Source organism: Calidifontibacter indicus, assembly GCF_003386865.1.
Classification (GTDB): Bacteria; Actinomycetota; Actinomycetes; order Actinomycetales; family Dermatophilaceae; genus Yimella; species Yimella indica.
Genome location: NZ_QTUA01000001.1, coordinates 1,416,783 through 1,646,906, shown reverse-complemented (window position 1 = coordinate 1,646,906; position 230,124 = coordinate 1,416,783). Strand labels below are relative to the sequence as shown.

The 230,124-nt window shown below is 69.1% G+C and carries 202 protein-coding genes, 1 other RNA gene and 4 pseudogenes (1 of these 207 cut by a window edge); 77 read left to right on the top strand and 130 right to left on the bottom strand.

Features of this window, described 5'->3' with window-relative positions; all coding sequences use genetic code 11:
- From DFJ65_RS07795 to hppD, 3 genes are all read right to left on the bottom strand, one after another.
- On the bottom strand, positions 1 to 498 hold the start of the coding sequence (locus tag DFJ65_RS07795; RefSeq protein WP_115922540.1) for a M20/M25/M40 family metallo-hydrolase. Its footprint begins 858 nt before the window's first position; only the first 498 of its 1,356 coding nucleotides appear in the window; its start codon is at positions 496 to 498; the stop codon falls past the left edge of the window.
- Positions 499 to 576: 78 nt separating this feature from the next.
- Complete coding sequence (locus DFJ65_RS07790; RefSeq protein WP_115922539.1) at positions 577 to 1,716, bottom strand: cation:proton antiporter; 1,140 nt, start codon at positions 1,714 to 1,716, stop codon at positions 577 to 579.
- Positions 1,717 to 1,861: 145 nt separating this feature from the next.
- Positions 1,862 to 3,067, bottom strand: coding sequence for a 4-hydroxyphenylpyruvate dioxygenase (hppD, locus tag DFJ65_RS07785; protein ID WP_115922538.1), 1,206 nt, complete (start codon positions 3,065 to 3,067; stop codon positions 1,862 to 1,864).
- 108 nt (positions 3,068 to 3,175) lie between these two features.
- Between hppD and DFJ65_RS07780 the strand changes: the two genes are divergently transcribed.
- Positions 3,176 to 3,643, top strand: coding sequence for an Lrp/AsnC family transcriptional regulator (locus DFJ65_RS07780; protein ID WP_342767507.1), 468 nt, complete (start codon positions 3,176 to 3,178; stop codon positions 3,641 to 3,643).
- A gap of 10 nt (positions 3,644 to 3,653) precedes the next feature.
- Here the strand turns inward: DFJ65_RS07780 and DFJ65_RS07775 are convergent, their stop codons facing one another.
- The gene (locus DFJ65_RS07775) at positions 3,654 to 4,313 is read right to left on the bottom strand and encodes an IclR family transcriptional regulator (RefSeq protein WP_115924182.1); all 660 of its coding nucleotides are present in this window, start codon (positions 4,311 to 4,313) and stop codon (positions 3,654 to 3,656) included.
- Positions 4,314 to 4,408: 95 nt separating this feature from the next.
- Here DFJ65_RS07775 and DFJ65_RS07770 point away from each other — a divergent pair, with 95 nt between their 5' ends.
- Positions 4,409 to 5,380 carry a P1 family peptidase gene (locus DFJ65_RS07770; protein WP_115922536.1) on the top strand — a complete coding sequence of 324 codons (972 nt, stop codon included), beginning with the start codon at positions 4,409 to 4,411 and terminating at the stop codon, positions 5,378 to 5,380.
- A gap of 59 nt (positions 5,381 to 5,439) precedes the next feature.
- Here the strand turns inward: DFJ65_RS07770 and DFJ65_RS07765 are convergent, their stop codons facing one another.
- The 6 genes from DFJ65_RS07765 to DFJ65_RS07740 form a co-directional block, all read right to left on the bottom strand.
- Positions 5,440 to 7,197, bottom strand: a complete 1,758-nt coding sequence (locus DFJ65_RS07765; RefSeq protein WP_115922535.1) for a DEAD/DEAH box helicase — start codon at positions 7,195 to 7,197, stop codon at positions 5,440 to 5,442.
- Between the two features lie 192 nt (positions 7,198 to 7,389).
- On the bottom strand, positions 7,390 to 8,370 hold the full coding sequence (locus DFJ65_RS07760; protein ID WP_115922534.1) for a zinc metalloprotease: 981 nt from the start codon (positions 8,368 to 8,370) through the stop codon (positions 7,390 to 7,392).
- Between the two features lie 238 nt (positions 8,371 to 8,608).
- The gene (locus DFJ65_RS07755) at positions 8,609 to 8,908 is read right to left on the bottom strand and encodes a DUF3039 domain-containing protein (protein ID WP_115922533.1); all 300 of its coding nucleotides are present in this window, start codon (positions 8,906 to 8,908) and stop codon (positions 8,609 to 8,611) included.
- A 112-nt stretch (positions 8,909 to 9,020) separates the two neighbouring features.
- Complete coding sequence (locus DFJ65_RS07750; RefSeq protein WP_115922532.1) at positions 9,021 to 9,587, bottom strand: YqgE/AlgH family protein; 567 nt, start codon at positions 9,585 to 9,587, stop codon at positions 9,021 to 9,023.
- A 155-nt stretch (positions 9,588 to 9,742) separates the two neighbouring features.
- Positions 9,743 to 12,073 carry a DEAD/DEAH box helicase gene (locus DFJ65_RS07745; protein ID WP_115922531.1) on the bottom strand — a complete coding sequence of 777 codons (2,331 nt, stop codon included), beginning with the start codon at positions 12,071 to 12,073 and terminating at the stop codon, positions 9,743 to 9,745.
- Between the two features lie 310 nt (positions 12,074 to 12,383).
- A complete protein-coding gene (locus DFJ65_RS07740) occupies positions 12,384 to 13,823 on the bottom strand; it encodes an NAD-dependent malic enzyme (RefSeq protein WP_115922530.1) in 1,440 nt (479 codons plus the stop codon).
- A gap of 62 nt (positions 13,824 to 13,885) precedes the next feature.
- Here DFJ65_RS07740 and DFJ65_RS07735 point away from each other — a divergent pair, with 62 nt between their 5' ends.
- Complete coding sequence (locus DFJ65_RS07735; RefSeq protein WP_115922529.1) at positions 13,886 to 14,536, top strand: SIMPL domain-containing protein; 651 nt, start codon at positions 13,886 to 13,888, stop codon at positions 14,534 to 14,536.
- 12 nt (positions 14,537 to 14,548) lie between these two features.
- Here DFJ65_RS07735 and ssrA read toward each other — a convergent pair.
- The 5 genes from ssrA to DFJ65_RS07710 form a co-directional block, all read right to left on the bottom strand.
- Positions 14,549 to 14,916, bottom strand: a transfer-messenger RNA (tmRNA) gene (gene ssrA, locus DFJ65_RS07730).
- Positions 14,917 to 15,047: 131 nt separating this feature from the next.
- On the bottom strand, positions 15,048 to 16,325 hold the full coding sequence (locus DFJ65_RS07725) for a class I SAM-dependent methyltransferase (RefSeq protein WP_115922528.1): 1,278 nt from the start codon (positions 16,323 to 16,325) through the stop codon (positions 15,048 to 15,050).
- Positions 16,322 to 17,662, bottom strand: coding sequence for an FAD-binding oxidoreductase (locus DFJ65_RS07720; protein WP_211308392.1), 1,341 nt, complete (start codon positions 17,660 to 17,662; stop codon positions 16,322 to 16,324). Before DFJ65_RS07720 ends, DFJ65_RS07725 begins: the two co-directional genes overlap by 4 nt.
- Positions 17,663 to 17,777: 115 nt before the next feature.
- Complete coding sequence (locus DFJ65_RS07715; RefSeq protein ID WP_115922526.1) at positions 17,778 to 19,676, bottom strand: DUF2207 domain-containing protein; 1,899 nt, start codon at positions 19,674 to 19,676, stop codon at positions 17,778 to 17,780.
- A gap of 79 nt (positions 19,677 to 19,755) precedes the next feature.
- Complete coding sequence (locus DFJ65_RS07710) at positions 19,756 to 20,178, bottom strand: hypothetical protein (RefSeq protein ID WP_115922525.1); 423 nt, start codon at positions 20,176 to 20,178, stop codon at positions 19,756 to 19,758.
- Positions 20,179 to 20,514: 336 nt separating this feature from the next.
- On the opposite strand from DFJ65_RS07710, the gene DFJ65_RS07705 reads away from it, so the two are divergent.
- Positions 20,515 to 20,763, top strand: coding sequence for a WhiB family transcriptional regulator (locus DFJ65_RS07705; RefSeq protein WP_115922524.1), 249 nt, complete (start codon positions 20,515 to 20,517; stop codon positions 20,761 to 20,763).
- 9 nt (positions 20,764 to 20,772) lie between these two features.
- On the opposite strand, the gene DFJ65_RS07700 is transcribed toward DFJ65_RS07705, so the two are convergent.
- Positions 20,773 to 22,251: a sensor histidine kinase gene (locus tag DFJ65_RS07700; protein WP_115922523.1), complete on the bottom strand. Its 1,479-nt coding sequence runs from the start codon at positions 22,249 to 22,251 to the stop codon at positions 20,773 to 20,775.
- A gap of 5 nt (positions 22,252 to 22,256) precedes the next feature.
- Positions 22,257 to 27,110 carry an NAD-glutamate dehydrogenase gene (locus DFJ65_RS07695; RefSeq protein WP_115922522.1) on the bottom strand — a complete coding sequence of 1,618 codons (4,854 nt, stop codon included), beginning with the start codon at positions 27,108 to 27,110 and terminating at the stop codon, positions 22,257 to 22,259.
- A 119-nt stretch (positions 27,111 to 27,229) separates the two neighbouring features.
- Here DFJ65_RS07695 and DFJ65_RS07690 point away from each other — a divergent pair, with 119 nt between their 5' ends.
- Together DFJ65_RS07690 and DFJ65_RS07685 are read left to right on the top strand one after the other, a co-directional pair.
- Positions 27,230 to 27,745 (top strand): hypothetical protein, encoded by a 516-nt coding sequence (locus DFJ65_RS07690; protein ID WP_115922521.1) that lies wholly within the window; start codon positions 27,230 to 27,232, stop codon positions 27,743 to 27,745.
- Positions 27,745 to 28,242: a DUF2505 domain-containing protein gene (locus tag DFJ65_RS07685; RefSeq protein ID WP_115922520.1), complete on the top strand. Its 498-nt coding sequence runs from the start codon at positions 27,745 to 27,747 to the stop codon at positions 28,240 to 28,242. The genes DFJ65_RS07690 and DFJ65_RS07685 overlap by 1 nt, the downstream gene beginning before the upstream one ends.
- Positions 28,243 to 28,329: 87 nt before the next feature.
- Here the strand turns inward: DFJ65_RS07685 and pruA are convergent, their stop codons facing one another.
- The 5 genes from pruA to DFJ65_RS07660 form a co-directional block, all read right to left on the bottom strand.
- Entirely contained in the window at positions 28,330 to 29,958 is a 1,629-nt protein-coding gene (gene pruA / locus DFJ65_RS07680; RefSeq protein ID WP_115922519.1) for an L-glutamate gamma-semialdehyde dehydrogenase, read from the bottom strand.
- A 97-nt stretch (positions 29,959 to 30,055) separates the two neighbouring features.
- Positions 30,056 to 30,499 carry a DUF6912 family protein gene (locus DFJ65_RS07675; protein ID WP_115922518.1) on the bottom strand — a complete coding sequence of 148 codons (444 nt, stop codon included), beginning with the start codon at positions 30,497 to 30,499 and terminating at the stop codon, positions 30,056 to 30,058.
- Positions 30,500 to 30,527: 28 nt separating this feature from the next.
- Positions 30,528 to 31,937, bottom strand: coding sequence for a WS/DGAT/MGAT family O-acyltransferase (locus DFJ65_RS07670; RefSeq protein WP_115924181.1), 1,410 nt, complete (start codon positions 31,935 to 31,937; stop codon positions 30,528 to 30,530).
- Between the two features lie 85 nt (positions 31,938 to 32,022).
- Positions 32,023 to 33,363, bottom strand: a complete 1,341-nt coding sequence (locus tag DFJ65_RS07665) for a CpaE/TadZ family protein (RefSeq protein ID WP_115922517.1) — start codon at positions 33,361 to 33,363, stop codon at positions 32,023 to 32,025.
- Positions 33,363 to 34,031, bottom strand: a complete 669-nt coding sequence (locus DFJ65_RS07660; protein WP_115922516.1) for an SAF domain-containing protein — start codon at positions 34,029 to 34,031, stop codon at positions 33,363 to 33,365. Before DFJ65_RS07660 ends, DFJ65_RS07665 begins: the two co-directional genes overlap by 1 nt.
- Before the next feature lie 190 nt (positions 34,032 to 34,221).
- Between DFJ65_RS07660 and DFJ65_RS07655 the strand changes: the two genes are divergently transcribed.
- Entirely contained in the window at positions 34,222 to 34,431 is a 210-nt protein-coding gene (locus DFJ65_RS07655; protein WP_115924180.1) for a helix-turn-helix domain-containing protein, read from the top strand.
- Positions 34,432 to 34,492: 61 nt separating this feature from the next.
- Here the strand turns inward: DFJ65_RS07655 and DFJ65_RS07650 are convergent, their stop codons facing one another.
- Positions 34,493 to 35,038 (bottom strand): hypothetical protein, encoded by a 546-nt coding sequence (locus tag DFJ65_RS07650; protein ID WP_115922515.1) that lies wholly within the window; start codon positions 35,036 to 35,038, stop codon positions 34,493 to 34,495.
- An 86-nt stretch (positions 35,039 to 35,124) separates the two neighbouring features.
- Here DFJ65_RS07650 and DFJ65_RS07645 point away from each other — a divergent pair, with 86 nt between their 5' ends.
- Positions 35,125 to 35,925: a LysM peptidoglycan-binding domain-containing protein gene (locus DFJ65_RS07645; RefSeq protein ID WP_115922514.1), complete on the top strand. Its 801-nt coding sequence runs from the start codon at positions 35,125 to 35,127 to the stop codon at positions 35,923 to 35,925.
- Positions 35,922 to 36,425, top strand: coding sequence for an Rv3235 family protein (locus DFJ65_RS07640; protein WP_115922513.1), 504 nt, complete (start codon positions 35,922 to 35,924; stop codon positions 36,423 to 36,425). The genes DFJ65_RS07645 and DFJ65_RS07640 overlap by 4 nt, the downstream gene beginning before the upstream one ends.
- 90 nt (positions 36,426 to 36,515) lie before the next feature.
- Here DFJ65_RS07640 and secA read toward each other — a convergent pair whose 3' ends face one another.
- Complete coding sequence (gene secA / locus DFJ65_RS07635; protein ID WP_115922512.1) at positions 36,516 to 39,263, bottom strand: preprotein translocase subunit SecA; 2,748 nt, start codon at positions 39,261 to 39,263, stop codon at positions 36,516 to 36,518.
- A gap of 295 nt (positions 39,264 to 39,558) precedes the next feature.
- Here secA and DFJ65_RS07630 point away from each other — a divergent pair, with 295 nt between their 5' ends.
- The gene (locus DFJ65_RS07630) at positions 39,559 to 41,790 is read left to right on the top strand and encodes a GNAT family N-acetyltransferase (protein ID WP_170144031.1); all 2,232 of its coding nucleotides are present in this window, start codon (positions 39,559 to 39,561) and stop codon (positions 41,788 to 41,790) included.
- Positions 41,791 to 41,811: 21 nt separating this feature from the next.
- On the opposite strand, the gene DFJ65_RS07625 is transcribed toward DFJ65_RS07630, so the two are convergent.
- Positions 41,812 to 42,783, bottom strand: coding sequence for an EamA family transporter (locus tag DFJ65_RS07625; RefSeq protein WP_245950092.1), 972 nt, complete (start codon positions 42,781 to 42,783; stop codon positions 41,812 to 41,814).
- Between the two features lie 39 nt (positions 42,784 to 42,822).
- On the opposite strand from DFJ65_RS07625, the gene DFJ65_RS07620 reads away from it, so the two are divergent.
- The 6 genes and pseudogenes from DFJ65_RS07620 (at position 42,823) to DFJ65_RS18455 (ending at position 47,370) form a co-directional block, all read left to right on the top strand.
- Complete coding sequence (locus DFJ65_RS07620) at positions 42,823 to 43,362, top strand: CGNR zinc finger domain-containing protein (protein WP_115922509.1); 540 nt, start codon at positions 42,823 to 42,825, stop codon at positions 43,360 to 43,362.
- Positions 43,363 to 43,597: 235 nt separating this feature from the next.
- Positions 43,598 to 44,647 carry a sulfate ABC transporter substrate-binding protein gene (locus tag DFJ65_RS07615; protein WP_115922508.1) on the top strand — a complete coding sequence of 350 codons (1,050 nt, stop codon included), beginning with the start codon at positions 43,598 to 43,600 and terminating at the stop codon, positions 44,645 to 44,647.
- Position 44,648: 1 nt separating this feature from the next.
- Positions 44,649 to 45,560 carry a sulfate ABC transporter permease subunit CysT gene (gene cysT, locus DFJ65_RS07610; protein ID WP_115922507.1) on the top strand — a complete coding sequence of 304 codons (912 nt, stop codon included), beginning with the start codon at positions 44,649 to 44,651 and terminating at the stop codon, positions 45,558 to 45,560.
- A complete protein-coding gene (gene cysW, locus DFJ65_RS07605; RefSeq protein ID WP_115922506.1) occupies positions 45,557 to 46,363 on the top strand; it encodes a sulfate ABC transporter permease subunit CysW in 807 nt (268 codons plus the stop codon). The genes cysT and cysW overlap by 4 nt, the downstream gene beginning before the upstream one ends.
- Positions 46,360 to 47,013, top strand: a pseudogene (locus DFJ65_RS18460) (sulfate/molybdate ABC transporter ATP-binding protein); the annotation flags it as partial. The gene cysW and the pseudogene DFJ65_RS18460, both read left to right, overlap by 4 nt.
- Before the next feature lie 30 nt (positions 47,014 to 47,043).
- Positions 47,044 to 47,370: a TOBE-like domain-containing protein gene (locus tag DFJ65_RS18455; RefSeq protein ID WP_425453022.1), complete on the top strand. Its 327-nt coding sequence runs from the start codon at positions 47,044 to 47,046 to the stop codon at positions 47,368 to 47,370.
- Positions 47,371 to 47,420: 50 nt separating this feature from the next.
- On the opposite strand, the gene DFJ65_RS07595 is transcribed toward DFJ65_RS18455, so the two are convergent.
- The 7 genes from DFJ65_RS07595 to ahcY all read right to left on the bottom strand — a co-directional run bounded on the left by DFJ65_RS07595 (position 47,421) and on the right by ahcY (position 56,592).
- The gene (locus DFJ65_RS07595) at positions 47,421 to 48,656 is read right to left on the bottom strand and encodes a winged helix-turn-helix domain-containing protein (RefSeq protein ID WP_115922504.1); all 1,236 of its coding nucleotides are present in this window, start codon (positions 48,654 to 48,656) and stop codon (positions 47,421 to 47,423) included.
- A gap of 152 nt (positions 48,657 to 48,808) precedes the next feature.
- Complete coding sequence (gene hpf, locus DFJ65_RS07590; protein ID WP_115922503.1) at positions 48,809 to 49,459, bottom strand: ribosome hibernation-promoting factor, HPF/YfiA family; 651 nt, start codon at positions 49,457 to 49,459, stop codon at positions 48,809 to 48,811.
- Between the two features lie 255 nt (positions 49,460 to 49,714).
- A complete protein-coding gene (locus DFJ65_RS07585) occupies positions 49,715 to 50,431 on the bottom strand; it encodes a ComF family protein (protein WP_115922502.1) in 717 nt (238 codons plus the stop codon).
- A gap of 100 nt (positions 50,432 to 50,531) precedes the next feature.
- Positions 50,532 to 52,349: an LpqB family beta-propeller domain-containing protein gene (locus DFJ65_RS07580; protein WP_115922501.1), complete on the bottom strand. Its 1,818-nt coding sequence runs from the start codon at positions 52,347 to 52,349 to the stop codon at positions 50,532 to 50,534.
- Entirely contained in the window at positions 52,346 to 54,100 is a 1,755-nt protein-coding gene (gene mtrB / locus DFJ65_RS07575; RefSeq protein ID WP_245950091.1) for an MtrAB system histidine kinase MtrB, read from the bottom strand. The genes DFJ65_RS07580 and mtrB overlap by 4 nt, the downstream gene beginning before the upstream one ends.
- Positions 54,101 to 54,194: 94 nt before the next feature.
- Positions 54,195 to 54,875 (bottom strand): MtrAB system response regulator MtrA, encoded by a 681-nt coding sequence (gene mtrA, locus DFJ65_RS07570; RefSeq protein ID WP_115922500.1) that lies wholly within the window; start codon positions 54,873 to 54,875, stop codon positions 54,195 to 54,197.
- 265 nt (positions 54,876 to 55,140) lie between these two features.
- Positions 55,141 to 56,592: an adenosylhomocysteinase gene (ahcY, locus tag DFJ65_RS07565; RefSeq protein ID WP_115922499.1), complete on the bottom strand. Its 1,452-nt coding sequence runs from the start codon at positions 56,590 to 56,592 to the stop codon at positions 55,141 to 55,143.
- Between the two features lie 248 nt (positions 56,593 to 56,840).
- Here ahcY and DFJ65_RS17425 point away from each other — a divergent pair, with 248 nt between their 5' ends.
- On the top strand, positions 56,841 to 57,254 hold the full coding sequence (locus DFJ65_RS17425; RefSeq protein WP_170144030.1) for a hypothetical protein: 414 nt from the start codon (positions 56,841 to 56,843) through the stop codon (positions 57,252 to 57,254).
- A 9-nt stretch (positions 57,255 to 57,263) separates the two neighbouring features.
- Here the strand turns inward: DFJ65_RS17425 and DFJ65_RS18345 are convergent, their stop codons facing one another.
- Positions 57,264 to 58,589 carry a metallophosphoesterase family protein gene (locus tag DFJ65_RS18345; RefSeq protein ID WP_170144029.1) on the bottom strand — a complete coding sequence of 442 codons (1,326 nt, stop codon included), beginning with the start codon at positions 58,587 to 58,589 and terminating at the stop codon, positions 57,264 to 57,266.
- A gap of 156 nt (positions 58,590 to 58,745) precedes the next feature.
- Here DFJ65_RS18345 and DFJ65_RS07545 point away from each other — a divergent pair, with 156 nt between their 5' ends.
- The gene (locus tag DFJ65_RS07545; protein WP_115922498.1) at positions 58,746 to 61,145 is read left to right on the top strand and encodes an HAD-IC family P-type ATPase; all 2,400 of its coding nucleotides are present in this window, start codon (positions 58,746 to 58,748) and stop codon (positions 61,143 to 61,145) included.
- A 17-nt stretch (positions 61,146 to 61,162) separates the two neighbouring features.
- On the opposite strand, the gene DFJ65_RS07540 is transcribed toward DFJ65_RS07545, so the two are convergent.
- Together DFJ65_RS07540 and DFJ65_RS07535 are read right to left on the bottom strand one after the other, a co-directional pair.
- Entirely contained in the window at positions 61,163 to 62,191 is a 1,029-nt protein-coding gene (locus DFJ65_RS07540; protein WP_115922497.1) for a DUF808 domain-containing protein, read from the bottom strand.
- Positions 62,192 to 62,222: 31 nt separating this feature from the next.
- The gene (locus DFJ65_RS07535) at positions 62,223 to 64,175 is read right to left on the bottom strand and encodes a thioredoxin domain-containing protein (RefSeq protein WP_115922496.1); all 1,953 of its coding nucleotides are present in this window, start codon (positions 64,173 to 64,175) and stop codon (positions 62,223 to 62,225) included.
- Positions 64,176 to 64,320: 145 nt separating this feature from the next.
- Between DFJ65_RS07535 and DFJ65_RS17760 the strand changes: the two genes are divergently transcribed.
- On the top strand, positions 64,321 to 64,974 hold the full coding sequence (locus DFJ65_RS17760; protein ID WP_211308391.1) for a hypothetical protein: 654 nt from the start codon (positions 64,321 to 64,323) through the stop codon (positions 64,972 to 64,974).
- Positions 64,971 to 65,204, top strand: coding sequence for a hypothetical protein (locus DFJ65_RS17755; RefSeq protein ID WP_211308390.1), 234 nt, complete (start codon positions 64,971 to 64,973; stop codon positions 65,202 to 65,204). Before DFJ65_RS17760 ends, DFJ65_RS17755 begins: the two co-directional genes overlap by 4 nt.
- A gap of 531 nt (positions 65,205 to 65,735) precedes the next feature.
- Here the strand turns inward: DFJ65_RS17755 and DFJ65_RS07525 are convergent.
- The 3 genes from DFJ65_RS07525 to DFJ65_RS07515 are packed head-to-tail and all read right to left on the bottom strand — an operon-like array spanning position 65,736 to position 69,550.
- On the bottom strand, positions 65,736 to 66,782 hold the full coding sequence (locus DFJ65_RS07525; RefSeq protein WP_211308389.1) for a DUF4238 domain-containing protein: 1,047 nt from the start codon (positions 66,780 to 66,782) through the stop codon (positions 65,736 to 65,738).
- Between the two features lie 33 nt (positions 66,783 to 66,815).
- Positions 66,816 to 67,475, bottom strand: coding sequence for a type I restriction endonuclease subunit R, EcoR124 family (locus DFJ65_RS18450; protein WP_170144028.1), 660 nt, complete (start codon positions 67,473 to 67,475; stop codon positions 66,816 to 66,818).
- A gap of 5 nt (positions 67,476 to 67,480) precedes the next feature.
- Entirely contained in the window at positions 67,481 to 69,550 is a 2,070-nt protein-coding gene (locus tag DFJ65_RS07515; protein ID WP_170144027.1) for a DUF262 domain-containing protein, read from the bottom strand.
- A 346-nt stretch (positions 69,551 to 69,896) separates the two neighbouring features.
- Between DFJ65_RS07515 and DFJ65_RS18445 the strand changes: the two are divergent.
- Positions 69,897 to 70,572: pseudogene (locus DFJ65_RS18445) on the top strand (relaxase domain-containing protein).
- On the opposite strand, the gene DFJ65_RS07505 reads toward DFJ65_RS18445, so the two are convergent.
- Entirely contained in the window at positions 70,469 to 70,738 is a 270-nt protein-coding gene (locus tag DFJ65_RS07505; RefSeq protein ID WP_115922493.1) for a helix-turn-helix domain-containing protein, read from the bottom strand. The pseudogene DFJ65_RS18445 and the gene DFJ65_RS07505 overlap by 104 nt on opposite strands.
- A gap of 106 nt (positions 70,739 to 70,844) precedes the next feature.
- Here DFJ65_RS07505 and DFJ65_RS07500 point away from each other — a divergent pair, with 106 nt between their 5' ends.
- A complete protein-coding gene (locus DFJ65_RS07500; protein WP_211308386.1) occupies positions 70,845 to 71,123 on the top strand; it encodes a hypothetical protein in 279 nt (92 codons plus the stop codon).
- On the opposite strand, the gene DFJ65_RS07495 is transcribed toward DFJ65_RS07500, so the two are convergent.
- Positions 71,098 to 72,399: a TrpB-like pyridoxal phosphate-dependent enzyme gene (locus tag DFJ65_RS07495; protein ID WP_115922492.1), complete on the bottom strand. Its 1,302-nt coding sequence runs from the start codon at positions 72,397 to 72,399 to the stop codon at positions 71,098 to 71,100. The genes DFJ65_RS07500 and DFJ65_RS07495 overlap by 26 nt on opposite strands.
- Before the next feature lie 189 nt (positions 72,400 to 72,588).
- On the opposite strand from DFJ65_RS07495, the gene DFJ65_RS07490 reads away from it, so the two are divergent.
- Complete coding sequence (locus tag DFJ65_RS07490; protein WP_115922491.1) at positions 72,589 to 74,151, top strand: C2 family cysteine protease; 1,563 nt, start codon at positions 72,589 to 72,591, stop codon at positions 74,149 to 74,151.
- Positions 74,152 to 74,249: 98 nt separating this feature from the next.
- Here DFJ65_RS07490 and mtr read toward each other — a convergent pair whose 3' ends face one another.
- On the bottom strand, positions 74,250 to 75,617 hold the full coding sequence (gene mtr, locus DFJ65_RS07485; protein WP_115922490.1) for a mycothione reductase: 1,368 nt from the start codon (positions 75,615 to 75,617) through the stop codon (positions 74,250 to 74,252).
- A 185-nt stretch (positions 75,618 to 75,802) separates the two neighbouring features.
- Here mtr and DFJ65_RS07480 point away from each other — a divergent pair, with 185 nt between their 5' ends.
- Positions 75,803 to 76,264 (top strand): hypothetical protein, encoded by a 462-nt coding sequence (locus DFJ65_RS07480; protein WP_115922489.1) that lies wholly within the window; start codon positions 75,803 to 75,805, stop codon positions 76,262 to 76,264.
- Positions 76,265 to 76,268: 4 nt separating this feature from the next.
- Here DFJ65_RS07480 and narI read toward each other — a convergent pair whose 3' ends face one another.
- The 4 genes from narI to DFJ65_RS07460 form a co-directional block, all read right to left on the bottom strand.
- On the bottom strand, positions 76,269 to 77,009 hold the full coding sequence (gene narI / locus DFJ65_RS07475) for a respiratory nitrate reductase subunit gamma (RefSeq protein WP_115922488.1): 741 nt from the start codon (positions 77,007 to 77,009) through the stop codon (positions 76,269 to 76,271).
- Positions 77,006 to 77,770, bottom strand: a complete 765-nt coding sequence (narJ, locus tag DFJ65_RS07470) for a nitrate reductase molybdenum cofactor assembly chaperone (RefSeq protein WP_115922487.1) — start codon at positions 77,768 to 77,770, stop codon at positions 77,006 to 77,008. The genes narI and narJ overlap by 4 nt, the downstream gene beginning before the upstream one ends.
- A gap of 2 nt (positions 77,771 to 77,772) precedes the next feature.
- Positions 77,773 to 79,416 (bottom strand): nitrate reductase subunit beta, encoded by a 1,644-nt coding sequence (gene narH, locus DFJ65_RS07465; protein ID WP_115922486.1) that lies wholly within the window; start codon positions 79,414 to 79,416, stop codon positions 77,773 to 77,775.
- A 78-nt stretch (positions 79,417 to 79,494) separates the two neighbouring features.
- Complete coding sequence (locus DFJ65_RS07460) at positions 79,495 to 83,175, bottom strand: nitrate reductase subunit alpha (protein WP_115922485.1); 3,681 nt, start codon at positions 83,173 to 83,175, stop codon at positions 79,495 to 79,497.
- Between the two features lie 247 nt (positions 83,176 to 83,422).
- Here DFJ65_RS07460 and DFJ65_RS07455 point away from each other — a divergent pair, with 247 nt between their 5' ends.
- Positions 83,423 to 84,709: an MFS transporter gene (locus DFJ65_RS07455; protein WP_245950088.1), complete on the top strand. Its 1,287-nt coding sequence runs from the start codon at positions 83,423 to 83,425 to the stop codon at positions 84,707 to 84,709.
- The gene (locus DFJ65_RS07450; protein ID WP_115922484.1) at positions 84,706 to 86,100 is read left to right on the top strand and encodes an MFS transporter; all 1,395 of its coding nucleotides are present in this window, start codon (positions 84,706 to 84,708) and stop codon (positions 86,098 to 86,100) included. Before DFJ65_RS07455 ends, DFJ65_RS07450 begins: the two co-directional genes overlap by 4 nt.
- 86 nt (positions 86,101 to 86,186) lie before the next feature.
- On the opposite strand, the gene DFJ65_RS07445 is transcribed toward DFJ65_RS07450, so the two are convergent.
- Positions 86,187 to 86,846, bottom strand: a complete 660-nt coding sequence (locus tag DFJ65_RS07445; protein ID WP_245950086.1) for a response regulator — start codon at positions 86,844 to 86,846, stop codon at positions 86,187 to 86,189.
- 76 nt (positions 86,847 to 86,922) lie between these two features.
- On the opposite strand from DFJ65_RS07445, the gene DFJ65_RS07440 reads away from it, so the two are divergent.
- Positions 86,923 to 87,300, top strand: a complete 378-nt coding sequence (locus tag DFJ65_RS07440) for a pyridoxamine 5'-phosphate oxidase family protein (protein ID WP_115922483.1) — start codon at positions 86,923 to 86,925, stop codon at positions 87,298 to 87,300.
- 9 nt (positions 87,301 to 87,309) lie between these two features.
- Complete coding sequence (locus DFJ65_RS07435) at positions 87,310 to 88,872, top strand: GAF domain-containing sensor histidine kinase (protein WP_115922482.1); 1,563 nt, start codon at positions 87,310 to 87,312, stop codon at positions 88,870 to 88,872.
- Between the two features lie 19 nt (positions 88,873 to 88,891).
- On the opposite strand, the gene DFJ65_RS07430 is transcribed toward DFJ65_RS07435, so the two are convergent.
- The 4 genes from DFJ65_RS07430 to DFJ65_RS07415 are packed head-to-tail and all read right to left on the bottom strand — an operon-like array spanning position 88,892 to position 95,070.
- Complete coding sequence (locus tag DFJ65_RS07430) at positions 88,892 to 89,926, bottom strand: ABC transporter ATP-binding protein (RefSeq protein WP_115922481.1); 1,035 nt, start codon at positions 89,924 to 89,926, stop codon at positions 88,892 to 88,894.
- Positions 89,923 to 91,485: an ABC transporter permease gene (locus DFJ65_RS07425; RefSeq protein ID WP_115922480.1), complete on the bottom strand. Its 1,563-nt coding sequence runs from the start codon at positions 91,483 to 91,485 to the stop codon at positions 89,923 to 89,925. The genes DFJ65_RS07430 and DFJ65_RS07425 overlap by 4 nt, the downstream gene beginning before the upstream one ends.
- A complete protein-coding gene (locus tag DFJ65_RS07420) occupies positions 91,469 to 92,500 on the bottom strand; it encodes an iron ABC transporter substrate-binding protein (RefSeq protein ID WP_211308508.1) in 1,032 nt (343 codons plus the stop codon). The genes DFJ65_RS07425 and DFJ65_RS07420 overlap by 17 nt, the downstream gene beginning before the upstream one ends.
- Positions 92,497 to 95,070 (bottom strand): AMP-binding protein, encoded by a 2,574-nt coding sequence (locus tag DFJ65_RS07415; protein WP_115922478.1) that lies wholly within the window; start codon positions 95,068 to 95,070, stop codon positions 92,497 to 92,499. The genes DFJ65_RS07420 and DFJ65_RS07415 overlap by 4 nt, the downstream gene beginning before the upstream one ends.
- A 79-nt stretch (positions 95,071 to 95,149) precedes the next feature.
- On the opposite strand from DFJ65_RS07415, the gene DFJ65_RS07410 reads away from it, so the two are divergent.
- Positions 95,150 to 95,776 (top strand): 4'-phosphopantetheinyl transferase family protein, encoded by a 627-nt coding sequence (locus DFJ65_RS07410; RefSeq protein WP_115922477.1) that lies wholly within the window; start codon positions 95,150 to 95,152, stop codon positions 95,774 to 95,776.
- Positions 95,777 to 95,841: 65 nt separating this feature from the next.
- On the opposite strand, the gene DFJ65_RS07405 is transcribed toward DFJ65_RS07410, so the two are convergent.
- The gene (locus DFJ65_RS07405) at positions 95,842 to 96,681 is read right to left on the bottom strand and encodes a tryptophan 2,3-dioxygenase (RefSeq protein WP_281269862.1); all 840 of its coding nucleotides are present in this window, start codon (positions 96,679 to 96,681) and stop codon (positions 95,842 to 95,844) included.
- A 1-nt stretch (position 96,682) separates the two neighbouring features.
- Between DFJ65_RS07405 and DFJ65_RS07400 the strand changes: the two genes are divergently transcribed.
- Positions 96,683 to 97,798, top strand: a complete 1,116-nt coding sequence (locus DFJ65_RS07400) for a DUF2330 domain-containing protein (protein ID WP_170144026.1) — start codon at positions 96,683 to 96,685, stop codon at positions 97,796 to 97,798.
- 43 nt (positions 97,799 to 97,841) lie between these two features.
- Here the strand turns inward: DFJ65_RS07400 and DFJ65_RS07395 are convergent, their stop codons facing one another.
- From DFJ65_RS07395 to DFJ65_RS07375, 5 genes are read right to left on the bottom strand one after another with little or no spacing between them, the layout of a single operon-like run.
- Complete coding sequence (locus tag DFJ65_RS07395; RefSeq protein ID WP_115922475.1) at positions 97,842 to 99,026, bottom strand: SIS domain-containing protein; 1,185 nt, start codon at positions 99,024 to 99,026, stop codon at positions 97,842 to 97,844.
- A 43-nt stretch (positions 99,027 to 99,069) separates the two neighbouring features.
- Positions 99,070 to 99,276 (bottom strand): Trm112 family protein, encoded by a 207-nt coding sequence (locus DFJ65_RS07390; RefSeq protein ID WP_115922474.1) that lies wholly within the window; start codon positions 99,274 to 99,276, stop codon positions 99,070 to 99,072.
- 49 nt (positions 99,277 to 99,325) lie between these two features.
- Complete coding sequence (locus DFJ65_RS07385) at positions 99,326 to 100,765, bottom strand: phosphomannomutase/phosphoglucomutase (RefSeq protein WP_425453020.1); 1,440 nt, start codon at positions 100,763 to 100,765, stop codon at positions 99,326 to 99,328.
- Between the two features lie 27 nt (positions 100,766 to 100,792).
- Positions 100,793 to 101,455, bottom strand: a complete 663-nt coding sequence (locus DFJ65_RS07380) for an MOSC domain-containing protein (protein WP_115922472.1) — start codon at positions 101,453 to 101,455, stop codon at positions 100,793 to 100,795.
- Positions 101,456 to 101,483: 28 nt separating this feature from the next.
- Entirely contained in the window at positions 101,484 to 101,822 is a 339-nt protein-coding gene (locus tag DFJ65_RS07375) for a DUF3499 domain-containing protein (RefSeq protein WP_211308385.1), read from the bottom strand.
- A gap of 120 nt (positions 101,823 to 101,942) precedes the next feature.
- Here DFJ65_RS07375 and DFJ65_RS07370 point away from each other — a divergent pair, with 120 nt between their 5' ends.
- Together DFJ65_RS07370 and DFJ65_RS07365 are read left to right on the top strand one after the other, a co-directional pair.
- Complete coding sequence (locus DFJ65_RS07370; protein WP_115922471.1) at positions 101,943 to 102,344, top strand: metallopeptidase family protein; 402 nt, start codon at positions 101,943 to 101,945, stop codon at positions 102,342 to 102,344.
- A gap of 1 nt (position 102,345) precedes the next feature.
- The gene (locus tag DFJ65_RS07365; protein ID WP_115922470.1) at positions 102,346 to 103,170 is read left to right on the top strand and encodes an SDR family oxidoreductase; all 825 of its coding nucleotides are present in this window, start codon (positions 102,346 to 102,348) and stop codon (positions 103,168 to 103,170) included.
- 45 nt (positions 103,171 to 103,215) lie between these two features.
- Here the strand turns inward: DFJ65_RS07365 and DFJ65_RS07360 are convergent, their stop codons facing one another.
- Genes DFJ65_RS07360 through DFJ65_RS07350 form a run of 3 tightly spaced genes read right to left on the bottom strand, consistent with a single transcriptional unit; the run spans position 103,216 to position 108,184 of the window.
- Positions 103,216 to 104,661 (bottom strand): DUF5719 family protein, encoded by a 1,446-nt coding sequence (locus tag DFJ65_RS07360; RefSeq protein WP_147301350.1) that lies wholly within the window; start codon positions 104,659 to 104,661, stop codon positions 103,216 to 103,218.
- A 10-nt stretch (positions 104,662 to 104,671) separates the two neighbouring features.
- Positions 104,672 to 107,902, bottom strand: coding sequence for a glycosyltransferase family 2 protein (locus DFJ65_RS07355; RefSeq protein ID WP_147301349.1), 3,231 nt, complete (start codon positions 107,900 to 107,902; stop codon positions 104,672 to 104,674).
- A gap of 24 nt (positions 107,903 to 107,926) precedes the next feature.
- The gene (locus DFJ65_RS07350; RefSeq protein WP_115922467.1) at positions 107,927 to 108,184 is read right to left on the bottom strand and encodes a WhiB family transcriptional regulator; all 258 of its coding nucleotides are present in this window, start codon (positions 108,182 to 108,184) and stop codon (positions 107,927 to 107,929) included.
- A 158-nt stretch (positions 108,185 to 108,342) separates the two neighbouring features.
- Between DFJ65_RS07350 and cofD the strand changes: the two genes are divergently transcribed.
- From cofD to DFJ65_RS07330, 4 genes are read left to right on the top strand one after another with little or no spacing between them, the layout of a single operon-like run.
- On the top strand, positions 108,343 to 109,335 hold the full coding sequence (gene cofD, locus DFJ65_RS07345) for a 2-phospho-L-lactate transferase (protein WP_115922466.1): 993 nt from the start codon (positions 108,343 to 108,345) through the stop codon (positions 109,333 to 109,335).
- 8 nt (positions 109,336 to 109,343) lie between these two features.
- Complete coding sequence (locus DFJ65_RS07340; protein ID WP_170144025.1) at positions 109,344 to 110,411, top strand: coenzyme F420-0:L-glutamate ligase; 1,068 nt, start codon at positions 109,344 to 109,346, stop codon at positions 110,409 to 110,411.
- An 11-nt stretch (positions 110,412 to 110,422) separates the two neighbouring features.
- The gene (locus DFJ65_RS07335; RefSeq protein ID WP_115922464.1) at positions 110,423 to 111,706 is read left to right on the top strand and encodes a carboxylate--amine ligase; all 1,284 of its coding nucleotides are present in this window, start codon (positions 110,423 to 110,425) and stop codon (positions 111,704 to 111,706) included.
- Entirely contained in the window at positions 111,703 to 112,506 is an 804-nt protein-coding gene (locus DFJ65_RS07330; RefSeq protein WP_245950084.1) for an aspartate/glutamate racemase family protein, read from the top strand. The genes DFJ65_RS07335 and DFJ65_RS07330 overlap by 4 nt, the downstream gene beginning before the upstream one ends.
- 80 nt (positions 112,507 to 112,586) lie before the next feature.
- Here the strand turns inward: DFJ65_RS07330 and DFJ65_RS18440 are convergent.
- The 5 genes and pseudogenes from DFJ65_RS18440 to DFJ65_RS07305 all read right to left on the bottom strand — a co-directional run.
- Positions 112,587 to 112,721: pseudogene (locus DFJ65_RS18440) on the bottom strand (serine hydrolase); the annotation flags it as partial.
- A gap of 115 nt (positions 112,722 to 112,836) precedes the next feature.
- Complete coding sequence (locus DFJ65_RS07320) at positions 112,837 to 113,766, bottom strand: DNA-3-methyladenine glycosylase family protein (RefSeq protein WP_115922462.1); 930 nt, start codon at positions 113,764 to 113,766, stop codon at positions 112,837 to 112,839.
- Positions 113,759 to 114,541, bottom strand: a complete 783-nt coding sequence (locus DFJ65_RS07315; RefSeq protein ID WP_147301348.1) for a hypothetical protein — start codon at positions 114,539 to 114,541, stop codon at positions 113,759 to 113,761. The genes DFJ65_RS07320 and DFJ65_RS07315 overlap by 8 nt, the downstream gene beginning before the upstream one ends.
- A gap of 2 nt (positions 114,542 to 114,543) precedes the next feature.
- Complete coding sequence (locus DFJ65_RS07310; protein ID WP_115922460.1) at positions 114,544 to 115,515, bottom strand: polysialyltransferase family glycosyltransferase; 972 nt, start codon at positions 115,513 to 115,515, stop codon at positions 114,544 to 114,546.
- A complete protein-coding gene (locus tag DFJ65_RS07305) occupies positions 115,515 to 116,393 on the bottom strand; it encodes a glycosyltransferase family 2 protein (protein WP_342767506.1) in 879 nt (292 codons plus the stop codon). The genes DFJ65_RS07310 and DFJ65_RS07305 overlap by 1 nt, the downstream gene beginning before the upstream one ends.
- A gap of 141 nt (positions 116,394 to 116,534) precedes the next feature.
- Here DFJ65_RS07305 and DFJ65_RS07300 point away from each other — a divergent pair, with 141 nt between their 5' ends.
- Together DFJ65_RS07300 and DFJ65_RS07295 are read left to right on the top strand one after the other, a co-directional pair.
- Positions 116,535 to 117,152 (top strand): class I SAM-dependent methyltransferase, encoded by a 618-nt coding sequence (locus tag DFJ65_RS07300; protein ID WP_115924170.1) that lies wholly within the window; start codon positions 116,535 to 116,537, stop codon positions 117,150 to 117,152.
- Between the two features lie 62 nt (positions 117,153 to 117,214).
- Positions 117,215 to 118,585: a hypothetical protein gene (locus DFJ65_RS07295; RefSeq protein ID WP_115922459.1), complete on the top strand. Its 1,371-nt coding sequence runs from the start codon at positions 117,215 to 117,217 to the stop codon at positions 118,583 to 118,585.
- A gap of 1 nt (position 118,586) precedes the next feature.
- Here the strand turns inward: DFJ65_RS07295 and DFJ65_RS07290 are convergent, their stop codons facing one another.
- Genes DFJ65_RS07290 through DFJ65_RS07270 form a run of 5 tightly spaced genes read right to left on the bottom strand, consistent with a single transcriptional unit; the run spans position 118,587 to position 121,537 of the window.
- Positions 118,587 to 118,868 carry a hypothetical protein gene (locus DFJ65_RS07290; RefSeq protein WP_115922458.1) on the bottom strand — a complete coding sequence of 94 codons (282 nt, stop codon included), beginning with the start codon at positions 118,866 to 118,868 and terminating at the stop codon, positions 118,587 to 118,589.
- A gap of 6 nt (positions 118,869 to 118,874) precedes the next feature.
- Complete coding sequence (locus tag DFJ65_RS07285; protein ID WP_115922457.1) at positions 118,875 to 119,294, bottom strand: hypothetical protein; 420 nt, start codon at positions 119,292 to 119,294, stop codon at positions 118,875 to 118,877.
- A gap of 10 nt (positions 119,295 to 119,304) precedes the next feature.
- Positions 119,305 to 120,051, bottom strand: a complete 747-nt coding sequence (locus tag DFJ65_RS07280) for an SDR family NAD(P)-dependent oxidoreductase (protein ID WP_115922456.1) — start codon at positions 120,049 to 120,051, stop codon at positions 119,305 to 119,307.
- Positions 120,044 to 121,282 (bottom strand): AMP-binding protein, encoded by a 1,239-nt coding sequence (locus DFJ65_RS07275; RefSeq protein WP_211308384.1) that lies wholly within the window; start codon positions 121,280 to 121,282, stop codon positions 120,044 to 120,046. The genes DFJ65_RS07280 and DFJ65_RS07275 overlap by 8 nt, the downstream gene beginning before the upstream one ends.
- Positions 121,283 to 121,285: 3 nt before the next feature.
- Entirely contained in the window at positions 121,286 to 121,537 is a 252-nt protein-coding gene (locus tag DFJ65_RS07270) for an acyl carrier protein (protein WP_115922455.1), read from the bottom strand.
- Positions 121,538 to 121,617: 80 nt separating this feature from the next.
- Between DFJ65_RS07270 and pseH the strand changes: the two genes are divergently transcribed.
- The 5 genes from pseH to DFJ65_RS07245 are packed head-to-tail and all read left to right on the top strand — an operon-like array spanning position 121,618 to position 128,221.
- Positions 121,618 to 122,118, top strand: coding sequence for a UDP-4-amino-4,6-dideoxy-N-acetyl-beta-L-altrosamine N-acetyltransferase (pseH, locus tag DFJ65_RS07265; protein WP_115922454.1), 501 nt, complete (start codon positions 121,618 to 121,620; stop codon positions 122,116 to 122,118).
- Positions 122,111 to 123,175, top strand: coding sequence for a pseudaminic acid synthase (gene pseI / locus DFJ65_RS07260; protein WP_115922453.1), 1,065 nt, complete (start codon positions 122,111 to 122,113; stop codon positions 123,173 to 123,175). Before pseH ends, pseI begins: the two co-directional genes overlap by 8 nt.
- Before the next feature lie 2 nt (positions 123,176 to 123,177).
- Complete coding sequence (locus DFJ65_RS07255; protein WP_115922452.1) at positions 123,178 to 125,547, top strand: glycosyltransferase family 2 protein; 2,370 nt, start codon at positions 123,178 to 123,180, stop codon at positions 125,545 to 125,547.
- Positions 125,547 to 126,392, top strand: a complete 846-nt coding sequence (locus DFJ65_RS07250; RefSeq protein WP_115922451.1) for a hypothetical protein — start codon at positions 125,547 to 125,549, stop codon at positions 126,390 to 126,392. The genes DFJ65_RS07255 and DFJ65_RS07250 overlap by 1 nt, the downstream gene beginning before the upstream one ends.
- Positions 126,389 to 128,221: a hypothetical protein gene (locus DFJ65_RS07245; RefSeq protein ID WP_115922450.1), complete on the top strand. Its 1,833-nt coding sequence runs from the start codon at positions 126,389 to 126,391 to the stop codon at positions 128,219 to 128,221. Before DFJ65_RS07250 ends, DFJ65_RS07245 begins: the two co-directional genes overlap by 4 nt.
- A gap of 90 nt (positions 128,222 to 128,311) precedes the next feature.
- On the opposite strand, the gene DFJ65_RS07240 is transcribed toward DFJ65_RS07245, so the two are convergent.
- Genes DFJ65_RS07240 through pseB form a run of 3 tightly spaced genes read right to left on the bottom strand, consistent with a single transcriptional unit; the run spans position 128,312 to position 131,262 of the window.
- Positions 128,312 to 129,142: a hypothetical protein gene (locus DFJ65_RS07240; RefSeq protein ID WP_115922449.1), complete on the bottom strand. Its 831-nt coding sequence runs from the start codon at positions 129,140 to 129,142 to the stop codon at positions 128,312 to 128,314.
- Positions 129,143 to 129,145: 3 nt separating this feature from the next.
- Entirely contained in the window at positions 129,146 to 130,273 is a 1,128-nt protein-coding gene (locus DFJ65_RS07235; RefSeq protein ID WP_115922448.1) for a DegT/DnrJ/EryC1/StrS family aminotransferase, read from the bottom strand.
- Positions 130,273 to 131,262: a UDP-N-acetylglucosamine 4,6-dehydratase (inverting) gene (pseB, locus tag DFJ65_RS07230; protein WP_115922447.1), complete on the bottom strand. Its 990-nt coding sequence runs from the start codon at positions 131,260 to 131,262 to the stop codon at positions 130,273 to 130,275. The genes DFJ65_RS07235 and pseB overlap by 1 nt, the downstream gene beginning before the upstream one ends.
- A gap of 159 nt (positions 131,263 to 131,421) precedes the next feature.
- Between pseB and DFJ65_RS07225 the strand changes: the two genes are divergently transcribed.
- The 3 genes from DFJ65_RS07225 to DFJ65_RS07215 all read left to right on the top strand — a co-directional run bounded on the left by DFJ65_RS07225 (position 131,422) and on the right by DFJ65_RS07215 (position 134,818).
- On the top strand, positions 131,422 to 132,453 hold the full coding sequence (locus DFJ65_RS07225) for a PseG/SpsG family protein (protein ID WP_115922446.1): 1,032 nt from the start codon (positions 131,422 to 131,424) through the stop codon (positions 132,451 to 132,453).
- Positions 132,454 to 132,575: 122 nt separating this feature from the next.
- A complete protein-coding gene (locus DFJ65_RS07220) occupies positions 132,576 to 134,099 on the top strand; it encodes an aldo/keto reductase (protein WP_115922445.1) in 1,524 nt (507 codons plus the stop codon).
- Positions 134,100 to 134,140: 41 nt separating this feature from the next.
- Positions 134,141 to 134,818, top strand: a complete 678-nt coding sequence (locus DFJ65_RS07215) for a TIGR03089 family protein (RefSeq protein WP_115922444.1) — start codon at positions 134,141 to 134,143, stop codon at positions 134,816 to 134,818.
- A 27-nt stretch (positions 134,819 to 134,845) separates the two neighbouring features.
- On the opposite strand, the gene DFJ65_RS07210 is transcribed toward DFJ65_RS07215, so the two are convergent.
- The 3 genes from DFJ65_RS07210 to DFJ65_RS07200 are packed head-to-tail and all read right to left on the bottom strand — an operon-like array spanning position 134,846 to position 137,733.
- On the bottom strand, positions 134,846 to 135,850 hold the full coding sequence (locus DFJ65_RS07210) for an ABC transporter ATP-binding protein (RefSeq protein ID WP_115922443.1): 1,005 nt from the start codon (positions 135,848 to 135,850) through the stop codon (positions 134,846 to 134,848).
- A complete protein-coding gene (locus DFJ65_RS07205; protein ID WP_115922442.1) occupies positions 135,850 to 136,683 on the bottom strand; it encodes an ABC transporter permease in 834 nt (277 codons plus the stop codon). Before DFJ65_RS07205 ends, DFJ65_RS07210 begins: the two co-directional genes overlap by 1 nt.
- A 12-nt stretch (positions 136,684 to 136,695) precedes the next feature.
- Positions 136,696 to 137,733, bottom strand: a complete 1,038-nt coding sequence (locus tag DFJ65_RS07200) for a glycosyltransferase family 2 protein (RefSeq protein WP_425453018.1) — start codon at positions 137,731 to 137,733, stop codon at positions 136,696 to 136,698.
- A gap of 79 nt (positions 137,734 to 137,812) precedes the next feature.
- On the opposite strand from DFJ65_RS07200, the gene DFJ65_RS18035 reads away from it, so the two are divergent.
- Positions 137,813 to 139,261, top strand: a complete 1,449-nt coding sequence (locus tag DFJ65_RS18035; RefSeq protein ID WP_245950082.1) for an LCP family protein — start codon at positions 137,813 to 137,815, stop codon at positions 139,259 to 139,261.
- Positions 139,262 to 139,437: 176 nt separating this feature from the next.
- Here the strand turns inward: DFJ65_RS18035 and DFJ65_RS07190 are convergent, their stop codons facing one another.
- Complete coding sequence (locus DFJ65_RS07190; RefSeq protein WP_115922441.1) at positions 139,438 to 140,601, bottom strand: acyl-CoA dehydrogenase family protein; 1,164 nt, start codon at positions 140,599 to 140,601, stop codon at positions 139,438 to 139,440.
- Between the two features lie 58 nt (positions 140,602 to 140,659).
- Positions 140,660 to 141,667: an LLM class F420-dependent oxidoreductase gene (locus tag DFJ65_RS07185; RefSeq protein ID WP_115922440.1), complete on the bottom strand. Its 1,008-nt coding sequence runs from the start codon at positions 141,665 to 141,667 to the stop codon at positions 140,660 to 140,662.
- Between the two features lie 122 nt (positions 141,668 to 141,789).
- Here DFJ65_RS07185 and DFJ65_RS07180 point away from each other — a divergent pair, with 122 nt between their 5' ends.
- A complete protein-coding gene (locus DFJ65_RS07180; RefSeq protein WP_115924166.1) occupies positions 141,790 to 142,989 on the top strand; it encodes a nucleotide sugar dehydrogenase in 1,200 nt (399 codons plus the stop codon).
- Between the two features lie 25 nt (positions 142,990 to 143,014).
- Here DFJ65_RS07180 and purE read toward each other — a convergent pair whose 3' ends face one another.
- Together purE and DFJ65_RS07170 are read right to left on the bottom strand one after the other, a co-directional pair.
- On the bottom strand, positions 143,015 to 143,545 hold the full coding sequence (gene purE / locus DFJ65_RS07175) for a 5-(carboxyamino)imidazole ribonucleotide mutase (RefSeq protein ID WP_115922439.1): 531 nt from the start codon (positions 143,543 to 143,545) through the stop codon (positions 143,015 to 143,017).
- Positions 143,542 to 144,768 (bottom strand): 5-(carboxyamino)imidazole ribonucleotide synthase, encoded by a 1,227-nt coding sequence (locus DFJ65_RS07170; RefSeq protein ID WP_115922438.1) that lies wholly within the window; start codon positions 144,766 to 144,768, stop codon positions 143,542 to 143,544. Before DFJ65_RS07170 ends, purE begins: the two co-directional genes overlap by 4 nt.
- Before the next feature lie 12 nt (positions 144,769 to 144,780).
- On the opposite strand from DFJ65_RS07170, the gene DFJ65_RS07165 reads away from it, so the two are divergent.
- Positions 144,781 to 145,278: a GtrA family protein gene (locus DFJ65_RS07165; protein ID WP_245950080.1), complete on the top strand. Its 498-nt coding sequence runs from the start codon at positions 144,781 to 144,783 to the stop codon at positions 145,276 to 145,278.
- A gap of 31 nt (positions 145,279 to 145,309) precedes the next feature.
- On the opposite strand, the gene DFJ65_RS07160 is transcribed toward DFJ65_RS07165, so the two are convergent.
- The 4 genes from DFJ65_RS07160 to DFJ65_RS07145 are packed head-to-tail and all read right to left on the bottom strand — an operon-like array spanning position 145,310 to position 149,662.
- Positions 145,310 to 146,287, bottom strand: coding sequence for a sensor histidine kinase (locus tag DFJ65_RS07160; protein WP_245950078.1), 978 nt, complete (start codon positions 146,285 to 146,287; stop codon positions 145,310 to 145,312).
- A 6-nt stretch (positions 146,288 to 146,293) separates the two neighbouring features.
- Positions 146,294 to 146,968 carry a response regulator transcription factor gene (locus DFJ65_RS07155; protein WP_115922437.1) on the bottom strand — a complete coding sequence of 225 codons (675 nt, stop codon included), beginning with the start codon at positions 146,966 to 146,968 and terminating at the stop codon, positions 146,294 to 146,296.
- Between the two features lie 40 nt (positions 146,969 to 147,008).
- On the bottom strand, positions 147,009 to 147,785 hold the full coding sequence (locus tag DFJ65_RS07150; protein ID WP_115922436.1) for an enoyl-CoA hydratase/isomerase family protein: 777 nt from the start codon (positions 147,783 to 147,785) through the stop codon (positions 147,009 to 147,011).
- Complete coding sequence (locus DFJ65_RS07145; RefSeq protein WP_170144023.1) at positions 147,782 to 149,662, bottom strand: biotin--[acetyl-CoA-carboxylase] ligase; 1,881 nt, start codon at positions 149,660 to 149,662, stop codon at positions 147,782 to 147,784. Before DFJ65_RS07145 ends, DFJ65_RS07150 begins: the two co-directional genes overlap by 4 nt.
- A 25-nt stretch (positions 149,663 to 149,687) precedes the next feature.
- On the opposite strand from DFJ65_RS07145, the gene DFJ65_RS07140 reads away from it, so the two are divergent.
- Both DFJ65_RS07140 and DFJ65_RS07135 read left to right on the top strand, forming a co-directional pair.
- Positions 149,688 to 151,343, top strand: a complete 1,656-nt coding sequence (locus tag DFJ65_RS07140; RefSeq protein WP_115922434.1) for an acyl-CoA carboxylase subunit beta — start codon at positions 149,688 to 149,690, stop codon at positions 151,341 to 151,343.
- The gene (locus DFJ65_RS07135; protein WP_211308383.1) at positions 151,340 to 151,606 is read left to right on the top strand and encodes an acyl-CoA carboxylase epsilon subunit; all 267 of its coding nucleotides are present in this window, start codon (positions 151,340 to 151,342) and stop codon (positions 151,604 to 151,606) included. The genes DFJ65_RS07140 and DFJ65_RS07135 overlap by 4 nt, the downstream gene beginning before the upstream one ends.
- A gap of 103 nt (positions 151,607 to 151,709) precedes the next feature.
- On the opposite strand, the pseudogene DFJ65_RS18030 reads toward DFJ65_RS07135, so the two are convergent.
- Positions 151,710 to 152,879, bottom strand: a pseudogene (locus tag DFJ65_RS18030) (MFS transporter).
- Positions 152,880 to 152,988: 109 nt separating this feature from the next.
- On the opposite strand from DFJ65_RS18030, the gene DFJ65_RS07120 reads away from it, so the two are divergent.
- Together DFJ65_RS07120 and DFJ65_RS07115 are read left to right on the top strand one after the other, a co-directional pair.
- Positions 152,989 to 154,629, top strand: a complete 1,641-nt coding sequence (locus DFJ65_RS07120; protein WP_425452966.1) for a DUF885 domain-containing protein — start codon at positions 152,989 to 152,991, stop codon at positions 154,627 to 154,629.
- Positions 154,630 to 154,653: 24 nt separating this feature from the next.
- Positions 154,654 to 156,525: a Na+/H+ antiporter gene (locus DFJ65_RS07115; protein ID WP_115922432.1), complete on the top strand. Its 1,872-nt coding sequence runs from the start codon at positions 154,654 to 154,656 to the stop codon at positions 156,523 to 156,525.
- 53 nt (positions 156,526 to 156,578) lie between these two features.
- Here DFJ65_RS07115 and DFJ65_RS07110 read toward each other — a convergent pair whose 3' ends face one another.
- Entirely contained in the window at positions 156,579 to 156,875 is a 297-nt protein-coding gene (locus tag DFJ65_RS07110) for a hypothetical protein (RefSeq protein ID WP_115922431.1), read from the bottom strand.
- A gap of 73 nt (positions 156,876 to 156,948) precedes the next feature.
- On the opposite strand from DFJ65_RS07110, the gene DFJ65_RS07105 reads away from it, so the two are divergent.
- The 3 genes from DFJ65_RS07105 to DFJ65_RS07095 all read left to right on the top strand — a co-directional run bounded on the left by DFJ65_RS07105 (position 156,949) and on the right by DFJ65_RS07095 (position 161,360).
- Complete coding sequence (locus DFJ65_RS07105) at positions 156,949 to 158,778, top strand: ATP-binding cassette domain-containing protein (protein ID WP_147301347.1); 1,830 nt, start codon at positions 156,949 to 156,951, stop codon at positions 158,776 to 158,778.
- A complete protein-coding gene (locus DFJ65_RS07100; protein WP_115922429.1) occupies positions 158,775 to 160,571 on the top strand; it encodes an ABC transporter ATP-binding protein in 1,797 nt (598 codons plus the stop codon). The genes DFJ65_RS07105 and DFJ65_RS07100 overlap by 4 nt, the downstream gene beginning before the upstream one ends.
- 138 nt (positions 160,572 to 160,709) lie before the next feature.
- Positions 160,710 to 161,360, top strand: a complete 651-nt coding sequence (locus tag DFJ65_RS07095) for a Maf family protein (RefSeq protein ID WP_115922428.1) — start codon at positions 160,710 to 160,712, stop codon at positions 161,358 to 161,360.
- Positions 161,361 to 161,410: 50 nt separating this feature from the next.
- On the opposite strand, the gene DFJ65_RS07090 is transcribed toward DFJ65_RS07095, so the two are convergent.
- From DFJ65_RS07090 to DFJ65_RS07080, 3 genes are all read right to left on the bottom strand, one after another.
- The gene (locus DFJ65_RS07090) at positions 161,411 to 162,667 is read right to left on the bottom strand and encodes an HNH endonuclease signature motif containing protein (protein WP_170144020.1); all 1,257 of its coding nucleotides are present in this window, start codon (positions 162,665 to 162,667) and stop codon (positions 161,411 to 161,413) included.
- A complete protein-coding gene (locus tag DFJ65_RS07085) occupies positions 162,664 to 163,251 on the bottom strand; it encodes a hypothetical protein (protein ID WP_115922426.1) in 588 nt (195 codons plus the stop codon). Before DFJ65_RS07085 ends, DFJ65_RS07090 begins: the two co-directional genes overlap by 4 nt.
- A 367-nt stretch (positions 163,252 to 163,618) precedes the next feature.
- Positions 163,619 to 164,692, bottom strand: coding sequence for a YihY/virulence factor BrkB family protein (locus DFJ65_RS07080; RefSeq protein ID WP_115922425.1), 1,074 nt, complete (start codon positions 164,690 to 164,692; stop codon positions 163,619 to 163,621).
- Positions 164,693 to 164,755: 63 nt separating this feature from the next.
- On the opposite strand from DFJ65_RS07080, the gene DFJ65_RS07075 reads away from it, so the two are divergent.
- On the top strand, positions 164,756 to 165,346 hold the full coding sequence (locus DFJ65_RS07075) for a hypothetical protein (protein WP_115922424.1): 591 nt from the start codon (positions 164,756 to 164,758) through the stop codon (positions 165,344 to 165,346).
- A gap of 54 nt (positions 165,347 to 165,400) precedes the next feature.
- Here DFJ65_RS07075 and DFJ65_RS07070 read toward each other — a convergent pair whose 3' ends face one another.
- Positions 165,401 to 166,951: an acyl-CoA carboxylase subunit beta gene (locus DFJ65_RS07070; RefSeq protein ID WP_115922423.1), complete on the bottom strand. Its 1,551-nt coding sequence runs from the start codon at positions 166,949 to 166,951 to the stop codon at positions 165,401 to 165,403.
- The gene (locus DFJ65_RS07065) at positions 166,948 to 168,129 is read right to left on the bottom strand and encodes an acyl-CoA dehydrogenase family protein (RefSeq protein ID WP_115922422.1); all 1,182 of its coding nucleotides are present in this window, start codon (positions 168,127 to 168,129) and stop codon (positions 166,948 to 166,950) included. Before DFJ65_RS07065 ends, DFJ65_RS07070 begins: the two co-directional genes overlap by 4 nt.
- Positions 168,130 to 168,199: 70 nt before the next feature.
- Between DFJ65_RS07065 and DFJ65_RS07060 the strand changes: the two genes are divergently transcribed.
- The 4 genes from DFJ65_RS07060 to DFJ65_RS07045 are packed head-to-tail and all read left to right on the top strand — an operon-like array spanning position 168,200 to position 172,229.
- Positions 168,200 to 168,595 (top strand): MerR family transcriptional regulator, encoded by a 396-nt coding sequence (locus DFJ65_RS07060; protein WP_115922421.1) that lies wholly within the window; start codon positions 168,200 to 168,202, stop codon positions 168,593 to 168,595.
- A gap of 17 nt (positions 168,596 to 168,612) precedes the next feature.
- Positions 168,613 to 169,470, top strand: coding sequence for an AAA family ATPase (locus DFJ65_RS07055; RefSeq protein WP_115922420.1), 858 nt, complete (start codon positions 168,613 to 168,615; stop codon positions 169,468 to 169,470).
- Positions 169,467 to 170,843: a VWA domain-containing protein gene (locus DFJ65_RS07050; protein ID WP_245950076.1), complete on the top strand. Its 1,377-nt coding sequence runs from the start codon at positions 169,467 to 169,469 to the stop codon at positions 170,841 to 170,843. Before DFJ65_RS07055 ends, DFJ65_RS07050 begins: the two co-directional genes overlap by 4 nt.
- Positions 170,844 to 170,897: 54 nt before the next feature.
- Positions 170,898 to 172,229: a hypothetical protein gene (locus DFJ65_RS07045; RefSeq protein WP_147301346.1), complete on the top strand. Its 1,332-nt coding sequence runs from the start codon at positions 170,898 to 170,900 to the stop codon at positions 172,227 to 172,229.
- A gap of 36 nt (positions 172,230 to 172,265) precedes the next feature.
- Here the strand turns inward: DFJ65_RS07045 and DFJ65_RS17730 are convergent, their stop codons facing one another.
- Positions 172,266 to 173,486, bottom strand: coding sequence for a serine/threonine-protein kinase (locus DFJ65_RS17730; RefSeq protein ID WP_211308382.1), 1,221 nt, complete (start codon positions 173,484 to 173,486; stop codon positions 172,266 to 172,268).
- Positions 173,487 to 173,571: 85 nt separating this feature from the next.
- Positions 173,572 to 174,450, bottom strand: a complete 879-nt coding sequence (locus tag DFJ65_RS07035; RefSeq protein ID WP_115922418.1) for an aldo/keto reductase — start codon at positions 174,448 to 174,450, stop codon at positions 173,572 to 173,574.
- A gap of 95 nt (positions 174,451 to 174,545) precedes the next feature.
- Between DFJ65_RS07035 and DFJ65_RS07030 the strand changes: the two genes are divergently transcribed.
- Positions 174,546 to 176,327, top strand: coding sequence for an acetyl/propionyl/methylcrotonyl-CoA carboxylase subunit alpha (locus DFJ65_RS07030; RefSeq protein ID WP_115922417.1), 1,782 nt, complete (start codon positions 174,546 to 174,548; stop codon positions 176,325 to 176,327).
- A 90-nt stretch (positions 176,328 to 176,417) separates the two neighbouring features.
- On the opposite strand, the gene DFJ65_RS07025 is transcribed toward DFJ65_RS07030, so the two are convergent.
- On the bottom strand, positions 176,418 to 177,017 hold the full coding sequence (locus DFJ65_RS07025) for a TetR/AcrR family transcriptional regulator (protein ID WP_115922416.1): 600 nt from the start codon (positions 177,015 to 177,017) through the stop codon (positions 176,418 to 176,420).
- 152 nt (positions 177,018 to 177,169) lie between these two features.
- Here DFJ65_RS07025 and DFJ65_RS17175 point away from each other — a divergent pair, with 152 nt between their 5' ends.
- Together DFJ65_RS17175 and DFJ65_RS07015 are read left to right on the top strand one after the other, a co-directional pair.
- Positions 177,170 to 177,355, top strand: coding sequence for a hypothetical protein (locus DFJ65_RS17175; protein ID WP_147301345.1), 186 nt, complete (start codon positions 177,170 to 177,172; stop codon positions 177,353 to 177,355).
- A 127-nt stretch (positions 177,356 to 177,482) separates the two neighbouring features.
- Entirely contained in the window at positions 177,483 to 177,662 is a 180-nt protein-coding gene (locus tag DFJ65_RS07015) for a hypothetical protein (RefSeq protein WP_115922414.1), read from the top strand.
- Between the two features lie 70 nt (positions 177,663 to 177,732).
- Here the strand turns inward: DFJ65_RS07015 and DFJ65_RS07010 are convergent, their stop codons facing one another.
- Positions 177,733 to 179,136 carry an NAD(P)H-quinone dehydrogenase gene (locus DFJ65_RS07010; RefSeq protein ID WP_425452964.1) on the bottom strand — a complete coding sequence of 468 codons (1,404 nt, stop codon included), beginning with the start codon at positions 179,134 to 179,136 and terminating at the stop codon, positions 177,733 to 177,735.
- A gap of 64 nt (positions 179,137 to 179,200) precedes the next feature.
- Here DFJ65_RS07010 and DFJ65_RS07005 point away from each other — a divergent pair, with 64 nt between their 5' ends.
- Together DFJ65_RS07005 and DFJ65_RS07000 are read left to right on the top strand one after the other, a co-directional pair.
- Positions 179,201 to 180,061 (top strand): purine-nucleoside phosphorylase, encoded by an 861-nt coding sequence (locus DFJ65_RS07005; RefSeq protein WP_425452963.1) that lies wholly within the window; start codon positions 179,201 to 179,203, stop codon positions 180,059 to 180,061.
- A gap of 38 nt (positions 180,062 to 180,099) precedes the next feature.
- Positions 180,100 to 181,749, top strand: coding sequence for a phospho-sugar mutase (locus DFJ65_RS07000; protein WP_245950074.1), 1,650 nt, complete (start codon positions 180,100 to 180,102; stop codon positions 181,747 to 181,749).
- Positions 181,750 to 181,762: 13 nt separating this feature from the next.
- Here the strand turns inward: DFJ65_RS07000 and DFJ65_RS06995 are convergent, their stop codons facing one another.
- Both DFJ65_RS06995 and deoC read right to left on the bottom strand, forming a co-directional pair.
- Positions 181,763 to 182,407, bottom strand: a complete 645-nt coding sequence (locus tag DFJ65_RS06995; RefSeq protein WP_115922412.1) for a PH domain-containing protein — start codon at positions 182,405 to 182,407, stop codon at positions 181,763 to 181,765.
- Between the two features lie 40 nt (positions 182,408 to 182,447).
- Complete coding sequence (deoC, locus tag DFJ65_RS06990; RefSeq protein WP_115922411.1) at positions 182,448 to 183,101, bottom strand: deoxyribose-phosphate aldolase; 654 nt, start codon at positions 183,099 to 183,101, stop codon at positions 182,448 to 182,450.
- A 70-nt stretch (positions 183,102 to 183,171) separates the two neighbouring features.
- On the opposite strand from deoC, the gene DFJ65_RS06985 reads away from it, so the two are divergent.
- Genes DFJ65_RS06985 through DFJ65_RS06965 form a run of 6 tightly spaced genes read left to right on the top strand, consistent with a single transcriptional unit; the run spans position 183,172 to position 189,076 of the window.
- Complete coding sequence (locus tag DFJ65_RS06985; protein ID WP_115922410.1) at positions 183,172 to 183,774, top strand: uridine kinase family protein; 603 nt, start codon at positions 183,172 to 183,174, stop codon at positions 183,772 to 183,774.
- Positions 183,771 to 184,985, top strand: coding sequence for a DUF7847 domain-containing protein (locus DFJ65_RS06980; protein WP_115922409.1), 1,215 nt, complete (start codon positions 183,771 to 183,773; stop codon positions 184,983 to 184,985). The genes DFJ65_RS06985 and DFJ65_RS06980 overlap by 4 nt, the downstream gene beginning before the upstream one ends.
- 19 nt (positions 184,986 to 185,004) lie before the next feature.
- Positions 185,005 to 185,646 carry a DUF4129 domain-containing protein gene (locus DFJ65_RS06975; protein WP_115922408.1) on the top strand — a complete coding sequence of 214 codons (642 nt, stop codon included), beginning with the start codon at positions 185,005 to 185,007 and terminating at the stop codon, positions 185,644 to 185,646.
- Positions 185,643 to 186,752, top strand: a complete 1,110-nt coding sequence (locus tag DFJ65_RS17725) for a DUF4350 domain-containing protein (RefSeq protein ID WP_211308381.1) — start codon at positions 185,643 to 185,645, stop codon at positions 186,750 to 186,752. Before DFJ65_RS06975 ends, DFJ65_RS17725 begins: the two co-directional genes overlap by 4 nt.
- The gene (locus DFJ65_RS06970; protein WP_211308380.1) at positions 186,752 to 187,738 is read left to right on the top strand and encodes an AAA family ATPase; all 987 of its coding nucleotides are present in this window, start codon (positions 186,752 to 186,754) and stop codon (positions 187,736 to 187,738) included. Before DFJ65_RS17725 ends, DFJ65_RS06970 begins: the two co-directional genes overlap by 1 nt.
- Before the next feature lie 42 nt (positions 187,739 to 187,780).
- A complete protein-coding gene (locus tag DFJ65_RS06965) occupies positions 187,781 to 189,076 on the top strand; it encodes a DUF58 domain-containing protein (protein ID WP_115922406.1) in 1,296 nt (431 codons plus the stop codon).
- An 80-nt stretch (positions 189,077 to 189,156) separates the two neighbouring features.
- On the opposite strand, the gene DFJ65_RS06960 is transcribed toward DFJ65_RS06965, so the two are convergent.
- Positions 189,157 to 190,152 (bottom strand): stage II sporulation protein M, encoded by a 996-nt coding sequence (locus DFJ65_RS06960; RefSeq protein WP_115922405.1) that lies wholly within the window; start codon positions 190,150 to 190,152, stop codon positions 189,157 to 189,159.
- A 23-nt stretch (positions 190,153 to 190,175) separates the two neighbouring features.
- Between DFJ65_RS06960 and DFJ65_RS06955 the strand changes: the two genes are divergently transcribed.
- Positions 190,176 to 191,006, top strand: a complete 831-nt coding sequence (locus tag DFJ65_RS06955) for an RDD family protein (RefSeq protein WP_115922404.1) — start codon at positions 190,176 to 190,178, stop codon at positions 191,004 to 191,006.
- 37 nt (positions 191,007 to 191,043) lie between these two features.
- Here DFJ65_RS06955 and DFJ65_RS06950 read toward each other — a convergent pair whose 3' ends face one another.
- From DFJ65_RS06950 to DFJ65_RS06940, 3 genes are read right to left on the bottom strand one after another with little or no spacing between them, the layout of a single operon-like run.
- Positions 191,044 to 192,138, bottom strand: coding sequence for an adenosine deaminase (locus DFJ65_RS06950; RefSeq protein ID WP_115922403.1), 1,095 nt, complete (start codon positions 192,136 to 192,138; stop codon positions 191,044 to 191,046).
- A 3-nt stretch (positions 192,139 to 192,141) separates the two neighbouring features.
- The gene (locus tag DFJ65_RS06945; RefSeq protein WP_115922402.1) at positions 192,142 to 192,495 is read right to left on the bottom strand and encodes a cupin domain-containing protein; all 354 of its coding nucleotides are present in this window, start codon (positions 192,493 to 192,495) and stop codon (positions 192,142 to 192,144) included.
- Complete coding sequence (locus DFJ65_RS06940; protein ID WP_115924157.1) at positions 192,495 to 193,784, bottom strand: thymidine phosphorylase; 1,290 nt, start codon at positions 193,782 to 193,784, stop codon at positions 192,495 to 192,497. The genes DFJ65_RS06945 and DFJ65_RS06940 overlap by 1 nt, the downstream gene beginning before the upstream one ends.
- Before the next feature lie 152 nt (positions 193,785 to 193,936).
- Here DFJ65_RS06940 and DFJ65_RS06935 point away from each other — a divergent pair, with 152 nt between their 5' ends.
- A complete protein-coding gene (locus DFJ65_RS06935; protein ID WP_115922401.1) occupies positions 193,937 to 194,467 on the top strand; it encodes a hypothetical protein in 531 nt (176 codons plus the stop codon).
- A gap of 112 nt (positions 194,468 to 194,579) precedes the next feature.
- Here the strand turns inward: DFJ65_RS06935 and DFJ65_RS18340 are convergent, their stop codons facing one another.
- From DFJ65_RS18340 to DFJ65_RS06865, 14 genes are all read right to left on the bottom strand, one after another.
- On the bottom strand, positions 194,580 to 194,969 hold the full coding sequence (locus DFJ65_RS18340) for a cytidine deaminase (protein ID WP_115922400.1): 390 nt from the start codon (positions 194,967 to 194,969) through the stop codon (positions 194,580 to 194,582).
- Positions 194,969 to 196,234, bottom strand: coding sequence for an ABC transporter permease (locus DFJ65_RS18335; protein WP_342767504.1), 1,266 nt, complete (start codon positions 196,232 to 196,234; stop codon positions 194,969 to 194,971). The genes DFJ65_RS18340 and DFJ65_RS18335 overlap by 1 nt, the downstream gene beginning before the upstream one ends.
- Positions 196,231 to 197,346: an ABC transporter permease gene (locus DFJ65_RS06920; protein WP_115922399.1), complete on the bottom strand. Its 1,116-nt coding sequence runs from the start codon at positions 197,344 to 197,346 to the stop codon at positions 196,231 to 196,233. The genes DFJ65_RS18335 and DFJ65_RS06920 overlap by 4 nt, the downstream gene beginning before the upstream one ends.
- The gene (locus tag DFJ65_RS06915) at positions 197,343 to 199,010 is read right to left on the bottom strand and encodes an ABC transporter ATP-binding protein (protein ID WP_115922398.1); all 1,668 of its coding nucleotides are present in this window, start codon (positions 199,008 to 199,010) and stop codon (positions 197,343 to 197,345) included. Before DFJ65_RS06915 ends, DFJ65_RS06920 begins: the two co-directional genes overlap by 4 nt.
- A gap of 36 nt (positions 199,011 to 199,046) precedes the next feature.
- On the bottom strand, positions 199,047 to 200,126 hold the full coding sequence (locus DFJ65_RS06910) for a BMP family lipoprotein (protein WP_115922397.1): 1,080 nt from the start codon (positions 200,124 to 200,126) through the stop codon (positions 199,047 to 199,049).
- 193 nt (positions 200,127 to 200,319) lie between these two features.
- A complete protein-coding gene (locus DFJ65_RS06905; RefSeq protein ID WP_245950071.1) occupies positions 200,320 to 201,534 on the bottom strand; it encodes an amidohydrolase in 1,215 nt (404 codons plus the stop codon).
- Between the two features lie 12 nt (positions 201,535 to 201,546).
- Positions 201,547 to 201,936, bottom strand: coding sequence for a barstar family protein (locus DFJ65_RS06900; protein WP_115922396.1), 390 nt, complete (start codon positions 201,934 to 201,936; stop codon positions 201,547 to 201,549).
- On the bottom strand, positions 201,933 to 202,478 hold the full coding sequence (locus DFJ65_RS06895; RefSeq protein WP_245950069.1) for a guanyl-specific ribonuclease: 546 nt from the start codon (positions 202,476 to 202,478) through the stop codon (positions 201,933 to 201,935). The genes DFJ65_RS06900 and DFJ65_RS06895 overlap by 4 nt, the downstream gene beginning before the upstream one ends.
- Entirely contained in the window at positions 202,478 to 204,055 is a 1,578-nt protein-coding gene (locus DFJ65_RS06890; RefSeq protein WP_115922395.1) for an acyl-CoA mutase large subunit family protein, read from the bottom strand. Before DFJ65_RS06890 ends, DFJ65_RS06895 begins: the two co-directional genes overlap by 1 nt.
- A gap of 82 nt (positions 204,056 to 204,137) precedes the next feature.
- Positions 204,138 to 204,869 (bottom strand): cutinase family protein, encoded by a 732-nt coding sequence (locus DFJ65_RS06885; protein ID WP_115922394.1) that lies wholly within the window; start codon positions 204,867 to 204,869, stop codon positions 204,138 to 204,140.
- 89 nt (positions 204,870 to 204,958) lie between these two features.
- A complete protein-coding gene (locus DFJ65_RS06880; protein WP_147301344.1) occupies positions 204,959 to 206,140 on the bottom strand; it encodes a sensor histidine kinase in 1,182 nt (393 codons plus the stop codon).
- A 27-nt stretch (positions 206,141 to 206,167) separates the two neighbouring features.
- Entirely contained in the window at positions 206,168 to 207,235 is a 1,068-nt protein-coding gene (locus DFJ65_RS06875) for a quinone-dependent dihydroorotate dehydrogenase (protein WP_115922392.1), read from the bottom strand.
- Between the two features lie 9 nt (positions 207,236 to 207,244).
- Positions 207,245 to 207,937, bottom strand: a complete 693-nt coding sequence (locus DFJ65_RS06870; protein WP_115922391.1) for a class I SAM-dependent methyltransferase — start codon at positions 207,935 to 207,937, stop codon at positions 207,245 to 207,247.
- 14 nt (positions 207,938 to 207,951) lie between these two features.
- On the bottom strand, positions 207,952 to 209,058 hold the full coding sequence (locus DFJ65_RS06865) for a mannose-1-phosphate guanylyltransferase (protein WP_115922390.1): 1,107 nt from the start codon (positions 209,056 to 209,058) through the stop codon (positions 207,952 to 207,954).
- 161 nt (positions 209,059 to 209,219) lie between these two features.
- On the opposite strand from DFJ65_RS06865, the gene DFJ65_RS06860 reads away from it, so the two are divergent.
- Positions 209,220 to 210,350: a glycosyltransferase family 4 protein gene (locus tag DFJ65_RS06860; RefSeq protein ID WP_115922389.1), complete on the top strand. Its 1,131-nt coding sequence runs from the start codon at positions 209,220 to 209,222 to the stop codon at positions 210,348 to 210,350.
- Between the two features lie 65 nt (positions 210,351 to 210,415).
- Here DFJ65_RS06860 and DFJ65_RS06855 read toward each other — a convergent pair whose 3' ends face one another.
- The 11 genes from DFJ65_RS06855 to DFJ65_RS06805 all read right to left on the bottom strand — a co-directional run bounded on the left by DFJ65_RS06855 (position 210,416) and on the right by DFJ65_RS06805 (position 222,228).
- The gene (locus DFJ65_RS06855) at positions 210,416 to 211,156 is read right to left on the bottom strand and encodes a succinate dehydrogenase/fumarate reductase iron-sulfur subunit (protein ID WP_115922388.1); all 741 of its coding nucleotides are present in this window, start codon (positions 211,154 to 211,156) and stop codon (positions 210,416 to 210,418) included.
- A gap of 2 nt (positions 211,157 to 211,158) precedes the next feature.
- On the bottom strand, positions 211,159 to 213,150 hold the full coding sequence (locus DFJ65_RS06850) for a fumarate reductase/succinate dehydrogenase flavoprotein subunit (RefSeq protein ID WP_115922387.1): 1,992 nt from the start codon (positions 213,148 to 213,150) through the stop codon (positions 211,159 to 211,161).
- Positions 213,151 to 213,165: 15 nt separating this feature from the next.
- Positions 213,166 to 213,882 (bottom strand): succinate dehydrogenase cytochrome b subunit, encoded by a 717-nt coding sequence (locus DFJ65_RS06845; protein ID WP_115922386.1) that lies wholly within the window; start codon positions 213,880 to 213,882, stop codon positions 213,166 to 213,168.
- Positions 213,883 to 213,988: 106 nt separating this feature from the next.
- Positions 213,989 to 214,501: a 2'-5' RNA ligase family protein gene (locus tag DFJ65_RS06840; RefSeq protein ID WP_115922385.1), complete on the bottom strand. Its 513-nt coding sequence runs from the start codon at positions 214,499 to 214,501 to the stop codon at positions 213,989 to 213,991.
- Positions 214,498 to 215,520, bottom strand: a complete 1,023-nt coding sequence (trpS, locus tag DFJ65_RS06835; protein WP_115922384.1) for a tryptophan--tRNA ligase — start codon at positions 215,518 to 215,520, stop codon at positions 214,498 to 214,500. Before trpS ends, DFJ65_RS06840 begins: the two co-directional genes overlap by 4 nt.
- A gap of 67 nt (positions 215,521 to 215,587) precedes the next feature.
- A complete protein-coding gene (locus DFJ65_RS06830; RefSeq protein WP_115922383.1) occupies positions 215,588 to 216,388 on the bottom strand; it encodes an HAD-IIA family hydrolase in 801 nt (266 codons plus the stop codon).
- A 21-nt stretch (positions 216,389 to 216,409) separates the two neighbouring features.
- Positions 216,410 to 217,543, bottom strand: coding sequence for a glycosyltransferase (locus DFJ65_RS06825; RefSeq protein WP_115922382.1), 1,134 nt, complete (start codon positions 217,541 to 217,543; stop codon positions 216,410 to 216,412).
- A complete protein-coding gene (locus tag DFJ65_RS06820; protein WP_170144018.1) occupies positions 217,540 to 218,667 on the bottom strand; it encodes an acyltransferase family protein in 1,128 nt (375 codons plus the stop codon). The genes DFJ65_RS06825 and DFJ65_RS06820 overlap by 4 nt, the downstream gene beginning before the upstream one ends.
- Positions 218,651 to 219,826: a glycosyltransferase family 4 protein gene (locus DFJ65_RS06815; protein ID WP_115922380.1), complete on the bottom strand. Its 1,176-nt coding sequence runs from the start codon at positions 219,824 to 219,826 to the stop codon at positions 218,651 to 218,653. The genes DFJ65_RS06820 and DFJ65_RS06815 overlap by 17 nt, the downstream gene beginning before the upstream one ends.
- Positions 219,827 to 219,841: 15 nt before the next feature.
- Positions 219,842 to 220,975, bottom strand: coding sequence for a glycosyltransferase family 4 protein (locus DFJ65_RS06810; protein ID WP_115922379.1), 1,134 nt, complete (start codon positions 220,973 to 220,975; stop codon positions 219,842 to 219,844).
- An 11-nt stretch (positions 220,976 to 220,986) separates the two neighbouring features.
- The gene (locus DFJ65_RS06805) at positions 220,987 to 222,228 is read right to left on the bottom strand and encodes a glycosyltransferase family 4 protein (protein WP_115922378.1); all 1,242 of its coding nucleotides are present in this window, start codon (positions 222,226 to 222,228) and stop codon (positions 220,987 to 220,989) included.
- Between DFJ65_RS06805 and DFJ65_RS06800 the strand changes: the two genes are divergently transcribed.
- Entirely contained in the window at positions 222,185 to 223,129 is a 945-nt protein-coding gene (locus DFJ65_RS06800; protein WP_115922377.1) for a UDP-glucuronic acid decarboxylase family protein, read from the top strand. The two genes, DFJ65_RS06805 and DFJ65_RS06800, sit on opposite strands and share 44 nt — an antisense overlap.
- On the top strand, positions 223,122 to 224,180 hold the full coding sequence (locus tag DFJ65_RS06795) for a glycosyltransferase family 4 protein (protein WP_115922376.1): 1,059 nt from the start codon (positions 223,122 to 223,124) through the stop codon (positions 224,178 to 224,180). Before DFJ65_RS06800 ends, DFJ65_RS06795 begins: the two co-directional genes overlap by 8 nt.
- Here the strand turns inward: DFJ65_RS06795 and DFJ65_RS06790 are convergent.
- From DFJ65_RS06790 to DFJ65_RS06770, 5 genes are all read right to left on the bottom strand, one after another.
- The gene (locus DFJ65_RS06790) at positions 224,156 to 225,298 is read right to left on the bottom strand and encodes a glycosyltransferase family 4 protein (protein WP_170144016.1); all 1,143 of its coding nucleotides are present in this window, start codon (positions 225,296 to 225,298) and stop codon (positions 224,156 to 224,158) included. The two genes, DFJ65_RS06795 and DFJ65_RS06790, sit on opposite strands and share 25 nt — an antisense overlap.
- 126 nt (positions 225,299 to 225,424) lie before the next feature.
- Positions 225,425 to 226,366 carry a glycosyltransferase family 2 protein gene (locus DFJ65_RS06785; RefSeq protein WP_115922374.1) on the bottom strand — a complete coding sequence of 314 codons (942 nt, stop codon included), beginning with the start codon at positions 226,364 to 226,366 and terminating at the stop codon, positions 225,425 to 225,427.
- Between the two features lie 3 nt (positions 226,367 to 226,369).
- A complete protein-coding gene (locus tag DFJ65_RS06780) occupies positions 226,370 to 227,992 on the bottom strand; it encodes a lipopolysaccharide biosynthesis protein (RefSeq protein WP_170144015.1) in 1,623 nt (540 codons plus the stop codon).
- Complete coding sequence (locus tag DFJ65_RS06775; protein ID WP_147301342.1) at positions 227,943 to 228,593, bottom strand: phosphatase PAP2 family protein; 651 nt, start codon at positions 228,591 to 228,593, stop codon at positions 227,943 to 227,945. Before DFJ65_RS06775 ends, DFJ65_RS06780 begins: the two co-directional genes overlap by 50 nt.
- A 65-nt stretch (positions 228,594 to 228,658) precedes the next feature.
- Entirely contained in the window at positions 228,659 to 230,068 is a 1,410-nt protein-coding gene (locus DFJ65_RS06770) for a tyrosine-protein kinase domain-containing protein (RefSeq protein ID WP_115922371.1), read from the bottom strand.
- Between the last annotated feature and the right edge of the window lie 56 nt (positions 230,069 to 230,124).

The following is a 230,124-nucleotide window of genomic DNA, read 5'->3' as shown; positions in this document are numbered from 1 at the left end:
CGGCGCGGTCGTGCCGGCGACCTCCTCGTCGCTGGAGAACGACAACCACACGTCCTGGGTGGGCACGAACCCGTCGGCGATGAGCGTCTCGACAGCCGCGCAGATCGCCACGAGCGAGCCCTTGCAGTCGAGAGTGCCTCTCCCCCAGACGAATCCGTCGTCGACAACGGCTTCATACGGTGGGTGCGTCCAGTTGTCGCGGGGGTTGGTGGGCACGACGTCCTGGTGGGCCATCAGGACGACCGGCCGGTCGGCGGCCCGGCCGGGCCAGCGCAGCAGCAGTGCGTGATCGGGCAGGTCGACGCGTTCGCAGGCGGCGTGCAGCAGCGGGAAGTGCGTTCGCAGATCGGCGTGCAACCCGTCGAACTCGGCGTCGACCTTGTCGGGGCCGGCGACGGTGCGGTGCCGCAGCGCGGCGCGCAGGGCAGCGAGCGCATCGACAGCCTCTGCGGTGCGGTGGGGCTCCCCCGACGGCGTAGTGGGCTGTGGCTCGGGCATGGTCGTGAGCCTAGGCCAGCGGCCGCACGGGCGGTGAGCATCTGTGCAGCGCCGATTTCGATCCGGTCGGCGCGCGCATCAGGTGGCCGACCGCGCGTCGATGCGATGCACTCGCGGCGCCACGAACGCGGTGACAGACACCGTGACCATCGCCCCGAGCAACATCGCAGTCGCCTCCCCCGGACGCAGCAGATCGAGGGACGTGCCGAGGGCGGCCGCCGCGACAGGCACGCCGAGTTGGGCACAGGTGATCGCGGCCACCGGCCACGGCTGACCGGCGACAGCCGGCACCAGGTGCACGATGCAAGCGGCAACGCCGAGCACGACACCCAGCACGATCGCGTCCGGATGCGTGGACAGTTCGCGCAGATCGAGCGATGCTCCGAGCCAGACGAAGAAGACCGGCGCGAAGAACCCGTCGGTGAGCGCGAACAGTTGTTTGGCGAGGCGGTGTGGCTCCCCCGCTCCCGAGACCGCCAGGCCGACGACGAACCCGGCGAGCATCACCGACACGTGGGTCGCTGCCGCGACGGCGGCCAGAGCGAACAACACGGTGAGCGAGAAGCGCAACTCGATCGCGAGATCGTGGGTCTCGGACACCCGGTGGATGCGCCGCTGTCGGCCGCTGCCCACCAGCCACCGCAGCCCCAGGAAAAGCACTGCGCCACAGGCGATCACGGCGAGCGCTCCGAACGCCGAGCGACCCGCTCGCGACGGGTCGAGCGCCAGCGGCAGGGCGACGATGCAGGCGGCGTCGGCGATCGCCACCTGCGGCAGCATCCGCACGATCTCCGTGGCGCGTGTCGAGACATCTTCCAGGGCCGGCAACACCAGGCTCGCCGACGACGAGGCGATCAACACCGCATAGATGCCGCCGTGGCCGGTGTCGAACAGCCGGGCGATGCCCAGGCCGACCGGCACGGCGAGCACACCGATCACCACCGCGCGCGCTGCGCCCACCTTCAGACCGGCACGCAATGCCGAATCCCGCACCGGCACATGCGAACCCGCCACGAACATCACCAGCGCGAACCCGATCTCGGCCAGGAAGGAGAACGTCGTGTCGTGGGCGTCGAGCAGCCGGAACCCGGTACGGCCCACCACGATTCCGACCAGCAGCTCACCGATCACCACCGGCAGCCGGAACCGGCGCGGCAAAGACAGCAACGGCCCGAACAGTCCGACCGCGCAGATGAGCGCGAGTTGGGCGAAGGTCACCGACGACTCCTTTCGTCGCCCCCATCCTCGCGCCGACCACGGCCTGCCCGCGCCCGATCCGGTGGGCGACACGCCGTCCGGCGACGCCCGCTGACGGCCGCGGGCCCCGGCGACCGGAGGTCACCGGGGCCTGCGGACGCCGGACTCAGAGGTTGCCGCGGCGGTCCTGCTCGCGCTCGATCGCCTCGAACAGGGCCTTGAAGTTGCCCTTGCCGAAACCGAGCGAACCGTGCCGCTCGATGAGCTCGAAGAACACCGTCGGACGGTCGCCGAGCGGCTTGGTGAAGATCTGCAGCAGGTAGCCGTCCTCGTCGCGGTCGACGAGGATGCCCCGGCTCTGCAACTCCTCGACCGGCACCCGTACCTTGCCGATGCGGGCCCGCAGTTCGGGGTCTTCGTAGTAGGAGTCGGGGGTGTCGAGGAACTCGACTCCGTTGGCGCGCAACGCATCCACCGTCGCCAGGATGTCTCCGGTCGCGACCGCGAGGTGCTGGGCGCCGGGGCCGCGGTAGAACTCGAGGTACTCGTCGATCTGCGACTTCCTCTTCGCCTCGGCCGGCTCGTTGAGCGGGAACTTCACCCGGTGGTTGCCGTTGGCGACGACCTTGCTCATCAACGCCGAGTAGTCGGTGGCGATGTCGTCGCCGATGAACTCCGCCATGTTCACGAACCCCATCACCTTGTTGTAGAAGGTGACCCATTCGTCCATCTTGCCGAGTTCGACATTGCCGACGACGTGGTCGAGCGCCTGGAACAACCTCTTCGGCTGCCCCTCGCGACGCACCAGCGTCGACGTCGCCGGCTGGTAGCCCGGCAGGTGGACGCCGTCGTACTTCGAGCGGTCGACCAGGGTGTGCACGGTGTCGCCGTAGGTGCCGATCGAGGCGATGCGGACGGTGCCGTGCTCGTCGCAGAGGTCCTCCGGTTCGCGCACGACCACCGCACCGGCCGAGCGGGCCCGCGCGACGCACTTGTCGACGTCCGGCACCTCCAGGGCGATGTCGATGACGCCGTCACCGTGCTTGCGGTGGTGCTCCACGAGGGGGCTGCCGGGGTCGACGGCGCCGTTGATGACGAACTTGATCGAGCCCGACTTCAGCACGAACGACTTGTGGTCGCGGTTGCCGTTCTCCGGACCGGAGTAGGCGATGAGCTCCATGCCCCAGACGTTCTGGTAGTACTGCGCCGACTGCGTGGCGTTGCCGGACACGAAGACGATCGCGTCCCAGCCGGTGACCGGGAACGGGTCGCTGTCCGCGTCGTACTCCACCAGGCCGACGAGCTGCTTGAGCTGTGCGGCGTCGAGGTCGGCTTCGCGTTCCTGCAGGGTCAGGTGAGCGGTATCAGTCATTTGAGCACTGTGACCCACGCCATGCGCGATGGGCAACCGGGCGCCAGAATGATGCTCACAGTGCACAGAATGACGGGGTTGTTGGCGTCGAATAAGTACACTTTGTCCATGATCGACGAGCTAGACCGACGGCTGCTCAAACTGCTCGACACCCAACCTCAGATCGGGGTGCTCGGCGCCTCGCGCGCGCTCGACGTGGCCCGCGGCACCGTGCAGGCCCGCCTCGACAAGCTGCGCGACCGCGGCGTGATCGCCTCGGAGAGCCCGTCGCTGTCACCGTCCGCCCTCGGCTATCCGGTCACGGCCTTCTGCACGCTGTCGATCTCCCAACGCCACGGGCACGACCCGGTCATCACACACCTCGGACAGATCCCCGAAGTGCTCGAGGTACACACGATCACCGGCGAGGGCGACCTGTGGATCCGGATCGTGGGTCGTGACAACGGCGACCTGCAACGTGTGCTCGACGAGGTGCTCGCGACCGACCTGGTCGTGCGCAGCTCGACGGTCATCGCACTCGCCGAACTCCTGCCCTACCGCACGCTGCCGTTGCTCGACGCACGAGCGGGCGACTGAGCCGCCGCCGTCAGTGGTCGAGGGCGGCTGCGAGGTCCTTCGCCGCGGCCTGCACCTGCGGCCCGATCCGGTCTTCGTCGAAGGCAGCCATCGCGACCAGACCGATCGAGGCTTCCAGGCCGGCCGCGCCCATGACGGGTGCCGCCAGGCCGTGCGCGCCCGGCTGCAACTCGCCGGCGCTCGGCACCCAGCGATCGTCGCCGCCGCGACCGGCGAGGATCGCCCGCCCCGCGGCGCCGACCTCGAGCGGGTGCCGCGTGCCCTCCCGGTAGGAGACGTGCAGACCCGTCCAGCGAGGTTCGACCACGGCGATGGCGAGCGCCTCACCACGGTCGGCGACCGTGAGATGGGCGGTCAGGCCGGACGTCTCGGCGAGCTCGCGCAGGATCGGCGAAGCGACGTCCCGCAGCCCCGGCCAGACCGAGTTCGCGAGGTGAATCAGGCCGACTCCCAGGCAGATTCGTCCGTCGATCCGTCGGATGACGATGTCGCGTCGGGCGAGGGACGCAACGAGCCGATAGATCACCGGGCGCCCGACACCGAGCTTCTGCGCCATCTCTGTGACGGTCAGGCCGGTGGCGTGGGCCGGTTCGGCCAGCAGCCCGATGACGGCCAACCCGCGGTCCATCGTCTGCGAGGTCTCACCACCCAGGTCGTTGTCCTTCGCCATGCGAGCACCGTACTCGTCCGCGAACCTGTGGTTGCCACGTACGCCCACACCCGCCCGACACCGCACACACCGACGACCACTATCGTCGGGAGGCGATGATCCAGCGCGACCAGCAGACCGCAGCACCCTTCGAAGCCCCAGCCGAAACCGGACAGATCAGCGACGTGCCCGGAGTGCGGGTCGGTCACACCACCGTCGTCGACGGCGACGTGCGCACCGGCGTCACCACTGTGGTGCCCGACCCGGTGCCGAGTCCGGCCCGGCCGTTGCGCTGCGGGCTGTTCGTCGGCAACGGTCACGGCAAGCTCGTCGGTGCCACCGAACTCATCGAACTCGGCGAGTTGCAGACTCCGTTGGTGCTCACCAACACCCTGAACACCTTCCTGGCCGCCGACGCACTCACCGACTGGATGCTGCGGCGTCCGGAGTGCGCCGATGTCGTGACCCTCAACCCGCTGGTGGCCGAGTGCAACGACTCATGGCTGTCCGACATCCGTGCCCGCGCGGTGCGCCCCGAGCACGTTCACGCCGCCTTGGACAGCGCGGACACCGACTTCGCGTGCGGCGCCGTGGGGGCCGGCACCGGGATGTGGGCGCTCGGCTTCAAGGGCGGGATCGGCACGGCATCACGCCGGGTCGGCGATCACACCGTGGGCGTGCTCGCGCTGACCAACTTCACCGGCACGCTCACCCTGCACGACACCGTCGTCGAGGCACCCGACACCGTTGTGCCCGAAGGAAACTCCTGCATCATGGTCGTTGCCACCGACGCCCCCTTCGATGCGCGGCAGCTCGGCCGGGTCGCGCGACGATCAGTCTTCGCGATGGGCACCGTGGGCGCCGACTACCGGCACGGCAGCGGCGACTACGGGATCGCTTTCAGCACCGACCGACACAGTGCGCCACCGCCCGACCGGCAGCTCGACCCGTACTTCCGGGCCACGCTCGACGCGTCAGCCGACGCGATCGTGTCGTCGCTATGGCATGCCCCGACGACCATCGGACGGGCCGGGCACACCGCCCACGGACTGCAGGACGTGCTCCGCGCACGCGGGCTGCTGAGCTGACCCGAACGCTGTTGAAGCCGGCCTGTTGAAGCCGGCCTGTTGAAGCCGACCCGCGCCGGTCAGCGCTTGCCGACGAACCAGCGGCGGATGAGGTCGATGCGCGCACCCACCTCGTCGTTGGAGGCCCGGTCGAGCGTCGGTCCGCCGCACTGTCGGCGCAAATCGTTGTGGATCACGGCGTGCGCCTGCCCGGTCTTCTGGGCGTAGGCGGCGACCAGCGAGTTGAGCTCCTTGCGCTTGGCGGCCAGCGCGCGGTGCGCAGCTTGCGGTGCGTCCTGCTCGGCCTTGCGCCGGCTGCTGCTCTTCTGCTGCTTGGCCTGCCGTTCACGCAGCAGGTGGGTCATCTGGTCGGGTTCGAGCAGACCCGGCAGCCCGAGGTACTCCTCCTCGTCCTCGCTGCCCGGTGCTCCGCCCAGGCCCCACTGCTGCTTGTCGAACAGCACATGGTCGAACTCCGCCTCCGACTCCAGCGCCTCGAACGACAACTGCTCGTCGGCGAGCGCCTTCTCCTGCTCGTTGGCCTGCTGGATCAGGCCCTCTTCCTCGGCCCAGAGCGGCTCCTCACCCTCCGGCTTCGGACGGTCGAGGGCGTGGTCGCGCTGCTCCTCCAGGCGGGCTGCGTGCTCGAGAATCAACGGAACGCTGGGCAGGAACACCGACGCGGTCTCGCCGCGGCGGCGGGCGCGCACGAAGCGTCCGACCGCCTGCGCGAAGAACAGCGGCGTCGAGGTGGAGGTGGCGTAGACACCGACGCACAGCCGGGGCACGTCGACGCCCTCGGAGACCATCCGGACGGCGACCATCCACCGGTCTTCGGACTCCGCGAACTGCTCGATCCGCGCCGACGCGCCGGCGTCGTCCGACAGCACGACCGTCGGCTTCACCCCGGTGATCGACTCGAGAGTGCGGGCGTAGGAGCGGGCCGCGGTCTGGTTGGAGGCGATCACGAGACCACCGGCGTCGGGCACGTGCCGACGCACCTCCGACAGTCGCTTGTCGGCCGCACGCAGCACCGCGGGGATCCACTCGCCCTTGGGGTCGAGGGCGGTGCGCCACGCCGCGGCCGTGACGTCCTTGGTCATCGGCTCGCCGAGGCGGGCGGCCACCTCGTCACCGGCGCGGGTGCGCCAGCGCATCGCACCGCCGTACGCCATGAACAGCACCGGACGCACCACGCCGTCGCGCAGCGCCTCGGAGTAGCCGTAGCTGTAGTCGCTCGCGGAGCGACGGATGCCGTCGGGGCCATGCTCGTAGCGCACGAACGGGATCGGGCTGGTGTCGGACCGGAAGGGCGTACCGGTCAGCGCCACGCGCCGGACGGCGGGTTCGAAGGCCTCCCTGATCGCGTCACCCCACGACTTGGTGTCTCCGCCGTGGTGGATCTCGTCGAGGATCACCAAGGTGGGTCGCGCGGTCGTGCGGGCGCGGTGCAGGGCCGGACGGCTGGCGACACCGGCGTAGGTGACCGCAACGCCGTCATAGTCGGAGGCGTGCTGCTCCTGGGAGTTGGTGAACCGCGGGTCGATGCTGATGCCGACACGTGCCGCGGCGTCGGCCCACTGCACCTTGAGGTGCTCGGTCGGCGCGACGATCGTGACCTGCTCGACGATGCCACGGTCCATGAGCTCGGTGGCCAGGCGCAGGGCGTAGGTGGTCTTGCCGGCGCCCGGGGTGGCGACCGCGAGGAAGTCGCGCGGCTGCTCGGTGAAGTAGTGCTGCAGGGCCTCGGCCTGCCAGGCGCGCAGTTTGCTCGCCGTGCCCCAGGCTGCGCGTTCGGGGAAGGCCGGCGACAGATGGGATGCGGCCGACGTACTCACGATGTCGCACCTTAGCCCGCCCGGATGACAACCATCGAATGCGCTGGTCAGCCGCCCGTGTCGTCCGCGCCGTCACCCAACCGGCCCCCAACACCAGCCCCCAACATCGCAAACGCTGCACCAGCCTGCAGCCGCTTCGGTTGCAGCCGAAGGTCCGGAGGTAGGTGCAGCGTTTGCGGGATCAGGCGCGGGTCAGGCGCGGTAGGTCGTCCACTGGTTCTGCATGCGGGTGACCTGGCCCGGGGTGAACTCGGTCATACACGCGTCGGTCGTGTAGTCCATGAAGTTCTTGATCGGGTCGAGGCCGGGCGCGGTGCAGGTGTCGCGGCCGGTCGGGCAACCGGACGCCGGGCTGGCCTCGGCCGGGGTGTCGGCGACCTGGTCGCCCTGACCGCTGCAGCCGCTCTGGAAGGTGTGGTAGAGCCCGAGCCAGTGGCCGACCTCGTGGGTCGCGGTGTCGCCCAGGTTGTACGGCGAGGCCGTGCCGCCCGGCAGGCTCTGGTCGAGCACGACGACGCCGTCCTTGGAGGTGACGTTCTTGGTCGGGAAGGTGGCCCAGCCGAGCAGGTCGTTGCCGAGGTTGGCGCTGTAGAGGTTGAGCGCGCTCTTGCTGCCCTTGCGCAACGCGGCCTTCATCTGCGACTCGGCGGTGGTGCCGTCGGTGAGGTTGTTGTACCAACTCGGGTTGTTCGTGCGGTCGGTGGCGACGAGCCGGAAGCTGAAGCCGCTGCCGGCATAGGCGTTGTTGAGCACGGTGATCTGGTTGTTGATCATCGTGGCGCTCAGGTTGCCCTTCGTGCCGTCGGTGATCACGTGGAAGTAGACGTCGATCACGGCCGGTGCGAACGCCGAGCCGCCGGGCTTGCCCTTTGCACCGACCTTCGCGAGCCTGCCGTTGCCGCTCTTGGTCAGGCCCTTCGCGGCGGCGTCGGCGGTGAACGCCTGCTCGGCGGAGGCGACCTGAGCCGCGGTGAGCTCGTTCGGGTCGTGCTTGCCGGATCCGTGCTTCACGCGGGCGTTCGAGGCGGCGTGCGAGCCGGTCTCGACACACGCGGTGGTGGCGGCGCCGTGATCGGCGATCGCGAAGCTGCCGTGGGCCGACGGGGCGAAGCCGAAGGCGGTGCCGCCGGCGATCGCAAGGGTGGCGAGCACGGTGGTGGAGCGACGGTTCATGGAGCGTCCTTTCGAGACGAGCAGTCGCGCAGATGCGGCGACCCGCGAAACATTAGGAGCACTCAGGTCAACGGAAGGTCAAGTGCGGGAAAAGAATTCGTCCGGCACGCTCGCGGCCGACCTCTCGGGAACATGCAAACGCTGCACCTGCCGACAGGTGCTGCGGCTGCAGCGGCAGCGTTCGTCGGGAAGTGCAGCGTTTGCGGGTGGTTGCGGGTGCTTGGGGCGGCCCGTCGGGTCAGCCCTTGTCGCCGCTGTCGTCGCCGCCGGGGCCGAACTGCTCGTAGATCTCCTTGCAGGCCGGGCACACGGGGAACTTCTGCGGGTCGCGGCCCGGCACCCAGACCTTGCCGCAGAGCGCGGTCACGGGCTCGCCGGACAGCGCGCTCTCGAGGATCTTCTCCTTCTTGACGTAGTGGCTGAACCGCTCGTGGTCGCCAGGCTCTTGCAGTTGCGGCTCGACCTGTTCGCGCTCCAGCACATCGGTCGAGGTGCTCGGCGAGGACAGGCGTTCGGTCTCCAACGGTTCGGTGCTCATGGCGCAAGCATAAGTACGCGGGCTGACAGGTGCCGTGAAACGGCCCGGACGGCGTCGATCGCTCGGCCGACGATCACACGGGAAGGTTGTCGGGCGCTGCGTCGACGGGTGGTCAGTTCATCGCCGGGTCGTCGGGGAAGGTGAGGCTCCACGACGCGACTCCCCCGGCCCGACGCAGCACCTGCTCCCACAGACGTTCCGGACGCTGGGAGAACGCGTCGGCCGCCTCGGCGTCGACCATGAACCAGTGCCCGTCACGCAGTTCGCCCTCGAGTTGCCCGGCGCCCCACCCCGCGTGTCCCGCGTAGATGCGCAGCGCGGCGATCTCGGGCATCACGACCAGCGGCGGCGCGTCAAGGTCGACCAGACCGACCCCACGGAACAACCGCTTGAGGCCGATGGTCTCGTCGTCGCCGGGCATCGACACCAACCCGAGCGCCGAGTCGAGGCCCACCGGCCCGCCCTGGAACAGGTGATCGGGGCTGGTCACGTGCTCCTGCCAACCCGGCAGGACGGCGTCGACCCCGGCGTCCAGCGGACGGTTGAGCACGATGCCGTGGGCTCCTTGGTCGCTGTGGTCGAGCAGCAGCACCACCGAGCGGTCGAAGACGTCGTCCTCGGCCACCTCCTGCGCTTCGCGCGGGACGGCGACCAACAGTCGCCCGGTGAGGTTCTCCATCCCCCCATTGTGTCGTCTCGCGCCGGGTGGCCGAAACGCGGATGCGCGGGATATCGAGATTCGCGGGCGTCATGACGCGGGCGAATCTCGATACCCCGCGAAGTTGTCGTCACGCGATGGATCGGGTGCGTTCAGTTGTCAGTGGCGGGGGCCTGTCAGTAGCGCGGGCCCCGGTCGCCCCGGTCACCCCGGTAGCCACCGCGTCCGCCCTGGCCGCCACGACCGCCGTAGCCGCCCCGCTGACCGCCACGGCCTCCGCCGTACCCGCCACGTCCACCGCGACCGCCGCGGCGTCCGCCCGGGTTGAGCACCTGGAAGAGGTCCTCGTCGGTGACCTCGGCGCCCTGCGGGGTGCTGCCACCGGTGGCCGCGATGACCTCGTCGCCCGGACGGGTCTTCTGCAGTTCGGTGTCGACACCGGCCTGCTCCAGCAGACGCTGGACGGTGCGGCGCTGGTGCGGCAGCACGAGGGAGACCACGACGCCCTGCTCGCCCGCACGGGCCGTGCGGCCGGAGCGGTGCAGGTAGTCCTTGTGGTCGGCCGGCGGGTCGACCTGGAGCACCACGCCCACGTCGTCCACGTGGATGCCGCGCGCGGCGACATCGGTGGCGACGAGCACCGGCAGACGACCGTCGCGGAACGCGGACAGTGCGCGGTTGCGCTGGCTCTGGTTGAGACCGCCGTGCAGGGCGGCCGCGACCACGCCGCACTCGCGCAGTTCGCCGGCGATGCGGTCGGCACCGAGCTTGGTGCGGGCGAAGACGACCGTGCGTCCGGGTCGGTTGGCGACCTCGGCGGTGACGATCTTCTTGTCCTTCGGCTCGATCAGCAGCGCGTGGTGCGCCATCGTCGACACGGTGGCGGTGCCGTCGTCGGTCGAGTGCTCGGCCGGGTCGGTGAGGTACTTCTCCACGACACCGTCGATGCCGCGGTCGAGGGTAGCCGAGAACAGCAGACGCTGACCGTCGGCCGGCACCAGGTCGAGGATCTCCTCGATGGCCTCGAGGAAGCCCATCTCGGCCATGTGGTCGGCCTCGTCGAGGATCGTCACCTCGACCCGCGACAGGTCGGCGGCGCCACGGTCGATGAGGTCCTTCAGGCGACCCGGGGTGGCGATCAGGATGTCGACGCCACGCTCGAGCGCCTGCAGCTGCGGCTCGTACGGCATGCCACCGGCGACCAGCTTGTGGCGCAGGCCGATGACGTGCACCAGCGGCTGCAGCGCATCGCTGACCTGCATCGCGAGTTCACGGGTCGGCACCAGCACGACCGAACGCGGCTGGTGTGCGCGCGCCTTGCCACCCTTGGCGAGACGGGTCAGCGTCGGCAGTCCGAACGCGAGCGTCTTACCCGAACCGGTGCGGCCACGGCCCAGCACGTTGCGGCCGGCGAGAGCGTCGGGGATCGAGGCTTCCTGGATCGGGAAGGGCTGGGTGATGCCGTCACGCGCCAGCCGGGCGACGAGCACCTCGGGGAGGCCGAGAGCGGCAAATCCGTTGTCGGCCAACTCGACCGGCTCGGCGGTGGTGACGTCGTCGGTCTCCTGGCGCTCGGTCCAGCCGAAGGCCTCGTTGGTCGGTTCGAGCTCTTCGAGGTGGCCTGCGGGCTTCTCCTCGACACGGTCGTCACGACGGCCGAAACGGTCGCTGCGGTCGAACGAGCGGCGGTCGTCGCGGCCCTGGAAGCCGCCCCGGTCACCACGGTCGTCGCGCCGGGAGAAGTCACGGCTGTCCCGGTCGAAACGGCGGGGACGGCGCTCGTCGCGCGAGTCGCCCCGGGAGTTGCCACGGAAGTCGCCGCGGTCACGACCGCGGAAGCCGCCGCGGTCGTCACGCCGGTCGCCACGGTCGGACGAGCGGTCGAAGGAACGGCGGTCGTCACGGCCCTGGTGACCACCACGGTCACCACGATCGTCGCGACGCTGGTAGCCAGCACGGTCGTCACGGCGCTGGTAGCCACCGCGGTCGTCACGATCGTCGCGACGCTGGTAACCGCCACGATCGTCGCGACGCTGGTAGCCACCACGGTCACCACGGTCGTCACGGCGGTCGAACGAACGGCGGTCGTCACGGCCCTGGTAACCACCACGGTCACCACGGTCGTCACGACGCTGGTAGCCGCCACGGTCGTCACGGCGGTCGCTGCGGTCGAACGAGCGACGGTCGTCACGTCCCGGGTAACCACCACGGTCACCCCGGTCGTCACGACGCTGGTACCCGCCACGGTCGTCACGGCGGTCGCTGCGGTCGTACGAGCGACGGTCGTCACGTCCCTGGTAGCCGCCGCGCTCGGCGCGGTCGCCACGGTTGTTGTCCCGGTTGTTGTCGCGATTGTCGCGGCGGTCGAAACCACCGCGGTTGTCGCGGTCGTCACGCCGGGCCGGGCGGCCCCGGTCGGAGGACGGACGGCGCACCTCGCCGCGCTTGGCTTCGAGCTTCTGGCTGCGCGACCAGCGCGCCTTCTTGTCGGTGTTCTTCGGGGTCATCAGTACTACCTCTGCGTCGTTGCGGGCACCACAAAGAGAACCCCTCTGACGACAGGGCGTGATTGAACCTGTCCGGAAAAAACTTGAGCCTCAGGCGTATTCGCCGCTCAACGGGATGGGGTGATCCGGGGTGCCTCAGATCTCGGCGCCCACAAGAAAAATCACACAGATGAACGCTAGATCGCGAAAATGGATATACCCACTGTAGCGGTTGCCCGCTCAACTTCCGAACGGGACGACCGTGCGGCGACCGTGAGGTGCCCCACAGTCGCCCGAACAGTCGCCGCGAACCCGCCGGACGATCGACGGTTCAGTCGTCCTCGGCCGCGGGCTTGTTGCTGTGCCGCTCCCCCTCGAGTTCCTGCTTGGCGGCCTTCTCCACCGCGCGCGCGACGACGTTGGAGATGTCCGGCTGGAAGACCGACGGAATGATGTACGCGGGGTTGAGTTCCTCGGGGCTGACGACATCGGCCAGGGCCTCGGCGGCAGCGAGCATGATCGCGTCGTCGATGCCGTCGGCCTGGGCGTCGAGCAGTCCACGGAAGACGCCCGGGAAGACCAGCACGTTGTTGATCTGGTTGGCGAAGTCGCTGCGCCCGGTGGCCACCACGGTCGCGTGCTGGGCTGCGGCGGTCGGGTCGACCTCGGGCATCGGGTTGGCCAGGGCGAACACGATCGCGTCGTCGTTCATCGTGGCGATGTCGTCGCCGTCCAGGATGTTGGGACCGGAGACTCCGATGAACACGTCGGCGTCCTTGAGCGCGTCGCGCAGCGTGCCGGTGACGCTCTTGGGGTTGGTGTGTTCGGCCACCCACACCAGGAACGGGTCGGTGCCCTGCTTGATGTCCTCGCGCTCGCAGGACACGACGCCCTTGATGTCGGACACGACGACGTGGGTGGCACCGGCGGCGAGCAGCAGACGGGTGATCGCGGTGCCGGCGGCGCCCGCGCCCGACTGCACCACCTTGACGTCCTTGAGTTCCTTGCCGACGACGCGCAGGGCGTTGCGGAGCGCGGCGAGCACGACGATCGCGGTGCCGTGCTGGTCGTCGTGGAAGACGGGGATGTCGAGTTCCTCGCGCAGTCGACGCTCGATATCGAAGCAACGAGGTGCAGAGATGTCCTCCAGGTTGATGCCTGCGAAGACGGGCGCGATCGCCTTGACCGTGGCGATGATCTCCTCGGTGTCCTTGGTGTCGAGGCAGATGGGGAAAGCATCGATGTCGGCGAAGCGCTTGAAGAGGGCGGCCTTGCCCTCCATCACCGGCATCGCGGCCAGCGGGCCGATGTCGCCCAGGCCGAGCACGGCGGTGCCGTCGGTGACGACGGCGATCGTGTTGCGCTTGATGGTGAGCCGGCGGGCGTCCTCGGGGTTGTCGTGGATCGCCATGCAGACCCGTGCCACGCCGGGCGTGTAGACCATCGACAGGTCGTCACGGTTACGGATCGGGTGCTTGGACTTGATCTCGATCTTGCCGCCGAGGTGAGCCAGGAAGGTGCGGTCACTGACCTTGTGCACGATGACGCCGGCGACGCCGCGCATCGCCTCGACGATCTCCTCGGCGTGGTCGCCGTCGCGCGGCGCGACGGTGACGTCGATCTTGAGGCGGTCGGTGTCGGACGACGTGATGTCGAGACCGGTGATGAGGCCACCGGTGCGCTCGATCGCGCCCGTCAGTTCGCTGATGGCAGTCGCCCGGCCCGGCAGCTCGAGTCGGACGGTGATCGAGTTGGACACGGAGGCAGTCATGGTCCTTTCTTACCGCTCCCGCAGGTCTCGCGTACAACGGGGTCAGATGTCAGGCTGACAGCATGCGTCCATCGAGCTCAGGCATCACCGTCGTCGGCACCGCCACGACGTCCACCACGGCCGACCGTGTGCGTCTTCGGATGGCGGTCGAACGCTCGGCACCGACCGCCGCAGACGCCCTCACCCGATCGGGCGACGACGCCCGCGCCCTGCTTGCGACCCTGCGTGAGATCGGGGTCTGCGACGAGTCGGTCCAGACCGTGGGTCTCTCCCTCGACCAACAGTGGGGCGACCGCGGCAAGGTGACCGGTTACGTTGCCCGGCAACGGTTCTCGGCTGTCGTCGCCGACGTTGCAAGCGCAGGTGACACGCTCGAGCGGCTGGCCACGCAGATCGGTGACGGCTTCCGGGTGGAGACGGTGGAGGTGTTCGCGGACGCGCCGACCGACGCCGCGGACGCGTCCCGCGCCGCAGCCTTCGACGATGCCCTGCGACAGGCACGCGCATTGGCGCAGCGCGCAGGTCGCCGACTCGGTGCCGTTCGGTCGATCAGCACGGTCGGGGCGGGCGGTCCGCCGGTGTTCGGCGATGTGGCCCGGGCGATGGCCAAGCAGGACTCGTTCGCGCCCGGCGAGGTGAGCGTGCAGGAGTCGGTGCGGGTGAGTTGGGACTGGGCCGACGAGCCGGCGCAGGAGCCCGACTCCACAGCGTGACGTGCCACTCGGTGGTGGAGGTGGCGGGAATCGAACCCGCGTCCGCTCACCGCGAGAAGGGACTTCTCCGGGTGCAGTGCGCTATGGATTTTCTCGGCCCCAGGGCTCGCGCGCACACGTTCCCTGACAGGCCCAGTCGAGTAGAAGTCCCGCGTCGCCCCTCGACATGACGACGCAGCAAGTTCTCTAGCTGACGCCAGACACTGAGGCGAGAACTAACTCAGGCTGACGGACTTCGAGGCTCGCTCAGGCGGCGAGGGCGAAGTCGGTGCGCTTGTTGTTGGCACCTATTGGTTTTGCACGGAGCGTTTACGAGATAACCGTGCATCCTCGACCCGCTTCTCCCTCGTCGGCGATCAACGTCGAAACCGATCACCCCCGAGATGGTGGGTGTCTTGTGCAGGAACACTGCAGGACACTCGTGCGGGCACGTCACGCTGTGAAGTTGTGGGCTGGGTCAGCCTAACCGTCCAACACCCGTACAGGCGAACCCATTCCCGCCCGCGGCGCTTCAGCGGAAGTCAGGACGCAGCGGGTAGTCGCCGTGGCCGCGGTCGTCGAGCTTCTGACCGAGCATCTGGTACAGCTGGATGTTGTTGCGTTCGAACCCGAGTGACGACCCGGACAGGTAGAGCCCCCAGATCCGGGCGGTGCCGAGGTCGGACAGCCGCACGCATTCGTCCCAGTTGCGGGAGAGGTTCTTGGCCCACTCACGGGTGGTGCGGGCGTAGTGCTCGCGCAGGTCTTCGGCGTGGCGCACCTCGAAGCCCGCCAACTGCATCTGGGTCATCAGCGCCCCGGCCGGAGCGAGCTCGCCGTCGGGGAAAACATACCGGTTGATGAAGCCGCCCTTGGTCAGCCCGTGCCGCTTCGCCGACGCATAGGTGATGCAGTGGTTGAGCAGGCGTCCGCCCGGCTTGAGCTTCTCGTAGAGCGAGCTGAAGTAGGACGGGTAGTTGTGGATGCCGATGTGCTCGGTGAGCCCGATCGAGCTGATCGCGTCGAAGTCGGCCTCGGCGACATCGCGATAGTCCATGAAACGGATCTCGCCGCGGTCGGCCAGCCCTTCGCGCTCGAGCCAGGCCTGCCCGTAGTCGGCCTGCTCCTTGGAGAGGGTCACGCCGATGGCGGTGACGCCGTAGTGCTTCACCGCATGGCGCACCATGCCGCCCCAGCCGCACCCGATGTCGAGCAGGCGCATCCCCGGTTCCAGGCCGAGCTTGCGGCAGACCAGGTCGAACTTGTGCTCCTGCGCCTGCTCGAGGGTGGCGTCGGCGCTCGGGTAGCACGCGCAGGTGTAGGCCATCGACGGACCGAGCACGAGTTCGTAGAAGTCGTTGCTCACGTCGTAGTGGTGCCTGATCGCCTCGGCGTCGCGACTGCGCGAGTGCCGCAGACCGCCGGCGATGCGGCGCCACTGCGCCGGCTTCTCCTGCGGCGGCAGCGGCGGCGGGGTGAACGACCGCAGCCCGAGCGACCGCACCGCCTTCGGAATGCCGCTCACCGGGGGGCGCTGCACCTTGAAGTCGCCGAGGAACTCGGCGAGGAAGTCGTAGGGATCGCCGGGGTCGACGCCGTCGAGTTCGATGTCGCCCATCGTGTAGCCGCGGGCGAGACCGAGCTCACCCGGCGCCGTCACCATGTACTGCACGGCCCGCTCGTTGAGCACCCGCACCGTGAACCGCGCGTCGGGGTTGCCGCCGGTCGAGCCGTCGAAGGCCTCCAGTCGGAAAGGGACGTCCGTGCCCAGCACGGTGTTGGCGATCTGGCCGATCTTTATGTCGCTCATCGACGCTGCACCACCTTCTCGTAGAGCTCGGGGAGCCGGCCCTGCGGATCGTAGGTTTTCTTGAGTTCTCGGTAGGCCGCGCCACCGTAGAGGTCGGCGAACTGCTCGGCCGAGTAGTAGGCGTCGCTGTAGAGCGACTTGTGGCCGTCGAGGTCGTCGACGACCTGTTCGATGCGGCGGTTGGCGTCGCCGTCCGCGTCACCCGGCGGGATCTCGACGGTGCCCCAGAAGCCGACGTTGACGTACGGCTCGCCGCGCCGCAGCGGGTACAGCGGCCACGGCTGCTCCCCCGCGTCCTGTTCACGAACAACCAACGGGCACAACCAGATCGGACGCATCGGCACGTTGTCCATGAACCAGTCGAGGAACTGCGCGGTGTTCTTCAACGGCACCTCGACGTCCTGCACCACCCGCTCGCGGGGCAGCTTGCCGCGGCGGGCGTCGAGCGCCGCCATCCAGCCGTGCTGGTTCTCGAAGCGGATGACCTTGCCGTAGACGTCGCTGCGCTTGTAACGGCGTGGCAGCACCCGCCGCACAAGCGGGTGCTGCACGCCGAGGGCCTTGCTGCACCAGAACCAGTCGGTGTCCCACCGCCAGACGTAGTCGTTCGCGGTGAGGTAGTCGTCGGTGCGCTGCTGCAGCGACCGATAGAAGATCTGGGTGCCGGTGTAATCGCTGGTGTACGGCGCCTGCTCCACCTTGCGCCCGAGCACCAGGTAGCTCTCGGTGGCGGAGAAGACCACGCCGTCGACGAAGTCGACCGGCTCGCCCCGGTAGGAGCCGGTGATGGCCTCGGTGAGCCCGTCGACGAGCTCGGTGAAGCTGCCGAACCGGATGTGGGACAGGTGCACATACGGCGTGATCGGCTCGAGTTCGATCTCCAACCGGACGGCGTAACCGAGGCTGCCGTAGGAGTTGGGGAAGCCCCGGAACAGGTCGGGACGCTCGGTGCGGCTCGCGGTGAGGATCTCACCCGAGCCGGTGAGGATGTCCATCTCGATGACCGACTCGTGCGGCAAGCCGTTGCGGAACGAACTCGACTCGATGCCGAGCCCGGTCACCGCGCCGCCGAGCGTGATCGTGCGCAACTGCGGCACGACCAACGGCATGAGTCCGTGCGCGAGGGTCGCCGCGACGACGGTCTCGTAGGTGGCCATGCCCTGCACTTGTGCCGTGCGCGCCACCGGGTCGACCTCGACGACCCCGTCGAGCTTCGACACGTCGAGCCCCGGCACACCGGTGCCGCCCCGCGGACGGAACAGGTTGCTGGTGCGCTTGGCCAACCGGATCGGGCTGCCGTCGGGGATGCCACGCACCGCAGCCGCGAGCTCGGCCACCGCCGCGTCGTGAGCCTCACGACCTACAGGCCGCACTTCAGTCAACCTCTGCACCAACGCTCCTCGAACATGTGTAGGTGTTCTATCAGTAGGATGAACTGCTCCGGACGGAGGGTCACCAACTGGACGTGCCGCCGCCTCCGCCGCCACCACCACTGAACCCGCCACCACCGCTGAATCCGCCACCGCCGAAGGCCGACCCGCCGGACGATCCCGGCGTGGCCACGAAGGTGCCGGCAGCGACCGTGCCGAAGTCGTCGAGTCCACCGGCGATGCTGCCGAAGTTGCCGAAGTCGCCGCCGACCGGGATGTACCAGGTGGGTGCCATCAACGGACGCCCCGCGGCCTCGGCGGCACGGGCCACCTCGGCGAACTTGTCGGCCCACTGCTGAGCGACACCGAAGACGACCGCGTAGGGCATGTAGCGACTGAAGATCTGCTCGGCCTCGTCGAACTTGATCTGCTGCGCTTCGGCGGTGACCAGGTATTCGCGAAAGCCCATCGACTGGGCGGTGACCGCCGAGCCGCGAGCGGTGCGGGAGGCCATGTGGCGTCCCATGAACATCACGATGAGGCCGGCCAGCGCGAGCCCGACCGGCAGGCCGAGCGCCAGGAAACTCACCTTCGGCATCACGAAGAAGCCGAACACGGCGGCGCCGATGAGCGCCATGCCACCCAGCTGGAAGTTCGAGCGCACGGTCTGGGGCGAGCGTCGGAACCAGCCGCGCTGCACGACCTCGGTGTACATCTGGTTCTGCGCCTTGGTGAGGGTCGGCCGGAACTTGTTCTTCAACTGGGACAACATGATCGGCGATCCGAGTTGGAAGAGTCCGTCGAGCAGGGTCTGCTCGTAGGGCAGCAACTGCTCGCCCTGCGGCGGCTCGAGCGCGGTGAGCTTCCAGTCGTTCTTGCGGAAGATGCCGCCACCCTCGGACTCCTCCATCCGCAGGTGACCGCGCACGGCGAGGTCGACGATCGTCGCCGACACGTCGACGGCGCCGGCCTCCTCGTCGATGACCGTGCCCATCAGCCCAGGTCGCACCCCGGCCGGCGGCTGGAACTGCACCACGACGGTGTCGTGCCCGCCCCGCAGCACCGACTCGTCCTGCCCCGGCGCGGGTTCGAGACCGGGCGCCACCGCGGCGTAGCGCTCGTCACGACCGCGCTTCCACACCGCCAGACCCATCGCGCCGGCCGCGATCACCGGCAGACCGATGCCCGCACCCACCCCGGCAACGCCCAGCGCGCGGGCGGCCTCGGGCGACAGGCTGCTGCCACCGGCGCCGGCGGAGTCGTCGACGCTGCCGTCGCGCAGTTCGGGGTCGGTCTTGGTGAATGCGGTGCCGGGCAGCGCGGCGCCGATGGTGACCTGTTGGTAGGAGCTGAGCCCCGAGGCGGTGAACACGGCCTCCTTGCCCGGGCTCGCTTCACACTGCGTCGACTCCTTGGTGACGCCGTAGTAACAGACGGCGTTGGTGATGTCGGCCGGGCCGGTGACCGTGATGCGTACGGCGTCGGTCGGCACACCGGTCTGTGAACCGGTGACATTCCAGTACAGCTCGACCGTGCCGTCGGGCTGCTTGTTGACGACGGATCCGAGGCGGTACTTCACGACGTACGTCTGGGTGCCGCGCACCGTCTTGTTGGCCGACCCGACCCGGATCACCGTCATGGCGCCGAAGTCGGACAGGTCGACGTTGTCGGGTGCGCCCGTCGGGCTGGTCACCCGGACGTTGCTCATCGGGTAGACGCGGTGCTTGTCGGGCTGCGGGTCGTAGCCCTGGGATGTGATGATCGAACGCTTGATGCCGTGGGAGTCGCTGCCGGCGAACTGGTAGCGGATGGTCTCGGTGACGTCGACCGAACCGTCGGCGCGCAGCGCGTACGCCGCGTCGAAGGAAAGGATGCGTTCGCCGGTGGCGGCCCGAGCCGCCGAGCCGGTCAGTGCGGCGGGCAGCACGACGAACGCCATCGCGCAGGCGAGAACCATCAGGGCCGACCAGATGCGTCGCATGACTGAACCCTACGGCCAGCCCCCGACGACCGGTCGGTGACTCACCCAGGGCGGCGCAGCGCCGAGCGCATCAGGAGCGTCAGGCGGTGGGTTCGACCGAATCCTGCGCCCCGGCACGGCACAACAGCGCCGCACCGAAGGTGACAACCGCCCACCCGACGATCAACCAGCCCATCCAGGGCGCTCCGCCGTCGCCCACGGTGAACCCGATCGGCACCAGCAGCGCGTTCCACAACAGCGTCGGGGTGCGCGCCGCCGTCCGGCGCTGCCAGAGGAACCACGCCAAGGCCGCGACGCACCCGGCCAGCACGACGAGGGTCGCCGCGAACGACCACGATCGGGCCGAGCCACCGTCGAAGCCCGACCAGATGCCGGTGACGACGAGTCCGAGGGCCTGCGCCGCCATCAGCGCGGCGACGATCGTCCACGGCCCTTCGGCGCGACGTGCGGTGTCGGCGCCCTGACCCGGGCCGGCGGTGGGCCGCGGTGAACGGTCGGTCACGGGTGGATCCTCCTGCAGAATTCGGGCACAGCATGGCAACGACACGGCGACAAGATGGCGGACCTCACGGGGACGTCGGCGCAGCACATCCGGGAAACCTGGGGCGACCGTGTGACGAACAACTCACCTTCGAAGGGAAAAGAATCGGTCAAACCTCTTGTGCAACACAGGTGGCATCTGTGAGCCTTGACAGTCGGCACGCTCGGCAACAAGCGTAGCTGCCGATTCCGGATCGACCGACAACGGGTGCCCCAGGCCGACCGAACGCACACGATGCACGAAACCAACCCCGGCACCGGGGCCACAGACGCACACTCAACGAGGAGCAGGACGACTATGGATTGGCGCGACCGCGCTGCTTGCCTGGAAGAAGACCCGGAGCTTTTCTTCCCGATCGGCAACACCGGGCCCGCCTTGCAGCAGATCGAGGACGCCAAGGCCGTCTGTCGTCGCTGTGAGGTCATCGACACCTGCCTGAAGTGGGCCATCGAGTCCGGTCAGGACGCCGGTGTCTGGGGTGGCTTGTCGGAGGACGAGCGCCGCGCGATGAAGCGTCGCAACGCCCGCGCCCGCCGCGCCGGCTGATCCCCGGAGTCACCGCTTCGCAGGAATCTCCCGCAGCACCGCCGTGAATTTCACGGCGGTGCCTTTGCGTGTGGGCACCCATTCGATCTCGCCGCCGAGATCACTGACCAACGACCGGACGATCTGCACGCCCAGTCCCCCGGCGCTCGGGTCGAAGCCCGGCGGCAGACCGGCACCGTCGTCGACGACCTCGACCTCCACCACATCGGCATCCGGACGGGCATGCCGCTGCACCCGCACCGACACCGTGCCGTCCCGATCGGCCAACCCGTGCTCGACGGCGTTCTGCACCAGTTCGGCGAGCACCATCGCGATCGCGGTCGCGTCCTCCGAACACAAAGTGCCGAAGGTGCCCTCGAGCGACCCCGACACCCGCACCCCCGACCTGTTGCCCAGGTCGAGCGCCGCCTGGATGCCCCGCTCGGCGACCTCGTCGAAGTCGAGGTGATCGTCGAGGCGCGAGGAGAGCGTCTCGTGCACCGACGCGATCGTCGCCACCCGGCGGACGGCGTCGTCCAGCGCGGCGCGGCCCTTCGGGTCGTCGACCCGGCGGGCCTGCAGACGCAACATCGCCGCCACGGTCTGCAGGTTGTTCTTCACCCGGTGGTGGATCTCGCGGATCGTGACGTCCTTGGTCGCCAGCTCCCGCTCCCGGCGGCGCAGTTCACCGACGTCACGCACCAGCAGCACCGCACCGACCCTCCGCTCCCCCTCCCGCAGCGGGATCGAGCGCACCATCACCGCAGCCGAGCGGGTCTGCACCTCGCCACGATCGGCGACGCGTCCGCGCAGCACCTGGCTCAGGTCTTCGTCGGCAGGTGAGCGGGCCGGCAGCAGGTCGCCGACCGCGCGCGCCAGTTTGATCCCGATGACGTCACCGTCGTAACCCAGACGGTGCACCGCCGAGACCGCGTTCGGACTCGCGTAGGTGACGACGCCGTCCGAGTTGAGCCGGAGCACCCCGTCACCCACCCGCGGCGTGCCCCGGCGCAACTCCGCCTCCGGCTCCTCCTGCGGGAACGCGCCGGCCGCGATCATCCGTGCCAGCGCATCCGCGGTGGCCAGGTAGGTGACCTCCAGCCGACTCGGCGTGCGCATCGACGCGAGGTTGGTGTGCCGGGTGAGCACCGCCGTCACCGACCCCTCCCGCACCACCGGGATGGCCTCCTCACGGATCGGCATGTCATCGCGCCACACCGTCTGCCCGGCCCGCACGATCTCGTGCCGCTCGTACGCCGACCGCACCATCCGCGACCGCGCCGGTGCCACCGGCTCGCCGACGAGGTCCTCGGTGAAGACGCCCACGCCGGTCGTCGGCCGAGCATGCGCCGCCGCGAACCAGTCGCCCCGCTCCGACCGCACCCACAGCACCAGGTCGGCGAACGACAGATCCGACAGCAACTGCCAGTCACCGACCAGCCGATGCAACCAGTCGGAATCGGCCGCGCTCACCTCGTGCTTGGTGAGCACATCACTCATCGTGGGCATGCGGCCTAGCTTGCACTCCCCGAACGGATGGCACCACGCAGGGTCCGCAGCGCCACCGACAGCGGGGCGAGGCCCGGGTGCGGCAGTGAGCGGATGGCGTCCAGGGACGTCAGCGCGCGACCGACGGAGTCGGGGTTCTGCTTCAGCCAGGCGGCGACCCGGGCGACCGGTTCGGCGTCGGCGGACGTGCCGGCCAGCACCGCCGCGGTGAAGGTCTCCAACACGACGTACAGGTCGTCGCGGATGGAGCCACGGGCCAGGGAGTCCCACCGGTCGTCGCGGGGCAGCGCCGACACCGCGCCCAGCATCGTGTCGATGCCGAGGCGCTCGGACACCGCGAAGTAGGTCGCGGCGACCGTCGCCGGGTCGGTGTCCTGGGCGAGCGCGAGCTCGGTGATGTCGAGCAGCGAGAACACGTCGAGCAGGCCCGCGCACCGACCGGCGAGCGCCTCGGGCACACCGAGCTCGACCAGCTTGTCGCGGTTGGTCTCCCACCGCTTGTGCTCCGAGCCGCGCAGCAGCCCGGGCACCGTCTCGGCGAGCGCCTGCACGTTGGGCCGGAACCGTTCGATCTCGGTGGTGACGTCGAGACCCGCCGGACGGTTGTGGATCAGCCACCGCACGACCCGGTCGAGCAGTCGACGGAACTCCAGGTACAGCTTGGTCTGGGCGTCGGTCGACACGACGTTGTCGAGCGCCTCCACCTCGGCCACGAACCCGGCGAGGTCGAAGGTCTCGCGCGCGATCACGTAGGCGCGGGCGATCTGCTCCGCCGACGCCGAGGTCTCCTCCATCACCCGGAAGGCGAACGTGATGCCGCCCCGGTTGATCATCGAGTTCACGACCGAGTTGACGATGATCTCGCGACGCAGCGGGTGCTGCTCGAGTTCGGCGGCGAAGGTCTCGCGCACCCGGGTCGGGAAGTAGTCGGCCAGCGAGCGCGAGAGCCACGGGTCCTGGGTGAGGTCACCACTGGTGAGGTCGTTCTTCAGCGCGAGCTTGGCGTAGGCGACCAGCACGCTGAGCTCCGGCGAAGTGAGACCTGTGTCGGCGTGGATGCGGGCGTCGAGCTCGGAGTCGCTCGGCAGGAACTCGATCCCGCGGTCGAGCTCCTTGCGTCCCTCCAACCACTTGATGAGGCGCTGGTGGACGGTGGCCATCACCCCGGTCTGCGCGCGGGCGTTGCCGAGCAGGGTGTTCTGCTCGTAGTTGTCCCGCAGCACCTGCTGGGCGACCTCGTCGGTCATCGAGGCGAGCACCTCGTTGCGTTCGTCGAGGTCGAACCGTCCGCGCTTCATCAGATCGGTCAGCAGGATCTTGATGTTGACCTCGTGGTCGGAGGTGTCGACGCCGGCGGAGTTGTCGATCGCGTCGGTGTTGACCCGCACCCCGCGCTGCGCGGCCTCGATGCGGCCGAGCTGGCTGGCACCGAGGTTGCCGCCCTCGCCGATCACCTTGACCCGCAACTGCCCGCCGTCGACACGGATCTCGTCGTTGGCGCGGTCGCCGATGCGGGCGTTCGACTCGGACGCGGCCTTGATGTAGGTGCCGATTCCGCCGTTCCAGAACAGGTCGACGGGCGCGAGCAGGATCGCGTGCATCAGCTCGGACGGCGTGAGCTCGCTGACCCCGGCCTTGATGCCGAGCGCCTTGCGCACCTCGTCGCTGATCGGGATCGACTTGGCCGAGCGCGGGTAGACCCCTCCCCCGACGCTGATGAGCGACTTGTCGTAGTCCGCCCACGACGAGCGCGGCAGGTCGAAGAGCCGGCGCCGCTCGACGAAGGACGAGGCAGCGTCGGGCGTGGGGTCGAGGAAGATGTGCCGGTGGTCGAACGCGGCCACCAGTCGGATGTGTTCGGACAGCAGCATGCCGTTGCCGAACACGTCGCCGCTCATGTCGCCGACACCGACGACCGTGAAGTCCTCCGTCTGGGTGTCGTGGCCCATCTCGCGGAAGTGACGCTTGACCGATTCCCAGGCGCCGCGGGCGGTGATGCCCATGCCCTTGTGGTCGTAGCCGGCCGAGCCACCGGAGGCGAACGCGTCGTCGAGCCAGAAGCCGCGCTCCTGGGCGACACCGTTGGCGATGTCGGAGAACGACGCGGTGCCCTTGTCGGCCGCGACCACCAGGTAGGTGTCGTCCTCGTCGTGGCGCACCACATCGGTGGGCGGCACGACCTCGCCGTCGACGAGGTTGTCGGTGAGGTCGAGCAGGCCCCCGATGAACAGCTTGTACGCCTCTATCCCCTCGGCCATCCACGCGTCGCGGTCGCTCGGGCTCGGCAACTGCTTGGCGTAGAAGCCGCCCTTCGAACCGGTCGGCACGATGACGGCGTTCTTGACCATCTGCGCCTTGACCAGGCCGAGCACCTCGGTGCGGAAGTCCTCGCGTCGGTCGCTCCAGCGCAGACCGCCGCGGGCGACCTTGCCGAACCGCAGGTGCACGCCCTCGACCCGGGGGCTGTAGACCCAGATCTCGAACTTCGGCCGCGGGTGCGGCATGCCCGGCACGGCGGAGCAGTTGATCTTGAAGCTGATCACCGGACGGTTGCCGCCGTCCTGGTAGGCGTTGGTGCGCAGCACCGCGAGGATGGCGCCGCGGAAGGCCCGCACGATGCGGTCCTCGTCGAGGCTGGCGACCTCCTTCAGACCGGCGTCGATGCGCTCGACGATCGCGTCCTGCGCGGCCTGCCGGTCGTCCTCGAGGGACGGGTCGAACCGCGCCTCGAACAGCGCGACGAGTTCACGGGTGAGCTCGACGTTGGTGACGAGGGCGTGCTCGACGTAGGTCTGGCTGAACGACAGACCGACCTGGCGCATGTAGCGGGCCACGGCGCGCAGCACGGTGACCTGCCGGGCGGTGAGCCCGGCACCGAGCACGAGCGCGTTGAGACCGTCCGACTCGCTGCGCCCGTTCCAGGCCGCCGCGAACGCGTCCTGGAATCGCTCGCGCACCTGACCGAGTTCGGCGTCGGTGCCCCACACGGAGGCGTCGTCGGCGCGCAGACCGAAGTCGTAGATGTGGATGAGTTCGCCGTCAGCGCGGTTCATCGAGTAGGGCCGCTCGTCGGTCACCCGCACGCCGAGGTCGGTGAAGATCGGCATGATGTCCGACAGCAGCACCGACGAACGCCGGAACAGCTTGAACCGGCGGTCGTGCGGGTCGGCGTTCGGTTCGCGGTAGAGCGTCAGCCGGGTGTCGTCGGCATCGCTGAGCGCCTCGATGTGGCGCAGGTCGGCGACACCCTGACGCGGACCGAAGTCTTCCTTGTAGGCCTCGGGAAAGGCGTTGGCGTACAACGACATCACGCGCGCTGCGGCGTTCTCGCCGTCTTCGTCGAGCGAGTGCATCCCGAGCTGCTCCGACCAGGTCTGCGTCGAGCGCAGCAGGTCGTCGCGCAGCTTGGCGTCGTCGACGTCGGGCACACCGGTGCGCGGATCGACACGCACCACGAAGTGGATGCGGGCGAGTTCGGCGTCGGTGACGCTCGTCGTGTAGTCGATCGAGCGGGCGTCGAAGGTGCGCTGCAGGATGTTCGCCATCGCCAGGCGCACCCGGGTGTTGTAGCGATCGCGCGGGATGTAGACCATCACGCTGGTGAACCGGCTGAACTCGTCGTCGCGACGCAGCACGTAGGGCGTGCGGCGCTCCTGCACCCGCATCACCTGGGCGGCGATCGACTTCAGTTCCTCGGTGCGCACCTGGAACAGCTCGTCGCGCGGGTAGGTCTCCAGCACCTGCATGAGGTCTTTGCCGGAGTGACTGTCGGGCGCGTGACCCGAGGCCTGCACCACCGCCGCGACCCGCTCGCGCAGCACCGGCACGCGGCGCACCGACTCCACGTAGGCGCTGGAGGAGAACAGGCCGAGCAGGCGGTATTCACCGTTGACGTTGCCCTGCTCGTCGAATCGGCGCAGGCCGATGTAGTCGAGGTAGGAGGGACGGTGCACGGTCGAGCGCGAGTTCGCCTTCGTGATCGTCAGCAGGTGCGGCTGGCGGGCGGTGCGCCGGGCGTGCGGGGTGAGCCGGGAGAAGGCCTCCGAGGCGGGTGCGTCGTAACGCAGCAGGCCCAGGCCGCTGCCGGCCACGCCGCGCAGCACGTACTCGCCCTCGACCTCTTCGAGGTCGTACTCGCGGTAGCCGAGGAAGGTGAAGTGTTCGTCGGCGAGCCAGCGCAGGAAGCCCTGGGTGCGCTCGATGATGTCCTTGGCCACCGGTGCCGGCGGGTTGGTCTCCAGGTCGTGGATGCGGGCCTCGCACTGCGCGCGCATGCGCTCCCAGTCGGTCACCGAGTCGCGCACGTCGTCGAGCACGCCGCGCACGCGTTCGATCATGGCGGCGTCGGCGGCGTCGTCGGCCGCGAGGTCGATCTGCAGGTGCATCCACGACTCGGCGACGGCGGCCGGGCCGTCGTGCTGCGCGGGCTGCTCGTCGGTGTCGAGGATCTGCAGCAACTCACCGGTGGCGTCACGCTCGACCCACAACTGGGGGTGGATGACGAGGTGCACCCGGCGCTCGAGTTGGGCGAGCGCGGCGGTGACGGAGTCGACCAGGAAAGGCATGTCGTCGGTGACGATCTGCAGGACCGCGTACGGGGAGTTCCAGCCGTCGGTCTCCAAGCTCGGGTGGAGCACGTGCACATTGGCCCGACCCGGCGGGCGCTGGGCGGCGAGTTGCTTGTGGGCGTGCAGCAGGCCGTGCAGGGTTTGTCCGCCCAGCGAGGCGAGGTCTTCGTCGGCGACGTGCCGGAAGTAACGCTCGATGAGTCCGTCGGTGCACCCCCCTTCGGCACACTCGCGGAAAGCGCTGTCTCGCAGGACGTCTGATCGGGGGTCGCCGGACGTTTGAAGTGCCATTGGGCGTACGAACCTCGTGGGTGAGTCGCGTGTCGGCGCACGTCGTTGTGCACCGCTGCCGACCATATCGCTCCTGTGAACTGCGCCACGGACAGGGCGGTGGGGTTAGCCTCGTCCGCATGCCCTCCGCCAACCTCGCCCGGGACGACGACCTGCGCCGACTCGCGGCGACGGTTCCAGCGCTGTTGTCGGTGCGGGTCGAGACGGCCACCGACACGGTCACCGACGCAGTGACGGGCGCGGTGGAGCAGATCGCCGAGGCGCTGCTCGGATGGCACGACTGGCTGGTCGGTGGGCCGAGCGTCGAACTGCATCTCGCCGACGGCCTCGCCGCGGCCGGCTCCTTCCGACCGCGCAGCCGCGTCGACACCGCCGAACTGTCCACAGCGGCACAGGAATTCCGGCGGTGCGCCGCGTCGATCCAGCGCGTCGTGCAGACCGTTGCCGATGACGCCGCGCGGCGCACCGGCCAGGAACTCAGCGACGTGGTGCGGGTGCTGGGCGACCTGCTCGGCGAGCATGTCGACCAGGTGCGTGAGTTCGCGGCGTCCGAGAGCGACGACGGGCAGAGCACCGCCCGGCTCAGCGTCGCCGAACGATCCCTGTACCGCAAGGTGATCGCTACGCTGCGCTGATGAAGATCGACCGATCCTGGACCTACCCCGCCCCCGCCACCGACGTCTACGCGATGATCTGCGACGAGGCGTTCCAGCAGCGCAAGACCGACGCCACGAGTACCGACGGCGGCAGCATCGACATCGCCGAGCGCGCCGACGGACACGTCATCACCGTCGAACGGGTGCTGCCCACCGACGCCTTCCCCGAGAACATCCGCGCGATGGTCGGCCGCACGATCACCGTGGTCGAGACGCAGACCTGGGGCGCGGCCGGCGCCGACGGCGCGCGCGTCGCCGACCTGGTCGTCGACGTCCGTGGCACGCCCGCGTCGATGAAGGGCACCGTCACCCTCAGCGCCGACGGCGACGCCGAGTCGACGGTCGCGGTGAACGGCGACCTGCGCGGGGGCATCCCGATCATCGGCGGCAAGATCGAGAAGGCTGCGGCCCCGTCCTTCTTCCACGCCCTCGAGCAGGAGGAGCGGATCGGTCGGGAGTACCTCGCCGAACGCTGAGTCCGAATGGGCGCGGATGTGCGCAAGACATGACGAAGGGGCGACGCCATCGGCGTCGCCCCTTCGTCATTGGAAAGCCGTTGTCGCTCAGCCCTGGTGTAGGTAGCGGTAGTCGGTGGGCGGCACGAACGTTTCCTTGATGGAGCGCTGGCTGGTCCACCGCATCAGGTTGGCGGCGGAGCCGGCCTTGTCGTTGGTGCCTGACGCGCGTCCGCCACCGAAGGGCTGCTGACCCACGACGGCACCGGTCGGCTTGTCGTTGATGTAGAAGTTGCCGGCCGCGAAGCGCAGACGCTTGGTGGCGTCGGCGATCGCGCGGCGGTCGGTGGCGATGATAGAACCGGTCAGCGCGTACGGAGCGACCGACTCCATCTGGTCGAGCACCTTGTCGTACTGCCGGTCGGGGAAGACGTGCACCGCGAGGATCGGGCCGAAGTACTCGGTCGAGAACACCAGGTGCTCGGGGTCGCCGACCTCGAGCACGGTCGGGCGGACGAAGTAGCCGACCGAGTCGTCGTAGGTGCCGCCGGCGAGCACCGTGATGTCCTTGTGCGAGTGCGCCATGTCGATGGCGTCCTTGTGCTTGGCAAACGCACGGTCGTCGATGACGGCACCCATGAAGTTGGAGAAGTCGGTGACGTCGCCCTGGGTGATGCCCTCGGTCAACGACACGAGGTCGCCCTTGATCTTCTTCCACAGGCTGGCCGGCACGTAGGCGCGACTGGCGGCCGAGCACTTCTGACCCTGGAACTCGAACGCGCCGCGGATCATCGCGGTGCGCAGCACGTCGGGGTCGGCCGACGGGTGGGCCAGGATGAAGTCCTTGCCGCCGGTCTCGCCGACCAGTCGCGGGTAGGTGCGGTAGTTGGACAGGTTGGCGCCGACCCCGCTCCACAGGTGCTGGAAGGTCGGGGTCGAACCGGTGAAGTGGATGCCGGCCAGGTCGCGGTCGGCGAGGGCCACCTTGGACACGTTCAGACCGTCACCGGTGACGAGGTTGATGACGCCCGGGGGCATTCCGGCGGCTTCGAGCAGTTCCATGGTGATCTGCGCGGCGCGGTTCTGGGTGGGGCTCGGCTTCCACACGACGGTGTTGCCCATCAGCGCCGGGGCGGTCGGCAGGTTGCCGGCGATCGCGGTGAAGTTGAACGGCGTGATCGCGTAGACGAATCCCTCGAGCGGACGGTGGTCGGTGCGGTTCCAGACACCCTTGGCGTTCGCGCCCGGCTGCTCCTGCATGATCTGGCGGGCGAAGTGCACGTTGAACCGCCAGAAGTCGATCAGCTCGCAGGCGGAGTCGATCTCGGCCTGGTAGCAGGTCTTCGACTGTCCGAGCATCGTCGCGGCGTTCATCCGGGCGCGGTACGGACCGGACAGCAGGTCGGCGGCCTTCAGCAGGATCGCGGCGCGGTCGTCGAAGCTGAGTTCACGCCAGCCCGGAGCGGCGTCCTTGGCCGCCTGCACGGCGGCCTGTGCGTCCTCGACGGTGGCGTTCTTCAAGGTGCCGAGCACCTTCTTGTGCGCGTGCGGCTGACGCACCGCGACCGCGCGGCCACCGCCCATCACCCGCTTGCCACCGATGGTGTGCGGCAGCTCGACCTGCTCCGAACCGATCTGAGCCAGGGCCACCTCCAAACAGGCGCGCTCGGGGCTGCCGGGGGCGTAGTCGAGCACCGGCTCGTTGACCGGTGCCGGCGGGTTGGTGACGGCGTCCATCAAGGGTGGCTCCTTCGTCGCTGTGGGTTGAATTCGTTCGGCTGGCCGACGCGAACGGGACGGGCCATCGTCTCAGACGGTCGTGCAGGCGTGGCGGTCAGCTGTTGCCGATGACGTCGAGCAGTAGGTCGAGCTCGGTGGCATCGAACCAGGACAGCTCGACCTCGGCCTCCGGGTCGTCCTCGGCGGCACCGCGGTCGATGAGGTGGAAGCTCGCAAATCGCTTGAGCGGCAACGGTCCTGACACTCGAACAGCACCCGACACGGCGCCGTCGCCGGTTTCCTCGGCGACCCCCGAGGACGCGGACGCTATGTCGGCCGCGGCAACGACCACACCGTCGGCCTGCAGGGCGGCGCGGGCAGCCGCCTGGGTCACCGCGAACTCGTACAGCTCGTCGTCGTCCGTGCCCGCCTGCTCGGCCCGCACCGCGTCGGTGACGGCGAAGCCGGGCGACGTGCGGTCGGCGAGTTCGCGGGTCTCCCGCAGCCCAGTCAACTGCTGTTCGGTCAGGGGCAGGTACACCCGTCGCATGGTCGTCATCGCAGCATTCCTCGATCCCTCGGCATTCTCAGCTCTCGATCATGAGCTCGGACAACGCTTCCTCGATGCACTGGCCGAGCATCTCGACGTCGGGCATCGTGTCGCGGTCGGCGGTGAGCCCCACGAACACCTTGCCGTTGTACGACGTCAACCCGATCGCAAGCGCCTGCCCCTTGCCGAGCGGGATGACCGGGCACGAGCCGACCATCTCGGCGTCGGCGGCGTACATCTTGTGCTGGGGGCCGGGCACGTTGGTGATCACGAGGTTGAACATGCGGCGCGACATGGCGCTGCCGAGCCGGGCACCGAGCGAGTGCAGCGTCGGCGGGGCGAAACCGGACAGCGCCGACAGCGAACGTGCGCCGACGGCGGTGCGGGAGTCGACCTGCTGCTGCATCGCGTACGCGACCTGGTGCAGGCGCATCCGAGCATTGGGTTCGCCGACCGGCAGGTCGACGAAACACGCGGTCACCTGGTCGGCTTCGGACTCGTCGTCGATCGAGTGGGTGCTGACCGGCACCATCGCGCGCACGGTGGCGCCGCTGTCGACGGCCTGACCGCGGGCCATCAGCCAGGCGCGCAGACCGCCGGCGACCGCCGCGAGCACGACGTCGTGCACGGTGATGTGCTCGTTCGCCGTCGGGGTCGTGACCCTGGAGCGCACCTTCTGGTAGTCGGCCAACTTCGACTCCAGCATCACGAAGCGGCGGTAGCCGCCGCCCGAGGTGTTGAGCGGGCTGGACGGCGCCGGGCTGGTGGCGGTGCGGGCGATCGCGCCGAGCACGTCGGTGGCCGTGCCCATCACCCGTCGACCGAGGGTGTGCACATTGCTGATCGCGCTCACACCCTCGGACAACGCACGGCCCGGGCGGCGCACCGCCGACCAGACGCTGTCGGCGAGCAGCTCGACCGAACTGGGTTCGGCGCGCGGACGCCACGTCTGCGGGATCTGGTCCTCACGGCTGGCCTCGGGGTCGACGATGACCTGACCGATGTCGATCGCGTTGACGCCGTCGACCAGCGCCTGATGGGTCTTGGTGACGATCGCGAACCTGCCGCCCTGCAACCCCTCCACCAGGTACAGCTCCCACAGCGGCCTGCTCCGGTCGAGCGCCCGCGACTGGATGCGTCCGACGAACTCCTCCAGTTGCGCGGTGGTGCCCGGCTTCGGCAGCGCCGACCGGCGCACGTGATAGGTGATGTCGAAGTCGCGGTCGTCGACCCAGACCGGGTTGCTGATGCGCCCGGGCGTGAACCGCACCTTCTGCCGGTAGCGCGGCACGAACGCGATGCGGTTGCTGACCAGGTCGAGCACGTTGTCGTACTCGAAACCCTCCTGGGGCGGTTTGAAGGTCATCACCGACCCCACATGCATGGGCGTGGTGTTGTCCTCCAGGTACAGGAAGGATGCGTCGAGGGAACTCAGTCGGTCGGCCACGGCGCCCATGTTCTCATTCCACGACCCGGTGGGCACCCGGATGCCCGTCACGAATCCAGCCGGTAGTAGCGGGTTTCAGCCGGTTTCAACCAGTGCGGCGCAGGATTCCCCGCCGGCGTGACCCCGACCGTCCGGTGCTCGGCAGTCCGAGGCGCTGGTTCGCGAGGTCGCGGATCGCCTGCGACAGAGGTGCGGACGGCGACACCTCGGTCACTGTGCGCCCGGCCAGCAGGGCGGCGTCGAGTGCGTCCCGGTCGTCGGGCAGCAGCACCGGGGTGACGCCGCTGAACCGGTGGAGTGCCTCGGTGATCTGGTCCTCCGGGTGACGCCCGGCCGCCGAGGCGCGCACCTTGTTGACCACGACGGTGCGCGTCGCCGGTCCGAAGTCGGTGAGCTGGTCGAGGGCTTGCACCAGGCGTCCGAGCCCGATCGGATCACCGGACGCGACCACGATCACCTCGTCGGCGGCTTCGAGCACGGCCCGGGTGGCCATGTTGCGTTGCGGGGCCAGCGTGTCGTAGCTGAGCTCCTCGTCGAGGTCGGTGGGCGCCGCTACGTCGATGATCGTCCAGCGGTGCATCGACCGGGCCACCTCGACCACCCGCTCGAGCGCTGCGCTGCGGATCTCGGGCCACCGATCGGCGCGGGGCAGTCCGGTCAAAACCCGCAGGCGGTCGCTGATGAGGGGCGCCACCCCGCCGAGCGAGACGGTGTCGAGCCGTCCGGCCTCGGCCAGTCGGGCGGCGGCGGCGATGCCCGGCGCCTCGTCGAGGATGCCGAACATCTGCGCCTGGCAGGCGCCGTAGGTGTCGGCATCGACCAGCAGTGTCGCCTCGCCGGCGGCTGCGAGTTCGGCGGCGAGCCCGGCGGCCAGCACCGATCGGCCCGGCGCGCCGCCGGTGCCCCAGACGACGATCACCTTGCCCGGTTCGTCGCGGTCGTTCGGGTCGGACTCGTCCGCTGCGGCCGGTTGGTCGGACGCCGCTGATCTGTCGCCGCCGTTGTCGGTCACCCCGACCGTCTCGGCTGAGAGCGGGTCGCCCGGCTTGCGCGTCGGCACCGCGATCTCGGAAGCGGCGGCGGCCCGCACCCGGTCGAGCACCTCGGCTTCGTCGGCGTGTTCGGGCACCAGCCAGGGCACACCCCATTCGCGCAAGGTGCGCTCGTCGGTCTCGTCGACGTGCACGCCGACCACCCGCACCCCGTAGCCGGCGAGATCGCTCAGCACCGACCGGTCGAGTCCGGGCAGATCGACCGAGATCAGCGCGACCTGCGCGCGTCCCGCCGCCGCGACCGACACGACCTCCGCGAGATCGGCGCACCGGCGCACGAGGTCGAGTCCGGCCGCCGAGCCGAGCACGGTGGCGAGGTCGGCCTCGGCGCGTGCCGTGACACCGGTGATGACGGTGATGACACCGGGACTCATCAGTTGCTCTTCATCGGCGACCCGGCCGCCGGCACAAGAGTCACCTTCGCTCCCCCGTTGACCGACTCGATCAACGTCGCCACCTTGACGTCGGGCACGAGCACGTAGACCTGGTCGCCGCCGGTGGAGACACCCAGCCCCGATCCCGCCGAGGGCACCCGGTGGACGGTGGCCCGCTGCACCTCACGCGTCGGTTGCTGGAAGTCGTTGGTGCCGGTTGCGCCGGGCGTGCGGCGCGCCACCCAGACGTCGACCACCGATCCACGCACGAGCGCCGCGGCCTGCGACCCGCTGACCGGCACGCCGATGCTCTTGGCCTTCACCTCGGCAGCCGAACCGACGGCGCTGGTCGGCACCAGCTCACCGGCTCGCACCTCACGCAGCACGGTGCCGCCGGGCTTCCCGGGAGGGCCGAAGTAGCCCTTGCGACCACCGTCGAGGCGCACCTTGACCACCTCGACGTCGGCAGCCGACACGGTGTCGCCGGGCAGCAAAGTGTGCTTGGCGCGCAGCACCTGCACCGAGGAATCGAAGTGCTTGAGGGTCATCGCCCCGAGCAGCATCGCGACGACCACCAGCAGCACGCCGGCGATCAATCGACCGTCCTTCCAGGACGGTTTCTGCAGCCGCTGTGCGGTGCGCGCGTCGGCGGTTCGGGTCTCCCCCATGGTGCTTCTCCCCTGGCTTCGCGCCGTGTTGCGCGTCCGGGTCATCTTGCTGCGCCGACCGCGCCGGATGCGCTTTCCACAGGTAAAAACTTGTTCAAGCCCGCGATGGGCGACAATGGAGCCACACCGCCGTGCCGCAGCCGACAGACTGCGACACATCGCGACGAACCGCCCCGAGGAAGGACCACCGGTGCCCGCACGTTTCCTGCAGATCGCCGACGTCGCCGAGACGTTGAACATCTCGGCGCGCGCCGTCTACGGCCTCATCAGCTCCGGCGATCTGCCGGCGATCAAGGTCGGTAAGTCGTGGCGGATCGAAGCCGAGGAGTTGGAGGCCTACATCCAGCGGGCCTACGCCGACACCCGATCGAAGGTGGAGTCGGGCACGCTCACCGAGTGAGTCTGCGAGCGACGACGTCCGCGCAATCCGAGGCGTCTCGTCGTCGTATTGCGTTGTCGCGCTAACCGATTCGTCTCACGATCGCGATCGACGACCACGGCACGACACGGCGTCCGGTGACCGCTGCGCCCCGCGGCAGCGCATCGGCCGGGTGCAGCACCACCTCGAGGTGATCACTGCCGACGAAGTCGATCGTGCCGGCCCAGAGCCCGCCCGCGACGTCGTGCACCGCCACCGGTGACCGGTCGCGCGAGACCGCGCGCAGGGCGACGCCCAGACCGAACCGTCGCGCCGGAGTCGTCGCCTTGTCACTGCGCCTGCCGAGTCCGCCGATGCTGACGACGGCCGAGGCCGGCACGATCGCGCTGCCTCGCCCAGACTCCTCAAGGACCAGCCAGTCCTTGCCGAGGTCGGCGATCCTTCCCTGCACCGGTCCGGCCGGTGTCATGCAGTCGACCGATTCGCCGACGGCGGCCGCCACCCGGTCGAACCAACCGACCTGCGCGCGCTCGGCCCTGGTGCGCTCGGCCACCTGAGCGAGTGCCTCGTCGCGTTCGGCCGCGGCGAGCTGTGCCTCCAGATCGTCGAACAGGTCGTCCCATCGCATGGCCGGGACCCTACCCGGCTCACCATCTCGAAATTGATCACCCTTGAAGTCTGTTTTTGTTCGTTGTTGTCGTTTACTGTCTTTTCATGACACATACAGCTGTACGTCGCCGCGCGCGCATCCTCGCCCTCGGTCTCGCCATCGGCGCCGGAGTCGGCGCCTACGTCGCACTGCGCTCCGCCCTGTCGGCGCTGGGAGCCGGCGAATCGACCTCGATCGACGCCGTCTGGCAGACCGTGCTGCTGCTCGCCCTCGGCGCTGCACTGTGCTGGGCGGGCACCGTCGCCCTCCTGGCCCGCGCCCAGATCGAACGCGGCGGCGTGCCCACCGGCACGGGGCGTCGCCTGGCCGTCGTGCTGCTGGCCGTCGCCGGGTGGACGACGATGGGTTCGGCGGGTGCTGCCGTCCCCTCTCCTCCCGGCTCGATCACCGTCGCCACGGCGCCACTCAGCGCGGCTCAGGTGCCGTCGGTGCCCTCCCCCGACTTCGCGGCACCCACACCCGACGCATCGCTGCCGCCGGGCTGCCCGACGCCGCCGGAGCCGGGATGGACACCCACCGCACCGAAGGCCATCGCGCCCGCCGACGGCAGCCCCCTGCTGACCGGGTGCACGGGCGGCGCCCCACAGGCCGACACGACCGTGGTCGTGCGCGGCGGCGACACGCTCTGGTCGATCGTGGCCCGGGCGCTCGGCCCCGAGGCGTCACCCGACCGCATCGCCCGCGACCTGCCCGCCTGGTACGACGCGAACCGTCAGGTCATCGGCGCCGACCCCGACCTCCTGCTCCCCGGCCAGATCCTCACCGCTCCGTCCGCTGCCTCGGCCACTTCCTCGCACACGTCCGACTCCACCGATTCGACCAATACACAAGGGAGTTCGCGATGACCAGCGCCGCCCTGTCCCTGTCCGTCGACGCCCGGCCGGCGCCGAACCTGCTGCCGCCGGGCCGTGAGAGGCGACGGTTGCACGTCGTCCCCGACGCCCAATCGGTGCTGGCCGTCGACTTCCAGGGCGGCGGACACGATCCGGAGTTCGGGCCACAACACGCACGGTCCAGCGACCTGCCCGATCCGGCGGCGTGGAGCACGCGGCTCGTGCTCGCGCTGATGGACGTCATGAACGGGCTGCGCCCACCGGCCCAGGTCGAACGGGCGCTGGTGCTCGACCTGCGCGAACGAGTGCGCCGCGCGCACGCGGTCGCCCAGCGACGCGGCGCCAGGCCCACCCGTCCGAGCCGGGTGCTGCGGGTGCGCGTGTGCGAGAACGCCGACGGCGTGGCCGAGGTGAGCGCCGTGGTGCACGACCGCGGCCGCGTGCGCGCGATCGCGATGCGACTGTCCGGGGTCGACGGACGCTGGCTGGTCACCGTCCTGCAGATCGGCTGACGGTCTCGAGTCCCGTCGCGCTCAGCCGTTCTGCAGCGCGAAGGCGGCCGCCCCCGGTCCGGGACGACCGCCTTCGGCGTGCGTGCACTTCTACTTCTTCGCGGTGGCCTTCTTGGCCGCAGCCTTCGACTTGCTCTTCTTCTTGGCGCGGGCGTCGGCACGACGCTGAGCACGCGGCGCCTTGGCGCCTTCGTCCTCGAGCGTGCGGCCCTCGTCGTCGACACTGTGTTGGTGCGCGAGTCCGTCCTCGCCGGGGGCGGTGAGCGTCATCTTCTCGTTGGTCTGCTCCGGCAGCGAGGCCTGCACCTCGTCGGGGTCGACCTCGACGTGGAACAGGTCGCGCACGACCTCTTCCTTGATGGCGTCGTTCATCGCCGTGTAGAGCTGGAAGCCTTCGCGCTGGTACTCCACCAGGGGGTCGCGCTGCGCGAACTGGCGCAGGCCGATGCCCTCCTTGAGGTAGTCCATCTCGTAGAGGTGCTCGCGCCACTTGCGGTCGAGCACCGACAGCATCACCCGGCGCTCCACCTCGCGGGCGACGTCGTCGCCCCAGCCGGCCTCGCGGCGGTCGTAGGCGTGGTGGACGTCGGAGCGGATCTCCTGCGCGAGCAGGTCGGCGTTGAGCCCGGCGCGACCGCCGACCTCGTCCTCGATCTCCTTGACCGTCAACGAGATCGGGTAGAGCTCTTTGAACGCGCCCCACAACTCGTCGAGGTCCCAGTCGTCGGAGAAGCCCTCGGCGGTGGCACCGTCGACGTAGGCATCCACGACGTCGTTGATGAAGTGACGCACCTGCGGGGCGAGGTCTTCGCCCTCGAGGACGCGGCGACGCTCCTTGTAGATGGTCTCGCGCTGCCGGTTGAGCACGTCGTCGTACTTCAGGACGTTCTTGCGAATCTCGAAGTTCTGCGCCTCGACGCTGCTCTGCGCCGACTGGATCGAGCGGCTGACCATCTTCGACTCGATCGGCACCTCGTCCTCGATCTTCGCGGTCTGCATGAACCGGTCGACCAGGTTGGCGTTGAACAGTCGCATCAGGTCGTCCTGCAGCGACAGGTAGAACCGGCTCTCGCCCGGGTCGCCCTGACGTCCGGCGCGGCCGCGCAGCTGGTTGTCGATGCGGCGCGACTCGTGCCGCTCGGTGCCGAGCACGTAGAGGCCGCCGAGCTCGAGCACCTCCTTGTGCTGGGTCTCGACCGCTTTCTCCGCCTTCGCGAGCGCCTCGTCCCAGGCGGCTTCGTACTCGGCCGGGGTCTCCTCCGGGTCGAGGCCCTTGCGCTTCAGCGCGGCGACCGCGATGTGCTCGGGGTTGCCGCCGAGCATGATGTCGGTGCCTCGACCGGCCATGTTGGTCGCGACCGTGACCGCGCCCTTACGGCCGGCCTGGGCGACGATCTGCGCCTCCTGCTCGTGGAACTTCGCGTTGAGCACCTCGTGCGGAACACCCTTGCGGCGCAGCTGCTCGGAGAGGTACTCCGACTTCACGACGCTGGTGGTGCCGACGAGCACCGGCTGGCCCTCGCGGTGCCGGTCGACGATGTCGTCGACGACTGCGCGGAACTTCGCCTCCTCGGTGCGGTAGATGAGGTCGGCCTGGTCCTTGCGGATCATCGGCTTGTTGGTGGGGATCGTGACGACGCCCAGCTTGTAGATCTGGTGCAGCTCGGCGGCCTCGGTCTGCGCCGTACCGGTCATGCCCGACAACTTGTCGTACATGCGGAAGTAGTTCTGCAGGGTGATCGTGGCCATGGTGTGGTTCTCGTTCTGGATCTCCACCTCCTCCTTGGCCTCGATCGCCTGGTGCATGCCCTCGTTGTAGCGGCGGCCGGCGAGCATACGTCCGGTGTGCTCGTCGACGATGAGGATCTCGCCGTCCTTGACGACGTAGTCCTTGTCCTTCTTGAACAGTTCCTTGGCTTTGATGGCGTTGTTCAGGTAGCCGATCAGCGGCGTGTTCTCGGCCTGGTAGAGGTTGTCGATGCCAAGGAGGTCTTCGACCTTCTCGATGCCCGACTCCATGATGCCGACCGACTTCTTCTTCTCGTCGATCTCGTAGTCGCCGTCGCCCGGCTGGTTCTCACCGGCCTTCTTCGGCGCGCAGGTGAGGTGTTCGACGATCTTGGCGAACTCGGTGTACCAGCGGGTGGCCTCGTCGGCCGGACCGCTGATGATCAGCGGGGTGCGGGCCTCGTCGATCAGGATGGAGTCGACCTCGTCGACGATCGCGAAGTTGTGGCCGCGCTGCACCAGTTCGCTCGCGCTCCACGCCATGTTGTCGCGCAGGTAGTCGAAGCCGAACTCGTTGTTGGTGCCGTAGGTGATGTCCTTGTTGTACTCGGCGCGCCGCTGCTCGGGCGTCATCGACGCCAGGATGCAGCCGGTCTCCAGGCCGAGGAAACGGTGGACGCGTCCCATCAGCTCCGACTGGTACTCGGCCAGGTAGTCGTTGGTCGTGATGACGTGGACGCCCTTGCCGGCCAACGCGTTGAGGTAGCTCGGCAGCGTCGCGACGAGGGTCTTGCCCTCACCGGTGCGCATCTCGGCCACGTTGCCCATGTGCAGCGCCGCCCCACCCATCAGCTGCACGTCGAAGTGGCGCTTACCGATCGTGCGGACGCTGGCCTCGCGGACTGCGGCGAACGCCTCCGGCAACAGATCGTCCAGCGTTTCGCCGTCCTTCAGGCGCTGCTTGAACTTGTCGGTCTCCTCGCGCAGTTCGGCATCGGTGAGAGCCTTGAAGTCGTCCTCAAGCAGGTTCACCTGCGCCGCGAGACCCTGCAGCTTCTTCAGCGTGCGGCCTTCACCGGCCCGCAGGATCTTCTCGACTACCTTCGGCACTGTTGCTCCTCGTTCGTGGACAGACCCACCAAGAGTAATGGGCGCGCGGGGACCGAGAGACCAACGCCCCAGCCTACGCCGCGGTTCCCGGCTCCCCTCGTCCACCGATCACCGACTCCCCCTCCCCCGAACCCCCGCAAACGCTGCGGTTGCGTGCAGGTGCTGCTGTTGCAACCGCAGCCTCTGCCGGCAGGCGCCGCGTTTGCGGTCGGTTTGCGGGGGTCTTGGAGGCTTCCTCGGGCTTGCCTCGGGAATCCGGTGGCGGGCGGGTGGCCGCGTTTGGTTGGTTGGACCCATGCCCTATCCGGACGAGGTCCCCCTGCTGACCGACGGTGTCGTCACCTTGCGCGCATATCGCAACGACGACGCTGCGGCGATCGTCGAGTTCGCGGGCGACGAGCGGTCGCAGCGGTGGATCCCGCTGCCGGTGCCGTACGGCGACCAGCAGGCCCGGGAGTTCCTCGACCAGTGCGCGCGGCAGTGGAGTGCCGACCCCGTGCACCCGAACTGGGCGATCGAGGTCGACGGACGGTACGCCGGCGGCATCAACTGCCGCCGGGTGCAGCCGGGCACCTGGGAGCTCGGCTACTCCGCCGTGCCGGACGCCCGCGGCCGCGGCACCGTGAGCCGCGCCGCCGCGCTCGTGCGCGACTTCGTCTTCGACGAACTCGACGCGACGACCCTCACCTGGCGGGCGGCCCGCGGCAACTTCGCCTCGCGCCGGGTCGCCTGGAACATCGGCATCACCGTCGACGGCAGTTGGCCGAACACGCACCGCGGCACGATCGGGCCGGTCGACGACACCTGGATGGGACACCTGCACCGCAGCGATCGTGACCGCGAGCGTCGTGCGTGGTGGGAGCCGGCGGTGCTGACTGGCGAACACGTCGTGCTGCGGCCGTGGACCGAGGCCGACCGTCCGGAGCAAGGACCCGACGCCTGGAGCCGCGCCGTCGCCCCGGACATGCAGCCCTCCCCCGAGTCGTTCGACGAGTGGCTGCTCACCCGTCGCGAGCGCATGGCCGAGGGCGGCTGGGTCGGCTGGGCGATCGCCGATCGCGCCACCGACGAGGTGCTCGGTCACATCCAGGTCACCCGTCTGCACATCGATTTCATCAAGGGCACGGGGTCGGTCGGTTACTGGCTGTACCCGTCGGCTCGTGGCCGCGGGGTGGCTCAGGAAGCGCTCGACCTGCTGATCCCGCACGCCTTCGCGCCACGCACCGACCTCGGCGGCCGCGCCGGGCTGGGACTGCGCCGGCTGGAGGCCGGCATCGACAGCCGCAACCGGGCCTCGCGGCGCACCCTGCTGCGGGCAGGTTTCCGGTTCTGGGGCGCCGAGCGCGAGGTGCTGGCGTACGGCGGCGAGACCGGGTTCGACGCGGAGTCGTTCGAACTGCTGGCCACCGACGACCGCCACGCCCAACGCGTGCAGCCGCTCGCGGTGCCCACCCTGGAGACCGAGCGGTTCGTGTTGCGGGAGTGGACCGCCGACGACGCACCCCAGGACCACCACGTCACCGACGACGACGCACGCCGCTTCATGTCCAACGAACTTCCCACTGCCGCAACGTTTCCGGCGTCGCTGCGTCGGCGCGAGCAGGGGGCCGACCGGGGCGAGTCGATCAGCTGGTGCATCACCGACCGGGCCAGCGGCGAGGTGCTCGGCAATATCGGCTATTTCGCGATCGGCGAAGGCATCACCGCCGGTGCCGAGGTCGGCTACTGGCTCTGGAAGAGCTCCCGCGGACGCGGCACGATCGGCGAGGTGCTCCCGGTGGTGCTCGACCACGGGTTCGACACCCTCGGACTCACCCGCATCCAGGCCGAGACCGACCTGGACAACATCGCCTCGCAGCGCATCCTGCTCAAGGCCGGGTTCGCGATGTGGGGCACCGATCATCGGGCGTACACGAACGCCGACGGCTCGATCACCGACGGCGCCTACTTCGAGTTGTTCGCCGGCGACCGCGAGCGCCGTCCAGAATTGCCCACCGCGCCGGTGGTGCGCGGCGAGGGGGTGCGGCTGCGGCCGTTGCGGATGAGCGACGCCGAGCGGGTGCACGAGGCGTCGACCGATCCGGCGTTCGCGTTGTGGCTGAACAGCGACACCGGCCGCGCCTACGACCAAACCCGGGCCTGGCTGGCGCGCGAGGTAGCGCCGACCGACGACCGCACCCGCTGGGCCGTCACCGAGAGCAGCGACGACACCTTCATCGGTTGCGTGACCCTGCAGAACATCGACCGCACGGTCGCCGGCGCGGAGGTCGGCTACTGGATGCACCCGGACGCCCGGGGACGGGGGTTGGCGACGGCCGCCGTCTGCACGCTGGCCACCCATGCGCTGTCGCCGCAGGGCGCGCGGATGCGACGACTCAGCCTGAACGTCGCCGACGGGAACGACGCGTCGGTGCGGGTCGCCCAGCGCGCGGGGTTCACCCGTTCCGGCGTCGACCGCCTCGCCGAGGCGCTCGGCGACGGACGGGTGGTCGACCTGCTGAGGTTCGAGCGGCTCGCGCACGAGTAGGCGGTGCGCCGCCCCTAACCATCAGGTGGGGTCGGGCACGTCGGGTTCGAGTTCGGGCACGGGTTCGCCGAGCTTCACCAGCACCACACCCCCGAGGATCAGCAGGCCGCCGAGCAGTTGCACCGCGGCGGGCTGTTGACCGAGCAGCACCATGCCGAACAGCAACGAGAACAACACCTCGATCAGGGCGACGAACGACGCCAGGCGCGACCCCAGGGCGCGCGAGGCGAAGATGCCGGCGACGTAGGCGAGCGCCGCGGTCACCAAGCCGAGCGCGACGAGGGCGACCCACCACGGCACGTCGCCGATTGTGAACGAGACGTCGCCGGTGGCGGTGCTGTAGGGCATAAGGCCGGTGACGCAGCCCAGCGCCATCGCGACGGCTCCGACCCACAGGCCGCCGCCGGCGAGTGCGATCGGCGGCAGGTGGGTGTCGTGCGCGGACAGCACGAAGTAGACGGCCGCTCCCGCCATCGCGAGAAGCGCCCAGAACATGCCGGCGCCGTCGACGCTCGCTCCGGAGACCAGGTCGAGCACCAGCACGAGGCCGCCGATGGCCACCACCGCGCCGGCGCTGGTGAGCACACTTGGACGCTGGCCGTGCCGCAGCCACAGGAAGAGCACCACGGCGATCGGCGCCGCGTACTCGACCAGCAGCGCCATCGCCACCGGCATCGTCTGGACGGCGTTGAAGTAGGCGAACTGGGTGCCGGCCACCGCAATGAGGCCGTAGGCGATGACGAGTCCGGCGTCGGCCCGCAGCAACTGCCAGCGCCCGCGCAGGGCGAGCAGGGTCGGCACGGTGAGGGCGAGCGCGGCGATGAGCACCCGGAACAGCACGGCGGCGGCCGGCGACCAGCCGAGTTCGATGAGTCCGCGGCCGAGGCTTCCCGAACCACCGAAGGACGCGGCCGAGATCAGCGCCCACCACAGGCCCGACCGGGCGGTGACGGAGGGTTCGGCGCGCACTTCGTCATGAGTCATCACTGCCATGACTGATGACACTAGGGCTCGTCGATGTAAGGTGTCAACGTGCGCTTTGCTCATGACACCGAACCGGCCCTGCGGGCCGCGGTCCGCCTGGTCAACAGCGCCGAGGAACCCGACACGATGACCACGCTCGCCCAGTTGCGCGAGTTCTATCGCGACGAGGGCTACACCGGCCGCGCCCCGCGCGGCGCCGACGACCTGGCCGCCGTCCGCGACCTGCGCCCGCGCCTGCGCGCCCTGCTCACCGCCGACCGCGACCACGCCGCCAAACTGGTCAACGAGGTCTTCACGGAGGTCGCCACCCAGCCCCGACTCGTGCGCCACGACGATCTCGACTGGCACCTGCACATGGTCGAGGACGACAGCCCGCTGGCCGTCCGCGTGCTCGTCGAGACCGCCACCGCGATGGTCGACCTGATCCGAGCCGACGAGTTCTCGCGCCTGTCGCTGTGCGCGGCCGACGACTGCACCGGCGTCGTGCTCGACCTCACCCGCAACCGCTCGAAGATCTTCTGCTCCCCCGCGTGCAGCAACGGGGCCGCGGTCGCGGCATACCGCGAACGTCGGCGCCGCGCCGACTGACCACAGGGACTGACCCGCAGCGACTGACCCGCAGCGACTGACCCGCGCCGGCACAATCGGCCGCCGGCCCGGCCAGCCACCCTCGCTCCCCACCACGACCCCCGCCCATCCAGGATGCGAGACATAATCGCGCGTTATTTGACGGATAACTCATCACTATCGAAACTCCTACATGTCCGACAGGAATTGCGGACGTCACGCCGGCACCGTCCGGATCGACCCAAGGAGCACCCCGATGAGCCGTCATCCCCGCCTCGCCCTCGCCGCCGCAGCGACCGCCGCAGCCATGGCACTGTCGGCCTGCGCGGGCGGTGGTGCGAGCGACACCGCGGCCGCGGGCACCTCCTCCGGCAACTCCGGGGGCGCCGCCGCCAAGGCGGGCACGATCAACCTCTACGCCTACGCGGTGCCGAAGGTCGGCTTCGACAAGGTGATCCCCGGCTTCAACGCGACGGCGCAGGGCAAGGGCGTCACCTTCCAGCAGTCCTACGGAGCCTCCGGCGACCAGTCCCGCAAGGTCGCCGCCGGTGCTGTTGCCGACTTCGTCAACTTCTCCGTCGAGCCCGACATCACCCGACTGGTCGACGCCGGCCTGGTGAAGTCGGACTGGAACGCGAACCAGCACAAGGGAATTCCGTTCGGCTCGGTGGTCACCATCGTCACCCGCAAGGGCAACCCCAAGGGGATCAAGGATTGGGACGACCTGCTCAAACCGGGCGTCGAGGTCGTGACCCCCAACCCGTTCAGCTCCGGCTCGGCCAAATGGAACCTGCTCGCGCCGTACGCCGCCAAGAGCGACGGCGGCAAGAACCCCGCGGCCGGGTTGGCCTACCTGGAGAAGCTGATCGGCCAGCACGTGAAGGTGCAGCCGAAGTCGGGCCGCGAGGCCACCGAGACCTTCCTGCAGGGCACGGGCGACGTGCTGCTCAGCTACGAGAACGAAGCCCTCTTCGCCGAGCGCAACGGCGACCCCGTCGAGCACCACACCCCGAGCACCACCTTCAAGATCGAGAACCCGGTCGCGGTGTTGTCCAAGAGCAAGAACCTCGCCACGGCGACGGCGTTCCGCGACTACCTGTTCACCCCGGCCGCGCAACGGCTCTGGGCGCAGGCCGGCTTCCGTCCGGTCGACCCGACGGTTGCGGCCGAGTTCGCGAAAGACTTCCCGACGCCCGCGAAACTGTGGACGATCGCCGACCTCGGCGGTTGGAAGGCGGTCGACAACTCGCTGTTCAAGAAGAAGACCGGTTCGATCGCCGTCATCTACGACAAGGCGACGGCCTGACATGACGGCCACCGCCACCGACGCGCAGGGTGCCTCCGTCACACTGGAGGCGCCCTCCGCGGGCCCACCCCGCGGCGTCCCGGAGCCCACCCCGTCCGAGCCCGGTCGACGCGTCGGGGTTCGCCGCGCCGGGCCCACCCTCGGCATCGGCATCGTCGGGCTCTGGCTCAGCGTCATCGTGCTGTTGCCGCTCGCCGCCCTCACCGCGCGGTCGTTCGACGACGGCTGGAGCGGCTACTGGGACGCGGTCACCGCGCCCACCGCGCTCGCGTCGCTGCGGGTGACCATCCTGGTCGCCGTCGTCGTCGCGGTCGTCAACGCGGTGATGGGCACCCTCATCGCATGGGTGCTCGTGCGCGACGACTTCCCGGGCAAGGGCGTCGTCAACGCACTGATCGACCTGCCGTTCGCGCTGCCGACGATCGTGGCCAGCATCGTTCTGCTGTCGCTCTACGGCCCGAACAGCCCGATCGGCATCCACCTCAACGCAACCCGTCCGGGGCTGGTCGTGGCGCTCGCGTTCGTGACCTTGCCGTTCGTCGTCCGGTCGGTGCAACCGGTGCTCATCGAACTCGACCGCGAGGTCGAGGAAGCGGCCACCTCGCTGGGGGCGTCGAACTGGGTGACCTTCCGCCGGGTGGTGCTGCCGACCCTCGCACCGGCCGTGATCGGCGGCACCGGGCTGGCGTTCGCCCGGGCGATCGGCGAGTACGGATCGGTGGTGCTCATCGGCGGCAACATCCCGCGCGAGACGCAGGTGGCCTCGCAGTACATCCAGCAACAGGTCGAGACCGACAGTCCGGTCGATGCGGCCGCCGTGTCGATCACCCTGCTCGCCGTCGCGTTCGTCACCCTCGCGGTGCTGCGGTGGTACGCCGGTCGCGCGCAGCGCAGGGAACAGGAGGCGCAGTGAAACCGTCGACCCCCGCCCGCCTCGGGCTGCGCACCATCGCGCTGCTCTACCTCTTCGCGCTGCTGGTCGTGCCGATCGTGCTGATCCTGGTGCGCACCTTCGGGCCGGGCCTGGACGCCTTCCTGGCCTCGGTGCGCACCCCGGCCGCGATCTCGGCGCTCAACCTGTCGCTGCTCATCGTGGCGATCGTGGTGCCCCTCAACGTGGTCTTCGGCGTCGCCACCGCCCTCGCCCTGGCGCGCGGACGCTTCCCCGGCAAAGGCTTGCTGCAGGCCGTCGTCGACCTGCCGTTCGCGGTGTCGCCGATCGTCGTCGGTGTCTCGCTGATCATGCTGTGGGGCGCGGGCGGCTGGTTCGGCGGCGTCGAGTCGCTCGGCTTCCAGGTGATCTTCGGCCTGCCCGGCATGGTCATCGCGACCATCTTCGTCACCTTGCCGTTCGTCGTCCGTGAGGTCGAGCCCGTGCTGCACGAGATCGGCACCGAGCAGGAGCAGGCCGCCGCAACGCTCGGCGCCACCGGCTGGCAGACCTTCCGCCGCATCACCCTGCCGGCGATCCGCTGGGGCCTCACCTACGGAATCGTGCTGACGGTCGCGCGGGCGCTCGGCGAATTCGGTGCGGTGATCATGGTCAGCTCCGGCTTCCCCGGCGTCTCCCAGACGCTCACCCTGCTCGTGCACTCCCGCTACATCGACGACCACAACACGTACGGCGCCTACGCCGCCGCCACCCTGCTGATGGGTCTCGCGCTCGCCACCCTGCTCGGCATGGCCCTGCTCGACCGCTTGAGGAGAAAACGATGATCAGCGTCACCGGCGCCCGCAAGAACTACGGCGACTTCGTCGCCCTGGACGACGTCAGCCTCGACATTCCCGCCGGCAGCCTCACCGCGCTGCTCGGCCCCAGCGGCTCCGGCAAGTCGACGCTGCTACGCGCCATCGCCGGCCTCGAAGGTCTCGACGCCGGACGGGTGGTGATCGGCGACCGCGACGTCACCGGGGTGCCGCCGCGCAGCCGCGGCATCGGGTTCGTCTTCCAGCACTACGCGGCGTTCAAGCACATGACCGTGCGCGACAACGTCGCCTTCGGGCTGAGCATCCGCAAGCGCCCCAAGGCCGAGATCAAGCGCAAGGTGGACGACCTGCTCGAGATCGTCGGGCTCGACGGATTCCAGCACCGCTACCCGGCGCAACTGTCCGGCGGTCAGCGCCAGCGGATGGCGTTGGCGCGCGCCCTCGCCGTCGACCCCGAGGTGCTGCTGCTCGACGAGCCGTTCGGTGCGCTCGATGCGAAGGTGCGCGCCGACCTGCGGCAGTGGCTGCGGCGCCTGCACGACGAGGTGCACGTGACCACCGTGCTCGTCACCCACGACCAGGAGGAGGCGCTCGACGTCGCCGATCGGATCGCCGTGCTCGACAAGGGCCGCATCCAACAGGTCGGCGACCCGGTGACGCTGTACGAGCGACCGGCCAACGACTTCGTGATGTCGTTCCTCGGCTCGGTCGCCCGCCTGGCCGGGCACCTGGTGCGACCGCACGACATCGCGCTGCACCGATCGCGCGCGGCTGCCGAGCAACTCGACGCGCGGGTCGGCGGCGCGGCCGGGGTGATCGCTGCCGTGGTCGACCGGGTGGTGCGGCTCGGCTTCGAGGTGCGGGTCGACCTGCACGCCGACAGCGGCGAGGTGTTCAGTGCCCAGCTCACCCGGGCGGAGGCCGACGCGCTCGATCTGCGCGCGGGCGACGAGGTCTTCGCGCACACCGTCGAACCGGTGAACCCGGCCGAGACGGAGCCGGCGCTGGCCATCTGAGCCATCGGGAGCGATCTGGGTCGTCGCGCCGTCGCGCTCGGCCGGCGGCCTTACGGCATCGCGACGTCGGTGAGTTCGAGCCAGTCGGCCATCGACCGCAGGTTGCGACCGAGCGCTTCGACGGCCGCCGGGGAAACCCGCGGCTCCCAGGAGATCCGTTGGGCCCGAAGCACACTCGACTTGCGATCGGCCTTGAGGTCGACGCGTCCGACCAACTCGCCGCCGTGCAGGAAGGGCAGCACGTAGTAGCCGTGCACCCGATCGGCGGCCGGGGTGTAGATCTCGATGCGGTAGTGGAAGTCGAACAGTTCGTGGGTGCGGTCGCGCTGCCAGACGAGCGAGTCGAACGGGCTGAGCAGCGCCTCGGCATCGGTGCGGCGAGGACGGGCCGCGTCGACGTGCAGGTAGGCCGGCCGCTTCCAACCCCGCACCTGCACCGGACGCAACTCCCCCAGTCGCACGAGCTCGTCGATCGCGGGTCGCGCCTGGGCGCCCTTCAACCGGAAGTAGTCGCGCAGGCACAGTTCTGACCCGATGCCGTGGGCCCGCGCCGCGATGCGGACCAGTTCGACGAAGGACTCCTCGAGCGGCGGGCGGTTGTCAGGGGAAGCAGCCGCTCGGGCCGCCGGAGGGAAGGTGGATTCGACTGCGGCATATCGGCGTTCGAACTGGGTTGTGCGACCCGCGCTGGTGATGCGGCCGGCCCAGAACAGGTGCTCGAGCGCGTTCTTGACGGCGCTCCAGTTCCACCCCCAGTTGTCCTTGCTGCGCGGGGTGTCGTGTTCGAGGCGGGACTCGACCTCCCGGGCGGTGAGCGGGCCGTGCGCGCGCACCTCCGCCTCGACCGTCGCGACGAGTTCGGCCTGCTCCCGGGCCACCCGCTGCATGCCGCCCCACGAGTCGGCCTCGGCGCGGCGCATCCGGAAGGTGAGGTGGGGCCAGGTGGCCGGCGGAATCAGCGACGCCTCGTGGGCCCAGTACTCCACCAGTCGGCGCGGAGCGACATCGCGGGCCCGGTCGAGCAGCGCGGTGTCGTAGGGCCCGAGGCGCGAGAACAACGGGAGGTACTGGCTGCGGGACAGCACGTTGACGCTGTCGATCTGGATGATGCCGACGCGGTCGATGACCCGCTGGACATGCCGCATCGTCGCGCCGAACGGCTCGGGGCGGCGGTCGTGGAAACCCTGCGCGGCCAACGCGATTCGGCGCGCTTGGGCCATCGTGAGGGTCTCGGTCGGGGCGGCGTCGACCGGCGCGACCGGCTGCGTGACTTGTCGAGGGTTCATCGCGCCGCCCACCTTAGGCCCGCCCACCGACAGGCACCGCCCACCGACAGGCACCGTCCGCCGCGAGTGGTGGCGCCGAACGCGCACTGCACATGCAGGAGGCGGCGGAGCCGTTCGGCTCCGCCGCCTCTGTGCTGACCTCGTCGTGGACGTCAGGCGGACTCTTCCGCCTTCTCCTCGACGTCGAGGGTGATCATTCCGTAGGACCAGCCGCGGCGTCGGTAGACGACGGTCGGTCGGTCGGCGTCGACGTCGTGGAAGAAGAAGAAGTCGTGTCCGACCGCTTCCATGTGGCCGATCGCCTGATCGACGGTCATCGGGGACGTGCGGTGGGTCTTCTCGCGCAACTCCACCGGGCAGTCGACGTCGCCGCCGATGCGAGCGATCGAGTCGGGAATCGGGGGCTCCTGCTCCTCGTCGCCGGGTGCGTTCGAGAGGTCGAGGTCAGCCAGCGGTGCGGTCGCGTCGTGCACGGACTTCGGGGCCTTGCGGCCGCCGCGGTGCACGCGACGCTTGTCGTGCTGGCGACGCAATCGCTCGCCGAGCCGTGTCGCTGCAAGGTCCAGGGCCGCGTACGTGTCGTCGGCGCTCGCCTCCGCGCGAATCACCGCGCGCTTGCCGTAACAGGTGATCTCCACCCGCTCGGCTTCCTTGGCCTGCCGTGGGTTGGGTTCGTGCGAGACGATGACCTCGCAACGGGTGACCCGTGGGTCGAGCTGGTTGACCTTCGCCAGCTTCTCCTCGATGTGACGCTGAAAACGCTCGGGTACCGACGTGTGACGTCCGGTGACCGTGATCTCCATGGAATCTCCTTGTGCTCTCTCAGAAGAGTGTTCTGCGGACTTCTACGTCCTGATCTCCCGACGAACCACCTCCCTTCAGGGCGGCGACACAAGGCTCTTTGCGAACTGCGCTGCCGCAAAGCCTCTCCATGACGTAACGCTATGACACCGGGGCGCGCGAGTCCATGAATCGGGGCGTCCGTCCACGCACGAGTTGCACGGATGAGACGGTCGCGGACGGCGGGAACTTCGCCCGCGTTCCGAACGATCGCCCGATCAGCCCGGCGACCGGCGCAGCACCGCGCCGGCGAGGGTCACCGCCTGCACCTCGCGCGCGCCGCCGGCCCACAACGCGCGCGCCGATTCGGCCAGCGTCGCCCCCGAGGTGACGATGTCGTCGACGAGCAGGCAGGTGCGTCCTGCGACGGACTGCGCCCGCATCGCCCCGCGCAGGTTCGTCGCCCGGCGGTCGGCCGAGAGCCCACCCTGGTCCTCGACCGTCCGGACGAATCGCAGGCTCTGCGGTGGTGCGACCGCGAGGCCCGAGCCCGCGGTCGCGCGCCGCACCAGATCGAGTAGCGGCAGCCGTCCGCGCTCGCGGGTCGAGCGTGCGCCGGACGGCACGCAGACCAGCACCAGACGTCCGGCTCGGTGTGCCCGCACGAGCTCGGGTCGATCGGTCAACGCCCCGGTCAGTGCGTGCCGCAACACGGTCGCCAACGGCGCGAGCAGATCGGTGCGCGCGTCGTCCTTGTAAGCAGGCAACGCCCGCACCAGCGGCCCGTCGTAGGCGAGCGCCGTCCAGCAGTCGGGGAACACCGGCACGTCGCGCTGCACCCGGCCCAGCGGCTCGTCGGCGAGCGCCGCCACGAGCCAGTGCGCGCAACCGTCGCACCAACGGTGGTGGGCTCGGCCGCATCCGCCACAGACGCGCGGCGCGGCGAGTTCGCCGAGATCGTCCAGGCCCGCCGCCAGCCGTCCGAACCACCCCACGTCGACAGTGCAGCGCGCGTCGGCGCGGGGCGCTCACCACCGTTGTTCGGCGGTGGACAACTCTTCGGGTGCGGGCAGGGTGTGGACGATGCGCGGGCGATCAGGCACCCGGCGCGATGACCTCGCTGACGCCGCTCATCTTGCGCCAGCCACCGCCGATGCGTTCCTGGACGGCGGGTTCGGAGGTGTGCACGTAGAGGTCGCCGGTGCCGCGCCCGGTGGCGACGATCTCGGTGGCGCCGGTGACGGTGCCCATCGGGTTGACGAACCCGCTGAGCGGCACCTCGATCACCTGCCGTGGCTGATCCCCGGTGCCGGTGATGACGGCGAGGGTCACGTCGTCGGCCCAGGCGACATCGACGACATCGCTGACCGCCTGCCCGACGTCGATGGGGTTGGACAACGCGGTGGCCTGACCGTTCGCGTCGCGGATCACCAGCGCGAGTTGAAGTTTCGTGGTGCCGTTCGGAGCCCGGGTCACCAGGGCTATCCGTTGGCCGTCGCGGGCCGACTTCAGCGAGAGCACCTGCGAGTCGCCCAACCAGGGCACCGAGATCGCTTGCGGACGGGTGGTCGAGACAAAGTTGGTGGTGTCCATCATCCAGACGGTCGCGCCGCTGGAAACCTCGCGGTCGGGGCCCGCCCGTGACAGGGACAGGCCGGCGAGCCACAACTCGTCGAGACCGTTGAAGCTGGGACGGGTCAGCTGTCGTCCGAAGGCCGGTACCTGGTAGACGGCGCCGCCGCTGATCCAGCGCCCGAGGGTCTTGCGGTCGCCGCTGATGCCGGCGATCTGACTGCCGTCGGTGTCGCTGGACAGCAGGTACCAGTTGCGGTTCATGGTCGGCAGCGTCGGCCGGGTCGGGGTGCGCGCGGGGCCGTTGGTGGAGCCGTCGATCTGCCAGCGAAGCGACTGGTCGACCCGCACCATCACCCCGTTGTCGACCGAGGCCGGCACGTTGTAGCCGACATCGCCGGGCGTGACCGGGTTCGTGGGAAGGTTCGACGCGCCGAGCCGGGAGCCGCCGACGGTGATCGCCACGCGGTGCACCCGCGGCACCTGGTTGAGGGTCGCCATCATCGCCGCCCACAGCGCGGTGCGGGAGTTGGCGTCGGCGCTGCGGACGCTCTCGGTGAGGTCGACGGTGGCCACCCCGTCGGCGCTGATCGGCACCGCGTCGACGGCCAGGCGGGTGCCGCCGGGCACCTGGTTGAAGTCGGGCATGGAGCCCTCGCGCTGCGCCATCCACTCCGGCACGCCGCGCAACACCGCCCGGGCGAGGGCGGCGGTCACTCCGGTGCGCGGGAACCACTGCTGGTCGGCGACCAGGGTGTGGGTGCGCTTCTCGGCGAGGTACACCGTGTAGGGCGCATAGGTGCGGTCTCGGAAGTCGGTCGTTGACAGGTAGGGCCCGAAGTCGGCAGGAAGTCGGGAGATGCGCCACTGACCGTTCACCTGGGTGAGGCCGATGTCGACGGTGCGGTGGGTGGGCGTCGAGAACTGCCGCAGGTGGCCGCCGCCGTCCAGCTCTGCCCATTGCGTCACCGTCAAGGTGACTCGGCCGGTGGACACCTCGGTCACGACGAAGTCGCGTTCGCCCTGGGTGATCGCCACCCGGCCGCTCGGCGCCCAGCTGCGGCTGGCGTCGGTGGTGAGGTACTCCCGTGCGACGGCGAAGTCTTCGTCGACGCTGCCGTTGGCCCGTAGGAATCCCTTCACCAGGTCGACCGGCGCCGCATCGGCCTGCGGGCCGTAGAACTCCACGTTCGCCGGTGGCGCGGTCGGCGCGTCCGCGATCGGCCTGCGGGCCTGCACCGAGCTCGATCCGGGCAGCCCGGCGCAGGCGGCGAGCACGAACGCGGTGAGCACTGCGACCGTGGCTCGCAGCGCGGCGCGTCCGGCCTCGTCGGGGGTCATCTGCGGTCGCCCCCTGCGGGTGACGCCGGACGGCCGGAGTGGTTCGACTCGGTCGGGTCGGCGTCGACCCCGGTGCCGAGGGTCAGCGAGTTGCCGGCCGGCATGATCCGGCCGACCTGGGAGTCGTCGGGCGCGAGCGGGAGCGGCGAGCGCTGGATGGGTTGCCCGGCTCGACGCGGCAAGGTCAGCCGGAAGCACGAACCCTCTCCGGGCGCACCCCACGCCTGCAGCCAGCCCTCGTGCAGACGGGCGTCCTCCAGCGAGATCGACAGGCCGAGTCCGGTGCCGCCGGTCGTTCGGGCCCGCGCCGGGTCGGCCCGCCAGAACCGGTTGAACACACGCACGGCCTCCCCCGGTTTGAGGCCGATGCCGCGGTCGCGGACGGTGACGGCGACGGCCGAGTCGTTGGCGCCGATCTCGATGTCGATGGGTTTGCCGTCCGAGTGCTCGATGGCGTTGGTGACCAGGTTGCGCAGGATGCGTTCGATGCGGCGTTCGTCCATCGGCACCACGGCGTCGCGGCCGGGCAACACCCGCACGGTGGTGCCGTTGCGGTCGGCGAGCACCGAGGCGGCGTCGACCACGCGTCCGACCACGGCGCGCAGGTCGCCCGGGGCCACGGTGAGCGCAGCGGCACCCGCGTCGAACCGGCTGATCTCCAGCAGGTCGGTCAGCAGCGCCTCGAAGCGGTCGAGTTCGGCGCTGAGCAGTTCGGCCGAACGAGCCACCGGTTGGGCGAAGTCGGCGCGGTTGGCGTGGATCATGTCGACCGCCATCCGGATAGTGGTCAGCGGCGTCCGTAGCTCGTGGGAGACGTCGGAGGTGAACCGTTGCTGCAACGTCGACAGGTCCTCCAGCTGGCGGATCTGGCGTTGCAGGCTGTCGGCCATCGCGTTGAACGACGTGGCCAGCCGGGCAAGGTCGTCCTCCCCCGAGGCCTGCATCCGCTCGTTGAGGGCGCCGGCCGTCAACCGCTCAGCGACGTGCGCCGCAGACCGCACCGGGGTGACGACCATCCGCGTCACCAGGTAGGCGAGGGCCGCGAGCAACGCCACCAGCGCCACGCCACCAGCGGCGAAACTGCCCTTGACGATGTTGAGGGTGGTGACCTCGGCCTCCATCGGGAAGATGAAGAACAGGTCGTACGCGCCGGCGTTCGGCACGGTCACCCGCGAGCCGACGAGCACGGCCGGCACGGCTTCCTTGCCGGGATACTGCACGGTGACGATCTGCACCTGTTGGTGGTCGGGATCGTTGCGCAACGCCTCCCGGATCGCGTCGGGCACCATCTCGGCGGTGGCGGGCGGCTGCGACACCCGCGGGATCGGCTGGGCCGTGTTGTCCAACGCCTGGAGGAACACGACCCGGCGCGACGTGTCGTCACCTGGCGAGCTGAGCTTCTGCACCATGTCGGTGGCGAGTTGGCGCAGCGAGCTGAGGTCGGTGTTCGGGGTGCTTGCGAAGATGTTCTGCGCGTCGGCACGCCGGCTCTGGCTCTCCGCCTCGGCCGAGGTCATCTTCGACTCGACCAACCCGGTGGCGATGCGGTGGTACATGTACGACCCGAGCACGAGCGTGACGATCGCGCCGGCGATGGCCGTCGTCGTCACCACCCGGGTGTGCAGCGACTTGCGCCAGGACCGCCGCAGGGCAGCGAAGGTGGTGACCAGCGCCGATCCGACGGCGCGCAGCCGGCCCCGCCGTTCACCCGTGCCCGGATCCTGTTGTGCGTCAGTGGGTTCGGCGGTCAACGCGGCCACCTGTCCGGGTGGCGCTCCGCGCCGGCCGTCGCCGGTTGCACCCTCGACCGGCACCGCATGTGCCGGTGCCTCGGGCTCGCCGGCATCAGACGCTCGGGCCGGCCTTGTAGCCCACACCTCGCACCGTCACCACGATCTCGGGATGGTCGGGATCGCGCTCGACCTTCGACCGCAACCGCTGCACGTGCACGTTGACCAGGCGAGTGTCGCCGGCGTGCCGGTAGCCCCACACCTGTTCCAACAACACCTCGCGGGTAAACACCTGCCAGGGCTTGCGAGCCAGCGCGACCAACAGGTCGAACTCCAACGGGGTCAACGAGATCGGGCTGCCGCCGCGCGTCACCGAGTGACCGTTGACGTCGATGGTGAGATCGCCCAGTCGCAGCTGCTCGACCTCGACGTCGTCGCCCCGGCGCAGCCGGGCACGGACGCGGGCGACCAGTTCCTGGGGCTTGAACGGTTTGTTGACGTAGTCGTCGGCGCCCGCCTCGAGCCCCGCCACCACATCGGTCGTGTCGGTGCGCGCCGTGAGCATCACGATCGGCACGTGCGACTCCGCGCGAATCTGACGGCACACCTCGACGCCGTCGACGCCCGGCAGCATCACGTCGAGCAGCACGACGTCGGGCTTGGCCTCCCGGAAGGCCGCCAGGGCTCCGGAACCGGTGGAGCACAGCGCCACCTGCATGCCCTCACCGCGCAGGATGATGCCGAGCATCTCCGCGAGTGACGGATCGTCGTCCACGACAAGGACACGGGGCGCCATTCGAACTCAACCTTTCTGACCGGGATCCTCCGCACATCTTCACATACGGCGGTGTGAGATCCGGAGGCTGTAACACGCGGCGGGCCGGCCGAAGAAGCTACTTGGCATCGAACGCGGCGGCGACGATGCCGCTGTGGTCCGAGGAACGAGGACCGCTGCGGAGGAGGAGCGCTCGCCAGAAGAATCCAGACTGAGGTGACGAGATGACTCGGCCCGGCCGGCAAGGACGCAGTCCTGCCGGCCGGGCCGAGTCATCGAGGAAATCTCAGTATCGATAGTGCTCGGGCTTGTACGGGCCGGCGACGTCGACACCGAGGTACTCGGCCTGACCCTTGGTCAGCTCGGTGAGCTCGACACCCAGGGCGGCGAGGTGGGCGCGGGCGACCTTCTCGTCGAGGTGCTTCGGCAGCGTGGTGACGGTGGGCTTGCCGTCCTCGTCGACGTACTCCTCGGACTTCTCGAACAGTTCGATCTGGGCGATCGTCTGGTTCGCGAACGAGTTGGACATCACGAAGCTCGGGTGTCCGGTGGCGTTGCCGAGGTTCATCAGGCGGCCTTCGGACAGCACGATGATCGAGTTGCCGTCCTGCTTGGTCCACTCATGCACCTGCGGCTTGATCTCCGTCTTGGTGATCTCGGGCAGCTTGGCGAGGCCCGCCATGTCGATCTCGTTGTCGAAGTGACCGATGTTCGACACGATCGCCTTGTTCTTCATCCGCGACATGTGCTCCGCGGTGATGACGTCGTAGCAACCGGTGGTGGTGACGAAGATGTCGCCGTACTCGCAGGCGTCGTCCATCTTGGCGACCTGGAAGCCCTCCATCGCGGCCTGCAGTGCGCAGATCGGGTCGACCTCGGTGACCACGACGCGGGCGCCCTGGCCGGCGAGGGCGGCGGCGCAACCCTTGCCCACGTCGCCGTAGCCGGCGACGACGGCGGTCTTGCCGGCGATGAGCACGTCGGTGGCGCGGTTGAGGCCGTCGACGACCGAGTGGCGGCAGCCGTACTTGTTGTCGAACTTGGACTTGGTGACCGAGTCGTTGACGTTGATCGCCGGGAAGAGCAGTTCGCCGGACTTGGCGAGCTCGTACAGGCGGTGGACGCCGGTGGTGGTCTCCTCGGTCACGCCCTTGATTCCGGCGGCGATCTTGGTCCACTTCTGCGGGTCTTCGGCGAGGGTCTTGCGCACGAGGTCCTTGAAGACCGAGAACTCCTCGGAGTCGTCCTCGGTGGTGGGCGGCACCTGACCGGCGGCCTCCCACTCCTTGCCCTTGTGCACGAGCATGGTGGCGTCGCCACCGTCGTCGAGGATCATGTTGGGGCCCTCGCCACCGGGCCAGGTGAGGATCTCGTTGGTGCAGTCCCAGTACTCCGGGAGGCTCTCGCCCTTCCACGCGAAGACCGGCACACCCTGCGGGTTGTCGACGGTGCCGTTCGGGCCGACGACCGCGGCGGCGGCGGCTTCGTCCTGGGTCGAGTAAATGTTGCAGGAGGCCCAGCGCACCTCGGCGCCGAGGGCGGTGAGGGTTTCGATGAGCACGGCGGTCTGCACGGTCATGTGCAGCGAACCGGCGATCTTGGCGCCGGTGAGCGGCTTGGACTCACCGAACTCCTCGCGCAGCGCCATGAGGCCGGGCATCTCGTGCTCGGCGAGGCGAAGCTGGTGACGGCCGGCCTCGGCGAGGCTGAGGTCCTTAACCTTGTAGTCGAAGGACATGAGTGTCGTGTACTCCTTCTGCCGCGTGACGCGACTTTGACTTCATGTGTCGGACGCTGGCATCGCCCATCTGGGCTGGTCGGGTCATCACCCATGCCGGCCCCGCGAGGATACCGGCGGGCACCGACGTCCGCGAAAACCCGTGTCGGCGGTCCGGTGGAGTTTCGGCTCGTCGTTAGCGCCGTCCGGCGGTCGTGCGGGTGGCTTAATGAGAGGCACAGCCACCCGACGAGGTTCAGGAGCAGTCGATGTCCGCATCCGATGACGACAACCGGTCCACCGACAATGGCGACGAGGGTTCACGCCCGGAACCGACCCGCGAGCAGCGTGCGGCCGAGATGCCGGACGAGCTCAAGGTCGACGTCGATCAGGAGAAGTTGCAGGCCTGGGACGACGCGAAGGGCGACTACGGCGTCGACGACGACGGCGAGCGACCGATCATGGTCGGCGAGGGTGGAGCCGGTTTGACCGACGAGACCGACTCGACCGACAAGAACGACTCGACCGACTCGACCGACTCGACCGACGAGGACGACTCAGAGCGCTCGGAGGACTCGTCAGACGAGGGCGACAAGCCGCAGGAGCAGGAGCAGCACCACACGTCGCGTCCTGACCACGAGAACCGCAGCTCGGCTGAGCCCACCGACGGTCAGCAGACCTGATCGGCGCCGTCAGGCCTGAGCGTCCTTCGCCTGCTGCCACGACGTGCCCACGTCGTGCAGGTGGTGCGCGAGGTCGTGCAGCAGGTACTGGCCGAGGCTGAGCACGGTGAACGCCGAGCCGTTGGAACGCAACCCCGTGCGCTCCCATTCGGTGGGCTTCACCGCGTCGTACGCGGCGGCGAGGCGCGCGGCGGCGGCGCACAGCTCGGGCACGAGCTGCGCCGTGTCGGCCGTCGCGTAGTCGCCGTCGATGGCGGCCTGGTCCTGGTCCCAGTTCGGGAAACCCGGTGCGTCGTGTTCGAGCATCAGCGCGAGGCGTCCGTCGAAGACCCGACAGACGTCGAGCACGTGGCAGCCGTACTCCAACGGTGACCAGGTGGCGGGTGCGGGGCGACGGCGCACGTCGGCACGATCCAGCACCTGTGGCCACGGCGCGGTGAAGCGTCGGACGAGGGCACCGATCTGCCCACCTGCCACCGCCCCGGCCTCGAATCCGCAGTCGGGGCAGGCCTGTTCGAGGGTCCAGGTCCAGTCCTTGTCGTCGGCCGGGATCGCGGACTCGCGGTGGTATCCGGCCCGCCGGTCGGCGCGAACATCGCCCCGATAGCGCCGGTCGCGCAACTCGGCGACGTAGTAGTCGTACTCGGGCGCACCCGCCGCCTTCGCGTCCGCGAGCTCGGCCTCGATGTCGTAGGGCACCCGCACGAACTGCACCCCGAACGGCGCCGGTTCGTCGCTGTCGAGCACGCCTTCGAGCACGACGTAGACCGGCACGTTGTCGTCGAGCGCGTTGCCGACGCTGCCGGTGTTGATCAGCGTCAGGCCGAGATCGGTCTCCATGAACGAGTCGTGCGTGTCGCCGTACGCCACGACGGTGGGGGTCGGCCCGTCGCCGGTCGCGGGGGTGTTCTGGAACATCCCGAAGAACTCCGCCGCGTCGTGGTCGAAGCGCACCCGGTTGTGCACGCTGGTCGCCGAGGCGTGGAAGATCCGGATGCGCCGGCCGCTCATCGTGAAGTCGTGACTGAACGGCAGCGCGCGCAGCCACTCCCCTTGTCCCGGGCCGAGCTGATCACGCCACCACTGCAGCGCGGCATTGTCGGCGGCGTCGCCGAACTCCTCCAGCGCGGGCAGGAAGTCGTCCCAGTTGCCGAGAATGTTGACCTCGCAGCGCTGCCGGCACAGGTCGACCACCTCGCGGCCGCGGTGCCCCTTGCCGACGTAGTCGCCGAGGTTGTAGATGCGGTCGACACCGCGGGCGTCGATGTCCGCGAGCACCGCCTGCAGCGCGGTCAGATTGCCGTGCACGTCCGAGATGAGTGCGATGCGGTCCATGCCCGCCACGATAGGCCGCGCGTCGGCGGCAGCCTTCGTCGCCGGACCCGTCGCCGAACCCGAAGGTGGATCGTCGTTGCGATGGCGACGACGATCCACCTTTGAAATCGCGGGGCGTTCGAGCACCGACCTCCGTTCGGAGGCGACAATGACGACATGGCAATGCAGGGCAATCCGACCGACACGGCTCTCGTCCGTGACACCGGCCTCACCGGCGCCGAGGTGGCCGAACGGGTCGCCCGCGGCGAGGTCAACGAGGTCGGCGAACGCACGTCCCGATCCGTCGGCGAGATCATCCGGGCCAATGTCTTCACCCGGTTCAACGCCATCCTCGGTGCGTTGTTCGTGCTGGTCATGACCACCGGGTCGTGGGCCGACGGACTGTTCGGAGTCATCCTCGTCGCCAACTCGGCGATCGGCATCGCGCAGGAGTACCTCGCCAAGCGGAAACTCGACCGGCTCGCGCTCCTCAATGCGCCCACCACCCGGGTCATCCGCGACGGCGAGACGCTCGAGGTGCCGACCCGGGAGGTGGTGCTGGACGACCTCATCGAACTGCGCACCGGCGACGAAGTGCCGGCCGACGGCGTGCTGCTGCGCTCCGAGGGGCTGGAGCTCAACGAGTCGAACCTCACCGGAGAATCCGACCCGGTGCACCACCCCGAGGGTGACGAGATTCGTTCCGGCACAAGCGTGGTCGCCGGCACCGGGCGATACCACGCGCGAGCCGTCGGCGCCGACGCCTATGTCAATCGGATCGCGGCCGAAGCCCGCAAGTTCACCCGCACTCACTCCGAGATCCAGGCCTCGATCAACACCCTGCTGCGCTACATCACCTGGGTGATCGCGGCCGCCCTGCCGCTGCAGATCTGGTCGCAATGGCGCGCCGTGGGCGATCAGGGCTGGCAGTCGGTCGTCATCCGCTCGGCCGCCGGCATCGTCGGGCTGGTGCCCGAGGGGCTGGTGCTGCTCACGTCGGTCGCGTTCCTGCTCGCCGCCGTCCGGCTGACCCGCGACGAAGTGCTCGTGCAGCAGTTGCCCGCCGTCGAGGGCCTGGCCCGGGTCGACGTCGTCTGCCTCGACAAGACCGGCACCCTCACCGTCGGCGAGATCGCGTTCGACGACGCCGAGCCGGTCAACGGCAGCACGGCCCACGAGGTGCGTGCCGCGCTCGGCGCGCTCGCCGACGACCCCGACCCCAACGGCACGCTGGCCGCGATCGGCGCCGCGCTGCCCTCCCCCGGCTGGCACCGCACCTCGACGGTGCCGTTCAACTCCCAGCGCAAGTGGAGCGCCGCCTGCTTCGAGGGGCACGGCTGGTGGGTGATGGGTGCGCCCGAGATCCTGTTGCCACCCGACGACCCGCTGCACGCGCAGGTCAGCGACCTTGCCGGACGCGGACGCCGCGTCGTGCTGCTCGCGCGCAGCGCGGATCCGGTCGACAGCTCCGCACTGCCCGACGACCTGACACCGGCCGCGCTGGTCAGCCTCGCCGAGCAGATCCGTCCCGACGCGCAGGAGACGCTCACCTACCTCGCCGATCAAGGTGTCGCGATCAAGGTCATCTCCGGCGACAACCCGCAGACCGTCGCCGCAGTGGCGCGCGAGGTGGGGCTCGACCCGGGCGAGCCGGTCGACGCCCGCACGCTCCCGGAGGACGGCGACGAACTGCGGGAGGTGCTCGCCGCCGGCACGGTCTTCGGCCGGGTCTCCCCCGAACAGAAGCGATCGTTCGTGCGCGCGCTCCAGGCGGACGGCCACGTCGTGGCGATGACCGGCGACGGGGTCAACGACGCGCTCGCGCTGAAGGACGCCGACATCGGGCTCGCGATGGGCAACGGCGCGCAGGCGACCAAGGCCGTGGCCGAACTCGTGCTGCTCGACGGCCGGTTCTCGCACATGCCGAAGGTGCTCGCCGAAGGTCGCCGTGTCATCGGCAATGTCGAGCGGGTGGCCAACCTGTTCGTGGCCAAGAACGCGATGAGCCTGGTGGCCATCGTCGCCACCGCACTCGTTGCGCTGCCGTTCCCGTTCCTGCCCAGGCACCTGACGCTGGTCTCGACCGTCACCATCGGGATCCCGGCGTTCGTGCTCGCGCTCGGGCCCAACATCCGTCGTTACCAGCCCGGTTTCCTGGGCCGCATCCTGCGCTTCGCGGTGCCGGCCGGCGCCATCGCCGGGCTCGCCGTCATCGTGTCCTACCTCGTCACCGGCGAGCGGTACGGCGTCGCGCCCGGGCAGTTCGAAGCGCGCTGCTCGGTCGCGACCGGAAGCTCGGACCTGTCCTGCATCCGTCCGGGCACCGGCGCGACGATGACCTTGCTGGTCGTGTTCTTCGCGATCCTGTTCGTGCTCGCGCTGCCACTGCGGCTGTGGAAGGTGGTGCTCATCGGCTCCATGGCGGCGCTTGCGGTGCTCGCCTTCGTGTTGCCGATCGGCCGCGACTTCTTCAGCTTCAGCGCCCCGGCCGGGCTGGTGTGGCCGTCATTGGGCATCGGCGCCCTCGGCGCCCTGTGCATCGTCGCCCTGCGCCGCTGGACGATGCGGGCCACGTAGCAGTCAGTCTCCAGCGCTCAGGCGTCGCGCTCGGGTGCGGCCGGCTCGCCGCCGGCGTGCTCGGCACCGTCCGATGCAGTGTGCTCAACCTCGTGCTCGGCCTCGTGCGCACCGTGCTGTTCTCCGTGGTGGTCCTTGTGGAAGAACTTCAGCACGATCGCGGTGATGATGCCGCCGACCACGAGTCCGACCAGGGCCGAGCCGAGCGTGTTGGCGAACCAGCCGAGCACACCGCCGAGCGCGCCGGTTGAGTCGTGCACCCAGTGCTCGAAGTGGTGCACCTGCTCCATCGGCCAATGCCAGCCGATGTCGTCCAGACCCATCAGCAGGATGTGCCCGCCGACCCAGAGCATCGCGGCGATGCCGACCGTCGACAGCACCGACAGCACCTTCGGCATGCCCTTGACCAGCAGGTCGCCCATCTTCTGCGAGAAGGACGACTCCTTCTGGCGAAGGTGCAGACCGACGTCGTCCATCTTCACGATGAGGGCGACGACGCCGTACACGAGGATCGTGATGATGATGGCGACGACGATGAGGATGGCGAGGCGGGAGGAGAACGGCTCGTTCTCGACCTCCTTGAGCGAGATGACCATGATCTCGCTGGAGAGGATGAAGTCGGTGCGGATTGCGCCCGAGGCGATCTGGTCCTCGGTCTTGCCCTCGTTGCTGTCTTCTTCACCTCCGCCGCCGCGCAGCGCTTCCCAGAGCTTCTCGGCGCCCTCGAACGCGAGGTAGGCGCCACCGAGCATCAGGACCGGCATCACGATCCACGGCACGAACTGCGACAGGATCATGATGGCCGGCAGGATGAACAGCAGCTTGTTGCGCAGCGAACCGATGGCGATCTTCTTGATGATCGGCAGTTCGCGCTTGGGGTCGATGCCCGTCACGTAGCGCGGGGTCACCGCGGTGTCGTCGACCACCACACCGGTCGCCTTGATCGACGCCTTCGTGGCGGCGGCGCCGACGTCGTCGATCGATGCGGCGGCGGCGCGAGCAAGGGTCGCGACGTCGTCGAGCAGGGCAGCAAGTCCTCCGGCCATGGGCGCAATCGTAAGGGCTCGGAGGACGGGTTCAGCGCACTCCCAGCTGTCGCGGGTCGGTCACCGGCAGGTCACACACGCGGCCGCGGCACACGAAGGCGGAGGGCGCAGCAGGCGCCCCACGTTCGGCGAGCACCGGCAAAACCGAACGACCGGGTGCGCCGACCGCGATCGGTCCGCCGAAGCGGCGCAATGCGGTGCGTACGAGTTCGTCCCGATCCGCGCCCGGCTCCCCCACGACGGCCACCTGCTCGGGTCCGTCTGCGAGGCGTTGAGCGGCCACCAGCGACCACCCCGCGAATCGCGGCGCGCGGGTCAGCACCTCGTGCGTGGTGGCGAGCGCCTGCGTGGCGGCGTCCTCGTAGCCCGGGTCGCCGGTCAGCGCCGTCATCGTGATGAGTGCGTTCACCGTGGCCGACAGCCCGGACGGCGAAGCGTTGTCGGCGCTGTCGCGCGGCCGCGTGATCAACGACTCGGCATCGGCGGCGGTGTCGAAGAAACCGCCGTCGTCGGCTCGGAAGCGGGCCAGCGCGTCGTCGAGCAATGCCCTTGCCGCGTCGAGGTATTCAGCAGAATCTGTGGCCGCGGCGAGATCAAGGAGGCCGGCCGCGAGACAACCGAGGTCGTCGAGCACCGCCGCCGGGGCACCCACCCGGCCGTCGCGGGAGACTCGGCGCAGGCGTCCGTCGACGAGGTGCGTGCCGAGCAGGAAGTCGGCGATGCGGCGGGCTGCCTCGAGGTAGCGCGGTTCGGTGAGAGCATGCGCGGCGGCGACGAGCCCGCTGATCGCGAGACCGTTCCAGCCGGCCACCACCTTGTCGTCCCGGGCAGGTCGCACCCGCTGCTCCCTCGCCTCGGCAAGCGTCCGTCGGACGCGGTCGAGCCGATCGGCATCGACGTCGTCGCGGAGTTGAAGCACCGACGAGCCATGTTCGAAGGTGCCACTCGCCGTGACGCCGAATGTCGTTGCCGCCCAACGCCCGTCGCCGCCGAGCACGTCGACGAGTTCGGCCGGGGTCCATGCGTAGAACTTGCCCTCGACCCCTTCGGAGTCGGCATCGAGCGAACTCGCGAGGGCACCCTCGTCGGTGCCGAGTTCCCGCAGCATGAAGTCGGCGGTCTGTCGGGCGACCCGGTCGCCGAGCGGTGTGCCGAGCCGCGCGTAGACGGCGAGCAGCTGCGCGTTGTCGTAGAGCATCTTCTCGAAGTGGGGCACCACCCAGTCGGCGTCGACGCTGTAGCGGGCGAAGCCACCACCGAGTTGGTCGAACATCCCGCCCCGAGCCATCGCCTCGCAGGTCTGCTCGAGCATCTGCGCCGCGAGCGCGTCACCGTGCGCGCCCCGCAGCCGCAGGAACTCAAGCACCATCGACGGCGGGAACTTCGGAGCTCCCCCGAATCCTTTTGCCCTGGCGTCGAATTCGCGGACGAGCAGGTCACGCGCAGCGTCGAGTTCGGACGGCGTGACGGGCGCCGCGGCGGAGACCGAGCGGTTGAGGTGGTCGCGCAGCGCCTCGGCGGCCCCGCGCACGTCGTCCCGCCGGTTCACCCACGCGTCCGCCAGGAACGCCAGCACCTGACCGAACGCGGGCTGGCCCTGCCGTGGCTGCGGCGGGAAGTAGGTGCCGGCGAAGAACGGCAGGCCATCGTGGTCGAGCACGCAGGTCATCGGCCAGCCACCGTGGCCGGTCATCGCCTGGGTCGCACTCATGTAGATGGCGTCGAGGTCGGGGCGCTCCTCGCGATCGACCTTGATGTTGACGAAGTGGGCGTTCATGAAGGCCGCCGTCTGATCGTTCTCGAACGACTCGTGCGCCATGACGTGGCACCAGTGGCAGGCGGCGTAACCGATCGACAACAGCACCGGGACGTCGCGGCGCTTCGCCTCCGCGAACGCGTCTTCGCCCCACTCCCACCAGTCGACCGGGTTGTCGGCGTGCTGCAGCAGGTAGGGGCTGGTCGCCGAGGCGAGTCGATTGGCCATCAGGCTCTGCTCCGATTCAGTGATGCTTGTATCAACCTGACTCCGATGATTCAAACTATTGCTACGAACTTCTTCGCTCCGGCGGTTGAGGTGCGAGCGCAGCGAGCCTCGAAACCCCGGATGCCAGCCTAGGAGGTCGAGCGCAATGGCGACCCGCAGGGAATCGACCCCGCTCGCGCAGGGCAAGGAGCGCCGCCTCGACGGCACCGGCTGGCCCTGGCGCGTCCGCCTCTACGCTCCACAGCCTGGCGGAACGAGCTACCAGATCAAGTTCAAGGCCCCCGCCGGCGAGGGCGAGCCGTGGAAGCCGATCCTGCGTTGGGCAAACACCGAGGCCGAGGCGCGCAAGATCTTCGCCCGGGCGGAGGAGGCGCTAGACCACGAGTTGGCGGCACCCGCCAGCGCCACGGTGCGCGGGGCCCGTATCATCGAGGCGCTCGCCGCCGAATACATCGCCGACAGCAAGCGCCGCGGGAAGGCGCCCCTCACGATTCAGGGTCGCGAGTCACGCGTGATTGCGCACGTGCTGCCGGCGATCGGCCTCGTGCCCGTCGCGAAGTGGCGAGTCGAGCACAGCCAGCAGGTGCTCGATCGCGCCTCCAAGACCGTCCACTCGGCGCGAGGACGCGAAGACGTACGCGGCACACTGGCGGCGATGCGCAAGCTGGCGTGGCGCCTGGAGTGGCTGGACCGCAGGTTCGACCCCCTCGACGGTCTTGAGATCAGACGGTCGACGGTGTTCCAGGGCGCGACGACGCGGTACGTCGATCGCGGCTGCGACCCGAGACCCGCCAGGTGAAGGCGATTGCGGCGGCCGCGGACAAGCTCTGCGGACCTGAGGGCACCGACCCGCTGCTCACCCGACTGCCGCTCTTCGGCACCAAGATCCGGGTCGCTGGCTTCGGCGGGCTACGGCTCGGCGAGCAGAACGGCCTCCGCGCGATCGATGACTTCTTCGAGCGCGGCTACGTCCAGGTCAACGCAGCTGGATCACCCCGCGCCACTCGTCGGGCTTCCGCGGTCCGGTAAAGAATCACGTCATCCACGAGGTCCCCCTCCCCGGTCGGTCATGCAGGACGAACTGCTGCCGCGGGTCAGGGAGCTGCTCGGCCTGACCGCCAACGCATCGCTCCAACGCGTTTCGAACGCCCAGGAGCAAGAGCGCCAGCGCCGCGCCCAGCTCGCAGCGCGCGAGGAAAACAAGGCAGTCGCCTGGCGGAACTATCCCGTCCCGCCCGCGGACGAGCAGTGGATCTTCGTCGACACCGTGACCGGCCTGCCTGTGAAGCCCGAGCTCCACAACGAGCGCTGGCACCGCATCCGCAACTGGGTCGGCGAGAACGACCCAGACAAAGCCTGGCCGAAGTCGATCGTCTACAGAAAGCTTCCGCCACCACGCTGCGACGAAGTGGTTCCACGACGAGCTCGGCGAGCCGTGGGAGGTCGTCGCCCAGTACCTCGGCGACAAACCCACCACAGTGCTCAACCACTACGTCCGCGCCGGAGAGGATGCCCTCCGCGACTCCGTGCCAAAGTTGATGTCGCGCTTACGCGAACCTGCTATGTCTCCCCCAACCGATCACCAGGATCATCGCTAGAGCGCTCCGCCGACTGTTGTGTGGCGACCGCCTCAGCATCAGGGCGGCCCCCGATGCCAAATGTCGGCTCACCTGTGAACTCGTGGTCGGCGCCCGACATGCCCATCGTCACGGATCGGGGGTCCGGCAGGTCGGCCGGCACCACGTCAGCGTCATCCGGGTGGTGGTAGATCCAGTGCCCCGCGGACGAGATGGTGAGGTCGTTGAAGAACCTCTGCAGTTTCACAGAGCCGGGCTCCGCGTGGTCCAACCGACCTGCGCGAGTGACTTCAACCTTGACACCCGACTCGATGACGGGCATCGGATCACTCATGATTAGGCCGAGCTTCCGCGTGAGCGGGAAGGTGATCCCCCATGCGGTCATGAAGCCGACTCCGGACCATGGGTCGTCATCAGGCTGAGGGACCAAGCCAATCGGCGTGTCGCAGGTGAACAGGGAGCGGCGTTCGAAACGAACCAAGGTCCACGGCCGGCCCGCCAGGTACGGAAACAGCTCATCGACCAAGGTCGCCATCTGCTCGATGTGCGAGTCCGGCCGAATTCGGATGGGTGGACCGCCGGGCTGGGTCACTTGTTGCCAGATGATCTCGGCCTGCTCGTCGGAAATGTCCACCCCGTGCCGACGCTTCGCCCAGGACGCAACGTTTGCTCGCCCGCCGTGCCCGATCTCAAGCCGGGCGAATTGAGCTGCGATGTACTCCATGTTGCGCCGTTGATCGGGCCCCCGGACTGCCTGAAGTGCGGCGAAGAAGGCCAGCAAGTCCCGATCGCCCTTTTCGAGGGGCCAAACACCGCGATCGATCTTAGAAGGCACCGTCGCGGCCTCGCCTTCGATGCCGGAGAGCAGCTTCTCGAATGCGTCGGGCCCATCGTCATGACCGTCAACGTCGTAGAAGCCGTTCTCCGCAGCCGCTTTCCGAACGCTCTGCGTGAACCTGTGCACCCCCGGCAGCCGCACGGTGCCTATCTGGTCGCCGTCGCTGAACCCGCGGAGGTAGAACTGCGGCACGGTGTGGTGACGCCTAGCCACGTTCGCCATGACTCAGGCAAGCCCTGCGTAACGCTCGAAGAACTCGATCAGCTTGCTGAGCACACGCTGCTTCTTCGCGGCGTGGTTGTTGTCCTGTGAGAACCGGGACGCCGGCGGCAGGACCCGGGTGATCGCCGTGCCAGCAGTCGGCACCGAGCCATCGCGGAACGCATCAGCGACGAAGCCGCGCGTCTCCTCAGCCTTCAACGACTCCTCCACGATGAGTTCATCGAGCTCAGCCTCACGACGCTTCGCGATGAACTCGCGCCAGTCGTCTCCGACTTCGTCGCTGACCGAGATGGAGTCGACGAAGTCGACGATCAGGTCACGCTTGTTACGCAGGGTCGGGCTGGCTTCGACGGCATCGAGGATGTCGGCGACCTGACTAACGTGTTCATGACCCTCGGCCATGTAGAAGCCCTTCTCCTTCACGGTCTCCTCGCGTCCGAACTCGGCGTCGGTGTTGCTGAGGCAGCGGTAGTCGAAGTCGTCGTGGCCGGGCCTGGCGCTCGGCCTCGTTGAGGTAGGCGGTCGGGTTCTCGGAGATGAACCGGTAGAAGAGCATCCCGAGGACCCAGGCCTTGAAGTCCCAGCCGTCGACGCTTCCGCCATGTCGTTGGCGATCCGCCAGATGGTCTTGTGTAGTTCGGAGCGCTCGGCTTCCTTGGTCATCTGGGTCACGCGGGGTCCTCAACAAGGGCGAGAAGGTCTTCGGCGGCAAGCTTGGCGTCGGGGTCTGCGAGGCCGTCTGTGAACGTGACCCCTTCGCCCTCGAGGACTTCCCGCGGATCACGCGTTTCGTCCGGATCGGTCCAGGCGAATCCGTCGGCGATACGACCCTCCCATGTCATCACCCGGTAGGGGTGGGCGCACGTTGCGCATTTCGAGACGTGGTTCGCCACAGCCTGCGGCGACGTGCCGATGGCCTCCGCCAGGTAGTAGTAGCCCGTCCACTTCCCCTCGGGGATAGCAGCCAAGATCTCGTGGGCAACGGACCAGTCGAAGCCCTGTTCCTGCTTGAAGAGGACGCGGTACCCAGCGAGCACATCAGCGGGGAGGCTCGCACGCTTCCAAAGCCGGACAGCCTGCTGCGCAAGCCTCTCCGCGCGCTTGTGGATTTGCTCCTCGTTCCAGGTGTCGAGCTCGGCGAGATCCTTGTTGAGCTGGAGATGGCTGTTGCGGAATCCGCCATCCATGTCGCGCTTCTCCAGGAACGGGCGATCGGAGAGCTCGGGGTTGTACCCAGTCAGGGTCAGGTTTCCGAGCGTGTGCAGCAGCCGCGACTGAACGTCTTGCCACTCCTCACCCAGCATGGCGCGCCATGCAGGCGAGAGGTTCTCGTTCTGCGGCATCACGTGTTCGATGGTGTAGTCGCCGATGCTGATCGGCTCCTTGTGGCTGTCGTTCTCCATCTTGGCGAAGAAGTAAGGCGCTCGCTGCAGACCGTAGAGGTCTTCCTCGCGGAGGTGACGTGCGAACTCCTCGTCGTCCGGAAACCGCTTATAGCTGTCCAGCGTCAGGAAGCGTCCCCACACGCTCTCGACGTAGTTCGTGGGGATGATCTGGCTCGCCATGGCCGCAAACGTGTTGTTCAAGGAGTTGGTCGGGATCCGGCAGATCGTCCTTCGGAACAGGTAGGCGATGACCGCGTCCAGAATCTGGGCCACCTCGCTCGCGTCGATTTTCTCGGCCGCGTAGTCCTCGTAGACCCTGAGCAGGAACGGGTAGACGACCACGGCCTTGAGCTGTTCCAGCTCGATGAAGCGCGTCGCCAGTCTTGGGTTCGTCTCCTTGCCCAACGCCATCTTCACGAAGTAGCCGGCGCTTCGACTGAGGTCGACGACCACGTCCTCGCGGCTGACGCCGACCAGTGCCTGGCCGTCGGCGTACTCCTTGAAGGCGTCATAGATGTCTTCGAGCCGCGGGATGCTGCCAGTGCGGAGCGTGAGGAAGTGGCGGACGAACTCGTCGAAGCGGCGCTCATTGGCACCCCTGAACGCCTGCTCCATCGGGAACCAGTAGCCCTCGTAGAGGTGCGTCTGGTGGCTCGGCTCCAGGTCCATCAGGACGAAGTTGCGGATCAGGTCCGCCTGCGAGAGCTTCTTACCGGTCGAGTTCATCGCCTCGAAGACGAGTTGAGGATTATCGACGCCACGAGCGAGGTGTACGTCGACCACAACCAGCTTGCTGATACCGCGGCAGACAGCGGCGATGTCGGTCTTCGAGTCCTTCAGCTTGGCCACGAAGTGTTGGTAGTTCGCGATCACCCTCGACGTGTTGCCCGATGGCAGCGGGTCATTTCGGACGACTGCCTTCAGCGCCTCCTTGTCGCTCTGCGACAGAATCAGCTTGAAGAACTTGTCGCCGCTCTCGTACTCGTTGGTAAGCCAGAGCCCGCGGATCTTGCGGGGCGCGAATCCTTCCACGGGCTCCTGCTGATCGGCGGGCATCTGGTCGAGGTAGGCCGCGACCGCTGCCAGGAGGAGCGTGACGGTTGTTGTGCGCTGCTGCCCATCGATGATCAGGGCAGGCTCCGCCTGGGCGATGTTCCCCTGATCCTTCTCGACGTAGACGATCGATCCCGTGAAGTGCGCTCCGATGGCGTCAGTGCTACCGGCGCGGACGATGTCCTTCCACAGCTGGTCGCACTCGGCGAGGTCCCAGGAGTACACCCGTTGGTAGATCGGCACCACGAACTGGGTCGCCTTCTTCAACAGATCCAGCAGATTGGCGTCGACGGCTTTCACGGGGCCATCCTGCCGTCTGCCCCCGACGGATAGGTCGGAACCATCCGATCTCGTTGCCCGCCCTACCGAAGATCGCCTCGCACTGCTCGTCCCGGCGCTCCATGGCACCGCTCCCTGCCCATTCCCTCTCTGCCCCTCCCCGCCCTTCTGCGGCTCTCCCTCACCAGTCACTGCCACGCACCAATGGGTCCCAGATCCACCTCCCGGATCGCTCCTCTCAGCCTCCCCTCAAAGCGGCACGCATGCTACGAAGTTGCGTAGCGGTCCGGGCGCGGATACGGCCGCTGACCTGCGTTTTCACGGTTGTCGACGGTTACTGAGGGAGGTGGTTCAGGTGCACGGCGGCATGAAGATCTACCGCGGCGCCGCGGCCGCCGCGCGGCACGACGTCGAGGCCAATCGGTCACAGGCTGACGACTACTACCTCGCCGAGGGCAGCGGGGTCGCCATGCACTTCAACGCGACCCCCGATGGCATCGAACGTCGAGCCGACATGAGCGGCAAGACCTACGAGCGCTGGGTCGCCGGATATGACATCGACAGCGGCCTCGCGAAGGGCCGACTGCGGAAGGACGAGAAGGGCGTCCAGTTCGTCGAGGTCACCGTCAACGGGCCGAAGACCTGGTCGCTCGCTGCCGCACGCGACCCCGAAATCGCCGCGGCCTACGACGCCGCGCAGATGGCGGCCGCTGAGGAAATCATCGGGTGGCTCGCAGCCCACGCCAACCCGTGTCGGGCCGCACGGTAATCAGGTGCAGATCGCGGTCGAGAGCATCGAGGCCGCGGTCGTGCGCCACTTCACCTCCAGGGCGGGAGATCCGCACCGACATCTGCACGTCCAGATCAACGCCCGGGTGTTCACCAAAGGCAAGTGGCGCGGGCTGCACACGGTCGGCGTGCGCGACGGCCTGGAGGCGATCAGCAGTCCGGCATCTCGACGTTCCACAGGATGTTCGGCACCCAGAAGCGTCCGAAGTCAGGCGCCTCGTGCTCGGTCCAGTCGGTCAGCTTGCGCAGGTTGAACCCTGCGGCTTCGAGGATCCGCCCGGCGACCCTGATGGTGGGCGACTTCAGGCCTCGTTTGTACGCCGACAGAGTCGCCTGCGACGTGACGGATCTGGCGGCGAGCTCGGCCTGCGTCATGCCGCTGGCTCGTCGTGCGACCTTGAGCAGGTACGCCCGATCCATCTCTTGACGATATCCGATCGAACGTATTCCGGCTTCTGCGCGGCCAGGCCATCACACCTACCTGTCGCCCACGATCCTCGCGGGCCTTTGCCAAACAGGAGGAACCATGAACAGCCCCACCCGTGACATCCCCTTGCACGCCCGCTACGACGACGAGCTGGTCACTCTGGATGACGTCGCCGAGATCCTGCAGGCCCCGGTCAACACGGTGCGCTTGGTGGCGCCAAGAGGCACTGGTCCCGACTTCCTCAAGATCGGACGCCGCCTCTACACGACTGTCGGCGACTTGCGGACCTTCATCCGCATGCAGCGTCCGGAAGGAGCCGCAGCGTTCGCGGACGGGGCGTCGCGCGCTGGGCTCAGACGTAGTCGGCGTACGCGGTGAGGTCGAGGACTCCGTTGCCCGACAACCCGATCAGAATCGTCTCGTCGGTGGTGGCTGCGCGGGCCCGGGCGATAGCACCCGCCACGGCGTGGGTCGACTCGGGTGCCGGGATGATGCCCTCGGCGCGCGCGAACTCGACGCCGGCCGCGAACGCGTCCTCCTGCTCGACGGCGATCGCCGTCATGAGTCCGAGGTTGAGCGTGTGCGACACCATGGGCGCCATGCCGTGGTAACGCAGGCCACCGGCGTGGATCGGCAGCGGCACGAAGTCCTTGCCGAGCGTGTGCATCTTCAGCAGCGGCGTGAGGCCGGCGACGTCGCCGTGGTCGTAGCGGTACTCCCCCTGGGTGAGCGACGGGCAGGCCGCCGGCTCGCAGGCGACGATCTGCGTCGAGGTGCCCTCGCGCACGTTGCGTCCGATGAACGGGAAGGTGAGTCCGGCGAGGTTCGACCCGCCGCCGGCGCAGCCGAAGATCACGTCGGCGCGCTCCCCGATCTGGTCGAGTTGGTCCATCGCCTCGATGCCGATGACGCTCTGGTGCAGCAGTACGTGGTTGAGCACGCTGCCCAGGGCGTAGTGCGTGTTCGGGTCCTGTGCTGCGACCTCGACCGCCTCCGAGATCGCCATGCCCAGCGACCCGGTGGTGTCGGGGTCAGCGGCCAGCATCGCGCGACCCGACTCGGTGAGGTCGGACGGCGACGGGTGACACACACCGCCGTACGTCTCCATCTGGAACCGGCGGTACGGCTTCTGGTCGTACGAGGAACGCACCTGCCACACCTCACAGTCGAGCCCCAGCAACGAGCAGGCGAACGACAGCGACGCTCCCCACTGCCCGGCCCCCGTCTCGGTGGTGAGCTTCGTCGTGCCTTCGACCGCGTTGTAATACGCCTGCGCTACAGCGGTATTCGGCTTGTGCGATCCGGCCGGGCTGACACCTTCGTACTTGTAGAAGATCTTCGCCGGCGTGCCGAGTGCCCGCTCGAGACGGTGGGCACGGATCAGCGGCGAGGGCCGCCACAACGCGTAGATCTCACGCACGGTCTGCGGAATCTCCACCTCGCGCTCGGTCGACACCTCCTGCATGATCAGCCCCATCGGGAACAGCGGTGCGAGGTCGTCCGGTCCCAGCGGCTCCTGGGTGCCCGGGTTGAGGGCCGGCGGGCAGGGTTCGGGCAGGTCGGCGGCCAGGTTGTACCAGTGGGTCGGCACGGTCGAGGGCACGACGGCCCCGGTCGGCTCGATGAGCGACTTCACGGACGTGGTTTCCGACATGGGTGCTCCTTGCAGGGCGGCGGAGGTGTTGCGGCGACCCTATCCACGGCCGCCGCCCACGCACAGGCCCTTTCCGAGGAACGGTCGGATGTATCTGTGCGCCGCGTGCGGGCTCCTTTGCTGCATGGGAGTCACGCAGACGCCCACCGACGTCCGGTGGCCCGGCGTCGACCATCAGGGGAGGCACTCATGAGCACAACTTCCGTGCGTCGCAAGGCAACTCATGCCGCGAGTGACGAGGCGGCGGTGACCAAGGCGACCAAGGCGACCACAGAGGACGGCGACGCGCAGGCGACGCCGCAAACCGGCGCACCCAACCCGTACGCACTGGCGTCGCTGGTCGGCGGGCGTCGGATCAACTGGGGCGACGTGCCCGACGGGCCGGCCGTGCTGGAGGAGATCTTCGACCAGCCGTACACCGATCTGATCGGCTCGGCCGACTCCCCCATCTTCTACGGCACCACCTTCGAGGGCGGCAAGCCCAGTCGTCGGCGCCCCGAACCGGCACCGGTCACCGAGGGGAACGACAACGACGTCACCGACGAGCGCGACCCCGACGTGTCGGGGGCCAAGACCCTCGCCGACCTGGTGGCCGCACTGGGCACCGAGCGCCTGGCGGACATCCCGGTGCGCGGCGCGACCCTCACCCGGGACGGCGTGCTGGCCGAACTGGGACGGTCGGGCAACGGCGCGTCGCCGTTCGCCCGACTGTTCGACGAACGCATCATCGACATCCTGTTCCCGTTCGAACCCGGTTACCACCCACCCGGATTCAGCTGGCAGGACACCGGCCGCTTCTACAACGAAGCCACCGAGTTCTTCGACCCCGTGCAGGGGCAGGTCGGCGACTGCTACTTCATCTCCGCGATGTCGTCGGTGGCGTGGGCGATGCCGTTCACGATCGCCGACCGCACCCGGGCGACCGGCACTGTGCAGGACGCCTTCACCCATCAGGTGAGCTTCTTCGACGGTTCGTGGCGCAGCGTCGAGGTCTCCGACCGGGTGCTCGTCGCGTCGGGTGGCAGCACCTCCTACTACGCCCACTCTGCCGAGGCCGGAGAGATCTGGCCGGCCGTCTACGAGAAGGCGTACGCGAAGTGGCGGTTCGGCACGAACGACGACTTCCCGAAGATCCCCGATCTCGCATGGGGCGACCCGGTGGCGGCCTGCCGGTCACTGACCGGCGGCAACTCCTACTACAACTGGCACTCGGGCATGACCGACGCCCAACTGCTCAGCCTGGTGAAGTCGCACAGCGCCGGCGGACGCACCACCACCCCGATAATCGCGTGGACCCACGGGGCCGGTTCGGACGAGGCCAAGCGCGCGGCCCTCGACGCCGGAATCGTTGCCTCGCACGCGTATTCGGTGCTCGGCTGGATGCGGCGTTACGAGTGGGTGCCGCGCTGGCACCTCGACCTGGAGATCCCGCGGCTCATCCCGAAGTGGACGCCGCCGGGCCCCGGCCCGGTCATCGCCGGTGCCGCCGCGGCCGTGGACGACCTGGCCCGGCTGCGGATCGACCTGCCCGACGAGTTCTTCCGCCGCTACGAGTTGCGCGCGGTCGACTACGTCATCGCCCGCAACCCGTGGGGATCGACCCCCGGCACCGGTTCGTCGACCGCCTCGGGCGACTACCGCGCCTACGACGTGAGCTGGTGGCGTGACGTGCAGCTCGGCGTGAACGGCGTGTTCGCCATGGAGGTCAGTGCCTTCCGTCGCTACTTCGCGGGCACCGGCGGCGCCGCCTGACCCGTCCCCTGCATCAACACCTCGGCCCCGGCGGGCGAACCCGCCGGGGCCGACCGATGGTCGATTGATGGTCGATTGTTGGTCGATCGGTTGCGGTCTCAGTCGAATTCGAGGCCGAGCAGCGCGTTCTCGACGACCTCGGCCATCGCCGGGTGGATCCAGTACTGCCCGCGAGCCAGCGTCTTGGCCGACTGGCCGAAGCTCATCGCCTGGATCAGCACCTGGATCAGCGAACTCGCGTCGGGGCCCATCAGGTGGGCCCCGAGGAGGTCGCCGGTGCGCCGGTCGGCGACCAACTTCACGATGCTGTCGGTGTCCTCCATCGCCCAGCCGTACGCGGTGTCGCCGTACTTCTGCACCTTCACCGTCACGTGGTGCCCGGCGTCGATTGCCTGCTGCTCGGTGAGCCCCACCGACGCGATCTGCGGATGGGTGAAGACCGCCGCGGGCACGAATCGGTGGTCGAACTCCTGCAGGTCGTCGGGGTGCACCAGGTTGTGCGCGACGACGCGCGCCTCGTGGTTGGCCACATGCTTCAACTGGTAGGGCGAGCTGACGTCGCCGAGGCTCCAGACGCCGTCGGCAGTGGTGCGACCGAACTCGTCGACGACCACCCGGCCGTCGTCGTGCAGTTCGATGCCGGCGAGATCGACTCCTTCGGGCACCAGCGGACGGCGTCCGGTGGCCACCAGCACCAGGTCGGTCTCCAGGGTCAACCCGTCGGACAGTTCGACCGCGATGTGGTCGGGCTGCTGAGCCAGGCCGGCGACGGTGCGGCCGAACCGCACGTCCCAGCGCTGCGCGGCGAGGTCGCTGAAACCCCGACTGATCTCGGCGTCCTGCCCCCGCAGCAGCGCGTCGCCGCGGGTGATGACCGTGACCTGCACACCGAGCGAGGAGAAGACGTGGGCGAACTCGGAGGCGATATATCCGCCACCGACGATCGCCATCCGCGCGGGGAGTTCGTCGATGCGCATGATGTCCTCGTTGGTGTGGAAACGCACCCCGCTCGCCGCGATCGGCTCGGGCACGACCGGGGTGGAGCCGGTGGCGATGACGACCTGGTCGGCGGTCACCTCCTCCTCACGGCCGTCGACGTCGACCACCAGCGCGCGCGGCCCGGTGAACCGGGCGGTGCCCAGGTAGGCGGTGGTGTTCGGGCCGTTGACGCGGTAGTAGCGCCCGCCTGCCTCGATCGGGTCGATCCGGCCGAAGACGCGGTCGCGGATGTTGGGCCAGCGCACGCCGTCGAGGTGGGCGTCGACGCCGTAGCGCGCGGCGTCCCGGACGGTGGTCGCCACCTCGGCCGCGTAGACGAACATCTTCGTCGGAATGCACCCGACGTTGAGGCAGGTGCCGCCGAACAGCGCCCTCTCGATGACCGCGACGCGTTTGTCGTCGAAGTCGGGGGTCACCACCGAGTTACCGGAGCCGGTGCCGATGATCGCGAGGTCGTAGTGAGTCACCCGACCAGCGTACGGACGCCTTCGGACGGGTCCGCGCCGTCCACCCTTCATGCCGCATCGATGCCCACCGACGCCGACCGGTGCCCGCCGAGTTGTGGCACAGTGAGCGCGGCGGCAGAACCGGAGCGGGACATCCGGCGTCGCAGCCGGGTAGTACGCCTCGCACGAACCATCAGGGAGAAACCATGAAGAAGCTCAACATGCTTGCCGTCGCCGGCACCCTCGCGCTCACGCTCGGGCTCACCGGCTGCGGCTCCGACAGCAGCTCCGACAGCTCCGACAGCTCCGCACAGAGCTCATCGCAGAGCTCATCGGCGGCGGCCTCGAGTGCGGGCACCAGCTCCGACAGCGCGTCCAGCAGCCAGTCGCAGGAGTCGTCCTCGTCGTCCAGCGCGGCAGCCCCCGGCGGCATCACCACCTGCCAGCTCGACCGCAAGGGTCAGCAGGTCGACGCGACCGTCGTCGGACTCAGCTGCGACGACGCCACCGCGATCTGGAACAAGTTCTCCGGCAAGGACACCGACATGGCGACCGCCGACGTCGAGCACAACGGAGAGACCTTCAAGTGCGCGGTGATGGCGCAGGGTGCGACCACGACCGGCGGCTGCACCGTGGGTGCCAAGGCGATCAGCATCGGCGGCGTCTGAGCCCTCACTTCTTGAGTTCGGGACGCTCCCACGCACGAGCCGGGGCGCGGGTGCCGAGCTTCGCCTTCGGGTCGCGCGACCGGTAGACGACGTACGGCCGCCAGAGGTACTGGATCGGTGCGCTGAACACGTGGACGAGCCGGGTGAACGGCCACATCGCGAACAGGATGAAGGCGACCAGCGCGTGCAGCTTGAAGCCGATCGGTGCCTGCGCCATGAGCGACGCGTCGGGTTGGAACGCGAGGAACGAGCGGTACCAGACCGATACGCCCTCCCGGTAGTTGTATTCGCCGCCGACGGTGAAGATCGAACCCGCGATGGTGTTCCACATGCCGAGGGCGATCGCGGCGGCGAGGAAGACGTACATGACCTTGTCGTTCGTGGTCGTCGCGCTGAACACCGGCCCGGTGGTGCGGCGCCGGTAGATCAGGATCGCCAACCCGACCAGCGCCATGATGCCCGCGATCAGACCGCCGACCACCGCGACCAGGTGGTACAGGTGGTCACTGATCCCGATCGCGTCGGTCCACGACTTCGGCACGAGCAGGCCGATGATGTGACCGCCGACGACCCCGGCCATGCCGAAGTGGAACAGCGGGCTGCCCCAGCGCAGCAGATTCGACTCGTAGAGCTGACTGGAGCGGGTGGTCCACCCGAACTTGTCGTACTTGTAGCGCCACCAGTGCCCGACCACGAAGATCGCCAGGCAGATGTACGGCACGATCACCCACAAGAAGGTGCTCATCGCTGCGTTCCCATCGGTGCTCCCATCGGTACTCCCATCGGGATGGTGTCGCCCAGGAACTGCCGTCCGGGGTCGGCGGACGCGGGTTCGTACGGCGCGGACAGGCTGGGGTCGAGCGCGTAGGCCTCGGTGCCGACCTCCTCGACCGGCGGGCCCTGCTCGATGAGTCGGGCCACCTCGCCGGCTTCGTCCTCGCCCAGCGACGGCAGGGTCGCGCACAGCGCGACCAGCACGTCGGCCCACGGGGACTTCCTGTCCTGCAACGAGATCCGCAGCATCTCGACCCCTGCGCGGTAGTCGGCGAGCAGCTTCCAGGCGGTCGCCGGGTCGTGCGTCGCACCGAACTCCAGCACCACTGCGAGGTGGTCGGGCAACTCGTCGGCAGCGAACTCCCCGCCGGCCTTGCGGTAGGCCTGCTTGAACTGAACCAGCACCACCCCGCGGCGGCGGGTGTCGCCGTACGCGAAGTAGGTGAGGTAGAGGCAGCCGCGGCGGGTGTGGTCGAACGTCTCGACGTATTCGCGTTCCAGTCGTCCCGGCTCGGACGCCTCGGCGGCGTCGGCGAAGTCGAGGAAGGTACGCAGGCCTGACGCGACCGGGTCGGGCAGGGAGCCGAGCTCGGCGCGGATCAACGCGCGGTGCCGGGCGGCCTGCTCACCGGGGTAGTCGAGCAGGAGCGAGACCGCCTGCCAGGCGATGCGCAACTGGGTGTCGGACAGCCGTGGCGAGGTGCTCCTCGCGGTGCGCCGGAAGATGTTCACGATCAGTCCCTCCGCTTCGGGAACAGACCGCGCGGAGAACCCTTGCCGTCCCAGTTGAGCAGGTTGACCCGCCCCCGTTTCGAGCCTCCGCCGACCAGGTCGTCACTGGTCTGCCGCTCCTGCAGCATCCGGAAGTTCTCGACCGCGACCGGTGTCAGTTCGCCGGAACCCTCGCCGAACGGGTCACCACCCATCTCGTAGTCGTAGTCGACGGGACAGTCGGTGGCCAGTTCCTCCAGCCCGTGCGCCTGTTCGGCGTGGGCTGTCGGGATGACGTAGCGCTCGTCGTACTTCGCGATCGCGAGCAGGCGGAACATCTCGTAGAGGTCCTCCTCGCTCATCCCCACGGACGCAGCGATCTGCGGGTCGCCGTCGCGCCCCAGGTTGAGGTCGCGCATGTAGGAACGCATCGCGGCGAGTTTGCGCAGCACCTCGTCGACCGGTTTCACGTCACCCGCGGTGAACAGGTTGGCGAGGTACTCGACCGGGATGCGCAAGGTATCGATCGCGGCGAACAGGTTGCCGCGATCCTCCGCGTCGTGACCGGTCTCCTTGATCACGTCGACCACCGGCGACAGCGGCGGGATGTACCAGACCATCGGCATCGTCCGGTACTCCGGATGCAGCGGCAACGCCACCTTGTAGTCCTGGATGAGGCGTCGCACCGGCGACTTCTTGGCCGCTTCGATCCAGTCAGCCGGGATGCCGTCCTGCTCCGCGGCGCGGGCGACCTCGGGGTCGTTCGGGTCGAGGAACACCGACCGCTGGGCCTCGTACAGGTCGTGATCGTCGGGCACGCTCGCCGCTGCGAGCACCGCATCGGCGTCGTAGAGCATCAGCCCGATGTAGCGCAGCCGGCCCACGCAGGTCTCGGCACATACCGTCGGGATGCCGACCTCGACGCGCGGGTAACAGAAGGTGCACTTCTCGGCCTTGCCGGTCTTGTGGTTGAAGTAGACCTTCTTGTACGGGCACCCGGACACACACATCCGCCACCCCCGGCAGCGGTCCTGGTCGACCAGCACGATGCCGTCCTCCTCCCGCTTGTAGATCGCGCCGCTCGGGCACGACGCCGCGCAGGAGGGGTTGAGGCAGTGCTCGCAGATGCGCGGCAGGTAGAACATGAAGGTCTGTTCGAACTCGAATTTCACCTTGTCCTCGATGCCCTTGAGCATCGGGTCCTTCACCGCGTGCTCGAGGCTGCCGCCGAGGTCGTCATCCCAGTTGGCCGACCAGCGCACGTTGAGGTCCTTGCCGGTGAGCAACGACTTCGGCGTCGCGACCGGGAAGTTCTTGGTGGCCGGCGAACTCAGCAAGGTCTCGTAGTCGTAGGTCCAGGGTTCGTAGTAGTCGTCGATCGAGGGCGTCTTGGGGTTGCTGAAGATGTTCGCCAGCTTCTTCAGTCGCCCGCCGGCCTTGAGCTGCAGCTTGCCGCCGCGGTTCAGCGTCCAGCCGCCCTTCCACTCCTCCTGGTCCTCGTAGGTGCGCGGGTAACCGAGGCCGGGACGGGTCTCGACGTTGTTGAACCACACGTACTCGGTGCCGGCCCGGTTGGTCCATGCCTGCTTGCAGGTGACCGAGCAGGTGTGGCAGCCGATGCACTTGTCGAGGTTCATGACCATCGCCATCTGAGCCATGATTCTCATGAACGACTTCCCTTCAGAAAGATCGGGGTCCCCGCGAAGTGTCGGAGCGAGGCACGAGCGGAGAACTTCGTGGGGTGATCAGTACTCGACCGGAGCCGTGCGCTTGCGGATCATCGTGACCTCGTCCCGGTTGTTGCCGATCGGCCCGATGTAATTGAAGAAGTAGGCCAACTGCGCGTAGCCACCGACAATGTGGTTGGGCTTCAACAGAATTCGGGTGAGACTGTTGTGAATGCCGCCGCGTTTGCGGTCGCGTTCGGTGAGCGGCACGTCGATCAGCCGGTCTTGCGCGTGGTGCATGTAGACGGTGCCCTCGGGCATCCGGTGGCTGACGATCGCGCGGGCCGCGACGACTCCGTTGCGGTTGACCATCTCGATCCAGTCGTTGTCCTTGATGCCGACCTTCGCCGCGTCGCGGTCGCTGATCCAGACCGACTGCCCACCGCGGGACAGCGACAGCATGAACAGGTTGTCCTGGTACTCCGAGTGGATCGACCACTTGTTGTGCGGGGTCAGGTAGCGCACCGACACCCCGAGTTCGTTCTGCTCACCGATCGGGGTCTCGCCGAACAGCGTCGACATGTTGAGCGGCGGGCGGTACACCGGCATCATCTCGCCCATCCCGAGGAACCAGTCGTGATCGACGTAGAACTGCTGGCGTCCGGTCAGGGTGTGGAACGGCTTCTTGCGTTCGATGTTGATGGTGAACGGGCTGTAGCGCCGTCCGCCCGATTCCGAACCCGACCACTCCGGTGTGGTGATCACCGGCACCGGCGCCACCTGGGTGTCGGCGAAAGTGATCTGCTTGCCCTCGTGCTCGGCCGACAGGTCGGCCAACTGCATGCCGGTGCGCTGCTCCAGGAACTTGAAACCCTGGGTGGCGAGGTGCCCGTTGGAGACGCCCGCGAAGTGCAGCATCGCATCGGCGCAATGGACGTCGGTCTCCAACATCGGCCGGCCGTCGCCTGCTCCGCCGTGGCGAACACCGTTGCGGTTCCTCAGGATCTCGACCTCACGCTTGACGTCGTAGGCGACGCCCTTGGTCATCATGCCGAGCTTGTCCATCAACGGACCGACCGACGTCAGCTTGTCGTAGACGGCCGTGTAATCGCGTTCGGCGACGGCGATGACCGGCATCGTCTTGCCTGGCACGGGATCACACTCCCCCGTCCGCCAGTCCTGAACGACGCCGTGGACGCTGGCCATCGCCTCGGGGGTGTCGTGCCACAGCGGCTTGGCCACGACGTCCTTGCGGGTGCCGAGGTGGTCGACGGCCAGCTCGCTGAACTTCTTCGCGATCGCCTTCCACGCTTCCCAGTCCGACTTGGTCTGCCAGGGCGGATTGATCGCCGGGTTGAAGGAATGGATGAACGGATGCATGTCGGTGGTGCTGAGGTCGTGCTTCTCGTACCAGGTGGCCGCGGGCAGCACGACGTCGGACAGGATCGTGCTGCTGGTCATCCGGAAGTCGATGGTCATGAGCAGGTCGAGCTTTCCCTCTCCTGCCTTGTCCGCCCACTCGATGCCGTTCGGACGGTGCTCCGGGGCGGCTTCCACGGCCGTCGCGGCACTGTCGGTGCCGAGCAGGTGGCGCAGGAAGTACTCGTTGCCTTTGGCCGAGCTGCCGAGCAGGTTGGAGCGCCACAGGGACAGCACCCGCGGGTAGTTGTTCTCCTGCTCGGGCGCCTCGACGGCGAACTTCAGGGAGCCCTCCTTCAACTGCTGCGCGACGTACGACGGCACCTCCATGCCGGCCGCCTCCGCGTCGTCGGCGAGGTCGAGCGAGCTGCGGTCGAAGGTCGGGTAACTGGGGCTCCAGCCCAGCCGCGCAGACTGGGCGAGCAGGTCCATCATCGACCGCCCGGCGAAGATGCCGGTGCCCGCGTCGAGGTCGTCGGCGCTGAAGGTGTCGTAGCGGTACTGCGACGTGTGCACGTACCAGTAGGCGGTCTGGTTCATGTGTCGCGGCGGACGGTGCCAGTCGAGCGCGAACGCCATGTGCTGGAAGCCGCTGAGCTGGCGCACCTTTTCCTGGCCGACATAGTGCGCCCAGCCACCGCCGTTGCGGCCCTGGGTGCCGGTGATCGTGGTGAGCACCAGGATCGCTCGGTAGATCTGGTCGCTGTGGAACCAGTGGTTGACGCCGGCGCCGAGCAGGATCATGCCGCGCCCACCGGTGTCGATCGCGTTCTGCGCCCACTCCCGGGCGAGGCGTTCGACCTGAGCGGCGGGCACCCCGGTGTGTTCCTCCTGCCAGGCCGGCGTCGCCGGCACGGACGGGTCGTCGTAGCCGGTCGGCCACACCCCCGGCAGACCCTCACGGGCCACTCCGTACTGCGCCAGCATCAGGTCGAGGACGGTGGTGACCAACCGGTCGCCGACGCGCCGCACCGGCACGCCACGCCGCTCCTGCAGCACCCGGCCGTCCTGCGCGTCGAAGCGCGGCAGCAGCACTTCGGCCACGTCGTCGCGGGTGTCGTACACGCTGAGCACGGGGTCGAGGTCGCCCAGTTCGAGGTTCCACTTCCCGACGCCCTCGTCGCCGTACCGATCGCCGATAGATCCATTGGGCGTCGCCAATTCGCCTGTGGCCGAGTCGAACACCATCGGCTTCCACATGGCGTTCTCGGAGTCGGAGCCCGGCGCGCCGGGCAGATCCCCGGCGACGAGGTTCTTGCCCGGACGGAAGACGCCGTCGTCACCCGGCTCGAGGCAGATGAGGTTCGGCAGGTCGGTGTACTGCTTGTTGTAGGCGGTGAAGAACGGCTGCTGGGAGTCGACGAAGAACTCCTTCAGGATGACGTGGGCCATGCCCATCGCGAGCGCGCCGTCGGTGCCGGGCGCCGGGTTGATCCACTCGTCCGCGAACTTCACGTTCTCGGCGTAGTCGGGTGCGACGGCCAGCACCTTCTGTCCGCGATAACGCGCCTCGGTCATCCAGTGCGCGTCCGGGGTGCGGGTGAGCGGAACGTTCGAGCCCCACATGATCAGGTAGCCGGCGTCCCACCAGTCGCCCGACTCGGGCACGTCGGTCTGGTCGCCGAACATCTGCGGCGAGGCATTGGGCAGGTCGGCGTACCAGTCGTAGAACGAGAGCATCGGTGCCCCGACGAGTTCCAGGAACCGGGCACCGGACGCGTACGACACCGGCGACATCGCCGGGATCGGCGAGAACCCGGCGACGCGGTCAGGACCGAACTTCTTGACCGTGTACACGTGGGCCGCGGCGATGATCTCGACGACGTCTTCCCAGCTCGCACGGACGAGTCCGCCCTTGCCCCGGGCCTTCTTGTACCGCTGCGCCTTGGTGGGGTCCTCGACGATCGAGGCCCACGCGGCCACCGGGTCTCCACCGTGCTCCGCCTTGGCCGCACGGAACATCTCGGCCAGCACACCGCGCACGTACGGGTACCGCACCCGGGTCGGGCTGTAGGTGTACCAACTGAACGCGGCACCGCGCGGGCAGCCGCGCGGTTCGTAGTCGGGTTTGTCGGCGCCCGGGCTCGGGTAGTCGGTCTGTTGCGCCTCCCAGGTGATGATGCCGTCCTTGACGTAGACCTTCCAGGAGCAGGATCCGGTGCAGTTGACGCCGTGGGTCGAGCGCACGACCTTGTCGTGGCTCCAGCGGTCGCGATAGAAGGCGTCACCCGAGCGGCCGCCGACCTGGTGCAACGTGCGCAAGTCACCCGACACCTTCTTCGGGGTGAAGTAGCGGCGGGTGCGCAGCAGCGCCGTGCTCAACGGGTCGTCGATCGACATCGGAGTCAGTCCTCACACTCGGCACAGCTGTCCCAACAGGCCCGACCCTAGGAAGCACGAGCACCGGCGGGAAGGGACCAACGTCCCTGTTGCGGCGCCGTCGTCGACTCCTACTTTCGGCAGTGCACGGTCGCTGACCGTGCCCTTCGAACTCGTCAAGGAGCCAGCGGCGATGCCCGTCTCGACAGCCACACCGTCCCCGGGCACGACCGACTCCGGGGGCAGCGGGGCCACCAGGGTCCTCGTGATGTCCACGATCGCGTTCACGTTGATGTTCGCGGTGTGGCTGATGTTCGGCATCCTCGGTGTGCCGATCCAGCAGGAGCTGAAGCTCTCCGACCCGCAGCTGGCCTGGGTGAGCGCGGTCGCCGTGCTCAACGGATCGTTGTGGCGGCTGCCCGCCGGCATGCTCGCCGACCGGGTCGGCGGACGCGTGGTGACGGTGGCCATGCTGCTGCTGACCGCCATCCCCTGTTACCTGGTCGCCCACGCGCACAGCTACGGCACGTTGCTGCTGCTGGCCTTCCTGGTGGGTTTCGCCGGCAACCTGTTCAGCGTCGGCGTCGCCTGGAACTCGGCTTGGACGCCGCCGCAGCGGCAGGGCTTCGCGCTCGGTGTCTTCGGCGCCGGAAATGTCGGCGCCTCGGTCACCAAGTTGATGCTGGTGATCTTCCCGACCGTGCTGACGGCCACAGCGGGTGCGACCTATCTCGGGTTCATCGAGGGCGGGTGGCGGCTGTTCCCGGTGGTCTACTCGATCGCCTTGGTGACCGTCGCGTTGCTGATCCTCCTGCTCACCCCACGGCATGACCGGATGGCCGGCGCCGGCAAACCGGTCCGCGAGATGCTCGCGCCCCTGAAGCAACTGCGGGTGTGGCGGTTCAGCCTCTACTACGCGGCCGTGTTCGGCGCCTATGTCGCACTGTCGGCATGGCTGCCGAAGTACTACGTCGACAACTTCGACGTCTCCCTGCACGACGCGGCACTGCTCACCGCGACGTTCATCTTCCCGGCGTCGCTGCTGCGTCCGGTCGGCGGGTGGTTCTCCGACCGGCTCGGTGCCCGCAAGGTCATGTACCTCACCTTCGGGGTGATGCTGCTGACCACAGGCGTGCTGATGATGCCCAACGGGCACCTGGTGATCAGCCACCCCGACGGGCACACCAGTGAGCACCTCGAGTGGAACCTCGGCGTCATCCCGTTCGCGATCATCGTGTTCCTGCTCGGGTGCGCGATGGGCATCGGCAAAGCCGCCGTCTACAAGCACATCCCCGAGTACTTCCCCGACAACGTCGGCTCGGTCGGCGGGCTGGTCGGCATGTTCGGCGGACTCGGCGGGTTCGTGCTGCCGCCACTGTTCGCCTACACCAAACAGTGGTCCGGGTTCCCCTCGAGCACCTTCTTCGTCCTGTTCCTGCTCACCGGCATCTGCGCGGTCTGGATGCACCTGACCGTGCTGCGGATGCACCGCGAGCACTCCCCCGAGATCGCCGATCACATCGAACGGCCCGAACCAGTTGGAGCGACCCGATGACCAGTCCGACGCAGACCCGACGCGGCGGTGAGTGGCTGGACTCCTGGGATCCCGAAGGGGATTCGTGGGATTCCGGACTCGCCTGGCGCACCCTGTGGATCACCACCTTCTGCCTCACCCTGGCGTTCGTGGCGTGGTTCCTGCCGAGCGCAATCATCCCGAAGCTGAACGCCCTCGGATACAGCTGGACCAAGTCGGAGCTGTATTGGATGGCGGCGATGCCCGGCCTGGCCGCCGGCCTGTTCCGCCTGGTGTGGATGGTGCTGCCGCCGATCATGGGCACCCGCAAGATGGTGTCGCTCACCACCCTCCTGCTGGTCGCCTCCACCCTCGGCTGGGGCGTGCGCGTGCAGAACCCGACGGCGCCCTACTGGGAGCTGATGGTGCTCGCCTTCCTCGCCGGCATCGGCGGCGGAGCGTTCTCCGGGTTCATGCCGAGCACCTCCTTCTTCTTCCCGAAGTCCAAACAGGGCACGGCGCTCGGGCTGCAGGCCGGCCTCGGCAACTTCGGGGTGTCACTCGTGCAGTTGCTCACGCCCTACCTCATCGCGATCGGCGGCCTCGCGGTCTTCGGCGGCAGCCAGGTGATGAAGTCGCCGGGCAAGCCCGACCAGCAGGTGTGGTTCCAGAACGCGGCGTTCGTGTGGATCCCGCTGATGATCATCGGCGGGGTGCTCGCGTGGACGCTGCTGAAGTCGGTGCCGATCCAGGCCAACATCAAGCAGCAGTTCGACATCTTCAAGAACCAGGACACCTGGTGGATGACGCTGCTCTACATCATGACCTTCGGCACCTTCTCGGGGCTGTCCGCGCAGTTCGGGCTGCTCATGGCCGACCTCTACGGCAACGGCAACACCGACATCGTCAGCGGATCCGGCGCAGCCGCAAAGGTATTGGTCGACGGTTACTCGCTGCCCGACCCGGTGAAGTATGTCTTCCTCGGCCCGCTCATCGGTGCCGGTGCGCGGGTGGTGTTCTCGCCGCTGACCGACCGGATGGGTGGCGCGATCTGGTCGCTGGTGTCGGGCATCGGTCTGGTCGCCTCGATCGTCTACACGATCCCGTCCCTGACCCCCGACACCTCATCGGCATCGGCCCTGCAGGGCGACTTCAACCAGTTCCTGTGGGGCATGCTGGCGATCTTCTTCTTCTCCGGCATCGGCAACGCCTCCACCTTCAAACAGATGCCGATGATCTTCGAGCGCCGACAGGCCGGCGGGGTGATCGGGTGGACGGCGGCCATCGCCGCCTTCGGTCCGTTCCTGTTCGGCATCGGCATCAACCTGCTCGGTGGCCCGGCGTTCTACTGGATCGGTGTGGCCTGGGCGGTGATGTGCATCGGCATCACCTGGTGGCGTTACGCCCGACCCGGCGCACCCAAGAAGAGCTGAGACCCCTGCGCGACAGGCGGATCGATCTCGACAGTCGATCTCGACAGTCGATCTCGACAGTCGATCTCGACAGACCGCGTCGACGATCAGTGGCCGGCACGCAGGCGTTCGACGAGAACGGCCGCCTGCGTGCGGCTGCCAAGCCCGAGCTTGGCCAGGATGCTGGTGAGGTAGTTCTTCACCGTCTTCTCGGCGAGGAAGAGTTCGCCGGCGACCTCACGGTTGGTGCGCCCCTCGGCGACCAGCAGCAGCACCTTGCGTTCCTGCTCGGTGAGGTCGACCAGCGCCGGGTGGTGCGACAGGTCGGTGGCCGCGAGGCGATCGCGCACCTCCCGCGCGGCCCCCTCGTCGAGCAGGTTCTCCCCGGCGGCCACCCGCAGCACCACGTCGATCAGGTCGTTGCCGCGGATCTGCTTGAGCAGGTAGGCCTGCGCCCCGGCGAGGATCGCCTGCAGCATCGCCTCGTCGTCGTCGTAGGAAGTGAGGATGACGCACCGGATCGACGGGTCGACCGATCGCACCTCGCGGCACACCTGCATGCCGGAGCCGTCCTGCAGCCGTCCGTCGAGCACCGCGACGTCCGGGTGCAACGCGGGGATGCGGGCGCTCGCCTCGACCGCGGACCCGCACTCCCCGACGACCTCGCACCGTCCGTCCTGATGCAGGAGGTCGGCCAACCCCCGGCGCACGATCTCGTGGTCGTCGACAAGGTAGACCCGCACCGGCGCCGTTCGTGTGTCGCCCACGCGCGCATTCTGGCAGAGCGCAGCGCGGGACCTTGGTCCCTGGGAGCCTCCCGCCGTCGACCCGACACTGGTAGACATGGCCGCGCACATGCCATGGACGCAGGCTGGCCGGCAGCTGATCGACAGCGTCGGCATCGGTCGCCTCGCGCTGTCGTCGGGCGCGTTGCCCGTGGTGATCGTCGTGCGCTGCCGCGTCGACAATGATCGGATCGTGCTGCAAAGCACCGACACCGACCTCGTCCGCGCGGCGCGCGCCGCCCACGTCGTCGCGTTGCAGGTCGACAACCTCGCCGCCACCGGGGCGACTGACGGGTCGAGCGTGCTGATCACCGGGGTGCTCGCGATCGACGACTCCGGCACGGTGACCCTCACCCCGGGCATCGCCAGTCACACCCCGGTGCATCTGGGGCCGACCGCGGGCCGTGCCCAGACGGACGGGGCCGGTTCGGCCTAGGCTCGGAGCATGCCCGAGCAACCGTCACAGCCGGGCCGACGCGGCCCGCTGCCGGATGTCGGTCGGGAGCGCTACAGCCGCCGGCTGTCCCAGTTCGCCGAGACCGGGCCGATCGCGCGCATCGTCGACGCCGTCGCGCAGGTGACCGGTGAGACCGATCTGGAGAGCGTGCTCGAGCGCATCGTCGGCACCGCGTGTTCGCTGGTCGGTGCCCGCTACGGCGCACTCGGAATGCTCGACACCTCAGGCGAATTGCACGGACTGGTCTTCCACGGCGTCGATGCCGACAGCTGCCCGATCGAGGAGCACCCGCACGGCAAGGGGCTGCTGCGCCTGCTGATCGACGACCCGCGTCCGATCCGGATGGCGCGGATGTCCGAACACCCGGCGTCGTTCGGGCTGCCGGGGGGACATCGCCCGATGGAGAGCTTCCTCGGGGTTCCGATCCAGGGCCGCGGGCGGGTGTTCGGCAACCTGTATCTGACCGAGAAGATCGACGCCGACGAGTTCTCCGAGGAAGACCTCAAGATCACCCGGTCGCTCGCCGCAGCGGCCTCGATCGCGATCGACAATGCCCAACTGTTCGAGGCGTCGGCCGCCAGGGAACGATGGCTGCGCACTGCGGCGGACGCCGTGGCGCTGGTGGAGAACGAAGGATGGACCCCGGACATCTGGCACCAGGTAGCCGGCCGGGTGGCGACCGGACTGCACTCCGACCACCTCGCCTTCCGAGCGGCCAAGCAGGATTCGACCCGCGTGCTCACCGATGCCGAACTCTGCGGCATCGGTTTCGACCCGGTGCACGACACCGGTCTGCTGCTGGTGATCGACGCCGGTGGCGAGCGGCTGTGCGCCTTCGAACTCGCCTGGCGCGACGGCAAGAGCACCATCCGCGACCCGATCGTCGAGCAGGCGCTCTCGTTGGCCGAGCGGGTGGCTGGGGCCTGGCTGCTGCTGCGCCGCCGCGCCCAACTGGAGCACCTCGCCGTGCTCGAGGACAGAGACCGGATCGCGCGTGACCTGCACGACCTGGTCATCCAGCGGTTGTTCGCGACGGGTCTGTCGGTGCAGTCGTTGCACGGGCAGTTGCCGCCCGAGGTGCAGCCTCGGATCGACCGGGTCGTCGACGACCTCGACGAGACGATCAAACAGATCCGCCGCACGATCTTCGAGCTTCGCACCGGCCCGGTCGCTCTCACCCTGCCGGCGGCGGCCACCCGGCTCGTGCACGACAGCGCGCCCGCCATGGGTCACACCGCGAGTGTCACGGTGACGGGGGATCTGGCCAAGGTCACCGACCAGCTCGCCGCCGAGGTGCTCGCGGTGCTGCGTGAGTGCCTTGCCAATGTCGCCCGGCATGCACAGGCCACGCAGACCGCGGTGGCGATCGACATCGAGCCGGAGAGACTGTCAGTCACGGTGCACGACAACGGAATCGGCTTCTCCGACCCGCCCCGCCGCAGCGGTCTGGCAAATCTTTCCGAGCGGGCGACCGAGCGCGACGGGGTCTTCTGGGTCGAAGGGCCGCCGGACGGCGGAACCATCGTCAACTGGTCCGTACCCCTGCACTGACCGCGCCGGAGTCGGTGCGTCAGTCCTGCTCGGCGAAGACGCGGACCGGACCCCGCACCAACAGGCCCACGTGGCCACCCGGCTCGACTGCGTCGGCGCCGGTGACCCGGGCCTTCAGCGGCTCGCCGTCCTCGACCCGCAGGTTGAGCAGGGCGTCGTGTCCGTAGTACTCGCACGACTCGACGACGGCCTCGATGCCCTGACCGACCGGCAGCACCTGCACCTGTTCCGGCCGCACCAGCACCTTGCACGCCCCGCTCGGGCAGAAGCCGGCGACGGTGAGTTCCCCGAGCAGGCAGCGGACACGTCCGTCGGTGGCCGCACCGGGCAGCAGGATCGCGTCACCGAGAAAGCCCGCGACGTGCGGGTCGACCGGCTGGTTGTAGACGAGCCGCGGCGCGGCAACCTGCCGGAACCGACCATCACGCAGCACAGCCACTTCGTCGGCGAAGGACAACGCCTCGGCCTGATCGTGCGTGACCAGCAGGGCGGTGGCTCCCGCCTGGCGCAGCGCCGATGCGGTGGCTTCTCGGGTGCTCGCCCGGAGCGCGGTGTCGAGAGCCGAGAACGGTTCGTCGAGCAGCACGACCTTCGGTTCGAGCGCGAGCGCGCGCGCGAGCGCCACGCGCTGCTGCTGTCCACCCGACAACTGGTCGGGGCGCCGATCAGCGAATTCCGGTCCGAGACCGACGAGTTCGAGCAACTCGAGCACACGCCCGCGATGGCGACGGCGGGGAAACGCCAGGCCGAACGACACGTTGCCGGCGACGCTGAGATGAGGGAAGAGTCCGCCGTCCTGCCGCACGTAGCCCACGCCGCGCTTCTCCGGTGCGACGAAGGTGCGTTCGTCGGCCACGAGCGAGCCGTCGATCAGCACCGACCCCGACAACGGGCGCAGAAAACCGGCGATCACCTTCAGCAGGGTCGACTTGCCGCTGCCGGAGTCGCCCAGCACCGCGGTCGTGGTGCCGGAGCGCACGGTCAGGTCGATGTCGTGCAGCACCGGCGTGCTGCCGTACCCGGTCGTGACGCCACGCACCTCGACGTCGCTCATACCTGCTCCTTCTTGCTCACCCGGCTGCCGGATCCCCGCAGCTGCCGACGCAGCAACAGGGTCAACGGCGCGGACAGGGCGATCATCATCACCGCGTACGGGGCCGCGCGCACGTAGTCCAACTCGTCGCTGGCACCCCAGAACGCCAGGGCCAGCGTACGCGTGCCGGTCGGGGCGAGCAGCAGCGTGGCCGTGAGTTCGGTGGCCACCGCCAGCGCCACCAGCACGAAGCCGGTGAGGAAGGCCGGCAGGGCGAGCGGCAGAACTACGCGCGCGAACGTGCCTCGGCCGCCGACACCCAACGACCTGGACGCCTCGGACAGCTCCGGCGGCGCGGCCGCGAACCCGGACCGCAGGGTGACGACCGCCCGCGGCAGGAACAGGATCACGTAGGCCGACACCAGGACGGCGGTCGATTGGTAGAGCCAGTCGGCCCACCGCACGGTGAGCGTGACGAGCGCCAGGGCCACGACCACGCCGGGCAGCGCCGAGGCGACGAAGGTGACCCGCTCCAGCAGCATCGACACGAACGACCGGCGCCGCGACAGCAGCCATGCGGCGGGGATCGCCGCGAGCACGGCCGCCACTCCCCCGGCGACGGCGAGCCCCAACGAGGTGCCGGTCACCCGCAGCAGGTCGCCCCACGCCACGACGTTCTGGTCGATCGAGGCGACGAACCACTTCACGACCAACGCGACCGGCACCACGACGGCGAGCGCGACGACGGCGGTGAGCGCCAGGATCGCAGGGATCATCCACTTGCCCAACGGGATCCGCTCCGGGCGCTCCGGCGTGCCGCCGCCGACCCGGGCGACCCGCGCCCGTCCGCGCAGTATCACTTCGGCGGTCAGCACCAGCACGCACAGCAGCAGGAGCACGGTGGCGAGCAGGCTGCCCTGACCGTCGCTGAACCCGACGGCGTACTGCTGCAGGATCGCGGTGGTGAACGTCTGGTAGCGCATCATCTCCAGCACGCCGTACTCGGCGAGCAGGTGCAACGCCACGATCAGACCGCCGCCGCAGATCGCCGGGCGCAGCCGCGGCAGCACCGTGCGCAGCACCGCGGTGCGCCGACTCGCGCCGAGCGAGCGCGCGATGTTCTCGTCGCTGCCGTCGAGCACCCGCAGCATCGCCGCGGTGGGCAGGAAGACGAACGGGAAGTAGGCCATCGTGGCGACCAGAGCCGCACCGGAGAAGCCCGCGAGATCGGGGCGCACCGAGATCCACGCGTAGGCGCTCACGAACGCCGGCACGGCCAGCGGCGCGAGCAGCAAGGTGCGCCAGACACCGGGCAGCGGCAGGTCGGTGCGTTCCACCAACCAGGCCGCACCCACCCCGATGAGGAGCGTCGCCGGGATGCACACGACCATCAGAGCACCGGTGTGCCGCAACAGTTCTGCGATCCGCGGACGGAACAGGAACGCGCTCGCGGTGTCCCAACCCAGCGACATCGCCTGAGCCGCGATCACCACCAGCGGCAAGAGGATCAGGGCAGCGACCGCGACGGCGAGGACGGTGACTCCGGCGCCCCGGGTCGGGCTGCTAGAGGATGCCCGCATCCGTCATCATCGAAATCACGGTCTCGGAGTTGAGGTCGAACGGGTCGACCTTCGGCGCCTGCAGCGTGGTGAGCGGCGGCAGCACCGACGCGGACTTCGCGTCCTTGCCGACCGCGTACTCCATCGAGCCGCTGTCGGCGAGCACCTGCTGCCCCTGCGGGCTGGTGACGAACTTCAGGAACTGCTGGGCCTTGTCGGCCTTCTTCGAACTCTTCAACACCCCGCCGGCCGACAGGCTGACGAACGCGCCCGGGTCTTCGCCCTTGAAATAGTGGAGCTTGGTGTTCTTGCTGCCTTCCTTGGTGGCGGCCTGGTCGCGGTACCAGTAGTAGTGGTACATGATGCCGACCGGCACCTCGCCGGCGTTGACGGCCTTCATCGTTGCGATGTTGTTCTGGTAGATGTGCGCGTTCGCCTTGAGTGCCTTGAGCCACGCCTCGGTGGCCGGCTTCCCCTTCATCGCCAGCATGCCGGCCACGATCGCCTGGAAGTCGGCGCCGCCCGGCGCTCCACCCCACTTGCCCTTCCACTGCGGCTGCTGCAGGTCCATCATCGACTTCGGCAGCTGTGCCTCGGCGATCTTGGACGGGTTGTAGACCAGCACCGTGGAGCGGGCCGCGATCGCGGTCCAGTCCTTGCTGGACGGCGCGAAACCGTTCGGCAGCTGCGCGAGCGTGGCTGCGTCCACCGGCGAGAGTAGACCGGCGCGCTGCACCTGGGTCATCGCCGGGCTGTTCTCGGTGAGGAACAGATCGGCGGGCGACTTCGCGCCCTCCTGCACGATCTGCTGACCCATCGAGGAGTCCGCGCCGGAGCGGATCTGGGTCTTCACCCCGGTCGCCTTGGTGAACGCGTCGGCCCACGCCTTGGTGACGTTCTCGTGTTGCGAGGAGTAGATCACCAGGGCATTCGGGTCTGCCGAGAAGGAATCACCGCCACCGCACGCGGTGATGGTGGTGGTGCCGAGGGTGACGGCCAGCAGGCCGCCGAGAAGAGTGCGTCGGCGCACGGTCAGTCCTTCCGATGGGGTTCGACGGGAAGCAGGTTGCGCAGTCGGGCGACTGCGGGGTCGGCGAGGCGCCACAGCAGGCAGCCGCCGACGAGCGCGGTGAGCGAGCGCAGCGCACCCGGCACGGGGCCGGGTTCCCAGCGCGGCACGATCTGGAACAGCTGGAACTGGAACACGTAGATGTAGAGCGAGGCCGACGCGAGCAGCACGACCAACGGCACGATCCGTGCTGGCAGACGGACCTCACGCACGAACGCGAGCACGACCACCCCGAGGAAGATCGTCAGGTTGCGCTGGGGGTCGGGGAAGTACGTCGCCACGCCGACGCCGACCACCGCGAGCGCCCCGAGTCGTCGCGCTGTGGTGCGCGCGCAGCCGAGCGCTGCGCCCGCCGCGAAGATCCAGAACACGGTGTACGGAACCCCCCCGGCCGGGATGTCGCTGATCGCGTGGGCGACGAACCGTGGCACCAGGGCGACCGCGGCGAGCGGCAGGAAGAACCGGTAGGGATCGACGTCACGCAGCCGGGAGAACCGCGGGATCGCCAGGAGCGCGGTGGTGACCAGCAGGCAGGCCACCAGCGAGTCGACGAACCAGAGTTCGACGCGCGTGTCCTCGAGCCCACCGAACAACCAGTTGACCAGGAAGACGTTCTGCCAGCCGTACCGCGCGGTGAGGATCATGCCGGCCAGGGCGGCTGCCGCGGTGGGGAGCCAGATGCCGATGATCGATCGCGCCGTGGCCCGCAGGCGACGTTCGCGCGTCGGCAGCGAGAACCCGAACCGTGCGGCGTTCCACCCCGCGATCGCGAGCAGGATGTGGGCGCCTCCGGCCGCGTCGATCACCCGGGTGTGCGAGAAGCAGATCAACAGCACCGCCACGGCGCGCAACAGCGTCGCGGCCTCCACCCCGGGCCGTCGCGGCGAGGCCGCCGCAACCAGTTCCCTGATCGGACGGTGGTGCCAGTCGCGCGGCAGGTCGCCGACGAGCCGGGTCAGTCGGGCTGACGCGGGCACGTGGGTGAGCGAGTCGCCGCCTTGTTCGACGAAGGATCGGTCGGGGTCGAGCGAGTCGACCGCCAGCACGTCGCCGAGCACCGCGGCCACGTGCGGCACGGTCACGTCGGCACCGACGCCGTCCATGCGTCCGCGGGTGTCGGTGCAGGCGTCGGCGACGGCGGCGCGCACGAGTGCGTCGGCGCCGAGTCGGTCGACCTTGCCGTTGGCCAGCATCGGCAACGGCGCGACGGCGGCCTCGACGACCGCGGGGCCGACCCCTGCCGCCCGGGCCGCGGCCCGGCGCGCCTTGCTCGCTCTGGTGACGTCACGGTTGCGCCCGGGGGCGACCAGCACCCGCAAACCGGCGTCGTCACCGGTCACGACGGCCTCGAAGCCCGCCTCCCCGAGGGCGGCCTCGACCCGACCCAGGTCGACGCGAAGGCCCATGATCTTCACGAAGTCGCGGCGTCGGCCGACGATCCGCACCATGCCGTCAGCGTCGATCGTGGCCAGGTCGCCGGTGCGCAACTCGCTGATCATCCGCCCGAGGGCCAGGTCGTCCGGATGTTCGGCGTAACCCAGCATGATGCTGCGGCCGGCGACGACGAGCTCGCCGGCACCGGGCAAATTCGCCTCCGGCACACTCGTATCGATGCGAGCAGTGGTGCCGTTGATCGGTCGCCCGACGCCGTCGGGCGACTGCAGCGTGTCCTGTGGCGACGCCACCGCGATGCGCGCGGTCGACTCCGTCTGGCCGTACATCACCTGTAACCGGCAGCCGCGGCGACGGGCGGCGAGCGCGAGTTCGCGCACGCTGTCCGGCGTCAGCCGTCCGCCCGCTTGAGTGAGTAGTCGCAGCGCCGGGAGGTCACGCTCGAGCACCTCGTTGTCGAGCAGCCACCCCGCCGAGTGCGGCACCAACGCCACGTTCGTCACGCCGCGCTGCGCCACGACGTCCCAGAAGTCGTCGGACACACTCGACCCGTCGTGCAGCACCAGCGACGCGCCTGCGAGCAGGTGGGCGTGCAGCACCGACAGTCCGTAGCAGTAGAAGAACGGCAGGGCGGTGATGCCGCGGTCGCGCGCGGTCAGACCCAGCGCCGCCACGATGCCCTCGGCGTTGGCCCGCAGGTTGTCCTTCGACAGTCGCACCAGCTTGGGCGATCCGGTGCTGCCGGAGGTGCTCAGCAGCACGGCGAGGTCGGGGTGCAGCAGATGGGTCGGGCGGCCCCGGTATGCGGTGGCGACGAACCCGCCCCGCTCGGTGCTGAAATCGCCGGGGTAGGTGGCCACCACCTCGTCGGCTCCGGTGGGCGGCAGCAGTAGCGCCACGTGCCCGGCTTCGAGCACGGCCAGATAGGAGATCAACGCGTCGAGGGTGCGTTCGAAGCGCACGTGCACCAGGCAGCGTCCGTCGAGCGGGTCGGGCAGGCCCGCAGCGCGCGCACGCGCCAGGTCGGCCAGTTCGGCCCCATCGATCACCCGGTCGCCGACCAGCAGAGCCGCGGCGCGGGCAGCCTCGCCGACCATCGCGCCGGAGCCGGCGGATGTGCCGGTGGCGCTGGTCGCGGCGAACATCACGGCGTTAGGTTAGCCTTCACTTACCGCAAACACAGAATCGCCTGCCCGACCATCTCACGAAAAGCACCGCACCTCGATGACCCCCGACGGCTCCCGCGACGACGCCCGCGCTCGCCCGGCCTCGCGCAGTCATGACGTCGGTCATGACGTCGGTCTTGGCGCGGTGGTGTGGTGGGCACCGCTGACCCTCGCTGACATCGGGCTGCGGCAACTGCTGCCACCGGACGAGTCGGCGCGGATCGACCGCGCCGACCGAGCCGCCGACCGCGCCCGCCGTCTCCTCGGCGCCGCGGTGTTGCGCACGGCAGTGGCCCACCGCACCGGCGCCGACCCCCTAGCGCTGCGGATCGACCGCACCTGCGCCGACTGCGGCGCACAACACGGTCGGCCGCGAATCATCGGCCACGACCTCTACGCGTCCGTCTCGCACTCGGGCCTGCTGACCGTGGTGGCCCTCGCGCCCGACCCGGTCGGGGTCGACGTGCAGCGCGACAGCGACGTCGTCGCGACGACCGGCGGCGATGTCGCCGAGTGGGTGCGTGCCGAAGCGACCCTCAAGGCGCGGCTCGAGCCGGATGACCGCGGCCGGATCGTCGTGACCGCGTTGCACCCGCCCGTCGTCGGACACACCGCAGCGCTCGCACGGGGCGTTGCCGGCCCGGTCGACGAGCGCGACGCGGCGGTGCTGCTCCCCCGGCCATGACCCGGTGCATGACCCGGCGCGTGACCGGCGCGTGACCGCTGCGCGACCAGACCGGCGCACGCCGGTCAGTCGCCGATCGTGCCTTCGGCGATGCGGCCGCGCACGTGGTACAGCTCGGGGAAGAAGCTCTGTTCGAGCGCGCGCCGCAGGAACGGCACGCCGGCGCTGCCGCCGGTGCCCCGGCCCATGCCGATGATCCGCTCGACCGTCTTCAGGTGGCGGAAGCGCCACAGCTGGAAGTTGTCCTCGAGGTCGACCAGTTCCTCGCAGGTCTCGTAGATGTCCCAGTAGCGCTCGGGGTCGGCATACACCTGGGCGATGACGTCGATCAGTGCCTCGGACTCGACGTACGGCTGGGACCAGTCGCGCTCGAGCAACTCAGCCGGCACCGGCAGGCCACGGCGCGCGAGCAACTGCAGGAACACGTCGTACAGGCTCGGCTCGTGCAGCTCGGCCTCCAGCTGGGCCACCGCGTCGGGGCGGCCGTCGAAGACCCGCACCATGTCGGGCTTCTTGTTGCCGAGCATGAACTCCACCACCCGGTACTGCAACGACTGGAATCCGCTGGAGGTCGCGAGAAACCTTCTGAATCGGGCGTATTCGCTCGGGGTGAGGGTGGCCAGCACCGTCCATTGCTCGCTCAAGGTGGCCTGGATGTGCTTGACCCGGGCGAGCCGCTTGAGGGCCGGAGCCAACTCGTCGGCGGCAATCAGCTCACGCGCCGAGCGCAGTTCGTGAATGACAAGTTTGAACCAGAGCTCACTGGTCTGGTGCTGAATGATGAACAGCAGTTCGTCGTGCTCGGGCGGAACCGCGCGCGGATGCTGGGCGTCCAGCAAGGTGTCGAGGGCGAGGTAGTCGCCGTAGGACATGTCGGTCGGTTCGGCGTTCACATCAGGAGTCACAATGCGAGATTACGGGGCGGTTCGTCGGGGCGTCGACAGATCATGGCGACGCCTCCTGGTCGCGACACTGGTGTTGCTGGGCCTCGGCTTCGTGGCTCTTCCCACAGCACAGGCCTGCGCGTGCGGCGGGGTCTTCGTGCCATCCGACTCCACCTCGACCGCGCCGACCGAGGAGGTGATGGTGGTGCACACGGGCACCGGCGCCCGAGCAGCCACCGAGGTCACGATGCGCCTGCACCTGCGCTCGGACGCCCCGCAAGCCGGGCTCGTCGTGCCGACACCGGCGCCGGCACAGGTGCGACTCGGCGACGCCGACCTGTTCGGGTCGCTGGCGCGGGCCACGACCCCCGAGCGTCGCGCCCGCTGGCACCTGGTCGGGGGCGACTTCGACGCCGCCGGCGGCGGGGTAGGTGCAACGAGCGCCGGCGCCCCCGGAGGCGGCGTGCAGGAACTGTCGAGCGTCGACCTCGGCCCGCTGCGGGCGACAACCTTGAAGGCCGGCGACTCCGCGGCGCTGCGCGACTGGCTCATCGGCCACGGCTACACCGTGCGACCGGCGGTGCAGACGGTGCTCGACGAATACGTCCGGGAGGGATGGGCATTCGTCGCGATGCAGCTGACGCCGCAGGGTGCACGCCTGAACGGCGCGCTGCCGCCGATCACGCTGACCTACGCCGACAGCCGGTTCGTCTACCCGATGCGGATGTCCCGTGCCGCGCAGTCCCCGACCTTCGTCAAGACGTACGTCTTCTCCGACCACCGGGTGCAGCGCACCGACGCGAGCGCCGGCGATGCGGAAACCTACTTCGCGGCCGACCTGCGCACCCGCACGACACGGGTGACCGACCCCATCCGGCCGGTCGTCGCGAAGGCGCCCTATCTCACGGTGCTGACCCAGACCTTCGCCGAACCCGCAGCGCAGGTGAGCGACTTCACGTTCGGCCGTGCAGCCACCGACAGCGAGCAGATCCCGATCGCCTACGACGACAAGTACGTGTTCAGCCGGGCGGAGTTCGCGGCGGTGCTGGTCGCCGTTTTGCTCCTGGTCGCCGGCGTGCTGGTGCTCGTGCGCCGACGAGCCGGCGCGAGGCAGCGGGGTGGATCGTCGGGGTCCTGACCCCGACGATCCGCCACTGGGAGGACGAAGGAGCCGCCGCGCGTCAGTAGTCGCGGGTGCGGTCGCGCAGGTCGGCCACGTGCGGCGAGACCGAAGGGTCGATCCCGGTGCCGATCGCCAGATAGGTGGCGATGTAGTCGACCATCGCCAGCTGCCGCGCAAGCCGGGCAATCGGCGGCCCGGCTTCAGCGGTCACCTCGACCACCTTGCAGCCGGCGCTGTGCGCCTCGGAGATGACCGCTTCGGTGAGCGCGGTCGAGGCCCGGCCCGCGGGGTCGTCGCGCGCGACGTCACGCAACATCAGCAGCCCCAACCGCGGCTGCGCGGGGCCGTCGAGGAACGGGTCGGCGAAGATGTCGTCGTCCCGGAACGACTGATCGCGGCCGGTGCCGTTGCCGCCGCCGGCGGTGAACGGGCCGTCGAAGCACGCCACCACCTGCGACGCCGCGTCGGGCAGCACACCGTACGTCGCCGGCACGCGGGCGGTGCGGGCGAGCATCTCGGCGGCACGCACGGCCGCCACCCCGCTGAGCGGGTCGTCGCCCAGCGCCATCGGCACGGTCGGGGCGAGGGTCGCGGCCGCGAGCTTCGCCGGATTGACGAACGACTCCGAGCTCGGACGGCATTCCTCCGCGGTGGCATCGAGCACCTGCGACGCCTCGGTGAGCATGTCGGCCGAGACGTCGACGACACCGAGTTCGTGGGCACCGAGCAGCGCGGGCGTGAGCAACGACCACAACGCCGTCCGGCTGGAACCGCGCCCGCGTCCGACCCCGATGTGCACGCCACGGGCCTGACGCGCGACGTCGGCCAGCGGCGAGTCGTCGGCGCCGACCGTCAGCAGCGACGCACCGCGGCGGGCGGCCTCCATCGCGATCGCGAGCGGTCCCGGGGCTCGCCCCGACACCGAGACCGCGATCACCATGTCGAGGGGCCCGACCCAACCGGGCAGGGGCACATTGCTGCGGGTCGACACCGGCACCGGCGAACCCGCCTCGGCGAGCACCCGCAGCACGTCGCCGACCACCTTGCTGCCGCCCACGGCAGCCACCAGCACCGCCCGTGGCCGCGACCCGTCCCCGATGCGCTCGATCGACCCCTCGGCCGAGAGGGTGATCGCCTCGCGCACCTGAGCACCGGCCGTTGCGAGCGCCCGGAGCATGTCGCGGGAGTCGCGACGTGCGAGTTCGGCCGGATCGTCCACCCAGCGTTCGCTCAGCTCAGCCATCGCCGCACCGTGCCCGTCGTCGTGTTCGTCGTCGGTGTCGACGTCAGACGGAGAAGACCCGGGCCTCGTCGGCGAGCATCACCGGGATGCCGTCGTCGATGCGGTAACCGCGGCGCTGACCCGCCTGCTCGCAGTCGTCGGCGCACTGCAACTCCGGCGCACCGTCGGGTGAGGTGCCGTCGACGAGTTCGCCGCGGCACACCGGGCAGCGCACGATCTCGCGCAGCCAACCGTCGATCTGGGCAGTCATCGGGTCTCCTCGAGGTGGTGCTGTGTGTCGGTCATCGGGTTCAACTCATTCACGCCTGTTCACTGCGGATCGCGGCCAGGGCGGCGTCACGCACGCGTTCCATCGTCTCACCGTCCGCCGCTTCGACGTTGAGCCGGAGCAACGGTTCGGTGTTGCTGGCCCGCACGTTCAGCCACCACATCGGGTCGGCCTCGTGGGTGAGGGTGAGCCCGTCGAGTTCGTCGGCGGTGATCTCGCCCTGCGTCGCAGCCCAGTCACGCACCCGTGCGGTGGCAGCCCGTTGGTCGGCGACGGTCGAGTTGATCTCCCCCGACGCCGGGTACCTCGCGAAATCGGCCATCAACTGCGACAGGGGCTTGCCCTGCTCGCCGAGCGCGGCGAGCACGTGCATCGCCGCCAGCATGCCGGTGTCGGCGAACCAGAAGTCGCGGAAGTAGTAGTGGGCGGAGTGCTCCCCACCGAAGGCCGCGTCGTGCTCGGCCATCTGCGCCTTGATGAAGGAGTGCCCCACCCGGGTGCGGACGGTGCGCGCACCGGTCTCGGCGACGATCTCCGGCACGGCTCGGGAGGAGATGACGTTGTAGACGATCGTCACGTCAGACGGATCTGCCCCTGCCGCAACGGCTTTGGCCACCTCGCGGGTGGCGACCAGGGCGGTCACGGCAGACGGACTCACCGGCTCGCCGCGCTCGTCGACGACGAAGCAGCGGTCGGCGTCGCCGTCGAAGGCCAGACCGATATCGGCTCCGTGCTCGACGACCGCCGCCTGCAGGTCGCGCAGGTTCTCCGGCTCGAGCGGGTTGGCCTCGTGGTTGGGAAAGGTGCCGTCGAGTTCGAAGTACAACGGCACGATCTCCAGCGGCAGGTCGCCGCCGCCGAGCACGGCGGGCACCGTGTGCCCGCCCATGCCGTTGCCGGCATCGACGACCACCTTCAGCGGACGTCCGCCGCGCAGGTCGACCAGACCGCGCAGGAAGGCGGCGTAGTCGTCGAGCAGGTCGTGTTCGGTGATCGTGCCGGTGCGGCCCCCGCCGGTGAGGCCGTGCAGCTCGCCCCGGTCCAGCGTCCACTGGGCGAGGTCGCGGATCTCGGCGAGACCGCTGTCCTGGCCGACGGGGCGCGCACCCGCACGGCAGAGCTTGATGCCGTTGTACTGCGCCGGGTTGTGGCTTGCGGTGAACATCGCGCCGGGCACGTCGAGCGCGCCGGAGGCGTAGTAGAGCCCGTCGGTCGAGCAGAGCCCGATGAGCGTGACGTCGATGCCGTGCGCGGCGACGCCCTCGGCGAACGCCCGCGCCAGCGTCGGCGAACTCGGGCGCATGTCGTGTCCGACGACGATCGCGGTGGCCTCCGCCGGCGCCGCCACCACCTGCGCGAAGGCCGAACCGATGGCCCGCACGACCGGCTCGCTCAGTTGTTCGGGCACCAGGCCACGCACGTCGTACGCCTTGATGAAGTCGGCGAGTTTCACTGCAGTCACAGGCGGCAGCCTAATGTCGCGGCGGGCTGCGCGGGCTCAGGCCCGGGCCCGGCGAGCCAGGGCCGCGACGTGCCGCTCGTGATACATCTGCGGCAGACAGTGCGCATCGACCACGCGGGCGGACGCGTCGAGGTCGCCCATCGCGGCGGCGAAGGCGGTCAGCATGTCGACGTCGTGTGCGGGACGCCCGAGCAGTTCGAGCCGGTCACCCGCGACGATCCGCCCCGGCTCGACGACCCGCAGGTAGATGCCGCAGCGGCCGTGTTCGGTGAACCGCTTGACCCAGCGCGGCGCTCCGATGTGGGCCGCGAAAGTGGCGCACGGCGACCGCGGGATCGACACCTCGAGCAGCGCGGAGCCGATCCGCACCTGCTGGTTGATCAGCAGCGCTTCCAGGTCGATGCCGGTCGTCGTGAGGTTCTCGCCGAACATCCCGTCGGCGAGGGGCCGGTCGAGCACCCGCTCCCAATGGTCGAGTTGCTCGCGGGCGAACGCGTAGACCGCCTTCTGCGCACCGCCGTGGTGATCGCTGTCGCCGATCAGATCGCCCTGCACCCCGGAGCCGTCGCCGTAGGACGGACCCGGCGCGAACACCTCGATCCCGTCGGCCGGCACCTTACGGCTGCCGGTGGGTCGACCCTTCGCAGCCGGATTCGGTTTCGGCGCAGCGACATTGGTCGAGATGACAAGGGGTTCCACCCGACCAGCGTAGTCGGGACGAACCGGGTCAGCGGGAGCGGACGACCCGCAGTCGCGGGGCGGGTGCGTCCTCGTCGTCGACGACGGGAGCGGGCGCGGGAGTGCCCGCCGCGCGGACGGCGTCGGCGAGCGCGAGCAGGTCGTCCTGGCTCGGTGCCGGTTCGGTGAAGTCGATCGGCAGCCGCACCACGTCCCAGCCGCGCGGAGCGGTGAGCCGGGACGCGTGGTGCGCGCACAGGTCGTAGGCGTGCGGTTCGGCGTAGGTGGCCAACGGCCCGAGAACAACCGTCTGATCGCGGTGCACGTAGGTCAGCGTCGCCACCGCGCCCTGGCCGCACCCGGCCCGGCAGCACTGTCGCTTCAGCATCCCGACCATCCCGCTGACCATCCCGCGCTCATCACGGCGACGACTGTAGAACCTCCCAAGGTCGGTGTCCCGCAGCCGCGCCGTGGGGCGGCCTGACCGACGCCGATTAGGCTGCCGCACATGAACTCCGTCCGACGCCAGGGCCGTCACGGTCGCGGGATGCGCGGTCCGATGGCATGGCCGCGGGTGCCGGCGATGCGCTCGCGCGGCCAACGGTTCGACGAGGTGGTGTTGGAGGCCTTCGAGCGGGTCTGCGATCGCGCCCAGATCAAGCGGGTGCCGATCGAGCTCGCGGTCGAGGACGTTCCGCCCAGCGACCCGGCGCCGTGGGAGGACCAGATCGCGCTGGCCCGCGCGTTTCCCGCCGAGGGGCCGCTGCCGGCCCGCGTGGTCGTCTACCGGCGTCCGCTGGAGACCCGCGCCGACAACGAGGGCGAACTCGTCGAACTCATCGACATCGTGATGTGCGAACAGATCGCCGGCCTGCTCGGCATCAACCCCGACGACCTCAAGGAAGGCTGAGATGTCCGACGCGACCGCGCCACCCACCATCGTGCCCGGCCTGCCCACCGTGGGCCGACTGCCGGTGCTGGTCACCGGCGGTACCGGACGGCTCGGGCGATCGGTCGTCGCGGAGTTGGTGCGCTCGCAGGTGCCCGCGCGGGTGCTCACCCGCTCCACCCGCGCCGACGAGCCCGGCGTCACCTACATCACCGGAGACCTGTGTGACGGCACCGGCCTCACCCGGGCGTTGGACGGCGTGCAGGCCGTGATCAACTGCGCGACCGACCCGCTGCACGCGAGCGACGTCGACGTCGACGGCACCCGCCGCCTCGCGATGGCCGCACTGGACGGCGACCCGCCGCAGTTCGTGCAGGTGTCGATCGTGGGCTGCTGGGACAACCCGGTGTCGTACTACCGCGCCAAGGCTCAGGCCGAGACCGTGCTCGTGCAATCAGGCCTGCCGCACACGATCGTCCGGGCCACCCAGTTCCACCCGATGGTGGCACAGTTCTTCGGGCCACAACCCGGCGGAATCTCGTTCGCGCCCAAGGATTTCCGGGCTGCTCCGGTCGACCCGGAGTGGGTCGCGAAGACGCTCGTCGACGTCGCGTTGGCCGACGAACCGGTCACCGGCCCGGTCGAACTCGCCGGCCCGGAGGTGCTCAGCGCGCGGGAGATCGCGGTACTCACCAGCCACGTCCGTGGCGTCAAACTGCGTCGGACGGTGAACGTCCCGCCGGTCGGCGGGGTGCTCAAGGCGTTCGCGCGCGGTTCGAACCTGCCCGGGCCGACGGCCCGCCGCGGCGGCATCACCCTGGCTGCTTGGCTCACCGCCAACCGCTGATCGCGTCACGCGCGCCCATTCCCATGGGCACGCGCGGGCGGTGGGTCAGTCGAGTTCGGCGGTCGACTCGCGCAGGTCGGACTTCACCACGACGGGCTCGAGCGCGGCGACCTCGAGCAACGGACCGGCAGAGTCCCGGCCCGAAGAGGCCAGCGCCGCATGCACCGACCCGGACCGCACCCGCACCCAGACGCCGGTGCGTCCGGTGACCTCGAGCCGGGTCTCCCGGTCGGCCTCGACCTGCACCTGCTGGGTGCGTCCGCCGTCGCCGGTCGTGACGAGTTCGACGGTGGCCGGCTTGTCGGGCGAGTAGAGCGAGATCGTGGTGCGCACACCGGCGGGCAGCATCGGCAGCGGCGTGCCAACCACCCCCTCGGTGCCGTCAGCGGATGTCGACCACGAGATGTCCGAGCGCCCGGTGGCGACGGCCGACGTCATCGCCGCGGCTGCCACGGGCTGCTCGGAGGTCACCCGCAGCGCATACCAGCCAGCCGGAACTCCTTGCAACGCAACCGAACCCGTGGCTCCTGCGGGAACGTCCTGCACCTCGTCGGCCACCACCAGTCCGTCGGCGTCGACCAGCCGCACCCGCACCGTGGCCGCTTCGCCGCCGGGCACCGCGACCCGCACCCGCGGCGTGCCCGTCGTCACCTGGAAGGCGGGAAGAATCAGGTCGGTGCCGGCCTGCGCCGGCGCCGAGGCCGCTGCGCCCGAGGGTGTCTCGCCGGTCATCCAGACGTCGAACCCGGTGACTCCCACCGAACCGCCGCGCGAGGTCACATGCACCATCGCGTCGGCCAACGACCCGTCGAAGTCACCGACGCCCACGACGACCCGGTCGCCGGGAGGCACCACGACACCGTTGGCCCCCTTGTCGGCGACCTCTCCGGCGTGACCCACGACCGCGACGTCGACGGTGACCGGTGTCTGCGTCGGGTTGCTCAGCACCACTCGACCCAGCCGTCCGGCCTGGTTGCCGCCGATCGGGAGCCAGGCGTCCTTGGTCGGCGCCGAGCAGGCGTTCATGACCAGCCCGGCGACCGTGGGTTCGTCGTCGACCGCGTACTGCAGTGCGGCGACGCCTCGGGCCAGCGATCCCGCACCGGTCAGCCGCAGCGCTCCCGCGCCGCTGAGGTCGGTGCGTTCGTTCTCGGCGGAGCTGGTGCGCTCCTGCGGCGCGCCCGAACCATTGGCCGGCAACCGGGTGAACTGCAGCGATCCCGCGCCCGAGCCACCGATCCAGGCGGTCGGCGCCACCCCGCTCGACACCGCCACCTGCTGCGGCGACTGGTCTTGGCCCGGAGCACCCGGACGGTCGGGGCCGGGGCAGACGAGCGTGGTGTTCATCGCGGCGGTCGAGGCTCGTGCGGCCGCACGGTCACCCGACCGCGACCAGTCGGCCGTCACATCGACCTGGTTCGATCCGTAGACCAGTCCGGCCGCGACCGCGGTCACGACGACCGCGCGCAGCGCTGTCAGACCCTTCACCACGACGTCGTCCTCACCACGCCCGCTTGCGGGACGCACGGTTGCCGAACGGCAACGCGACGAAGCAGACCAGCACCCCGAGCGCGAGTTGCGCCTGCCGGGTGCGTTCGTAGGTCGGGCGTTGCTCGATCGTCAATCGGCCTGCACCCGAAGGGATCCGGTAGCTCACGACGCCGTCGTCGACACTCGGCGGCAGGATCTGACCGGCGAAAGCGACCTTGGCGGTGCGGGCCCAGCCGGCGGGCTCGGCCACCACGACCCGCCGGTCGGCAGCCCCGGCCGGGATCACGACGGACGCCGCGGCGTGCCAGTCGTTGCTAGTGAGCTCGCGGAGCGGCTGGTCACCCTCGTGAAGCACGAGCCGGCTGCTGGCGACGGTGCGGGAGCGGTCGGCCACGGCCTGCGGCGCGACCCGCCACACGTGGTTCGTGGCCGAGGCGTTCATCCGCAGCAGCGATCCCCCGCCTTGCAGGGCGCCGACGACCTCGGAACGGTCGGCACCGGGACCCGACAACACGACGTAACCGATGGCCAGCCGGTGCAGAGCCCCGGCGGCGGCCTCGCCCTGACCGCGCAGCAGGTCGTTCACGGCGGTCGCAGTGACCGAGCCCCCGCTCGGCGCAGGCAGCGCGAGATCGGTGACCGGCAGGCCCGCCTCGCGGCCCTGCACCCGGTAGGTCAGGTCGCCGTCCCGATCGACGGTGAGCACCAATGCGCGCACCGACCGCGGCCCGGCGAACTGCTTGCTGACCAGCTCCGGCAGCGGCTGCGCGACCGGACGCAACGCGGTCACCTCACCGGCCCAGCCCGCCCAACCGATCACACCGAGCGTCAGCACCGCCGCGACGGCCGCGCACGCGGGGTGCAACAGGGCGCGCGCGGTGCGCGTGCGCGGATGGGGGGCCGCCAGACCGGTCAGCGCGATGCCCGCACAGGCGAGCGCGAAAACCTGCAACGGCACCCCGGCCCACAGCGTCCGCGCGCCGTCGGCCGTCTGCATGACGGTGAGGCGGGGCGCCAGCAACGCTAGCGCGAGACCGGCGAGCCCCAGCACCGACGCGCCGATCATGAAGCGGTGCCGCCCGGGCGCGAACAACCCGAGCACCGCGAGCACCACCAGGGGCAGACCGAGCAGCACCGGGTAGGAGCCCGCACCGCCGGGGTGCAACAGCGCCAACTGCCACGGCTCGACCTGCGGCGCGGGCCCGGTGAGCAGATTGCCCGGTCCGGAGAAGATCAGTCGGGGGTCGTCGATGAGGCGCCGGGTCTGTGCGCCGAGCAGCGCCCACGGCAGCACGGCGACCACGAGCCCACGCAACCGCGCCCCACCCGATGCGAACACCACCACGAACAGCGCGGCCACCGTCGCGAAGGCCAGCAGCACGGGCGCGAAGGCGCCGAGCAGACCATCGGCGAGCACGGTGGCGAAGGTCATCGTCACCGATGCCCGCGGGCGGGCGACCGCAACGACTCCGGCGAACACCAGGGGCGCCAGGACATGGCCGACGGCCGGGCCCAGCCGACCCTGCGCCGACGCCGTGGTCGCCAGCGCGGTCGTCGCCCACAGGGCGGCCACCACGGCGCGCGGCCACGCGTGCGGAGTGAGGACGCGTCCGGCGCGATAGGCGGTGAGACCGGACAGCGGGATGGTCAACGCCAACAGCCACAGGACGGCGGTGTGACCGCTGGTGGCATGAGCGAGCCCGGCGATGTGCTCGATCACCCAGGCGAGCGGCCACAGCACGGGGAGGTATTCGCTGTGCTGGTTCGGGCCGCCGACCCCGGCGCCGGTCCAACTGTCGTGGTAGAGCCGCCAGATGCCGCCGGAGTCGGTGGCGAAGGGTCGCAGCTCGCCTCCGGTGATCGCGCCCGAACGGCCCTGGAACGAGCGGCTGCCGAGCAGTTCGCGCCACTGCACCCCGGCGACCACCAGCAGCGCCAGCACCGTCCAGAAGCCGGGGCTGAGGGCGAGCCGACCCAGCGGACGCCGCGGTGCGGCGAGCGCCTGGGCGTCGTCGTCGACGGGACCGGTCTCCCCGGTGCCCTGTTCGATCAGCGGCTGGCCGGCCGGGGCGTCGTCGAGTGTGACGGCGGCGCGCAAGGAGTCGCGGGCGCTCGCGAAGGCGGCGCCCGCACCGACGAACAGCCCTGACAGGTACCGGCGGCGGGCGCTCGCCCGACCGAAGAAGCGACTGCGGGCCCCGACGATGCGCACCAGACCGAACGGCGCGGTCGCCTGGGCGAACTCCGCCACGGCGCGCCGGGGTCGTTTGACCAGCAACATCGCCAGGCCGAGCACGATGCCGGAGACGAACACCCACAGGCTCATCACCGGCCAACCGAGCAGGGACGAGCGCGCGAGCGCCACCTGCCGATGGCGGCGCAACGTGCGCGGGCTGCGCGGCGCCGGGAGGTCGGGGTCGGCATGCCCCTCGTCGGGGTTGTCACCGGTGAACTGGTGCACGACCGCGTCGGGCACGACGACGACCTGATGGCCGGTCAGGTGCGCCCGCCAGCACAGGTCGAGGCCGTCGCCGTCACCGTCGAACGCGGGGTCGAACCCGCCCAGGCCGGCGTAGACGTCGCGGCGGATGAGCAGGCCGCTGCTGCTGACCGCGAGCACATCGGCGCGGTCGTCGTGCTGCCCCTGGTCGAACTCGTGCTGCATCCGCTCGCCGATGTGTCGGCCGGTGCGGGTGACCTCGAGGCCGACATTGACCAGTCGCCGCTGGTGCTCGGCGTCGCGCACCTTGCAACCGGCAACGCCGATGCGGTCGGTGCGACCGACGGTTTCGACGAGGGCGTCGAGTGCGGAGGCGTCGGGGCGGTTCTCCTCGTGCAACAGCCAGAGCCACTCGTGCCGGTCGCGCGGCCGGATCGGTCGCTTGTCGGCGCGGGTGCGGCTGCGTTTGGTGACGACGACGTCGTCGCCCGGCTCGGGCAGGGCCTCGACGGCGATGTCGATGGTGTCGGCGAAGGTGGCGCCCGCGGGGACGGTGACCACGGAGACGTCCGGGAAGGCGTCCCGTAGCCCGATGTGGGCGTCGATGACGCGGTGGGTGGAACGTTCTTCGGTGGTGTCGATGAGCACCAGCCGGTCGGGACGGCGGTGCTGGGCGATCAGCGACTCGAGTGTTGCCTCGAGACGCTCGCCGCCGTGGCGCACCACCACCATCGTGGTGACGCTCAGCCGCGGGCCTTCGTCCTCCGGAAAGTGCGACCCGTCAACGTCGGAGGTGAGCATGAGGGTCACCACAGCGGAAGCGGACTAGACCGCTCGCTTCTTCAACTTGCGACGCTCGCGCTCGGACAGGCCACCCCAGATGCCGAAGCGCTCGTCGTTGGCCAGTGCGTACTCCAAGCACTCGGCCTTGACCTCGCACCCGACACAGACCTTCTTGGCCTCGCGGGTGGAGCCGCCCTTCTCGGGGAAGAACGCCTCGGGGTCGGTCTGCGCACACAGAGCACGCTCCTGCCAACCGAGGGCACCGTCCTCGTCGACATCGAGCGGCTCTACCGCGAACAAAGAAAATTCCTGCACGGTCCCTCCTGACGCCGACGGAATTACAACGGTGTCATTACACGCGTGTCGTGCCCTGTTCGTCAAGTGCGAACAGGTAAGTGAGGAAGTCGCACGGGACCCGAAAATCATGCTATCGGCACCGACTGACACACTTGCGCCCCATGCGCATCACAGCCCTGGCCGGCGGCGTCGGCGGCGCCCGATTCCTGCGTGGTCTGCGTCGACACCTCGACTCCCTCGACTCCCTCGACAACGGTCCCCACGAGCTGACCGTCGTGGCCAACACCGGCGACGACATCACGCTCTTCGGTCTGCGGGTCAGCCCCGACGTCGACACGCTGCTCTACACGCTCGGTGGTGGCATCCACGAACAGCAGGGCTGGGGTCGCGCCGACGAGACCTTCGCGGTGCAGCAGGAACTCGCCGCCTACGGCGTCGAGCCGCAGTGGTTCGGCCTGGGTGACCGGGACATGGGCACCCACATCGCGCGCAGCATGTGGCTGGCCCAGGGCGCAACGCCGTCGCAGGTGACCGAACGGCTCGCCGCACGCTGGGGCCTGCCAGGTCAGGGCGTCCGCCTCCTGCCGATGACCGACGACCTCGTCGAGACGCACGTGGTGGTCGACGAGGGCGACTCCGAGCGGGCGGTCCACTTCCAGGAGTGGTGGATCCGGATGCAGGCGAAGGTGCCCGCGCGCCGCTTCGTGGTCGCCGGCATGGACCGCGCCGCGGCAGCTCCCGGAGTGCTCGACGCGATCCGTTCCGCCGACCTGGTGATCCTGCCGCCGAGCAACCCGGTGGTGTCGATCGGGATCATCCTGCTGGTGCCCGGCGTGCGAGAAGCGTTGCGCGGCACCGAAGCCCCGGTCGTGGGTGTCTCCCCCATCGTCGGCGGCGGACCGGTGCGCGGCCACGCCGACGCCTGCCTCGCGGCGCTCGACGTCGAGGTCTCCCCCGCCGGCGTCGCGTCGCTCTACGCCGATTTCCTGGACGGTTGGCTGATCGACACCGCCGACGAGACCGCGTTCGCGGCCGCGACCCGCTCGGGCAAGGGGCCGCGCACCGTCGCGCTGCCCTTGCTGATGAAGGACGCAGCCGCCACCGAGGCGATGGCCGCGGCCGCCGTCCGGCTCGGTCTGGAACTGCGTCCGTGAGTGTGCCGGTGAACAGGCCCGCAGGCTCCACCGATGGGCTGACGATCCTGCCGGTCAGGGGCATCGGCGAGATCACCACCGGCACGTCGTTGGCCGCGGTCGTCCATGACGCGCTCGCCGGCGCCGACCTCGCCCTGGCACCGGGCGACGTCGTGGTGATCACCAGCAAGGTCGTCTCCAAGGCGCTCGGCCTGCACGGCGACCCCTCGATCGAACGCGCAGATCTGGTGCTGACCGAATCGGTTCGGGTCGTTGCCGAACGCCGCACCTCCACCGGCCACACCCGGGTGGTCGAGGCCAAGGCAGGGCCGGTGATGGCCGGGGCCGGCATCGACTCCTCGAACGCCGACGACGACGTGCGACTGCTGCTGCCGCACGACCCCGACGCCGAGGCCGGGCGCATCCACGGCGAACTCTCGTCACTCGTCGGCCACGGCGACTTCGCGGTCGTGCTCTCCGACACCTCGGGCCGGTCGTGGCGCGGCGGACTCACCGACTTCGCGCTCGGCTGCCACGGCATCTCGCCGCTGGAGGACCTCCGCGGTCTCGCCGACACCCACGGCCACGACCTCGCGGTGACCGTGCGCAATGTCGCCGACGAGGTCGCCGCGGCCGCCGACCTGGTGAAGGGCAAGCTCGACCGCGTCCCGGTCGCGATCGTGCGCGGCCTCGATGCCCGCTTCCTCGACCCGCAGGCTGCCGGCGCCCGCACCCTGGTGCGCTCGGGCCCCACCGACTGGTTCGCCCTCGGCCGCGCCGAGGCGGTGCGTGACGCGCTCGGCGTCGCTGCCGGCACGCCACTGTCGCAGCAGGTCGGCATCGAATCGGTGCACCCCGAACCGCTCGAGGACCGGGTGCACCGGGCGTGGGCGGTCGCCGTGGCCCCCGACGAGACCAGCCAGGACGCCGGGCTCGACGGCGCCGGCACCGACTGGACGGTGGTCTGCGCCGACCCGTACGCGCTCGGCCGCTGCGCGGCGAGGTTCGAGGTGGCGCTGGCCGGCGAGCGGTTGGTCGCCGACCTCACACCGGTGACGGACGGCGTCCGCGTCAGGATCGGCGACTCGCGCCATTAGGCTCGGGTGCCATGCCTGACATCGTCGCGCCCGGACCCTCCGCCATCATCCCCGGCCAGGACTTCGTGCCTGTCGTCCTCGGCGGCGACCGGCTCGGCTACAGCCTCGCCCGCTCGTTCCACATGGCGTACGGCTACCGCACGCTCATCGTGTCGCGCATGGTCGCCGGTCCGATCGCGCACAGCTGCCTGGTCGAGCACCGACAGATCCCGTCGCTGGAAGACCCCGAGTTGCTCGTCGCCACGCTGCGCGACCTGGCTCCGAAGGTCGGCTCGGACAAGCGCCTGCTGCTGGCCACCACCGACCACGTCGTGAGTGTGCTGGCCCGGGTGAAGCACCGGCTCGACGACCTCTACCTCATCCCCTACAGCGAGCCGGAACTCATCGACCGACTCACCCGCAAGGAGAACTTCGCGCAGCTGTGCCACGAGCTGGACATCCCGCACCCCGCGACCGTCGTCTACGAGGTCTCGGACCACGGATCCGACTCGGCCGCAGCCCAATTGGACTCCCTCACCTTCCCGGTGATCGCGAAGCCGTCGAACGCGGAGGCGTACGCCGGCGTCGACTTCGCCGGCAAGCAGAAGATCCACTCGGCGTCGTCACGGGCCGAACTCGACGACCTGCTCGGCAAGCTGCATGCGGCCGGTTACCGCGACAAGTTCATCCTGCAGGACGTCATCCCCGGCGACGACCAGGGCATGCGCATCCTCACCTGCTACGTCAGCAAGCAGGGCGAGGTGAAGTTCGCCTGCTTCGGTCGGGTGCTGCTCGAGGAACACGCCCCGGACACCCGCGGCTTCCCCGCTGCGATCATGACCGGCGTCGACCACGAGGCCGTTGCGGCCGCGACCCGGCTGCTCGAACACGTCGGCTGGCGCGGCTGGGCGAACTTCGACATGAAGTTCGATCCGCGCATCGGCGAGACGGTGTTCTTCGAACTCAACCCGCGCCTCGGCGGCACGAGCTTCTACATCACGGCCGCGGGCCACAACGTCGTCGAGTGGTACGTCAACGAGTGGGTCAAGGGCGAGTCGCTCGAGGGGCGCCCGGTCATCGAGACCACCACCGAGCACGTCTTCAGTGCCGTGCCCGTGCGCCTGCTCAAGAAGTACGTCACCGACCCCGCCACCAAGGCCAAGCTCAACAAGCTGCTCAAGGACGGCGAGGTCACCAACCCGTGGTTCTACAAGGCGGAGAAGAGCCCGAAGCGCTGGCAGTGGATCGCGATGAACCAGGTCAACTACGTGCGCAAATACCGCCGGTACTACCCCGAGCCGAAGGCGTTGGTGTGAACTCCGAACAGGCACAGGACAATTCGCCGCTCCCGGTGAACGAGGACGCGTCTTGGCCGGGCCCGACGGTCGGCGTAATCGGCGGCAACGGTCCTGCCGCGACGGCGCTCTTCCAGGACGTGCTCGTGCGGCTCACCCCGGCGGCGACCGATCAGGAGCACCTCGACCTGGTCGTGCTGGTGCACTCCAGCCAGCCCGATCGCACGGCCCGCATCCTGTCCGACGACGCGCCCGACCCCGGGCCGGTGCTCGCTCGTGACGCCGCGCGCCTCGACGCCATCGGCACCGACTTCACGGTGATCCCGTGCAACACCGCCTACCACTTCCTGCCGACGATCGCCGCGGCCACCTCGCAGCCGATCCTGTCGATCGTCGAGGAGACCGCTAAGGCTGCCGTGGAGCGTGCCGCCGAGCGGGCTGACGAGCGAGCCGGTGATGGCTCCTCCGACCGGTCGCCGCGCATCGGCCTGCTCGCGACCAACGGCACCCGCGCCGCGAAGGTCTACGAGCGAGTGCTGGATTCGCTCGGCGCGCAGACGATCTACCCCGACGACGCCGATCAGCAGCTCACGATGTCGGTGATCTACGACGGCGTGAAGGCGGGCGGACCGATCGACCTCGCCGGCCTCGAGGCGGTCATCTCCCGCCTCGCGCAGCAGTCGGACGTCGTCGTTCTCGGCTGCACCGAACTCTCGGTCATCCACGCCCAGCAGGGCTGGAGCAACCGCCCCGAACTCGTCGACTCCATCGAGTCGCTCGCCCGCGCGGCCATCCTGCGCGCCGGCAAGCAACCCCGCTGACGCCGTCCACTCCGCGTCCGCCTACCCGGCCGTCCGCCCACCGCGCCGTCCAACCCCATCGCAAACGCTGCGCCGCTGCCCGCGGCGCGGTCCTGGGCGGCGAGGGTGAAGACGGTGGTCCAGCGGTACCGCCCGGTGCGCACCGCATCGACGATCGCCAGCATCACGAACACCTTGATCGACGACGCCAGCGGCATCATCGTGTTGGGTTCCACCTGGTGCAGGATCTGGAACTGCCCGGTCGGGCTGACCTTCGCCGACCATGGCTCCCCCGAGTCCGTCGACGCGGTCGAGCCTAGGGTCCGGGCGATCGGTGCGCAGGCGAACTGCTCAGAACCGCGCCGGCAGGTGCGTCGGCAGGCTCAGCCGCGGTCCGCGACGCGGACGGCTCAGGCCGGCGGCGTGCACCAGATACTGCACCCGGTAGCGGTGCCCGGCGTACGGCTCGAGCAGCTGCGCCAACCCGGCGTCGTCGACGGGTTGCCCGGTGAGGGCGTAGCCGATGTTCTTGGCCACGTGGTAGTCGCCGAAGCTCACCGCGTCGGGATCGCCGAAGGCCCGCTGGGCGACCTCCGCGGCCGTCCACACACCGATGCCGGGCACGGTGCGCAACCGGCGTGACGCCTCCTGCGCCGGCAGGTCGACACACTCCTCCAGCCGAGCGGCCACCCGCAGCGCCCGCATCACCGTGTCGGCACGCTGTGCATCGACGCCGGCGCGCAACCACTCCCACGACGGCACCCGCAACCACTGCGCGGCGGACGGCGGGGTGCGCAGGCCGCGCTGCCCGGCCGGCCCGGGCGCGATCGCGCCGTAGCGGCGCACCAGGGTGCGGTAGGCGGAGAACGCCTGTCGACCGGTGACGCGTTGCTCGATGATCGCCGGCACCAACGCGTCGATCACCAGATCTGTGCGGCCCAGGCGCCAATCTCGTTGCGCAGCAAGAGCTTCGGCGACAACATCGTGATGAGCGACGAAGTCGTCGATGGTGTCGTCGGCACCGAGCAGACGCGGCAACCGTTCCAACGCCCACGGTGCACCGGGACCGTGCGCGGTCGCGACCACCCGGTCGCCGGAGACGGCCCGCTCGACCCGCAGGCCGAGCGAGACCGGTCCGTGCGGGGTGATGCTCCCCCGCCAGATCCCGTCGGGTCCTTCGATCCAGGTGGGGTCTCCGGCTCCCCGACGCAGTGATCCGATGATCGCCCGGAGCGGCACCCGCCGTCCCGGCGCGAAGTCGGCCTGCTGCGGGTCAGTCACGGGGCGGGGCGGCCTGCGGGGTGACCCGGAAGGTCAGCAGTGCCAACCCGAAGGCGCCGTCCTCCTCGCGCGCGGCGGCGCTGGCACGACGTCCGTCGTCGAGGTCGACCTCGCCGACCAGTTTGAGTCCGCGATCGGCGCAGCGCGCCACCAGCGACCGCACGTCGGCCACCGAGACGCCGTGTTCGGCGTCGGAGCCGAGCCGCATCGTGATGCAGATCAGCCCGCCTCGACGCACTGCCCAGGACGCGCGGGTGAGATCTTCGTCGACCGTGTCGGCGCCGGTCGAGTGCGGGTGCAGACGCACCACGAGGTCGACGCTCCCGGTGGCCACCTGATCACCGACGACGCCCGGTCGCATGACGTCGAAGCCCAACGGGGCGAACCCGGCCTGGGTGGCCCATCGGCTGAAGGTGGAGCGTTCACCCGCGGTGTCGATGACGACGGCCCGGCGGGACCCGTCGTCGACGACCCGCAGCAGCGCGGCGAGCGCACCGAGGCAGGCCCACACCGACGTGTCGTCGATGGTGCGCGGCAACCCGAGGCGGCGCGCCCGACGACGGGCCTCACGGGCGTCGCGGCCGTCGGTGAGCAGATCGGTCATGCGGATGTGCTGAAGGTCGATCGCGCGCAGCGGGGTGGCGTCGTCGCTGCGGGGAAGCCGGGCCGCGGTGTCACGGGCCGCTCGGCGGGCACGGTGCACCACCCGCTGGACGGCGGGTGACGCCGACAGATTGCTACCGATCCGGGCTGCGGCGGATGTCCTCACCTTCACGTCTACGACTGTAACCCGCGCCACTGACCGACCTCGGCGGCTCGCGGCAGATACGCGTCGAGCAGCGCTCGTTGGTCGGCGCCGAGTTCGTCTTCGAGGTGTTCGAGGCCGGGCACGACCAGACGCGCCGAGGGCAGGCCGTGCAGGGCGGCGAGATTGAGCAGGGCCGTGCTGGTGCCACCGACCACCCCGGCCGCGCCGACGATCGCCGGGTCGGCCTCGGCGGTGAACGCCTCGTCCAGGATCTCGAATCCGGCATAACGGCCCGTGTCTTCGGCCGGGTGCGGCCGCACCGCCAGACGCAGACCGTCGGCCTCGACGCCCCTGCTCACCTCGGCGATGTGCGCCAGGTAGGCGTCGGCCGACAGCACCCCGAGTTCGACCCAGGGCTGGGTCAGGAACACCACCCGGTCGGACGATTGCTCGGCGCCGGCCGGCACCAACGCCCGGAACTCGTCGGCTATCTGCGGCTCGAGCGCCCACCCGCGCGCCTTGTCGTACATCGCGAAGCGCTCCGTCGTGAGCATCCGGTCGGCGGCCGCGATCGCCAACGGCCGGACGGTGCGCCAGGGCTGCCCGGCGCCCTGCCGGGCGAGGGCATCGCGCCGCGTCCGCCAGTCGCCGTAGGTGCCGATGCCCTCATCGGTGACGACAACACGGATGCTGTGACGGATCCCGTTGCGTCGCAGCCTCATCCACGGCTTGATGCCCGGAGCACCGACGGCGATGTAGGTCAGGTCGCCGGTGCTCGACCAGCGCTGCTCCCCCTCGGGGAAGGTCAACCCGAGGCGGGGGTCGTCGGGCAGGAAGCCCACCACGTCGGCCGCCGTCACCGAGGAGTTGCCGAGGAAGCGCCCGCCGCCGACAAATGCGACATCGAGATGCCCTGTGCCACGGGCAAGTTCCCGGCGCAGGTAGGCGGCGATGTGAATGAGGTGGGTCTTGCTGCGCACCCCGGTGATGACATACCTCATCAGATGATCGGCGGGCGGCCGGCCCGGGTCAGTTCGCGAACGGTCTTCCAGCGCATCGGAATTCGCTCCCCCGCGTCGGTGCGCACACCCTCACCGAAACCTCGAAACCACACTTTCAGCGACTCCTTGTCGTGCACCCTGGCCAGGGTGAGTGCCGTCCACGTGCCGAGGTAGAGCGGCACCAGTGGAGCGGGCAGGTTGCGCTTGGCCACCCAGACGCGGTTGCGGGCGTTGGTGCGGTAGTAGATCGGGTGCCGCGCCGCCTCGGTGTATGGGTGGTTGACCGGGATCTCGGGCGCGTACCAGAGCCGCCACCCGGCGTCCATCAGCCGCCAGGCCAGATCGATCCCTTCGTGCCCGAAGAAGAAGTTGCCGGGCCAGCCACCGACCTGCACGAATGCCGAACGCCGAATCAGCACGACACCCTCGGAGAAGGTCGCGACCTGCCCGCCTTGCAACTCACCGGGCTTCACCCGCAGCCGCGGCACCCACCGTCGGGGCGCCTCACCGGTCACCGGGTCGGTGAGTCCGGGCTGGCACAGCGCGATGTCGTCGGCCTGCTGGATGGTGGCGACAAGGCGGGCGAGCACATCGGTCTCGGGGATCGTCGCGTCGTCGTCGAAGAAGAACAGGAACTCCCCGATCGCCTCCGCGGCCCCGATGTTGCGACCCTGCGGGATTCCGGTGTTCTCGGGCTCGTAGACGGTGCGGACGCCGTCGGGCAGCCCTTCGGGCTCCCATCCGTTGCCGACGAGCACGATGTCGAGGTCGACACCTTGCTGCGCCTGCACGCTGCGGATCGCCTCGGCCAGCGGGCCCGGCCGGTCGCCCATCGACAACATGACCACGCCCACGCTGGGGCGGTCCTGGTTCGTCACTGCTGCTCCTCACGTGCCAACGGCGGGTACAGCCAACCACGACCGGCTGTCTAGGCTCGAATACGCGGGTATCGAGATCTGCCCGCGTCATGCCTCGCGCGGATCTCGACAGCCCGCGCATCTGTGCAGGAGGACACGCCGATGGACCGCCGACCGACCCGCTGGGAGCAGACCGACCACCGCGGCTACGGCGCGAAGTTCGCGCAGCTGCGTGCGTCGGGTCAGGACATCGAGGGCGAGGCCCGACTCGCCGACACGATGGCGCCGCGCGGCGCGCGCATTCTCGATGCCGGCTGCGGCATGGGCCGGGTCGGCGGCACCTTGCGCGCCCGCGGGCACGACGCGTACGGCGTCGACCTCGACGCGGCGCTGCTAGAGCAGGCGCGGCAGACCTACCCGCAGCTACCGACGATGCTGTCGCGCATCGACGACCTCACCCCGGAAACGCTTTCCGCACAAGGGTTTCCGACGACGTACGACCTGGTGGTGTGCGTCGGCAACGTGATGATCCTCGGCGAGCCCGGCTCGGAACGGCTGATGCTGGAGCGGATGCGCGACCTGCTCGCACCCGACGGACGGATCCTGGTCGGCTGCCACACCGACGCCACTCCCCCGCGCTCCCGGGTCTACCCGGTGGCGGAGTTCGACGCCGACGTGGCGGCTGCCGGCCTGCGGGTCGACTCCCGGTTCGGCACCTACGAGTTGCACCCGTACGACCCCGCCGGCAACTACGCCGTAAGCCTCCTGCGCCGCGGGTGACGCCCGCCCGAACACGAGCCGGGTGACGCCCGTCGGCCGCGACCGCCCATAGGCTGATCGGCATGAGCAGCAACGAGATCGACTACTGCGGCGGCGAGATGGACGGGTGGTCCGACCCGGTTGCCGCCGACGACGTGCTGGTGGCACACGCCACCCGGATGGCCACCGGGCTGCCCGACGCCGAACCGAACGTGCTGCTCGTCGGCGCCCGCGCGGCCGCGCTGGCGGCGCCCCTGCTGGCCGACGGACGCGACGTCACCGTGATCGTGCGCGGCGTGGCCGATGCCGAACGGCTCGCCGGCACCGGTGCCCATGTGGTGTGCGGTTCGTTCGACGCCTGGCACCCCACGAAGCGGTTCGACCTCGCGGTCGTGCTCGACCCGCCGTCCGGAGTGCTCGCGGCATCCTCCGAGGGCATGTCCTTCCTCGAGCTCGCCGCGCGGGTGCGTGAGGGTGCGGCCGCCGACATCGTCTACGTCGAGAACGGCGCGGCACTCGGCGCGCTCGACCGCTGCCGCCACCACGCCGAGGACGACCGGGACTTCGGGACGCTCGCACCCGGCGACGACCTGCGTCCGCCGACGCTGGACGAACTGCCCGAACGGCCCGTCGCAGCCGTCTTCGCGGGCGCGGTCGTCACCTCGGGCGCCACCACCGACACCGGCGTGCGCACCCTGCTGCGCTCGCTGCACGTGCACGATCTGCGCCGCGACTCGCTGCTCACCGATCCGCTGCGCACGGCCGACGGGTGGCTGCTCGGGCGGGGCGTCGGCGGTGACGCGCTCACCTACCGCCGCATCGACGGCGCCCTCGGGCACGACGTGCCCCGCGTCGAAGGCACTCCGGTCGAGACTCGACTGCGGCAACTGTTGCTGCGCGGCGACCGGGTGCGCGTGGGCCAGGGCCTGAGCGCCTATCTGCGCTGGTCGGACGGCGCCCCGGCCCCGCTGCTGCGCAACCTGGTGGCCACCGAGCACGCCTTCGCCGCGATCGACGACACGATCGACGACACGGTGGCGGCCATCGATGCACCGACTGCCATGCTCGATCTGGCCGCCGGGCTCGGACCCTTCGACCACCCCTTCGGGCCCGAACTCAATCGGCAGGAGGTCGCGACCGAACTGCTGCGAGCTGCGTCGGACTCCCGCGACCCGGGCGCCGAGATCGCGCACGCCGTGGAGGGTTACGACGCGTCGCCGATCAGCCGACCGGCCCACGCGGCAGTGGCCCCGGAGTCGGGTTATGTGGCGGCCCTACGCACCAAGGACGCACAGATCAGCGCGCTCGAAGCCGACCTTGCCAAGGACCGGCGGCACCTGCGCGCGCTCGAACACGCCCTCGCGACCGAGTCGGGCCCGCGGGCCAAGCGCGCCTACTTCGTGATGACGGCCCCGACCAAGCGGCTCGTCGAGGCGGTGCGCCGACGCCGGTGAGTCACTGCCCCTGCGGGGGCTGGTTGCCGTACTGCTGCCCGTACTGATTGTTGTCGTATGGCGGCTGCTGACCGTACTGCTGCGGCTGGCCGTACTGGTGCTGGGGCGGCTGAGCCTGATTGCCGTAGCCTTGCGGACCGCCGTACTGATTCCCGTACGGGTTGCCGTACTGGTTCGCATAGGGCTTGCCGGTGAACGCGGGCTGCGCGCCGGAGGCTGCTGCACGCAGCTTGGCACGCATCGAGAACCAGTAGATGAGTGCGGCGTCGCAATCCCCAGCCAAGCGAGATCACAAAGTCGCGACGCCGTAACAAACCAGGATGTCGTCGAGGGTCTCCCAGCGCAGCGACACCTTGTCGGCGATGTCGGCGGGCAGTCGCAGCCCGGGCCAGTTCAGCCACGACAGCACCGGCAGATCGAGGGCCTTGGCGGCGGCCTCGCACCCGGTCCACAGCGGCCACACGACCGCGGGGTCCATCGACCGCGCGCGGCGTCCGAGCATGGCGGAGACCGGCTGGTCGGCGATCTCGGCGTCGATCGCGAACGCCACGTCGTCGCGTTGCGGGATCTGCCAGGCGACTCCGCGTCCATCGGCGAGATAGGAGCGGGCGGTGCCCGGGAAGGTCTCGCCGTCGACGTGGGGGCCGAGTTCGAGGTGTTCGATCTTCGCGAACTGTGCGAGCAGTTCGTCGCGGACGGTTGCGCTCATCCGGCCGTCCTCAGATCGAGCCGCCACCGTCGACGACGATGACCTGGCCGTTCATGTTGGTGTCGTCGAACAACAGCGAGCGGACGACGGGGGCGATGTTGGCGGGGGTGACCAGCCGTCCGGACGGCGTGCGGCGGCTGATCGTCGACAACTGCTCGGTGCCGAGCACCGACGACATCTCCGAGGCGAAGAAGCCGGGTGCGACGGAGTTGACCATGAACCGGCCGTGCATCTCGCGGGCGAGGGTGCGGGTGGCCGAATCGAGACCGCCCTTGGTGGCCGAGTAGGCCACCAGACCGGAGTAACCACGCTGGGCGCAGATCGAGGTGACATTGACGATGCGGCCGCGACCCACCTTGCTCATCGCGTGCCGGATGAACTGCCGAGTGAAGATCAGCGGCGCGGTCAGGTTGGTCTGGATGATCTGTTCGATGCGCTCCGGCGAGGTGTGCAGGTGCATCGAGTCCTGGCCGATGGCCGCGTTGTTGACCAGCGAGTCGATCGGGCCGAGCTTGGCCGAAGCTTGCTTGATGAAGGCCTTACCGCCGGGCTCGTCGTTGATGTCGAGCGGCGCGGCGTAGATCTGATCGGGCTTCTCGGCGAGCAACTGCTCGACCTCGGGGGTGAGCGACCGGGAGAACGTCGCAACCTTGGCGCCGCGCTCGAGGGTATCGCGCACGAGCTCGAGACCCAGGCCCTTGGTGCCGCCGGTGATCAGGACGCAGGACGCGGCGGGGATCGTGGTGGGCTCAGACATCGCTCTTCAACGTCTCCTTCAACGGGATCTCATCACGGACGCGGATCCGCCGCGGCACGGAGTAGTCGGGCAGTCGCTCGGCGCACCAGGACTGCAGTTCGGCATCGGTCACGGTCTCGGCGGCTGGGTCGAGCACGACCTCGGCCGCCACCACCATGCCTACCAGGGGGGCCTTGCGGCCCTTGACGGAGGCCCACACAACCGCCGGGTGGGCCAGCAAGGTGTCACGCACTTTGGAGGCCGACGCCTTCGACCCGCCGACGTTGATCTCGTCGGAGGCGATGCGCCCGGTGATCAGCACTCGGCCGCCGGTAATCTCGACATGGTCGCCGGTGTGGATCTGCTCGTCCATACCCTCGGCCGCTTTGCTGGAGGCGATCACCAACTCGCCGTCCTGCACGCTCAGGCGCGGCCGACCGGGCACGTCGCGGTCGAGCCAGGCCCGCGGGAAGCCGGCTTGTCCGTCATGGACGGCGATCGCCGCTCCCGCCTCGGAGGAGGCGTAGATCCAGGAGATGCGGGCCTTCGGGTAGACCTCGCGCAGCCGGTCGAGGATCGCCTGGTCGACGGGCTCGCCGCCGAGGGTCACCTGTTCCAGGGGCAGCTGCCCCATCACCTCACCCGAACGCCAGAGGGCCTGGCGCCAGAAGGTGGGTGTGCCCGACGCGGCGGTGACGCCGTGTTCGAGCGCGAGCTGCGGCCACTGCTCCAGTTGCGACGGCTCGATGAAGAGCACGTTCTGACCGGGCAGGTTCAGCGACAGGGTGACGACCTGCCACCACGCGTAGGCACCCGCGGCGTACGGGCACAGCCAGGTGCGCGCGGGCTGGTCGCCCGCGACGGTGGTCAGGGAGTCGAGCGTGTGCGCCACCTGCTTGGGGCGCCCGGTCGAGCCGCTGGTCAGCAGCCAGACGCGTCCGACCTCGGTGTCGTGATCGCCGGCGGCCCGCGTGACACCGGTCGACCGCACCAGGGCGAGGCCGGCATCGCGGAAACCCTCGGCCTGCTCCTCGCCCACCCTGCCGGAGCCGGCCACGAGGGTCTCGCGGCCACCCTGGGCGTGCGCCCACACCGCACGCAGCGCGGTCAGGTGGTCGTCGACGAGGAAGGCGGACGCGGCCGGCCAGTCGGCTCCGTCGAGGTCACCGAGCTGCGCCCAGGTGCCCTCGAAGCCGGCGGTGACGATGCGGTTGTCGGCGCCCCGGGGCAGACCGCCCGGCTGCTGTGCCAAGCCTCAGCCCTCTTGCAGTTGCTCGATGAAGGTGAGGACGTCGCCGACCGTCTCGATCGAGCGCAGGCCCGGCGCATCGAAGTTCAGTTCGGTGTCGAGCTCGTCCTCGACACGCAGCGCGAGTTCGGAGAAGTCGAGCGAACGGAAACCGATCTCGGTGAGCAACGTGTCGTCGCCCTCCGGCAGCTCCTTGCCCTGTGCCTCCAGCACCTCGGCCATCATCGAACGCACCTGCTCACGGCTCAGCGTGGTCATCAATCCTCCGGGGGTCGTCGTGGTCCGTCGGTTAGTCTATCGGCGTCCGTTCGCCACCCCATCACAACGCCGGAGGCTTGATGCTGCGCCCCGTCACCGAGTCCGACAAGGAGCTGGTGCGCGTCTGGCGCAACCATCCCGAGGTGCGGGCGGTGTCCCTGACCCGTGGCGAGATCTCCCCCGAGCAACACGACGCCTATTGGGAGTCGTTGCGCGACAACGAAACCCGCAAGGTGTTCATGTACGAGAAGGGCGGGGTGCCCGCAGGCGTCGTCACGTTCTTCGACATCGACCCCGACGCGAAGTCGGCGATGTGGGGCTTCTATCTCGACAACGACGGCCTCACCGAGCGCGGCGAACTTCTGCCCGCATTCATCGACATCCAACGGCGTGCCGTGCGCTTCGCGTTCGGTGAGCTCGGCCTCGACGAACTCAACGGCGAGGTCATCGACGCCAACGCGGCGGTGCGCCGGATGAACAAGCGCAACGGGTTCGAGGAGATCGCCGCCGACGAACGCGACATCGACGGTGAGACCGTCACCGTCCACACCATTCGCCGCAGGAGGCAGCCGAATGACTGAGTCGAACCACACGTCGATCCGGATCGGCAAGCACGAGGTCGGTCCCGACCACGAGCCGTACATCATCGCCGAGATGTCGGGCAACCACGACGGGTCGCTCGACAAGGCCCTCGACATCGTGCGGATGGCCGCGGCCCAGGGTGCGCACGCGATCAAGCTGCAGACCTACAAGCCCGAGACGATCACCATCGAATCGGACGCACCCGACTTCCGGTTGTCGCAGGGTCACGAGCTGTGGGGTGGCCGCACCCTGTGGGACCTCTACCAGGAGGCGCACACGCCCTGGGAGTGGCACGAGCCGATCTTCGCTCTCGCCAAGGAACTCGGCATCACCGCGTTCTCCTCCCCGTTCGACCCCACCGCGATCGACCTGTTGGAGTCGCTCGACGTGCCGGCCTACAAGATCGCCAGCTCCGAGATCGTCGACCTGCCGCTGATCCGACTGGCCGCGAGCAAGGGCAAGCCGATCATCATCTCCACCGGCATGGCGTCGGTGCTGGAGATCGCCGCGGCGGTCGAGGCCGCCCGGTCGACCGGCAACGAGCAGATCGTGGTGCTGGCCTGCACCGCCAACTACCCGGCCGACCCGAGCGAGTCGAACCTGCGCGGCATCCCGGTGATGCGCGACGCCTTCGGCACCCTCATCGGTTACTCCGACCACACGATGGGCATCGGCGCCGCGATCACCGCGGTCGCACTCGGCGCGTGTGTCGTGGAGAAGCACGTCACCCTGTCGCGCGCCGACGGCGGCGTCGACTCCGCGTTCTCCTCCGAGCCCGACGAACTGCGGATGCTCGTCGAGCAGACCAAGGTGGGCTGGCAGTGCCTCGGTCGGCCCCGCATCGGTGCCCGGCGGCAGGAGCAGGAAGGCCTGCGCTTCCGTCGCTCGCTGTACGTCGTCGAGGACGTCAGGACCGGCGACGTGGTCACGGCTCAGAACGTGCGCTCGATCCGCCCGGCCAACGGCCTGGCACCCGACGAGTTCCCGCACGTCGAAGGCCGCGCTTTCAAGGCCGACACCCCGAAGGGCACCGCGCTGTCCTGGGATCTCATCTGAGCATGACCGACCCCTTACTGTCCGTCGTCGTTCCCTTCTACGGCGTCGAGGCCTACATCGGCGACTGCCTGGAATCGATTGCCGTTCAGAGCTACTCGAACATCGATGTGGTGATGGTCGACGACGGTTCACCCGACGGCAGCCGCGTCATCGCGCAGCAGTGGGCCGATCGCGACTCGCGATTCCGCATCGTCACCCAGCCCAACGCCGGGCTCGGCCCGGCACGCAACACCGGGGTGAAGAACACCAACGGCGACTACATCACGTTCATCGACTCCGACGACCTGGTCACCAGGCACGGGTTCGCCCGCATGATCTCCGCGATGGAGACCACGGGTTCGTCGCTGGCCGGAGGCAACGCGCGCCGGTTCAACAACAGCACCGGTGTGAAACCGTCGTGGGCGCACTTGCACGCGTTCGCGCGCACCCGCTACGCCACGCACGTCACCGAGCACCCGGTGATCGCCCGCGACCGGATGGTGTGGAACAAGGTCTACCGCCGGTCGTTCTGGGACGAGTTCGGGTATGAGTTCCCGCCGATCCGGTACGAGGACTACCCGGTCACGCTGAAGGCCCACCTCGACGCGGTCACCGTCGACATCCTCTCCGAACCGGTCTACTACTGGCGCGAGCGCGAGTCGGGCGACTCGATCACCCAGCAGGTGTTCAAGTACGAGAACCTCGTCGACCGCGTCACCTCGGCGAGCATGGTGATCGACCTCGTCGCCGACGCACCGATCGAGGTGCGTCGCCGCACCCACGTGATGCTGGCCGAGAGCGACTTCGTCGCGATCGTGCAGGCCTTCGCCGATGTGCCCGACGACCAGGTCGACAAGTTCCTCGATCTCGGACACGACCTGGTCGAACGGCTCGGCATCGACGCGTTGCAGCGCCGCACCCGGTACGACCAGTTGCAGTACCACGCGATGATGGCCCGCGACACCGAGCTGCTGCGCGAACTCGCCGTGTTCCGCCGTGACGGCGGCCTGCGCGGCGGCCTGCGCGCCCGGCGCGTCACCCCGCGTTCGCGCCGCTTCGAGTACCCCTACCCCGGTTACGACAAGAGGTACCTCCCGCGCGATGTCTTCCTCGCTCCTACCAAGGAGATGGCGCTGCGTTCGGCGGTGAACGCAGCGCGGTGGACCGACGAGGGTCTGGTCGTGCGCGGCACCGCCGAGATCCGCCACCTGCGCTCGGACTCCCCCGGGTCGGCCACCATCAAGGTGCGTGCGGTCTCCAAGCAGGTGCGACAACTGCTGCCGATCCGGCGGTTCGACGACATCGACTCACACGGCCAGCTCTCGGCGGTCGGCTTCGAGGTCACCCTCACCCACGCGATGCTCGAGCACTGGGCGGACGAGGACAACCCGGTGCGCTTCGATCTCCAGGTGGGCAACAAGGGGGTGCGTCGCAATGCCCTGCTCAAGGGTCTGCGCCCCGGCAGCGCGACGATGCCCGCGGGCACCTTCGTCGACGGCGGCTGGTGGGTGCAGCCGGCGAGCACCCGCGCCGGTGAGCTCAGCCTCACCTATCACCAGGACACCTGGCAGTTGCTCGGCGCCGCGGTCGAGGGCGACGAGATCGTCATCACGGCCCGCGCCCCGCGTCCGCTGCAGGTCGGTCAGTTCGTGTTGGCCGGCAGCCGGTGGGCGCAGGAACTGCGCTACCCCGCCGACTGCGTGATCGACGGCGCGACGACCACGATGACCGCGCGCCTCCCGCTGCGGGAGATCCAGCGGATGAGCGAGGACGACGACCCCTACCTGCGCACGACGAGCCGCGCGGTGACCGTCAAGGCCGGCGGCAGCAAGCACCAACTGCGTTGGACCGCAGACCGGCACACCATCGGGCACCGCATCGACGACCACCTGTTCCGGCTGACCCGCACGCCGGGCAACTTCACCGTGCTCACGGAGTCGGCGATCCGTCTCTCCAGCGATTCGCTCGCGGTCGAGGGCGAGGGCGCGCAGGCGACGGTCGTCGTACGCGGACGCAACTGGACCGGCTACGACGATTTCCAGGTCGCGTGGCGGCGGTACCTGCCGGGCACCGAGGACTTCGTGGAGACGCCCGCAACCGTCGTCGGCGACGAGTGGGAGTTGCGCACCCCGGTCGCGACCCTGCTGGACGTCGTCGGTGAACCCACCGACGTCGACCCGCTCGCCGACCTCGCCGACTGGACGCTCTTCTGCGCGTCCGAGACCGCCGACCTCGCAACCGCGGTGCTCCCCGGACCGTTCCTGGTGGAGCAGGCGCCGTGGGTAGTCGTCGACGGTCACCATCGCGGCACGATCGCGTCGCGCGCCGATACCCTGCACGTCGCGGTCCGCGAGGCCGCACCCCCCGCACCAGAAACCGCGAAGGGCCGCTGATGCACCACCACAACCACTACTACGGACACGCGCACATCCTCGCGCGCTACGCCGGCCTCGACGAGGTTCACCCGCCGCGGATCCGCGGCTACCTGCAGCACGGGTGGAACGTCGCCGACGGCTACAACCCGACGCACGAATTCTTCGACGGCGCAACGAGATTCGTGTGGAGCAGAGACGTCGCCCGCCGCGGCTATGCGCTCGGTCGGCGCAACTACCACGTCGTCGGGTCACCCTGGCTGTACCTGCGCGGCCTCGAGCCCGAACTCGGCACCGTCGACGAATCGAACGGCAAGCCGGTAGAGCGCGAGGGCACCCTCTGGTTCCTGTTCCACGGCTGGGAGGGCGGCAAGATCCAGGGCGATCACCAGCGCCTGATCGACGAGATCCGCGAGACCGAGGACGGCCCGGTCACCTTCTCGCTGTACTACACCGAGTACGACCGGCCGGAGGTGCGCAACACCTACCTCGACGCCGGCTTCGACGTGATCAGCTTCGGCCGCCGCGGGTTCTCCTACCTCGGCACCGACACGCAATTCCTCTACAAGCAGATGGCGACCATGCGCCGGCACCGGCGGGTGGCGGCCAACCGGGTCTCGACGGCGGTGCTGTACGGCGCGTCGGTCGGGTGCGAGGTGGCCGTCTACGGCGATCCGATGCTGATGGAGGGCGAAGACCCGCGCTTCGGCGGCAACGCCCGGGTCAACCGGCAGTGGTCGCAGTTGGTCGGCAAGGACATCGACCAATCGGCCGCCCAACAGATCATCAGCCACGAACTCGGCGAGGACTACCTCCTCACCCCGAGCGAAGTCCGACGCATCATGTTCGACGGGAGCAACGAATGACCGACACCACCCCCTCCGCCGCGCAGAACCTGCGGGTCGTCCGGGGCGAGATGAACGCGCCGTGGTCCGACGCCTCCGGCCAGTCGTACGCCGCCGGCGGGCCGCTGCTCGAGGAGTTCGTCGCCGCGCTCGACCTGGGCGGTGCCCGTCGGGTGCTGATCGCCGGGCCGCACACCACCGCGCTCGTCGCAAAGGTCGCCGACGTGGCCGCCGATGCGCAGGTGACCGCGCTGGTGCGCAGCGTGGGCGACGCCGAGGCCCTCTGCCTCGCGGTGCCTGGTGTCGAGGTCGTCGCGGGGTCGCTCGAGGGCTTCGTCGAGACGGCACCCGAGCCGTTCGACGCCGTCCTCGCCCTCGACGGCGTCGACCGCCTGGAGAGCTACGACAGCTCCGACCTCAGCTGGGCCGACTCCACCCGGGCGCTCATCGGGCTCGGCGGCGACGAGGGTCTCGTCGTGCTCAGCCACGCCTACGACACCGCACCCGTCAACCTGCTCGACGCGCGTCCGGCCGATCGGCGGCACGGCGACGACGAGATGCGCCCGCTGCGAGCCGACCGCACCCGCCCGACCGGTGCCCGTGGGTTCCTCCTGCCGCTGACCCCGTTCAGCGACCGCCAGTTCACCCAGGCCTACTCGTTGTTCGGTCCGGCGAACGCGCCACGACTGATCGTCGAGGGCGTCGAGTTCGGCGCCCCGGAGGCGTTCGTCGGCTATGCGGTGTCAGCGGCCCGGTCGCACTGTCGTCCGTTGCTTGCGCCCGCCGACGAGATGATCCGGGTGCTCGCCCGGGGCAATCGCCTGGACGAGGCCGCCGACGGCGGTCTGCTCGTGCTGGGCGCCGCGGTGCCGGTCGACTTCCTGCACGCTTCGGCGGGTGGCGCGGTGAGCGCCGGGCGTTACCTGGGCGGCGACGGCCGGCTCGAGATCGTGTCCCGGTCGACCGCCGGGCAGTGGCCCGACGACGCCGCGGTCGAGGTCGTGGAGTCGGAAACCGCCCAGCCCTCGGAGACGGCGAAGTACCTGCCGATCCAGACCGCTCCGACCCGCACCCCCGATCGCTCGATCGAGCCGGCGGCCGACCTCCTGCCCGCCACCATCGCGCTCGGGTCGACCGTCGAGGACGAGTTCGTGCGCCTCGCCGCCCTCGGCGACGTGCCCGCGTTCCGCGAACTGGCCGGTGCCGTCGGACGATTCGTCGAATCGTTGCCGGTCACCGAGCGACGCGCGGTGCGCTTCGACAACATCCACCTCGACGGCCGCGGCTTCAGCCACGGCTTGGAGGCGCTGCGCTGGAGCGACACGGTCGGCACCGCGCAGTCGCTCGCTGCCGCGTTCTGGCTGCTGCAGGACCGCCTGCGCCGCGACGACCTGCGCCACCCGTGGCCCGACCACGTCGGGGGCGAGTCGCTCGTCGCGCTCTGGCTAGAGATGGCGGGCCACGAGCACGGCGCCGACGAGGCGGCAGTGACCGGACGTCAGCTCGCCGACGCGCTCGCCCTGCCCGGGGCGTTCCCGGCCGGGGCGGTGCCCGACCTGCGCACCGCCCTCACCGACGCCGCCACCGCGCGTCGCGAACTCGCCGAGGCGCAGGGACAGATCTTCGGCCTGGAGCGCACCATCGGCTTCCGGGACAAGCAGTTGCGCACCCGCGAGGACGTCATCCGCAACCTGCGTGCCAAGGGTGGCAGTGCGGTGCCCGGCACGGCAGCCGCGCCGAGCGTCACCAAGATGGTCAAGAGGGCCACCGAGGTGCGCAGCGTCGGCGAGCTCACCGCCGGTATCAACCGAGTGGTCAACCGCGCCAAGCGGCAGCGGGCCAAGAAGTAGTCGACCTGACGACAGTGGGAGCAGCGCCGATGCGCTGCTCCCACTGCTGTTTCTGCCCTGGTTCGTGACGCTCGTGCGACTCGGTGACGGTCAGTCGGCCTGGCCCCACCCGAGTTGCGCACGCAACTGGGCCGGAGCCAGCGTGCGGTCGACGCCGAGTTCGCGGCGAGCGTCACCTGCGGCGGCCGCGTGCGGCACCGCGTGCCCCGTCCACTGCGGGAACAACCGCTGCTGCCGCTGCATGCCGCCGAGCACGGCGTAGTCGTTCTGCAACACCATCGGATCGCCGTAGACGCCGACCTCTCGGCCGAGCGCCGCACCGTAGAACAGCGCCGACCCGAGCCGGTTGCTGACCACCCGCCGGTGGCCGAGCAGTTCGGTGAACTGCCGGTCGATGAAGTCGGGCGCTCCGCCTTGGTACATGCCGCCTCGGCGACCGAACGAAATGACCCGAAAACCCTTGTCCTCGTAAGTCTTTCGAATTTCCGGACGCTCGAAGTCGTTCCAGTAGAGGCTCATCGTGAGCGGCACGTCGCCCTCGACGGACCGCACCTCGTCGGCGTACGCTGCGTGGTCGCCGACGATCTCCTGACCCTCCCAGCCGTGGAACGGGAACACGATCGTGCCCTCCCCCGGCCCGGCCGCCGCGATCTCGTCGGCCCGCAGCAGCATGAGATAGGCCCACGGTGACCCGATGACGCGGTAGTCGCGCAGGCCGAGCGCCCAACCCCGGCGGGCGACGGCGTCCGACCACACCAGCTTCGGGAAACCGGGCACGAACTCGTGCCCGACCGCGAAACCGTCGTGGGTGTTCCACCCGTGCTGCAGGTAACCCCAGATCGTCGGCGGCGGGTCTTCGGGCAGCCCGCAGTAGCGCGCGAGCACGGCCGCGTGCCCGTAGAAGACGTTCGCGTGATGCACGCGTCAGGCTCCGAGGAAGCCCCGCACCAAGCCGATGACCTCGTCGACCTGGGAGTCGGTGAGGTCGGGGAACATCGGCAGGCTGATCTCCTGCTCGGCGTAGGTCTCGGCGACCGGGCAGCTGCCCTTGCGGTGTCCGAGCTCGGCGAAGAGCGGTTGGTGGTGCACCGGAATGTAGTTGACCTGCACCCCGATTCCGCCCGCGCGCAGGTGATCGAACAGCTCGCGGCGACGACCGTCCTGAATGCGCAACGGGTAGAGGTGCCACATCGGGGAGGCGCCCTCGCGGTGAGCCGGGAGGATGAGCTCCTCGATGCCCGCCAGGCCCTCGTTGTAGCGGTCGGTGATCTCCTGGCGGCGGGTCTTGAACCGCTCCAGACGCTTGATCTGGCTCGAACCGAGCACGGCGAGCACGTCAGGCAACCGGTAGTTGAGGCCCAGCGAGGTGACCTCGTAGTACCAACCGCCGTGCTCCTGCATCAGCTCGGGCTTGCGCTCGTAACCGATGCCCTTGAACATGCGGGCTCGCTCCAGCAGGTCGCTGTTCGGCGAGACGACCGCACCGCCCTCACCGGTGGTGAGGTTCTTGGTCGGGAAGAAACTGAACGTGGTGATGTCGGCCAGCGAGCCGACCGGCACGCCGTCGAGCAATCCGGCAATGCTGTGCGCGGCGTCCTCGAGCAGCAGCGCGCCGTGGTCATGAGCCACCTTCTTCAGGGCGGGCGCGTCGATCGGGTGGCCGGCGTAGTCGACACCGGCGACGACCTTGGTGCGCTCGGTGATGCGCTCGGCCACCGACTCGGGGTCGAGGTTGCCGGTGTCGGGGCTGACATCGGCGAAGACGATCTCGGCGCCCTGCCACATCGCGCAGGTGGCGGTGGCGAAGAAGGTGAGCGGCGTGGTGATCACCTGGTCGCCCGGCTGCACCTGCAGTGCGGCGTACGCGGTGTGCAGGGCTGCGGTGCCGGAGGTGACCGAGACCGCGGGGTCGGGGACACCGGCGATGCGGGCGACGTCGGCCTCGAAGGTCTCGACCGCCGGGCCGGTGGTCAGCCAGTCGCTGCGCAGCACCTGCGCGACAGCCTCGATATCGCTCTCGTCGATCGACTGACGGCCGTACGGCAGCACCATCAGATCCCGGACTCCAACAGCTTGCGGATGTCGTCGGCGTCGATCCAGATGTCGTTCTTGTCGGACGCGCAGTGGAAGCCCTCGGGCACCGGCACAGCGTCCTTCGGCGGCTCGTAACCCCAGGTCGCGAACTCCGGCTGGAGGATGTAGTACTTGCCGTCCATCACCATGACGGCGCGGCGGCCTTCCTCCTGGGAGATCATCTCCTCGTGCAGCTTCTCGCCGGGGCGCAGACCGATGTCGTGCATCTTGGCGCCGGGCGCAACGGCCTGAGCGAGGTCGGTGACCTTGTGCGACGGGATGTGCGGCACGACCAGCTCGCCGCCCTGCATCATCTCGAAGGTGTCGAGCACCATCTGCACCGCGTCGGGCAGGGTGATCAGGAAGCGGGTGCAGCGCAGGTCGGTGATCGGCAGCGACTCGCCGGCGGCGGCCAGCGCGCGGAACTTCGGGATGATCGAGCCGCGCGAGCCGGTCACGTTGCCGTAGCGCACGACCGCGAACCGGGTCGGGTAGGCGGCGGCGTAGTGGTTGCCGAGCACGAACAGCTTGTCGGCGGTGAGCTTGGTGGCGCCGTAGAGGTTGATCGGGCTCGAGGCCTTGTCGGTCGACAGTGCGACGACCTTCTTGACGCCGGCGTCGATGGCCGCCTCGATGACGTTCTGGCTGCCGAGCACGTTGGTCTTCACGAACTCGTGCGGGTTGTACTCGCCGGTGTCGACCTGCTTCAGCGCGGCGGCATGCACCACATAGTCGATGCCGTGCATCGCACGGCGCAGCCGGTCGAGGTCACGCACGTCGCCGATGAACCAGCGCAGCCGCGGGTCGTCCTTGAACAGCTGCCGCGCTTCCCACTGCTTGAGTTCGTCGCGCGAGTAGATGACGACGCGCTTGGGGTTGACGTCCTTGAGCAGGCGGGTGATGAACGCCTTTCCGAAAGACCCGGTACCACCGGTGATCAGGATGGACGAACCCTCGAGGATGCTCACGTGATGACTCCCGTGCGACGCGCGTTGTGTTGACTGCGGACTGCCCGGACCTCCGCGTCTCGGATCGCTGTCGGGCAGCCTTCCTGAACGCCTGGGTTTCCGGGCAGTTCAGGCTAGCATCGAGCCGCCCGCCCAGCGGTCCCCGACACGAGGAGCCCCATGTCACTCCCCCGCGACACCACCTCGGGTCTCGCAGTGGGTGTGCGGGTCGATGCCGGCGGACGGATGGGAGTCGGTCACGCCGTCCGCTGTCTGGCCCTGACGCAGGAACTGCGTGGCCGCGGCTTGCCGGTGACGGTCTTCGGCCGCCTCGACATCGACTGGGTGCGTGCCGGTTACGAGCAGGTCGACGTGCCGGTGCGGGCGGCCGAGCAGATGCTGGACGCTCCGCTCAGCCACGCCGTCGTCGACGGCTACGAGATTCCGTCGAGTCTCGGACAATCCCTGCGCGACAACGGTATTCGGGTCGCTGCTCTCATCGACGACGACTTCGGCGCACACCAGGTCGCCGATCTGTACGTCGACCAGAACTTCGGCGCGCGACCACACGAGGGCGGGCCCGAGGGGTCTGTGGCGTTGGCCGGCCCCGACTACGCGCTGTTCCGCGACGAGATCCTCGCTGCCCGCTCGAACGCAGCGGCGCAGTCGTCGGCCCCGGTGAAGGTGCTCGCCGTGTTCGGTGGCACCGACCCGTTCGGGGCCTCGGAGGTGCTGGTGCCGATGCTGCTCGACACGGGCGTGCCGATGCACCTGCTCGTGCTGTGCCCCGACCCCGAGCGGGCGATCCGGCTGCGCCGCCTTCCGGTCGCGAGCGGCCAGGAGGTGGAGGTCGTGGCGGCCCTGCCCGACCTCGCCGCCACGGCGGCGGGTTGCGACCTCGCGGTGAGCGCGGCCGGTTCGACGGTCTGGGAGTTGCTCACCGTCGGCACCCCTACCGCCGTGGTGTGCGTGGTCGACAACCAGGAACCCGGCTACCGCGCGACGACCGCGGCCGGGTTGGTGGTGCCCGCCGGGCGCCTCCCGGCGCTGACCTCGCCCAACGCCGATGCGCGTGAGCGCGCCGAGGCCGTCACCGCGCTGCACCGGCTGCTCACCGATGCCGACCTACGCCGGTCGTTGCGCGAGGGCGGCCGACGGTTGTTCGACGGACGCGGCCGCGAGCGCGTGGCCGACGCGCTGTTGGCCGACTGACCGGGGCGGCACGAACCTGGCATGCTGAGCCGTCAAGACCCGGAACGCCCATCGCACCATCGATTCGTTCCGGGTCGCAGATCGGCACCAACCACAGGTCGAGCCCGCACCCGGAGGATTCCTTGCCCCGCACCCGCGTCGTCATCCAGTCCCGCCTGAACTCCTCCCGCCTGCCCGGCAAGGCGCTCATGACGATCGGCGGCATGCCGCTCATCGAGCTGGTGGCTCGCCGTGCCTCGCGATCGGGCCACGAGGTGATCGTGGCGACGAGCGAGGAGCACTACGACACCCGCATCGCCGATCATCTGCAGCGCGTGGGCATTCCGGTGATGCGCGGCTCGCTCGACGACGTGCTCGGCCGGTTCGTGACGGCGACCGCCGACCTCGACGACGACGACCGGGTGGTGCGCCTCACCGGGGACAACCCGGTCGCCGACTCCGACCTGGTCGACGAACTCCTCGCCGCCATGGACGCCGGTGGCAACGCGTACGGCCGGGTCGACATCGACCAGGTGCCCGAGGGGCTGGGCGCCGAGGGCTTCTGGGTGCGCGACCTGCGGCGGGCCGCCGCCACGACGCACGAGCCCTACGACCGCGAACACGTCACCCCGTGGTTGCGGCGCAACCTCGGCGAACTGCTGTTCGCGCCCGCCGACAACCCGGGCGACCCGCTGCGGTTCCGCTGCACGGTCGACGTGCTGAGCGACTTCGACCGCGTGGCGCGCCTGTTCTCCGGTGTCGAGGATCCGGTGGCGATCAGCTGGGTCGACCTCATGGCCCGGCTCGACGCGATGGTGCAGGCCGAGGGCGCCACCGTGCCGGCCCGCGACCACCGACTGTTCAGCCAGTCCGTCCTCACCCTGGGCGGCACGCAACTGTCCGGCCCGTTCGCCTCGGCGCCGCCGGAGGTGCGCCAGATGCTGGCCCGCGCCGTCGACCACGCCGTCACCCACGTCGAGGTCGGCCGCGCCGACGCCAACGCCGAACGCATCCTGCGCAGTTGCGGTGAGCCGCAGCTGACCCAACGGCTGAAGTTCATCTCCCGCCTGCAGCCGCTGCTCGCCGGCGACGCGTCGATGGCCCGGCTCGGGGTCGAGGCGAGCCTGGAACGTTCGTTCGCCGAACTCGGCCGACGCCAGGTCGCCGCCGCACTGCTCAGCGGGATCGAGCAGGTGGGGCTCGGCGGCGGGGGCGCCTGGCAGCGCCTCCAGGACTACAAGGCAACCGGCGAGGTCACCGCGGTCGGGGTGTCGCTGGCCCACGCGTCCGAGGCCGAAGCACTGCTCGACATCCCCGGACTCGACTACCTCGAGATCCCGTTCAACGTGCTGTCGGCACCCTTGCCGGAGGCCGTCGAGACACTGGCCGCGCGCGGCGTCGTCGTGCTCGCGCACTCGATCTACGCCGGTGGCAGCCTGCTGTCGGGCGCGCATCCGCGCACCCAGGCACTCGCGAAGGCCGCCGACGCCGTCAGGCGCCAGGGCATCGCCGATCTCGCGGTGTCATACGTGCTCGGGCACCGTGCGATCAGCTCGATCGCGCTCGGCACCGTGACCGACGATCAGATGCGGCACAACCTCGACCTGGCAGCGATGGAACCGTTGTCGGACAACGAGATCCAGCGCGTGCGCGAGCTGCTCGACTGAGCAGGGCCAGCGCGCCCGAAGCACCGCCGTAGGCTCGTGGCATGCGACCCGACCGGCTCCTGGCACACCTGCTGACCTCCGACCCGGCTCGACCCCGGGTCACCTACTACGACGACACCGAGGGCCCGACCCGCGGCGAACGCATCGAACTGTCGGCGAAGGTGGTCGGCAACTGGGTGAACAAGGCTGCCAACCTGCTGCAGGAGGAGTTCGACGCCGGCCCGGGCACGCGGGTCGCACTGCTGCTGCCCGCCGAACACTGGCGCACGGTCTACTGGGCGCTGGCCGTCTGGTCGGTCGGAGCGACCGTGGCGTCGACCGACGGCGACGTCGTGATCGGGGTGGCCGGGGAACAGGTCGGTTCCGCCGGTGCGCCCGACATCGCGGTCACCCTGGCCGCGCTCGCCCGCCAGGCGAGCGCTCCGACCGGCACCGCGCTGGACGAGGCCAAGGAGTTGGCGACCTACGGCGACCGGTTCACCCCGTGGGCGACGGCCGACGACGACGCGCCCGCTCTGGTGACCGGCGACGGCACCTGGAGCTACGGCGATCTGGTCGAGGCGGCGCCCACCGCGCGCCGATTCGTCACCGGTGATCTGCCCTCGGTGCTGCGGTCGGTGGCGTCGTCGTTCGCGGCGGACGGCTCGGTGGTGTTGGTCAGGAACGCAGACCCGGCAACCCTCGCCCAGCGGCTGTCCGCGGAGGGGGTCGACGCGTAACCGGCGCCGACTTCGCGGCGCCGGAGTTCAGGCTCCGGCGGTGGCGCGCACCTGGTCGCGGCGCAACCGGTTGCGCACCCGTGAGTCCTCGCGCTTGAGCCAGCTCTCGGCGCGTGTCGCGTCGGTCGGCCGGGTGTGGTCGGCGCCCATGAGGTCGCTCATGTACTGCTCCATCACCTGGTCCATCGGCCCGTCCATCGCCAGCTCGCCGCCCTTGAGGTAGAGACCGCGGGTGCAGAAGCGCATCAGGTCGCCCTCGGAGTGGGAGACGAGGAACAGCGTGCGTCCCTCGTCGAGCAGGTTCTCCATGCGGGTGTAGCACTTGCTGCGGAAGGCGGCGTCGCCGACGGCGAGCACCTCGTCGACCAGGATGATGGGCTCGTCCAGACAGGTGATGACCGCGAAGCCGAGGCGCACCTGCATACCGGAGCTGAAGTGCCGGTAGGGCACGTCGAGCCCGTCGCGCACCGCCGGGCCGGCGAAGTCGACGATCTCGTCGAACCGTTCGTCGATCTGCTCCTTGCTCATGCCGTGCAGGCCGGCGGTCAGGTAGATGTTCTCCCGGGCCGACAGGTCGCCGATGAAGCCGCCGGTCAGTTCGATCAGCGGCGCCACACCCTCGCTGACGGTCGCCTTGCCCTCGTCCGGCAGCAGGGTGCCGGCGATCATCTTCAGCAAGGTCGACTTGCCGCCGCCGTTGCCGCCGACCAGGCCGACGGCCTCGCCACGGCCCACGGTGAAGTTGATGTTGCGCAGCGCCCAGAAGGTCTGCTTGTCGTGGGCGCTGCGGCCGGTGAAGATGATCTCCCGCAGCGACAGGTTGCGCTTGCGGCCGCGCAGGAACTCGATGCCGAGATTCTCCACGCGGATCACCGGCTCACCGGGTGCGGTGTTCCACTCCACGGTGCCCGGGACGCGTCCGAAGTCGTAGTCGTCCCAGGTGAGCTTGTTCTCCGGGTCGTAGCCGGGCGGGTCGTTCTCGCCGGCCGTCGGACGCCAGTCGGTGAGTTCCAGCGCGGTAGCGCGGTCCATCAGATCTCCTTCAACACCGCGGGCTCGAGCTTGCGGAACACCCACATGCCGAGCGCCAGCCAGAGGAACGACGCGACGATCGCGACCAGCCACGCCTGGTGGTTGGACGGCTGGTCGTGCGGGCTGAGGAACCCGACCCGGAACATGTCGAGGATGCCGGTGAGCGGGTTCGCCTGCTGGAACGGTTTGGCCCAGGCGGCCTTCTGGTCGAGCAGTTCGAACGAGTAGACGATGGGCGTCAAGTAGAACAGCAGTCGCAGGCCGATCCGCACCAGTCTGACGACGTCGTCGACCAATGCGGTCAACGGCGCCAGCACCAGGCCCACTCCGATGTTGAGGATGAGCAGCAGGATGACCGCGGGGATCCAGTAGACGAGGCGGTAGTTGAGGTGCACCTCGGTCGGCGTCGAGTGCAGGAACCACAACATGAAGCCGACCAGGATCGGCAGCGACAGCAGGAACTCGATGCCCTTGGACAGCACGACCCGGATCACCCACAGCTCGCGCGGCAGGTTGGTGGAGCGCACCAGCAGTCGCTCGGCGTAGAGCGCGCGGGAGGTCTCGTTGACGCAGTTGTTGAACCAGTTCCACGGCAGCAGACCCGCCACCAGGAACAGCACGAACGGTGCGCCTTGGCTCGCCGTGACCCCACGGTTGTGATAAATCACACCGAACACGAAGCCGTAGACCAGCGCCATCGCCAGCGGGTCGATCAAGGTCCACAGGTAGCCGAGCACCGAGCGCGCGTATCGGACGCGCAGGTCCCGCTTCACCAGGGTGCCCAGAACCTTGCGGTGATTCCAGATCCGCTGGACACGTTCAATGATCGTCATAGCCGGGCCAGCCTAGTCGGCGATCCGAGAGTTACCTGAAAGCTCGCCGGTCGACGCGTCCGAGGGGGCCGGCGAGCCGTCGGCCGGCGCCGTGCCCTCCGGTTCCTCGATCCGGATCCGGCTGCTGAGGAAACCCCAGCCCCACGACATGTGCATGGTGCCGAGCACCAGCGGCAACCGGGCGCGCACCGCCGGCCGCGCCCCGCGCGAGATCGCGGCTCCACCCAGGGTGATGGCGCCCAGGTAGCCGGCGGGCAAGACCCACAGCGGCTTCCAGAAGAACCCACCCACGGCACCCGTCGCGACGGCCGCGAGCGCCGTCGGCGGGGCGAGGTAACGGGCGTTGATCGACCCTTCGTGGGTGCGGGCCACCACTCGACGCCACTGGCCGTACTCGTAGTACTGACGCGCGAGGCGGCGCACGTTCGGCCGCGGCCGGTAGGCCACCCGCATCTGCGGGGTGAACCACACCAGACCGTCGGCCTGCCGGATGCGGTAGTTCATCTCCCAGTCCTGGGCGCGGGAGAAGCGCGAGTCGTAGCCACCCACCTTCGTCAGCCACGACCGGCGGAACACCCCGAGGTAGACCGTGTCGGCCGGGCCGGCCTCGCCGCCGAGCTTGAATTTCGCACCACCGACCCCGAGCTTGCTCTTCATCGCGATCGCGACGGCTTCCTCGAAGTCGGTCTTGCCGACGGCGTCCATGATGCCGCCCACGTTGGCGGCGCCGGTCTCCTCGAGCGTGCGGGCCGCGGTCAACAGGTAGCCGCTGGACAGCACGCCGTGGCCGTCGACGCGGCACACGATGTCGTAGCGGGCGTGCGCGATCGCGGCGTTGAGGGCGTCGGGGGTGCGTCCGCTGGGGTTCGGCACGAGCCGCACCCGCGGGTCGTCGGCGGCGATCCGCGCGGCGACGTCGTCGGTGCGGTCGGTCGACGGTCCGAGGGCAAGGATCACCTCGATCGGGCCGGGCCATTCCTGGTCGAGAACCGCCCGCACGGACTCGTCCAGATAGGGCTCCTCGTTGAGGATCGGCATGACCACCGACATTCCCAGCAGGGGCTTTTCCTCGGTTGGCACGCCCGCCAGGCTACAGCCCGCACACACTTTCCCCCGTTACCCTTGCGCGGTGCCTGACGACGACGCGATGACCTTCGACACGCGACCCGGTTCCCCCCGGCGTCCGCGCCGCCGCCGACCCCAGGACGAATCGCGGGCCATGCCGGTGCGCGGTGCGGCGCCGCCACGTGGCACCGAGCAACGAGCGCCACGGCCGTCGTCCGCCGACGCCGATGCCACCCAGGCGATGCCGGTCCGAGACCCGCGCCGACCGGTCCGACCGCAGCAGAACGCCCAAGCGTCGTATCCGCAGAACCCGCGTCCACAGCACGCCCGCGCAGCGGCCGCCGGTGCGCAGGGCGCACGGCGCGACCCCGACCGCACCCAGCAGTTCCAGGCCGGCGGCGCACCGGCGTCCGACCGCCCGCGTCGCCCCGGCCCCGACGACACCCAGCGCCTTCCGGTGGGTGGGCGCCCGGTGCGCTCCGGCGGACGCGGGTCGTCGGGCCCCCCGCCGCAGCGTCCCGGTTACGGGGGCGGCGACGGCACCCCGGCGCCGCGTCGACGCCGCCGCTGGCTCAAGTGGGTGCTGGTGCCGCTGCTGATCGTCGCGGTCTGGCTGGGCGCGCTGGTGTGGGCCGCGAACAGCGCGTGGAACAACGTCACCAAGGTCGACGCCCTGCCGACCAGCGAGCGTCCGGCCGCGGGCAAGGGTCACAACTACGTGCTCGTCGGATCCGACTCGCGTGCGGGTTTGACCAGCGAGGAGGCGAAGCGCCTCGGCACCGGCGGTTCCGGCATCGAGGGTCAGCGCACCGATTCGATCATGGTGCTGCACCTGCCCGACAGCGGTTCGCCGACCTTGGTGTCCCTCCCCCGCGACAGTTGGGTGGAGGTGCCCGGGCACCGCAAGAACAAGATCAACGCGTCGTACTCGCTGGGCGGTCCGAAGCTGCTCATCGAGACGGTCGAGAAGGCCACCAACCTGCGCATCGACGGCTACATGGAGATCGGTTTCGGCGGGTTCGCGAATGTCGTCGACGCGGTCGGTGGCGTGCGCATGTGCCTCGACAAGCCGATGAAGGACGACAAGGCCCACATCGACCTGCCGGCCGGGTGTCAGAACCTCGACGGCAAGAACGCGCTCGGCTATGTGCGCGCCCGCTACTCCGACCCGCTGGGCGACCTCGGCCGGGTCAAGCGCCAGCGCGAGTTCCTGTCGGCGCTCATGTCGAAGGTCTCCTCGCCGAGCAACCTGCTCGTGCCGTGGAACCTCAAGGGTGTCGGCGAGTCGGGCGCCCAGGGTCTGGCGGTGGACAAGGACATGGGTCCGATCACCGCGCTCAAGGTGGCCTGGGCGCTGAAGAACGTCACCTCGGGCGGTCAGTCGGTGCAGGTGCCGGTGTCGAACGCCGCCTACCCGACGTACGCCGGTGAAGCCGTGCTGTGGGACGACACGAAGGCGACCGCGCTGTTCGACGCGTTGCGGGGCGACCAGAGCCCGAACGTCCATCCCTGACGTCGCACTGAATTGAGGCTCCTTGGGCGTTCGCCCGGCGCTCCTTCGTCGCTGCCGTGCGAGCCCTCCCGCCTCGTGCGCCTTCCGCTGTGGTCAGGTCACCGCCACCACCGGCTTTGACGAGAGAAGGTGCCCCGTGTCCGAAGACACGGGGCACCTTCGTCGTCTGGTCAGCCTCAACGAAGCAACGAGCGCGCCATCACCATGCGCTGGATCTGGTTGGTGCCTTCGTAGATCTGGGTGATCTTGGCGTCGCGCATCATCCGCTCGACCGGGTGGTCCTTCACGTAGCCGGCGCCACCGAGCAACTGGACGGCGTCGGTGGTGACCTCCATCGCGACGTCGGCGGCGAAGCACTTGGCGGCGGCACCGAAGAAGCCGAGGTCCGCGTCGTCGCGCTCGGACTTCGCGGCGGCCACGTAGACCATCTGGCGGGCGGCCTCGAGCTTCATCGCCATGTCGCCGATCATGAACTGCAGGCCCTGGAACTCGGCGATCGCCTTGCCGAACTGCTTGCGCTCCTTGACGTAGCCGAGCGCGTAGTCGAGCGCGCCCTGGGCGATGCCGACGGCCTGTGCGCCGATGGTCACACGGGTGTGGTCGAGGGTGCGCAGCGCGATCTTCAGGCCCTCGCCCTCGGCACCGATCATGCGGTCGGCCGGGATGCGGACGTTGTCGAAGTGGAGCTCGCGGGTGGGCGAGCCCTTGATGCCGAGCTTGCGCTCCGGCTCGCCGAAGCCGAAGCCCTCGTCGTCCTTCTCGACCACGAACGCGGTGATGTTGCGGCCGCGCTCTCCGTCGGGGTCGGTCACCGCGAGCACCGTGTAGAACTGCGACACACCGGCATTGGTGATCCACGACTTCTGACCGTTGAGGATGAAGTGGTCGCCGTCCTTCTTGGCACGGGTCTTCATCGACGCCGTGTCGGAGCCCGCCTCACGCTCGGACAGGCCGTAGGAGAACATCGCCTCGCCACGCGCGACCGGCGGGAGGTACTTGGCCTTGACCTCCTCGGACGCGCCGAGGATGACCGGCATCGAGCCGAGCTTGTTGACGGCCGGGATCAGCGAGCTGGACGCGCAGGCGCGGGCGACTTCCTCGATGACGATGCAGGTGGCGAGGGCATCGGCGCCGACGCCGTCGTACTGCTCGGCGATGTGCGGGGCGTGGAAGTCGGCCGCGACGAGCGCGTCGAGCGCCGCCTGCGGGAACTCGCTCTTCTCGTCGACCTCGGCGGCGTGCGGCGCGATCTTGTCGTCGGCGACGGCTCGCACCGCCTCACGCAGCGCCTCGTGGTCCTCGGAGATCTTGAACAGGTCGAAATCAGTGTTTCCGGTCACAGGGTGATCCTACTTTCGCTGTACTTGCGGGTCATGGCGGCTCCGGGTCTGGTGGGCGTCAGTCGGCGAGCGCCGGCGCGACCTCGCGCTCGAACAACTCGATGCCCGACGTGTCGTGTGCGGCCTCGGCGAAGTAGGTGATCGCGTAGCTCATGCCCGCGTCCCGCAACTCCTTCAGGGTCGCCACGATCTTGTCGGGTGTGCCGACGGCGGGCTGGGTCGCGAGGTTCTCGCGCATCGCGGCGGCCTGCTCGGCGGGCAGCCCGCCCTTGATCTGGAGGTCTTCGACGAACGCGAGGCGGTCGGCGACCTCCTTGTCGGTGGCGCCGATGACGACGTTGTAGTTGGCCGACCGGGTGATCTGCGCGAAGTCGCGACCGATCGCGGTGCAGTGGTCCTGCAGCACCTGCGACTTGTGCCGGAAGCCCTCGAGGGTGCCGTCGAAGTTGGTGTAGTCGGCGTACTGCGCGGCGATCTTCAGCGTCACCTTCTCGCCGCCGCCGGCGACCCAGATCGGGATGCGGTTGGCCGCGCTGGTGGTCTGCACCGGCTGCGGGAAGCAGAGCGCGCCGTCGACCTGGTAGTGCTTTCCGTCGAGCGTCGCGGAGCCGGTGGTCCACATCTGGCGGAAGATCTCCACGCCCTCGCGCAGCCGGCCGAGCCGGTCACCGGCCGACGGGAACCCGTAGCCGTAGGCACGCCACTCGTGCTCGTACCAGCCGCCACCGATGCCCATCTCGACGCGTCCGCCGCTGATCGCGTCGATGGTCGCTGCGACCTTGGCCAGGTAGGTGGGTTCGCGGTAGCTCATGCAGGTGCACATCTGCCCCAGCCGCACCCGATCGGTCACTGCGGCGAAGGCCGACATGAGCGTCCACGCCTCGTGGGTCGCCTCCGGCAGTGCCTTCGGGGTGGTGTGGAAGTGGTCGTACACCCACGCCGACTCCCAGGTCGGGTTCGCGTCGAGGCGACGGGCGAGATCGGACATCACCTGCCAGTGCTGCTGCGTCTCGATACCGACGAGGTCGAGTCGCCAGCCCTGCGGGATGAACATGCCGAAGCGCATCGGGTTTCCTTCGATCGGGACGATTGGCCGACCCAACTCTAGGCACCGGACACCGGAGGTTCATCACCCGTCCAGTACCGATCGTCGGTGCCGAGGGCCCCGTGGTGGGTACGGTGTCGGCCATGTCAGAGACATCGTCGGCCGATCGGCCCGCACACATCGCCGTCGTCGGCACCGGCTACGTCGGTCTGTCGATCGCGGCGCTGCTCGCCCAGCGTCACCCGGTGGTCAACTTCGACATCGACGAGGCCCGGGTGGCCGGGTTGCGGCAAGGGCGCAGCCCGATCGTCGACGACGAGTTGGAGCAGATGCTCGCCGGGAGCACGCTCGACCTGAGGTTCACCACCGACAAGGACGACGCGTACCGGGGTGCGGAGTTCGTGGTGATCGCGACCCCGACCGACTACGACCCGCACACCAACTACTTCGACACGTCCTCGGTCGACGGTGTCATCCGCGACGTCACCCGCATCGCCCCCGACGCGGTGATGGTCGTGAAGTCGACGATCCCGGTCGGTTACGTGCTCGACGCCCGCGAGCGCCTCGGCACCGAGAACCTGTTGTTCTCACCGGAGTTCCTGCGTGAGGGCAAGGCGCTGCACGACAACCTGCACCCCTCGCGCATCGTCGTCGGGGAGAACAGTGACCGCGGTCGCCGGTTCGCCGACCTGCTGGTCGAGGCGAGTCTCGAACCCGACGTCGAGGTGCTGTTGACCGACCCGACCGAGGCCGAGGCGATCAAACTGTTCGCCAACACCTTCCTGGCGATGCGGGTCGCGTTCTTCAACGAACTCGACTCCTACGCGCTGACCCACGGCCTCAACACCCGCCAGATCATCGAGGGTGTCGGGCTCGACCCGCGCATCGGGCGCCACTACAACAACCCCTCGTTCGGGTACGGCGGCTACTGCCTGCCGAAGGACACCAAGCAGTTGCTGGCCAACTACCAGGACGTGCCGCAGACCCTCATCACCGCGATCGTCGACGCCAACCGCACCCGCAAGGACTTCGTCGCGACCGACATCGTGTCCCGTGCACCCAAGACCGTCGGCATCCACCGACTGATCATGAAGGCCGGATCGGACAACTTCCGTTCCAGCAGCGTGCAGGGAATCATGAAACGGTTGAAGGCCAAGGGAATTCCGGTGATCGTCTACGAACCCGAACTCGTCGACGACACCTTCTTCGGCTCCCGGGTCGAGCGCGACCTCGACACCTTCAAGGCGTCCGTCGACCTCATCGTCGCCAACCGGCTGGTGCCCGAGCTCGACGACGTCAAGGACAAGGTCTACACCCGCGACATCTTCGGCATCGACTCCTGATTCACCCGCCTCCCCGCAGACGCTGCTAGTCGCGGTCGGGGCCGGCGTCGCCGCCGATCTGGGCGCGCAGGCGGCGTCCCTTCTCGGTGGCCTCGGCCTTCAGCTTCTGCTGGAAGCGCTCCATCCGTTCGCGCAGCTTCGGGTCGGACGTGGCCAGGATGCGTGCCGCGAGCAAGCCGGCGTTGCGGGCGCCACCCACCGACACGGTGGCCACCGGCACACCGGCGGGCATCTGCACGATCGACAGCAGGGAGTCCATCCCGTCGAGATACTTCAGTGGCACCGGCACCCCGATGACCGGCAACGCGGTGACCGACGCGAGCATGCCGGGCAGGTGCGCTGCTCCCCCGGCGCCGGCGATGATCACCTGCAGCCCGCGGCCTGCGGCGCCACGCCCGTAGTCGATCATCTCGGTCGGCATCCGGTGCGCGGAGACGACGTCTACCTCGTGCGCGATGCCGAAGCTGCCGAGGGCTTCCGCCGCGGCCTGCATCACCGGCCAGTCGGAGTCGCTGCCCATCACGATGCCCACGACGGGCTTGCCGGGTTCGTTCATTCGGTCACCACTCCTTGCAGGTAGTCGGCGGCGTGTTGCGCCCGTTCGCGCAAGGCGTCGAGGTCGTCGCCGTAGACGTTGACGTGGCCGATCTTGCGGCCCGGACGCACACCTTTGCCGTACATGTGCACCTTGAGCCCCGGGTCGCGCGCCATCAGGTGCCGGTACGCCGGGTACAGCTCGGGGTAGTCACCGCCGAGCACGTTGCCCATCACCGTCCACCGGCTGCGAGCACGCGTGTCGCCGAGCGGAAGGTCGAGCACCGCACGCAGGTGCTGCTCGAACTGGCTGGTCACCGCGCCGTCCATCGTCCAGTGACCGCTGTTGTGCGGGCGCATCGCCAGTTCGTTGACGACGTAGTCGGGGCGGCCGTCGGCGCCGCGGATCTCGAAGACCTCCACGGCCATGACCCCGGTGACGTCGAGTTCGCGGGCGATCGTCAACGCGTCACCCGCGAGCCGCACCGCCAGGTCGTCGTCGAGCCCGGCGGCGGGAGCGATGACCTCGGTGCAGATGCCGTCGGTCTGCACGGTGTGCACCACCGGCCACACCGAGGCCTGGCCCGAGGGGCTGCGGGCCAGCAGCACGGAGAGTTCCCGTTCGAAGTTCACGGCCTGCTCGATGAGCAGTTCCTCACCGTCGCCCAGGCGGTCGAGCCAGGGCGCGGCATCGGCGAGCGACCGCGCGAGCAGAACGCCCTTGCCGTCGTAGCCGCCGCGCGGCGTCTTGAGCACCACCGGCCACCCGTGCTGCCCGGCGAACGCCTCGACCTCCCCCGCCGACCGGACGGCGGCCCACGCCGGGCACGGCACCCCGAGGTCGGTGAGGCGGCGCCGCATCACGAGTTTGTCCTGGGCGTGCACCAGCGCCTCGGGCTTCGGGTGCACCTCGACACCATCGGCCACCAGCGCCTGCAGGATCTCCTGGGGCACGTGTTCGTGGTCGAAGGTGACCACATCGCAGTGGGACGCGAACTCGCGGACGGCTTCGAGGTCGGTGTGTGCGCCGACCGGCGCGTGCGGAACGACCAGGGCGGCCGATGCGTCCGAGGATTCGGCAAGGACGCTGAGGGTGAGTCCCAGATTCACCGCGTACGGTGCGCACATCCTGGCCAATTGCCCACCCCCGACCACACCGACGATCGGAAAACCACCCGGGGTGCGCTGCGGAAGCGGATCGGAATTCACGGCGCCCACGATAGCGAGGTACCCATGTCGACCCATTACCCTCTCCATGTGCAGACCACCCATTCCGAGACGATCGTGCAGCGCCTGTGGCGTGAGGTCGCGAAGTTCGGAATCGTCGGGGCGATCAGCTTCGTGGTCGACATGGGCTTGTTCAACCTGCTGGTGACCGGTCCGATGGACTCCAAGATCACCACCGCCAAGATCGTCAGCGGCGCCGTTGCGACCGCGGTCGCGTGGATCGGAAACCGGTTCTGGACCTTCCGTCACCGCCGCAACCGTCCGGTGCACCACGAGGTGGCGCTCTTCTTCGCGGTCAACGGCATCGCCCTCGGCATCTCGGCGCTCTGGATCGCCTTCACCCACTATGTGCTGCACCTCGACGGTGCGTTCTGGCTGAACGTGAACGCGTTCATCGGCATCGGTCTCGGCACGCTGTTCCGGTTCTGGACCTACCGCCGGTTCGTGTTCGCCAGCGAACTCGACGAGGAAGGGCGCGACCCGTCCGACCTGGTCGTGGTCGAGCACCGGTCGGCGTCGGTCGACTGACCCGCGCCGGGTTCAACCGCGCTGTCAGCCCTCAGGGGTGCTGACCCGTTGCCGGTGGCTCGCCCGCCGACAGGAACAACGCGAACACCGCCGGCCGTGCGCTGCGCAACTCCAGCCGTCCGCCGGCAGCGTCGGCGAGGTCACGCGCCAGCCCCAGCCCGAGACCGGTGCCGCCGGTCGACACAGAGCGGTCGAACACCTTGGGCGCGATCGCCGGGTCGACTCCCTCGCCGCGGTCGCTGACCTCGACCACCACCGACGGGCCGCTGCGCCGGGCGCGCACCTCGACGGTGCCCGAGCCGTGCCGCAGGGCGTTCTCGAACAAGGTCGACAGGATCTGCGACAGGGAACTTCGGGTGATCACCACCCAGAGGCCACGCTCGCCGCTGACCAGCACCGAGCGCCGTGCGTCGGCGAAGGCCGGCTGGAACTCCCGTTGCAGCGCCGCGATCACGGAGTCGAGCGAGATCGCCGACATCGACGCGGTCGGGGTGCGTCGGGCCCGCTGCAGCAGTTCGTCGACGACGCCGTTGAGCCGCTCGACCTGCGCGATGCCGACCTTTGCCTCTTCGTGCGCCGCGCTGAGATCGTGCGACATCGAGATCTCCTCCAGCCGCATCAGCAGCGCGGTGAGCGGGGTGCGCAACTGGTGACTGGCGTCGGAGGCGAACTCCCGCTCGGAGGCGAGCGACCGGGTGAGCTCGCCGGTGCGTCGCTCGAAGACCTGGGAGATGCGGTTGATCTCGTCGATGTCGGTGCGCAGCGGCCGGAAGACCGCTGAACCGTCACCGACGAGTTCGGCCTGTGCGGCCAACTGCTGCACGGGCTCGGAGATCTCCCGGGCGGTGCGACGCGCGAACCAGTAACCGACCGCCACGGCCGCGATGCACAGACCGGCGATTCCGAGCCGGCGCCACCACCCGGCGGCGAACAGCATGCCGGGCACCGCCACGATCGACAGCGCGATCAGCACCGTTGCGGTGGCTTGGCGAACCAGCTTCTGCTGCAAGGGTTTTCAGCCCTCGTCCGGCGCCTCGAACCGGAACCCGACGCCGCGAACCGTGGTGATGAACCGGGGGTCGGACGCGTCGTCGCCGAGTTTGCGGCGCAGCACCGACACGTGCATGTCGAGGGTTTTGGTCGACCCGAACCACGCGGTGTCCCACACCTCGCGCATCAGTTGCTCCCGGGCGACGACCTTGCCCTGCTCGCGCACGAGCACCCGCAGCAGGTCGAACTCCTTGGCGGTGAGCTGCAGCTCCTCCGCACCGAAGAAGGCCCGGCGGGCCTCGGGGTCGATGCGCACCAGCGGCGCGCTGACCAGGTCGGGCGGCGAGCGTCGCAGCAACGCCCGGGCTCTGGCGAGCAACTCGGCCAGCCGGAACGGCTTGGTGACGTAGTCATCGGCGCCCGCATCGAGCCCGACGACCGTGTCGACCTCGTCGGCCCGGGCGGTGAGGATCAGCACCGGCACGGTGTAACCCTCCGAGCGCAGGGTGCGACACACCTCGAGCCCGTCCATCGTGGGCAGGCCGAGGTCGAGGATCAGCAGATCGGGCGTCTCGCGGCCGCCTTCGAGGGCCGAGCGGCCGTCTTCGCGGATGTCGACGTCGTAGCCCTCCCTGCGTAGAGCGCGCGCCAACGGCTCGGAGATCGCGGCGTCGTCTTCGGCGAGGAGGACTCGAGTCATGGAGGGGATCGTATCCGTCGGCACCGACGCGGGCACCGGCTCAGGCCCCGGGCCAGCGCGGCGCGCGCTTCTCGGCGAACGCGCGCACGCCCTCGGCCCGGTCGGGCGAGAACGCAGTGGCCCGCCAGCACGCATCCTCGATCTCCAGACCGGCGTGCAGGTCGGCGTCGGCGCCGAGGCGCATCGCCTTCTTCGCGTTGCGCAGCCCGATCGGGGAGTTCTCGGCGATCTGCTCGGCGAGTTCGAGTGCGCGGTCGCGGGCCTGGCCGGCGGGCACGAGTTCCTCGACGAAACCGAGTTCGGCGGCCCGCGCTGCGGTGAACTTCTGCGCCGAGAAGATCGCGCGAGCGGCCTTGCCCCATCCGATGCGGCGCTGCAGCAACTGGGTGCCGCCGCCTCCGGGGATCACCCCGACCGACACCTCGGGCAGACCGAGGGTGGCCGACTCGCCCGCCACGATGATGTCGCACGACAACGCGATCTCCGACCCGCCACCGAGCGCGAACCCGTCGACCGCGGCGATCGTCGGCATCGGCAGGTCGAGCACACCGGTGTATGCGGCGCGGGCGATCGGGCGCTGAGCGATGAGGTCGGCGTCGGAGAACCCGTTGCGTTCCTTCAGGTCGGCCCCGACACAGAACGCCTTCTCGTGCGAACTGGTGACGACCACGCACCGCACCTGCGGGTCGGCCGCGAGCTCCCGGGTGGCGTCACCGAGTTCCTGCGCCATCGCGGTGGAGATCGCGTTCATCGCCTCCGGCCGGTCGAGCACGATTTCGGCGACGTGTCCCTCGCCCTCCCGTCGGACGGTGATCATGAGGTCGGTTCCTCCTGGGTGGCTGAAGTCGGTGACTCGTCGTCGGCCGACTGCGGGTCGGCGTGGGTGTGGGTGTGGCTGCCGGTGCGACTCACCGCGGCGGCTCGCACGTCGCCGACACCGGCGAGCGTGACGGGGCCGACGTCGAACACGTCGATGCCCTCGATGCGGCGCAGCACCTCGGCCGTGTCACCGTCGACCAGCACCTCTCCGGGAGCGGCGTGGCCAGTCAACCTGCTGGCCCGGTTCACCGTGTTGCCGTAGACGTCACCCTGACGGGCGAGCACGCGTCCGGTGGCCATCCCGACCCGGATGCGTTGCAGCAGCGGGTCGCGTTCGACGGCCTCGACGAGGTCGAAGGCGATCTGGGTGGCGCCGGCGACGGTGCGGTGGGTGAACAGCACCTCGTCGCCGACCGTCTTGACGATCGCGCCGCCTGCGAGCGCCACGACGTCCGACACCAAGCTCTCGAAGCGGATGACCAGCAGCGCGAGATCACGCTCGCTCATCGAGCGGACGCGGCGGGTGAAGTTGACCAGGTCGGCGAAGCCCACAGTGCGCACCACACCGACGTGCGAATCGGGTTCGGCGTCGGCCACCATGCGCGCGATCGAGTTGGCGATATTGCGGCGGGTGACGTACTCGACCAGCGGCACGACTTCCTCGCTGACCTGCACCATGCGTTCGGCGACGTCACCGGCGCGGGTGGTGTCGACCTCGAAGCCCTCGTCGGCCAGCATCATGTCGCTGATCAGTTGCAGCAACCACATCGCCATCCGGTCGGTGCTGCGACCGACCGCCCGAGCGATACCGATGGCGGTCTGTTCGGTGAGCAGGCCGCTGCGCACCATCGCCACCATGGCCTTGACCGCTTCGACGTCCTGCTGGTTGAACACCACGTCGTCGTCGCGGGCGTTGGCGAACCCGAGCGCACGCCACAGGTTGCGCGAGAAGGTCTCGTCGACACCGGCCAGCGCGCTGACCTCGGCCCGGCGCAGCGTGCGCGGGCTGCCGAGCAACTGCTCCTCGATCTGGTCGACGAAGCGGGCACGGTCGGCGGGCCGTGCCCGCGACGGCACCTGCCCGGGTAGCCCGTCGGACGGCGGCGCCGGGCGCACGTGCACGATGTCACCGACGCTGTGCGGCACCCGTTCGCCGTCCTGGTCGAGCACGAGACGCCCCAACTCGTCGATGTCGACAGCTACACCGTTGACGTCGCCGGCCTGCGCGCTACTGACCTTCACGAACTGTCCGACCGTCACGCAGGAGTTGCGGTACTCGTTGTCGAGGACCGTTGTGTGCCAAGCATTTTCGACCTCGACCAGCTCGTTCAGAATCTGAACGATGAGGGTCTCCCGGTCGACACAGACCCCGTTGAGGAACAGCGACGTCGCCGCGTCGGACGGTAGCTCCTGCTCCTTCTGCCACACGTTCAGGCCGATCCCGATCACCACCATCGGGGTGGCCCCGGCGACCGCCTCACACAGAATGCCGCCCACCTTGCGCCACGATCCCGAGGCCGTGCAGATCAGCACGTCGTTCGGCCATTTGAGCCCGACGTCGAGCTGGGTGAGTCGGCGCAGTGCGCGCCGCACGGCCACACCGACCAGCAGCGGCACCCACCCCCAGCGCGCGGTGTCGGCCGGCAACGGCATCGACGCCGACAACGCGATGCTCGTGCCTTCGGGCGCCTGCCACTGCCGGTCGAGACGTCCGCGGCCGGCCGTCTGGAAGTTGGCGATCACCACCCGCCACGGACGCGGGTCGGCGGACAGGACCGCGTTCGTCGACTCGACACGGTCGAGCACTTGCAGGTCGGACCAGGGCCCGGAGGGCAGGCGTTGCCGAAGCCGCTCGGACTCCAGGACAGGTGCCATACGGTCAAGGCTATTGTCTGTTCCCATGACGGGTAAGGCAGGTCACACTTCAGCAGCCGAGGCAGGGTCCGGCGACGCTCCCGCAATCGACATCCACACCACCGCAGGACGGCTCGCTGACCTGCAGCAGCGCATCGACGAAGCGGTGCACGCCGGCAGTGCGAAGGCGGTCGAGAAGCAGCACGCCAAGGGCAAGAAGACCGCTCGCGAACGCATCGAGGCGCTGCTCGACGAGGGATCGTTCGTCGAGCTCGACGCGCTCGCGCGGCACCGCTCCACCGCGTTCGGCCAGCAGAAGCACCGTCCGTACGGCGACGGTGTGGTGAGCGGTTACGGCACGGTCGACGGCCGCACGGTCTGCGTGTTCAGCCAGGACTTCACCGTGTTCGGTGGATCACTGGGTGAGGTCTTCGGCGAGAAGATCGTCAAGGTCATGGACCTCGCGATGAAGATCGGCTGCCCCGTGATCGGCATCAACGACTCCGGTGGCGCCCGCATCCAGGAGGGCGTCGTCGCCCTCGGTCTCTACGCCGAGATCTTCCGCCGCAACGTGCGCGCCTCGGGTGTCATCCCCCAGATCTCGCTGATCATGGGTCCGTGCGCCGGCGGCGCCGTCTACTCCCCCGCGATCACAGACTTCACGGTGATGGTCGACCAGACCTCGCACATGTTCATCACCGGCCCCGACGTCATCAAGACGGTCACCGGCGAAGACGTCGGCTTCGAGGAACTCGGCGGTGCCCGCACCCACAACAGCCGCAGCGGTGTCGCCCACTACATGGGCAGCGACGAGGACGACGCGATCGCATACGTGAAGTCGCTGCTGAGCTACCTGCCGCCGAACAACCTCGACCCGGGCGAGAGCTTCGAGGGCGTCGACGAGGCCGACCTGGTGGTCAACGAGGCCGACCAGGAACTCGACACGATCGTGCCCGACTCCGCGAACATGCCCTACGACATCGTCACGGTCATCGAACACGTCTGTGACGACGCCGAATTCGTGCAGGTGCAGGAGTTGTTCGCACCCAACATCGTGTGCGGTTTCGGGCGCGTCGACGGCCAGACGGTCGGTGTCGTCGCCAACCAGCCGATGCAGTTGGCCGGCACCCTCGACATCAACGCCTCGGAGAAGGCGGCGCGGTTCGTGCGCACCTGCGACGCGTTCAACATCCCGATCCTCACCTTCGTCGACGTGCCCGGCTTCCTGCCCGGCACCGACCAGGAGTGGGGCGGCATCATCCGCCGCGGCGCGAAGTTGCTGTACGCGTACGCCGAGGCGACCGTCCCGCTGGTCACCGTCATCACCCGCAAGGCCTACGGCGGCGCCTACGACGTCATGGGCTCCAAGCACCTCGGCGCCGACATCAACCTCGCCTGGCCGACCGCGCAGATCGCCGTGATGGGCGCTCAGGGCGCGGCAAACATCCTGTACCGCAAGCAGATTGCCGCCGTCGCTGCCGAGACCGACAACGACACCGCAGCCGTCGAGCAGCGTCGCCAGGAGCTGATCCAGGAGTACGAGGACACCCTCGCCAACCCCTACATCGCGGCCGAGCGCGGGTACGTCGACGCGGTCATCGCGCCGTCCGAGACGCGTGTACAGGTGATCCGGGCGTTGCGGGCGTTGCGCACCAAGCGCGAGAGCCTGCCGCCGAAGAAGCACGGGAACATCCCGCTGTGAGCGCCGCGTCGAGTGCGGAGTCGAGTGCGGAGTCGAATGCGGAGTCCGCGCAGCAGTCCGCTGCTGCGGTCGCGTCGTCGATCCGGTTCGTGACGCAGAGTGTCACCGCCGAGGAGGTGGCGGCCGTCGTCGCCGTGCTGTCGGCCGCCGGCGGTGGCGCGGAGGCCCCGCAGCGCCGGTCCGACTGGGCCGGACGCGCGCGGGTCGGCTGGCGCAGCAGCGGACTGCCGAACGCGAGGTTCGTGATGAGCCTCCCCCGCTGACCCTCCGTCCGCCCGCACATCCCTCTTCGCCCGCCCCTCCGCAGACCGCCTCCCCGCAAACGCTGCGTTTGCGGGGTTTTCCGGGCGGTTCGGGCGTGCTCGGTCAGCCGGTGGGGGCGAGCTTCGCGTCGGCCTGCGCCCGTCCGACGAGCGTGGTCGCCGTCCCCCAGACCAGCATCACCCCGACGAGCGCGCCCATCGCGAACAGGAAGTCGCCGCGGGCGCCGCACAACGCACCGATCGCGACCGGACCGCACGCGGCGAGCAGGTAGCCGACGCCCTGACCGATCGCCGAGGTGGCGGGCACGTCGGCCGGTTCGACCTGGCCCGCGATGGCCGAGAGCGCAACCGCGAGAGCCGGCCCCTGGCACAGGCCGCACAGCAGCACCCCGATGCCGGCGGCGATCGTGCCGCAGACCAGCAGAACCAGGCCGAGCGCGAAGCCGGCGGTGAGCGCCATGACGATTGTGGTGCGCCGGTGGGAACCGAGGATCAGCCCACCGAGCAACGAACCCGGCATGCCGAGCAGGCTGAAGATGCCGAGCGCGGTGCCGGCCGCTCCGGTGCTCCACCCCTGACCGTGCAACAGCGTCGGCAGCCAGTTGACCAGTGAGAAGAAGACCAGCGATTGCAGGCCCATCACCAGCACGATCCCCCAGGTGATCGGCCGGTTCAGCACCGTCCGCATCCGGGTGACGGCCGGACGCGGCTGCGCGCGGTCGGGTGCCGCGCCGCGCGCGGCGAGCACCCATACGACGAGCACCAGCACCGCCGGCACGAGCCAGATGCCGATCGCCCAGGTTCACGACCACCCGGCACCGTCGACCAGCGGCCGGGTGAGGAAAGCGCCGGTCGCGCCGCTGACCTGGATCATCACCGTGTAGCGGCCCATCACCTTCGACAGTGACCGGGCGAAGTGGGCGCGGGCGATCGCGGGGATCACCACGTTGGCCATCGCGATTCCGAGGCCGATGAGCAGGGTGCCGGCGAAGAACGGTTCGGCGGCGTGCACCAAGCGCACCGCGAGCCCCACGCAGATCGCCGCGAGCGCGACGCCGAGCGTGCATTCGATGCCGACACGTGCCGCGAGCAACGGTGTGACACAAGCGAACACACCGAAGCAGACCACCGGCAACGTGGTGACCAGGCCGGCGGCGGTGGCACTCAGCGACAGGTCGTCGCGCACGAGCGCGAGGGCCGGCGGCACGCTGGTGATCGGGCCGCGGATGACGAAGGTGGCCAACAACAGGGCGGCGAGCAGCCCGGGCGCCACGAGTCGTCTCACCCGCGCGAGTCTATGGACCGCGCCGTGGTCACGACCGCCCGAGCCGGGTCCGAATCTGCCTGGAAGGTGGGGCCGTCGACGGGCTAGGTTCGAGATCGTGACTTCGAACCGCGAATACACCGACATCGACCGGATCGCCGACGCCCACCACGACGCGTCCGTCGCCCTCAGCCCGATCAGCGCCACCTACCTGGGCGTTCCGGGAGCCGACGATCGGCTCGACGACTTCTCCCCCGCCGGTTGGGCGGCCAAGGCCGACCTCGCCCGCAACACCCTCGCCGAGCTCGACTCGGTGCAACCTGTCGACGACGTCGACCGGGTCACCGTGTCGGCGCTGCGCGAGCGGCTCGGGCTCGAGGTGGAGGCGCACGAGGCCGGCATTCGCACCTCGTCGCTCAACGTCATCGCCTCGCCTCTGCAGGAGGTGCGCGACATCTTCGACCTGATGCCCACCGACACCGACGAACAGGTCGCCATCATCGGACGCCGGATGGCGGCGATGCCGAAGGCGCTCGACCAGTGGTTCGAGTCGCTCGCCGAAGGTGTCTCCCGCGGCGACGTGGCGGCACGCCGCCAGGTCGAGGCCTGCATCAAGCAGACCGAGGACCACACCGCCGACGACGGCTACTTCACGACGTACGCCGCACAGCACCCCGCGATCGCCGACCAGATCGCCACTGCGGCACAGGCTTACGCCGACGCCGGCCGACGCCTGCGCGAGGAGGTGCTGCCGCACGCACCGGAGCAGGACGGCTGCGGCCGCGACCGCTACCCGCTGTTCAGCCGGGAGTTCCTCGGCGCTGCGATCGACCTCGAGGAGACGTACGCCTGGGGCCAGGAGGAGCTGGCGCGGATCACCGCCGACATGCAACGGGTGGCCGAACAGATCAAGCCGGGCGCGAGCGTCAAGGAGGCGACCGCCGCACTCGACGCCGACCCGAAGTACCAGTTGCACGGCACCGACGCGCTGCAGCGGTGGATGCAGGAGAAGGCCGACGAGGCGATCCGCGAACTCGACGGTGCCCACTTCGACGTGCCGGAACCCGTCCGCACCATCGAGTGCATGATCGCGCCGACCCAGTCGGGCGGCATCTACTACACCGGGCCGTCCGACGACTTCAGCCGTCCCGGACGCATGTGGTGGTCGGTGCCGAAGGGTGTCACCGAGTTCGGCACCTGGCGTGAGCTCACGACGGTCTACCACGAGGGTGTGCCCGGCCATCACCTCCAGGTGGCGCAGACGATGTTCCGCCGCGAACTGCTCAACAAGTGGCGCCGGATGGACGCCTGGACCTCCGGTCACGGCGAGGGCTGGGCGCTCTACGCCGAGCGGCTGATGGACGAACTCGGTTATCTCGACGACCCCGGCAACCGGATGGGCATGCTCGACGGTCAGTCGCTGCGCGCCGCCCGCGTGGTGCTCGACATCGGTGTGCACTGCGGTTTCGAGGCACCGGCCGAGGTGGGCGGTGGCGACTGGACCTACGACAAGGCGTGGGCCTTCTTGAACAACCACTGCGACATGGACGAGGGCTTCCTGCGGTTCGAACTCGACCGCTACCTCGGCTGGCCGGGCCAGGCACCCGCGTACAAGGTCGGCGAGCGCCTGTGGATGCAGTTGCGCGAGGAGGTTGCCCAGCGCGAGGGCGACGCGTTCGACCTCAAGGCGTTCCACCGCCGCGCGCTCGACATCGGCAGCGTCGGACTCGACACCCTGCGGGGGGCGGTGCTCGGCTGAGCCGGCGAGCGGCATACTGACGCGGTGGAGTTCGCCGAAGCTGCGTTAGCCCTGGTCGCCGTCGTCGTCGCGGTGACGGCCGGTTGCCGAAGGCTGAACCTGTCCGCACCGCTGGTGCTCACCGCCATCGGCGCGGCGGCGTCGTTCGTTCCGGCGATGCCCGACGTTCATGTCGAGCCGCACGTGGTGCTGCTCGGCTTCCTGCCACCGTTGCTCTACGCCGCCGCGATCAACACCTCGCTCATCGACCTCGGCCGTGAGCGCCGGCAGATCATCGGGCTGTCCGTGTTCCTCGTGCTGGCAACGGCATTCGCTGTCGGACTGGTCACCTGGGGGCTCATCGCCGCGGTGCCCTTCGCGATCGCGCTGGCACTCGGTGGAGTGGTCGCGCCGCCGGACGCCGTGGCCGCCACAGCCGTCGCTCGACGCATCGGACTGCCCCGGCGCATCGTGTCGATCCTCGAGGGCGAGTCGCTGTTCAACGATGCGACGGCGCTGGTGATCGTGAGCCTGTCGATCGAGGCTGCCACCCACGAGGTGACCGGCCTCGACGTGCTCGTCTCGTTCCTCCGCTCGGCCGTCGGTGGCGTGCTGATCGGTTTCGTCACCTACAAACTGATCCGGCTGATGCGCCGGCGCCTCACCGACACACTCGCCAACGTCGCGATCTCCTTCATGGCGCCGTGGGTCGCCTACATCCCGGCCGAGCTCGTGCACTCCTCCGGTGTGGTCGCCACGGTCGTCGCGGGCGTGCTGCTCGCGCACACGGCGCCCACCGACCAGACGGCGTCGTCGCGGGTGGCCGAGCGGATGAACTGGGCGACGATCCAGTTCATCCTGGAGAACCTCGTCTTCCTGCTGATCGGCCTGCAGGCCCGCACCATCCTGGACGAGATGCGCGACTCCCCGCTGGGGCTCGGTCGCAGTCTCCTGGTGGCGCTGGCTGTGCTCGCCACCGTCATGCTCGTGCGCCCGTTGTGGTTGCTGGCGTGGGCCTGGATCGGCCGCATCCGTCGATCGCAGCAGAGCCTGTCGTTGCGCGAGAGCGCGGTGGCTTCCTGGGCGGGCATGCGCGGCGTGGTCACCTTGGCCGCTGCGTCGCTGCTCCCCCTCGACGCTCCCGAACGCGGTGTGCTCGTCTTCACCGCGCTCGTCGTCACGGTGGGCACCCTTGTGCTGCAGGGCTTTACGCTCGGCAAGGTGGCACGTGCTCTCGACCTGCACGGCCCCGACCCGCGCGAGGACGCCCTGCAGTACGCGCAGATGCTGCAGATGGCGGTGGCGGCCGGCAACAACCGGCTCGACCAGATCGCAGCGCAAGAGGACGTGCCCGAAGGTGTGGTCGCAGCACTGCGCGCCCAGGGCGAACGGCGCACGAACATGGCTTGGGAGCGCCTCGGCAACAACCACACGGACGAGGTCACGCCCGCCGAGCAGTACCGCCGGTTGCGCGAGTCGATGCTCGAGGCCGAACGCACCAAGGTGCTGAAACTGCGGGACAAAGGTGTCATCGACCACGAGGTGATGTCACAGATCCTGGAGAGCCTCGACATCGAGGAGTCGATGATCGCGCGGACGAGCGAACGCAACGAGGCGGTGCGCGACAGCCTGCTGCTCACGCCGGAGAGCCGTCAGTTCGACTGCGAACACCTGCGGGCCGCACCCAGTTATGTCGAACCGCTCAACCACGACGAGGGCTGCGCCGACTGCACCCGGGAAGGGCTCACCCCCGTGCACCTGCGGCTGTGCCTCACCTGCGGCTACGTCGGCTGCTGCGACTCCTCCGAGGGCAAGCACATGAGCAAACACCAGGCCGCCGCCGCGCACCCGGTGATGCGTTCGTTCGAGCCGGGCGAAGCCTGGCGGTGGTGTGCCGTGGACGAGGTGCTGGGGTAGTTCGGAGCGTCGAGACGCTCAGTTTCTCGGCGCGGCTGGTGTGGTGCCCAGCATCACGAGGTGCTCGGCCAACCCGTCGATGCTCGGCCTTCGCCCCTCACCACCGGTACGACGAACTCGTCTGCGACCGTTCGGTATCGGGTGATCGCGCGCCCGGCGCGGGGCTGGCGCTCAACGATTTCCAGAGCACCGAGTGTGAGCCATCGCTTGACCCAGTGGTGCACCTTCGACATCGGCTCGTCGAGACAGTCGACCGCTTCCTGCGCCGAACACGGACGCTCGAAGAACGGCGCGAGGTAGCTGCCGCCGCGTGGTGCGGCGAGTGCCTTGGCCAGCGCAGGATCTGTCACCCGATGGACGCGTCTCACCCACTGAGGTGACAGGCGTGGTGATCGAAGTAGAGCCCGTCCTATTGTGCTCGCCGTGGGAAACGTCTGGCGTCGCGAACGCATCTTCTGGAGATCGATGTGGCGGGCCTCCGCCGCGGCGACGGTGTTCGGCTGGATCCTCGTGGTCGTCATCGGGGTGTCGACGTACGTCACGATGTGGGCGAGCGCCCGCCTGGTCGCCGCGCTCGGCGGCGACCACAGCGACGTCCACGGCTGGCTCGTCGCAACCGTGGCCGCGATGCTCGTCCAGCCCGTCGCGGTCAATGTGCTCGCCTGGGTGGGCGAAGCGCACCAGGCAGCGGTCACCCGCGGCCAACACGCTCGCCTCGCCGCCGTGGCGAACGCCCCGCACGGCATCGCTCACCTCGAGGACGCCGAGGCCTCCGGACGACTTGCCGGGGCGCTCGGCGACGTTCGCGGCCAGTTCGGACTCACCTGCATCGGCGAGGCATGGCGCTCGATCTACCTGCGCACCACCGGAATTGCCGCACTGCTGATCCTCGGACGCTGGTCGTGGCTCGCCGCCGCCGTGCTCCTGCTGCTCCAGTGGGTCTCGGGTCGGGCCTTCACCGCGTACCTCACGCAGTTGCAGCGCGACCTGCTCGACAACGCCTCCCATCAAGGGCGCCGGGCGCACTACCTGCAACGTCTGCTCCTGGAGAAGTCGGTCGGCAAGGAGGTGCGCCTGTTCGCACTCACCGATCACCTGCTGCGGTGGCACGAGACCATCTGGCGGGCAGCCCAACTCGGCATCGAGAACCGCCGCAACAAGGCGCTGCGGCCGGCCCTGGCGACGTCCGTGGTGATGGTCGTCGGCACGGGCGCGGCCGTCGGCCGGCTGGTCTTCGACGCATGGCAGGGCACGGTGTCGACGGCCGTGCTCGTCGCGGCATTGCAGGCCGTCGGTGCGATGTCGGCCTTCGGGCCGCTCGGCGACACCTCGTCACAGGCGACACGGGCGCGCCTGTTCGCCGAGGCCGTGCACGACCTCGAGTCCCAGGTCGCTTCGCCGCCCGTTGCCATCGCCGGGCCGCCGACCGACTCGGGGCGAGCCGCCGAGATCTGCGTCGATGATGTGAGTTTCGCCTACCCCGGTCGGGAAACGCCCGTCTTCCAACACCTTTCGCTGCACATTCCGGCAGGCCAGTCGGTCGCCGTCGTCGGGGTGAACGGCGTCGGGAAGTCGACGCTCATCAAGCTGCTGGCCGGCCTCTACCCGTCGAGCAGTGGCACGCTGCGGGTCGACGGACGTGACCCGTTCGCCGATGACGCCGCGCGTCGTCGCGTGGCCGTGATCTTCCAGGACTTCGTGCGCTATCACCTGTCGCTGCGCGAGAACGTGCTGCTCGGGGTGCCCGACGCCAGCGACGACGACGCCTACGCGGCCCTCCGGGCCGCCGCCGCGTCCGACGTCCATGACCGCGTGGGTTCGCTCGACACTCCCCTCGACCCCGGTTACGACGGCGGCACCGATCTGTCCGGGGGCCAGTGGCAGCGAGTGGCGCTCGCCCGGGCGTTCGCCGCGGTCGCGGCCGGCGCCGGAGTGCTGGTGCTCGACGAGCCCACGGCCGCGCTCGACGTGCGGGTCGAGGCCGAGATTTTCGAGCGCTTCCTGGAGAGCACCCGCGGCATGACGACGATCCTGGTCAGCCACCGGCTCTCCAGCGTGCGGCACGCCGACCGCATCGTCGTGCTCGGCCCGAACGGTGTCGAGGAGGACAGCTCGCACGACGAGTTGCTCAGTGCGGGAGGCGAATACGCCGCAATGTTCCGGCTGCAGGCGAGTCGGTTCGCGGCGAGCGGCTCGACCGATGAGCCGGACGGTGACCAGAGCGGCGAGCACGACGAGGTGATGTCCCAATGAGCGCGACCGTCGCCGAACCCGGGGTGCGCCCGTCCGTCTGGCTCGTCGTCTCCTCGAGCTGGCGCAGCGGACGCCTCGCCTTCTTGATCAGCCTGCTCGAGGTGGTCAGTCGAGTGCTGCAGTCGCTGAATCCACTGTTCGTCGGGTTCGTCGTGACCGGTGTCATCGAACACCGCCTCGGGTTGCTCGTCGGTGGCGCCGCCGGCCTGGCCTGCTCGCAGGGCCTGATCTTCCTGTTGATGTTGATCGGCGTGCACGAGCGCATGCACGTCAACGACCGGGTCGGGTTCGCGTTCGACCAATGCATCGGACGCCGCAGCGGCCTGACACCGACGATGGACCACCTGGTCGACCCCGCCTACCAGGATCGGCTGCAGACCCTCACCGAACGCCAGGGCGCGATGGGCATGGCCTTCCAGTCGCTGGTCAACACGCTCAACAACCTGTCGGGTGCCGTGGTCACCTTCGTGGTCGCCTTCCTGATCGATCCGCGCTTGTTGCTGCTGGTGCTGGTCGCCGTGCCGGCGGCTCTCGCAGCCCAACGGACGGCGTCCTGGGAGTCGGCCGCGGAGGCCGAATCCGCGTCGTCCGGAAGGCTTTCGGAGCACCTGATGAAGGTGCTCACCAGCGCCGGCCCGGCGTCCGAGCTGCGCGTGATGGGTGCACGCGCACGCATCGCCGAGCGTGCCGATCGCGCGGTGCGCGCCTGGCGGGCGCCGTACGTGCGCGCGTCGGCCCGCGGCAGCGCGCTCAACAGTCTGATCAGCCTCGTCTACCTCGGCGCAGGCGGAGCGATCCTGTGGTGGATGGTCGACGATGCGCTGCGCGGCCGGCTCGGTGTCGGCACGCTCGTCGCCGCCGTCGTCGTGCTCGGTGACCTGCGCGACTCCTCAGAGTCGATGCTCTGGACCACCAACCTCGCCGCACGGATGATCCGCGTCGGACGCCGTGTGCTCTGGCTCGAGCGCTACGGCGAGCAGTCGGTCGCACGGCACACCGGAAGCGGCGCCGCGCCGTCCCGGATCGAGCGCGGCATCAGCCTGCGCGACGTCACGTTCACCTACCCCGGAGCGAAAAAGGCCACGTTTCAAGGGCTTTCGATCGACCTGCCCGCGGGCGCGACCATTGCCGTGGTCGGCGAGAACGGCGCCGGCAAGTCGACCCTGGTCAACGTGCTGACCGGCATGTACGACCTCGACGCCGGGTCGATCGAGATCGACGGGCGACCGCTCACCACGCTCGATCTTGCCCAGTGGCGTGCGGCGAGCTCCGGCGCATTCCAGGACCACGCCCGGTTCGAGTTCACCGCGCGAGACGCCATCGGCATCGGCGACCTGCAGACCGAACCCACCGACGCCGTCGTGCTGGCGGCGCTGGCGCGAGCGGCGGCCACCGACGTCCTGCGCGCGCTGCCCGACGGACTCGATACCCAACTCGGCCCGGAGTGGGGAGGCGTCGGGCTCTCCGGCGGCCAGTGGCAGCGTCTCGCGATCGCGCGCGGCATGATGCGCGGGCGCCCGCTGCTGCAGGTGCTCGACGAACCCACCTCCGCGCTCGATCCGGCCACCGAACACGCGCTCTTCGACGGCTACGCCGACGCCGCCCGCCGCACCCGGGACAACGGCGGTATCACGGTGCTGGTCACCCACCGGTTCTCGACCGTCTCGGCCGCCGACCTGGTGGTCGTGATGGCCGACGGCGCGGTCGCCGAGATCGGCACCCACGACGAACTCATGGCCGCCGACGGCACCTACGCCCATCTGTACTCCCTGCAGGCTGCCGGCTATCACTGACAGCCACGTCGGGTCAGGGGTGGTCGGCCATACCCAGCACGAGGGTCGGTCGGTTCGAGCAGCGGGTGGATCCTGAGACGACCTCGCACATCCCGCCGCTCCGGACGCGGGCCGGTCGATCGAGCCCGGTGCCGTACGGTGTACTCCGTGCGTTTCGTGCTCGCCTCCGCCTCCCCCGCCCGCCTCGCGACCCTGCGCTCCGCCGGAGTTCAGCCTGAAGTGATCGTGTCGGGGGTCGACGAACCGGCAGCGACTCGCGAGGCCGAACAGCGCTACGGCATCCTCGAACCGGCCGATGTCGCGCTGGTACTGGCTCGCGCGAAGTGTGAGGACGTCGCGTCCCGCGACGAGTCGGACGACGCACTCGTGCTCGGCTGCGACAGCGTCCTGGAGTTCGAGGGTGCGGCGTACGGCAAGCCCGCCGATGTTGCTGACGCGACGGCCCGGTGGCAGCGCATGCGCGGCAAGTCGGGGGTGCTGCACTCCGGCCACTGGCTCATCGACAACCGTGACGAAGGCACCGGCGCGACCTTCGGCGTCACGGCCAGCACGGTCGTGCACTTCGCCGACATCGACGACGAGGAGATCGAAGAGTACGTCGCGACCGGCGAACCGCTCTGGGTGGCAGGTGCGTTCACGGTCGACGGACTCGGTGGTCCGTTCGTCACCAGCATCGAGGGCGACTACCACAACGTCGTCGGGGTGAGCCTGCCCGCGCTGCGCGAGCTGCTGCACGAGATCGGCGTGGCCTGGCACGACCTGCGTTCCAGCACAACGCAATCCGCGTAATTCACCGTCGGCTGGGTCGGCGTTCCTGGGTTGGGCCGCCACCGGCAGTGTCACGCCGGCGGGTCGGGCGGATTGCTACATCGGCCGGTGTCGGTGTCGGGGTAGGTGACGTAGCGGCGGCCGGTGCGGCTGATCCAGGTGCAGATGCCGTCGTCGGTCATCTCGACGTCCCAGTGGCCTTTGGTTTTGGCGTCGTGGTGGTGTCGGCACATCGCGGCGAGGTTGGCGCCTTTGGTGTCGCCGGTGGGCCATTCATCGACGTGGTCTTCGTCGCAACGGATCGCGGAGCGGCTGCATCCTGGGAACCGGCATGACTGGTCCCTCAATTGGACGAACTCCCGGACCTTCGGTGGTGGTTCGTAGCGTGCCGACGATGTTTCTGCGGTGATGCCGGTGTCGGCGTCGAACGACACGCGGGTCAGGCGGCAGCCGAACCGTTCGACCAACGCATCGACAGTGTCCGGAGCGACCAACCCGATGCCGGGGATCTCGGCCCAGTCGGTGCGGGTGCTCCCACGAGCGTCACCACCTGGCGGTCTGGTCGAGCCGGGCGGTTCGTCTGATTCGTCTGTGGCCCAGCTGTTTTCGGGAGGGCCCGCAGTGTCCGTGCGTCGACGATTGTCGTCACAGGCCTCGGCTGCCCGCGCCTCCGTGCTACTCGCGGCGCCGCTGGTACCACGACCGTCCGCACCACCAGCACTGCCGTTGTTGCGGCTCTCGTTGTTGCGACTGTCGTTGTTGCTGCAGTCGCTGCTGCCGTCGTGGTTATCGCTGGTGGCGTTGGTGCGTTCGAAGGGGACGTGGATGACGAGGTGGACCCCGATGTCGCAGCCTTGGGTGACCAGGTCGCACAACGCGTCAAGTCGCAGCTGACCCAACGTCGGCTTGACCGTCGGCTTGAACGCTGCACCTGCCTCCGAACCCTGCTCCGAACCTTGCTGCGGATCCTGCGGGTAGTGCTCGGGGTGCGCTTCCGCGTGTTGTTCGGGGTGTTTACGCCAGGTGTCGGCCAGTTGGTCGAGCGCGGCGTGGATCTTCGCGATCTGATCCGCCGGACCCACCGCACGCAGTTCGGACAGTCCGGGGATGTCGGAGGCGTCGGCCCAGACCCCGGTCGCTTCCCGTGCCGTCCGCTTCTTCGATTGTTTGGCGGCGTCGGCTTCCCACCGGGTCACCAGTGCCCGCACGGTCGACTTCAGTTTCTGGAACCCCCACGAACCGAATCCACGCGACCCCAACAACTCGGCCTCGACCATCGCCGCCGTCGTGGTGGTGGCGTCGGCGAGTTCGGACGCAACGAGGCTCACCTTCCAGAACGGCACCCCCCCCCCCCCGCAACCGCCGCCTCGACCAACCGCGGGGTCTTCGTACACGCCGTCACCGCGGCACTCAACCGGGTGGAAGCGGTGCGTGGTGCGAGTTGGCAGGCGGCGGCCAAATCGGTGTCCGCGAAGTCGGCCCGATGCCCGAGCGGCCGTTCCACCGGCACCGCGAACCCGGTGTCGGAGTCGATCACCTCCCGGTCGATCGCGGCATACCTCGCCATCGCGATCGCCGCAGCACCTTGCACCACCGACCCCGTCACCGCGGCCGCGCGGATCGTCTCCTCCAACGACCGCAACTCCTCCACCGAGGAGAGCCGGCTCAACGGGTGCCCGTCGCTGAGGCGCGCACCGTCGCCGGAGGGACTGTCGGTGGCGCGGATGGTGTCGGTGTCGATCTTGGCGAACGCGTCCCGACACAACTGGGCTGCCGCGGCCAGCATGTCGGTGGGTGAGGAGTGTTCGGTGATGACCGGCCGCACCCGATACGTCTTGCGACTCAACACCGATTCGAGCAGCTCGAGTTCGACCTCGCTCAGGGGCTCGTCGATCTCGTAACTAGTGGTCATGAATCAAACATATGTGCGACCACCGACAACCACCATCAGTCGCAGACGAACCGTGGAGAACCGGCACCGCCCGGGTGGGCTGTGGATCAAATCCCGTTGGGAATCATCGGGTTTCGACTCGGTGACCAACGAATGCTTGTCAATGCCGGTGGTGGCAGTCACTGGACCACAGACCAAGGCTCACGCAGCCGGGACGGCTGAGCCCCGTAGCAGGAACGAAGTGACTGCTACGGGGCTCAACGCCGAAGGAGGCTGCAGAAGAGGCAGCGCAAGGCCCACGCAGGCGGGACGGCTCGTGCGGGCAGCGACGAAGGAGCGCCCGGACGAACGCCGAAGGAGCCTGCAAGTAACAACGAGCGGCTGCAGCTCACCCATCGATCTCGTCCGTCTCGGATCCTGGGATCGTGGCCGACGGCATCCCCGCGTCCGGACGCTCTCGACCGAACGGCATCGGACGCGTCTCCCCTTCGCGCAATTCCTCCTCGGTCGGAGGCTCGAACGACACCTCGATCTCCTGGAAACCCTTGGCGCGCATCGATTTCGCCTGACCGGCGTAGGCCCGCTCGTCGCCGGCCGTGAGATCGACGTCGTCGGTGAACGGCGTGAGCAGCGCCCGCGGATAGAGCTTGCGACGCAGCACGACATCGATCTCCATCGACACCACCGCGAGAACCGCGGCCACGTAGATGAAGGCGAAGATGCCGAGCACGAACGCGAAGATGCCGTTGATCGCCGACGCGTGCTTGATGACGGTGTTGACGTAGCTGGCGCCATAGACCTTCAGCACCTCCCAGCCCACCGCCATGACGAGCGCACCAACCCACAGGTCGGCCAGCTTCAGGTTGGCGGCGGTGCCCATGCTGAAGGCGGCGAGGAAGACCGCGAACGCGAGCACCACCCCGAGGACGTGGATCGCGACGGTCGCCGGCGTGCCGGAGATGTACCGCTGCACCACGACTCCGGCGATCGTCGTCAACAGCAGTCCGGCACCGACGGTCAGCAGCAGCACGATCGAACGCCCGCGCGCCGCAAACGGATTGGGCCGACTGTTGCGGGGCACCTGCCAGACGATGTTGGCGGCGTACTGGAACGCCTGCGCCGCGCCGAGCGCTCCGTAGAGCGCACCCAGCACACCGATGACCACCGCGCCGACACCGCCGTCGAGTGCCCCCGGCGCTTTCAACTGGTCACCGATCACCGGAAACTCACCCAAGGCCGAGTCGATCAGCCACTGCTGCCAGTCGGGGTGGCCGCGCAGCACCCAGCTCAGCACGGTCGACACGAGCAGCAGCACCGGCACGATCGACAGGAACAGGTAGTAGGTCAGCAGCGCAGCGAGATACGCACCCAGATCGTCGAAGAACTTGTAGCCGACCGCGATCGGGAAACCCAGCACCGGGTGGCGGCGCTGGAGCCGGTCGACCCGATCACTGAACGACATGCCCGAAACCTACCCGGCGCCGCGTACCGTATCGGCTAGGACTCACCCGCCGACTGGAGCACGATGGCTGACAAACACGATCCGGCCGACCCGGAACACTTCGGCATCATGGACCTCTTCGACTCAGACGAGGACGACTTCGACGAGCCGGACGACGACACCGGCACCAACGAAAACGTCGACGAGGACGAGGACGAGGGCCGTTACCGCGCCAGCGCCGGTATCGCACCCGGCATCGTCGGGGCAGGTGCCGTGGCCGCGCTGGTGCTCGCCGGACTCACCTGGTGGGCCGGGCGTGCGAGCGCGGCACCGGAGCCGGGCACGTCGACCACGACGGTCACCCAGCCGGCCCAGACGGTCACCGGCTCCGGCGAGGTGCGCACGGTGACGAGCACGACCACCACGACGGAGGCCGGCTCCGCGCCCCAGGCGAGCACGGTCATCCGCACGGTGCAGGGTCCGGTGCGCACCGTCGTCCGCACGGCCGCGCCGCGGACTGTGACCAGCACGGCGTCGGCCCCGGCACAGACAGTGACCGCGACCGGCGCCGCACAGACGGTGACGGTGACCGCACCGGCCCCGCCGGCTGCCACCGTCACCGTGCAGCAGACGGTGACGGTCACCGTCGCGGTGCCTCCCGGCCAGGCGAACTAGCGACCCGCTGCTGATCGGGCGTCCGATCAGACCAGCTGGATCAGACCAGCGGGATCAGACCGGCGGGATCGAGCGTCGCCGGGTGCTGAAGTGGCGATCGCGACCGGCGGCGTAGCGCAACCGGTGCAGCAGTTCGCCGCGCAGCTGCGGCGCCTCCACGACGTCGTCGATCACCAGGTCGGCTGCGAGCCGCTCCAGGTCGACGTCCTCGAGGTATTCCTCGCGGCGGGCCTGCACGAACGCCTCACGTTCGGCCTTGTCTTCGATCGCGGCAATCTTGTTGGCGTACACCGCATTCACCGCGGCTTCGGGGCCCATCACGGCGATGCGTGCGGTCGGCAACGCGATCGTGGCGTCGGGGCCGAAGCCCGGGCCACCCATCGCGTAGAGGCCGGCGCCGTAGGCCTTGCGGATGACGACACAGAACTGCGGAACCGTGGCCGACGACACGGCCGACACCATCTTCGCGCCGTGCCGGATGATGCCGCCGCGCTCGACCTCTGAGCCGATCATGAAGCCGGGCACGTCGGCCAGGTAGAGGATCGGGATGTTGTAGGCGTCGCACATCCAGATGAAGCGCGATGCCTTGTCGGCGGAGTCGGTGAACAGCACCCCGCCCTTGACCGCCGAGTTGTTGGCGATGATGCCGACGGTGCGACCTTCCATCCGGCCGAAGCCGACGACGAGCTCGGCGGCGAACAGCGGCTTGATCTCGAAGAAGCTGTCGTCGTCGACCAGACCGTCGATCACGTCGTGGACGTCGAAGGGCTGGCTCTCGACCTCCGGCACCGATTCCTCGGTGAGCGGCTCGGCCGGCTCCTCCGGGTCGTAGACCGGTCCGTCGGTGTGCCAGTTGAGCGGCAGGTAGGAGAAGAACAGCTTCGCCAGCTCGATGGCCTCCTCATCGTCCTCGGCGAGCAGGTCGCCGACGCCCGACTGGGTGCAGTGCATCCGGGCGCCACCGAGTTCCTCCAGCGACACCTTCTCCCCCACGACCATCTCGGCCATGCGCGGCGAACCGAGGTACATCGACGCGTTGCCCTCGACCATGATGATCAGGTCGGTGAACGACGGGATGTACGCGCCACCGGCGGCGGACGGCCCGAACAGGCAGCAGATCTGCGGCACCTTGCCCGAGAGCGCCACCTGGTTGTGGAAGATGCGGCCGGCGCCGCGACGTCCGGGGAACATCTCCACCTGGTCGGTGATGCGGGCGCCGGCGGAGTCGACCAGCCAGAAGACCGGCAGGTCTTCGCGTAGTGCCATCTCGGTGGCACGCACGATCTTCTCGACCGTGCGAGAACCCCAGGATCCGGCCTTCACCGTCGGGTCGTTGGCGATCGCGATCGCCGGACGGCCGTCGACAGTGCCGCGTCCGGTGACCACACCGTCGGCCGGCAGACCCTTGGCGGTCGCGTTCGCGTAGCGGCCGTCCTCGACGAAGGATCCTTCGTCGAACAGCAACGAAATGCGCTCTCGCACATAGAGTTTGTTCTGCGACTTGAGCTTCGCCGCGGCCGATTCGGTCGGTGCCGCCGACGCTTCGTACGCCGCGTGCAGGCGGGCGCGGACGTCCTCGACCCGCGCGTCCTTGGGGTGGCTCACGAGTTGAGTCCGTAACCGCGGGCGATCAACATGCGCTGCACTTCAGAGGTCCCTTCGCCGATCTCCAGGATCTTCGCGTCGCGGTAGAACCGCGCCACCGGGAACTCTTCCATGAATCCGTTGCCGCCGAAGATCTGCGTGGCCATCCGGGTCGCGCTCACCGCGGCCTCGGAGGAGTAGAGCTTGGCGATCGACGCGGCCCGCTTCACCTCGGTGACGCTGCGCCGGCCGGCCTCCATCTCGTCCTTCAGCCAGGCGGCCTTGTAGGTCAGCAGACGGGACGCCTCGACCATGACGGCGAGGTCGGCCACCTGGAAGGACACGCCCTGGTTGGTGCCGATCGGGCGACCGAACGCCATCCGGGTCTTCGCGTACTCGGCGGACGCCTCCAGGCAGGCCTGCGCCAGACCCACCGCGAGCGCGGAGATCGCGATGCGACCGTCGTCGAGCGTCTTCAGGAACTGCTTGTAGCCCTGGCCGCGCTCACCGAGCAGGTTCTCCTCGGGCACGACGCAGCCGTCGAAGCTGAGTCCGTGGGTGTCGGAGATGTGCCAGCCGAGCTTGTTGTAAGCCGGCTCGACGGTGAATCCCGGTGTGCCGGAAGGAATCATGATCGCGCTGATCTCGGGCTTGCCGTCGGCCGATTCGCCGGTGCGGGCGGTCACGGTGACGACGGAGGTGCGGTCGGTGCCGGAGTTGGTGATGAACGACTTGGCTCCGTTGACGGTCCACTGGCCGTCGGCGAGCGACGCGCGGGTGCGGGTGCCACCGGCGTCGGAGCCGGCCTCGGGCTCGGTCAGGCCGAAGCCGGCGAGTGTCTTGCCGGCCACGAGGTCGGGCAGCCACTGCTGCTTCTGCTCCTCGTTGCCGTAGGTCAGGATCGGGTTGATGCCGAGACCCACACCGGCCGAGAGCGTGATACCCATCGACTGGTCGACCCGGCCGAGCTCCTCGATGGCCAGGCACAGGTAGGTGAAGCCGCCCTCCTCCAGGCCGGCGCCGCCGTACTCCTCGCCGACGACGAGGCCGAAGAGGCCGAGCTCGCCCATCTGCGGCACCAACTCGGACGGGAAGTGGTGGTCCCGGTCCCACTGTTCGACATGCGGAGCGATCTTGTCCTCGGCGAAGTCTCGGACGAGACGGCGGAAGTCCTCGTGGTCCTTGGACAGCTCGAACATCGACGGCCTTTCGATCGTGGCGTGGGTCACTGCTTGACCTTTACGTAAACGTAAAGCATGCTCGCTGGTCATGACAAACCCGCCCGAGCGCACCTGGACGATCGCCGAACTCGCCGACGAGTTCGGCGTCACCCATCGCTCGCTGCGGCACTACGAAGACCTCGGCATGCTCGGCCCGGAGCGCGTCGGCAGCGCCCGCGTCTACCACCGCAGCGACCGCATCCGGTTGCAGCTGATCCTGCGCGGTCGACGCCTCGGCATGTCACTCCCCCAGATCCGCACGATCGTCACGATGTACGACCAACCACCGGGTGAGATCGGCCAATTGGAGTATCTGCTGGGCGAATTGGCGGATCGGCGGGCAGATCTCGAGCAGCGCCGACGCGACCTCGAGCAGTCGCTCGCCGAGCTCGACGAGATCGAGGCACGCTGCCGGGCCGACCTCGACCGACTGCGCCGACCGTGACCGGAGAGGATGAACCCATGACCCGCGATTTCAGCACCGTCGACCAGACCCGCGAGGCACTCGCCGAAACCGGCTACCTCGCCTCCGACGCGATCGCGACCACTGTCTTCCTGGCGGCCGCGCTCGGCCGCCCGATCCTGGTTGAGGGCCCGGCCGGGGTCGGCAAGACCGCGCTCGCCAAGGCGATGGCGGCGGCCACCGAGCGCGCCCTGATCCGGTTGCAGTGCTACGAGGGCGTCGACGAGGCCCGCGCGCTGTACGAGTGGAACCACGCCAAGCAGTTGCTGCGCATCACCGCCGAGCGGGACGCCGACTGGGAGCACGTGCGCACCGACGTGTTCGGTGAGGACTTCCTGCTCGAACGCCCGTTGCTGAAGGCCGTGCGCAGCACCGACCCGGTCGTGCTTCTCGTCGACGAACTCGACAAGGCCGACGAGGAGATGGAGGGCCTCCTGCTGGAACTGCTGTCCGACTTCCAGGTGACGATCCCCGAGCTCGGCACGATCGAGGCCCGGCACCGTCCGCTGGTCGTGGTGACCAGCAACGCCACCCGCGAACTGTCGGAAGCGTTGCGCCGCCGCTGCCTGTTCCTGCACATCGACTACCCGAGCGCCGACCTCGAGCAGCAGATCGTGCAGTTGCACGCGCCCGGGCTCGGCGACGCCACCCGCGACGCGCTGGTGCGGGTGGTTCGGGCGCTGCGCGAAGGCAACCTGCGCAAGCCGCCGTCGGTGTCGGAGACCGTCGACTGGGCCCGCACGCTGCTGTCCCTCGGCGCCGACGAACTCGAACCGGCCTTCGTCGAGGCGACCCTCGGGGTGCTGCTGAAGCACCAGGAAGACATCGAATCCGCCCGCACCGCACTGAAATTGTGAGCACGCTCGACCGACTCGTCGGCCTCGCGGAGGCGATGCGCACGCACGGCCTCGAGGTGGGATCGACCGAGACCACGACCGCCGCGCAGGCGATCGAGGTTCTCGGCCTCGACGATCGGCGCACCCTACGGGAGGCGCTCGCGGCCACGATGGTGCGCTCGAGCGACGGCCGCGCGACCTTCGATCAACTCTTCGACCTGTGGTTTCCGGCGGCACCCGGTGCCCGCACCGGCGACCTGCGCGGCGCCGACCTCGACCAGTTGCGCGCCGAGCTCACCCGAGCCCTCGCCGAGGGCGACGAGCAGCGCATGGACGAGATCGCCGCAGCCACCCTCGAACTGCTCGGCCAGGTGTCCCCCGGCGACGAGACCCGCGGCTGGTCGTCGGTGCAGGCGGTCGACGCGCTCGCCCCGCAACGCCTCATCGCCGACGCCCAGGCGATGGGGCGCGGCGAGGGCGACGGCGACGGTGAGGGCAAGGGATCGGGCAGCGGCTCAGGCGGATTCACCGAACGGATCGACCGCGACGAGATCCGCGCCCGGGTCGCACAGTTCCGCCGCCAGGTGGAATCGGAAGCCCGCCGGCGCAACACCGCTGTCCGCCCTCGAGAGCGCATCGCCCGGTACGGCGTCACCGGACCGTCCGATCAGCGCGACTTCCTCGCGTTGTCGACCAAGGACCTCGACCAGCTCAAACGCCAACTCGACCCGCTGACCCGCAAGCTGGCCGCCAAGCTCAGCCGCCGGCGCCGCGCGCATCGCGGCGGCATCGACGTTCGGCGCACGCTGCGGACGGCGATGGCCACCGGCGGTGTGCCGCTCGACCCGGTCTACGCGCACCGTAAGCGGCACCGTCCCGATGTGTTGCTCATCGCCGACATGTCGGGGTCGGTCGGTGGTTTCAGCGGGTTCACGATGCTGCTGATGCAGGCGCTGCACGGGCAGTTCCGGCATGTGCGCACGCTCGGCTTCGTCTCCAGCACGGCCGACATCACCGACGTGGTCAAGAACGCCCCGCCCGGCGTCTCGCTCACCTCGTGGGCGTTGTCGCAGGCCGCCCTCACCACCCGCGGTCGTAGCAGCAGCTACGGCAGCGCTTTCGACGATGTGCTCGCCGACTTCGGCGACGTGATCGGGCACCGCACCACGGTGCTGATCCTCGGCGACGGCCGCACCAACTACGCCGACCCCGGGCTCGACGCGCTGCGCGAGATCGCCCGGAGCTCGCGCAGCACGGTCTGGCTCAACCCCGAACGCGCGTCGTCGTGGGCCACCGGCGACTCCGCGGCCGACGAGTACTCCCGCGTCGTCACCATGCACGAGTGCCGCAACGTCGCCCAACTGCGACTGTTCGTCGAACGGCACCTGGGCTGAACTCCGGACAGTCGCTGCCCGGACGCTGCGACGCGACCAGCCATACTGGTGCCCGTGCGTTTTCGAAAGCCCGTCGCCCTCGCCAGCTCCGTGCTGGCGGTCACGGTGGTGATGTCGTCCACAACCCCGGCGCGTGCCATCCAACCGACCGGGTACGCGTTCTCCGGCACGCAGGTGACCTTGGCGAACGCCGAGACCGGCGGCCCCGCGCTCACCCCGGGTCTGCACCGCACCCAGTTGCCGAACGACGGATCGCCGCGGTCGTTCACGATCAACCGCAACCAACTGCGCACCTTCGTCGCCAGCGTGCTCACGTACGAGAAGAACGGCAGCAACCTGCTGCTCGCCGACGACCACGAGACCGAGGTGAAGATCACCAGCCCGGACGGCGACGACTGCGACACCCAGAAGGAAACGCTGCGCGAGGGTGAGCCGGCCGGCATCGTCGTCACGAACGTCGGCTTCGACGACGACGAGAAGCTGAGCCGCAACGGTTATGTCGGCTCCACCTGCCGGGAAGCGACGACGCTGAACGTCACGGTGGCGCACACCGGCGGCGGTGCCGGGTCGACGGACGCGGAGATCCTCATCACCGACGAACCGAAGGGTGTCGGCGACACCGGCGCGGCAGCGTCCGCCGCCGAGCGGACCGCGATCAAGGCACCCGCGCAGGCGCCCAAGGACGAGGTCGCTCCCGGCACCGGGTTCGCCGGTGCGGCCACCCTCACCCCCGGCACCTACCCGGTGAAGTTGAAGGTCGGCGCGCGCATCTTCTACAAGGTGCGCCTGGACTGGGGTCAGCGCCTCGCCGCCACGATGACGGTGCCGGCGAAGGACAGCAACTTCGGATCGCCGATCGCGCTCGAGTCGACGATCTCCATCTGGTCACCGCAGCGCATCTTCCTCGGGGTGCAGCCGAAGGACTACCAGTTCAGTCGTGAGGCGTCGATGTCGGCGAACAACTCCGAGGTCAAGACGATCGGCAGCTACACCGCCGCCGTCCGGTGGGCCAACCGCAGCGCGTCGAGCGGCGACAACGGCGAGATCGCCTACGCCACGGTGCCGTTCACGAGCGTTCCCGGTTGGTACTACGTGTCGGTCAACACCCAGCCACGCACGCCCGTGTCGTCCGACACCCCGGTGCCCGCCACGACGCCCGACGTGCCCGCCGAGCTCAGCGTCGCCGTCGTGGGTGAAGCACAACCCGGGCCACGCCTGGTCAACTCCGCCGGAGCCGAGGTGGCGGCGCCGTCCGCCGGGCAGCTGAGCGTCGGTAACGGGGTCAGCCAGGACGACCCGTTCCCCTGGGTGAAGACGGGGCTGAGCGCCGTCGCGATCCTCGCCGCGGGCGCAGCGGTCGTGTGGGGCTTGCGCCGCAAGGCCTAGCCGGCGCGTTCGCCCGCGACGGGCGGTTCCCTCCGGTCACTCCGCCGCGGCCCAGGTGTACTTGCCGTCTGCATAGGTGCAGACACGCGGCACCCCGCGCTGGTCGTTCTCGGTGGTGCCGACGTCGGACCAACTGCACTCGGCGCCCATCCGGGCCAGACCCGGAGTTTCCTTCGGCCCGTCGTCACCGGGCAACCAGATCGCTCCCAGCGCGGCCAGAGCCACCAGCGGGGCGCCGACGATCGCACCGAGCCGCTGCACCCGTCGGGCGCGTGCGGCCCTGGCGGCAGCGCGGTCGACCGCCCCCGCAGCCGCACCACCGGGCTGCCCCACAGGCAGAGCCGTGGTGGCGCGCCCGGCCTGAGCCGGGGTGGTGGCACCGTCCAACGCAGTCGTGCTCGCACCGGTGGGACGGAAGTCGCCCGACATCTGCCCCACCGGCGGCAGGTCCGACCGCACCTCGATGCGGTCCTGCGGCTGCCAGGCCGGCTGTTCGAGCGCCGCGAGCGCCTCCCGCGCACTCGCCGGACGTCGGTCGATATCGGGATCGGCGAGCCGAACAACGGTGTGCCACAGCGAATCCGGCACATCGTCGGGACGCGGCGGGAGGTCGAGGGCGTCGGTGCGAACGTGCGCGCGCGGCTTGTGGCCGGTGAGCAGTTGGATGCCCATCATCCCGACCGCGTAGAGGTCGGACCGGGGATCGGGGTCGTGACCCCGCAACTGCTCGGGGGCCAGGTAGCCGGGCGTGCCCATCACGATGCTGTGGCTGGTCAGGCGCGGCGCGTCGACCGAAACGGCCACACCGAAGTCGGTGAGCCACAGGTGCGGACGGTCGGTGCCGGTGGCCGACAGCAACATATTGGCTGGCTTGATGTCGCGGTGCACCACGCCCTGCTCGTGCACCGCAGCCAGCGCGTCGAGCAGTTGGCGCAGCAGTTCCGCCGCGTACGGCGCCGGCAACTTGCCGTAGCGCGACGCCAACCCCGAGACCGAGCCGCCCTCCACCAGCGGCATCGCGATCAGCACGCGGTCGTCGACACCGGCCCAGGACATCGGGGTGACCACGTTGGGGTGGTGGATGCGCATGCCCTGCTCGCGCATGAACCGCAACAAAGAGCCGGCGTCGGACTGCCGTAGCACCTTCGCGGCGATGATCGACCCGTCACGCAGGTCGTATGCGCGCCAGACGCCGCCCATGCCGCCCTCGCCGATCATGTCGATCAGCTCGTAGCGTCCCGCGATGACTTCCCCCACGAACGGGGAGTTTATGCGATTCGGCACGGCGCGGCGGACTGCCGCACCGTGCCGATCGTCCGTTTCGGGGTCGACCCTCGACCGGTCAGCCCCCGAAGGTCGCCGGGTCGGGTCCCAGGCGGGTCCCGTTGTCCAGCAGCGCAATTGCATCCATCGCGCGCTGGGAAAGCTCAAAACCGAAGACGTCGAAGTTCTCGGCGATGCGCGACGGCGTGACCGACTTGGGGATCACGACGCGGCCCTGCTGCAGGTGCCAGCGCAACACCACCTGGGCCGCGGTGACGCCGTACTGCGAGGCGATGTCGGTGATCGTGGCGTCGGACAGGATGTCGCCACCCTGGCCGAGCGGGCTCCACGCCTCGGTGACGATGCCGTGCTCCTCGTGGAAGGCGCGCAGCTGCTTCTGCTGGAAGTTCGGGTGCAGCTCGACCTGGTTGATCGCGGGGTACTCCCCCACGGCGGCGTGCAACTGCTCGAGGTGGTCGATGTCGAAGTTGCAGACGCCGACGGCGCGCACCTTGCCCTCGGCGCGCAGCTGCTGCAGCGCGCGGTAGGTGCCGACGAAGTCGCCGGTGCCGGGCGCGGGCCAGTGGATCAGGTAGAGGTCGATCGCCCGGCCGAGCCGCTGCTGCGAGGCATCGAACGCGGCGAGGGTCGACTCGAAGCCGTGGTCGTCGTTCCACACCTTGGTGGTGAGGAAGACGTCGTCGTCGGTTCCGGCGGCGGCCAGCGCCCGGCCGACGCCTTCCTCGTTGCCGTAGATGCGGGCGGTGTCGACGCTGCGGTACCCGACGCGCAGAGCCTCGGCGACGGCATCCTCCGCGGCCGCGTCGTCGACCTGCCAGACGCCGAACCCGAGCTGCGGCATCTCGATCGCGTGGCCCTCGGCAACGGCGCGCAGTGCGACGGTCGGAACGGCGGTGGTCTGAACGGTCTGTTCGGTCGTTTGTGTCGGTTCGGTCATGGTGCAGACAGCACCCGCGACCTCGTCGTTATTTCCTACCGGCAGGTTGCCACCCCACGATGTGGCCCAACCCACATGTGGCTAGGCTGCGGCCCATGCCCGAACTGCGCAAGGTCTTGATCGCCAACCGCGGCGAAATCGCCGTCCGAATCGCCCGCGCCTGCAAGGATGCCGGCATCGCTTCCGTCGCCGTCTACGCCGAGCCCGACCGCGACTCGCTGCACGTGAAGGTCGCCGACGAGGCCTACGCCCTCGGCGGTTCGACGCCCGGCGAGTCCTACCTGGTGCAGGAGAAGCTGCTCGAGGTCGCCGCCGCATCCGGTGCCGACTCCGTGCACCCGGGCTACGGCTTCCTCGCCGAGAACGCCGAGTTCGCGGCCAAGGTGATCGACGCCGGGCTCACCTGGATCGGCCCCGGCCCGGAGGCGATCGACAGCCTGGGCGACAAGGTCAAGGCCCGCCACATCGCGCTCGACGCGATGGCGCCGCTGGTGCCCGGCACAAAGAACCCCGTTTCGGGCCCCGACGAGGTCGTCGCATTCGCGAAGGAGCACGGCCTGCCGGTCGCGATCAAGGCGGCGTACGGCGGTGGCGGGCGCGGGCTGAAGGTGGCCCGCACGATGGAAGAGATCCCCGACCTCTACGAGAGCGCGGTGCGCGAAGCGGTCACCGCCTTCGGCCGCGGCGAGTGCTTCGTCGAGCGGTTCCTCGACCGCCCGCGGCACGTCGAGACCCAGTGCCTGGCCGACCAGCACGGCAATGTCGTCGTGGTCTCCACCCGCGACTGCTCGCTGCAGCGACGCAACCAGAAGCTGGTCGAGGAGGCGCCCGCGCCGTTCCTCACCGACGAGCAGCACGCCGAGCTGCTGCGGGCCAGCAAGGAGATCCTGCGCCTGGCCGGTTACGTCGGCGCCGGCACCTGCGAGTTCCTCGTCGGCCCCGACGGCCACATCTCCTTCCTCGAGGTCAACACCCGCCTCCAGGTCGAGCACCCCGTTTCCGAGGAGGTCACCGGCATCGACCTCGTCCGCCAGCAGTTGCGCATCGCGGCCGGCGAGAAGATCGACTTCGACGACCCGGAGCCGCACGCCCACTCGATCGAGTTCCGCGTCAACGGTGAGGACGCCGGCCGCAACTTCTTCCCGGCCCCCGGCACCATCACCAAGATGACCGTGCCGAGCGGCCCCGGCGTGCGCTGGGACGCCGGCATCGTCGAAGGCGACACCGTCGCCGGCGCGTTCGACTCGATGATCGCCAAGTTGATCGTCACCGGCCGCACCCGCCAGGAGGCGCTCGAGCGCTCCCGGCGTGCGCTCGACGAACTCGTCATCGAGGGCATGCCGACCGTCGCACCGTTCCACCGCAAGGTGGTGTCCGACCCGGCGTACGCCCCGGCCGACCCGAACGAGAAGTTCACCGTCCACACCCGCTGGATCGAGACCGAGTTCGACAACGACATCGCGCCGTTCGCCGGCGCCGCCGGTGAGGCCGAAGAGACCGCCCCGCGCCAGTCGCTGGTCGTCGAGGTCGGCGGCAAGCGCATCGAAGTGTCGCTGCCCGGTGACCTGCAGCTCGGCGGTGGCGGTGGTGCCGCGGCGGGCCGCAAGAAGGCCCCCAAGCGCGGTCGCAGCTCCGGTGGCGGCGCCGCCGCCAGCAGCGACTCGGTCACCGCACCGATGCAGGGCACGATCGTCAAGATCGCGGTCGAGGACGGCGCCACGGTCGCCGGCGGCGACACCATCGTGGTGCTCGAGGCGATGAAGATGGAGCAGCCGATCACCGCACACAAGGACGGTGTGCTGACCGGGCTGAAGGCGACGATCGGCGAGACTGTCAGCGCCGGCGCGGTGCTCGCCGAGATCAAGGACGTCGAGTAGCACGTCCTTCTCACGAACAAGGCGGGACCCGTTGCGCTGCAACGGGTCCCGTCTTGTTTGTCCTGGTCGCGCGGCGCGCCGCGCCGATGTTCAGGCGGTCTCGAGGTCCGTCATGGCCTGCAGCAGCATCCCGATGGTGTCGGCCAGGAATGCCTCTCGCTCCGGTTCTGCGACGTTCAACGACGCGATCGCGACGCCTTCGAGCGCGGCCACCATGGTGCGGGCGCGGCGCAGCGAATCGCCCTTGTGGTGCGCCTCGACCAGCGTGCGGACGACGTCGACCAGCGCCCGCCGCCAGACCCGCATCGGCTCCTGCAGGCTCGGCGTGCGCACCGCCTCCAGGCTCAGCTCACTGAGGGTGAGCAGCAGGGCAGGATCGCGGGCGAGACCGACGAGCAGCCCGGTGGTGCCGGCAACCGCCGCGGAGGGGTCGGCGGTGTCGGTCGGCAACCCGGCCGTGAGCATCCGGACGTCGCCGAGCAGCTTCTCGGCCACGTGATCGGTGAGGGCGGTGAGCAATGCCAACCGGGTGCGGTAGTAGACCGAGCAGCTCCCCTCCGGCAATCCGGCGGCTCGATCGACCGCCCGATGGGTCAGTCCACGCAGCCCCGACTCGCCCACCACGGCGATGGCACAGTCGAGCAGATGGGCTTGCCGGGCGACGGTGCCCTCGGGTCGTGCAGTGTTCACGGATCCGAGACTGTCACAATCGGGTTCGACCCGTCGCCCGGGTGCACCCGCAACACGCGGCCAGCACCCGTCCGGCACGCGCACGCACACTGGAACACGGGTCGGACAACCACAGCGACCACCTTGAACCGACCACCGGAGGGCCACAGCACATGAAGTGGGTCAATCTCATCCCGCTGCTGATCTTCACCGCGCTCATCGTCGGTGTCATCTTCGTGGTGCGCCCCCGCGCCCGCCGCAGTCGGCACGCCGCGTGGGAGAAGGCGGGTCTGCTGCCGCATCAGGTCGACCCGGACAGCGTCCGCAACGACGACGGGCCCACCGACGACGACAACTGAGCCGCAAACGCTTCACTCCCCGACAGACGCTGCCGTTGCAACGGTTCTGCAGCGTTTGCGGAAGCTGTCACTACAGGCGTAGTGTTAAAAACACATCGTGCACTACATCTGTAGAAAGGTTGGAACCATGCAACTCATCCCCGGCTTCGACACCGGCTTCTTCGTTGTCCTCGCGGTCGCGCTGCTGCCCCTGGTCGCCGTGCTCGCCACGATGGCCACCCAGTTCTTCGCGCGTAACCGCCGCGAGCGGATCGCCACCCAGCAGCCGCTGGTGCGCTACTACAGCCACTTGGTCACCGCGCACTGACGCACAAACTCCCAGCACGCACTGCGCCCCGGCCGAACACGGCCGGGGCGCAGTCGTCGTACGACGTCGGTCAGATTTCCGACTGGTGCAGTCGGCGCGCCGCCTCGGCAATCGAACCGGTCATCGACGGGTAGACCGAGAAGGTCTGTGCCATCGCGTCGACCGTCAGCCGGTTCTGCACGGCGAGCCCGATCGGGTAGATGAGTTCGGAGGCCTGCGGCGCCACGACGACTCCCCCGACGATCGTGTCTGAGCCGGGGCGCACGATCAGCTTCACGAAGCCGTCCTTGATGTTGCGCATCTTGGCGCGCGGGTTCGTCGACAGCGGCAGCGTGACGACCCGTGCCTGGATGCGGCCCTCGTCGACGTCGGCCTGCGAGTAGCCGACGGTCGCGATCTCGGGGTCGGTGAAGATGTTGGCGCAGACGCCGCGCAGGTTCAGCGGCGCGACCGCGTCGCCGAGGGAGTGCGCCATCGCGATTCGACCCTGCATCGCGGCGACCGACGCCAGCGGCAGCACACCGGTGCAGTCACCGGCGGCGTAGATGCCCGGCACCGAGGTGCGCGAGACACGGTCGACCTGGATGTGACCCGACTCGGCCATCTCGACGCCGACCTCTTCGAGGCCCATCCCGCGGGTCTGCGGGATCGAACCGACCGCGAGCAGCGCGTGCGAACCCTCGACCGTACGGCCGTCCTCGAGCGTCACCGTGACGGTGTCGCCGTGCCGCTCGGCAGCCATCGCACGTGAGCGGTTGAGCACCTGCATGCCGCGGCGACGGAAGACATTCTCGATGACGGTGGCGGCGTCGGCGTCCTCCCCGGGCAGCACCCGGTCGCGGGACGACACGAGCGTGACCTTCGAGCCGAGGCCGAGGTAGGCGTGGGCGAGTTCGGCACCGGTGACACCCGAACCCACCACGATGATGTGCTCGGGCAGTTCGTCGATGTCGTAGATCTGCTGCCAGGTGAGGATGCGCTCACCGTCGGGCATCGCACTGTCCATCACCCGCGGGGTCGTGCCGACCGCCAGCAGGATGATGTCGGCGCGCACGTCCTCGGTGCTGCCGTCGGCGGAGGTCACTCGCACCGTGCTGTTGTCGACGACATAACCGGTGCCGTTCACGACCCGGCAGCCGACGCTCTCCACCTGAGCCCGGATGTCGTAGCTCTGCGCCTGGGCGAGCCGCAACACGCGCGAGTTGACCTCACTGATGTGCGCCTGCGCATGTTGGTCCTCGTCGTGCCCCTCGAAGTGCACGCCGAGACGTCCGGCTGCCTTGAACCGCGACATGAAATCGGACGTCGCGATCAGCGTCTTGCTCGGCACACAGTCGGTGAGCACCGCGGCGCCACCGAGGCCGTCCTTCTCCACGATCGTCACGGCGGCACCGAGTTGGGCGGCCACCAGTGCGGACTCGTAACCACCCGGGCCACCACCGATGACCACAACTGACTTCTGTCGACCACTCACGGGGCCCATCCAACCACGCAGTAACCTGCGACAACCCAGGGTCCGGCTCGGTACTGTGACCGCCGTGACCAATGCAGCGAGCAACCAAGCGAGCAATGAAGCCAGCCGGCCCGTCGACTTCGACGCCGTCGACCCGTTCGATCTGGCTGATCGCGCGGCGGAACGGATCCGCGAACTCTCCGGCGTCGACAAGCACGACGTCGTGCTCGTGCTCGGCTCGGGATGGGGCGACACCGCCGACCGACTCGGCGAGACCGTCGCGACCATCGACAACGAGCAGGTGCCCGGCTTCGCCAAGGCGGCCGTAACCGGCCACAAGGGCACGATGCGCTCGATCCGCATCGAGGGCACCGACAAGCACGCGCTGGTCTACGGCACCCGCACCCACTACTACGAGGGACGCGGCGTGCGCGCCGTCGTCCACGGCGTCCGCACCGCTCGCGCGGCCGGCTGCGACACCGTGGTGCTCACCAACGGGTGCGGCGGCCTCAACGTCGACTGGGCGCCGGGCACCCCGGTGCTGATCAGCGACCACCTCAACCTGACCGCCAACTCCCCGCTCGAAGGCGCCACCTTCGTCGACCTCACCGACCTCTACTCCCCTCGCTTGCGTGACCTCGCCCGCGAGGTCGACCCGGCACTCGCCGAGGGTGTCTACGCGCAGTTCCGCGGCCCGCACTACGAGACCCCCGCCGAGGTGCAGATGGCGAAGGTGCTCGGCGCCGACCTGGTCGGTATGTCGACCGCACTGGAAGCGATCGCGGCCCGACACGTCGGCCTGGAGGTGCTGGGCATCAGCCTGGTCACCAACCCGGCCGCCGGCATCAGCCCCACCCCGCTGTCGCACCAGGAAGTCATCGAGGCCGGCCAGGCTGCGGCCACCCGCTGCGCCGACCTGCTGTCGCAGATCGTCCGCAAGCTCTGACCGAAGCTCCGCCCGAAGCTCTGACCGAAGGGACAGCCGTGTCCGAACAGAAGACCGCAAGCGGCCTGCACGACGAGGTGCGCGCCTGGATCGCCGACGACCCCGACGAGCAGACCCGCGCCGAGCTCACCGATCTGCTGCAGCGTGCGGACGGCGGTGACGAGTCCGCGTCGGCGGAACTCGCCGACGCCTTCAGCGGCCTGCTGGAGTTCGGCACGGCCGGCCTGCGCGGCAAGCTCGGTGGCGGCCCGAACCGGATGAACCGGGTGGTGGTGATCCGCGCCTCGGCAGGTCTGACGACCTACCTGCAGGAGTCGCTCGGACGCCGCGACGTCACCGTCGTCATCGGGTTCGACGCCCGGCACAACTCCGATGTCTTCGCCCGTGACACCGCGGCCGTGGTGACGGCGGCGGGCGGTCGCGCACTGGTGTTGAGCCACCCGCTGCCGACTCCCCTGTTGGCGTTCTCGATCCGCCACCTCGGTGCCGATGCCGGCGTGATGGTCACGGCGAGCCACAACCCGCCGCAGGACAACGGTTACAAGGTCTACCTGGGAGACGGCAGCCAGATCGTGCCGCCGTCCGACGCGCACATCGCGGCCGCGATCGACCGCTACCCGCGGGCCGCCGCGGTGTCGCTGGCCGACGACGGCTGGGAGACGATCGACGACGCGATCGTCGACGACTACCTGCGTTCGGTGGTCGCCGTGGTCGCCGAGGGCGGCGCGCGCGACCTGCGGATCGTGCACACCGCGCTGCACGGTGTCGGCTCGTCGACGATGACCGATGCGCTGCGCCTGGCGGGTTTCACCGACGTGCACAGTGTCGCCGAGCAGGCCGAACCCGACCCCGAGTTCCCGACCGTCAGCTTCCCCAACCCCGAGGAGCCAGGCGCGATCGACCTCGCGCTCGCGACCGCCCGCGATGCGGGTGCCGACATCGTGATCGCCAACGACCCCGACGCCGACCGCTGTGCGGTGGCCGTCGAGGACGGCGGCACGTGGCGCATGCTGCGCGGCGACGAGGTGGGTGCGCTCCTCGGCCACCACCTGGTGCAGCGGGGCGTTCCCGCGGACGCGGTCTTCGCCAACTCCATCGTCAGCTCCCGCCTGCTGGGCGCGATCGCCCGCGCCGCCGGTCTGGCCCACGAGGAGACCCTCACCGGGTTCAAGTGGATCAGCAGGGTCGACGGGCTGCGCTACGGCTACGAGGAGGCGCTCGGCTATTGCGTCGATCCGGGTCAGGTGCGCGACAAGGACGGCATCAGCGCGGGTCTGCTGGTGGCCGAACTGGCCGCCGGGCTCAAGTCGCAGGGCCGCACCGTCGTCGACGTGCTCGACGAACTCGCCGCCACGCACGGCGCCCACCGCACCGACAGCTTCTCGGTGCGGGTCGACGACCTGTCGATCATCGGCACGATCATGCAGCGCCTACGCGACGACGCCCCGAAAACGGTCGCCGGACAACAGGTTTCGAAGGCCGAAGACCTCGCGCAGGGAGCCGGTGGACTGCCGCCGACCGAGGGTCTGCGCTACTACCTGGCCGACGACACCCGCATCATCGTGCGGCCGTCGGGCACCGAACCGAAGCTGAAGATCTACCTCGAGGCGATCGGCCCCGACAAGGCGGAGACGGCCGACCGGCTGGCGTCGGTGCGAGCCGAGATGGAGCGCCTCACCGCACCCTGATCAGGAGCTTTGATCAGATCAACAGGATGCCGACGATCACCGCGACCACCACCGCGGCCCACCCGGCGGCGGCCACGGGAGCGACCACCTGGTGCACCTGCGCGGGCTGCGGCTCGATGCGTCCGCCCGACACCGCACGCTCGTAGTCGACCTTGGCCTCCTCGATCGCGGCGGCCACGGCGCCCGCCGACCCGGTGCGATGCGACTGGCCCATCGGCACCGAGGAGGTGCCGGTGGGCACCATCGATCCGGCCGCGTTCTGCGAGACACCGCCCGACATCGTGGGGCGCTGCGCCGAGATGGCCCACGACGAATATGCCGCGCCGTCGGGGGTGACCACCTTGAGGTTCCAGCGGTCCTCGAGCATGTCGACGGCCGGCCAGGTGAGCCTGACCTCGCGCACCAGGTTGTCGAGGCGCACCCCGTCGGCGCTGAGGCGAACCGACGGCCGGATCAACGACAGGTAGACCGCGCCGACGACCGCGAGCAACAACAGCGTGGCACCGGCCTCGGGGTGGGAGCCGAACGTGATCGCCGCGAGCACGACCAGGAAGATCGCGATCAGGAACCAGCCGGTGACGAACGCGCCACGCTGACGGAAGGTGCGCACGGACGGCTTGGAGCTGGGTTTCGGGCTGAGCTTCGGGTCAGAACTCATCGGGTGCTTCGCAATCGGTTCGGACGCAGCACGCGCCGGTTCACTCCTCGAAGCCGGCGAGCACCGACTCGGTGCCGGACAACCCCAGGCGGCTGGCGCCCGCCTCGATCATCTCGGCGGCGGCCTCACTGGTGCGGATGCCGCCCGACGCCTTGACACCAAGCCGGTCACCGACGGTCTCGCGCATCAAACGGACGGCGTGCGCGCTCGCGCCCCCGGCCGGGTGGAACCCGGTCGACGTCTTCACATAGTCGGCGCCCGCCCGCTCGGAGGCCTCGCAGCACGCGACGATCTGCTCGTCGGTGAGGGCGGCCGACTCGATGATCACCTTGAGCAGCACGTCGGGTGCGGCCTGTCGCACGGCCGCGATGTCGGCCGCGACCGCGGCGTAGTCGCCCGCGCGGGCCGCGCCGATGTCGATCACCATGTCGACCTCGGCGGCGCCGAGCCGCGCGGATTCGGCGGCCTCGGCGGCCTTCACCGCGCTGGTGTGTTTGCCACTGGGAAAGCCGCACACGACGGCGACGGGCAGGGAGGTCTCCAGCGGCAGCATCGACGGCGACACGCACACCGAGAAGACACCGAGACGCTCACCCTCGGCCACCAGGGCGCGGACGTCGTCGGCGGTGGCCTCCGGCTTGAGGAGCGTGTGGTCGACCAGCTGGGCGACCTGGGCGCGATTGAGTTTCGTCACCGCTCAAGGCTAACGGCAAGAATGCGTATTCTCGTCGCGCCACCCGTCACGCCAAGGAGTCACCACCGCCATGTCCGCCCCGTCAGCTCGCGTCCTGATCCTGTGCGGACCGAGTGGAGCCGGCAAGTCGCGCCTCGCCGAGCGGCTCAGCCGTGCGCAGGGCTGGCCGATCGTGCGCCTCGATGACTTCTACAAGGACGGCGACGACCAGTCACTTCCGTTGTCTCCCATCGGCATTCCCGACTGGGACGACGTCGCGTCGTGGAACCTGGAAGCGGCCTTCGACGCGTTGGAGCAATTGTGCACCGCCGGCGCGACCGTGGTGCCGCACTACGACATCTCCACCTCGCGGGCGGCCGGCACCACCCGGGTCGACCTCGGCGGCGCCGACACCGTGATCGCCGAAGGAATCTTCGCGGCCGACCTGGTCGCTCCCCTACGCGCGGCCGGACTGTTGCGCAATGCCTACTGCGTGCGTCAGAACCGCTGGGTCACGATGGGGCGGCGGTTCGTGCGCGACGTCGCCGAACGGCGCAAGTCGGTGCCGGTGCTGGCCCGGCGTGGACTGCGGTTGGCCCTCGACGAGCCCTCGATCGTTGCGACACACGAGCGGCGAGGTGCCCGCGCCGTGACCCCGAAGCAGGCCGAGCGGGAGGTTAGGGTCGGTGCATGACGAACTGGGCCAGCCCATCGGGGGACCGGCAGCCTGACGACTCCGCCGGTGCGGCCTCACCACCGCCGTATCGTCACCTCGGTTCACCAGGGGCACCGACACCGCCCCAAAACCAGCCGCAGAACCAACCGCGGTACGGCCAGTACGCGCCGGGCTACGGACCAGTCGGGCAGGGTCAGGTCGGGCAGGGGCAGGTCGGGCAGGGCCAATACGGTTACGGCGCACCGCAATACGCCCAGCCCTACAACCAGCCGTACAACCAGCAGGGCCCTCCCCCGCCGTACGCCGACCCGCGGGCATTCGCCCCGAAACCCGGCGTGATCCCGTTGCGGCCGCTGGTGCTCGGCGACATCCTGGAGGGCGCGTTCCGCACCGTCCGGGGCAACCCCTCGGCCACCATCGGACTCGCGTTCATCGTGGCGACGATCTTCGCGATCCCGACGGTGCTGGTGACGATCGTGGTGTCCAACACCGCTTTCGGAGCCAGTGACGCCGGTGACGTGCTGATGACCCTCGCCAGCTACGCCGGCCAGTTGGTCAGCACGGTCGCGTCGATCCTGCTGTCCGGGATGTTGATCGTCGTCGTCGCGGAGGCCGTGCTCGGGCACCGAGCATCGATCGGTGAGGCCTGGGAACGGATCCGGCCGAGACTCTGGGCGCTGCTCGGCGCGACCTTCCTCGTGGCGCTGGCGGTGATCGTCGTCGGTGCGCTGTTGGTCGGGCTCGGTGTGCTCGCCTATGTCGCCGCCGGCACCGCCGCTGCGGTCATCGTCGCTGTGCTCGGGGCCGTGCTGTTCCTGTGCGCGGCCGTCTGGGTGACCACGCGGCTCTCGCTCGCACCGGCAGCGATCACCCTCGAGGGCATGGGCCCGATCGCCGGGCTCAAACGTTCCTGGGCGTTGACCGACGGGCAGTTCTGGCGGATCCTCGGCATCACCCTGCTCACCCAACTGCTGATCGGCGCCATCGTCGGCATCATCATGGTGCCCGCGATGCTCATCGCCGTCGGTGTGCTCGCCACTACCGTCGACGACACCGGCAGCGGTGCCATGCCCGTCGGGTTCCTCATCTTCATGCAGGTGCTCACCATCTTCACGACCGCGATCACCGCACAGTTCACCTCGAGCGTCACCGGTCTGCTCTACCTCGACCAGCGGATCCGGCGGGAGGCGTTCGACCTGGAGTTGATGAACGCCGCCGGCCTCAAGTGACGCCGCGCCGAGCCGACAGATGTTCGCCGACCCTCCGCTCGACCCGAGCTCAGAGCAGGCCCGCAGACTGCTCGAACACGAGCTGAGCAAGCCGAAGTACGGCGACCGTCGCAACCTCGTCGAGCGTTTCGTCGACTGGGTTCGGGAGTGGATCGACAAACTCGCCGGCGGCGTCGGCGGTCTCGACACCCGCTGGATCGTGCTCGCGTTGGCCGTGCTCGCAGTCGTCATCGGGCTCGGGCTGAGCCGGGTGCGTCTGCGCCAAGGACCACGTCTGGCCGAGGACGACGAACTGCTCGACACCCGCGGCCTCAGCGCCGACGAACTGCGTGCCGCCGGCGCCCGGGCACGGGCCGACGGCGACCTCGCCGAGGCCTACCTGCAGTACTTCAGGGCGCTCGCGCGCCGTGGTGTCGAGCGGACGCTGGTGGCCGAGCGCCCCGGTGCGACCGCGCACGAGGTGTCGCTCGAACTCGCGCGGGCCTTCCCCGATCACCGACCGGCGCTGCACGACGCCAGCGACACCTTCGACGCGGTGCGTTACGGCGGACGGCTGCCCGACCGCACGGCCGTTGAGGCGATCCGCGACCTCGACCGGGCGTTGTCGGGCACCCGACCGCTGCGGCCCGCGACGCAGACGTTCGAGGCGGTCGATCCGTGATCCGGCGACGCCTGGGGTGGGCGGTGGTCGCGCTCGTCGTCGTGTTCGCGGTGGGCTGGGTGATGGTGCTGCTGACCGCCGAGAACGACATCCGCTACGACCCACAGAACCCCGCCGACCGCGGCGCGGAGGCGATCGCGAGTGTGCTCGCCGCCGAGGGTGTGACGGTGCATCGGGTCACCAACGTGCGCGATGCGGTCGAGCGGTCGGGCGCCGACACCGCCGTGTTGGTGAGCGACCCGCGCACCCTGTCGAGCGACCGGCTGCGTGAACTGGCCTCGGGCACCCGTGGGAGCGCCCGTCTGATCCTGGTCACCCCGGCCCCCGCCCAGCTCGCCGAGGCATTCGACCTGCCCGAAGAGGTCACCTACTTCCCCGGTCCGACCGCATCGGGTCAGTGCGAACTGCCCTGGGGTTCAGGGCTTTCGATGCCGCCGAACTCGGTCGGCTACACCCTGCCCGACGGCGCGGCGGGTTGCTTCGCCAAGGACGGTGCGAGCGCCGCGTACGAGGTGCCTGCAAGCAGCGACCGACCCGCCCTCCTCGTGCTCGGCAGCAATAACGTCCTGACGAACGCCACGATGAAGTCGGGCGACAACGCGGCACTCGGCCTGCGCGCCCTCGGCCAGAACCGGCAGCTCGTATGGGTCTCCGGCGGGTTCGACGGCAATTCTCCTGCCGCGCAGGAGCCCTCGGTGTGGCCGAAGTGGATCGGGCCGGCGCTGTGGCTGACCCTGGCCGCCTGCCTGCTGCTGATGTTCTGGCGCGGCCGGCGACTCGGACGGCTCGTCACCGAGCCGCTGCCGGTGATCGTGCCGGCGAACGAGACCACCGTCGCCCGGGGTCAGCTCTACCGACACGCCCGCGACACCGTCCGCACCGCCGCGGTGTTGCGCTCCGCCACGCGGTCGCGTCTCGCGGCCTTCCTCGGTGTGCCGCCCGGCGCCCCTCGGGACGCATTGATCCACCAGGTCGCGGTGCACACGGGCCGCGACGAGCGCGAGGTCGGAGCACTCCTCACCGACGACCCACGCCCCCTCGACGAAACCACATTGAGCAGACTTGCCGAGAACCTCTCGGCCCTGGAAAGGCAGGCACGCCGCTGATGACCGATCTCGACAAGCACACCGATCTGCCCACTGCCGACGAGGCACGCGCCGCGCTCGCCCGGGTGCGCGCCGAGGTGGCCAAGTCCGTGGTCGGCCAGGACGCCGCGGTGAGCGCCATCGTCATCGCCCTGCTGGCCAGAGGACATGTGCTGCTCGAAGGGGTGCCGGGTGTCGCCAAGACGCTGCTGGTGCGCACCGTCGCGGCGAGCCTGGCGATCGAGTCGAAGCGGGTGCAGTTCACCCCCGACCTCATGCCGGGTGACATCACCGGATCACTCGTGTTCGACTCCCGCAGTTCGGAATTCAGCTTCCGCCCCGGTCCGGTGTTCACCAACCTGTTGCTCGCCGACGAGATCAACCGCACGCCCCCGAAGACCCAATCGGCGCTGCTGGAGGCGATGGAGGAACGACAGGTCTCGATCGACGGCGCCCCGCGTCCCCTGCCGCAACCGTTCATGGTGGCCGCCACCCAGAACCCCATCGAGTACGAGGGCACCTACCAACTGCCCGAGGCACAGCTCGACCGGTTCCTGATGAAGATCTCGATTCCGGTGCCCGGGCGCGACGACGAGGTGCAGGTGCTGCAGCGGCACGCCACCGGCTTCGACCCCAAGGACCTCGCGGGAGCCGGAGTGCAGGCCGTCGCGTCACCGGCCCACTTGGCTGCCGGCGCCCGCGCGGTGCAGCAGGTGGAGGCACGGCCCGACGTGCTCGCCTACATCGTCGACCTCGCCCGCGCCACCCGGCAGTCGCCCTCGCTCTCGCTCGGGGTGAGCCCGCGCGGGGCGACCGCGCTGCTGGCGACCGCACGGGGCTGGGCGTGGCTCAACGGACGCGGCTTCGTCACCCCCGACGACATCCAGACGATGGCTCTGCCCACCCTCGCCCACCGGCTGTCGCTGCGCCCCGAAGCCGAGCTCGAGGGAGTCACCACGGACAACGTGCTGCGGTCGGTGCTCGGCTCCGTGCCCGTGCCGCGCTGACCCGGCCGGACCGAACGACTGACTGGACCGGACTGGACCGACATGGCAATCAGCGGACGCACCGTACTCCTGGCCCTCGCCGGCCTGGTGCTCGTCGTGCTGCGTCCGCAGCAGTCGTCGGTCGGTCTCTGGCTGTGTCTCGTGCTCGCGCTGGTAGCCGTCGATCTCGTGCTCGCGGTGTCACCCAAACGACTCGAACTGCGCCGCGAGGCGCCCGGTCAGGTGCGGCTCGGCGAAGCGACGACCGCCGGTCTGCTGGTGCACAACCCGACCGGCCGCGGCGTGCGCGGAACGCTGCGCGACGCCTGGCAGCCGTCCGCCGGCGCCGGGGACGACCGGCACCGCCTGCGGCTGCCCGCCGGCGAGACCCGACGGCTGCAGACCCGACTCACGCCGACCCGACGGGGCGACCGGCAGGCCGACCGGGTGACCGTGCGTTCGTTCGGCCCGATGGGCCTGGCCGCGCGGCAACGCTCGTTCGAGCTTCCCGGCTTCGTACGCTGCCTGCCGCCGTTCGCGTCGCGTCGGCACCTGCCCAGCAAGCTGGCGCAGCTGCGGCAGATCGACGGACGCTCGGCGGTGCGCACCCGCGGCGCGGGCACCGAGTTCGACTCGCTGCGTGACTACGTCGACGGTGACGACGTGCGCAGCATCGACTGGCGTGCGACGGCCCGCCGGCAACATCCGGTGGTGCGCACCTGGCAGCCCGAACGCGACCGGCGGATCATCATCGTGCTCGACACCTCCCGCACCAGCGCCGGCCGCATCGACGACATGCCGCGGCTCGACTCCGCCATGGATGCGACGTTGCTGCTCACCGCCGTCGCCTCCCGAGCCGGCGACCGCGTCGACCTCGTTGCCGGCGACCGGTCGATCCGGGCACGGGTGATGTCGGGCAGCGACCGGACGAGCCTCCTGCACTCGATGGTCACTGCGATGGCTCCTTTGGAAGCCGTTCTGCTGGAAGCCAACTGGAGCCGGCTCGCCGGCGCCGTGAACTCGTTGACCCGGCGCCGCAGCCTCGTCGTGCTGCTCACCCCGCTAGAACCCGCCGCGCTCGAGGAGGGCCTCCTGCCGGTGCTGCCGGGACTCACCCAGCACCACCGCGTGGTCGTCGCATCGGTCGCCGACCGTTCGGTGCTGGACACCGCATCTGCCCGGGACGGCGCGGCCCAGACCTACGAGGCCGCCGCGGCCGAGCGCACCGTCGCGCTGCGGGCACGCACCACCGCCGCGCTCGAGCGGGCCGGGGCGACCGTGCTCGACGAGCCGGCCGACAAGTTGCCTGTCGCGCTCGTCGACCACTACCTGCTGCTCAAACGACAAGGACTGCTGTGATGCGGGTGCTCTCCGACGCCGAGGGGCCGGGCAGCGTCGTCGACCTCTGACCCGCAGGCCGGGCGTCGGTCAGGCGAAGATCAGCCGCGGGCGGGCGCCTCGGCCGTCGCGTCGGCGCCGGTCACGTCACCCGTCACTCCCCGGGCGACCGCCGACCGGCCGAGCGTCCACACATAGATGAAGAACAGCAGTTCGGCCACCACACCGATGGCGATGCGCGCCCAGGTCGGCAGGTTCGACGGGGTGACGAAACCTTCGATCAGCCCGCTCACCAACAGCACCACGATCAAGCCGAGCGCGAGCGTCATCGACGCCCGAGCCTCCCGCGCGAAATGGCTCGCCCGGGAGCGATCGCCCGGCTCCACCCACGACCAGAACATCCGCAGACCCGCCCCGGCGGCGACGAACACCGCCGTCAGTTCGAGCAGACCGTGCGGCAGGATCAACCCGAAGAACAACCCGAGCCGGTCATGGTCGGCCATCAACCCGCCGATGATGCCGAGATTGCTGATGTTCTGCCAGAGCATGTAGATCACCGGCAGACCGAGCGCTCCCCCGGCGAGACAGACCGCGGCCACCCACGCATTGTTCGTCCACACCCGCGCAGCGAACTCGGAGTTCGAGCTCTCGTGGTAGTAGCCCTCGAACTCGTGGTTGACCAGATTGTCGATCGCTTCCGGCGACAGCATCGACGTCTGCACGCCCGGGTGGTCGGCGACCCACCACGCCAACAAGACCGCGACGACGATGTTCACGCCCATGGTGGTCAACCACCACCGACGCGAGCGGTACAACATGGCCGGGAAGGTCTCGACGAAGAAGGTCGCGAACACCGTCCAGGAACCGGTGCGAGTGCCCATCGCGCGGGCGCGTGCCTTGGCCAGGATGGTCGAGAGGTATTGCGTCACAGTCGGATCGGGAGCGGTCGACCGAATGTGCGACAGGTGCGTCGCGGTGCGCTGGTAGAGGTCGAGCAGTTCGTCCGACTCGGCCGCATCGAGCCGCCGGGCCGACGACAACTGCTTCAGCCGGGCCCACTCCGCCCCGTGCGCCTCCACGTACGCGTCCAGGTCCACACCGAAACTGTACGCTGCCAGAGATGACGACGAGCCCGGCAAAACCAGCGCCCGCCAAGCGGGCGCTGCGTGGTGCGGACGTCGATCGGTTGGTCACCGGCGAAGGGGTCTTGATCGAGGTCCCACCGACGTCGGTGGCGTCGCTGGTGATCGCCGCGATCATCGACTACGTCGTGATCTTCGGTGTCTACATCGGCTCCATCCTCGCGTTGAGCAGGGTCGCATCGTCCATGAGCGCCGCCCAGAGCGCGGTGGTGACGATCGTGCTCACCGTCTCGGCCTTCCTGGTCGTGCCGGTGGGCATCGAGGTGTGGAGCAGAGGCCGCAGCCTCGGCAAGCTGGTGATGAAACTGCGGGTCGTGCGCGACGACGGCGGCCCGATCTCCTTCCGCCACGCGTTCGTGCGCGGCCTCATCGCCATCGTCGAGATCTGGACGCTCAACGGCATCCCCGCGGTCATCTGCGCGATGATCTCCACCCGCGCCAAACGCATCGGCGATCTCGCCGCCGGCACCTACGTGGTGCGCGAGGAGACCGCGATGAAACTGGCGCCCGCGCCCTGGATGCCGCCCGCCCTCATCCCGTGGGCGACCGGCGCCGACATGGCCGCACTGCCCGACGGGCTCGCCATGCAGATCCGCCAGTACCTCCTGCGCACCGGGTCGTTGAGCCCGGCCGCCCACGAGCAGATCGGTCGCGACATGCTCGGCCGCGTGCTGCCGCTGGTGGCGCCCCCGCCGCCGCGAGAGGCTCCCGTCGACGCGGTGCTGGCGGCGGTGCTCGGCGAGCGCCGGCGCCGCGACCGCGAACGGCTGCAGCGCGAGGCGGCGCTGCGCAACCGCCTGCTCAGCTGACCATCCGATACTTCGCGGGAACCCCGGACCTCGTGACTCAGCTCCCCAGATTCCTGGCGGCTGCGTCGTAACCGGGTTTGATGACGTCCTCGATGAGGGTGAGGCGCTGCTCGAACGGCAGGAACGCCGACTTCATCGCGTTGACCGTCACCCAGCGCAGGTCGTCGAGGTTCCAGCCGGCTTCATCGACGAGTTGCTGCATCTCCCACGACATCGAGGTGTCGCTCATCAACCGGTTGTCGGTGTTGAGCGTCACCCGGAACCGCAGTTCCTTGAGCATCGTGATCGGGTGTGCCGCAACGGATTCAGCGGCACCGGTCTGCACATTCGAGCTCGGGCACATCTCCAACGGGATGCGCCGGTCACGCACGAACGCCGCGAGCCGGCCGAGCGTGGGCGCATCGCCGGACAGATCGATGTCGTCGACGATGCGCACCCCGTGCCCCAAGCGCTCCGCCCCGCACCACTGGATCGCTTCCCAGATGCTCGGCAACCCGAAGGCCTCACCGGCGTGGATGGTGAAGTGGGCGTTCTCGCGGCGCAGGTACTCGAAGGCGTCGAGGTGCCGGGTGGGCGGGTAACCCGCCTCGGCGCCGGCGATGTCGAAACCGGCGACCTCCTGGTCGCGGTAGCGGACGGCGAGCTCGGCGATGTCGCGGCTCTTGGCCGCATGCCGCATCGCGGTGAGCAGGGCCCGCACCCGGATCGGCCGGCCGGCCGAGGCGGCCCTGGCCTCGCCGTCGCGGAACCCGGCGTTGACCGCCTCGATGACCTGCTCCAGCGTGAGCCCTTGTTCGAGGTGCTGCTCTGGTGCGTACCGCACCTCGGCGTAGACGACACCGTCTTCGGCGAGGTCTTGTGCGCATTCCGACGCCACCCGGAACAGCGCATCGCGGGTCTGCATCACACCGACCGTCTGGGCGAAGGTCTCCAGGTAACGCACGAGCGACCCGGAGTCGGCGCTGTCGCGGAACCAGTCGGCAAGCCCCTGCACGTCATCGACCGGCAGTTCGTCGTAGCCGACCTCCTTGGCGAGTTCGAGCACGGTCGCCGGGCGCACGCCACCGTCGAGATGGTCGTGCAGCAGCACCTTCGGCAGTGCCTTGATCTTCGGGCGCACCTCGTGGCTCATCTTCTACTCCTCCCGACCGACGGTCTCGGGGCTGAACGCGGGCAGGCAGACCGCGATGTACTCGGCGCCCTCCGGTCCGCACGAGTATCGGATTCGTTCTCCCGCAGCGGTCTTGATCGACTCCCCCGCGTTCACCTCGGTGCGTCCGCCGTCGTGGTCGACGATGACGGTGCCCTTGAGCACCACCGTGTACTCGTCGAACTGCGGCGTCTGGAACGGTTCGTCCCACCCCGCCGGGGCGACCATGTGTGCGACCGATACGGCCGTCTCACCGGTGCTCGCGGCGCCGATGTGTTCGTCGATGATCTTGCCGCCGGGCACGGGGATACGGACGGCGTCGGTGTAGTGCTGGGGCATCAGCTGATCCTGTCGATGATGAGTTCGGGTCGGTCGTGCGAAGCGCCGGCGTCGCCGATGCTCCACTTGCCGACGAGGGCTTCCTGCGCCCGATCGAACCGTTCGGGGGTGTCGGTGTGCAAGGTCATGACCGGGTCGCCCGCGCGGACGGCGTCACCGGGCTTCACGTGCATCTGCACGCCGGCCGCGGCCTGCACCGCGTCCTCCTTGCGGGCACGGCCCGCACCGAGACGCCACGCGGCCACACCGACCGCAAGCGCATCGAGTTCGGCGAGCACACCGTCGCGGTCGGCGGTGATGACCTGCTGCTCCTTGGCGGTCGGCAGCCTCGCGTCGGGGTCGCCGCCCTGCGCGGAGATCATCCGGCGCCAGGCGTCCATCGCCCGACCGTCGCGCAGCGCGTCGGCAGGGTCGATGTCGGTCTTGCCGGCGGCCTGCAGCATCTCCCGGGCGAGGGCGACCGTGAGCTCGACGACGTCGGCCGGTCCGCCACCGGCGAGCACCTCGACCGACTCGGTGACCTCGAGGCCGTTGCCGGCGGTGAGGCCGAGCGGCGTGGACATGTCGGTGAGCAGTGCGACGGTCGTGACGCCGGCGTCGGTGCCGAGCGCGACCATCGTCTGCGCGAGTTCACGGGCGCGGTCGACGTCCTTCATGAACGCACCCGACCCCACCTTCACGTCGAGCACCAGCGCACCGGTGCCCTCGGCGATCTTCTTGCTCATGATCGAGCTGGCGATCAGCGGGATCGCCTCGACGGTGCCGGTGACGTCACGCAGCGCGTAGAGCTTCTTGTCGGCGGGGGCGAGGCCGCTGCCGGCCGCGCAGATCACGGCGCCGACGTCTTCGAGCTGCTGCATCATCTGCTCGTTCGACAGGCCCGCCTGCCAGCCCGGGATCGCCTCGAGCTTGTCGAGGGTGCCGCCGGTGTGGCCGAGTCCGCGGCCGGACAGCTGCGGCACTGCCACACCGCAGGCAGCCACCAACGGTGCGAGCGGGAGGGTGATCTTGTCGCCCACACCTCCGGTGGAGTGCTTGTCTGCGGTCGGACGCGACAGCGACGAGAAATCCATCCGTTCGCCCGAAGCGATCATCGCGTTCGTCCAGCGCGAGATCTCCGCGCGGGACATCCCGTTGAGCAGGATCGCCATCGCCAACGCCGACATCTGCTCCTCGGCGACGACACCGCGGGTATAGGCGTCGACGACCCAGTCGATCTGTCCGTCGCTCAGCGTGCCCTTGTCGCGTTTGGTCAGGATGATGTCGACGGCGTCGAATCGCTCACTCATGCACCTGATCCAACCACGTCCCTGCACCGCGACAACCTGCATCTGTTCGGAACCGGTGAGTCGCCGACGACGTCGCAGTCTCAAGGCGTTCGCCGCTCGAACGCCCACGCCCGTTTCACGCAGTCCGCTCCACCTGTCTTCCCGGAGGATCCATGTCACGCACCCGCCGAAGCCGCCGCGTCGCGCTGCCGGCCGCCGCGCTCATGCTCAGCGCACCGCTGCTTCTCACCGGCTGCAGCATGCTCGGCTCGTCGACCGACAAGTCGAGTTCGTCGTCGTCCGCAGCGGCGTCCGACGCTGCCGCACCGTCCGGCTCGTCAGGTGCCTCCGACTCGTCGGGCTCCTCGTCCGACGACGGCGCCTCCGCCTCGAGCAGTTCGTCGTCCTCCGACGGTCGGTCGGCGGACGCGTCCGGCAAGCCGTCCAAGGAAGAGGTCAAGAACGGCCTGCGCACCTACTACGCCGGCCAGGGTCTGCCGTCAGTGGCTGCCGAGACGTTCGCGAGTTGCATGGTCGACGAGGGTTACGACAGCTTGTCGGCCAAGACCCTCAATGCGATGAAGGACGGCAAGCCGGAGAACGTCGACCCCGCCGACAGCACCACCTTCACCAAGCTGAGCACCACCTGCGGTGCCCGCTTGTCCGGTGGCGCGTTGCCGTCGAACCTGCCACTACCCAGCTGACAACCCACCCACGCCCCGAAAGTTTGGGCGACACGCGGGGTAGGCGTCCAATCGCGCAAACCTTCGGAGGCCGTTGTCCATCGAAAGTTTGCGCAAACTTTCGCGGGGAGGGTCAGGTGAGGTTGTCCGCGCCGAACGCTTGAGGCAGTACTTCGCGCATCGACAACACGCCTTCCGGGGTCTGCAGCAGACACTCCGGCCCACCGTTCTCCCAGAGCAGTTGCCGGCAGCGACCACACGGCATGAGCGGTGCCTCGTCGCCGCCGACGCAGTAGACCGCCACGAGTCGTCCACCGCCGGTGCGGTGCAGGTCGCTGACCATGCCGCACTCGGCACACAGCCCCACGCCGTACGCGGCGTTCTCGACGTTGCAGCCCGACACGATGCGTCCGTCGTCGACCAGGCCCGCGACCCCGACCGGGAAGTGGCTGTACGGGATGTAGGCGTGCGACATCGCCTCGACCGCCTCCCGGCGCAGCGCGGCCCAGTCGATCTCGGGCATCAGTTCGCCTGACCCTTGCGGTAGATCGCGCCATCGGCCGCAGGCATTCGCAGTCGTTGCGAGGCGACCGCCATCACGATCAGCGTGGTGAGGTACGGCGTCATCGAGGTGAACTGCGTTGGCACCGAATCGTTGACAAAGTAGTAGTAGAGCAGCGCCGCGCCGAGCACCAGGCCGATCACCCCGGAGACGATCTTCTTGTTCCGGATGATCTGCCACAGGCCGACCAGCAACAGCGTCACCGAGATCGCCAGCAGGAGCGCGTGCAGCGTCGGGCCACCCTGGCGCAGCTGGATCGCGTCGGTGTAACCGAACAGCAGCGCGCCGGCGGCGAGGCCGAGCGGCATCCAGTTACCGAAGATCATCGCGGCCAGACCGATATAGCCGCGTCCGCCGGTCTGCCCCTCGACATAACCGTTGCCGGCCACCATCGCCAGGAAGGCACCTGCCAGCCCGGCGAGCCCACCGGAGATCAGCACCGCGACGAACTTGTAGGCGATGACGTTGACGCCCAGGGTCTCGGCGGCCTCCGGGTTTTCGCCGCAGGAACGCAGGCGCAGACCGAACGGGGTGCGCCACAGCACGTAGATCGACGCTACGACGAGCACCACGGCGAGCACCGTCAGCAGCGAGAGGTTCGTGCCGAGGCCGCCGAGGATGCCGGCGATGTCGGAGACGAGGAACCAGTGCTTGGCTTCCAGGTCGTGCAGTGCGCCGACGCCCGGCACGCTGAACGACCAGACGTCGTCGAGCGCCGGTGAGTTGGTCTCACCGCCGCCGTCCATCTTGCCGAAGACGCTCGCGGCGAGGTACTTCGCGAGACCGAAGCCGATGATGTTGATCGCCACACCCGACACGATGTGGTCGACGCCGAAGGTGACGGTGGCGAGCGCGTGCAACGCGCCACCGAGCACGCCGCCGAGGATGCCCGCGATGATGCCGACGACCACGCCGCCCTTGATCGTGCCGAACGCCGCTGCCCAGGTGCCGAGGATCATCATGCCCTCGAGCCCGATGTTGACGATGCCGGCCCGCTCCGACCAGAGGCCGCCGAGGGCGGCCAGACCGATCGGGACGGCAAGCGCGAGGGCTGCGGAGATGGCTCCGGAGGAGTCCATGTCGTTCGCGCCCGAGATGGTGCGCAGCACCGACAGCAGCAGCACGATCAGCCCGATCATGAGGCCGACCCGCGTCCACTTGCCCTCGGGCAGTCGCAGGGACGAGCCCGACTTGCGGACGTCGTCGGTCATGGTCGCGGTGCTCATGCTGTTGCTCCCTGAGCTGCAGTGGGCGTGGTGGCACCGGCGGCGAGCTGGGCGGCGACGTTGCGCCGCTCCATCCGCACCCCGATCCGACGCACGATCTCGTAGGCGATGATCACGGCGAGCACCATGATTCCCTGGATGATGCTGACCAGTGCCGGGCTGACGCCGGCGTTGATCTGCAGGCTGTTCGACTGGCCGTTGAGGAAGGCCCACAGGAAGGCACCGAACGCGATGCCGACCGGGTGGTTACGGCCGATCAACGCCACCGCGATGCCGGCGAACCCGAGACCCGACTGGCTGTTCGTGCCGTAGGCGTAGTCCTGACCGAACAGCGCGGGCATTCCGACGAGGCCGGCGACCGCACCCGAGAGCAGCATCGCGGTGAGCGTCATCCGCTTGACGTCGACGCCGCTGGCGACCGCAGCCGATTCGGAGGCACCGGTGGTGCGTAGGTCGAAGCCGAAGGTGGTGCGGCTGAGCACGAACCAGTAGACGAGTCCGACCACGATGGCCAGCAGCGACAGACCGAAGACGTTGCTGAAGGGCGTGTCGAGGATCGGCAGCGCCGGCACGTGCGAACTTTCTGGGATGGCCTTGGTGCTGGTCGCGTTCGACCCGGCTGCCGACGTGGCGGTCTTGGTGAGCAACCAGGCGACGAGCGCGGTGGCGATCGAGTTGAGCATGATCGTCGAGATCACCTCGGACACGCCGCGCTGCACCTTGAGGATGCCGGCGATGCCCGACCACACCGCGGCGGCCAGCATCGAGACGAGGATCGCGACGAACACGTTGAGCATGCCCGGCAGCCAGGCGTTGCCCGCGAACCACGCCGCCGCGAACATGCCGACGCGGTACTGCCCGTCGACACCGATGTTGAACAGGTTCATCCGGAAGCCGATGGCGACGGCCGCACCCGACAGGTACAGCACCGCCGCGTCGTTGAGCATCGTCGCCGGCATGCCTTCGGCGGGGCTGGACAGGAACACCTTCCAGACCGGGCCGACGGGGTCGCCGGATGCCACCAGCACCAGCGAGGTCACGATGACGGCGACGACGATCGCGAGCAGCGGGGCTGCGAGCGCCAGGCCGAACTTTCGTGCGTCGAACTTCACGACGCCCTCTCCTCATCAGTTGTGGCACCGGTCATGGCGGCGCCGAGGTCTTCGGCGCTGACGGTGGCCGGGTCGAAGTCTCCGGACAGGCGTCCACGCAGGATCACACGGATCGTGTCGGACAGGCCGATCAGTTCGTCGAGGTCGGCCGAGATCAGCAGCACCGCGAGTCCGTTGCGACGGGCCTCACGGATGTGGTCCCAGATCGCGGCCTGCGCGCCGACGTCGACGCCACGGGTCGGGTGCGCGGCCACCAACACCTTGGGGTCGTGGCTCATCTCGCGTCCGACGATCAGCTTCTGCTGGTTGCCACCGGACAGTGAGGTGGCCATGACGTCGATCGACGGGGTGCGGACGTCGTAGGCCTCGACGATCCGGGTGGTGTCGGCGCGCGCCGCGCCGGCGGTGAGCAACGGACCGTTGGAGTTGGGTGCCTGGGTCTGGTGACCGAGCATCCGGTTCTCCCACAACGGAGCGGACAACACGAGGCCGTGGCGGTGGCGGTCCTCGGGGATGTACCCGACGCCGGCTTCGCGAATTTTGCGGGTGTCCCAGTCGGTGATGTCCTCGTCGAGGTAGTGGATGCGACCGCCGGTGGGTTCGCGCATCCCCATGATGACCTCGACGAGCTCGGCCTGGCCGTTGCCCTCGACGCCCGCGATGCCGAGCACCTCACCGGCGTGGATGGTGAGGTCGATGTCGCTCAGCACCGGAGCCACACCGACCTCGGCGAGGCAGAGCCGGTCGATCTGCAACACGACCTTGTCGGTGACGGTCGACTCGGTCGTCTCCGGGGTCGGCAACTGCGAGCCGACCATCATCTCGGCCAGCTGCCGGGAGGTGATCTTCTTCGGGTCGGCGGTGCCGACGGTGGTGCCGCGCCGGATCACCGTGATGTCGTCGGCGACCTTGCGCACCTCGTCCAGCTTGTGCGAGATGAAGATGACGGTGAGCCCGTCGGCCTTCAGCCCGGCGAGGTTGGTGAAGAGTTCGTCGACCTCCTGCGGCACGAGCACCGCGGTCGGCTCGTCGAGGATGATGATCTTCGCGCCGCGGTAGAGCACCTTGAGGATCTCGACGCGCTGGCGGTCGCCGACGCCGAGCTTCTCGACGAGGTCGTCGGGGCGCAGGCCGAGGCCGTACGTCGTCGAGAGTTCCTGGATGCGCTCGCGGGCCTTGCCGCCGATGCCGTGCAGCTTCTCGGCGCCCAGCACGACGTTCTCGAGCACGGTGAAGTTGTCGGCGAGCTTGAAGTGCTGGAACACCATGCCGATGCCCGCGGCGATCGCGTCGGCCGGGGAGTTCAGGGTGAGTTCCTGACCGTCGACCGCGATGGTGCCCTCGTCGGCCTTCTGCACGCCGTACAGGATCTTCATCAGCGTCGACTTGCCGGCGCCGTTCTCACCGACGAGCGCGTGGATGCTGCCCCTCCGCACCGTGATGTCGATGTCCTTGTTGGCCACGACACCCGGGAACCGCTTGGTGATTCCACGGACGGCGACGGCGACTTGGCCGCCGGGGATTTCTTGGGACGGGACTGCGCTCGGCGGCGCGCCCTTGCTCAGATCGGCGATGATGCAACTCTCCTGCTCCGGGGCCGTGACCGGCCGCACAAAGGGCGAAGCCCGGTGCGCACGATATCCGACGCACCGGGCTTCGTTCATCCGGATCACCCTGTTGGGTGTGGGCCCGGATTCGGGTCAGGCGGACGGAACCTTGATGGAGCCGTCCTCGATGCCCTTCTTCAGCTCGTCGAGCTTGGACTTGATGTCGTCGATGTGACCACCGGTCGTGGCGAGCGAGACACCGCCGGCCTTCAGGTCGTAGACGTGGTTGCCGCCCTTGAAGTTGTTCTCGTGAACCATCTTCAGGAAGGCGAGCACACCCACGTCGACGCCCTTGACCATCGAGGTCAGGATGACCGAGCGCACACCGGCGGCCGCGGTCTGACCCTGGTCGGAGTCGACACCGATGGCCCACTTGCCGGTGCCGGCGGCCTTCGCGGCCTCGAACACACCGTCACCGGACTTACCGGCGGCCTGGTAGACGACGTCGGCGCCGTTCTGGAACATGCCCTGCGCGGCGGTCTTGCCCTTCGCCGGGTCGGCGAAGCCACTGAAGTCCGGCGGCTGGGTCAGGTAGGCGGTGTCGACCTTGATGTTCGGGTTGATCTTCTTCGCACCCGCGGTGTAACCGGCGGCGAACTTCTTGATCAGCGGCACCTCGACACCGCCGACGAAGCCGATGCGTCCGCTCTTGCTCTTGAGTGCGGCAGCCGCACCGGCGAGGTAGGAGCCCTGCTCCTCGGTGAAGGTGATCTGGTCGACGTTGTCGCCCTTGGAGTCGGCCGACGCGTCGTCGACGATCGCGAACTTCACGTTCGGGAACTGCTTGGCGACCTTGCCGACGGCGGCGGCGTAGGTGAAGCCGACGGCGATGATCGCCTGGTTGCCCGACTGCGCGAGCTGCTGCAGACGCGAGACACGCGCGGCGTCGTTCTCACCGTTGGTGGCAGCGACCTCGGTCGGCTTGATGCCGAACTGCTTCTCCGCCTCGTCGAGGCCCTTGGCCGCCGAGTCGTTGAACGAGTGGTCACCACGGCCACCCACGTCGTAGGCAAGGCCGACCTTGAGCTGGGCGGCGTCACCGCCGGACGAGGAACCGCTCGACCCGGCCGGGGCCGAGGAGTTGTCGGTTGTGCTGTTCGAGCCGCAGGCGGTCAGGCCGAGCGACAAAATTGCGACAGTCGAGGTGACCGCCAACTTCTTCACCGGGCGCACGGTGTCTCCTTCTAGATAACAGGGGTTCCCGGGCGCGGGACCGGGGTCGGCCGACGCAGGGTTCCGGGATGCCCGGGCAGCGAGATACGACCGCACGAGCGCGGCAACTGTATCGCCCGCTGAGATGCCCGTCAGCAGTTCGCCGCAGAACCGTTATCGAACGGTCACCAGCCTGTTACCCGCCGGTAAATGGTCAGGCCAACGGGCCGGGCGGCACCACCGCGGCTCCGGCCAGGAGCCGAGCGCCGATGCCGATCGCTCGTTCGTCGACCACCAGGTCGCCCTGGTGCAACTCGAAGGTCGCCCCGCCCGGGGTACGCGTGCCGAGGCGGGCCATCGCACCGGGACGGTCGCGCAGCATCCAGCTGAAATCCTCGCCGCCCATCGACTGCCTCGTCGGCACGACGGAGTGCTCCCCCACCGCGCGCAGGCTGGCGCGGCTGAGCGCGGCGATCGCGTCGGCGTCGTTGACCACCGGGGGCACGCCGCGCACGTGGCGCACCTCGACGTGCACCTTGTACGGCGCCGCGATCTGGTGGATCGTCGGCTCGATCAGCGCCTCCACGTCGTCCCATGCCTGGGCGTCGAGGATGCGCAGCGTGCCGCGGGCCTCCCCCACCGCTGGGATGACGTTGCTGGCGTTGCCGGCGTGCACCTCGCCCCACACCAGCGTCGCACCTGCGCGCGGGTCGAGTCGGCGGGAGATGACGGCGGGCAGTTCGCTGATGATCTTGGCCAGTGCGAAGACGACGTCCTGGGTGAGATGCGGACGGCTGGTGTGCCCGCCGCGTCCGCTGACCATGACGTGGATGCCGTCGCAGGCCGCCGTGACCGGACCGACCGCGAGACCCACCGTGCCCACGTCGATCTGCGGGTCGCAGTGCACCGCGAACACCCGGTCGACGCCGTCGAGCGCGTTCTCGTCGATCACGTTGTGCGCGCCGCCGGGCACGACCTCCTCGGCCGGCTGGAAGATGAACCGCACCGCCGTGCGCATCTGCTCGAGCTGCTCCTCGTGCCGCTTCAACGCGAGCGCCGCACCGAGCACCGCGCTGGTGTGCACGTCGTGGCCGCAAGCATGACAGACGTTGGCGGTGCGCGACGCGAACTCCAGACCGGTGCGCTCCGGGATCGGCAGCGCGTCGAGGTCGGCACGCAGCGCGGACCGGTAAACGGGCTGCGCGGGACCGATCTCGGCCACGAGCCCGGTGCCGTCCAACCGTCGGGTCGCGATGCCCGCCGCGGTCAGGGCGTCGTGGACCCGTTCGGTCGTGCCGTGCTCGTTGAACGCGATCTCGGGGTGCTGGTGGAAGTGCCGCCGGTGGGCGATGAGCTCCGGCTCCAGCTCGGTGACGTCGCGGGCGAGGGCGTCGATGAGGGTCTGGATGCTGGAGGTCGTAGCGGTCACAACCGATGGATTCTACGGCTGCGTGGCCGGGGCCGCTGCGGCGACCACGACGAAGGGCGCCGGGCCGAGGTCGACCCGCTCGGTGAAGATCTCACGGATCACCTCCCGATCGTGGTCGCTCAGGTGGCCGGCTCCGGCGAAGGCGACGAGCACCCCCGGCTCGTCCCGGATGTCGTCGATGCAGTCGGCGAGGGCGTCCCAGTTGTGACCGAAGTGATCGGGCAGGTCGAACGCGTCGGCGCACTTGGCGAGGAACGTCGCTTTGTCGGTCGGCTCCTCCAGCACGAGGTCGACCACCCGCCATCCGGCGCGCTCACCGACCGCGCGGACGTCGGCGGCGGATCGGTCGGAGCGCAGCACCGCCGACTCCCTGCGGGCGAGCGTCACGGTCAGGCTGGTCATCGCTGGATCCTCCGGAAGCTGACGTAATGGTCGGACGTGTAGTACATCGTGCCGTCCTGCCCGCGGATGATGCGGCGAGCGCCGCGGGTGTCCGCGCCGGGCGTGGGCACCGTGTACTCCCGGTAGTAGCCGCGCTTCTGCTTCGGCAGCAGTCCCTCGAAGTTGCCGAAGGTCTTGCCGTCGTCGCGCGGATACGGGAACGGTCCGCCCGCGTCGATCAACGCGATGGTGTCCTTGGCCTGCTTGGGCAGGTCGGCGTAGTCGACAGTGCGCAGGCCGTCGGCCTTCGTGCCGGACGTGTCCGAGTTGCCCGACGTGCTCGCCGCGGACGACCGGTACGCCGTGCTGCTGCCGGATTCCGTTGTCGCCGTGGTGCGCTCATAGCTGCGCGTGGTCGACGCGGCCGTGCCGTCGCCCGAACCACCGCAGTTGGTGAGCATGGTCAGCGCGAGCGCCAGCACCAACAACCCCAGGCAGATCGCCATGAAGTGGGTGCCGACGAACGACGCCTTCCGTTTGGTACCGCCGAGCAGGTCCCGCATCAGAACTGTTCGCGCGGCACGTACATGCCCCAGACCTCGCGCAGCGCCTTGCTCACCTCACCACCGGTGGCCCGGGCGGCGAGCGCGTGCCGCATCGGCAGCAGCACGTTGTCGGTGCCCTCGGCGGCCCGACGCAACGCGTCCAGCCCCTTGGTGACCGCGGCGTTGTCGCGGCCGGCGCGCAGCTTCTCCAGGCGCACGGCCTGCTCGGCCTCGATCGCCGGGTCGACGCGCAGCGGCTCGTACTTGTCGTCCTGGTCGATGGTGAACCGGTTCTGTCCGACGACGGTGCGTTCGCCGCCGTCGATCTCGAGCGCGATCTGGTAGGCGGAGCGCTCGATCTCGCTCTTCTGAAAACCCTCCTCGATCGCCTTGACCGCGCCACCCTTGTCCTCGACCTGCTGCATGAGCGCGGTGACGGCGTCCTCGATGTCGTCGGTCAGCGACTCGATGACGTAGCTGCCGGCGAACGGGTCGACGGTCTTGGTCACGTCGGTCTCGTAGGCGATCACCTGCTGGGTGCGCAACGCGAGTCGGGCCGCTTTCGCCGTGGGAAGCGCGATGGCCTCGTCGTAGGAGTTGGTGTGCAGCGACTGGGTGCCGCCGAGCACTGCCCCGAGGCCCTGGAGGGCGACGCGCACCAGGTTGACCTCGGGCTGCTGCGCGGTGAGCTGCACCCCGGCGGTCTGGGTGTGGAAGCGCAGCATGAGCGACTTGGGGTTCTTGGCGCCGAACTCCTCCTTCATGATGCGCGCCCAGATGCGGCGGGCCGCACGGAACTTCGCGACCTCCTCCAGCAGCGTGGTGCGGGCGACGAAGAAGAAGCTGAGGCGCGGCGCGAAGTCGTCGACGGCGAGGCCGGCGCGCATCGCAGCACGCACATACTCCTTGGCGTTGGCAAGGGTGAACGCGACCTCCTGCACGGGCGTCGCACCCGCCTCCGCCATGTGGTAACCGCTGATAGAGATGGTGTTCCACTTCGGAATCTCGTTGCGGCAGTAGGCGAACACGTCGCTGGTCAGACGCAGCGACTCGGCCGGCGGATAGATGTAGGTGCCGCGGGCGATGTACTCCTTCAGCACGTCGTTCTGGATGGTGCCGGTGAGCTTGTCGGCCGCGATGCCCTGCTGCTGCGCGGTGAGCTGGTAGAGCAACAGCAGCGTGCTGGCGGGCGCGTTGATGGTCATGCTGGTGGAGACCTCGTCGAGCGGCAGACCGTCGAAGAGGGTGTTCATGTCGTCGAGGCTGTCGATCGCAACGCCCACCTTGCCGACCTCACCGTGCGCCAGCGGGGCGTCGGAGTCGTAGCCCATCTGGGTCGGCAGGTCGAAGGCCACCGACAGACCGCCGGTGCCGTTGGCGACGAGTTCCTTGTATCGCTCGTTCGATTCCTTGGCCGTGCCGAACCCGGCGTACTGGCGCATCGTCCAGGGGCGCCCGGTGTACATGCTCGGGTATACGCCACGGGTGAACGGGTACTCCCCCGGTGCCCCGAGCTTGGTGGCCGCATCGAAGTCGGCGAGGGCGGACGCGTCGTAGAGCGCCTCGAACGGCAGATCGGACTCGGTAGTGGCCATGGTCACAGATTAGCCAGCGGGACGGCGCGGTCTCCCGCACCGTCCCGCATCCGGAAAGCGCGCTCCGGCCCACGCAACGCACTCAGGCTCGGCGAGCCACGTGGTAGCCGATGTTCCAGGCGCCGGAGCTGCTCAGCGGCGAGTAGGTGGAGGTCGTGTACTTCAGGTGGGGTGCGTTGCGCGACCCGTTCCTCAGGAAGGCCATCGAGTCGACCCAGTTGAGGGATGCACAGACCCGGTCGCCCCGGTTGCAGACGTTGTAGACGTACACACCGGACGGCCAGGACGCGCGACGTCCCCACATGCCGCCGTGGCTGCGGTCGGCGGTCTTGCTGCTGGCGAAGGTCGGGTTCATCATCGGGTCGCCGATGAGGCCGATGCCCTGCAGGCGGGCCCGCTGGGTGCTCGACATCCCCACCACCACATCGCCGACGATGTGGGCGCCCTGGGAGTAGCCGAACAGCGCGATCTTGGTGCGCGGGCACGCGTTGGCGTAGGAGTTGAAGGTCGCCTTGAGCGCAGCCCGTCCATCGGCCATCGAAGCGGCGTAGTTGAAGGAGGCCTGGTAGTTCACGTAGGTGCTGACGACGTTCGTCGAACCCTTCTGCGCCTTGAAGGCCGCGACGGCGGTGGGCAACTGGGTGCCCGAGGAGGTGCGGGTTCCGTCGTTGGTGCCGCGCACGGAGATGGTGGTGTACGCCTTGCACGTGACGGCTTCGGCCTGCGGGGCGGTGACGGTGATGGCGCCGAGCCCACCCATCGTGGCGACGGCGCTCATGGCGAGAAGGCGGCGGCTGCGGGACGACTTGATCATGACGGGCTGTCCTTTCGGGGGCTTTCCGAGCGGGTTTTTCCGCCCGCCAGAAGCCTGCCGCCGTCACTGCTGCGGCGGTACCCGTGAAATCACGGGTACGGCACACCCACCGTCCCGCGCATGACCACCGACGTGCCCTGCGCCGGAGCCGACCAGATGCTCGAATCGACACCGACTTCGCGCAGCGCCTGCTGCACCTGGGTGCTCAGCCCGAAGCCGAGCGGCTGAGCCTGCTGGTCGAAGCCGGCACCGTCGTCGGTCACCGAAACCTCCCAGCTGCGTCCGTCGCTGTCGGCGTGGACGACGACCTGCCGGGCGCCGGCGTACAGCCGGGTGTTGTGCAGCACGGTGGCAACCGCGCGGTCGGTCGCGGCCCACACCTCCGGGTCGAGCACCACCTCGGCGCCGAGGTCGACCACCAGGTGCAGCGGCAGATCGTCGAACCCCTCGACCGCGGAGTCGATCATCGTGCCGATGGTCGACTCGCGCTCGTCGCCACGTGGCGGCGGAGTCTGGCCGAGGTAGGTGCGCAGGCGGCGCGACTCCCGTTCGGCCTGCAGCCGCAGCGCCGGCAGCACTTCCGCCGGCGTGCGCTCGTCGGACAGCAGCCGCAGGATGCTCGTGGCATCGTGCACGGTGAGCTGGTAGCGGTGCAGTTCCAGGGCCCGGGTCGCCGTGACCGCCTCCTCCTTCGACCGGTCGGCGTCGGCGGCGAGACCCCGGATGTACGCGACCAGCAGAGCGACCACGATCGCGTAGCCGGGCACGGTCGCGGCGTTGTTGAAGGCCGTCGACCACGACCCGGCGGCGGACGCCGTCCACCCGAACGACCAGACGCCGAGCCCGAGCCCGACGGCCACCGCCGCGCGGGCCGGCAGATAGGTCGACCCGATGGCCGCCACGTTGACCGCATAGCCACCGGCCCATGCTTCCCAGGTGCCGACGGTGTGTTCGGCCGGCAGCACGAGGGTCATCACCGGGTAGGCGGCGAAGCCGAGCGGGATGTCGATCGGTTGCCAGCGACCGGCACGAACCGCGGACGATCGCAGGCAACTCGCGATCAGCGCCGCCGACACCGCCAGCACGGCACCGGCGAGCACGACGTAGAGCCACGGGGTGGCGGCGAGACCGATCCCGGACGGCAACGCGACGAGGATCTGAAGCACCACCACCGACCGCATCGCGGCCGATACCAACGCTATTCCGCGTTCGGCACGCACGGCGGCCGCCTGCTCGGGCGGCTGCGTTGCCGTCTCCACGTCGGGACTCACCCGCACATCGTGCCAGCGATCCAGTGATCAGCCGATGGTGCGGTTGAGCTCACCGACAAGTCCGGGGCCGCCGTAGATGAAGCCGCTGTAGACCTGGATCAACGAGGCGCCGGCGTCGATCATCGCCTTGCCGTCGTCGGCGGTCATGATGCCGCCGACCCCGATGACCGGCAGTGCGGTGTGCGAGGCGACGTAACCCACGACCTGGCGGGCTCGGACGGTGAGCGGCGCACCCGACAGTCCGCCGGCCTCGCCGGCGAGCATCACGTCCTTCCCTACGATGTCGTCGCGACCCAGCGTCGTGTTGGTCGCGATGATGCCGCTGACGTCGGCGCGCAGTGCGACCTCGAGCACGTCGTCGATGGCTTCGTCGGCGAGATCTGGGGCGATCTTGACGAAGATCGGGGTCGGACGCTTGCCTCGGGTTGCGAGGCGGGTGGTCTCGGTGACCAGTTCCGCGAGCAGTTCGGCCAACGGTTCCTTGTCCTGCAGGCTGCGCAGTCCCGGGGTGTTAGGGCTCGACACGTTGACCGCGACGTAGTCGGCGTAGTCGTCGAGCGCTCGCAGCGACGTCAGGTAGTCGTCCACGGCTTCCTCCACCGGCGTGGTCTTGGTCTTGCCGATGCTGACCCCGACGGGGATCGACACCTTGCCGGCGAGCGCGAGGGTGTCCGCCAGATGCTGGGCACCCAGGTTGTTGAAGCCCATCCGGTTGATGATCGCGCGGCTCTCGACCAGCCGGAACAGCCGCGGCTGGTCGTTGCCCGGCTGTGCGTGAGCCGTCACCGTGCCGAGTTCGACGTGACCGAACCCGAGTGCGCCCCACGCCTTTACCCCGACGCCGTCCTTGTCGACGCCGGCGGCCAGGCCGACGCGACCCGGAAAGACGATGCCCGCGACCTCCACCGGCTTGGTCGGCACGGCGGTCGCGCGGGTCAACGCCTTGATCGCGGAGGGCCGTTGGCCGACGGCGCGGATCTGCTTGAGGGTCGCGTGGTGCGCGGCCTCGGCGTCTCCACCGCCCATTTGGAACAGCAGCGGCCGAAGCAGGTTGCGGTAGCCGAGGTCGAAGAGTCGGGTGCGTCCGTCGGGCATGCTTCGACCCTAGCGAGGGCTTGGCCCGGCGATCACTGGGCGCGCAACGACGATGAAATGCATATACCGGCGATCGCCGCTGAGTCGCCCTGCGAACTGCTTGATCGAGCGACGCCAACGCACCGGGTCGGAAGCGAAATACTCCGAGACGTCGTTCGCGCCACGGCACTCGAGCACCTCGTACCCGCAACCGGCAAACATGTCCATGATCGTCTTGCGGGTGAAGAATCGCACGTGGGTGCGATCGAGAATGCCCGTCTCCTCGTAGTCCCATCGCCCCATCACAAGGCCGATGACGACGGGTAGCCACTGGACGTTGGGGATGGCAGCGAGCACGACTCCACTTGGGCTGAGCCATCCCTTGACCGCCTCCAGCGTGGCCCACGGGTCGACGATGTGCTCGAGCACATCGTTGAACGAGACGATGTCGAAGGTCTCCGGCCGGCCCGCCATCGCGTCCGGGAAGTAGCCTTCGACGACTTCGTCAAAGTCGATGTTGGCGCGCGCAGCCGCAACGTTTGCCGGCACCGCGTCGACCCCGACCAAATGCGCGTCGGGCCCCAGCACCTGCCGAAGCGTTCGCCCGAACCCTCCTTCGGAACATCCGACATCGAGTGCCGAGCGGGCGTGAACGGGGATGGACGGCACGACATCTGGGCGCGTGTTGAAGCCGTAGACATCCTGTTGGGCGGGGCTGGACATCGAATCTCCCTCGGTCAGGTCAGGTCTTCGCGACCGGTCAGCTTGAGCTTCTCGACGATCTTCTTGACGTCCTGTGCCCGGTCGCGGGTGGTGACCAGGACGGCGTCCGGGGTGTCGACCACCACGACGTCCTCGACCCCGAGGGCCACGACCGTGCGTCCCGAGCGCGGCGCAACGACCCCGGTGGAGTCCTGCATGACCACCAGTTCGCTCTCCCCCAACACCTTCACCCCCGGTGCGTCGGCCGACTCCACCAACACCGACGCCAACGAGGCGAAGTCACCCACGTCGTCCCACCCGAACGCACCCGGCACGACCGCCACCCGGTCGTCGACCGCCGCCGGCTCCGCGATCGCCGGATCGATCGCGATCTTCGTCAACCGCGGCCACAACTCGTTCAGCCGCATCGGGTTGTTCGCGATCGACCGCAGATGGTGCGCCATCACCGGCTGGTACTGCGCCAACATGTCCAACAACACGCTCGCCTTCACCACGAACATGCCTGCGTTCCAGCGGTACTCACCGCTGTCGACGTACTGCTCGGCGGTCTCGCCGTCGGGCTTCTCGACGAATGCCTTCACGTCCAACGCGTCCGGTGCACCCTCGATGTGCAACGGATCGCCGGTCTGGATGTACCCGAATCCCGTTGCCGCGTGCGTGGGTTCGATGCCGATCGTCACCAACTTGCCCGTACGCGCAACCGCGACGGCCTGCCGCACACAGTCGCGGAACGTCTCGTCGTCGACGATCACGTGGTCGGCCGCGAACGACCCCAGCACCGCGTCGGGGTCGAGCTGCTCCAGCAACGCGGCCGCCAACCCGATCGCCGGCATCGACTCGCGCGGCGACGGTTCGACGATGAGGTCGTCCTGGCCGAGCTCGGGAATCTGCTCGCGTACGGCCTCGGCGTGCCGAGTGCCGGTGACAACTACGAGCCGGCCACCGCACAGCGGGGTCAGCCGGTCGACTGTCGTGCGCAGCAACGACTTACCCGACCCGGTCAGGTCGTGCAGGAACTTCGGTGACCCGGCCCGCGACAACGGCCACAGTCGGGTGCCGGAACCACCGGCCGGCACGATCGCGTAAAAACCCGGGATCTCCCCCGATACCGCTGAGTTCATGGCCGAACGCTAACCCATCGCGCGGGGATCACGACGATGCCCCGACCAACGTGTGCCCGTCACCTGCCGTTCACCGACGAGGCAGGACGTTCACCTGACCCTCATCCGACGTCCAGCCGAATCTCGCCCAGGCGCCAACCGATGACGAGACGGTGTAGTCCGTGCGAGTAGCCATCGTGACCGAGTCGTTCCTTCCCAGTCTCAACGGCGTCACCACCAGTGTCTGCCGGGTGCTCGACCACCTGGCCGCGCGGGGGCACGAGGCCGTCGTCATCTGCCCCGGGCCCGCCCCGGAGCGGTACGGGCAGTTCCGGGTGCGCACCGTCCAGGGCCTGACCGTCCGCCAGTTCCGGGTCGGACTGCCGACCGCCGACCTCGAGCGCATCCTGCGCGAGGAGAAGCCGGACGTCGTGCACGCCGCGTCGCCGTTCGGCCTCGGCTGGCGCGGGCTGGCCGCCGCACGCAACCTGGGCATCCCGACCGTGGCGATCTACCAGACCGACATGCCCAGTTACCTTGCGCAGCACGCCGGTCCGTTGGCCGGCCGCATCACGAACGTGTCCTGGCGCTGGATCCGCCACCTGCACTCCCTCGCCGACATCACCCTCGCACCGTCGTCGGCGACACTGTGCGAGCTCGGCGCCCACGGTGTGCCGCGGGCGGCGCTGTGGTCGCGCGGCGTCGACACCGAGCTGTACTCGCCCGCGCTGAAGCAGTCGGACGCCGTCCGTGCACTGCGCGCGTGCGTGGCGCCGAACGGCGAGACGATCGTCGGGTACGTCGGCCGTTTGGCGCACGAGAAACAGGTGCACCGGCTCGCCGAGATCGCCGACCTGCCGGGCACCGCGCTGGTGGTCGTCGGTGACGGACCGACCCGGGAGAAGCTGGAGCAGCTGCTGCCCAAGGCGCACTTCCTGGGCTTCCGACAGGGGTTGCCCCTCGCTGAGGCGTACGCGGCGCTGGACGTGTTCGTGCACACGGGCTGCAACGAGACCTTCGGCCAGACACTCCAGGAGGCGATGGCTGCCGGGCTGCCGGTGGTCGCGCCCGCCGCGGGCGGTCCGCTCGACATCGTGAAGCCGGGCGTGACCGGCTACCTGTTCGACCCGAACACGCCTGGCACACTGCGTGCGACCGTCGCGACCCTGGTCGACGACGCCGCCACCTGCGAGCGGATGGGCGCCCGCGGCCGCCGCAAGATGGAGGTCCGTTCGTGGGCCGGCGTGGTCGACGAGCTGATCGGCTTCTACGGTGCGGTGGTGACGCCGACATACGCGCGGCCCGCGGCCTAGCCCAGCGACGAAAACGGCCGCCGGTGACCAGGAGGTCACCGGCGGCCGACGCGCGTCAGCAGGGACTACGCGTGGTTCTTCGCCTTGCGGAAGTCGGCGTTCAGCTGGCTGATGACGTCCAGCGGAATCTCCTTCGGGCAGGCCGCGGCGCACTCACCGATGTTGGTGCAGCCACCGAAGCCCTCGTGGTCGTGCTGGTTGACCATCGACACGACACGCGAGTCGCGCTCGGCCTGGCCCTGGGGCAGTTCGCCGAGGTGGGTGATCTTCGCACCCATGAACAACATGCCGGACGCGTTCGGGCAGGCCGCGACGCAGGCGCCGCACCCGATGCAGGTGGCGGTGTCGAACGCACGGTCGGCCTTCACCTTCGGCACCGGCAGGTTGTTGGCCTCGACGGCCGCACCCGTGTTGACCGAGATGTAGCCGCCGGCCTGGATGATGCGGTCGAACGCCGAACGGTCGACGACGAGGTCACGCACCAGGGGGAACGCCGAGGCGCGCCACGGCTCGATGGTGATGGTCTCGCCGTCGCGGAACGAGCGCATGTGCAGCTGGCAGGTCGTGGTGACCTCCGGGCCGTGCGCCTCACCGTTGATCATCAACGAGCACATGCCACAGATGCCTTCACGACAGTCGCTGTCGAAAGCGACCGGCTCCTCGCCCTTGGCGGTGAGCTCCTCGTTGAGCACGTCGAGCATCTCGAGGAACGACATGTCCTCGGAGATGTTCGACACCGGGTAGGTGACCAGCTGACCGTCGGCGTTCGGCCCGGCCTGGCGCCAGATCTTCAGAGTCAGATTCATGATTACTTGTAGCTCCGCTGCTTCAGCTCGATCGACTTGTAGACGAGGTCTTCCTTGTGCAGCACGGGGGCTCCCGGACCACCGGAGGCCTCACCGGCGAACTCCCACGCGCCGACGTAGAGGAACTGGTCGTCGTGGCGCAGCGCCTCGCCGTCCTCGGTCTGGCTCTCGGCACGGAAGTGGCCACCGCACGACTCGCGACGGTGCAGCGCGTCGATGCACATCAGCTCACCGAGCTCGAGGAAGTCGGCGACACGGCCGGCCTTCTCCAGCGACTGGTTGAGCGTGTTGGCGCTGCCGAGCACCCGGACGTTGCGCCAGAACTCCTCGCGCAGCGACCGGATGAGGTCGATCGCCTTGCGCAGACCCTCGTCGGTGCGCTCCATGCCGCAGTACTCCCACATGATGTTGCCGAGTTCCTTGTGGAAGGAGTCGACGCTGCGCTCACCGTTGATGCTGAGCAGCTTGTCGATGCGCGACTCGACCGACTGGCGTGCCTCGACAACCGCCGGGTGGTCCTCGGAGATCTCCTCGAAGGGGCCCTCGGCGAGGAAGTTGCGGATGGTGTTCGGCAGCACGAAGTAACCGTCGGCCAGGCACTGCATGAGCGAGGACGCACCGAGACGGTTGGCACCGTGATCGGAGAAGTTGGCCTCGCCCACCGCGTACAGCCCCGGGATCGAGGTCTCCAGGTCGTAGTCGACCCAGAGGCCACCCATCGTGTAGTGCACGGCCGGGTAGATACGCATCGGCACCTTGTACGGGTCCTCGCCGGTGATGCGGGCGTACATGTCGAACAGGTTGCCGTACTTCGCCTTAACTGCCGCCTCACCCATCCGCGAGATCGCGTCGGAGAAATCGAGGTAGACGCCGCGGCGGAAGTCGCCGACCATCGGGCCGACACCGCGGCCCTCGTCACACATGTACTTCGCCTGGCGGGAGGCGATGTCACGCGGGACGAGGTTTCCGAACGCCGGGTAGATGCGCTCGAGGTAGTAGTCGCGGTCTTCCTCGGGGATGTCGCGCGGGTCCTTGTCGCAGTCTTCCTTGCGCTTGGGCACCCAGATGCGGCCGTCGTTGCGCAGCGACTCCGACATCAGCGTCAGCTTCGACTGGTGGTCGCCGGAAACGGGGATGCAGGTCGGGTGGATCTGCGTGTAGCAGGGGTTCGCGAAGTAGGCACCCTTGCGGTGTGCCCGCCAGGTGGCGGTGACGTTGCAACCCATCGCGTTGGTCGACAGGAAGAACACGTTGCCGTAGCCACCGGAAGCGAGCACGACGACGTCGGCGACGTGGGTCTCGATCTCGCCGGTGACCATGTCACGGGCGACGATGCCGCGCGCCTTGCCGTCGACGACGATCAGCTCGAGCATCTCGTGCCGGGTGTATTCCTTCACCGAGCCGGCGGCGACCTGGCGCTCCATCGCCTGGTAGGCACCGATCAGCAGCTGCTGACCCGTTTGGCCACGGGCGTAAAAGGTGCGGGCCACCTGCACACCACCGAAGGAACGGTTGTCGAGCAGTCCGCCGTAGTCGCGGGCGAACGGCACGCCCTGCGCGACACACTGGTCGATGATGTTCGTCGACACCTCGGCCAGGCGGTAGACGTTGTTCTCGCGGCTGCGATAGTCGCCACCCTTGACGGTGTCGTAGAACAACCGGTAGGTCGAGTCGCCGTCGTCGTTGTAGTTCTTGGCGGCGTTGATGCCACCCTGCGCGGCGATCGAGTGGGCACGACGCGGGCTGTCCTGGTAGCAGAATGCCTTCACGTTGTAGCCCGCCTCGCCCATCGTCGCGGCGGCGGACGCGCCGGCGAGACCGGTGCCGACGATGATCACCGAGAGCTTGCGGCGGTTGGACGGGTTGACGAGCTTGTTGTCGAACTTCGCCTGGGTCCAGCGCTGTTCGATCGGGACGTCGGTCGGCGCCTTGGTGTCGGCGATCGGGTCGCCGAGGCGGTACATGTCGTCGATGAGACCTTGCGTGTCAGTCATGTGGGTTCGAAATCCTTAGTCGATCACGCCGAAGAGGATGAACAGCGGCGGCAGCGCGAAGCCGACGGCCACGACCAGCGCGACGAGCGCGGCGACGGTCTTGGCGATCTTGCGCTGCTGTGGCGTGTTGGTGAAGCCGAGGGTCTGGCTCGCGCTCCAGATGCCGTGGTGCAGGTGCATGCCGAGGGCGGCGAGGGCGAGCAGGTAGATGATCACCATCCACCACGCACCGAAGCTGTGCACGACGAGCTGGTAGGGGTTCTGGGTGATTTCGGAACCCTGCCCGCCGGAGCCGACGTTGATCTTCGCGATCGTGAAGTGCAGCAGGTGCCAGATGACGAACAGCAGGAGCGCAACGCCACCCCAGCGCATCCACTTGGAGGAGAACGAAGCCGCGACGGCCTTCTTCACCGCGTACTTCTGCTCGCGTGCGGCGTTCGCCCGCTTCCACAGCTGGGCTGCGCTGTAGACGTGCGCCACGACGGCGATGATCAGGACGACGCGGATGACCCAGAGCAGACCGGCGTGCGGGAGCATCGGCTCACCGATGGTCCGCAGGTGATGCGCGTAGGTGTTGAAGGCCTCCTCGCCCCAGAACACCTTGAGGTTGCCGTACATGTGCAACAGGACATAAAGGACGAAGATCAACCCGCTGACGGCCATCACGGTCTTCAGGAACAGGGTGCTGCCGGCCTTGCCTGTGCGCTTCGCAGGAAGGGTTTGAGTTGCCACGAGGGCAGATTATCGGCACCGCGGTCAGACCGCGCGGTAAGGGGAACCTTTCTTCACCGGACTGCGCCCGGCGGCGGCCCCGCAGCGACGAACGGATCGGGTCGCGTCAGCTGCCGAAGGCGAAGCGGTCGACCGGCCGCCACACCTCGTCATCGCCGTGCTCGTAGAGATCGAAGCCGTCGACCTCGAAGGTGGCGCGGAAGTCGGCCAGTTCGTCGAAGGCGTCATCCAACGCGGCGTCGTCGAGATGATGGGCGACGGTGACGTGCGGGTGGTACGGAAACTCCAGTTCGCGCTCCACCGGGCCACCGCGCACCAGCTTCTCGAGTTGCTCACACTCGGCGATGCCCCGCGAGACCTGCACGAAGACCACCGGCGACACCGGACGGAACGTGCCCGTGCCGTTGAGGATCATCCGGAACGCACTGCTGCCGGCTGCGACCGTGCGCAGGTGGGCGCGTAGTGCGACCAGATCGACGCGCTCCACATCGGTCGGCGGCATCAACGTGACATGCGGCGGGACGGCGTCGGCCAGTGGGTCGCCGACGGCTTGCCGCACCTGGTGCAACCGCTCCGCATACGGCTGCGGGATCGGGATCGAGACGCCGATGGTCCTCATCGGGACGATCGGGCGGGCAGGAAGCCGACGGCGTCGTAGACGCGCTCGAGGGTGGGGGCAGCCAACTCGCGAGCACGCTCGGCGCCCGCCGCCAGGATCGCGTCGAGCTGACCCGGGTCGGCCATGTAGGTGTCGACCTTCTCCTTGAACGGCTCCTGCACGCTGCGGAACAGTTCCGCCACATCGGTTTTCAGTGCGCCGTACTTGTTCTCACCCGCGTAGCGCTCGACGAGCGCCTCGATCGACTCGCCGGAGAAGGCGTGGTGGATGCGCAGCAGGTTGGCGATGCCGGGCTTGGCTTCGGGGTCCCAACGCACCGCGTTGTCGAGGTCGGTCACGGCCGACTTGATCTTCTTGGTGTTCGCCTTCGGCTCGTCGAGCATCATCAGGTTGCCGCGCTGGTCGTCGGCCGACTTGCTCATCTTCGCGGTCGGCTCCTGCAACGACATGATCTTGGCGCCGTCGGCCGGGATGTGCGGCTCGGGCACCACGAACAGGTCGCCGTAGCGCGCATTCATCCGCTGCGCGAGGTCGCGGGTCAGCTCGAGGTGCTGACGCTGGTCCTCCCCCACCGGCACCTTCTGCGCGTCGTACAGCAGGATGTCGGCGGCCATCAGCATCGGGTAGGTGAACAAGCCGACGTTGGTGCCCTCGGCGCCCCGCTTACCCGACTTGTCCTTGAACTGCGTCATCCGGCTGGCTTCGCCGAAACCGGTGAAACAGTTGAGAACCCACGCCAATTGCGCGTGCTCGGGCACCTGCGACTGCACGAACACGGTGGAACGTTCGGGGTCGACGCCGCCGGCGAAGTACTGCGCTGCGGTCACCCGGGTGCGCGTGCGCAACTCCGCGGGGTCGGGCACGACGGTGAGCGCGTGCTGGTCGACCACGCAGAAGATCGCGTCGAACTCCTCCTGCATCTTCACCCAGTTGACCTGGGCTCCGAGGTAGTTACCGAGGTGGAGCGAATCGTGGGTGGGCTGCATGCCCGAGAAGATGCGAGGACGCGGGGCGGTCATGGTGGAGGATTGTTCCAAACGATCCGGTTGCGGCGTCAATCGGATCACCCCTGCGGATGCGGAGGCGCTACGACTGCGGCGCGAGCTCGCGCACCAGCGGCACGACGTCGGCGATGGAGTTGCACACACGGGTCGGCACGAACGGGTAGCGGTCGACCTTCTCCGGGGTCGTCGACCCGGTGAGCACCAGGATCGTGCGCAGGCCCGCTTCCAGACCGCTGCGGATGTCGGTGTCGAGCCGGTCGCCGATCATCACGGTCGTCTCGGAGTGGGCCTCGATCTGGTTGAGCGCGCTACGCATCATCAACGGGTTCGGCTTGCCGACGTAGTAGGGCTCGACGCCCGTCGCCTTCGCGATCAGCGCGGCCACGGCGCCGGTGGCGGGCAGCTTGCCCTCGGTCGAGGGACCGCTGGCGTCGGGGTTGGTGCAGATGAACCGGGCGCCGTTCTCGATCAAGCGGACTGCGCGGGTGATCGACTCGAAGGAGTAGGTGCGGGTCTCCCCCAGCACCACGTAGTCGGGCGACCGACTGGACATCACGTAGCCAATGTCGTGGATCGCCGTGGTCAGACCGGCCTCGCCGACGACGTACGCCGAACCACCGGGACGCTGGTCGTCGAGGAACTGCGCGGTGGCGAGAGCGGAGGTCCAGATCGCGTCCTCCGGCACGTCGATACCGCTGCCGTTCAGCCGAGCCCGCAGGTCACGCGGTGTGAAGATCGAGTTGTTCGTCAGCACCAGGAACCGGCGACCCGACTCTTTCAGGGCCGCGATGAACTCGGCAGCGCCGGGGATCGCGTGTTCCTCGTGCACGAGCACGCCGTCCATGTCGGTCAGCCAGGTCGCGACGGGCTTCGGGTTCGTCATGACCTCAGTATCGCCGAAGCGTCATGCTGGGTGTGGATGCTTCCGGTCGGCGAACGCCCCGGCCATGAGCAGGTCGACCTCGTTCCGGATCCGCCCGATGAAAGCGTCCTCGTCGAACCCGCGTGCGTGCTCAGCCACGGCGTCGCGATCCAGCGGGCGTTCCCGGTGGCGATGCACCGCATCGGCGATATCGGCCGCCTTGGGATGGCTGAAGAAGTAGCCGCTGAGACCGGGTTCGACGGTGTCGAGGTAGCCGCCGGCGCGCAGCGCCAAGGCGGGTGTGCCGAACGCGGCAGCTTCGACGACGGTGAGCCCGAAGTCCTCGTGACTGGGCGCGATGAGCGCGGTGGCGTTGGCGTAGAGCCACCGCAGCTGCGCGTCCGGGATGCCTTCCAGCAGAAGGGAGTTTGCCTTCGCTTTGGAGCGCAGCTGCGCCGCGAGGGGGCCCTTGCCGACGACGACCAGCCGCTCGTCGGGCAGGTCGTTGAACGCCTCGATCGCGCGATCGACGTTCTTGTACGGCAGCAGTCGCGACACAAGCAGGTGGAAGTCGGGCCAGTCGTCAGCGATCTGCGGGACGAGCTCCCGGCTGCCGTCCAGATCGACCCGGTGCGGCGGGAAGATCACGTCGGAGTCGATGCCGTAGACGTGCTTGATGCGTTCCTGAACCACATGGGAGTTCGCGAGGTAACGGTCGGCGCTGGCGGCAGCCTGCGCGTCCCAGCGCTTGAGCACCGGCCGCAACGCGGCGAGCGCGGGACGGATGACGCTGCTGGCGCCGTGCGACCCGAGGTATTCGTCGGTGAGGTAGAGCCACCGGGCCGGCGAGTGGCAGTAGACCAGCTTGCGTCCGTTGGTGCGGAAGCCGTGCGCCCACCCGCTGGACGATGCGATCACGACGTCGGCGTCGATCGTGATGCGGGAGGAGACCGGGGCAAGGAAGGGCAGTGCCATCCGATGGTTGCCGCGCATCGCGCCCGCCTTGTTCAGCGGCGACACCCGCACGTCGGCCGACCGGAACTCGGGGAACGTGGTGTCGGGGTCGTACAGAGTGGTGTAGATCGGCGCTTCGGGGAAGGCCTTCATCAGCGACAACACGACTCGTTCAGCGCCACCGAACTGGGTCAGGTAGTCGTGCGCGATAGCAATTTTCATCGTCGCCAAGTATGCCCGGACTGTCGCAGTACTGGTGTGTCCGGATCGAGGTCCTGGTGCTTGTTGGTTCGGGCACCCTCGGCAGACGACCGCGAACTGCCGAACCTGCGGTCTTTGAGGCGGAGAAACGGCAACTCGACGAAGCGGTAGGAGAACACGACCACGACGAGTGTCGTCACCAGTCCGGCACACGCTCGCAACCAGTCCGGGCCAGCGTGAAGTTGGTGGGTTGCCAGACTCAGGATCGGGAAGTGGTAGAGATACAGCCCGTACGAGCGTCTGCCGAGCCATACCAACACTCGGTTCGCCCACAGCCCACCCTCGCCGCCGGATGAGGTCGCGATCCCTGCCACAACCAGCACGGTCAAGAGTCCTGACACCCCGAAAGCGCCTGTGGCCCCCACGAGATGCCACGGCGCCGAAAGCAGAGCGAGCAAGCTCACCGAAGCGACCAGGCCGAGCCAGGAGAGCGGACGGCGTGCTCGCCCAAAGTCCCACCGGCGCATGGCGATCGCCAGCAAGCTGCCCCAGACGATCGGTACGCCACGCAAGTAGGAAGCCCGGACTGCGTCGATCGAATCAGGCCAGCGGAACACCAAAGCCGCGACCGCCGCGGTGGCAATGATCGCGCCCAGCAGGCGCAACGCGTGGCGCCGCGACCACATGAGCACCAGGGTGATCGGCCACAGCAGATAGAAGTGCTCCTCGATCGACAACGTCCAGGTGTGTTCGAGGAGTGCTGCGGGGTGGCCGAGATAGATCCACCAGTTGGCGACATAGGCGAGCGCCGCGACCGCGGCACCAGTCACCTCAGCTGACTTTCCTGTGACCGCCCCAAGCACAGAGGCAGTAACACAGGTAACGACCAGAGCGGGATAGAGTCGCAGCACCCGCCGCAGATAGAACCGCCCGAGCGCCACGCGCCCTGTGGTCGCGCGTTCACGCAGGAGCAGCGACGTGATGAGGAAGCCACTCAGAACGAAGAAAACATCGACGCCCGCGAAGCCGTTCACCGCCGGACCGAGCGACATGTGGAAGACAACGACGGCGAGGGCCGCGACGCCGCGCAAGCCATCCAGACCAGGCCAATGCGCCGCCCCCGGTGCCCTAGCGCTGTCGGTCATGGTGGCCTCCGGAAGTGAGCGCACGGAGCACCTCCCGCATGGTACGGACGCTGTTGTCCAGCGAGTACTCGGCAACCGCTGCGGGCTGGACCGCATCGGCTCGACGTTGGGCGGCCGGAACGTCGTCGAGCACCCGCAGCAGCGCATCGCGCAAACCGGGCGCATCGCCCGGCTCGATCAGTTCTCCCCGCGGTTCGGCACCCACCGGCGTGACAACTTCCGACGCTCCTCCGCCACGGGTCGCAATGATGGGGACGCTGCGCGCCATGGCTTCGGTGAGCACCTGGCCGAAGGGTTCGGCCACCGTCGCGGCGTGTACGCAGACCGTCATCCGGTCCAGTTCGGGACGGGGGTCATCGGTGAACCCGACCCAGTCGATCGCGGTCGCGACACCGAGCCGCTCGGCCTCCGAACGCACCTCGTCGAGATAGCCCTCGGCGCCGAACATCGGGCTGCCGACGATGCGCGCTCGCGCGTCGGGATGCGCCGACAGCACGTCGGGCAATGCACGCACGAGTTCAAGCTGACCCTTGGTCGGGCTGACTCGGCCCAGCATGCCGACCACGGGTGGGAGAACCGGCTCGACCCGCAGCCGGTCGGCATCTGCCGATAGCCCCGGGTAGACAACCGTGACCGGACAGCCGCCGACGGTGTCGGCAGTCGACCGCGAGTTCGCCACCACGGCGTCCGGCACCTGCCGGAATGCCGCACGCATCGGCCCGACCAACCGACGTGGCAGGTAATCGGGGGTGATGCGGTCGTGCAGGAACCACAGGAGCGGGATTCGGCGCAACTTCGCGGCAGGGCTGACGATCGCCATCGCCTTGAACGTGTTCGCCCACACCACGTCGATCCGTTGCTCGGCAAGCCAGGGCGCTAGACCCACGGCATGGCGGATCACCCCTGGGCCGAGACGACCCAGGGTCGTCACCTTGCCGGCCGCGTAGCGTCCTGCGCTCACGACGTCCGTCGGCAGCGGACGCGCATGCACTTCCACGCCACGCTCGCGGAGCAGGTCGGCGAACGGGCCCTCCTCGAACAACAGCGCGACCATCTCCAGGTCGTCGTCGGCGAGAGCGGGCACGAGTCGGGTCATGAACAGTTCGTTGCCACCCAGCTCCGAGCTGTGTCCAACGAGCAGGATTCGCTTCGGGCTCACCTCCGGGTCCGAAGGTCAGCCACGCGCTGCGTGCGCGAGCGTGGATTCGTACGACCGGAGGACATTCGACCACTCGAAACGGGCCACAGAGCGGGCGATGTCCTCGGGGTCTGCCTGAAGCGCCAACAGTCTGCGCAGGCCGGCCGAGACGTCATCGATCGAGGTCGGGTCACCGACAAGGACGCCGTTGTCGCCGTCCCGCACCGCGACGGCAGCGCCTGCAGTGACACTCGTGAGCACGGGCAGCCCGGAGGCCATCGCTTCCACGACCACCAACCCCCACGCCTCGTACTTCGTGGGCAACGCGAAGAAATCAGATGCCGCGTAGTAGCGATGAACGTCGCTGGTTTGACCCGCCAAGAGTGCCTGGCGATCGTGCAACCCGGCCTCCCGAATGATCGCCTTCGCCTCGGCGACACTGAATCCGCCTACCGCCAGCAGCCGCACCGATGGGTCCGCCAGCGAAGCGATCGCGTGCGCCAACTGGCGAAAGCCCTTACGTTCCAGTTCGTTGGCTACGAAGATGACCAGGCGTTCATCGTCACCGATCCCTAGCTCACGTCGCACCTCGGCTCGAGCCTCCGTGCTGGGAACGAAGAACTCCCGCGCCGAGTAGCCGTTCGGGATGACGTCGATGTCCGCATCCGGCACGCCGTAGTGCCGCATGATGTCGGCTTTGACGTCCGGCGTCAGCGCGATCACGCGGCGATACCGACGCTCCTGCAGCAATGCGCGCTCCATGCGAAGTACGACGGGGTGAAACGGGTTCACTCGCTGCCGCAGGCGGCCACGCAGGTCGCGGGTCTCGCGTGCGGTCTCGATCCACGTCGCATGGACACTTTGCATCCAAGTAACGCTGTCGGGCGGCGCGGTAGCCCCGAAACTGGCCACAACGTCCGGCCTTGGTGCCAACTCTGAGAGTGCTCGGTTCAGGGCGAACCGATACGCCGGCATGACGAGCGCCGGCGGCTTCGACACGTAGGTGAGTTCGTGCTTGCGCACGCCCGGCTTCAGGACGGACTCATCCCATTCCCCTGCGAACGCGTCCACATCGTGGCCGCGGTCCGCCAAGTAGTTGACACACTCGTACATCACGCGTTCCACGCCACCGCGCCGGTGGCAGCCGTGAAAGGCAACGGCAACCTTCATTCCTCCTCCGTTCACGACCCAGCCCCGGAGCCAAGCCGCGCCTGAGTCGAATATGCCGTCAAGTAGCGGTCTGCAATGTTCTCCCAGGACAACGACTCCGCGTGGGCTCGGGCAACCATCGGGTCAACTGGCTCGCGATGCGCCGCGACGAGTGCACCTGCCAAGGCACGGGTGTCATTCGGGTCGACGCCCCAACCCAAGCCGCCGGTCGCGTCGGCAAGTCCACCGTTGGTGCTCCAGACGACGCCCCTTCCAGCAGCCATCGCCTCGACGGCGACGATCCCGAAGGGTTCGAGCCGGCTCGGCACCACGGCGACCCGGCTGCGCGCGAGCAGGTCCTGGACGCCGGAGCGGTCGAGCGACCCGACGAATTCAACTCCAGGGCCGGCCAGCTCGCGCAAGTCCGGGGTCTGCTCGCCGTCACCTCCGATGCGCAGCACGGCGTCCGGCAGTTCCTCCCGCACCAACGCGAACGCCCGGATGAGCAGGTCGAGACCCTTCTGCGGCACGTGCCGGCCCCACGCAGCGAAATTCGGTTGGGTGGGCAGTTCGGTCACCTGCCACTGGGCGGGGTCGACGCCGTTCGGCACCACGACGCAGCCCGCGAAACGCGGTGCCACAGTGGCGGCGTCGTCCGCGGCCCGACGCGAGCACGCGGCGAGCAGCGCTGCCCGCCGCGACCCGGCCCGCAGTGCCAGACGCATCTGGGCGCTGCGCTGGTAGATCTGCCCCGCGTCCATCGTCACCTCGCCCTGCGTGGTGATCACGAACGGCACGCGGTGCCGCGCGGCATAGGCCGTGAGGGCCGGCACCTGGTTGGCCGGGCACTGCACGTGCAACACATCGGGGGGCGCTCCGATCGCTGCCAACGCTCGCAACTGACGGGCGACGCTCGCCGGGTAACCGGCGAGCGCCCGCGGGTTGCGACCGGGCAAGTCGAAGGGGATCCGGCGCACCGGAACCCCCTCCACCTCGCCGACCTCGGGGAGGTCGGACGGGTGACGATGGACGACGACGGTCACCTCGTGACCGCGTCGCTGATACTGCCGCGCCAACTGGAGTGTGAGTTCTTCGACGCCCCCCTTGGCGGGAAAGAAGGCACTGGGTGCCAGCCATATCCGCACAGGCTCAACTAAACAACATGGGGCATGGTTCGATGTGTGCTGGTCCGACTTCGGGCCTGGGGATTCATAGGGGATTGGGACGGCAATGGTCGAACGTCGGGTGTTGGTCACTGGCGGCGCGGGATTCATCGGGTCGCACCTGGTGGAGCGCTTGCTCGAGCGGGGCGACGAGGTGCTCGTCGTCGACAACTTCTACTCCGGGCTGCGGTCCAACGTGCACCATTTGATCGGCCACCCGTCGTTCGAGCTGATTAGGCACGACGTCACGTTCCCGCTGTACGTGGAGGTCGACGAGATCTACCACCTGGCCTGCCCGGCAAGCCCGGTCTACTACCAGCGCGACCCTGTGCAGACCACCAAGACCAGCGTGCACGGCTCGATCAACATGCTGGGCCTGGCAAAGCGCACCGGGGCGAAGATCTTGCTCGCCTCGACCTCCGAGGTCTACGGCGACCCGGAGGTGCACCCCCAGCAGGAGGGCTACTGGGGCCACGTGAACCCGATCGGCATCCGCTCTTGCTACGACGAGGGCAAGCGGTGCGCTGAGACGCTCTTCTTCGACTACTGGCGCCAGCACGACCTACCGATCAAGGTGGCGCGCATCTTCAACACCTACGGGCCACGGATGCGCCCCGACGATGGGCGCGTGGTGTCGAACTTCATCGTTCAGGCGCTCGCCGGCGAACCGATCACCATCTACGGCGACGGCCAGCAGACTCGCTCGTTCTGCTTCGTCGACGACCTGGTCTCGGGGCTGATCTCGCTGATGGATTCGCCCCCCTCGTTCACCGGCCCGGTGAACATCGGCAACCCCGGTGAGTTCACCATGCTCGAACTCGCCCAGAAGGTGATCGCGCTGACCGGCAGCGACTCGCAGATCGAGCATCGTCCACTCCCCCAGGACGACCCGGTGCGACGCCGCCCGGACATCTCGATCGCCCAGTCGGAGCTCGGATGGGCCCCGCAGGTCGTGCTGGACGACGGTCTCGCGAAGACCGTCGACCACTTCCGGTCGCTGCAAGATGCCTGACCTCACCGCCGATCCGCTGCGGATCGCGATGATCTCGCACTACCTGCCCAGCGCCAGCAAGATCGGGGTCGGTTACCAGGCGCACGCATTGGCCAACGCTCTTGCTGATCGAGGCCACCACGTCACAATGTTCAGCGACTCCCCGCCCGTCGAGGATGCGCGCTATGCGCACCGGCTCGTCGCGGTCGAAGGACCGCTGCGGACCTTCCGCTTCGCGACCCACTTGAGGCGCATCGACTTCTCCGGCTTCGACGTCGTGCACGCACACGGGGACGACTACTGGCTGTGGAAACGTCGTGCGCCTGTTCACGTACGCACGATGCACGGGTCGTGTTTCGAGGAGGCGAAGCACATTCCCGGCGCGAAGGAGAAGCTGCGGATGGGCGCGCTCGGGGTGACTGAACTGCTCGCCTCGGTCGTTGCGGACCGGACCGTTTTGGTCTCCCCCGACACCCGCAAGTGGATGCCGTGGGTGCTCGATGTCGTGCCCAACGGCGTTGACACCGCACGCTTCACGCCTGCAGCGGCGCCGAAGTCAGACCACCCCACGGTCCTTTTTGTCGGCACGTGGCACAACCGCAAACGAGGCGCCGAACTCGCCCGGATCTTCGCCGACGAGGTGCGCCCCCAGGTGCCCGATGCCGAGCTGCTGATGGTGACGCAGGATGCCCCGGCGACGCTGCCCGACGGTGTGCGGACGCTAGGTCGCCTCTCCGACGAGGAGTTGGCCCGTGCGTATGCGAGCGCGTGGGTGTTCTGCCTACCCTCGGACTACGAAGGATTCGGCATCCCCTACGCAGAGGCCATGGCCTCGGGCACACCCGTGGTCGCAACGCCCAACATCGGTGCGCGGTATGTGGTGCAGAGCGGGCAGACCGGTGGGGTGCTCGCCGAGCTCGACGGGCTCGGCGACGCGCTCGTCAAGGTGCTCACCGACGGTCATTACCGAGACTCGTTGCGGCAGAAGGCGATCGAACGAAGCAATGAGTTCGCGCTGGATCGTGTGGTCGCAGAGTACGAGTCCGTCTACCGTGAGAGCGCGTCCTCGTAGGCTGCGGCCAATTGTGGTGCGACAGTCGCCACCGAGTAACGCTCGACTGCCCGTGACCGGCCACGCCGGCCGAGGTCTGCCGCCACGTCGGGCCGGGTGAGCATCTCGCCGATGGCGGCCGTCAATCCGTCGATGTCGTAATCGTCGACTAGCCAGGCTGCGTCACCAACGACATGTGGGATCGAACCCGTCCTCGTCGTCACGAGGGGCCTGCCGGATGCCATGGCCTCGGCGAGAACGTACCCGAACTGTTCCTGCCAATACGGCGTCGAAAGGCTCGGTATGACAACGACATCGGCGGACCGGAACACCAGCGGCATGTCGGCGTAGGACTGACCTTCCAGGAGATGAACGCGGTCCGCCGCACCAAGCGCCTCGGCAGCCACTTTCACCCTTGCCGTTTGCGGGCCGTTGCCGACGAGCACCAAATGGGGAGCCACCGACGCGCCGCCGACCCGGGAGAAGGCGTGGACGAGCTCGGTGACGCCCTTCTCCCTGATCATTCGACCGACGAAGAGCACGATCGGCGCATCGGCAGGGATGCCGACCCGCGCAGCTAGAAATGAGCGATCGTGACCGGGCTCGAATCGATCCGTGTTCAGGGCCGCGGGAACGACACGGATCCGGTCTGCTTCCACGCCCTCGGCGATGAGCGTGTCCCGCGCCGGTTCCGTCACCGCCACGAAGATGGCAGCTGCGTCGCGGACACGCTGTTTGCGCTGTGTCATGACCGGGTCGTCGTCGTACAAGAACGGGATGTTCTCCCAACAGGTCAACACGAGCCGAGCGCCGGTGCTGCGGGTGATTTCGACGCACTGGTCGGTGAACGGGATGAACGTCTCGGCAGCGTGGACGATGTCGGCCGACCCGATTGCTTCGCGCAGTCCGCGCAGCATGCCGGCCTCTTTCAGGACTGGGGGCAGGCGCAGCCCGGCGCGGCGTGCAACTCGCACCGCTCGCCCGTTCGCTTGCGGCGACAGCAACGTGACCGGCACGGGCACGAGGTCGACTTCATAGTTCGCGGGCAACTCCCCGATGGCTCGGACGTCGAACCCTTCCAAGCCGGCGAATGCCTGTGTCTCGAACGGATTCAGTGCGTTGCCTCGCACAAACGCCACAGACGGCCCCGGACCTGTCATGCCAATCCCCCACTACCTGTTGTCGGATCGCGGAACACGATCCGAGACCATCCTCCCCTGTCACGTCCAAACCCATGCAGTGGGATCCAGCTGCCTACCTGTTGCCTACGGCTGTACGTTCTGGCTCGCCCAAGCCTTCGCGACTCGTTGGAGCCGCGTTGGTGCTCCGCCGAACCGGCCGGTCAGCGCGTCACGAAACGCGTAGCCGAGGACTAGCCCATTGCGCCCGACCGATCGCATGCTCCGGCTCGGCCGGGGCTTGAGCTGCGGAAGCAGATGCCTCCGTATGAAACGGGCCTCCCCGAGGACACCTGCGCTTGTGCGCTCGTGCACGAAGGTCAGACCGTTGCGCGCGAAGAAGTACAGACCGAGATAACTGAACTCTCCAGCGAACGAAGCGGAAACGGCGTGATGGATCACCGCCCGGGTGTCCACCAGCAACGGCACGCCGAGCTGCGTTGCCCGAACACTCCAATCGGAATCCTCGAAGTTGAGGAAGAACCGCTCGTCGAACAGGCCGACACGTCGCCACACCTCCGCGGTGGCCGTAACGCAGCAGCCGGTGAGCACCTCCGACTCGCGAACGCCGTCCTCGTCGGTCGGCGACAACTCGCCCTCGGCCAGATGGCGGGCGAGCCCCGTGGACGGGTCGACAACGCCGCCACCGAACCAAACATGGCCGGCGTCGGCGAGATATCGGATCTCCGGCGCAACCGCCGCCCCTCCTGCAGCTGTCTGTTCCAATCGCTCGAGGGCGCCGGGCGAAACCACGGTGTCGTTGTTGAGGAGGGTTACCGTCCGGGCCCCTCGCTCGAGCGCCCAGCGAAGCCCGGCATTCATGCCTCCAGTGAAGCCCTGGTTCGTTTCCAACTGGAGGGTCGAAATACGGTCGCCGAATCGCGCGCGAGACGCATCGAGCACGCCATCGAAGGACCCGTTGTCGATCACCAGCGGATGAATCGCATCTTCACTCGGCACGATCGACTCCAGACAACTCAACGTGTCTTCCCTACCGAAGTAGGAGAGAACCACAACCACATGGTCCATGACTCAACCCTGCACAGTCAGGAGTCGGAGCGCCGCCCCGGCGGGGCGATCGAGGCGACGGGGCAAAGCACGCTGGATGGCGACGGCGTCTTCCTGTGCCAGTCCGGCCCGAGTGGTCCGAAGCATCAGAAGGAAGAGTGCACACCCTACGGGGATCGCACAGAATGATGCGACCCACCGACCCAGCTGGATCGGCTCGATCAGGGCCCATGTCCCAACCGCGATCGGGACTGCGAGAATGAGACTCCCCGTCTGCTTGACCAGTTCGGACCAAGGCATCTGCATCGCGCGCAGTTCGCTGCCGACGAGCAGAACCAGTTGGACCAGCGCCCCACTCACATTGGCGATCACGGCTCCCCACCCGCCGAGCGATGGAATGACTGCGAGTGCGACACCCACATCGACGATGAGCGCGAGCAAGTTGACCCTGAGGATCGTGCCGGCCGCTAGGCGCCCCATGACGAACGCTGAGACCGGACCACTTGCGACAAGCAACCCGGCAGAGATCGCGAGGGCGACGAACATCGGTTCGCTGTCTGAGTAGGCGTCGCCGTAGAGCGCCGGCAGGAGCAGTGCGAAGAACGGGACACCGGCGACCAACAACAACGAAACGATCAGCGCCGAGGCACGAATCGTCCGCCGGAAGGCCGCCTCCACCGCAGATACTTCAACCTCCCGAAGGCCGGAGATCGCCGGCATCAAAGGTCCGACCAACGCCTGCGCCGGGGCGAAGATGTGCGATGCCAGACCGAAGGCCAAGGCGAATGTGCCGACCGCCGCCGCGTCCCCGAGCCAGGCGAGGAAGAACACTTCTGTGCGCGATACGACCATCGTGGCAACGAGCCCTCCGACCGCCGTCGGAACCGCAAATCTCCAGAAGCCCGCCGGCATGCCCACCGGGATCTGCGGGTGGAGCACCGCACGCCGATAGCCGGGATCGATAACCAGGAGCGCAAGGCCAACCCCGAGCCCGCCGGCGGCCAGACGAGCAGCCCACACTGCGTCTGCCGTGCCGACCAACCAGAGTGAAAGTAACGTCGCCGCCTGAACCAAGATGTTCACAACCATCGCATTCTGGGCGCCGGCGGCTGTCTTGTTCTCGATCGCAAGACATGTCGTCGCCCCGTCGAGGAACGCGGGACACCAGACACCGAACGCAAGGGCGAGCAGAAGCATCGGCAGAGGTACATCGGCCACGAGCAGAACCACGAGCGTCAGCAGGGGTGCCGCGATGAACAGTCGGAAGCCTTGTGCCTTGGACAGGAGCCGTCGAACGTCGTCGTGGCGCCCCAGTGCGTGCCCCTTGGCGCCGAACTGGATCGTTCCGGTCGTCACTCCCACTGCGATGATTCCGCCCACGACGTCCATCAGCGTCATCAGGAACGCGAGTCGTCCGTAATGAACGACTCCTAGCGCCCGTGCCAGGATCAGATTGACGACAAAGCCCATGGGAACAGCAGTGATCGTGTGGAGCATGGTCCAACTCGCACCGCGGATCGCCCGGTCCTGCAGTGCCCGGGGCCCCAGTTGTCCGGCAGCCCCAGCGCTGGCCATTTGATCCGGCCCCGGGCCGCTTTCAGCGCTCATCTTCGGTGCTCCATCTTCGAGCGTCGCTGCCGCGCTCACCGTCCTCCTCGCCGCCGACAGAACTCGGAGTCTCATGAGGCGCGTTGGCGGAGTCAACGATCACCGGGCGTCGCCAGCCGCTGATGGCCATTGCGATCGCCGTCGTGCCCGCAACGAGCAACAAGCTGCCGAGCACATCGCTAGGCAGATGGGCATAACTCACGACGTTGCCGAGCGCCCCCAGCCCAGCAACTCCCGCGGCGACCACGAGGACGACCTGCGGAGGGCGCGACGGCCAGAGGAACACGGTTGCGACACAAGCCGATGCTATGAGCGCGGCGTGGGTCGACGGATAGGTGTTGTTGCTCGGGAGCGAGATACCGAAGTCGGGACGATCTGGACCGCTGCGACGCAGGAGCCAAGCGATCACAGGTGCCATCGCGACTATCGTCGTTGCGACGAGTGCCCCCCACCGCCGTCGCGCGGCAGCGACGAGCGCGAGCGGAGCGACGACGACAAGACCGAAAACAGGCCCGACGTCGCGGGCAATCTCACCAAGCACGGTGTCGATCGGCGGTCGAATGTGATTGTGCAGCAAACTGTTTGTCGCGGAGTCCAGGCGTTGGCCCTGGGCCGATCGGACAGCCACGAGGTATGACACGGCAAACAATGCGAACAGGGCCGCCCCCGCAACCGCAGACCGCTGGCAGTGACGCCGTCGCTCGGTCACCGGCGCGGGAGTGCCCGTCGCCGGCCACCCTCCGACCGACTCCCACGCTTGTTCGACCGAGTCGACACATCCGACTCATAGGTGTATGTGCCGTAGTAGGAGTCCGACTTTGCGTTCACCTTGTTCATCGCAAAACCGTCGATCTCGACACCGGCGGTCTGCAGCACCTTCAGCGCCTGTGCGAGATCGCGCTTTCGCGTTCGATCTGCAGCCACGATCATCACAAGTCCGGCAGTCAGTTTGTCGAGCAGCACCGCGTCAACCACCGGGAGCACGGGAGGGCTGTCCACCAAGACGTAGTCGAAGTCTGCTACGAGCTTCTCGAAGACCTCGGCCATCCGTTGGGAACCGAGAAGTTCGCTCGGGTTCGGCGGCACCTGCCCGGCGGCGAGGATGTAAAGGTTGGTGGCGCCGTAGGGCTGAATCACGTCGTTGAGGTCGGCTCGACCGAGCAGCACAGTCGTCAGCCCGGCCGCGCCTTCCAAGCCGAGCGTGCTCGCCACGGTCGGCCTCCGGAGGTCGGCGTCCACAAGCAGCGTGCGCGAGCCGGTCTCCGCCACGGCTCGGGCCAAGTTGATCGCCGTCGTAGTCTTCCCTTCGCCCGGCACGGCAGACGTGATCAGAAAGGCGTTTCCGGTGGTCGTGACGTCGACGAACATGAGACTCGTGCGCAGTCGACGCACGGCCTCCAGGTAGCCGTGGCGCTCCGCTGCGCGCGAGTCCCAGGACGAGATCACCTTCTGCATGTTGTCTGCCGGGAGAGCCGCCAGAAGCGGGCTGTCCGACACCGTCTGCAGGTCACCCTCGCCTCGAACCTTCGTGTCGAACACATTGCGCATGAGGGCGAAAGCGATGCCGAGCAGCAGGCCTGCAAGCACGGCAAGCTCGATGTTGCGAGTGACGTTCGGCGACGTCGGTGACGCAGGCACCGCGGCCGGCGAAATCGTGGTTGCGGCGACAGCCTGGCCGGACGACTTCAGCAAGGGCGAGAAGGTGGCTGCGGCCTCGGCGAGTTGGGGTCCCGTTGCATTCGCGATCGCGGCCGCCCGACGAGGATCGGAATCGACGGCAGTGACGTTCAGGATGGAAGCGCTTGGATTGACTGTCGCCGAGACATTGATCGGGTACCCAGCCGGCAGCCCGAGGCGGCGGCGGAGGGGCTCGATGACCGGGGGCGATCCGAGGACCGCAACATAGGTGTTGAGATCCTGTGCAGTGATGACTGCGATGCCATTGTTCGCCCCTGAACTCTGGGCAGTCGTCTGGAGGTAAAAACTCGATCGCGCAGTGTAGGAGCGAGGCTGTTGCATGGTGACCAGAGCCGCGACCGCGACGACGACGAGCGTGCACAGGGCAATGATGCGCCACCGCCTGCGCACTACAGTGAGAAACTCACGCAATGTCACGATTCAGTCCGTCCGTCCGGTGGAGACGACCGCCGCATTCGCCTCGACAGTGCGTC

Bases quoted from the DNA above. Each gene is read 5' to 3' on its own strand.
- hppD (WP_115922538.1), bottom strand. From the start codon at position 3,067: ATGACTGATACCGCTCACCTGACCCTGCAGGAACGCGAAGCCGACCTC.
- DFJ65_RS07780 (WP_342767507.1), top strand. From the start codon at position 3,176: ATGATCGACGAGCTAGACCGACGGCTGCTCAAACTGCTCGACACCCAA.
- DFJ65_RS07775 (WP_115924182.1), bottom strand. From the start codon at position 4,313: ATGGCGAAGGACAACGACCTGGGTGGTGAGACCTCGCAGACGATGGAC.
- DFJ65_RS07770 (WP_115922536.1), top strand. From the start codon at position 4,409: ATGATCCAGCGCGACCAGCAGACCGCAGCACCCTTCGAAGCCCCAGCC.
- DFJ65_RS07760 (WP_115922534.1), bottom strand. From the start codon at position 8,370: ATGAACCGTCGCTCCACCACCGTGCTCGCCACCCTTGCGATCGCCGGC.
- DFJ65_RS07755 (WP_115922533.1), bottom strand. From the start codon at position 8,908: ATGAGCACCGAACCGTTGGAGACCGAACGCCTGTCCTCGCCGAGCACC.
- DFJ65_RS07750 (WP_115922532.1), bottom strand. From the start codon at position 9,587: ATGGAGAACCTCACCGGGCGACTGTTGGTCGCCGTCCCGCGCGAAGCG.
- DFJ65_RS07745 (WP_115922531.1), bottom strand. From the start codon at position 12,073: ATGACCCCGAAGAACACCGACAAGAAGGCGCGCTGGTCGCGCAGCCAG.
- DFJ65_RS07740 (WP_115922530.1), bottom strand. From the start codon at position 13,823: ATGACTGCCTCCGTGTCCAACTCGATCACCGTCCGACTCGAGCTGCCG.
- DFJ65_RS07735 (WP_115922529.1), top strand. From the start codon at position 13,886: ATGCGTCCATCGAGCTCAGGCATCACCGTCGTCGGCACCGCCACGACG.
- DFJ65_RS07725 (WP_115922528.1), bottom strand. From the start codon at position 16,325: ATGAGCGACATAAAGATCGGCCAGATCGCCAACACCGTGCTGGGCACG.
- DFJ65_RS07715 (WP_115922526.1), bottom strand. From the start codon at position 19,676: ATGCGACGCATCTGGTCGGCCCTGATGGTTCTCGCCTGCGCGATGGCG.
- DFJ65_RS07705 (WP_115922524.1), top strand. From the start codon at position 20,515: ATGGATTGGCGCGACCGCGCTGCTTGCCTGGAAGAAGACCCGGAGCTT.
- DFJ65_RS07700 (WP_115922523.1), bottom strand. From the start codon at position 22,251: ATGCCCACGATGAGTGATGTGCTCACCAAGCACGAGGTGAGCGCGGCC.
- DFJ65_RS07695 (WP_115922522.1), bottom strand. From the start codon at position 27,110: ATGGCACTTCAAACGTCCGGCGACCCCCGATCAGACGTCCTGCGAGAC.
- DFJ65_RS07690 (WP_115922521.1), top strand. From the start codon at position 27,230: ATGCCCTCCGCCAACCTCGCCCGGGACGACGACCTGCGCCGACTCGCG.
- DFJ65_RS07685 (WP_115922520.1), top strand. From the start codon at position 27,745: ATGAAGATCGACCGATCCTGGACCTACCCCGCCCCCGCCACCGACGTC.
- pruA (WP_115922519.1), bottom strand. From the start codon at position 29,958: ATGGACGCCGTCACCAACCCGCCGGCACCGGTCAACGAGCCGGTGCTC.
- DFJ65_RS07675 (WP_115922518.1), bottom strand. From the start codon at position 30,499: ATGACGACCATGCGACGGGTGTACCTGCCCCTGACCGAACAGCAGTTG.
- DFJ65_RS07665 (WP_115922517.1), bottom strand. From the start codon at position 33,363: ATGAGTCCCGGTGTCATCACCGTCATCACCGGTGTCACGGCACGCGCC.
- DFJ65_RS07660 (WP_115922516.1), bottom strand. From the start codon at position 34,031: ATGGGGGAGACCCGAACCGCCGACGCGCGCACCGCACAGCGGCTGCAG.
- DFJ65_RS07650 (WP_115922515.1), bottom strand. From the start codon at position 35,038: ATGCGATGGGACGACCTGTTCGACGATCTGGAGGCACAGCTCGCCGCG.
- DFJ65_RS07645 (WP_115922514.1), top strand. From the start codon at position 35,125: ATGACACATACAGCTGTACGTCGCCGCGCGCGCATCCTCGCCCTCGGT.
- DFJ65_RS07640 (WP_115922513.1), top strand. From the start codon at position 35,922: ATGACCAGCGCCGCCCTGTCCCTGTCCGTCGACGCCCGGCCGGCGCCG.
- DFJ65_RS07630 (WP_170144031.1), top strand. From the start codon at position 39,559: ATGCCCTATCCGGACGAGGTCCCCCTGCTGACCGACGGTGTCGTCACC.
- DFJ65_RS07625 (WP_245950092.1), bottom strand. From the start codon at position 42,783: ATGGCAGTGATGACTCATGACGAAGTGCGCGCCGAACCCTCCGTCACC.
- DFJ65_RS07615 (WP_115922508.1), top strand. From the start codon at position 43,598: ATGAGCCGTCATCCCCGCCTCGCCCTCGCCGCCGCAGCGACCGCCGCA.
- cysT (WP_115922507.1), top strand. From the start codon at position 44,649: ATGACGGCCACCGCCACCGACGCGCAGGGTGCCTCCGTCACACTGGAG.
- DFJ65_RS18455 (WP_425453022.1), top strand. From the start codon at position 47,044: ATGTCGTTCCTCGGCTCGGTCGCCCGCCTGGCCGGGCACCTGGTGCGA.
- DFJ65_RS07595 (WP_115922504.1), bottom strand. From the start codon at position 48,656: ATGAACCCTCGACAAGTCACGCAGCCGGTCGCGCCGGTCGACGCCGCC.
- hpf (WP_115922503.1), bottom strand. From the start codon at position 49,459: ATGGAGATCACGGTCACCGGACGTCACACGTCGGTACCCGAGCGTTTT.
- DFJ65_RS07580 (WP_115922501.1), bottom strand. From the start codon at position 52,349: ATGACCCCCGACGAGGCCGGACGCGCCGCGCTGCGAGCCACGGTCGCA.
- mtrA (WP_115922500.1), bottom strand. From the start codon at position 54,875: ATGGCGCCCCGTGTCCTTGTCGTGGACGACGATCCGTCACTCGCGGAG.
- ahcY (WP_115922499.1), bottom strand. From the start codon at position 56,592: ATGTCCTTCGACTACAAGGTTAAGGACCTCAGCCTCGCCGAGGCCGGC.
- DFJ65_RS17425 (WP_170144030.1), top strand. From the start codon at position 56,841: ATGTCCGCATCCGATGACGACAACCGGTCCACCGACAATGGCGACGAG.
- DFJ65_RS18345 (WP_170144029.1), bottom strand. From the start codon at position 58,589: ATGGACCGCATCGCACTCATCTCGGACGTGCACGGCAATCTGACCGCG.
- DFJ65_RS07545 (WP_115922498.1), top strand. From the start codon at position 58,746: ATGGCAATGCAGGGCAATCCGACCGACACGGCTCTCGTCCGTGACACC.
- DFJ65_RS07540 (WP_115922497.1), bottom strand. From the start codon at position 62,191: ATGGCCGGAGGACTTGCTGCCCTGCTCGACGACGTCGCGACCCTTGCT.
- DFJ65_RS07535 (WP_115922496.1), bottom strand. From the start codon at position 64,175: ATGGCCAATCGACTCGCCTCGGCGACCAGCCCCTACCTGCTGCAGCAC.
- DFJ65_RS17760 (WP_211308391.1), top strand. From the start codon at position 64,321: ATGGCGACCCGCAGGGAATCGACCCCGCTCGCGCAGGGCAAGGAGCGC.
- DFJ65_RS18450 (WP_170144028.1), bottom strand. From the start codon at position 67,475: ATGACCAAGGAAGCCGAGCGCTCCGAACTACACAAGACCATCTGGCGG.
- DFJ65_RS07505 (WP_115922493.1), bottom strand. From the start codon at position 70,738: ATGGATCGGGCGTACCTGCTCAAGGTCGCACGACGAGCCAGCGGCATG.
- DFJ65_RS07500 (WP_211308386.1), top strand. From the start codon at position 70,845: ATGAACAGCCCCACCCGTGACATCCCCTTGCACGCCCGCTACGACGAC.
- DFJ65_RS07495 (WP_115922492.1), bottom strand. From the start codon at position 72,399: ATGTCGGAAACCACGTCCGTGAAGTCGCTCATCGAGCCGACCGGGGCC.
- DFJ65_RS07490 (WP_115922491.1), top strand. From the start codon at position 72,589: ATGAGCACAACTTCCGTGCGTCGCAAGGCAACTCATGCCGCGAGTGAC.
- DFJ65_RS07480 (WP_115922489.1), top strand. From the start codon at position 75,803: ATGAAGAAGCTCAACATGCTTGCCGTCGCCGGCACCCTCGCGCTCACG.
- narI (WP_115922488.1), bottom strand. From the start codon at position 77,009: ATGAGCACCTTCTTGTGGGTGATCGTGCCGTACATCTGCCTGGCGATC.
- narH (WP_115922486.1), bottom strand. From the start codon at position 79,416: ATGAGAATCATGGCTCAGATGGCGATGGTCATGAACCTCGACAAGTGC.
- DFJ65_RS07460 (WP_115922485.1), bottom strand. From the start codon at position 83,175: ATGTCGATCGACGACCCGTTGAGCACGGCGCTGCTGCGCACCCGCCGC.
- DFJ65_RS07455 (WP_245950088.1), top strand. From the start codon at position 83,423: ATGTCCACGATCGCGTTCACGTTGATGTTCGCGGTGTGGCTGATGTTC.
- DFJ65_RS07450 (WP_115922484.1), top strand. From the start codon at position 84,706: ATGACCAGTCCGACGCAGACCCGACGCGGCGGTGAGTGGCTGGACTCC.
- DFJ65_RS07440 (WP_115922483.1), top strand. From the start codon at position 86,923: ATGGCCGCGCACATGCCATGGACGCAGGCTGGCCGGCAGCTGATCGAC.
- DFJ65_RS07435 (WP_115922482.1), top strand. From the start codon at position 87,310: ATGCCCGAGCAACCGTCACAGCCGGGCCGACGCGGCCCGCTGCCGGAT.
- DFJ65_RS07430 (WP_115922481.1), bottom strand. From the start codon at position 89,926: ATGAGCGACGTCGAGGTGCGTGGCGTCACGACCGGGTACGGCAGCACG.
- DFJ65_RS07425 (WP_115922480.1), bottom strand. From the start codon at position 91,485: ATGCGGGCATCCTCTAGCAGCCCGACCCGGGGCGCCGGAGTCACCGTC.
- DFJ65_RS07415 (WP_115922478.1), bottom strand. From the start codon at position 95,070: ATGTTCGCCGCGACCAGCGCCACCGGCACATCCGCCGGCTCCGGCGCG.
- DFJ65_RS07410 (WP_115922477.1), top strand. From the start codon at position 95,150: ATGACCCCCGACGGCTCCCGCGACGACGCCCGCGCTCGCCCGGCCTCG.
- DFJ65_RS07400 (WP_170144026.1), top strand. From the start codon at position 96,683: ATGCGAGATTACGGGGCGGTTCGTCGGGGCGTCGACAGATCATGGCGA.
- DFJ65_RS07395 (WP_115922475.1), bottom strand. From the start codon at position 99,026: ATGGCTGAGCTGAGCGAACGCTGGGTGGACGATCCGGCCGAACTCGCA.
- DFJ65_RS07390 (WP_115922474.1), bottom strand. From the start codon at position 99,276: ATGACTGCCCAGATCGACGGTTGGCTGCGCGAGATCGTGCGCTGCCCG.
- DFJ65_RS07375 (WP_211308385.1), bottom strand. From the start codon at position 101,822: ATGCTGAAGCGACAGTGCTGCCGGGCCGGGTGCGGCCAGGGCGCGGTG.
- DFJ65_RS07370 (WP_115922471.1), top strand. From the start codon at position 101,943: ATGAACTCCGTCCGACGCCAGGGCCGTCACGGTCGCGGGATGCGCGGT.
- DFJ65_RS07365 (WP_115922470.1), top strand. From the start codon at position 102,346: ATGTCCGACGCGACCGCGCCACCCACCATCGTGCCCGGCCTGCCCACC.
- DFJ65_RS07355 (WP_147301349.1), bottom strand. From the start codon at position 107,902: ATGCTCACCTCCGACGTTGACGGGTCGCACTTTCCGGAGGACGAAGGC.
- cofD (WP_115922466.1), top strand. From the start codon at position 108,343: ATGCGCATCACAGCCCTGGCCGGCGGCGTCGGCGGCGCCCGATTCCTG.
- DFJ65_RS07335 (WP_115922464.1), top strand. From the start codon at position 110,423: ATGCCTGACATCGTCGCGCCCGGACCCTCCGCCATCATCCCCGGCCAG.
- DFJ65_RS07310 (WP_115922460.1), bottom strand. From the start codon at position 115,515: ATGAGGTATGTCATCACCGGGGTGCGCAGCAAGACCCACCTCATTCAC.
- DFJ65_RS07300 (WP_115924170.1), top strand. From the start codon at position 116,535: ATGGACCGCCGACCGACCCGCTGGGAGCAGACCGACCACCGCGGCTAC.
- DFJ65_RS07295 (WP_115922459.1), top strand. From the start codon at position 117,215: ATGAGCAGCAACGAGATCGACTACTGCGGCGGCGAGATGGACGGGTGG.
- DFJ65_RS07285 (WP_115922457.1), bottom strand. From the start codon at position 119,294: ATGAGCGCAACCGTCCGCGACGAACTGCTCGCACAGTTCGCGAAGATC.
- DFJ65_RS07280 (WP_115922456.1), bottom strand. From the start codon at position 120,051: ATGTCTGAGCCCACCACGATCCCCGCCGCGTCCTGCGTCCTGATCACC.
- DFJ65_RS07270 (WP_115922455.1), bottom strand. From the start codon at position 121,537: ATGACCACGCTGAGCCGTGAGCAGGTGCGTTCGATGATGGCCGAGGTG.
- pseH (WP_115922454.1), top strand. From the start codon at position 121,618: ATGCTGCGCCCCGTCACCGAGTCCGACAAGGAGCTGGTGCGCGTCTGG.
- pseI (WP_115922453.1), top strand. From the start codon at position 122,111: ATGACTGAGTCGAACCACACGTCGATCCGGATCGGCAAGCACGAGGTC.
- DFJ65_RS07255 (WP_115922452.1), top strand. From the start codon at position 123,178: ATGACCGACCCCTTACTGTCCGTCGTCGTTCCCTTCTACGGCGTCGAG.
- DFJ65_RS07250 (WP_115922451.1), top strand. From the start codon at position 125,547: ATGCACCACCACAACCACTACTACGGACACGCGCACATCCTCGCGCGC.
- DFJ65_RS07245 (WP_115922450.1), top strand. From the start codon at position 126,389: ATGACCGACACCACCCCCTCCGCCGCGCAGAACCTGCGGGTCGTCCGG.
- DFJ65_RS07235 (WP_115922448.1), bottom strand. From the start codon at position 130,273: ATGGTGCTGCCGTACGGCCGTCAGTCGATCGACGAGAGCGATATCGAG.
- DFJ65_RS07225 (WP_115922446.1), top strand. From the start codon at position 131,422: ATGTCACTCCCCCGCGACACCACCTCGGGTCTCGCAGTGGGTGTGCGG.
- DFJ65_RS07215 (WP_115922444.1), top strand. From the start codon at position 134,141: ATGCGACCCGACCGGCTCCTGGCACACCTGCTGACCTCCGACCCGGCT.
- DFJ65_RS07210 (WP_115922443.1), bottom strand. From the start codon at position 135,850: ATGGACCGCGCTACCGCGCTGGAACTCACCGACTGGCGTCCGACGGCC.
- DFJ65_RS07205 (WP_115922442.1), bottom strand. From the start codon at position 136,683: ATGACGATCATTGAACGTGTCCAGCGGATCTGGAATCACCGCAAGGTT.
- DFJ65_RS07200 (WP_425453018.1), bottom strand. From the start codon at position 137,733: ATGTCGGTGGTCATGCCGATCCTCAACGAGGAGCCCTATCTGGACGAG.
- DFJ65_RS07185 (WP_115922440.1), bottom strand. From the start codon at position 141,667: ATGCGCTTCGGCATGTTCATCCCGCAGGGCTGGCGACTCGACCTCGTC.
- DFJ65_RS07180 (WP_115924166.1), top strand. From the start codon at position 141,790: ATGTCAGAGACATCGTCGGCCGATCGGCCCGCACACATCGCCGTCGTC.
- purE (WP_115922439.1), bottom strand. From the start codon at position 143,545: ATGAACGAACCCGGCAAGCCCGTCGTGGGCATCGTGATGGGCAGCGAC.
- DFJ65_RS07170 (WP_115922438.1), bottom strand. From the start codon at position 144,768: ATGGGTCGACATGGGTACCTCGCTATCGTGGGCGCCGTGAATTCCGAT.
- DFJ65_RS07155 (WP_115922437.1), bottom strand. From the start codon at position 146,968: ATGACTCGAGTCCTCCTCGCCGAAGACGACGCCGCGATCTCCGAGCCG.
- DFJ65_RS07150 (WP_115922436.1), bottom strand. From the start codon at position 147,785: ATGATCACCGTCCGACGGGAGGGCGAGGGACACGTCGCCGAAATCGTG.
- DFJ65_RS07145 (WP_170144023.1), bottom strand. From the start codon at position 149,662: ATGGCACCTGTCCTGGAGTCCGAGCGGCTTCGGCAACGCCTGCCCTCC.
- DFJ65_RS07140 (WP_115922434.1), top strand. From the start codon at position 149,688: ATGACGGGTAAGGCAGGTCACACTTCAGCAGCCGAGGCAGGGTCCGGC.
- DFJ65_RS07100 (WP_115922429.1), top strand. From the start codon at position 158,775: ATGAGCGCGACCGTCGCCGAACCCGGGGTGCGCCCGTCCGTCTGGCTC.
- DFJ65_RS07085 (WP_115922426.1), bottom strand. From the start codon at position 163,251: ATGACCACTAGTTACGAGATCGACGAGCCCCTGAGCGAGGTCGAACTC.
- DFJ65_RS07080 (WP_115922425.1), bottom strand. From the start codon at position 164,692: ATGTCGTTCAGTGATCGGGTCGACCGGCTCCAGCGCCGCCACCCGGTG.
- DFJ65_RS07075 (WP_115922424.1), top strand. From the start codon at position 164,756: ATGGCTGACAAACACGATCCGGCCGACCCGGAACACTTCGGCATCATG.
- DFJ65_RS07065 (WP_115922422.1), bottom strand. From the start codon at position 168,129: ATGTTCGAGCTGTCCAAGGACCACGAGGACTTCCGCCGTCTCGTCCGA.
- DFJ65_RS07060 (WP_115922421.1), top strand. From the start codon at position 168,200: ATGACAAACCCGCCCGAGCGCACCTGGACGATCGCCGAACTCGCCGAC.
- DFJ65_RS07055 (WP_115922420.1), top strand. From the start codon at position 168,613: ATGACCCGCGATTTCAGCACCGTCGACCAGACCCGCGAGGCACTCGCC.
- DFJ65_RS07035 (WP_115922418.1), bottom strand. From the start codon at position 174,450: ATGACCGAACCGACACAAACGACCGAACAGACCGTTCAGACCACCGCC.
- DFJ65_RS07030 (WP_115922417.1), top strand. From the start codon at position 174,546: ATGCCCGAACTGCGCAAGGTCTTGATCGCCAACCGCGGCGAAATCGCC.
- DFJ65_RS17175 (WP_147301345.1), top strand. From the start codon at position 177,170: ATGAAGTGGGTCAATCTCATCCCGCTGCTGATCTTCACCGCGCTCATC.
- DFJ65_RS07015 (WP_115922414.1), top strand. From the start codon at position 177,483: ATGCAACTCATCCCCGGCTTCGACACCGGCTTCTTCGTTGTCCTCGCG.
- DFJ65_RS06995 (WP_115922412.1), bottom strand. From the start codon at position 182,407: ATGAGTTCTGACCCGAAGCTCAGCCCGAAACCCAGCTCCAAGCCGTCC.
- DFJ65_RS06985 (WP_115922410.1), top strand. From the start codon at position 183,172: ATGTCCGCCCCGTCAGCTCGCGTCCTGATCCTGTGCGGACCGAGTGGA.
- DFJ65_RS06980 (WP_115922409.1), top strand. From the start codon at position 183,771: ATGACGAACTGGGCCAGCCCATCGGGGGACCGGCAGCCTGACGACTCC.
- DFJ65_RS06975 (WP_115922408.1), top strand. From the start codon at position 185,005: ATGTTCGCCGACCCTCCGCTCGACCCGAGCTCAGAGCAGGCCCGCAGA.
- DFJ65_RS06970 (WP_211308380.1), top strand. From the start codon at position 186,752: ATGACCGATCTCGACAAGCACACCGATCTGCCCACTGCCGACGAGGCA.
- DFJ65_RS06965 (WP_115922406.1), top strand. From the start codon at position 187,781: ATGGCAATCAGCGGACGCACCGTACTCCTGGCCCTCGCCGGCCTGGTG.
- DFJ65_RS06955 (WP_115922404.1), top strand. From the start codon at position 190,176: ATGACGACGAGCCCGGCAAAACCAGCGCCCGCCAAGCGGGCGCTGCGT.
- DFJ65_RS06950 (WP_115922403.1), bottom strand. From the start codon at position 192,138: ATGAGCCACGAGGTGCGCCCGAAGATCAAGGCACTGCCGAAGGTGCTG.
- DFJ65_RS06945 (WP_115922402.1), bottom strand. From the start codon at position 192,495: ATGCCCCAGCACTACACCGACGCCGTCCGTATCCCCGTGCCCGGCGGC.
- DFJ65_RS06940 (WP_115924157.1), bottom strand. From the start codon at position 193,784: ATGAGTGAGCGATTCGACGCCGTCGACATCATCCTGACCAAACGCGAC.
- DFJ65_RS06935 (WP_115922401.1), top strand. From the start codon at position 193,937: ATGTCACGCACCCGCCGAAGCCGCCGCGTCGCGCTGCCGGCCGCCGCG.
- DFJ65_RS18340 (WP_115922400.1), bottom strand. From the start codon at position 194,969: ATGCCCGAGATCGACTGGGCCGCGCTGCGCCGGGAGGCGGTCGAGGCG.
- DFJ65_RS18335 (WP_342767504.1), bottom strand. From the start codon at position 196,234: ATGAGCACCGCGACCATGACCGACGACGTCCGCAAGTCGGGCTCGTCC.
- DFJ65_RS06915 (WP_115922398.1), bottom strand. From the start codon at position 199,010: ATGAACGAAGCCCGGTGCGTCGGATATCGTGCGCACCGGGCTTCGCCC.
- DFJ65_RS06900 (WP_115922396.1), bottom strand. From the start codon at position 201,936: ATGACCAGCCTGACCGTGACGCTCGCCCGCAGGGAGTCGGCGGTGCTG.
- DFJ65_RS06895 (WP_245950069.1), bottom strand. From the start codon at position 202,478: ATGCGGGACCTGCTCGGCGGTACCAAACGGAAGGCGTCGTTCGTCGGC.
- DFJ65_RS06890 (WP_115922395.1), bottom strand. From the start codon at position 204,055: ATGGCCACTACCGAGTCCGATCTGCCGTTCGAGGCGCTCTACGACGCG.
- DFJ65_RS06885 (WP_115922394.1), bottom strand. From the start codon at position 204,869: ATGATCAAGTCGTCCCGCAGCCGCCGCCTTCTCGCCATGAGCGCCGTC.
- DFJ65_RS06875 (WP_115922392.1), bottom strand. From the start codon at position 207,235: ATGCCCGACGGACGCACCCGACTCTTCGACCTCGGCTACCGCAACCTG.
- DFJ65_RS06870 (WP_115922391.1), bottom strand. From the start codon at position 207,937: ATGTCCAGCCCCGCCCAACAGGATGTCTACGGCTTCAACACGCGCCCA.
- DFJ65_RS06865 (WP_115922390.1), bottom strand. From the start codon at position 209,058: ATGAACTCAGCGGTATCGGGGGAGATCCCGGGTTTTTACGCGATCGTG.
- DFJ65_RS06855 (WP_115922388.1), bottom strand. From the start codon at position 211,156: ATGAATCTGACTCTGAAGATCTGGCGCCAGGCCGGGCCGAACGCCGAC.
- DFJ65_RS06850 (WP_115922387.1), bottom strand. From the start codon at position 213,150: ATGACTGACACGCAAGGTCTCATCGACGACATGTACCGCCTCGGCGAC.
- DFJ65_RS06840 (WP_115922385.1), bottom strand. From the start codon at position 214,501: ATGAGGACCATCGGCGTCTCGATCCCGATCCCGCAGCCGTATGCGGAG.
- trpS (WP_115922384.1), bottom strand. From the start codon at position 215,520: ATGACCGCCCCGCGTCCTCGCATCTTCTCGGGCATGCAGCCCACCCAC.
- DFJ65_RS06830 (WP_115922383.1), bottom strand. From the start codon at position 216,388: ATGACGAACCCGAAGCCCGTCGCGACCTGGCTGACCGACATGGACGGC.
- DFJ65_RS06825 (WP_115922382.1), bottom strand. From the start codon at position 217,543: ATGAAAATTGCTATCGCGCACGACTACCTGACCCAGTTCGGTGGCGCT.
- DFJ65_RS06820 (WP_170144018.1), bottom strand. From the start codon at position 218,667: ATGACCGACAGCGCTAGGGCACCGGGGGCGGCGCATTGGCCTGGTCTG.
- DFJ65_RS06810 (WP_115922379.1), bottom strand. From the start codon at position 220,975: ATGAAGGTTGCCGTTGCCTTTCACGGCTGCCACCGGCGCGGTGGCGTG.
- DFJ65_RS06800 (WP_115922377.1), top strand. From the start codon at position 222,185: ATGGTCGAACGTCGGGTGTTGGTCACTGGCGGCGCGGGATTCATCGGG.
- DFJ65_RS06805 (WP_115922378.1), bottom strand. From the start codon at position 222,228: ATGAATCCCGCGCCGCCAGTGACCAACACCCGACGTTCGACCATTGCC.
- DFJ65_RS06795 (WP_115922376.1), top strand. From the start codon at position 223,122: ATGCCTGACCTCACCGCCGATCCGCTGCGGATCGCGATGATCTCGCAC.
- DFJ65_RS06785 (WP_115922374.1), bottom strand. From the start codon at position 226,366: ATGGACCATGTGGTTGTGGTTCTCTCCTACTTCGGTAGGGAAGACACG.